The 210,793-nt window shown below is 36.8% G+C and carries 192 protein-coding genes, 1 pseudogene, 1 riboswitch and 1 other annotated feature (1 of these 195 cut by a window edge); of the genes and pseudogenes, 143 read left to right on the top strand and 50 right to left on the bottom strand.

All coding sequences use genetic code 11. The features are described from left to right. Together ACFVT8_RS12690 and ACFVT8_RS12685 are read right to left on the bottom strand one after the other, a co-directional pair. The coding region (locus tag ACFVT8_RS12690) for an IS3 family transposase (protein ID WP_387081456.1) at positions 1–1,006 on the bottom strand (1,006 nt) is incomplete at its 3' end. Continuing rightward, positions 892–1,455, bottom strand: coding sequence for a helix-turn-helix domain-containing protein (locus ACFVT8_RS12685; protein ID WP_387079453.1), 564 nt, complete (start codon positions 1,453–1,455; stop codon positions 892–894). The genes ACFVT8_RS12685 and ACFVT8_RS12690, both read right to left, overlap by 115 nt. A gap of 242 nt (positions 1,456–1,697) precedes the next feature. Here ACFVT8_RS12685 and ACFVT8_RS12680 point away from each other — a divergent pair, with 242 nt between their 5' ends. The 3 genes from ACFVT8_RS12680 (at position 1,698) to ACFVT8_RS12670 (ending at position 5,084) form a co-directional block, all read left to right on the top strand. Continuing rightward, complete coding sequence (locus ACFVT8_RS12680) at positions 1,698–3,275, top strand: flagellin N-terminal helical domain-containing protein (RefSeq protein ID WP_387079455.1); 1,578 nt, start codon at positions 1,698–1,700, stop codon at positions 3,273–3,275. Positions 3,276–3,663: 388 nt separating this feature from the next. Beyond that, positions 3,664–4,845 carry a PDZ domain-containing protein gene (locus ACFVT8_RS12675; RefSeq protein WP_387079457.1) on the top strand — a complete coding sequence of 394 codons (1,182 nt, stop codon included), beginning with the start codon at positions 3,664–3,666 and terminating at the stop codon, positions 4,843–4,845. Continuing rightward, the gene (locus tag ACFVT8_RS12670; RefSeq protein ID WP_387081457.1) at positions 4,845–5,084 is read left to right on the top strand and encodes a DUF2198 family protein; all 240 of its coding nucleotides are present in this window, start codon (positions 4,845–4,847) and stop codon (positions 5,082–5,084) included. Before ACFVT8_RS12675 ends, ACFVT8_RS12670 begins: the two co-directional genes overlap by 1 nt. Positions 5,085–5,136: 52 nt before the next feature. Here the strand turns inward: ACFVT8_RS12670 and ACFVT8_RS12665 are convergent, their stop codons facing one another. Then, positions 5,137–5,463: an AzlD domain-containing protein gene (locus ACFVT8_RS12665; RefSeq protein WP_387079459.1), complete on the bottom strand. Its 327-nt coding sequence runs from the start codon at positions 5,461–5,463 to the stop codon at positions 5,137–5,139. After that, the gene (locus tag ACFVT8_RS12660) at positions 5,460–6,191 is read right to left on the bottom strand and encodes an AzlC family ABC transporter permease (protein ID WP_387079461.1); all 732 of its coding nucleotides are present in this window, start codon (positions 6,189–6,191) and stop codon (positions 5,460–5,462) included. The genes ACFVT8_RS12665 and ACFVT8_RS12660 overlap by 4 nt, the downstream gene beginning before the upstream one ends. A 124-nt stretch (positions 6,192–6,315) precedes the next feature. Here ACFVT8_RS12660 and ACFVT8_RS12655 point away from each other — a divergent pair, with 124 nt between their 5' ends. Together ACFVT8_RS12655 and ACFVT8_RS12650 are read left to right on the top strand one after the other, a co-directional pair. Then, entirely contained in the window at positions 6,316–6,867 is a 552-nt protein-coding gene (locus ACFVT8_RS12655) for a helix-turn-helix domain-containing protein (protein WP_387079462.1), read from the top strand. Between the two features lie 11 nt (positions 6,868–6,878). Beyond that, a complete protein-coding gene (locus tag ACFVT8_RS12650; RefSeq protein ID WP_387079464.1) occupies positions 6,879–7,508 on the top strand; it encodes a TVP38/TMEM64 family protein in 630 nt (209 codons plus the stop codon). Between the two features lie 153 nt (positions 7,509–7,661). Here the strand turns inward: ACFVT8_RS12650 and ACFVT8_RS12645 are convergent, their stop codons facing one another. Beyond that, a complete protein-coding gene (locus ACFVT8_RS12645; RefSeq protein WP_387079465.1) occupies positions 7,662–7,958 on the bottom strand; it encodes a hypothetical protein in 297 nt (98 codons plus the stop codon). Here ACFVT8_RS12645 and addB point away from each other — a divergent pair. The 5 genes from addB (at position 7,912) to ACFVT8_RS12620 (ending at position 18,280) form a co-directional block, all read left to right on the top strand. Next, positions 7,912–11,421, top strand: coding sequence for a helicase-exonuclease AddAB subunit AddB (gene addB, locus ACFVT8_RS12640; RefSeq protein ID WP_387079466.1), 3,510 nt, complete (start codon positions 7,912–7,914; stop codon positions 11,419–11,421). The two genes, ACFVT8_RS12645 and addB, sit on opposite strands and share 47 nt — an antisense overlap. Before the next feature lies 1 nt (position 11,422). Further along, complete coding sequence (addA, locus tag ACFVT8_RS12635; RefSeq protein WP_387079467.1) at positions 11,423–15,139, top strand: helicase-exonuclease AddAB subunit AddA; 3,717 nt, start codon at positions 11,423–11,425, stop codon at positions 15,137–15,139. 94 nt (positions 15,140–15,233) lie between these two features. Continuing rightward, positions 15,234–16,400 carry a DUF418 domain-containing protein gene (locus ACFVT8_RS12630; protein WP_387079468.1) on the top strand — a complete coding sequence of 389 codons (1,167 nt, stop codon included), beginning with the start codon at positions 15,234–15,236 and terminating at the stop codon, positions 16,398–16,400. Between the two features lie 348 nt (positions 16,401–16,748). Then, positions 16,749–17,651, top strand: coding sequence for a fumarylacetoacetate hydrolase family protein (locus ACFVT8_RS12625; protein ID WP_387079470.1), 903 nt, complete (start codon positions 16,749–16,751; stop codon positions 17,649–17,651). 263 nt (positions 17,652–17,914) lie between these two features. Further along, on the top strand, positions 17,915–18,280 hold the full coding sequence (locus tag ACFVT8_RS12620) for a YisL family protein (RefSeq protein WP_387079472.1): 366 nt from the start codon (positions 17,915–17,917) through the stop codon (positions 18,278–18,280). 27 nt (positions 18,281–18,307) lie between these two features. Here the strand turns inward: ACFVT8_RS12620 and ACFVT8_RS12615 are convergent, their stop codons facing one another. After that, positions 18,308–19,363 carry a hypothetical protein gene (locus tag ACFVT8_RS12615; RefSeq protein ID WP_387079474.1) on the bottom strand — a complete coding sequence of 352 codons (1,056 nt, stop codon included), beginning with the start codon at positions 19,361–19,363 and terminating at the stop codon, positions 18,308–18,310. Positions 19,364–19,533: 170 nt separating this feature from the next. On the opposite strand from ACFVT8_RS12615, the gene ACFVT8_RS12610 reads away from it, so the two are divergent. Continuing rightward, the gene (locus ACFVT8_RS12610; protein WP_387079476.1) at positions 19,534–21,003 is read left to right on the top strand and encodes an alpha-amylase family glycosyl hydrolase; all 1,470 of its coding nucleotides are present in this window, start codon (positions 19,534–19,536) and stop codon (positions 21,001–21,003) included. Positions 21,004–21,098: 95 nt separating this feature from the next. Here the strand turns inward: ACFVT8_RS12610 and ACFVT8_RS12605 are convergent, their stop codons facing one another. Together ACFVT8_RS12605 and ACFVT8_RS12600 are read right to left on the bottom strand one after the other, a co-directional pair. Next, complete coding sequence (locus ACFVT8_RS12605) at positions 21,099–21,956, bottom strand: DegV family protein (RefSeq protein ID WP_387081459.1); 858 nt, start codon at positions 21,954–21,956, stop codon at positions 21,099–21,101. 321 nt (positions 21,957–22,277) lie between these two features. Continuing rightward, a complete protein-coding gene (locus ACFVT8_RS12600) occupies positions 22,278–23,087 on the bottom strand; it encodes a Cof-type HAD-IIB family hydrolase (RefSeq protein WP_387079478.1) in 810 nt (269 codons plus the stop codon). A gap of 121 nt (positions 23,088–23,208) precedes the next feature. On the opposite strand from ACFVT8_RS12600, the gene ACFVT8_RS12595 reads away from it, so the two are divergent. Both ACFVT8_RS12595 and ACFVT8_RS12590 read left to right on the top strand, forming a co-directional pair. Continuing rightward, positions 23,209–23,973, top strand: a complete 765-nt coding sequence (locus tag ACFVT8_RS12595; RefSeq protein ID WP_387079479.1) for a prolyl oligopeptidase family serine peptidase — start codon at positions 23,209–23,211, stop codon at positions 23,971–23,973. A gap of 53 nt (positions 23,974–24,026) precedes the next feature. Beyond that, complete coding sequence (locus ACFVT8_RS12590) at positions 24,027–24,335, top strand: metal-sulfur cluster assembly factor (RefSeq protein WP_387079481.1); 309 nt, start codon at positions 24,027–24,029, stop codon at positions 24,333–24,335. 512 nt (positions 24,336–24,847) lie between these two features. On the opposite strand, the gene ACFVT8_RS12585 is transcribed toward ACFVT8_RS12590, so the two are convergent. Further along, positions 24,848–25,534: a Crp/Fnr family transcriptional regulator gene (locus tag ACFVT8_RS12585; protein ID WP_387079483.1), complete on the bottom strand. Its 687-nt coding sequence runs from the start codon at positions 25,532–25,534 to the stop codon at positions 24,848–24,850. A 273-nt stretch (positions 25,535–25,807) separates the two neighbouring features. Here ACFVT8_RS12585 and ACFVT8_RS12580 point away from each other — a divergent pair, with 273 nt between their 5' ends. Then, positions 25,808–27,934 carry an ATP-dependent Clp protease ATP-binding subunit gene (locus ACFVT8_RS12580; protein WP_387079485.1) on the top strand — a complete coding sequence of 709 codons (2,127 nt, stop codon included), beginning with the start codon at positions 25,808–25,810 and terminating at the stop codon, positions 27,932–27,934. Between the two features lie 48 nt (positions 27,935–27,982). Here ACFVT8_RS12580 and ACFVT8_RS12575 read toward each other — a convergent pair whose 3' ends face one another. After that, positions 27,983–28,177 (bottom strand): YjzD family protein, encoded by a 195-nt coding sequence (locus tag ACFVT8_RS12575; protein ID WP_132363953.1) that lies wholly within the window; start codon positions 28,175–28,177, stop codon positions 27,983–27,985. A 1,031-nt stretch (positions 28,178–29,208) separates the two neighbouring features. On the opposite strand from ACFVT8_RS12575, the gene ACFVT8_RS12570 reads away from it, so the two are divergent. The 3 genes from ACFVT8_RS12570 to ACFVT8_RS12560 all read left to right on the top strand — a co-directional run bounded on the left by ACFVT8_RS12570 (position 29,209) and on the right by ACFVT8_RS12560 (position 32,085). Beyond that, positions 29,209–30,147 (top strand): beta-ketoacyl-ACP synthase III, encoded by a 939-nt coding sequence (locus ACFVT8_RS12570; RefSeq protein ID WP_387079487.1) that lies wholly within the window; start codon positions 29,209–29,211, stop codon positions 30,145–30,147. Positions 30,148–30,178: 31 nt separating this feature from the next. Then, positions 30,179–31,420: a beta-ketoacyl-ACP synthase II gene (gene fabF / locus ACFVT8_RS12565; protein ID WP_387079488.1), complete on the top strand. Its 1,242-nt coding sequence runs from the start codon at positions 30,179–30,181 to the stop codon at positions 31,418–31,420. 434 nt (positions 31,421–31,854) lie between these two features. Then, positions 31,855–32,085 (top strand): YuzI family membrane protein, encoded by a 231-nt coding sequence (locus tag ACFVT8_RS12560; protein ID WP_049668143.1) that lies wholly within the window; start codon positions 31,855–31,857, stop codon positions 32,083–32,085. A 62-nt stretch (positions 32,086–32,147) separates the two neighbouring features. Here ACFVT8_RS12560 and trpS read toward each other — a convergent pair whose 3' ends face one another. Further along, positions 32,148–33,137, bottom strand: coding sequence for a tryptophan--tRNA ligase (trpS, locus tag ACFVT8_RS12555; RefSeq protein ID WP_387079490.1), 990 nt, complete (start codon positions 33,135–33,137; stop codon positions 32,148–32,150). A gap of 91 nt (positions 33,138–33,228) precedes the next feature. Next, positions 33,229–33,462: a binding site (T-box leader), on the bottom strand. Positions 33,463–34,069: 607 nt separating this feature from the next. Here trpS and spxA point away from each other — a divergent pair. From spxA to ACFVT8_RS12525, 6 genes are all read left to right on the top strand, one after another. Beyond that, the gene (gene spxA, locus ACFVT8_RS12550) at positions 34,070–34,465 is read left to right on the top strand and encodes a transcriptional regulator SpxA (RefSeq protein ID WP_024362527.1); all 396 of its coding nucleotides are present in this window, start codon (positions 34,070–34,072) and stop codon (positions 34,463–34,465) included. Positions 34,466–34,898: 433 nt separating this feature from the next. Then, positions 34,899–35,567: an adaptor protein MecA gene (gene mecA / locus ACFVT8_RS12545; RefSeq protein WP_387079492.1), complete on the top strand. Its 669-nt coding sequence runs from the start codon at positions 34,899–34,901 to the stop codon at positions 35,565–35,567. Between the two features lie 203 nt (positions 35,568–35,770). Then, positions 35,771–36,889, top strand: a complete 1,119-nt coding sequence (locus ACFVT8_RS12540) for a competence protein CoiA (RefSeq protein ID WP_387079493.1) — start codon at positions 35,771–35,773, stop codon at positions 36,887–36,889. Between the two features lie 48 nt (positions 36,890–36,937). After that, positions 36,938–38,749 (top strand): oligoendopeptidase F, encoded by a 1,812-nt coding sequence (gene pepF, locus ACFVT8_RS12535; RefSeq protein WP_387079494.1) that lies wholly within the window; start codon positions 36,938–36,940, stop codon positions 38,747–38,749. 717 nt (positions 38,750–39,466) lie between these two features. Then, complete coding sequence (locus tag ACFVT8_RS12530) at positions 39,467–41,155, top strand: MFS transporter (protein ID WP_387079496.1); 1,689 nt, start codon at positions 39,467–39,469, stop codon at positions 41,153–41,155. Positions 41,156–41,408: 253 nt separating this feature from the next. Continuing rightward, complete coding sequence (locus ACFVT8_RS12525; protein WP_387079498.1) at positions 41,409–42,011, top strand: TetR/AcrR family transcriptional regulator; 603 nt, start codon at positions 41,409–41,411, stop codon at positions 42,009–42,011. A gap of 130 nt (positions 42,012–42,141) precedes the next feature. Here the strand turns inward: ACFVT8_RS12525 and ACFVT8_RS12520 are convergent, their stop codons facing one another. From ACFVT8_RS12520 to ACFVT8_RS12505, 4 genes are all read right to left on the bottom strand, one after another. Continuing rightward, the gene (locus ACFVT8_RS12520; RefSeq protein WP_387079500.1) at positions 42,142–42,951 is read right to left on the bottom strand and encodes a DsbA family protein; all 810 of its coding nucleotides are present in this window, start codon (positions 42,949–42,951) and stop codon (positions 42,142–42,144) included. Next, positions 42,944–43,351: a globin domain-containing protein gene (locus ACFVT8_RS12515; protein ID WP_387079502.1), complete on the bottom strand. Its 408-nt coding sequence runs from the start codon at positions 43,349–43,351 to the stop codon at positions 42,944–42,946. Before ACFVT8_RS12515 ends, ACFVT8_RS12520 begins: the two co-directional genes overlap by 8 nt. Positions 43,352–43,569: 218 nt before the next feature. Beyond that, on the bottom strand, positions 43,570–44,358 hold the full coding sequence (locus ACFVT8_RS12510; RefSeq protein WP_387079504.1) for a lytic transglycosylase domain-containing protein: 789 nt from the start codon (positions 44,356–44,358) through the stop codon (positions 43,570–43,572). Positions 44,359–44,397: 39 nt separating this feature from the next. Then, positions 44,398–44,982: a CYTH domain-containing protein gene (locus ACFVT8_RS12505; RefSeq protein ID WP_387079505.1), complete on the bottom strand. Its 585-nt coding sequence runs from the start codon at positions 44,980–44,982 to the stop codon at positions 44,398–44,400. A gap of 243 nt (positions 44,983–45,225) precedes the next feature. Here ACFVT8_RS12505 and ACFVT8_RS12500 point away from each other — a divergent pair, with 243 nt between their 5' ends. The 6 genes from ACFVT8_RS12500 to ACFVT8_RS12475 all read left to right on the top strand — a co-directional run bounded on the left by ACFVT8_RS12500 (position 45,226) and on the right by ACFVT8_RS12475 (position 50,859). Then, positions 45,226–45,609: a UPF0738 family protein gene (locus ACFVT8_RS12500; protein WP_387079506.1), complete on the top strand. Its 384-nt coding sequence runs from the start codon at positions 45,226–45,228 to the stop codon at positions 45,607–45,609. A gap of 62 nt (positions 45,610–45,671) precedes the next feature. Next, positions 45,672–46,343 (top strand): GTP diphosphokinase, encoded by a 672-nt coding sequence (gene yjbM / locus ACFVT8_RS12495; protein ID WP_053483578.1) that lies wholly within the window; start codon positions 45,672–45,674, stop codon positions 46,341–46,343. Further along, positions 46,340–47,134, top strand: a complete 795-nt coding sequence (locus ACFVT8_RS12490; protein WP_053483577.1) for an NAD kinase — start codon at positions 46,340–46,342, stop codon at positions 47,132–47,134. Before yjbM ends, ACFVT8_RS12490 begins: the two co-directional genes overlap by 4 nt. 1 nt (position 47,135) lies before the next feature. Further along, a complete protein-coding gene (locus ACFVT8_RS12485; protein ID WP_387081461.1) occupies positions 47,136–48,044 on the top strand; it encodes an RluA family pseudouridine synthase in 909 nt (302 codons plus the stop codon). 984 nt (positions 48,045–49,028) lie between these two features. Next, a complete protein-coding gene (gene mgtE / locus ACFVT8_RS12480; RefSeq protein WP_387079508.1) occupies positions 49,029–50,405 on the top strand; it encodes a magnesium transporter in 1,377 nt (458 codons plus the stop codon). A gap of 52 nt (positions 50,406–50,457) precedes the next feature. Continuing rightward, complete coding sequence (locus ACFVT8_RS12475; protein WP_387079509.1) at positions 50,458–50,859, top strand: hypothetical protein; 402 nt, start codon at positions 50,458–50,460, stop codon at positions 50,857–50,859. A 64-nt stretch (positions 50,860–50,923) separates the two neighbouring features. Here ACFVT8_RS12475 and ACFVT8_RS12470 read toward each other — a convergent pair whose 3' ends face one another. Beyond that, complete coding sequence (locus ACFVT8_RS12470; RefSeq protein ID WP_132363913.1) at positions 50,924–51,448, bottom strand: CotY/CotZ family spore coat protein; 525 nt, start codon at positions 51,446–51,448, stop codon at positions 50,924–50,926. Between the two features lie 133 nt (positions 51,449–51,581). On the opposite strand from ACFVT8_RS12470, the gene ACFVT8_RS12465 reads away from it, so the two are divergent. From ACFVT8_RS12465 to ACFVT8_RS12440, 6 genes are all read left to right on the top strand, one after another. Then, positions 51,582–51,986: a YhcN/YlaJ family sporulation lipoprotein gene (locus tag ACFVT8_RS12465; RefSeq protein WP_387079511.1), complete on the top strand. Its 405-nt coding sequence runs from the start codon at positions 51,582–51,584 to the stop codon at positions 51,984–51,986. After that, positions 51,986–52,441 carry a stage V sporulation protein AC gene (gene spoVAC / locus ACFVT8_RS12460; RefSeq protein WP_387079512.1) on the top strand — a complete coding sequence of 152 codons (456 nt, stop codon included), beginning with the start codon at positions 51,986–51,988 and terminating at the stop codon, positions 52,439–52,441. The genes ACFVT8_RS12465 and spoVAC overlap by 1 nt, the downstream gene beginning before the upstream one ends. Beyond that, entirely contained in the window at positions 52,435–53,430 is a 996-nt protein-coding gene (locus tag ACFVT8_RS12455; RefSeq protein WP_387079513.1) for a stage V sporulation protein AD, read from the top strand. The genes spoVAC and ACFVT8_RS12455 overlap by 7 nt, the downstream gene beginning before the upstream one ends. Before the next feature lie 16 nt (positions 53,431–53,446). Further along, on the top strand, positions 53,447–53,806 hold the full coding sequence (gene spoVAE, locus ACFVT8_RS12450; protein WP_387081463.1) for a stage V sporulation protein AE: 360 nt from the start codon (positions 53,447–53,449) through the stop codon (positions 53,804–53,806). Between the two features lie 65 nt (positions 53,807–53,871). Next, positions 53,872–54,108 carry a YjcZ family sporulation protein gene (locus tag ACFVT8_RS12445; RefSeq protein WP_387079515.1) on the top strand — a complete coding sequence of 79 codons (237 nt, stop codon included), beginning with the start codon at positions 53,872–53,874 and terminating at the stop codon, positions 54,106–54,108. A 640-nt stretch (positions 54,109–54,748) separates the two neighbouring features. Beyond that, positions 54,749–54,997 (top strand): stage VI sporulation protein F, encoded by a 249-nt coding sequence (locus ACFVT8_RS12440; RefSeq protein WP_132363905.1) that lies wholly within the window; start codon positions 54,749–54,751, stop codon positions 54,995–54,997. Between the two features lie 256 nt (positions 54,998–55,253). Here ACFVT8_RS12440 and ACFVT8_RS12435 read toward each other — a convergent pair whose 3' ends face one another. The 3 genes from ACFVT8_RS12435 to ACFVT8_RS12425 all read right to left on the bottom strand — a co-directional run bounded on the left by ACFVT8_RS12435 (position 55,254) and on the right by ACFVT8_RS12425 (position 57,002). Continuing rightward, positions 55,254–55,682, bottom strand: a complete 429-nt coding sequence (locus ACFVT8_RS12435; RefSeq protein ID WP_387079517.1) for a GNAT family N-acetyltransferase — start codon at positions 55,680–55,682, stop codon at positions 55,254–55,256. Between the two features lie 3 nt (positions 55,683–55,685). Beyond that, positions 55,686–56,201, bottom strand: coding sequence for a YjcG family protein (locus tag ACFVT8_RS12430; protein ID WP_387079518.1), 516 nt, complete (start codon positions 56,199–56,201; stop codon positions 55,686–55,688). 81 nt (positions 56,202–56,282) lie between these two features. After that, positions 56,283–57,002 carry an alpha/beta hydrolase gene (locus ACFVT8_RS12425; protein WP_387079520.1) on the bottom strand — a complete coding sequence of 240 codons (720 nt, stop codon included), beginning with the start codon at positions 57,000–57,002 and terminating at the stop codon, positions 56,283–56,285. Between the two features lie 112 nt (positions 57,003–57,114). Here ACFVT8_RS12425 and ACFVT8_RS12420 point away from each other — a divergent pair, with 112 nt between their 5' ends. Beyond that, positions 57,115–57,696 (top strand): phosphatidylglycerophosphatase A family protein, encoded by a 582-nt coding sequence (locus ACFVT8_RS12420; RefSeq protein WP_387079522.1) that lies wholly within the window; start codon positions 57,115–57,117, stop codon positions 57,694–57,696. Positions 57,697–57,808: 112 nt separating this feature from the next. Here ACFVT8_RS12420 and ACFVT8_RS12415 read toward each other — a convergent pair whose 3' ends face one another. Genes ACFVT8_RS12415 through ACFVT8_RS12405 form a run of 3 tightly spaced genes read right to left on the bottom strand, consistent with a single transcriptional unit; the run spans position 57,809 to position 62,561 of the window. Further along, entirely contained in the window at positions 57,809–59,605 is a 1,797-nt protein-coding gene (locus tag ACFVT8_RS12415; RefSeq protein WP_387079524.1) for an ABC transporter substrate-binding protein, read from the bottom strand. 16 nt (positions 59,606–59,621) lie between these two features. Beyond that, a complete protein-coding gene (locus ACFVT8_RS12410) occupies positions 59,622–61,118 on the bottom strand; it encodes an ABC transporter permease (protein WP_387079526.1) in 1,497 nt (498 codons plus the stop codon). Positions 61,119–61,130: 12 nt separating this feature from the next. Beyond that, positions 61,131–62,561: an ABC transporter permease gene (locus tag ACFVT8_RS12405; protein WP_387079528.1), complete on the bottom strand. Its 1,431-nt coding sequence runs from the start codon at positions 62,559–62,561 to the stop codon at positions 61,131–61,133. Between the two features lie 213 nt (positions 62,562–62,774). Between ACFVT8_RS12405 and ACFVT8_RS12400 the strand changes: the two genes are divergently transcribed. The 5 genes from ACFVT8_RS12400 to ACFVT8_RS12380 all read left to right on the top strand — a co-directional run bounded on the left by ACFVT8_RS12400 (position 62,775) and on the right by ACFVT8_RS12380 (position 67,135). Continuing rightward, entirely contained in the window at positions 62,775–64,514 is a 1,740-nt protein-coding gene (locus ACFVT8_RS12400) for an ABC transporter ATP-binding protein (protein WP_387079530.1), read from the top strand. A 132-nt stretch (positions 64,515–64,646) separates the two neighbouring features. Next, complete coding sequence (locus ACFVT8_RS12395; RefSeq protein ID WP_387079532.1) at positions 64,647–65,264, top strand: thermonuclease family protein; 618 nt, start codon at positions 64,647–64,649, stop codon at positions 65,262–65,264. A 769-nt stretch (positions 65,265–66,033) separates the two neighbouring features. Further along, complete coding sequence (locus ACFVT8_RS12390; RefSeq protein ID WP_387079534.1) at positions 66,034–66,321, top strand: hypothetical protein; 288 nt, start codon at positions 66,034–66,036, stop codon at positions 66,319–66,321. 38 nt (positions 66,322–66,359) lie between these two features. After that, positions 66,360–66,557, top strand: a complete 198-nt coding sequence (locus tag ACFVT8_RS12385) for a hypothetical protein (RefSeq protein WP_387079536.1) — start codon at positions 66,360–66,362, stop codon at positions 66,555–66,557. Positions 66,558–66,649: 92 nt separating this feature from the next. After that, positions 66,650–67,135: a hypothetical protein gene (locus tag ACFVT8_RS12380; RefSeq protein ID WP_387079538.1), complete on the top strand. Its 486-nt coding sequence runs from the start codon at positions 66,650–66,652 to the stop codon at positions 67,133–67,135. A 161-nt stretch (positions 67,136–67,296) separates the two neighbouring features. Here ACFVT8_RS12380 and ACFVT8_RS12375 read toward each other — a convergent pair whose 3' ends face one another. After that, positions 67,297–68,169 (bottom strand): glycine betaine ABC transporter substrate-binding protein, encoded by an 873-nt coding sequence (locus tag ACFVT8_RS12375; protein WP_387079539.1) that lies wholly within the window; start codon positions 68,167–68,169, stop codon positions 67,297–67,299. Positions 68,170–68,453: 284 nt separating this feature from the next. On the opposite strand from ACFVT8_RS12375, the gene ACFVT8_RS12370 reads away from it, so the two are divergent. From ACFVT8_RS12370 to ACFVT8_RS12265, 22 genes are all read left to right on the top strand, one after another. Further along, positions 68,454–69,371, top strand: a complete 918-nt coding sequence (locus tag ACFVT8_RS12370; RefSeq protein WP_387079541.1) for an ABC transporter ATP-binding protein — start codon at positions 68,454–68,456, stop codon at positions 69,369–69,371. Next, complete coding sequence (locus tag ACFVT8_RS12365) at positions 69,368–70,120, top strand: ABC transporter permease (RefSeq protein WP_387079543.1); 753 nt, start codon at positions 69,368–69,370, stop codon at positions 70,118–70,120. Before ACFVT8_RS12370 ends, ACFVT8_RS12365 begins: the two co-directional genes overlap by 4 nt. Before the next feature lie 12 nt (positions 70,121–70,132). After that, complete coding sequence (locus ACFVT8_RS12360; protein WP_387081465.1) at positions 70,133–70,864, top strand: ABC transporter permease; 732 nt, start codon at positions 70,133–70,135, stop codon at positions 70,862–70,864. A 20-nt stretch (positions 70,865–70,884) separates the two neighbouring features. Further along, positions 70,885–71,235 carry a YxeA family protein gene (locus ACFVT8_RS12355; RefSeq protein WP_387079545.1) on the top strand — a complete coding sequence of 117 codons (351 nt, stop codon included), beginning with the start codon at positions 70,885–70,887 and terminating at the stop codon, positions 71,233–71,235. Between the two features lie 79 nt (positions 71,236–71,314). After that, complete coding sequence (locus tag ACFVT8_RS12350; protein ID WP_387079547.1) at positions 71,315–72,028, top strand: response regulator transcription factor; 714 nt, start codon at positions 71,315–71,317, stop codon at positions 72,026–72,028. Next, positions 72,029–73,429, top strand: a complete 1,401-nt coding sequence (locus ACFVT8_RS12345; protein ID WP_387079549.1) for a sensor histidine kinase — start codon at positions 72,029–72,031, stop codon at positions 73,427–73,429. 395 nt (positions 73,430–73,824) lie between these two features. After that, positions 73,825–76,314 carry an InlB B-repeat-containing protein gene (locus ACFVT8_RS12340; RefSeq protein ID WP_387079551.1) on the top strand — a complete coding sequence of 830 codons (2,490 nt, stop codon included), beginning with the start codon at positions 73,825–73,827 and terminating at the stop codon, positions 76,312–76,314. 537 nt (positions 76,315–76,851) lie between these two features. Continuing rightward, positions 76,852–78,345, top strand: coding sequence for a helix-turn-helix domain-containing protein (locus tag ACFVT8_RS12335; protein WP_387079552.1), 1,494 nt, complete (start codon positions 76,852–76,854; stop codon positions 78,343–78,345). Between the two features lie 36 nt (positions 78,346–78,381). Next, positions 78,382–78,663, top strand: a complete 282-nt coding sequence (locus tag ACFVT8_RS12330) for a protoglobin domain-containing protein (RefSeq protein ID WP_387079554.1) — start codon at positions 78,382–78,384, stop codon at positions 78,661–78,663. Beyond that, positions 78,638–78,805 carry a hypothetical protein gene (locus ACFVT8_RS12325; protein WP_387079555.1) on the top strand — a complete coding sequence of 56 codons (168 nt, stop codon included), beginning with the start codon at positions 78,638–78,640 and terminating at the stop codon, positions 78,803–78,805. Before ACFVT8_RS12330 ends, ACFVT8_RS12325 begins: the two co-directional genes overlap by 26 nt. 15 nt (positions 78,806–78,820) lie before the next feature. Continuing rightward, complete coding sequence (locus tag ACFVT8_RS12320) at positions 78,821–79,819, top strand: HD domain-containing phosphohydrolase (RefSeq protein WP_387079557.1); 999 nt, start codon at positions 78,821–78,823, stop codon at positions 79,817–79,819. Positions 79,820–80,080: 261 nt separating this feature from the next. Beyond that, positions 80,081–81,799: a methyl-accepting chemotaxis protein gene (locus ACFVT8_RS12315; protein ID WP_387079559.1), complete on the top strand. Its 1,719-nt coding sequence runs from the start codon at positions 80,081–80,083 to the stop codon at positions 81,797–81,799. A 170-nt stretch (positions 81,800–81,969) separates the two neighbouring features. Then, positions 81,970–82,539, top strand: coding sequence for a manganese efflux pump (locus tag ACFVT8_RS12310; RefSeq protein ID WP_387079561.1), 570 nt, complete (start codon positions 81,970–81,972; stop codon positions 82,537–82,539). 247 nt (positions 82,540–82,786) lie between these two features. Further along, entirely contained in the window at positions 82,787–83,392 is a 606-nt protein-coding gene (isdC, locus tag ACFVT8_RS12305) for a heme uptake protein IsdC (protein WP_387079562.1), read from the top strand. Further along, positions 83,392–84,861, top strand: coding sequence for an NEAT domain-containing protein (locus ACFVT8_RS12300; RefSeq protein ID WP_387079564.1), 1,470 nt, complete (start codon positions 83,392–83,394; stop codon positions 84,859–84,861). Before isdC ends, ACFVT8_RS12300 begins: the two co-directional genes overlap by 1 nt. 81 nt (positions 84,862–84,942) lie before the next feature. Next, the gene (locus ACFVT8_RS12295) at positions 84,943–86,223 is read left to right on the top strand and encodes an NEAT domain-containing protein (RefSeq protein WP_387079565.1); all 1,281 of its coding nucleotides are present in this window, start codon (positions 84,943–84,945) and stop codon (positions 86,221–86,223) included. A 15-nt stretch (positions 86,224–86,238) separates the two neighbouring features. Continuing rightward, positions 86,239–87,156 carry a heme ABC transporter substrate-binding protein IsdE gene (isdE, locus tag ACFVT8_RS12290; protein WP_387079566.1) on the top strand — a complete coding sequence of 306 codons (918 nt, stop codon included), beginning with the start codon at positions 86,239–86,241 and terminating at the stop codon, positions 87,154–87,156. A 132-nt stretch (positions 87,157–87,288) separates the two neighbouring features. Continuing rightward, complete coding sequence (locus ACFVT8_RS12285; RefSeq protein WP_387079568.1) at positions 87,289–88,254, top strand: FecCD family ABC transporter permease; 966 nt, start codon at positions 87,289–87,291, stop codon at positions 88,252–88,254. A 6-nt stretch (positions 88,255–88,260) separates the two neighbouring features. Then, positions 88,261–89,031, top strand: a complete 771-nt coding sequence (locus ACFVT8_RS12280; RefSeq protein ID WP_387079569.1) for an ABC transporter ATP-binding protein — start codon at positions 88,261–88,263, stop codon at positions 89,029–89,031. 9 nt (positions 89,032–89,040) lie between these two features. Continuing rightward, on the top strand, positions 89,041–89,802 hold the full coding sequence (gene srtB, locus ACFVT8_RS12275) for a class B sortase (protein WP_387079571.1): 762 nt from the start codon (positions 89,041–89,043) through the stop codon (positions 89,800–89,802). A 382-nt stretch (positions 89,803–90,184) separates the two neighbouring features. Continuing rightward, on the top strand, positions 90,185–90,712 hold the full coding sequence (locus ACFVT8_RS12270; protein WP_387079573.1) for a YceI family protein: 528 nt from the start codon (positions 90,185–90,187) through the stop codon (positions 90,710–90,712). Between the two features lie 149 nt (positions 90,713–90,861). Next, positions 90,862–91,788, top strand: a complete 927-nt coding sequence (locus ACFVT8_RS12265) for an NAD-dependent epimerase/dehydratase family protein (RefSeq protein WP_387079575.1) — start codon at positions 90,862–90,864, stop codon at positions 91,786–91,788. A 237-nt stretch (positions 91,789–92,025) separates the two neighbouring features. Here the strand turns inward: ACFVT8_RS12265 and ACFVT8_RS12260 are convergent, their stop codons facing one another. Together ACFVT8_RS12260 and ACFVT8_RS12255 are read right to left on the bottom strand one after the other, a co-directional pair. Then, positions 92,026–92,682, bottom strand: coding sequence for a DJ-1/PfpI family protein (locus ACFVT8_RS12260; protein WP_387079576.1), 657 nt, complete (start codon positions 92,680–92,682; stop codon positions 92,026–92,028). A gap of 163 nt (positions 92,683–92,845) precedes the next feature. Continuing rightward, positions 92,846–93,439, bottom strand: a complete 594-nt coding sequence (locus ACFVT8_RS12255) for a TetR/AcrR family transcriptional regulator (protein WP_387079578.1) — start codon at positions 93,437–93,439, stop codon at positions 92,846–92,848. A gap of 279 nt (positions 93,440–93,718) precedes the next feature. On the opposite strand from ACFVT8_RS12255, the gene ACFVT8_RS12250 reads away from it, so the two are divergent. The 8 genes from ACFVT8_RS12250 to glpK all read left to right on the top strand — a co-directional run bounded on the left by ACFVT8_RS12250 (position 93,719) and on the right by glpK (position 102,839). Further along, on the top strand, positions 93,719–94,030 hold the full coding sequence (locus ACFVT8_RS12250) for an ArsR/SmtB family transcription factor (RefSeq protein ID WP_387079579.1): 312 nt from the start codon (positions 93,719–93,721) through the stop codon (positions 94,028–94,030). A gap of 150 nt (positions 94,031–94,180) precedes the next feature. Then, complete coding sequence (locus ACFVT8_RS12245; protein ID WP_387079581.1) at positions 94,181–95,353, top strand: MFS transporter; 1,173 nt, start codon at positions 94,181–94,183, stop codon at positions 95,351–95,353. A gap of 269 nt (positions 95,354–95,622) precedes the next feature. After that, positions 95,623–96,897, top strand: coding sequence for an AAA family ATPase (locus tag ACFVT8_RS12240; protein WP_387079583.1), 1,275 nt, complete (start codon positions 95,623–95,625; stop codon positions 96,895–96,897). Continuing rightward, the gene (locus tag ACFVT8_RS12235) at positions 96,894–97,469 is read left to right on the top strand and encodes an RloB family protein (RefSeq protein WP_387079585.1); all 576 of its coding nucleotides are present in this window, start codon (positions 96,894–96,896) and stop codon (positions 97,467–97,469) included. The genes ACFVT8_RS12240 and ACFVT8_RS12235 overlap by 4 nt, the downstream gene beginning before the upstream one ends. Positions 97,470–98,066: 597 nt before the next feature. Further along, entirely contained in the window at positions 98,067–99,710 is a 1,644-nt protein-coding gene (locus tag ACFVT8_RS12230; protein ID WP_387079587.1) for a glycerol-3-phosphate dehydrogenase/oxidase, read from the top strand. Positions 99,711–99,766: 56 nt separating this feature from the next. Next, positions 99,767–100,330 carry a glycerol-3-phosphate responsive antiterminator gene (locus ACFVT8_RS12225; protein WP_387079588.1) on the top strand — a complete coding sequence of 188 codons (564 nt, stop codon included), beginning with the start codon at positions 99,767–99,769 and terminating at the stop codon, positions 100,328–100,330. 154 nt (positions 100,331–100,484) lie between these two features. Next, positions 100,485–101,288 (top strand): MIP/aquaporin family protein, encoded by an 804-nt coding sequence (locus ACFVT8_RS12220; protein WP_387079590.1) that lies wholly within the window; start codon positions 100,485–100,487, stop codon positions 101,286–101,288. A 54-nt stretch (positions 101,289–101,342) separates the two neighbouring features. After that, positions 101,343–102,839 (top strand): glycerol kinase GlpK, encoded by a 1,497-nt coding sequence (gene glpK, locus ACFVT8_RS12215; RefSeq protein ID WP_387079592.1) that lies wholly within the window; start codon positions 101,343–101,345, stop codon positions 102,837–102,839. A gap of 246 nt (positions 102,840–103,085) precedes the next feature. On the opposite strand, the gene ACFVT8_RS12210 is transcribed toward glpK, so the two are convergent. Further along, positions 103,086–103,625, bottom strand: a complete 540-nt coding sequence (locus tag ACFVT8_RS12210) for a GNAT family N-acetyltransferase (protein WP_387079593.1) — start codon at positions 103,623–103,625, stop codon at positions 103,086–103,088. Positions 103,626–104,150: 525 nt separating this feature from the next. Between ACFVT8_RS12210 and ACFVT8_RS12205 the strand changes: the two genes are divergently transcribed. From ACFVT8_RS12205 to lpdA (ACFVT8_RS12195), 3 genes are all read left to right on the top strand, one after another. Then, complete coding sequence (locus ACFVT8_RS12205; protein WP_387079595.1) at positions 104,151–106,217, top strand: catalase; 2,067 nt, start codon at positions 104,151–104,153, stop codon at positions 106,215–106,217. Positions 106,218–106,244: 27 nt separating this feature from the next. Further along, positions 106,245–106,451 (top strand): hypothetical protein, encoded by a 207-nt coding sequence (locus ACFVT8_RS12200; protein WP_387079596.1) that lies wholly within the window; start codon positions 106,245–106,247, stop codon positions 106,449–106,451. 217 nt (positions 106,452–106,668) lie between these two features. Next, a complete protein-coding gene (gene lpdA, locus ACFVT8_RS12195; protein ID WP_387079598.1) occupies positions 106,669–108,006 on the top strand; it encodes a dihydrolipoyl dehydrogenase in 1,338 nt (445 codons plus the stop codon). 117 nt (positions 108,007–108,123) lie between these two features. On the opposite strand, the gene ACFVT8_RS12190 is transcribed toward lpdA (ACFVT8_RS12195), so the two are convergent. After that, complete coding sequence (locus tag ACFVT8_RS12190; RefSeq protein WP_387079600.1) at positions 108,124–108,282, bottom strand: hypothetical protein; 159 nt, start codon at positions 108,280–108,282, stop codon at positions 108,124–108,126. 206 nt (positions 108,283–108,488) lie between these two features. Between ACFVT8_RS12190 and ACFVT8_RS12185 the strand changes: the two genes are divergently transcribed. The 11 genes from ACFVT8_RS12185 to ACFVT8_RS12135 all read left to right on the top strand — a co-directional run bounded on the left by ACFVT8_RS12185 (position 108,489) and on the right by ACFVT8_RS12135 (position 122,960). Beyond that, on the top strand, positions 108,489–109,877 hold the full coding sequence (locus ACFVT8_RS12185; RefSeq protein ID WP_387079601.1) for an aldehyde dehydrogenase: 1,389 nt from the start codon (positions 108,489–108,491) through the stop codon (positions 109,875–109,877). A 354-nt stretch (positions 109,878–110,231) separates the two neighbouring features. Then, positions 110,232–111,698, top strand: coding sequence for a UDP-N-acetylmuramoyl-L-alanyl-D-glutamate--2,6-diaminopimelate ligase (locus ACFVT8_RS12180; protein ID WP_387079603.1), 1,467 nt, complete (start codon positions 110,232–110,234; stop codon positions 111,696–111,698). A 350-nt stretch (positions 111,699–112,048) separates the two neighbouring features. Beyond that, positions 112,049–113,626, top strand: coding sequence for a peptide chain release factor 3 (locus ACFVT8_RS12175; protein ID WP_387079604.1), 1,578 nt, complete (start codon positions 112,049–112,051; stop codon positions 113,624–113,626). Positions 113,627–114,199: 573 nt separating this feature from the next. Further along, positions 114,200–117,250 (top strand): efflux RND transporter permease subunit, encoded by a 3,051-nt coding sequence (locus ACFVT8_RS12170; RefSeq protein ID WP_387079606.1) that lies wholly within the window; start codon positions 114,200–114,202, stop codon positions 117,248–117,250. An 18-nt stretch (positions 117,251–117,268) separates the two neighbouring features. Next, on the top strand, positions 117,269–118,354 hold the full coding sequence (locus ACFVT8_RS12165) for an SDR family oxidoreductase (protein ID WP_387079607.1): 1,086 nt from the start codon (positions 117,269–117,271) through the stop codon (positions 118,352–118,354). A 568-nt stretch (positions 118,355–118,922) separates the two neighbouring features. Next, on the top strand, positions 118,923–119,687 hold the full coding sequence (locus ACFVT8_RS12160; RefSeq protein WP_387079609.1) for a TerC family protein: 765 nt from the start codon (positions 118,923–118,925) through the stop codon (positions 119,685–119,687). A gap of 104 nt (positions 119,688–119,791) precedes the next feature. Further along, positions 119,792–121,147, top strand: coding sequence for a TrkH family potassium uptake protein (locus ACFVT8_RS12155; protein WP_387079611.1), 1,356 nt, complete (start codon positions 119,792–119,794; stop codon positions 121,145–121,147). 282 nt (positions 121,148–121,429) lie between these two features. After that, on the top strand, positions 121,430–121,660 hold the full coding sequence (locus ACFVT8_RS12150; protein ID WP_387079613.1) for a hypothetical protein: 231 nt from the start codon (positions 121,430–121,432) through the stop codon (positions 121,658–121,660). Positions 121,661–121,670: 10 nt separating this feature from the next. Then, positions 121,671–122,054, top strand: coding sequence for a hypothetical protein (locus tag ACFVT8_RS12145; RefSeq protein WP_387079615.1), 384 nt, complete (start codon positions 121,671–121,673; stop codon positions 122,052–122,054). A gap of 319 nt (positions 122,055–122,373) precedes the next feature. Continuing rightward, on the top strand, positions 122,374–122,577 hold the full coding sequence (locus tag ACFVT8_RS12140; RefSeq protein WP_387079617.1) for a helix-turn-helix transcriptional regulator: 204 nt from the start codon (positions 122,374–122,376) through the stop codon (positions 122,575–122,577). Continuing rightward, complete coding sequence (locus ACFVT8_RS12135) at positions 122,574–122,960, top strand: hypothetical protein (RefSeq protein WP_387079619.1); 387 nt, start codon at positions 122,574–122,576, stop codon at positions 122,958–122,960. The genes ACFVT8_RS12140 and ACFVT8_RS12135 overlap by 4 nt, the downstream gene beginning before the upstream one ends. Positions 122,961–123,756: 796 nt before the next feature. On the opposite strand, the gene ACFVT8_RS12130 is transcribed toward ACFVT8_RS12135, so the two are convergent. After that, the gene (locus ACFVT8_RS12130) at positions 123,757–125,496 is read right to left on the bottom strand and encodes a B12-binding domain-containing radical SAM protein (protein ID WP_387079621.1); all 1,740 of its coding nucleotides are present in this window, start codon (positions 125,494–125,496) and stop codon (positions 123,757–123,759) included. 315 nt (positions 125,497–125,811) lie between these two features. Here ACFVT8_RS12130 and ACFVT8_RS12125 point away from each other — a divergent pair, with 315 nt between their 5' ends. Together ACFVT8_RS12125 and ACFVT8_RS12120 are read left to right on the top strand one after the other, a co-directional pair. Continuing rightward, positions 125,812–127,173 carry an ATP-binding protein gene (locus ACFVT8_RS12125; RefSeq protein ID WP_387081467.1) on the top strand — a complete coding sequence of 454 codons (1,362 nt, stop codon included), beginning with the start codon at positions 125,812–125,814 and terminating at the stop codon, positions 127,171–127,173. Positions 127,174–127,294: 121 nt separating this feature from the next. Beyond that, a complete protein-coding gene (locus ACFVT8_RS12120) occupies positions 127,295–127,741 on the top strand; it encodes a MarR family winged helix-turn-helix transcriptional regulator (RefSeq protein ID WP_100544210.1) in 447 nt (148 codons plus the stop codon). Positions 127,742–128,065: 324 nt separating this feature from the next. On the opposite strand, the gene ACFVT8_RS12115 is transcribed toward ACFVT8_RS12120, so the two are convergent. The 3 genes from ACFVT8_RS12115 to ACFVT8_RS12105 all read right to left on the bottom strand — a co-directional run bounded on the left by ACFVT8_RS12115 (position 128,066) and on the right by ACFVT8_RS12105 (position 129,710). After that, the gene (locus ACFVT8_RS12115) at positions 128,066–128,761 is read right to left on the bottom strand and encodes a hypothetical protein (protein ID WP_387079623.1); all 696 of its coding nucleotides are present in this window, start codon (positions 128,759–128,761) and stop codon (positions 128,066–128,068) included. A 64-nt stretch (positions 128,762–128,825) separates the two neighbouring features. Next, on the bottom strand, positions 128,826–129,440 hold the full coding sequence (locus tag ACFVT8_RS12110) for a CPBP family intramembrane glutamic endopeptidase (protein ID WP_387081469.1): 615 nt from the start codon (positions 129,438–129,440) through the stop codon (positions 128,826–128,828). An 81-nt stretch (positions 129,441–129,521) separates the two neighbouring features. Beyond that, positions 129,522–129,710, bottom strand: a complete 189-nt coding sequence (locus ACFVT8_RS12105) for a YkvS family protein (protein ID WP_053483503.1) — start codon at positions 129,708–129,710, stop codon at positions 129,522–129,524. Between the two features lie 125 nt (positions 129,711–129,835). On the opposite strand from ACFVT8_RS12105, the gene ACFVT8_RS12100 reads away from it, so the two are divergent. The 3 genes from ACFVT8_RS12100 (at position 129,836) to ACFVT8_RS12090 (ending at position 131,483) form a co-directional block, all read left to right on the top strand. Next, the gene (locus tag ACFVT8_RS12100) at positions 129,836–130,024 is read left to right on the top strand and encodes a hypothetical protein (protein WP_387079626.1); all 189 of its coding nucleotides are present in this window, start codon (positions 129,836–129,838) and stop codon (positions 130,022–130,024) included. 91 nt (positions 130,025–130,115) lie between these two features. After that, complete coding sequence (locus ACFVT8_RS12095; RefSeq protein ID WP_387079628.1) at positions 130,116–130,292, top strand: Spo0E family sporulation regulatory protein-aspartic acid phosphatase; 177 nt, start codon at positions 130,116–130,118, stop codon at positions 130,290–130,292. Positions 130,293–130,619: 327 nt separating this feature from the next. Next, the gene (locus ACFVT8_RS12090; protein WP_387079630.1) at positions 130,620–131,483 is read left to right on the top strand and encodes an NAD(P)-dependent oxidoreductase; all 864 of its coding nucleotides are present in this window, start codon (positions 130,620–130,622) and stop codon (positions 131,481–131,483) included. Between the two features lie 112 nt (positions 131,484–131,595). Here ACFVT8_RS12090 and ACFVT8_RS12085 read toward each other — a convergent pair whose 3' ends face one another. Next, complete coding sequence (locus tag ACFVT8_RS12085; RefSeq protein WP_387079632.1) at positions 131,596–131,988, bottom strand: DoxX family protein; 393 nt, start codon at positions 131,986–131,988, stop codon at positions 131,596–131,598. Positions 131,989–132,145: 157 nt separating this feature from the next. On the opposite strand from ACFVT8_RS12085, the gene ACFVT8_RS12080 reads away from it, so the two are divergent. The 6 genes from ACFVT8_RS12080 to ACFVT8_RS12055 all read left to right on the top strand — a co-directional run bounded on the left by ACFVT8_RS12080 (position 132,146) and on the right by ACFVT8_RS12055 (position 141,344). Next, positions 132,146–132,463, top strand: coding sequence for a winged helix-turn-helix transcriptional regulator (locus ACFVT8_RS12080; RefSeq protein ID WP_387079633.1), 318 nt, complete (start codon positions 132,146–132,148; stop codon positions 132,461–132,463). 161 nt (positions 132,464–132,624) lie between these two features. Then, positions 132,625–133,953 (top strand): MFS transporter, encoded by a 1,329-nt coding sequence (locus ACFVT8_RS12075; RefSeq protein ID WP_387079634.1) that lies wholly within the window; start codon positions 132,625–132,627, stop codon positions 133,951–133,953. A 470-nt stretch (positions 133,954–134,423) separates the two neighbouring features. Beyond that, positions 134,424–135,326 (top strand): chemotaxis protein, encoded by a 903-nt coding sequence (locus ACFVT8_RS12070; RefSeq protein WP_387079635.1) that lies wholly within the window; start codon positions 134,424–134,426, stop codon positions 135,324–135,326. 285 nt (positions 135,327–135,611) lie between these two features. Beyond that, complete coding sequence (locus ACFVT8_RS12065) at positions 135,612–137,165, top strand: Ppx/GppA phosphatase family protein (RefSeq protein WP_387079637.1); 1,554 nt, start codon at positions 135,612–135,614, stop codon at positions 137,163–137,165. Beyond that, positions 137,155–139,311 (top strand): RNA degradosome polyphosphate kinase, encoded by a 2,157-nt coding sequence (locus tag ACFVT8_RS12060; protein WP_387079638.1) that lies wholly within the window; start codon positions 137,155–137,157, stop codon positions 139,309–139,311. Before ACFVT8_RS12065 ends, ACFVT8_RS12060 begins: the two co-directional genes overlap by 11 nt. Before the next feature lie 29 nt (positions 139,312–139,340). Next, the gene (locus ACFVT8_RS12055; RefSeq protein WP_387079641.1) at positions 139,341–141,344 is read left to right on the top strand and encodes an EAL domain-containing protein; all 2,004 of its coding nucleotides are present in this window, start codon (positions 139,341–139,343) and stop codon (positions 141,342–141,344) included. A gap of 245 nt (positions 141,345–141,589) precedes the next feature. Here ACFVT8_RS12055 and ACFVT8_RS12050 read toward each other — a convergent pair whose 3' ends face one another. Continuing rightward, positions 141,590–142,204 (bottom strand): TetR/AcrR family transcriptional regulator, encoded by a 615-nt coding sequence (locus ACFVT8_RS12050; protein ID WP_387079643.1) that lies wholly within the window; start codon positions 142,202–142,204, stop codon positions 141,590–141,592. 219 nt (positions 142,205–142,423) lie between these two features. Between ACFVT8_RS12050 and ACFVT8_RS12045 the strand changes: the two genes are divergently transcribed. From ACFVT8_RS12045 to ACFVT8_RS11945, 21 genes are all read left to right on the top strand, one after another. Beyond that, positions 142,424–143,320, top strand: coding sequence for an NAD(P)-dependent oxidoreductase (locus tag ACFVT8_RS12045; RefSeq protein WP_387079644.1), 897 nt, complete (start codon positions 142,424–142,426; stop codon positions 143,318–143,320). A 203-nt stretch (positions 143,321–143,523) separates the two neighbouring features. Then, positions 143,524–145,044: a CoA-acylating methylmalonate-semialdehyde dehydrogenase gene (locus ACFVT8_RS12040; protein ID WP_387079645.1), complete on the top strand. Its 1,521-nt coding sequence runs from the start codon at positions 143,524–143,526 to the stop codon at positions 145,042–145,044. 87 nt (positions 145,045–145,131) lie between these two features. Continuing rightward, complete coding sequence (locus ACFVT8_RS12035; protein WP_387079647.1) at positions 145,132–145,893, top strand: 3-hydroxybutyrate dehydrogenase; 762 nt, start codon at positions 145,132–145,134, stop codon at positions 145,891–145,893. Between the two features lie 16 nt (positions 145,894–145,909). Then, on the top strand, positions 145,910–147,094 hold the full coding sequence (locus ACFVT8_RS12030) for an iron-containing alcohol dehydrogenase (protein ID WP_387079649.1): 1,185 nt from the start codon (positions 145,910–145,912) through the stop codon (positions 147,092–147,094). A gap of 146 nt (positions 147,095–147,240) precedes the next feature. Then, on the top strand, positions 147,241–147,693 hold the full coding sequence (locus ACFVT8_RS12025; RefSeq protein WP_387079651.1) for an HIT family protein: 453 nt from the start codon (positions 147,241–147,243) through the stop codon (positions 147,691–147,693). Beyond that, the gene (locus ACFVT8_RS12020; protein WP_387079653.1) at positions 147,686–148,510 is read left to right on the top strand and encodes a PP2C family serine/threonine-protein phosphatase; all 825 of its coding nucleotides are present in this window, start codon (positions 147,686–147,688) and stop codon (positions 148,508–148,510) included. Before ACFVT8_RS12025 ends, ACFVT8_RS12020 begins: the two co-directional genes overlap by 8 nt. Before the next feature lie 195 nt (positions 148,511–148,705). Continuing rightward, positions 148,706–149,473 carry a 2,4-dienoyl-CoA reductase gene (fadH, locus tag ACFVT8_RS12015; protein ID WP_387079654.1) on the top strand — a complete coding sequence of 256 codons (768 nt, stop codon included), beginning with the start codon at positions 148,706–148,708 and terminating at the stop codon, positions 149,471–149,473. A gap of 320 nt (positions 149,474–149,793) precedes the next feature. After that, positions 149,794–150,033 (top strand): short-chain dehydrogenase, encoded by a 240-nt coding sequence (locus ACFVT8_RS12010; protein ID WP_387079656.1) that lies wholly within the window; start codon positions 149,794–149,796, stop codon positions 150,031–150,033. A 248-nt stretch (positions 150,034–150,281) separates the two neighbouring features. Continuing rightward, positions 150,282–150,722 carry a cyclic-di-AMP-binding protein CbpB gene (cbpB, locus tag ACFVT8_RS12005; RefSeq protein WP_387079657.1) on the top strand — a complete coding sequence of 147 codons (441 nt, stop codon included), beginning with the start codon at positions 150,282–150,284 and terminating at the stop codon, positions 150,720–150,722. A 68-nt stretch (positions 150,723–150,790) separates the two neighbouring features. Then, positions 150,791–151,678: a transcriptional regulator CcpC gene (locus tag ACFVT8_RS12000; RefSeq protein ID WP_387081471.1), complete on the top strand. Its 888-nt coding sequence runs from the start codon at positions 150,791–150,793 to the stop codon at positions 151,676–151,678. A 419-nt stretch (positions 151,679–152,097) separates the two neighbouring features. Beyond that, positions 152,098–154,482 (top strand): DUF7408 domain-containing protein, encoded by a 2,385-nt coding sequence (locus ACFVT8_RS11995; protein ID WP_387079659.1) that lies wholly within the window; start codon positions 152,098–152,100, stop codon positions 154,480–154,482. Next, positions 154,482–155,417 (top strand): ABC transporter ATP-binding protein, encoded by a 936-nt coding sequence (locus ACFVT8_RS11990; RefSeq protein WP_387079661.1) that lies wholly within the window; start codon positions 154,482–154,484, stop codon positions 155,415–155,417. The genes ACFVT8_RS11995 and ACFVT8_RS11990 overlap by 1 nt, the downstream gene beginning before the upstream one ends. Then, entirely contained in the window at positions 155,414–156,259 is an 846-nt protein-coding gene (locus ACFVT8_RS11985; protein ID WP_387079663.1) for an ABC transporter permease, read from the top strand. Before ACFVT8_RS11990 ends, ACFVT8_RS11985 begins: the two co-directional genes overlap by 4 nt. Positions 156,260–156,271: 12 nt before the next feature. Further along, positions 156,272–157,666 (top strand): hypothetical protein, encoded by a 1,395-nt coding sequence (locus tag ACFVT8_RS11980; RefSeq protein WP_387079665.1) that lies wholly within the window; start codon positions 156,272–156,274, stop codon positions 157,664–157,666. Between the two features lie 11 nt (positions 157,667–157,677). Beyond that, positions 157,678–158,673, top strand: coding sequence for an AAA family ATPase (locus ACFVT8_RS11975; protein ID WP_387079667.1), 996 nt, complete (start codon positions 157,678–157,680; stop codon positions 158,671–158,673). Then, the gene (locus ACFVT8_RS11970) at positions 158,670–159,545 is read left to right on the top strand and encodes a DUF58 domain-containing protein (RefSeq protein ID WP_387079668.1); all 876 of its coding nucleotides are present in this window, start codon (positions 158,670–158,672) and stop codon (positions 159,543–159,545) included. The genes ACFVT8_RS11975 and ACFVT8_RS11970 overlap by 4 nt, the downstream gene beginning before the upstream one ends. A gap of 11 nt (positions 159,546–159,556) precedes the next feature. Continuing rightward, complete coding sequence (locus ACFVT8_RS11965) at positions 159,557–161,302, top strand: vWA domain-containing protein (protein ID WP_387079669.1); 1,746 nt, start codon at positions 159,557–159,559, stop codon at positions 161,300–161,302. After that, positions 161,286–163,883 (top strand): VWA domain-containing protein, encoded by a 2,598-nt coding sequence (locus ACFVT8_RS11960; RefSeq protein WP_387079671.1) that lies wholly within the window; start codon positions 161,286–161,288, stop codon positions 163,881–163,883. The genes ACFVT8_RS11965 and ACFVT8_RS11960 overlap by 17 nt, the downstream gene beginning before the upstream one ends. Positions 163,884–164,065: 182 nt before the next feature. Further along, a complete protein-coding gene (locus ACFVT8_RS11955; protein WP_387079672.1) occupies positions 164,066–164,488 on the top strand; it encodes a MarR family winged helix-turn-helix transcriptional regulator in 423 nt (140 codons plus the stop codon). Positions 164,489–164,522: 34 nt separating this feature from the next. After that, positions 164,523–164,846 carry a hypothetical protein gene (locus ACFVT8_RS11950; RefSeq protein WP_387079673.1) on the top strand — a complete coding sequence of 108 codons (324 nt, stop codon included), beginning with the start codon at positions 164,523–164,525 and terminating at the stop codon, positions 164,844–164,846. Between the two features lie 16 nt (positions 164,847–164,862). Then, the gene (locus ACFVT8_RS11945; RefSeq protein ID WP_387079674.1) at positions 164,863–165,309 is read left to right on the top strand and encodes an EVE domain-containing protein; all 447 of its coding nucleotides are present in this window, start codon (positions 164,863–164,865) and stop codon (positions 165,307–165,309) included. Positions 165,310–165,380: 71 nt separating this feature from the next. Here the strand turns inward: ACFVT8_RS11945 and thiW are convergent, their stop codons facing one another. The 7 genes from thiW to ACFVT8_RS11910 all read right to left on the bottom strand — a co-directional run bounded on the left by thiW (position 165,381) and on the right by ACFVT8_RS11910 (position 172,276). After that, a complete protein-coding gene (gene thiW, locus ACFVT8_RS11940; protein WP_387079676.1) occupies positions 165,381–165,881 on the bottom strand; it encodes an energy coupling factor transporter S component ThiW in 501 nt (166 codons plus the stop codon). Positions 165,882–166,175: 294 nt separating this feature from the next. Further along, positions 166,176–166,283, bottom strand: a riboswitch (TPP riboswitch). A 258-nt stretch (positions 166,284–166,541) separates the two neighbouring features. After that, positions 166,542–167,738 (bottom strand): MFS transporter, encoded by a 1,197-nt coding sequence (locus ACFVT8_RS11935; RefSeq protein ID WP_387079677.1) that lies wholly within the window; start codon positions 167,736–167,738, stop codon positions 166,542–166,544. 205 nt (positions 167,739–167,943) lie between these two features. Further along, positions 167,944–169,017 carry an ABC transporter substrate-binding protein gene (locus tag ACFVT8_RS11930; protein ID WP_387079679.1) on the bottom strand — a complete coding sequence of 358 codons (1,074 nt, stop codon included), beginning with the start codon at positions 169,015–169,017 and terminating at the stop codon, positions 167,944–167,946. Further along, positions 169,014–169,811, bottom strand: coding sequence for an ABC transporter permease (locus ACFVT8_RS11925; RefSeq protein ID WP_387079681.1), 798 nt, complete (start codon positions 169,809–169,811; stop codon positions 169,014–169,016). The genes ACFVT8_RS11930 and ACFVT8_RS11925 overlap by 4 nt, the downstream gene beginning before the upstream one ends. Continuing rightward, positions 169,808–170,620: an ABC transporter permease gene (locus ACFVT8_RS11920; RefSeq protein WP_387079683.1), complete on the bottom strand. Its 813-nt coding sequence runs from the start codon at positions 170,618–170,620 to the stop codon at positions 169,808–169,810. The genes ACFVT8_RS11925 and ACFVT8_RS11920 overlap by 4 nt, the downstream gene beginning before the upstream one ends. Continuing rightward, positions 170,610–171,716: an ABC transporter ATP-binding protein gene (locus ACFVT8_RS11915; RefSeq protein ID WP_387079685.1), complete on the bottom strand. Its 1,107-nt coding sequence runs from the start codon at positions 171,714–171,716 to the stop codon at positions 170,610–170,612. The genes ACFVT8_RS11920 and ACFVT8_RS11915 overlap by 11 nt, the downstream gene beginning before the upstream one ends. Before the next feature lie 17 nt (positions 171,717–171,733). Continuing rightward, positions 171,734–172,276 (bottom strand): helix-turn-helix domain-containing protein, encoded by a 543-nt coding sequence (locus tag ACFVT8_RS11910; protein ID WP_337991443.1) that lies wholly within the window; start codon positions 172,274–172,276, stop codon positions 171,734–171,736. A 406-nt stretch (positions 172,277–172,682) separates the two neighbouring features. On the opposite strand from ACFVT8_RS11910, the gene ACFVT8_RS11905 reads away from it, so the two are divergent. Both ACFVT8_RS11905 and ACFVT8_RS11900 read left to right on the top strand, forming a co-directional pair. Then, positions 172,683–173,225 carry a peroxiredoxin gene (locus ACFVT8_RS11905; protein ID WP_387079687.1) on the top strand — a complete coding sequence of 181 codons (543 nt, stop codon included), beginning with the start codon at positions 172,683–172,685 and terminating at the stop codon, positions 173,223–173,225. A 197-nt stretch (positions 173,226–173,422) separates the two neighbouring features. Further along, positions 173,423–173,875 (top strand): TlpA family protein disulfide reductase, encoded by a 453-nt coding sequence (locus ACFVT8_RS11900; RefSeq protein WP_370045930.1) that lies wholly within the window; start codon positions 173,423–173,425, stop codon positions 173,873–173,875. A gap of 115 nt (positions 173,876–173,990) precedes the next feature. Here the strand turns inward: ACFVT8_RS11900 and ACFVT8_RS11895 are convergent, their stop codons facing one another. Next, positions 173,991–174,281: a hypothetical protein gene (locus ACFVT8_RS11895; protein WP_387079690.1), complete on the bottom strand. Its 291-nt coding sequence runs from the start codon at positions 174,279–174,281 to the stop codon at positions 173,991–173,993. A 21-nt stretch (positions 174,282–174,302) separates the two neighbouring features. Continuing rightward, positions 174,303–174,566, bottom strand: a complete 264-nt coding sequence (locus ACFVT8_RS11890; RefSeq protein ID WP_387079692.1) for a hypothetical protein — start codon at positions 174,564–174,566, stop codon at positions 174,303–174,305. A 289-nt stretch (positions 174,567–174,855) separates the two neighbouring features. Here ACFVT8_RS11890 and ACFVT8_RS11885 point away from each other — a divergent pair, with 289 nt between their 5' ends. Both ACFVT8_RS11885 and ACFVT8_RS11880 read left to right on the top strand, forming a co-directional pair. Next, positions 174,856–175,518 carry a potassium channel family protein gene (locus tag ACFVT8_RS11885; protein ID WP_387081472.1) on the top strand — a complete coding sequence of 221 codons (663 nt, stop codon included), beginning with the start codon at positions 174,856–174,858 and terminating at the stop codon, positions 175,516–175,518. Positions 175,519–175,523: 5 nt separating this feature from the next. After that, a complete protein-coding gene (locus tag ACFVT8_RS11880) occupies positions 175,524–176,003 on the top strand; it encodes a hypothetical protein (protein WP_387079693.1) in 480 nt (159 codons plus the stop codon). Positions 176,004–176,221: 218 nt separating this feature from the next. Here ACFVT8_RS11880 and ACFVT8_RS11875 read toward each other — a convergent pair whose 3' ends face one another. Further along, a complete protein-coding gene (locus ACFVT8_RS11875) occupies positions 176,222–177,484 on the bottom strand; it encodes a dicarboxylate/amino acid:cation symporter (protein WP_387079694.1) in 1,263 nt (420 codons plus the stop codon). A 439-nt stretch (positions 177,485–177,923) separates the two neighbouring features. Here ACFVT8_RS11875 and ACFVT8_RS11870 point away from each other — a divergent pair, with 439 nt between their 5' ends. The 7 genes and pseudogenes from ACFVT8_RS11870 to ACFVT8_RS11840 all read left to right on the top strand — a co-directional run bounded on the left by ACFVT8_RS11870 (position 177,924) and on the right by ACFVT8_RS11840 (position 186,070). Next, on the top strand, positions 177,924–179,525 hold the full coding sequence (locus tag ACFVT8_RS11870; RefSeq protein WP_387079696.1) for an ATP-binding protein: 1,602 nt from the start codon (positions 177,924–177,926) through the stop codon (positions 179,523–179,525). Beyond that, entirely contained in the window at positions 179,526–180,230 is a 705-nt protein-coding gene (locus tag ACFVT8_RS11865; protein WP_387079698.1) for a response regulator, read from the top strand. A 322-nt stretch (positions 180,231–180,552) separates the two neighbouring features. Continuing rightward, a complete protein-coding gene (mprF, locus tag ACFVT8_RS11860) occupies positions 180,553–183,075 on the top strand; it encodes a bifunctional lysylphosphatidylglycerol flippase/synthetase MprF (protein WP_387079700.1) in 2,523 nt (840 codons plus the stop codon). A gap of 498 nt (positions 183,076–183,573) precedes the next feature. After that, positions 183,574–183,908 (top strand): annotated as a pseudogene (locus ACFVT8_RS11855) (LD-carboxypeptidase); the annotation flags it as partial. Positions 183,909–183,989: 81 nt separating this feature from the next. Then, the gene (locus ACFVT8_RS11850) at positions 183,990–184,538 is read left to right on the top strand and encodes a S66 peptidase family protein (protein ID WP_387224271.1); all 549 of its coding nucleotides are present in this window, start codon (positions 183,990–183,992) and stop codon (positions 184,536–184,538) included. A gap of 22 nt (positions 184,539–184,560) precedes the next feature. Beyond that, complete coding sequence (locus ACFVT8_RS11845) at positions 184,561–185,058, top strand: GNAT family N-acetyltransferase (protein ID WP_387079702.1); 498 nt, start codon at positions 184,561–184,563, stop codon at positions 185,056–185,058. A gap of 16 nt (positions 185,059–185,074) precedes the next feature. Next, positions 185,075–186,070 (top strand): S66 family peptidase, encoded by a 996-nt coding sequence (locus tag ACFVT8_RS11840; protein WP_387079704.1) that lies wholly within the window; start codon positions 185,075–185,077, stop codon positions 186,068–186,070. A gap of 328 nt (positions 186,071–186,398) precedes the next feature. Here ACFVT8_RS11840 and ACFVT8_RS11835 read toward each other — a convergent pair whose 3' ends face one another. After that, positions 186,399–189,488, bottom strand: a complete 3,090-nt coding sequence (locus tag ACFVT8_RS11835) for an efflux RND transporter permease subunit (protein ID WP_387079706.1) — start codon at positions 189,486–189,488, stop codon at positions 186,399–186,401. Positions 189,489–189,587: 99 nt separating this feature from the next. On the opposite strand from ACFVT8_RS11835, the gene ACFVT8_RS11830 reads away from it, so the two are divergent. Beyond that, positions 189,588–190,421 (top strand): TetR/AcrR family transcriptional regulator, encoded by an 834-nt coding sequence (locus tag ACFVT8_RS11830; protein WP_387079708.1) that lies wholly within the window; start codon positions 189,588–189,590, stop codon positions 190,419–190,421. Between the two features lie 398 nt (positions 190,422–190,819). Here ACFVT8_RS11830 and rnjA read toward each other — a convergent pair whose 3' ends face one another. Next, positions 190,820–192,487, bottom strand: coding sequence for a ribonuclease J1 (gene rnjA / locus ACFVT8_RS11825; protein WP_387079709.1), 1,668 nt, complete (start codon positions 192,485–192,487; stop codon positions 190,820–190,822). Between the two features lie 5 nt (positions 192,488–192,492). Then, entirely contained in the window at positions 192,493–192,702 is a 210-nt protein-coding gene (locus tag ACFVT8_RS11820; RefSeq protein ID WP_053483456.1) for a DNA-dependent RNA polymerase subunit epsilon, read from the bottom strand. 449 nt (positions 192,703–193,151) lie between these two features. Here ACFVT8_RS11820 and ACFVT8_RS11815 point away from each other — a divergent pair, with 449 nt between their 5' ends. Beyond that, positions 193,152–193,922, top strand: a complete 771-nt coding sequence (locus ACFVT8_RS11815) for a Cof-type HAD-IIB family hydrolase (RefSeq protein ID WP_387079710.1) — start codon at positions 193,152–193,154, stop codon at positions 193,920–193,922. Between the two features lie 114 nt (positions 193,923–194,036). Here ACFVT8_RS11815 and ACFVT8_RS11810 read toward each other — a convergent pair whose 3' ends face one another. Continuing rightward, the gene (locus ACFVT8_RS11810; RefSeq protein ID WP_387079712.1) at positions 194,037–194,810 is read right to left on the bottom strand and encodes a DeoR/GlpR family DNA-binding transcription regulator; all 774 of its coding nucleotides are present in this window, start codon (positions 194,808–194,810) and stop codon (positions 194,037–194,039) included. A 146-nt stretch (positions 194,811–194,956) separates the two neighbouring features. On the opposite strand from ACFVT8_RS11810, the gene ACFVT8_RS11805 reads away from it, so the two are divergent. Genes ACFVT8_RS11805 through phnX form a run of 5 tightly spaced genes read left to right on the top strand, consistent with a single transcriptional unit; the run spans position 194,957 to position 200,224 of the window. Beyond that, the gene (locus ACFVT8_RS11805) at positions 194,957–195,709 is read left to right on the top strand and encodes an ABC transporter ATP-binding protein (protein ID WP_387079714.1); all 753 of its coding nucleotides are present in this window, start codon (positions 194,957–194,959) and stop codon (positions 195,707–195,709) included. After that, complete coding sequence (locus ACFVT8_RS11800; RefSeq protein WP_387079716.1) at positions 195,702–197,366, top strand: ABC transporter permease subunit; 1,665 nt, start codon at positions 195,702–195,704, stop codon at positions 197,364–197,366. Before ACFVT8_RS11805 ends, ACFVT8_RS11800 begins: the two co-directional genes overlap by 8 nt. Further along, a complete protein-coding gene (locus ACFVT8_RS11795; protein ID WP_387079717.1) occupies positions 197,329–198,312 on the top strand; it encodes an extracellular solute-binding protein in 984 nt (327 codons plus the stop codon). Before ACFVT8_RS11800 ends, ACFVT8_RS11795 begins: the two co-directional genes overlap by 38 nt. A 15-nt stretch (positions 198,313–198,327) precedes the next feature. Then, the gene (locus ACFVT8_RS11790; protein WP_387079719.1) at positions 198,328–199,428 is read left to right on the top strand and encodes a 2-aminoethylphosphonate--pyruvate transaminase; all 1,101 of its coding nucleotides are present in this window, start codon (positions 198,328–198,330) and stop codon (positions 199,426–199,428) included. Next, positions 199,418–200,224 carry a phosphonoacetaldehyde hydrolase gene (phnX, locus tag ACFVT8_RS11785; RefSeq protein WP_387079720.1) on the top strand — a complete coding sequence of 269 codons (807 nt, stop codon included), beginning with the start codon at positions 199,418–199,420 and terminating at the stop codon, positions 200,222–200,224. The genes ACFVT8_RS11790 and phnX overlap by 11 nt, the downstream gene beginning before the upstream one ends. 134 nt (positions 200,225–200,358) lie before the next feature. Here phnX and def read toward each other — a convergent pair whose 3' ends face one another. After that, positions 200,359–200,916, bottom strand: coding sequence for a peptide deformylase (gene def, locus ACFVT8_RS11780; RefSeq protein WP_387079722.1), 558 nt, complete (start codon positions 200,914–200,916; stop codon positions 200,359–200,361). 393 nt (positions 200,917–201,309) lie between these two features. Between def and pdhA the strand changes: the two genes are divergently transcribed. The 7 genes from pdhA to ACFVT8_RS11745 all read left to right on the top strand — a co-directional run bounded on the left by pdhA (position 201,310) and on the right by ACFVT8_RS11745 (position 208,569). Then, positions 201,310–202,425, top strand: a complete 1,116-nt coding sequence (pdhA, locus tag ACFVT8_RS11775) for a pyruvate dehydrogenase (acetyl-transferring) E1 component subunit alpha (protein ID WP_387079724.1) — start codon at positions 201,310–201,312, stop codon at positions 202,423–202,425. 3 nt (positions 202,426–202,428) lie between these two features. Beyond that, positions 202,429–203,406 (top strand): alpha-ketoacid dehydrogenase subunit beta, encoded by a 978-nt coding sequence (locus ACFVT8_RS11770; RefSeq protein ID WP_370045965.1) that lies wholly within the window; start codon positions 202,429–202,431, stop codon positions 203,404–203,406. A gap of 47 nt (positions 203,407–203,453) precedes the next feature. Continuing rightward, positions 203,454–204,776 carry a dihydrolipoamide acetyltransferase family protein gene (locus tag ACFVT8_RS11765; RefSeq protein ID WP_387079726.1) on the top strand — a complete coding sequence of 441 codons (1,323 nt, stop codon included), beginning with the start codon at positions 203,454–203,456 and terminating at the stop codon, positions 204,774–204,776. A 5-nt stretch (positions 204,777–204,781) separates the two neighbouring features. Beyond that, the gene (gene lpdA / locus ACFVT8_RS11760) at positions 204,782–206,197 is read left to right on the top strand and encodes a dihydrolipoyl dehydrogenase (RefSeq protein ID WP_053483451.1); all 1,416 of its coding nucleotides are present in this window, start codon (positions 204,782–204,784) and stop codon (positions 206,195–206,197) included. A gap of 266 nt (positions 206,198–206,463) precedes the next feature. Further along, complete coding sequence (locus ACFVT8_RS11755) at positions 206,464–207,246, top strand: SDR family NAD(P)-dependent oxidoreductase (protein ID WP_387079728.1); 783 nt, start codon at positions 206,464–206,466, stop codon at positions 207,244–207,246. Between the two features lie 209 nt (positions 207,247–207,455). Further along, on the top strand, positions 207,456–207,899 hold the full coding sequence (locus tag ACFVT8_RS11750; protein ID WP_387079729.1) for a CidA/LrgA family protein: 444 nt from the start codon (positions 207,456–207,458) through the stop codon (positions 207,897–207,899). Next, positions 207,892–208,569 carry an LrgB family protein gene (locus tag ACFVT8_RS11745; RefSeq protein WP_387079730.1) on the top strand — a complete coding sequence of 226 codons (678 nt, stop codon included), beginning with the start codon at positions 207,892–207,894 and terminating at the stop codon, positions 208,567–208,569. Before ACFVT8_RS11750 ends, ACFVT8_RS11745 begins: the two co-directional genes overlap by 8 nt. Positions 208,570–208,601: 32 nt before the next feature. On the opposite strand, the gene ACFVT8_RS11740 is transcribed toward ACFVT8_RS11745, so the two are convergent. After that, the gene (locus tag ACFVT8_RS11740) at positions 208,602–209,198 is read right to left on the bottom strand and encodes a class I SAM-dependent methyltransferase (RefSeq protein WP_387079732.1); all 597 of its coding nucleotides are present in this window, start codon (positions 209,196–209,198) and stop codon (positions 208,602–208,604) included. Between the two features lie 328 nt (positions 209,199–209,526). On the opposite strand from ACFVT8_RS11740, the gene ACFVT8_RS11735 reads away from it, so the two are divergent. Then, positions 209,527–209,883, top strand: coding sequence for a helix-turn-helix transcriptional regulator (locus ACFVT8_RS11735; protein ID WP_387079734.1), 357 nt, complete (start codon positions 209,527–209,529; stop codon positions 209,881–209,883). 38 nt (positions 209,884–209,921) lie between these two features. On the opposite strand, the gene ACFVT8_RS11730 is transcribed toward ACFVT8_RS11735, so the two are convergent. After that, positions 209,922–210,793, bottom strand: the 3' portion of a protein-coding gene (locus ACFVT8_RS11730) for an aminotransferase class I/II-fold pyridoxal phosphate-dependent enzyme (protein ID WP_387079736.1). It continues 598 nt past the right edge of the window; the window shows 872 of its 1,470 coding nt (coding positions 599–1,470); its start codon lies off the right edge, out of view; it ends in the stop codon at positions 209,922–209,924.

The raw sequence follows: 210,793 nt of genomic DNA, 5'->3' as shown, positions 1-210,793 counted from the left end.
TAGGGCGTTTCCTGTTCAAAATTTGAACAAGAAGCGCCCTATCTTTCTCTAAAACGAATTTATTTATAAAAAACGCAAGTTTTTCAGTGCCCTCGTATTTTACTGGACTCATGCCAGCCAGTTTTTGTTTAATACGTTCATTGTTATAGTAGTCGATATACCGTTCGATTTTCTTCTTCAATTCTTCATACGAGATTAATACTTCACCGTAATACATCTCTTGTTTGAGTATGCCAAAGAAGTTTTCCATCGCCGCATTGTTTGCACACGTTGCTTTGCGAGACATGCTTTGGAAAATCTTGTTTTGTCGTAATGTTTTCACCCATGAATTGTGTTGATAATGCCAACCTTGATCCGAATGAATAGTTGCACGGTATGTAGCTCGGTTCTGAATGATTGGCAGAACTTGATGTAGCGATTCTAATACGAAATCTAATGTTGGACGTTTGGACATACTAAACCCAATAATTTCGCTATTATAGAGATCCATAATTGGACTTAAATAAAGCTTTTCATCTTCTGTACACTTGAATTCCGTTACGTCTGTCACAAGTTTGTGTAAAGCGTTTGTCGTATTGAAACGGCGGTTTAATCGATTATTTGCGACTTTTCCTACCTTGCCCTTGTACGATTTATAACGAGATTTACGAACGAATTTCACACACTTTAAACCCAATTCCTTCATGATTCGCTGTACTTTTTTGTGATTGATGACGTATCCTTGCGCTTTTAATTCCGCATGGATTCGGCGATAACCATATCTACCTTTTTGCTTATCAAATAGCGCTAAAACCAACGTTTTCCACTCTTGATTGGGATCTTCATTTTTTAACTGTTGAATATGGTAATGATATGTTGCTTCAGGGATTCCAATGATTCTCAATACATCTTTCAATCGGAACCCTTCTTCTTTGAGTTCGAACGCCAACGCTGCTTGTGCTTTTCGAGGAAGGCATCTGGATTCGCCTCGAAAGCTTCTAACTTTTTTAAGTACGCGATCTCTAATCGGAGAAGCTCATTTTCACGTTCTAGTTGTTCTTCACGAGACATTGTATTTGGTTGTTTGACAGGTTTATTTTTAGGATTATTAGACATAGGTGGCTGTCCCTTCGCTTTTTCTTGCAGGCCTTCTATCCCTTCCTTCAAAAATTTACTGTTCCAGTTCGCTATTAACGTTGGATTATTCATGTTAAATTTAATCGCTGTATCTTGATAAGAAGCACCTGTTTGTTTCATAAAGTGTAATACATCGAGCTTGAATTGAATAGAGTAAGCCTGTTTTGTTACTTTTCTACGTAATCCAATCTCTCCAAATTCTTTGTACGCACAGACCCAACGCTTTATTTGCGAATAAGTAGGTATGTTATGTTTTTCCGCTAATAATTTATAACCTAAAGGACCTTTCATATATTCATTAACCACATTTATTTTGAATTCTTCACTGTATTTCGCCATATAAAAACACCCCTAAAGTTAGATTTTTGACTCTAACTTTAGGGGTGCAGGACCGTTTAGTAGATTAAATCTGTCTTTTAGTTTTAACAGCAACAATCTTTGAGAAAACAGCCTAAACATAAAAGCTACAACCCATTCATAAAGAGGTTGTGTAAAAATCCATCATTGTTATACAATTTAATAATTGTTTAATATTGGGTTTAAATGATATAATATATCTACTTACTTCCAGGAGAAAAGATATGATAATTCAAAACAATAAAGGTCTATTTGCTTATAACCGATATAATCAAACGAATACAGAACTAAATAAAACTCTTAATAAATTATCTTCTGGGTATCAGATTAATAAAGCTGCTGATAATGCCGCTGGACTTGGGATAAGCGAAAAGATGAAAGGCCAAATTCGAGGTCTCGAACAAGCTGAGCAAAATGGGTTAGCTGGTATATCACTTATTCAAACTGCTGAATCAGGACTTGCACAAATTCAAAATCCAAATTTACTACGTATGCGTGAACTAGCGATCCAAGCATGTAACGATACATTAACAGATGAAGATCGAGCACTTATTCAACAAGAAATAGATGCAATAAAAAAAGGTATTAACGACATAGCAAATAACACTGAATTCAATACGATTCACCCTTTACGACAAGAGAAGTTAGCGGGCAACATCGAATTTGAAGAAGCCGATAATTATGTAATGAATAAATATCTTGCTCTAAATGTTGCCCCAGATGGTAGCTTTGATTTGCGTACAAATCAAGGGTATCCAGGTACTGAAAATGATGATAATAAAGTTTTAATTTATGGAGCTGGTCAAGGAACAACCCAGCCCTCTCTATTATTAAATGGAAGTTCTGGCTCTTTAAAAGCAAATATTTTGTATCCTACTACTTTATCGAATGGCACATTTAAAACCGTTTATTCCATTAATAATATACAAGTCACACAATATGTAAGATTAAAAGATGATCAATTTGAATTTAAATATCATATTGAAAACACGAGTAACGATTCGCAAAACGTCGGATTCTATTTTCACATGGATACAATGCTAGACAATGATGATAAAGCACCTTTTATCGTCAATGATCAACAGTTGGTAAGTGAAAAATCTTATGTGGCAGAAAATGTCCCAAATTCATTTGAAGTATTTAATAATAGTGGAAATGCTGAGTTAAAAGCTAAAGGAACAATTATAGGGAAAAATATCATACAATCTCCAGACGAATTCCGTGTTGGACAATATTCAAGTATAAAATCGCCAACTTGGACAGAAAACAATCTTGATGTAGGAGACAGCGGTTATGCATTAAAATGGAATGAACGTGCTCTTGCACCAGGTGATTCTTTTGAAGTTAATACGTTTTACGGTTTAGGTATGCCACCATCTGTAACCGAAAGTACTTGGACACCTGATCCGGATCATTTGATATTACAAGTTGGACCAAATGCAGGACACCATTTTAAAGTTGTATTAACAGATGCACGAACAACTTCCCTTGGCATTAATGAACTGAATGTATTAACACGTGAAAATGTTGAAAGATCACTTGCCTACATTGATAAGGCCAGTTTTTATGTATCAAATGAGCGTTCAAAATATGGTGCTTATCAAAATGCATTAGAACATATTTTAAATAATGTTAGTAACGCCAAAGAAAATCTAACTTCTGCAGAGTCTAAATTACGTGATACGGATATGGCAAAAGAGATTTCTAAATTACAAAAAGATCAAATTTTGCTACAATCTTCTCAATCTATGATGGCTCAAATTAATCAAATGAGCCAAGGGGTTTTAGAACTTCTTAAATAAACTAGTTTGTGATCCCTTTTCAGGATTCTCTATTGTGTAATACTTCATCAAAGAAAAAAGCAATTAAATAAAAATTCGATTAAAGGCTGAAATATACAAATATAAACTGTATATAGTTTAGCCTTTTCTATTTAAAATGATGGAATCCTCATGTTCCTAAAACTAAATAAACAGCCAATGCTACATCTGTAGCTGATATTAGCGTCTTATAATTATTTCAAGTAAATAAAAATAAAACTACACACCTGTTAAATTTAATCTATGACATCCAGTGAATACGATAAAAAAATAAGAATAAAAAGCTTTCTACTAGATTGTACTACGCAAGAGTGTAGACGTTTGATACAATAAAATCATAGTATTCAAGATAGAAACGGCGGGTGTTCGTATGGTTAGTGATATATTAATAGAAATTGTAACAGCGATTGGCCGCTTTTTAATCAACCCTTTAATGTATATCGCAATTTTATTTGCGGTTTTATTAGGTTATAGTCGTGTAAAGCAGGAGCGTAAGTTTTTTAATAGACGTATTATTTGGGGTTGGACAGAGCTAATTGGTCAATGGAAAAATGGTTGGCTAAATGCCCTCCTCATTTCATTAATAAGTGTTGGTTTAGGTTTAACAGTGCCTAAAGCTTTTTTAATGATTTTAATCGCTATTTCTGCGTTGGCACTAGTATTGTTCTTCATTAATGCACTTTCACCTATTTATACGATGGGGCTTGCAACACTAGCAATGTGGCTGATGTACCATTATAATTGGACATTTTCTTGGTGGAAAATTTCTTTAGAAGGTGCAAATTTATTAGATGGTACCATTATAACGATTACGATTTTAACAGGTCTATGTGTAATTGCTGAGGGCATATTAATTCGTCGAACAGCAATGAAGGTAACGACACCGCGGATTGAAAAGACGAAGCGAGGTATGCAAGCAATTGTCTACCGTTCAAGAAATATATGGGTATTGCCAATTTTCTTTGTAATACCTGGTACTGTTATTCCGGTTGATTTTCCATATTGGCCACAATTTACATTAGGGGAGAGTACCTTTGCACTCGTACTATTTCCCCTTGTAATAGGCTTTTCAAAGCTTACTAGAAAAGAATTACCAGCTTTAAGATTGGCAAAAATCGGCCGATCCGTGCTAATACTTGGACAGTTAATTATAATTGGTGGACTCGCAGCAGCTTTGGAGCCATTCATCGGCCTTATCACGTTGGCAATTGGTGTAGTGATTCGTATTATTATTTCAGTCTTCTATGCACTGCAAGATAAAACGGATATTTATGCGGTTGCACCAAGTTCGAAGGGTGCTATTATTGCGGCGGTCTTACCTGATTCACCAGCTGAAAAAATGGGATTACTGGCAGGGGAATGTATTCGTAAAGTAAACGGTCAGGCAATTTTTACTGAAAATGATTTATATGAGGCTTTGCAATTAAATGCTGCTCATTGTCGTCTAGAAGTAGTAGATCGTAACAATGAAATACGTTTAACACAGCATGTTATCTATAGCAATGATCATTATCGTATTGGATTATTACTAGCTGAGCCGAGGGATATATGATGGATGTTTTCGGGAAAATGATGTTAGCGTTATTTTTACCAGCATTACTCGTATTATTGTTTACTAGAATTACGTATAATCGGTATGTTGCCTTAATATTGGCAATTGCGCTTATTGCGGCCTCTGTTTATGCAGGTTATACTTCGCCACCTACTATATTCGTAATCGATGCATTTTCGTTAACAGTAGGCTTTTGGCTAGCAAGTAAAATGAAAAAAAACAAAGGTGATTTTAATTAATATAAAAGGTCAGTCCAAAGTGATAGCTTTCTCACTTTTAAGACTGACCTTTTTACATGAAAAATCTTACGGCTGCCATAATGATAACTCCTGCTACAACTGTAATAGATAAGCTTTTTGTAACAAGTGCAATCATAAGTGTTGGCACAAATGTAATAAATACAGGCCAATTGAGTGTAACGATGTTTCCGTTATCTGTATCCAATAAGTTTTCGATGACAAGAGCACTCAAAATACAAACTGGGATAAAGCTTAGCCATTTTAATACAACCTCTGGTAGCTGCACATTTCGGACGAAAATAAAAGGAATAACACGTGGTAGCCAGGTTACAAGTGCACAGCCAATGATGAGCAATACCATAGTAGCAGTTGTCGTCATTTATCTGTCACCACCCCTATAGTTGCTACAATAACTGTTGAAAGAAGAACAGCTACATGCGAAGGGACAATATAAGAAAGAACATACATAATGACAACCATATAGCCGATTAACATAAGATAATGCATTATTTTACTTTTACCTACACTGCTAAGCTGAAGAACAAGAAGTGCCACAAACATAGCAATCAATGCGAAATCTAAGCCCCATTTTTCAGGATTTGCTACCCATTGACCTAAATATGCGCCAGCTACACAAGAAAGAATCCAAAATGAGTAAGCAGTTATATTCAGCCCATCCATCCATTTGCCATGTAGCTTACCTGTTTGCATTTGCTTTGTAACAGCTACACCAAATGTTTCGTCCGTCAATAATGTGCCGAAGCCAATATTTCTTAGCATGGAATAATGTGTGAAATGGGGAGCTATTGTTAAACTCATTAATAAATGGCGTAGATTTACAACAAAAATGGTTACAATAATAGCAGAAGCAGGGCTATTTGTTAAAAGAAGTGCACAAAAGATAAATTGTGCGGAGCCTGCATAGATGAGTATCGTTAAAAGCGCAATTTCGAGTACAGATAATCCTGAAGCGGAACCTACAACGCCAAAAGCGAGTCCTATGCTAATATAACCGAGTAAAGTGGGAACACAATCTTTAACGCCTTGTAAAAAGCTATCATCTGGTGTGTTTGTTGTTTCATTCTGAAAATCTGTTGTACTTGTCATAAAAAGATCATCCTTTCTTAAAAGTTTCCATGTATACTAATGATGAAATAGTCTGATAGTTATCGGTGTTTATTAAAGTATACATATGTCTTATAAAATAAACAATAGAAATTGGTGAATAAAAATGGAGCAAATGAGCCGAAATTTAGCATTTCAATTAAAAAAGATCCGGCAACAACGTCATTTAAGTTTAGACGATGTTGCCAAAGCTACAGGAGTAAGTAAAGCACAACTTGCACAAATTGAAAAAGGGGAATCCAATCCTACAGTATCAACGATTTGGAAAATTGCTGCGGGTATGCGCACTTCATTTTCTTCGTTATTACAATCACCAACAGCACACTTCATGAAATATAGTAGTAAAAATGCGCCACGTGTAGATGAAGATGAAGGGCGATATCGTGTGTATTCCATTATCCCTTATAGTCCAGATCGTGGCTGGGAACTCTATAGGGTAGAAATGGAGCCTGGTGCTTTAAGTAGAAGTGAAGCCCACACAGAAGGGGTAGAGGAAACTGTGACTGTAATCCAAGGACAGGCCATTATTTCTGCTGGGGAGATGCATGAATTACTAGAAGAAGGGGATACACTAGTATTCTCAGGACATCAGCCACATGAGTATAAAAGTACGTCGGAAAAATTAACGATTTTACATTTAATTTTGCAATATAAATAGAGGTGTCGATTTTGAGTGAATGGTTTACTGTAGACAATATTGAGCATATTGCGGCACAATATCGAACGCTTGGCCCGGTCATTGGTTTCTTATTAACGTTTGTAGAGGCGTTTTTTCCATTTTTACCTTTAGTCGTGTTCGTTGTCGCTAATGCGACCGCATTTGGTTTATGGTTAGGTTTTGTATTATCCTGGCTAGGATCTGTAGCTGGTTCATATGCAGTATTTTTACTTGTCCGACATTTTGGCAAGCATCGAAAGCTTCGATTTGTAACAGGCAGTAAAAAAGTAGAGAAGCTAATTAAATGGGTGGATATGAATGGTATTAGTCCTCTGTTCGTGTTACTTTGTTTTCCTTTTACACCCTCAATTATTGTCAACATTGTAGCGGGGCTATCTCATATTCATAAAAAGTATTATTTTGTGGTGTTATTGGCTGGAAAGTTCATTATGATTTTAGGAATGAGCGTGCTTGGTTATGATTTAAAGTCGCTCTTAACAAGCCCTGTAAGACTGATTATTGCGGCTGTTGCGATTGTCTTGCTTTGGTGGGTCGGCAAGTTTATGGAGAAACGATTAAATGCGCGTGTAGAGAAAGACTTAAAACATGCGAGAAAATTGACGAAAAACCATCAACGTTGAAAGTTGAATATGCACATCTTACCCCTTTTATCATGTAAAATGAGAGAAGGGGTTTTTTATCTTCATTCATAAAGGTAATGCAATGCTCGGGTAACGTGGAGCAAAGCTTAGATAAAACATTATAATGCACAGTTAGAGTAGAGAAGGCTTGGATCAATAGAAAAACTGCTCAGGTGGGGCCGCAAAGTGATCAGGTCGATGAGAAAACTGCTCGGGTGGAATAGCAAAGTGATCAGGTCGAAGCGAAAACTGCTCAGGTGGGTTCGTAAAGTGATCAGGTCGATGAGAAAACTGCTCGGGTGGAATAGCAAAGTGATCAGCTTTAAGAAATAGCCACCATGTTGAGTAGCAAAGCCCTACGACTAACATTTTAAATAAATTATTAACAGGAGGAGAAAAGTACATGACATTGCGTATTGTATCAGGACGTTCAGGAACGGGTAAATCCACGTTTATTCATCAAGAGATTGTCGAGCAACTAAAAACAGATCCGTTAGGTCATCCAATTTTTGTGATTGTGCCTGACCAAATGTCTTATTCAACGGAGTATGAGCTTACGAATAAGCATGGCTTGCAAGGCTTAATCCGTGCGCAGGTCATGACATTTAAACGATTAGCATGGCTAGTATTACAGGAAACGGGCGGTATTGCTCGAAAAGAAGTAAATGGCTATGGCTATCGAATGCTTATCCGCAAACTTTTAGAAGAACAAAAAAGTGAGTTTTCATTATTTCGACAAGCTGCTGGGAAACGAGGCTTTACGGAGGAAATTGAAACGCTATTACGAGAGTTTAGTCGTTATAGTGTAAATAGTTCTGTGTTAGCTGAAGTGACGGCATCTTTGCAGGCCATTGATGCGCCTAATACATTGCAAGCGAAGACGAATGATTTACAAGTAGTTTTACAAGCTTTGGAGGAACGCCTTGGTACGACATATGTCGATAGTGAGGGGTATTATCCGATTTTAACCGAGCAACTAAAATACTCTGAGACGATGAAGCAGGCGTCCATTTATATTGATGGTTTTACAGCATTTACTGTAAGAGAATTAGAGCTTGTAAAAGAGTTATTGAAGGTGACAAAACAGGTAACAGTAGTTCTTCCCTTTAATCATATCGAAGAAGTTTATGATGAACAGTCTCTATTCCATGAAGCCGCTTCAACGAACCAACGTTTACACGATATTGCATATGAAGAAGGCATTGAAGTTGATGCACCATTGCACTTCTACAATACGCATCGTTTTCAATCCAATGATTTACAACATATGGAAAAATATTTTGCTGATATGGTGCCTCAAACGAAAGAAACGTCAGGCGATGTAATGGTACTTGAAGCATCAAATCGACGTGCAGAGATACATGCCATTGCCCGGGAAATAACAAAGCTGACAAGAGAGAAGGGGTATCGTTATCAAGATATAGTACTTCTTTATAGACAAGCAGAAGTCTATGATCCGCTTATTTCAACAATTTTCCAGCAATATGAAATTCCTATTTTTACAAATACAAAAAAGACGATGCTGCATCATCCTTTAATTGAACTTAGTCGATCTGCTTTAGAGGTTATAACTTCTAATTGGAGATATGAACCGGTTTTTCGTAGTGTGAAAACAGACCTGTTTTTCCCGTTACATGCTGAGCTAAATGTTTGGCGAGAGCGTGCGGATCGTTTAGAAAATTACTGTTTAGCACAGGGCGTCTTTGGTGAGCGCTGGTTTGAGGAAGCTCGATGGTTTTTCAAAAAGTATCGTGGACTTGAATTCCATTCACGCGTGCAAACAGACGAAGAACGTGCCATGCAGGGAGAAATCGAGGCTATTCGCGACGAAATTCGTCAGCCACTTAAATCATTACAGGACAAGCTGGAAGTGGCGACAACAGGTAGAGATGTAGCGACAGCTTTATTTGAATTGATTGAGAGTTTAAATGTTTATGAAAAACTTCAAGCTATGAAAGACCGTGAACTTGATCGAGGTGATGCCTTAGGTGCAAGTGAGCATGATCAAGCGTGGAAAGAATGGATTGCAGTGCTCGATCAGTTTGTTTATATGTTTGGTGAGCAGAAAATGTCCGTGGAGGAAGCGGCAAAAATTTTAGATGAGGGCTTTGATACATTAGAATTTTCGCGTATCCCTCCTACATTAGATGAGGTCATGGTAGCGACAGTTGATTTAGCTCGTTTATCGCATATAAAGGTCGCTTTTGTTTTAGGAATGAATGACGGAGTATATCCAACTCGTATGGATTATGAAGGATTGCTGTCAGATACCGAGCGTGAATGGTTTAGTCAAATTGGTTATGAGCTTGCGCCAACATCTAAAAATCGTTTACTACAAGAAAATTTCTTGCTATATCGTGCTTTAACGACGCCATCCGATAAATTATATATGTCCTATCCAACGGCAGACGAAGAGGGTAAGGCGTTATTGTCCTCACTCTATATAAAGAAAATAATCGGCAATGATAAAACGGCTGGTCTTTTGAATGGTGTCAAGGTCGAGCGAGTCGTCATTGATCCAATTGAATTACTGGATGAAAGTGTTTTGCCATATATACGCCATCCACGTACAGCTTTAGCACATTTAATGGTGCAAAAACGTCAAGCTGAACACAGCCACGAGCTTGCGCCGGAGTGGCTTGCTTTACAAAAATTTTATAAACAGGACCCTTATTGGGCACTTATTTATGAACGAGTTTTACATCCAATTACACATAAAAATGAAGCAGAACCTTTAGAAAACTACATTACTCAGGAATTATATGGCCAAAAGCTAACATCTAGTGTGTCTCGTATTGAGAAATATTTCCGTTGCCCGTTTTCGCATTTTACAACGTATGGGCTTCATCTAGAAGAACGTGCAGAGTACAGACTAGAAACATTTGCAATGGGCGATTTATTCCATGAGGCATTGAAATGGATTACTGAAGAGACACACCGTCTGCAACTATCATGGATACGTTTAACAAAGCAGCAAATTAAACAATTAGCACGTCAAGCCGTTGAGCAAATTGTGCCGGTATTTTCACATCAAATCTTACTATCAAGCGCACGTTATCGCTACATTCAACGCAAGCTTATGCGTATTGTCGAGCGAACAATGACGGCTCTTACGCAGCATGCGAATGTATCCCACTTTAAACCAATTGCCATTGAGGCATCATTTGGACCGGGCCAAAATGAACAGCTACCACCACTTGAAATTGATTTAACAGGTGGTCAGAAAATGTTTATGCGAGGTCGTATTGATAGGGTGGATAGTGCGTCTATTGATGACCGCTCCTATTTACGGATCGTCGATTATAAATCATCAGCTCGTGATTTAGATTTGAATGAGGTTTACCACGGACTATCTCTACAAGTCCTAACGTATTTAGATGTGGCGATGGAAAATTCCTCTTATTGGCTACCGGGTGAGGCGGAGCCAGCCGGGGTTCTTTATGTACATGTCCATAATCCAATGCTAAAGCTTGATAAGGATTTAAGCGACAGTGAAATTGAGGAAGACCGTTTGAAACAATACAAGATGAAAGGTCTTTTGTCCGAAAATGCGGAGGCCATTTTATCGATGGACGAGCAATTAGAGGAATCGAGTGGGCATTCAAAAGTTATTCCTGTCTATATGAAGAAAGATGGGACACCGTCAGAATCTCAGTCGCGTATTGTACCTGTTAATGATATGAAAAATCTACAGCATTTTGTACGGCGCAAGCATCAAGAGGCTGGTGATGGAATTTTAGCAGGGGATACGTCCATTAGTCCTTATAAACTTAAAACAAAAACAGCATGTGACTACTGTCAATTTACAGCTGTTTGTCAATTTGACCCATCTGATGGCAAGCAAAGCTATCGTCAGTTACAGCAAGCAAAACCGAATGATATCGTGGAGAAAATTCGGAAGGAGATGAAGTAAGTTGGTACAAAAAATACCTGAAAAGCCAGCGGAAGTAACATGGACTGACGACCAGTGGAAGGCCATCTATGCAAGCGGTCAGGATACACTTGTATCGGCTGCGGCAGGCTCTGGTAAAACGGCAGTACTAATTAATCGCATGATTGAAAAAGTAGTTGCAACAGAAAACCCTATCAATGTCGACGAGTTACTTGTCGTAACATTTACCAATGCATCCGCTGCTGAGATGCGTCACCGTATGGCGGAGGCACTTGAAAAGGCTATTGCAGAAAATCCAACTTCCAACCATTTGCGACGCCAACTAAGCCTTGTCAATAAAGCACAAATTTCAACGCTGCATTCCTTCTGTTTAGCCATTGTTAAGCAGTATGCCTATATGTTAGATATTGACCCAGGCTTTCGTATAGCGAATGAGGCGGAGGTTGCGTTGTTAAGGGACGATATATTAGCAGAAGTATTAGAAGATGCTTACGATTCTGAGGATGAGGCTCAAGTTCAAGCAATCTATCGTCTTGTTGATAGCTTTACGTCGGATCGAGATGATCAGGCTATCGAAACATTAATAAGTAAGCTTTATGATACGTCTCGTGTCCATGCAGAGCCTCAAAAATGGCTTCGTAGTCTACCAAAGACATATGACTTAGCAGCGGACGTAACAATTGATGATTTAGAGCTGTCGAAATATGTGAAGTTAACAGTCAAGCATAGTCTTGATGAGGCATTCGTCTTAATTTCTGAAATGCGTGCCATTACGCTACAGCCCGAGGGACCTGCACCATATGCTGAAACTGCAGAAATGGATTTTGCCATGATTCAGGAAGGCATTCGCATTAGTCGTGAAGGAACGTGGCAGGAACTCTTTGATTATTTTGGTACGGTGAAATGGTCAACGTTAAAGCGTGTATCAAAGGATGCTTTAGTGGATGTGGAGCTACAGGAGCTTGCCAAGAAAAAACGCGAGGCAGCTAAAAAAATTGTGAACAAGCTGAAAGAGACTTATTTCGTTCGTACTCCCGCACGCTTACTTGAAGAAATACGATTAATGGGTCCGACGATCGGAACATTGGTTGAATTAACAAATGTTTTTAGTGAACAGTTCCGCATGGCGAAGTTAGAACGAGGAATTATTGATTTCTCGGATTTAGAGCATTTTGCATTGCAAATTTTAACTGTAGAAGTTGAAGGTGAATTACAGTCTTCACCTGTTGCACTAGATTTGAAACAACGTTTTAAAGAAGTACTTGTTGATGAATACCAAGATACAAATATGCTTCAAGAAACAATATTGCAGCTTGTGAAAACAGGTAGTGAACAAGATGGAAATCTTTTTATGGTTGGGGACGTGAAGCAAAGTATTTACCGTTTCCGTCTAGCAGAACCAAAGCTTTTTATGCGCAAGTATAGTGAGTTTCTAGAAGCCCCAGATTTGACGGGAATGCGTATAGATTTAAACGCTAACTTCCGTAGTCGAAAAGAAGTGTTGAACGCTACAAACTATGTATTTGCACAAATTATGGGTGAGCGTGTTGGAGAAATTCTTTATGATGAAAATGCTTCACTAAAACCAGCAGCACCGTATGATGACAAAGAAGTTCCGGTAGAGCTAGTCATCATGCATCCTCCCGAGGAAGAGGCGTTGGACGAAGAGGCGGAAGACATTGCAAGCGATGCCTCTGAACTAGAGGAATTAAAAAAATCACAGTATGAGGCACGTTTTATCATTGAGCGTATTCGGCAGATGATGGAGGATGGAACAACCGTATTTGATACAAAAACGAAGACAGAGCGTCCATTAAAATATAGTGATATTGTGATTTTAATGCGTTCAATGACATGGTCAACAGATTTAGTTGAGGAATTTAAGCTTGCGGGAATCCCTCTTTATGCGGAGTCATCCAAAGGATATTTTGATGCGCTTGAAGTCATGATTATGCTAAATGTATTAAAGGTTGTCGATAATCCATATCAAGATATTCCTTTAGCTTCAGTGCTACGTGCTCCATTTGTTGGCTTAACTGAAAATGAGCTAGCAAAAATAAGGTTAGCAGATAAAAAAGCGCCATTTTATGATGCATTAAGGCAATTTATTCGAAGTGATGGACATGGTGTGCATTCTGACACTTTTGTGAAGCTTCAACGATTTATGCTGGCATTTGAAAACTGGCGAGATTTAGCTCGACGTGGTTCACTGTCAGATCTAATTTGGAAAATTTATTTAGACACGCATTATTATGAGATGGTTGGAGCGATGCCGAATGGTAAGCAACGTCAGGCCAACTTACGTATTTTACATGACCGTGCTTTAATGTATGAGAAAACAGCCTTTCGAGGACTATTTCGTTTTTTACGTTTTATTGATCGCATGCGTACGCGTGGAGATGATTTAGGTACAGCGAAATCTATTGGAGAAAAGGATGACGTCGTCCGTCTTGTGACCATTCACTCTTCAAAAGGGTTAGAGTACCCCGTTGTCTTTGTTGCAGGGATGGGGAGACCGTTTAATAAAATGGATTTCCACAATCCGTATTTATTCGATCAAGATTTTGGCCTTGCAGTGAAGGCAATTGATCCAGAAAACCGTATTACGTATACATCCCTACCATTTTTAGCTCTGAAGGAGAAAAAGGAGCTTGAAATGCGTGCTGAAGAAATGCGTGTATTATACGTAGCAATGACACGTGCGAAGGAGCGGCTTATTTTAGTAGGCTCCGTGAAAAATTGGAGTAAAACGCTCGATAACTGGAAGGATGCACAAAATTTGCCGATGGATGTTCCACTACAGGAATATTTACGCGCGAGAGCTAATAGTTACTTTGATTGGCTTGGACCTGCAGTTGCTAGACACGCAGATTTTGCTTCAATTGCTAACATCTCCTATAAGGCATCTGAAGATGTATCGCATTGGTGGGTACGGGCAATTGAAACAAGTCATTATGCATATGACATACAGGCGTTAGAGAATGAGGTACAGCAATTGCTAGAAACGCCAGAGGATGAATCTTTACTGTCGGAAATTACGATGCGCTTTCAAGCACAGTATGCATTTCAACAATCAACACAAAAACGCTCCAAAACATCTGTTAGTGAAATTAAGCGTATAGAAAATTTACAGCGGCAGGAGGAGCCTGAATATTACTTTTCAGTACCTTCAAAGCAAAAATCGACAACCATTGCGCCCCGACCAGCCTTTTTACAGGACAAACAGCTGACAGGTGCAGAAATAGGAACAGCTGTCCACACAGTCATGCAGCATGTACCTCAAAACGGCTTTACAAATGTACATGAGGTTAAGGAGTTTGTCGCTAATTTAGTGGCAAGACAGCTTCTGACCGAGTCTGAGGGGAAGGTTGTTCCATGGAAAAAAATATATAATTTCTTTACGACAGACATTGGACAACGCTTTAAAAATGCAAAAACAATCCGGCGAGAGCTGCCATTTACGATTAGTAGAGTAGATGAAGATGGCGATGCTCAAATTGTTCAGGGTATTATTGATTGTTTATTTGAGGATGAAAATGGTGAATGGATCTTACTTGATTATAAGACAGACCGTATCCAATCACATTTTGCTGAGGAGCCAGCGCTAACGAAGGAACTCTTAGATCGATATGGTGTCCAGCTCAGAGTTTATAGTGAAGCGATTGAATCTATCCTTCAAATTAAAGTGAGTGATAAGATTCTATATTTATTTGATATTGAACGGGTTATACAAGCATAAGTGAACGCGGTGAAAACAGGGCTATCTGATATAAATATAAGGGAATGAATTTAGAGAGCCCTGTTTTCGCCATATACATAGAGGAGGCTATTTTGTGGAGTTAAAACCGACAATGTTGCAGGAACGTATCGCAACATTAGATATTTTACGTGGTATAAGCTTACTAGGCATTTTACTCGTTAATATGTTTGCCTTTTATTTGCCAATGCCATATATTGATTTGGCATCATGGTTTACAACGCCATCAGATATGGTGTGGCATCAAAATTTAGATATTTATGTACAAAGTAGCTTTTATCCACTGTTTGCCATGTTATTTGGCTATGGACTTGCGATGCAATGGCAAAAAGCACAAAGTCGTGAACAAAATTTTTATACGATAGGACTTCGAAGACTTTCTGTATTATTTGTATTTGGTTTGATACATGCTGTGCTCATTTGGTGGGGCGACATTTTAATGATGTATGCATTTTGCGGCGTTTTTTTATTGCTCTTACTACGTCTTCAACCTATTTGGTTATTGTCAATCGGTATTATGATTAACGGTGTTTTGCAAGCTTTTATGTTATTTGTTGTAGGATATATTAATTTTAATATGAAGATTGATGAGTATTTAGATATTATTTCGGTTGAGAAGGCGATAACTGCTTATGGAACGGGCAGTTGGATGGATGCATTTATGCAACGTTTAACTGATTTATCTGAGCAGACGGGGGTTGGCATGTGGTTTGTGGCGTTATTTACAATTTTACCATTTATGTTAATTGGTGCTGCAGCCTCAAAATGGCGTTTAGTGGAACGAGCGAATGAGCTAAAATGGCTTTGGTTGGCGTTAGCGATAGCTGGTTTAGTAATTGGTATTTTTATTAAGAGCTTACCGATCATGCTTACACGTACGTATTTATTAGACTACTTGAAAGTTTACATAGGTGGTCCAATTTTAGCAGTAGGATACATTGGGCTCGTTGTTTTACTTTGTTTACTTCCGGTTGTACCAAAATTGCTTAGTCCTTTTGCAAAAATGGGGCGCATGTCGTTAACGATGTACATACTTCAATCGATTATTGGAACATGTTTATTTTATCAATTTGGATTTGGTTGGTATGGAAAAGTGAACGTCGCAACAGGTGTGTTAATTGCAGTCAGTATTATTATTGTACAAATGATTGTGGCAGAAATCTGGCTAGCAAAATGGCAACAAGGTCCGTTAGAGGCTTTATGGCGTAAATTAACTTATAAGGCGAAAACTAAAGCAGGCTAATGGTGTGAAGGTGCTTGAATCTCTTGCAAAAAGCGAGCAATCTGCGACGGAAAACAGCCTTCATTTTTAATGTGATGGCAACATAAAGTGAATGAATGCGTCTTGTATAATAAGAATAATTTATTGCGATTTTTCTCATTAAAAAAGTGATTTTGGATGTTACATAGATAAGTTGATTTCCGTTCCGACTGGACGCCCACGGGAAAGCGCCCAGTCGGAACGGAAATCAACCCAAAGTTATGATGAAGATCCAATCGTTTAATAGGAATAAAAATAGTTATCGCAAAAGTAAGGCAATTCCTATAATATTGTTGTATCATGTAGAAAAAAGAAGGAGCTCTGAAAATCATGAAAATTTTATCATTTAAATTAGGTGGACATGTAAGCTTTGGACCAAAAGTAAAAAAAGAAGAAGCGGTATGGGATGTACTCGCTATTCAAAATGAACTTCAAGTTCTCCCTTCTTTTTCAAGTTCAATTGTAGATGGCATTGCTCTAGGCTTTGATTTTGTTGAACAGATTCGTAAATTAGTAGAAGCAGCTGAAAAATCAGATCGCGCTGATAGCTTCAAACATGAATTTACAGCGATCGAGTGGTTATCACCGATTCCACGTACACCAAAAAACATTATGTGTATTGGGAAAAACTATGATGAACATGCTAAAGAAATGGGCGCAGGGGCAGCTCCAACAGATTTAATGGTATTTACAAAATCTCCGACTGCTATTGCTGCTGATGGCCAAACGATATCTATCCATGCTGATCTTTCATCTAAAATGGATTATGAAGGCGAATTAGCGGTTGTCATTGGTAAGCGTGGTAAAAATATTCCGAAAAACTTAGCATACGATTATGTATTTGGCTATACGATTGCCAACGATCTAACAGCTCGTGATTTACAAGAAAAACATAAGCAATTCTTCTTAGGAAAAAGTTTGGAAGGATCTTGTCCACTTGGACCTTACCTTGTAACAAAAGATGAAATTCCGAATCCACAAGAATTAACAGTGGTAACAAAAGTGAACGATGAAGTACGTCAAAACGGCTCAACAAAAGATATGATGTTCACTGTAGAATCATTAGTATCGATTTTATCTCAGCATGTAACATTAGAGCCAGGCGATGTTATTTTAACGGGTACCCCAGCAGGTGTTGGCAAAGGCATGAATCCGCCACAATTCTTAAAAGCTGGGGATACAGTGAAAGTGTCCATTCAAGGCATCGGCACGTTAGTGAATCATTTTGAATAATTTTTCAAATCCGCGTGAGTTTACCTCCGCGGATTTTTAACTTCTTTCAGTAATTTTTTTCTGTAGCGACAGCGGCAAATGTTTTCTGCGCGAAAGCAAAGCGACAGCGGCAAATGTTTTCTGCGCGAAAGCAAAGCGACAGCGGCAATTATGTCGAGCCATAATTGATATATATTACGTGAGCACTATTGTAATGTTTGAAACCCTTTCCATCACATGGTAGGATAGAGTTTGATAGAAAAAGAATATGAGGTGGGACAATAATGGATTTCTTAACTAGCCGAACGGATGCGCATATTACTACTTGGGTAATTGCAATCGTAATCTTTTTAATTGCTGCATTAATGGGCAAGCAGTCAAAAGGCTTACATATGACATTACGTTTATTTTACATTTTAATTATCATCACTGGTGGGGCACTATTCTTTAAATACCAATCTGGTGATCCAATGCTATACGGTATGAAATTCTTAGGCGGTATTTTAGTCATTGGTATGATGGAAATGGTATTAGTTCGTCAAAAGAAAAATAAACCAACTGGCTTGGTGTGGATTTTATTTGCAGTATTCTTATTCATTACATTATTTTTAGGCTTCAAACTGCCAATGGGAATAAATTTCTTGGCATAATTTTGTAAAAGTCGTGAAGTATTCGCTTCACGGCTTTTTATTTTGGGGGAAGATGAATCGCTTAGGTAGTTCAGAAAACTGATCAGGTAAGTTGAAGAAGTGATCGGGTAGTTCAGAAAACTGATCAGGTAAGTTGAAGAAGTGATCGGGTAGTTCAGAAAACTGATCAGGTAAGCCAAAGAAGTGATCAGGTAAGGCGAAGAAGTGATCGGGTAGCCCAGAAAACTGATCAGGTAAGTGGAAAAAGTGATCGGGTAGCCTGGAAAACTGATCAGGTAAGGCGAAGAAGTGATCAGGTAGTCCAGAAAACTGATCAGGTAAGTGGAAGAAGTGATCAGGTAGCCCAGAAAACTGATCAGGTAAGTGGAAGAAGTGATCGGGTAGTCCAGAAAACTGATCAGGTAAGTGGAAGAAGTGATCAGGTAGTCTAGAAAACTGATCAGGTAAGTGGAAGAAGTGATCGGGTAGTCCAGAAAACTGATCAGGTAAGTGGAAGAAGTGATCGTGTAGCCTGGAAAACTGATCAGGTAAGGCGAAGAAGTGATCGGGTAGCCTGGAAAACTGATCAGGTAAGCCAAAGAAGTGATCGGGTAGCCCAGAGAAGTGATCAGGTAAGGCGAAGAAGTGATCGGGTAGCCCAGAGAAGTGATCAGGTAAGGCGAAGAAGTGATCAGGTAGCCTGGAAAACTGATCAGGTAAGGCGAAGAAGTGATCGGGTAGCCTGGAAAACTGATCAGGTAAGGCGAAGAAGTGATCAGGTAGCCTGGAAAACTGATCAGGTAAGGGTGAAGAAGTGATCAGGTAGCCTGGAAAACTGATCGGGTAAGTGGAAGAAGTGATCGGGTAGCCTGGAAAACTGATCAGGTAAGGTGAAGAAGTGATCAGGTAGCCTGGAAAACTGATCGGGTAAGTGGAAGAAGTGATCGGGTAGCCTAGAAAACTGATCAGGTAAGTGGAAGAAGTGATCGTGTAGTCCAGAAAACTGATCAGGTAAGTGGAAGAAGTGATCAGGTAGCCCAGAAAACTGATCAGGTAGTCCAGAAAACTGATCGGGTAAGGCGAAGAAATGCTCTGGTCCCCCAAAAAACTGCTCGGGTCTTCTGACCAAGCAGATGAATATATTTACAGGAGAAGTTGACACCTTTTTGCCGTAATTAATTTTGCATTTTCGGAAAATATTTTGAAATGATAGCGACGTGACTATTTTATTTGGTAAAATGACGATGGGTTGGTTTGAAAGAGAGGGAATAAAAGTGAAATTCAAGAAGTGGATAAGTGCGACAGCTGCATCGCTTTTATTAGCAGCTTCATTAGTGAGTGCTACACCAGTTGCACATGCAGATGAAGCGTCGACAAGAACGATTGCAGAAGAAAGCATCTATGATTTACTCGTTGACCGTTTCTTTAATGGTTCGGGCACTAACGATTTTGATACAAATACGCAAGACCCTACTAAGTTTGCAGGAGGCGATTTTGCAGGCTTACAGGATAAACTAAAATTTATAGGAGAGATGGGCTTTACAATCGTTTCCATTGGCCCGATTTTTGCCACTGAGAAATATGATGGATCGATGCCGACGAGCTACTCTACAATTGAGCGTCATTTTGGGACATCTGAGGAGTTTCAAAGTGTCATCGAGGCCTATAAAGATAAAAATCTATCGATCATGGTTGATTTCCCGCTAAGCAATGTAAGTCCGAATCATGAGTGGGCAAAAGATCCAGCGAAAAAGGATTGGATTGCTTCAACAGATAATGGACAAGTACAGTGGGACTTAACAAACAAAGATGTACAAGAAGCACTTATTAAATCAGCAACAGACTTTGTCTCTACATATGATGTTGGTGGGGTGCGTTTAACAAATATTGCTGGTGCAGATACAGAATTTGTTAATGCAGTGATTAAAGCATTAAAAGATACGAAAAAGTCGCTCTATGTGATTTCTAATGAAGAAAGTGATGCAAACTTCGATGCAAGCATTTCACCTGCTACGGCAGATATTTACCGTAATATATTTAAAAATGTTGATATGGATTCTTCTAAATTGATGGAACCTTTTACAGGTGAGAAACCAACACAGATAATGGTTGATTCGCTGGAAACGCGTCGTTTTACATTTGATTCTGCATCTGAAAATATGTTCCCACCAACGCGTTTAAAAATGGCGATGGGTGCTTTATTTATGATGCCAGGAATTCCAGTTGTGCAATATGGTACAGAAATTGCGATGAACGGGGAAACAAAACCAGATACGGATCAAATATACAACTTTAAAACAGATACTGAATTAATCGACTATATTAAAAATGTTCAATCTTTACGTAATAAATCTGCTACATTACGTAATGGTGATTTTGAATTGATTACAAATGAAAATGGCCTACTTGTATTTACACGTACATCCGATAAAGAGAAATGGGTCATCATGGTTAACAACACTAGTAAAACACAACGCGTGGATTTAACACCTGCTCAACTTGGTGAAGGCAAAATGCTTAATGGGATTTTGCATGAAGAAAAAGTTCGTATTAATGAAAAAGATGTCTATCCGGTTATTTTAGATCGTGAAATGGTAGAGATTTATCAAGTTAGAAATGACGAAGGTTTAAATGTACCTTATATGGTAGCGCTAGGATTAGTATGGGTAATATTCATAGGATTTGTAGTTGCTATTATTAGACGAGGTAAAGTACGACGTAATGAGCAAGATGCTCTAAAATAGAGGGGACTTTTCATCCCTCATTGATTTTACGGGCAGTTCATACAGGATACAATGCTAAACCCCCTCAACACTTTTCAGTGCGGAGGGGGTTTTTGCTAAGCTTGATAGCTTTTATTCGTAAAGAAGATGGCAATTGTGCCTGGCCCTACGTGTGAGCCAATAGCTGAACCGATCATTGTTACTTGAATGGCTCTTGGAGAAAATTTTTCTTGGATAGAAGCCTTTACTTCGTTGGCAAAGTTCGCATCATCACTATGGCTAATACCAACAATTTTATCAGAAAAATTATCACCGCGCTCCTGCATTAGATCTAACATACGAGCGATAGCTTTCTTGCGTCCGCGAGATTTTTCAATCGGCACAAGCTTACCATCCTCTACATTTAAAATAGGTTTAATACTTAGGAGCCCTCCGAGAAATGCGCTTGCCTTTGATACACGCCCACCTTTAGCGAGGTAATCTAAATCCTCTACCGTAAATAAGTGCTCCATTTGTGGGGTAAGTGCTGTAATTTTTGCTTCGATTTCCTCTAATGAAGCACCTTCATTTCGAAGTCGAACGGCTTCTACAACTACTAGACCAAAACCTAGCGAAGCACATTTTGAATCGATGATAGCTAATTTAAGGGATGGATATTGCTCCTGTACTTGATTGCGGATCATGACCGCAGTATTATAGGTGCCTGATAATTCCGAAGAAAAGGCAATATAGATTCCTTCTTCATCATTTTTTGCTAGATTTTCAAAATGCTTGAGAAAAAGCTCCGGTGATACTTGGGAAGTTTTTGGACGAGCACCTTGGCGAATAGCATCGTAAATTTCTTTGGAATCAATCGAGATGACATCATCATATTCATTATTGTTCAATTGGACTCGTAGTGGAAGAAGTTCAATATTGTTTTCTTCATAGTAAGACTTTGGTAAATCACATCCACTATCAGTAAAAATTTTCATCATTTGTCCCCCTAATTTAACATTCTTTTAACTCTATATGAGAAGTTTTCAAATACCTATACTACTTAATAGGTGAACAAGTGTCGAGTTTTCACTTTCCACTCTATATTTCTACATAAATGTTATATAGATATAATATCATATCGAGTTCCAGTATAATTGCAATCCAGGAATAGTGATGTATTTTTAACTTCTTTCGCGCAGGTGGCTGAAAGAAGTTAAAGCCTCCGGCGGATGTCACGGAATCGGAAAGGCCTACACAAAGCCGATTTCGGACGCAATTATGCCGAGGCATATAAAAAGTGGGATATCACTACTTAACTAGGATAATTTCAAACGATCAATGAGTATTTTAGCGATTCCATCGTCATTATTGGTTGTCGTAATTTCATTGGCTATATTTTTTAACGCAGGAATGCCATTGCCCATTGCAACACCAATGCCGGCATAATCAATCATTTCTAAATCGTTATCTTCATCACCGAATGCAATAATTCGCTCGCGTGGGATTCCTAAATCTTTTGCTACATGAGCGATTCCTACTGCTTTATTTAAGCCACGGCGAACAATCTCAATAATGTGAAGTGGCGCACCCCAACGACGATGTTCAATGACCTCTGCATGAACAGCCTGTAAATGATCACGAATAATCATTGAATTTACTTCGTTAGCTTGGATTAGTAAACTAGTTGGGTTATCAAGTAAATGGGTATAGAGATCCCCAAGAGTAATTTTTGGATTCCCCATATTAAAAATATTTAATATCCGTTCATCCTCTGTATGCACATAAATATCGTCCTTAACCTCCGCAATAATATTTTCATATTCATAGCTATTGATGGAATCGACGACATCATGCACTACGCCTAAATCAATAGGAGTATGCTTAGTCTGCCAAGCAGCATTTTTTGGGTGGTGGACATAAGCGCCATTAAAATTCACGATGGGCGTAGTAAGGCCAAGCTCGTGATAGTATATATCACTCGCACGATAAGGACGGCCTGTAGCAATCATAACTTGATGACCTTGTTCCTTTGCCTGCAATAATGTTTTTTTAGTATTGGCTGAAATTTTTTGTTGGTCTGTTAATAACGTACCATCTAAGTCTAAAACGATTAAATGCGGTTTCATAGCTCATTGCCCCTTTCCTATAATTTGAATAGTATCGCTTTGTAAACCATTCGTCAAAATTTTGTCACATGGAGAAAAGTTTGCTAACATAAAGACGAGACAAAAGTTGGGAGTGACAAAGATGATTGTTGAACAAGAAGTGTGGGGAAATATTCCTTTATTACATATACATACTGAAAATATGAATGAAGAAACCCCGGTAGTGATTTTCTTACATGGCTTTATGAGTGCAAAAGAACATAACTTACATTATGCATATCAATTAGTAGGCAGAGGGGTGCGTGTCCTATTACCAGATGCAAAATTACATGGCGACCGTAGTGAAGGCCTATCTGAGATGAAAATGAGCTTACATTTTTGGGATATTGTTTTAAATTCTATTCATGAAGTTGAACAATTATATAATGAATTAAAGAATAAAAAATTATTAGTGAATGATAAAATTGGCGTCGCTGGTACATCGATGGGTGGAATTGTAACATCAGGCTGTTTAAAGCGTTATGACTGGATTAATACAGCAGCAGTATGCATGGGTGCACCAGGGTTTCTTAAATTAGCGGAGTATCAATTACAGCAATTCGCTAAAAGTGGTGTGAATTTGCCAATGACTGAAGAAGAAGTACAACAAACGAATGAGCTTCTAGCTAAATATGATGTCAGCCTAACACCAGAAAAATTTGCGGGACGACCTGTACTATTTTGGCATGGGGAATTAGATAAAACTGTTCCTTTCAATGAAACGTATAATTTTTATTTAACTTTACGTAAATACTATGAAACAAATCCAGAAAACTTAAAATTTTTAACTAATAAAAAAGCAGGTCATGCTGTGTCACGAGACGGTATGTTAGCAGCAACTGAATGGCTTGCACAGCATTTGGCATAATAAGATGCATCTGCTATGATTAAGTTAACACTGTGACGGAAGGAGAAATACAAATGGATCAAGATATGAAAGACAGCATGTTCGGTGCATTAGAAAATGTAATTGACCCTGAGCTTGGTATTGATATCGTCAACTTAGGTTTAGTATATGATGTAGATTTAGATGAAGAGGGTGCAGCAACAGTTACAATGACGTTAACTTCTATGGGCTGCCCGCTTGGACCTGTAATTGTTGATCAAGTGAATACAGCTTTAGGTGAGCTTCCAGAGGTAAAAAGTACAAATGTCAATATTGTATGGAATCCACCTTGGTCAAAAGATAAAATGTCACGCTATGCAAAAATGGCATTAGGTGTACGCTAAGTCCACTTAAAGCACGATAAAAAAATCCCCGCTTACAAATGGTAAGCGGGGATTTTATTGTTTTGAAATACAAAATAGTAAAGGGAAATTTTGTGATTATTGTGAGCTTTAGCGCTTCATAATTCTATCGGCATTTCTCGAAATTTTATCAGCGATCGACATTTTGGAGCATCATGCCGCTTCCTACGCTTTCGCACAAAACACATATTGCTGAAATTTTGTTTTTTCACTATAAATTATAGCCGTTCTAAAAGGCCCGCACTTAGTGAAATTGTTGATTGGAGTGGAGACTGGGCGACTCCTTGGGGATCAGCGTCACAGATGAGACCCTGGAGCGAGCAAAGCGAGTGAAGCGGCTCATCGGACGCCCCCAGGAAAGCGCCCAGTCGGAACGGAAATCAACCCCTCGCTTTGCCAGACAGCCCTACTTTAATGGTATCTTTGCATAAAGCTTGACTATAACATGAAATCCCCGCTTATAACTCATAAGCGGGGATTTTGCGTGTAGCGTATTAATCGATACGACATATTTGTAACGGACAATTCTCACAGGCGATTTCATCTTTTAAAAATTGTAAATCGTGAATGGTAATATAACCTTTTTCGAACGATATGATATTGTGCTTCTTTAAGTCATTGAGCATGCGATTTATCATCTCTCTACTCGTCGCACATAAATTAGCGATTTCTGTATTTGTTAACGGTAAGTCTATATAAATAGTGTCATTTTCTAAAGGCTTACCATAAGTATTCGACAGACGGATGAGCGTTGAAAATAAAGCACCCTTTTTACCATTTAAAACTAAATCGCGTAAACGACTTTGATGCTTTAAATTTTCTGTTTGCAACCACTTCATATATTCCACCATTAAATCAGGTTGTTCCATAAGTAAAAGTTCCAATGATTCACGGCTTAGAACAAATAGACTGGAAGGTTCTAATACTTTGGCGGTCATGGAATTATACGTAAGGTTACAAAATAATGAGCCTTCACCAATAATACTATCTGGACCACAAATACGAATGGTTAGCTCCTTCCCATTCTCCGTTTCCTGACTAATTGAGACAGCTCCTGTTTTTATATAATAAATTTCTTTTGCACGTTCGCCCTCTAAAAAAATTTTACTATCCTTATTTACTTTAATAAAAACACCGTGCGTTTGAAAAAAATTGTGAAATTTCTCTTGCATATTGTCCATTATAACCATATCTCCAACACATCGCTTTCTTTTTGTAAAAATGTCTAATTATTACAAAAGAATGGTGAACAATTTTCGATAATAAAACTAAGAAACATAGTTCTATTATAACGCAATTTTCCAGTTTTAAGGGGAGAAATTTTAGGGCTAATTCTTTGCTAAGGTTTGTCGTATGTTGTAAAATAAAGTTAGTCAAAAAAGGTCAAACATTTTTTCTTGAAACAGAATGGCAAACGGGATTCCGCTTAACATTATTGAAAAGGAGTGCTAAATATGCAATTTCAACAAACAGATGACAAAAAACCATTAGAACAATTTGGACGTAATTTAATAGATGAAGTAAAAAACGGTAAAATGGATCCGGTAATTGGACGTGATGAAGAAATTCGTAATGTCATTCGTATTTTAACACGCAAAACGAAAAATAACCCTGTCTTAATAGGTGAGCCAGGGGTTGGTAAAACAGCTATTGTAGAAGGATTAGCCCAACGTATAGTAAAGGGAGATGTGCCTGAGGGGTTAAAGGACTGTGTACTTTATGAGTTGGATATGAGTGCTTTAATAGCAGGTGCTAGTTATCGTGGCCAATTTGAAGAGCGCTTAAAAGGTGTTTTAAAAGAAGTAAAAGAATCAGATGGGCGCATTATTTTATTTATCGATGAAATTCATACAATTGTTGGTGCAGGCAAAACGGATGGTGCAATGGACGCTGGGAATATGCTTAAGCCCATGCTTGCACGAGGTGAGCTACATTGTATCGGGGCTACAACATTAGATGAATACCGTATGTATATTGAAAAAGATCCTGCTTTAGAGCGTCGTTTCCAACAAGTGCTTGTACGTGAGCCATCTATTGAAGATACAGTTTCCATTTTACGAGGTTTGAAAGAGCGCTTTGAGTTACATCATGCAGTACGTATTCATGACCGTGCGATTGTAGCGGCAGCAGAGCTTTCAAATCGTTATATTACAGAGCGTTTCCTGCCAGATAAGGCCATCGATTTAATCGATGAAGCATGTGCGATGATTCGAACAGAAATTGATTCCATGCCACAGGAATTGGATGCAGTAACGCGCCGTATTATGCAGCTCGAAATTGAGGAGCAAGCGTTACGTAAAGAAAAGGACGAGGCAAGTAAAAAACGTCTAGAGCAACTCAGTGAGGAATTAACAAAGCTGAAAGAATCCTCAGAGGGCATGCGTAAACAATGGGAAACAGAAAAAGAAGCGTTACACGGCATTCAGAAAAAACGTGAAAAGCTTGATAAATATCGTCGTGACTTAGATGAAGCAGAGAGTAAATATGATTTAAATAAAGCGGCTGAACTACGTCATGGGAAAATTCCTACACTTGAAAAGGAAATTCAAGAGATGGAAAAACAATTAGAGGATGGTACGGAATCACGTATTTTACGTGAAGAGGTTACAGCTGATGAAATCGCATCTATCGTTTCACGCTGGACAGGCATACCTGTGACGAAATTAGTAGAAGGTGAACGTGAAAAATTACTGCGCTTAAAAGATACATTGCATGAGCGTGTAGTCGGACAAGATAATGCTGTACAGCTTGTCACAGAAGCAGTATGGCGTGCTCGAGCTGGTATCAAAGACCCTAATCGTCCAATTGGTAGCTTTTTATTCCTAGGGCCAACAGGGGTTGGTAAAACAGAGCTCGCAAAGGCACTTGCGGCACAATTGTTTGATTCTGAGGATCATTTTATTCGCATTGATATGAGTGAATATATGGAGAAACATAGCGTATCACGTCTTGTAGGGGCACCTCCTGGCTATATTGGCTATGAGGAAGGTGGACAATTAACAGAAGCTGTTCGCCGAAATCCATATTCAGTTGTATTATTAGATGAAATTGAAAAAGCCCACCCTGATGTTGCGAATATTTTACTGCAAATTTTGGATGATGGACGTATTACGGATAGCCAAGGTCGTATGGTCAACTTTACGAACACAGTGGTTATTTTAACTTCTAACATTGGCTCAAGCTATTTAATGGAAGCGAAAGAAGATGATGTTGCAGTTGAGGATTTAGTGATGGCTGCACTGCGTCAACACTTTAAACCAGAGCTGTTAAACCGTATGGATGATATTATTATGTTCCATGCATTATCAGATGAACACTTTACTGCGATCGCTTGGAAATATGTCGAACAGCTTATCAAACGAGTTGCAGAGCAAGACATTACTTTACAAGTAGAACAAAATGTAATTGATTGGGTTGTAGAACAAGGCGCAGATGCTCAGTTTGGCGCAAGACCACTAAAACGCTTCGTGCAACGTTATATTGAAACTGCGGTTGCGAAAGAATTACTTCGAGGTGAAGTATTACCAGGAGAGACATTGCACATTAGAATGCATGACGGTCAATGTGTCGTGGAAAAATAACAAAAAAACCTGTTCCGCATTGAGCGAAACAGGTTTTTTCTAGTTGAATTAATGATTGTCTGCAGCTTCTGGAGTTGACTCGTTTGGAATAACTGCACCGATAATGAAAACAAGAATTGTAAATACAACCGATGTGACAACAGCAGTTTGGAAATCAAAATCTACACCAAGTACAGAGCTTACTACGTAGTTTAACATTGAAACTAGTAGGAATGACCATATGAATGTTACGATATATTGCATTAATTTCACCTCAACCGAACTTTTTTATATCATTATCATATCATAACATAAATCGAAAAAAAAAGAACCTTTTCTGTGAAACAAGGCGAATTTGTCACAACGATAACCTTAATTCTGTTCTTTCATGTAATTTCAGTAGGATCGGCGAAATTCGAAGAGTCGTAAATGATGATTGCTAGAGAGTGTTCGAGGTTATTTAAATCTAAGGAGAAGTCGTTCTATACCGAGGTGGCTTATTGGGTCATCTGTGTGTTGGTCATTTTTAATTTGAAACTTTTTTTACATACAATTCGTACTATAACTAGACCATTCAAATTGAAAGAACTGAAAAAAGGGAGAAATGAATTTTTGAACCATTGAATGAAACAATTACTTTTTGTGATTTACTTGATTACCATTGCGGATGCATATTACTCAACGTTGTTTATTGAACCGAAATCACCACCGCAACACCAGACGATTAAAGCGTCAGCCATTACGTTGATACAACTACGGTAGCAAACCTAATAAAAAGAAATTTACAACACGTCGTTTGAAACCTTCTGTATTGCAACCTATCAAGCGATTTCTTCAGAGCATTAAGTGTTCCGAAGAGAATATGATCCTTCACGATCTATTAGAGAATAGATTGGACGTACGCAGATTCATGCGAGAGCCACCTTTCATCTTTTTACGATATCGACTTTTACGTTGTTGATAATATATATGTTAACAATTGTTAGGCTAAAGCTGCAGATTTATTTGCAGCTTTTTTTCATTAACCGCCATTAAATTTTTCAGTCTCACTTATCCAAAAAAATATGCTTTTTCTTGCATCAGCTCTAAAAGTTAGAGATGACATTTGTTAAATCGTTTGCAATGTATATAAGTTGATTTCCGTTCCAGGCGCACCAAGTAGGAACGAAAATCAATCCCACATTGTGGTGATGAGGAACGTTAAATATAATTCATCTTGCACCTCTCCTTAATTATGAGTTATAATTAAGACCAGTTACTAATAATTGATAGTAAGAAAGCAGAGGGGTTGCTAAATGAACGCTGGTATTATAGGAATTGGCAAATACGTTCCGGAGAAGGTCGTAACAAATTTTGATTTAGAAAAAATTATGGACACTTCGGATGAATGGATTCGAACTCGCACAGGGATTGAAGAACGCCATTTTGCCGCAGATGACCAAGAAACTTCAGATTTGGCAGTAGCTGCTGCAAAAGAGGCTATTGCAAAAGCAGGTATTACACCAGAGGAAATAGGCTTAATACTTGTAGCAACAGTAACACAAGATCAAACGTTTCCAAGTGTAGCATGTATGGTTCAGGAGCAAATTGGAGCAGTTAATGCAGCTGCGATGGACCAAGCGGCTGCATGTGCAGGATTTATATATAGTTTAGTGACAGCAAAGCAATTTGTAGAATCAAATGCTTATAAATATGTCTTAGTAGTAGGTGTTGAAAAGCTGTCGAAAGTACTTGATTGGGAAGATCGTAATACCGCTGTGTTATTCGGTGACGGTGCAAGTGCAGCAGTTGTTGGTCCAGTATCAGAAGGTAGAGGTATTTTATCATTTGAGCTTGGAGCTGACGGTACAGGTGGAAAGAACTTGTATTTAACACAGCAGGACACAATCGCTATGAATGGCCGTGAAGTATTTAAGTTTGCAGTTCGTCAAATGGGTGAATCTGCATTAAACGTTTTAGAAAAAGCAGGATTAACAAAAGAAGACGTAGATTTTTTAGTGCCGCATCAGGCGAATATTCGAATTATGGAATCTGCTCGTGAGCGTCTAGAACTACCACCGGAAAAAATGTCGAAAACGATTCACAAATATGGGAATACGTCGGCAGCGTCTATTGGTATTTCCTTGGTAGATGAGCTTGAGGCAGGTAAGATTAAAGATGATGATTTATTAGTACTTGTTGGATTTGGCGGTGGCTTAACATGGGGTGCCGTTACAATTAGATGGGGAAAATAAAAAACGAAAAATGCTTGAGGGGAGTAAGACAATGAGTAAACGACGAGTAGTAATTACAGGAATTGGCGCAGTTACACCACTAGGAAATAGCATCGAAGAAACATGGACTAACATTAAAGCAGGAAAATCTGGCGTTGGCGAGTTAACACGTTTAAATAAAGATCTTTTCGCAGCAAAAATTGCCGCTGAAGTGAAAGACTTCAATATTGAAAAGTATATTGAACGTAAAGAAGCTCGTAAAATGGATCGTTTTACACAGTATGCTTTAGCAGCGTCCATCATGGCGATGGAAGATGCACAATTAACAATCGATGAAGAACTAGCACCCCGAGCAGGTGTCTGGATTGGCTCTGGAATCGGTGGTATGGAAACATACGAACAACAATTTTTAACATTCCAAGAGCGCGGAGCAAGACGTGTAAGTCCATTCTTTATTCCAATGATGATTCCAGATATGGCTTCAGGCCAAGTGTCGATTCACTTTGGAGCAAAGGGTATTAACTCTTGTTCAGTAACTGCATGTGCTTCAGGTACAAACTCCATTGGGGATGCTTTTAAAGTAATTGAGCGTGGCGATGCAGACGTTATGATTTCTGGTGGTGCAGAGTCACCAATCGTTACGATGGCAGTAGCAGGCTTCTGCGCAAATACTGCATTATCTTTAAATACAGATCCAGAAACAGCTTGCCGTCCATTCGATAAAAACCGTGATGGTTTCATTATCGGTGAAGGTGCGGGTATTGTTATTTTGGAAGAGTATGAGCACGCAAAAGCACGCGGTGCAAAAATCTATGCAGAAGTTCTTGGCTACGGTGCAACAGGGGATGCACACCATATTACAGCTCCAGCTCCAGAAGGAGAAGGCGCTTCTCGTGCAATGAAGCAAGCTTTAAATGATGGCGGCGTTGAGGCTTCTCAAGTAGATTATATTAACGCACATGGAACAAGTACACCATATAATGATTTATTTGAAACACAGGCTGTAAAAACTGTCTTTGGGGAACATGCCTATAACCTTGCAATGAGTTCTACAAAATCAATGACAGGTCACTTATTAGGTGCAGCTGGCGGTGTTGAAGCTATTTTCACAGCGCTAGCACTGAAAGAAGGCATTTTACCACCGACAATTAATTTAACAGATCCAGATCCGGAATGTGATTTAGATTATGTACCGAATGAAGCTCGAAAAGCAGAGATTAAATATGCTATGAGTAATTCACTTGGGTTTGGTGGACACAACGCTAGTCTTCTATTCAAAAAAATCGAGGAATAATAAAGTAAAACTATAATCAGTGGGGATTTTCATCATCCCCACTTTTTGTTTTATCACTATAAATTAGAGTAACATGCCAGAAAATACACGCTATGTGAATTGGTTGATTGGAGTGGAGGCTGGGTGACTACTTGGAGATCAGCGATAGAGGAACGAAGGCTAAAAGCATCACGTCCTGTGATAACGCCTTCGTGACCAACATCGTGTTGGCCCGAGACCCTGGAGCGAGCAAAGCGAGTGAAGCGGCTCATCGGATGCCCCCAAGAGAGCACCCAGCCGAAACGGAAATCAACTCCTCGTTTTGCGAGCTTTACCTTATTTAATATGAAAAAAATAAAAAAACGTCAGCCCATTTTATTTAAGTGGCTGACGTCTTTTTTTATAGTTTTGTGAATAGATGATAATTAAGAAGAAATAGAAAGGATGCTCTTATCTTGTTCCGACTATTTTTATTTTTAATGAGCTATGGCTTATTGATTCTCTCTGTAGGGAATCTCATCTTGTATTTAAATTATCGTACACTTGGATATACCTGGCTAGTGGTTTTTAAGTTCATGGCACAAACATCAGCATTTTATCTAGCCATTGGATCAGCCGTTGTGTTATGCGCTGTTGTACTTGATCTTGGTTATGATAAAACTTTAAATGAAAAAGATAAGATGTAACTCTTAAATTACTCTCTTTTTGGCCAAGCTCTTCCGATTATCTCCATGACAAATTATTATTTTTAGCGACGTGCACGACCAAGTCCCATTGCTTTTTCCATGCGTTTTAATGTAGCACTTGCAATAGCATTTGCTTTTTCAGCACCTTCATCTAAAATAATATCTAACTCTGAAGATTCTACCAAATTATAGAACTTTTCTTGGATCGGTGTCAGGTGATCAATAACTGCTGCTGCAACACCTTGTTTGAAACCACCATAGCCTCCGCCTTCATATTTTTTTACAAGATCGTCAATGGAGACACCTGAAATGGCAGACTCGATTGTTAGTAAATTAGAAACACCAGGTTTATTTTCAACATCAAATGCTACAATACCATCAGAGTCAGTAACAGCCGACTTAATTTTTTTCTCAATATCCTTCGCGGCATCTAAAAGTTTGATTGTTGCTTTTGTATTTGGATCAGATTTACTCATTTTCTTTGTAGGTTCTTGTAGTGATTTGATACGAGCCCCTGCTTTTGGTAGTTGAATTTCAGGAATCGTTAAAACGTCACCATAACGTTTGTTAAAGCGCTCTGCAAGATCGCGAGTAAGCTCAATATGTTGCTTCTGATCATCGCCAACAGGAACAATGTTTGTGTTATATAAAAGGATGTCTGCTGCCATTAGTGGTGGATATGTTAAAAGAGCGGCAGATACGCTTTCCTTACCGTGAGATTTATCCTTGAACTGTGTCATACGTTCAAGCTCACCAATTGATGCAACACATTGTAACATCCAGCCTGCCTGTGCATGAGCTGGCACTTCTGATTGAATAAATAATGTAGATTTTTTAGGGTCGATGCCTGTAGCAATATACATAGCTGCTAGGTTGCGGATATTTTGACGTAATTCTTTTGGGTCTTGTGCCACTGTAATTGCATGTTGATCAACGATGCAATAAATAGCATCTCCTTCATCTTGTAATGCAGGGAATTGCTTAAATGCGCCTAAATAGTTCCCTAAAGTTACAATACCTGTTGGCTGTACGCCTGAAAAAATAGTTGTCATTGTTATTTCCTCCTCGAATTTTGTTACCTCGGCTAGTCTCATAGGACCTATCCAAAGTAAAAAACATCATGCGTCCTCATTAGTTCTCTAATGAAGGGACGAATGATGTTTGAATCCGCGGTACCACCCAGCTTGCCTAAATAGGCCACTTTACTTCGTAACGTGAAGGGACGAGCTTCGCTAATAGACTTCAGTAAGGAAACTAAGCCGTTCACAAAGCTAACTCGGAAGTCCATTCCAAATGCTTACACGATCTGTTTGCAGCAACCACAGACTCTCTAAACGTGTAAAGTGCAAATGTACTACTCTTCGTCAGCGTTTTTTATTTAGTTCAATAACGTCTTCCATCTGTATAAGATGAGGTGAACTCATCAAAGACATAATTGATTGATTGCAAAAAATTATATTATAAAGGCTCGGTGAAATGCAAGTGTGCAAAGTCAGACTTTTGGCGGTGTTCTTTCTCAAAAAAAAATTATATGCTATTTTCGCTGGTTTTTTTATCTGTTCAGCATCCTAGGGAAGTGCCTAGTCGGAACGGAAATCAATACACATTATGGTGATGACCTATTTATTTGAAAATGCAACCAATATTAGTAAATATACGTCTATATTGTACACACTGAACTGACAATATTCTCGTTTATTTTTTTTAAATGAGAACAAAAACAATCAAGAAATGAGTGTTTAAAACGCGCTACGAATGGGAATATTATTAGTAGTGCATTAGAAATACCGAGAAGTAACTATACTTTGAAAGTTGTATAAATAGACAGAAAATTTAATGTCGTAAGGTTATTCTTTTTTTTATTGGAACTATATTCAAATATCACAGAGTACTGTATAATAGTATTTAGATTTACATTACATTAATTCTAATTTAACACACTGGTTTATAGATAATTACTAAAAGGAAAGGATGTGTCAGTATGATAGTAACTTTATTTACATCACCAAGTTGTACGTCTTGCCGAAAAGCTAAAGCATGGCTAGAGGAGCATGAAATCCCATATACAGAACGTAATATATTTTCTGAACCATTAAGCATTAGTGAAATTAAAGAAATTTTGCGTATGACAGAGGATGGTACGGATGAAATTATTTCAACTCGATCAAAGATTTTCCAGAAACTGAATGTTGATGTTGAAAGTTTACCATTACAACGTTTATATGAATTAATTCAAGAATATCCAGGTTTATTACGTCGTCCAATCATTTTAGATGAGAAACGTTTACAGGTTGGCTACAACGAGGATGAAATTCGTCGTTTCCTACCTCGTAAGGTCCGTGCTTATCAATTACAAGAAGCACAGCGTATGGTGAACTAATATCTCCGTATTCTGCATAGAATAAGTATTAGATGTTACATATGCAATAAGCATATTGTGACATCTATTTTTTTGTGTTTTACTTAAGTAAAACCTTCTATATAAAGAATAATAAATAATAGGGAAAAGTCATATATTTCCGTAAAGTATGTTAAACTTGATTTAAGCTTAATAGTTTACTACAATTTCAATAATTCAAATATCTTCTGTGAAACGGTGTATATCCTTTTCATTTTATGACAGAACAGCATACAATATAAGTAGAGACAACTGTGGACAATTAATTTTTGATCGGTTGCTCGATGGTTTTACTGTAGTGTGGTCAAAGGTTGAAAAACAAAAATGGAGTATGAGGTTAAAAACAATGAATAAAAGCATACTAATGAAACAAAACTGTTTTTCGACAAATGGCAGTGAAGGGAGATGAGGTCTAGTGGACATCGAACGTGTAAACGAAAATACACTCAAGCTCTTTATTACGTACAGTGATATAGAGGATCGCGGCTATAGTCGCGAAGAAATTTGGTACAATCGAGCGAAGGGTGAACAACTTTTTTGGGATATGATTGATGAAGTAAACACGGAGGATTACTTTGATGTAGAAGGTCCGATATGGATTCATATCAATGCGTCTGAAGTAGGCTTAGAAATCATTGTCACACGTGCACATATTTTAAAAGACGGTGAAACCTTAGATGGTTCTTCGCAATTTGATGAACACAAAGAAATGTTTGCCCCATTCGAGGACGTTGGAGAAGATCTTCTCAGTCAACTAACTCAATTTGGTGACTTAGATGAGTCAGAGCTATTTATGGATACAGACATTTATGTTTATAAATTCAAAGATATTGATGAGTTAATCCCTGTAGCGAAACGCATGACAGATGAATTAGTGGATTCCTCATTATTTAAATATGAAAATTGGTACTATTTGGTAGTTGACTTCGCGAACGCAGATGAAGAACTAAATCATCACGATAGAAATGCCGTTATCAAAGAATTTTTAATACCATCTAATTTCACAATCCATCGCTTAGAGGAATATGGCGAAAAAATTATGGAATTTAATTGCTTTGAAACAGTACGAAAATATTTTATTTAAAGTATTAAGTACTTGATTCAGTGGCTAAGACTGTAGATAAACTTGGTGATCAACAAGTTTATTTACAGTCTTTTTATTTAAAAAGATCTAGATTGAAGGAAAGTAATTAAAAGATAGCAATTTTTAAATTTCAAGAAAAAGCCGTACTTTATTTGTTGCTATAAAAACACTCCTTTACAATTAGTCAAAAAGGAGATAATTTTATGCTTATGGCTTACAACGAGCAGCAACAGATTTTTCTCCCATACCAATACTCAAGGGAAGCTTTACAACGATATAGACAGCAGATGAAATTTTATTGTCCTCAATGCCAACAGCCTGTCCAATTAAAAATAGGTAACTATAATATCCCCCATTTCGCTCATATTGCTAATAATAGTTGTGTACAGTTATTTGCAGAGGGTGAATCCAAACTTCATTTACAAGGGAAAGCCCAATTATTTGAATGGCTGGGAAAACTCGGGCATACAGTAAAGCTGGAGCCTTATTTACGGGAACTTTCTCAGCGGCCAGATATGCTTCTGATAAAAGAGCGAAAGCAAATTGCCATTGAATTTCAATGTAGTACAATTACTCATGAAAAGTGGTTAATGCGTACAGCTGGATATGAGGAAAATTCTATACAGCCATTGTGGCTTTTTCAAACACCTCAAAGACAAACTACACAAGGTATTCAAAAAATTTCTATTTCTCCAATTATGCAAAAGATAATAATTGCCTCAGCACAAGGCTTGGCCTATTTAGTGACCTATGATGCAAACACATCAAGGTTTATTTATTGGACGAATCTTCTTCATGTTCACGGGCATACTTTTATAGGTAAAGTACAAGAATTAATTATTCATAAGCAACATTTTCCTTTTTATGAGCCAAAGTTAATTACGAAAGAGGAATTTCATCTTTATTGGCAACTTTATAAAAAGCATTGTAAGCAATTCGTATACCAACGATTATTACATAGTAAAAATGGGGTACAAGATACATTTTTACGAAGTTGTTATGAATTACGCTTTGCTTTAACTGCTTTGCCTGAATATGTAGGTGTTCCGGTAAAAGATGCTGAAGCGATACCGATGTTTTCTATAGAATGGCAAACGATTTTATTTCATTTTTGCCGTCGTTTACAATTATCACCTCATGAACTAGACGAAAGAAATATTCGATTGTTTTTAATCCAACAAAATGTAGAGGTTACAAATCAAGCGTTACAAGCTATTAAAAATTATGGGATGGTGTTGGCGAAAAGTTATCAGAATGATTGTTTTCTGGATATTTGTGAGCAGGTGTACGCACATTTATTTGCAATTGACGCAATATACTGAGAAAATATGAGAGTATAGGAAAAACTCACATATAAAGGGGGCTGGCACATGGCTAGTAATCAAGTTTTAGTAAGAAATGAAGTTCCAGAAGAGTTAACTTGGCGTTTGGAGGATATATTTGCAACTGACGCCCTTTGGGAAGAAGAGTATAAAGAAGTTGCAGAAATTGCAAAAAAGGCATCTAGCTATGCAGGTACTTTAACAAATGGTGCAGATGCGTTATTTGCAGTTCTAACTTATCACGGTGATATTTATGAACGTACAATGAAGCTTTACACGTATGCTCATATGCGTTATGACCAAGATACGACAAATAGCTTTTACCAGGATATGAATAGTCGTATTCAAACATTAGCGACTAGTATCTCAGCTGCCCTATCGTTTTTAACACCAGAGATTTTATCATTGAGTGAAGAAACAATAGAACGTTACTTAGCAGAAAACAAAGACTTACAACTGTATAAGCAATCTTTAAAAGAAATAACGATGGCACGTCCGCACGTATTGCCAGCGGAACAGGAAGCATTACTTGCACAAATGTCTGAGGTTACAGGTACGGCTTCAAATACATTTAGTATGTTAAACAACGCTGATATGGTCTTCCCTAAAGTGAAAAATGAAGACGGAGAAGAAGTGCAGCTAACTCACGGTAACTATAGTAAGTTTTTAGAAAGTAAAGATCGAACTGTTCGTGAAAATGCGTTTAAAGTAATGTACGAAACTTATGGTAACTTTAAAAATACGTTTTCCGCTACATTAACTGGCAATGTTAAAAAGCATAATGTTAGCGCACGTATTCGTAATTATGATTCTGCACGCCACGCAGCAATGTCTAACAACTTCATTCCAGAAAGTGTTTATGATCAATTAATAGAAACAATCCATAAGCATTTACCAACTATGCAGCGCTATATTTCGTTACGTAAGAAGCTTTTAGGCGTAGACGAACTGCATATGTGGGATTTATTTACCCCACTCGTTCAGGAAGTCGATATGAAAGTCACTTACGACGAAGCGAAGGATATTTTAGTAAAGGCATTGGCGCCACTAGGTGAAGAATATCAAGGCATTGTTCAAAGTGGTATTGATAACCGTTGGGTGGATGTCTTAGAAAACAAAGGGAAACGCAGTGGAGCATACTCTTCAGGCGCTTATGGAACAAATCCATACATTTTAATGAACTGGCAAGACAATGTTAATAATCTGTTTACACTAGCTCATGAATTTGGTCATAGTGTACACAGTTATTATTCACGTAAAAATCAGCCATTTGTTTATGGTGATTACTCTATTTTTGTGGCTGAAGTAGCTTCGACATGTAATGAAGAACTGTTAAATGATTATTTACTGAAAACAATTGAAGACCCACAACAGAAAATTTATTTATTAAATCATTGGCTAGACGGCTTCAGAAGTACTGTTTTTAGACAAACAATGTTTGCTGAATTTGAGCACCTAATCCACCAAATGGATAAGAATGGTGAATCTTTAACGGCAGATCGTTTAACAGAGGTTTACTATAATTTAAATAAACAATACTTCGGCGAGGATATTGTTGTAGATGAGCAAATCGGCTTAGAGTGGGCTCGTATTCCACACTTCTACTATAATTACTATGTGTATCAATATGCTACAGGTAAATCAGCTGCAACAGCATTAAGTAAACAGATTTTAGAAGAGGGTACACCAGCTGTAGAACGTTATATTAATAACTTCTTAAAAGCAGGTTGCTCAGATTTCCCAATTGAGGTATTAAAGTCAGCGGGTGTTGATATGAACGTTGCAAAGCCTATTGATGATGCATGTAAAGTATTTGAAGAACGTTTAAACGAGTTGGAAAAATTATTGTTGAATAATTAATTTAGAAGGCTGTAGGAATGTTACTACAGCCTTTTTTCTATGATTAATTGAACGTTAAAAATTTAAAGAATAATGATTTTTTTTGATTTCTAAATGTTTAAAAGTGCGTATCTTGAAAAAATACTGTTTGTAATCGCTTTCTATTTGACAAATTTGTGAATCTACCATTGTATTCATTGCTATATTTACTATTCCATGATAAAGTGAGTCATGTGAAATAAATCACAAAACAAACATACACCCCTTTGTTTGAACGTGAACATTTCTCCCATCCCCTTTGTGAAAGAGAGGCGTCACTATCTGTCGAGGATAGTGGCGCTTCTTTTATTTTTTTATAAATCCCGATCAAACAGCGAAGTATTTCTGATAAACCTCAAAAATGTTCCGATAAATCACTAGAACATTCCGATAAATATATAGTGTCTAATCTAAAAATAAAATGAATGCAACTGGTTGCATTCATTTTATTTTTTCTTTATAATGCAATCAAACGATTACATTTTATCTTCATTCAATGGATGTTTAGACACCCATTGAATGAAGATAAAGCTCAGGCGGATGTCATGGATTTTGAAAGGAATGAATATAAGGATGTTAGCCAAAAAACTTCGCATCCTGCGAAAACGGCTAACTGACCTGTATCGTGCAGGGCCTAGGCACAATTCAAAATCCGGACGCAATTACGCCAAGGCGAAATTAATGAAAAGAGGCTAGAAAATGAAAGGTAAACAAAGTTATATGATGCCAGTCATTGCGGCGGCTCTTGGTTTTTTTATGGCTTTATTGGACACTACGATTGTGAATGTATCTTTGCCAAAAATTACAGCATACTATGAATCTACAATTGATCAAATTTCTTGGGTTGTTGATAGCTACAACATTGCATTTGGCGTTGTTTTGTTAACGGCAGTGAGATTTGCAGATCAATTTGGAAGGAAGAAAATATTTCAAATAGGGCTTATTTTGTTTGTAATTGCGTCGGTTCTTTGTGGATTATCGCAATCTATTGAGTTATTAATCTTATTTCGTGCGATTCAAGGTTTAGCGGCAGCAATGATTGTTCCAGTATGTGTTCCTTTAGTCCTTGTTCATACTCCGCCTGAAAAGGTTGGCATTGTAACGGCACTATTTGGAATAATGGCGGGGATATCGACAGCATTAGGACCAACAATTGGAGGAGTCATCTCAGAGCATTTTTCATGGCAGTGGATATTTTATATTAATGTACCAATCGGGATTTTAGCAGTAAGTTTAATTCATACTTTTGTACATGAATCGTATGATCCTACTGCTTCTAAGAAGATCGACTGGATCGGTATGATTACAATTAGTATGTCATTGTTTGCGCTCATATACGGGCTTTTACAAGTGAAAGAAGTTGGGTGGTCATCACCACTTGTTCTTAGTTGTTTAATTGGCAGTGTAATAGGCTTACTATTATTTGTAATGATTGAATCAAAAAATAAAGATCCAATGCTTCCAGTTCAGTTGTTTAAAAACTATCAATTTGCATGCGGGAATATCGCACTGTTATGTTTAGGAATCGGTATGATGTGTGTCTATTTTTTAATGGCATTTTATTTAACAACAGTAAACGGAATTTCTCAGATACAGGCGGGCCTAATTCTTAGCTCATCTTCTATAGCGACAATGCTCATTACTCCACTTGCAGCTAAAGCAAATAAAAGGGGGACATTATGGTTTGGTGTCATTGGTTATGTACTATTTAGTATAGGAACCTACTTGTTAGGTTTTATTTCACCAGATCAATCGGTTTGGGCTATTGTAGGAGTTTTAATGATTGTTGGTTTAGGATCGGGTTTAATCTTTAGCCCACTATCAATAGCACTCATTTTGCAAGTTCCCGAAGAAAAGGCAGGGATTGCGTCAGGGCTATTCCAAGTAAGTCGTGTAATTGGTGCTGCGGTTGGTGTGGCAATTTTAGTAGTGATGCTACAGCATATGATGCAAAACGAAATGAAAATAGCAAAAAATGAAATGATTGAAAAGGTGGAAATAAGTAAACTTAGTAATATTACTAAGGAAAAATTAAAGCTTCAGTTCGAAAATAATAAAAATGAGCTAACAGAAAATAAATCGTCACTACAGGATGTTTTACATAAGTTAACTGACGAAGAGCAAAAACTATTAAAATCTTCACCAAATTACGCACATGTTGAAATTAAGAAGAGATTTGTCATTGAAAGAGAGGAAATAATAAAACTTTATCCAGCTTTAGAAAAAATAATGAAGGATCATATTTCCTTAGCATTTAAAGCAGTTTTTAGATTCGGAGCAATTATTATGTTAATTGGTGCTGTCTTCGCATATTTGAATGGCATAAGTGCAAAAAGAATGAAGCAATATATAAGAGAACGAAACTTTGAGGTTGCTATGAAACGTTAACGTGTGTGTCCAAACATCTGCTTAAATAGAGAGAGTCAGTCTAAGAACACCATATCCTATGGCGATTTATCTGTGCGAAAGCGACAGCAACAACTATAACAACAACACACGACTGAATGATCAACATCGTGTCAGGACGCAATTATGCTGAGGTATAATTAATTTGAATGCAACTGATTGCTATCAATTTCTAATTCCGATATAATATTGAGCAAATTATGTTCGGAGGAGGAAAGAGGGCATAATGGCAAAGTTGAAAACAAGAGAAAAAATTCTTAATGCTGCTTTGACACTTTTTGGTGAAAAAGGATTTGCTGGAACTTCGACACGTGAAATTGCTGAACGTGCCGGTGTGAATCACATTACACTTTTTAGACACTTTGGAAATAAGGAGAATTTGTTTCGTGAGAGTGTTATTTCACATAAAACAGACAGAGATTATTTTCCTAAAATAGAAGAGGCGTTTACAGGTGATATAGAGCATGATCTTAAAATCTTGGCGCAAGCTTATTTTGAAGAAAACATTCCTGTCAAGGAAACTATTTGGGTCCTTATGCGTGAGATTCAACAAGATAAAGAATTTGAAAAAATGTTTTTTGAATACCCAAATAAGCTATTTCATCATTTAGAGAATTATTTAATTAAATTACATGAGCAAGGGAAAATTCCAAAAGGGAACTTTAAATATACAGCGAATTTTTTCTATTCATTGTTGTCGTCAATTTTAGTTTTCCAATTGACATTACCATATATAAATGAGCATATTAATCCGGATATCGATGAGATGATAGATGAGGTTGTACATTTATTTACAGTAAGTTTGTATAACCCGAGAGAACATAACAAAAGCAAGTGAAGTTTTGAACTGCCCCGTAAAAGTTAAATTGATGTCTAACTTTTACGGGGCAGTTCATTTTCTTCACTTGCTTTATTTTTAGGGGCATTTTGGACAAGTCCCTATTTTATAGAATTATAGTATAATTGCATTATTTAATACGCCACAATGTAGCGTGATTTGTCTGAATTCGTTCAATCTTTTGTTGTAGCATACGCTTCTTTAATTCGCGTTCAGCTGTTTGTTCTGTTAATGAGTAGATAAAAGCTACTTCATTTGTTGAAAGTGTATGGAATTTTGTAAATAACGCTTCTATTGTTGGTAATGGTTGGCGCACAAGCTGCTCATCCATCATTTCTTGTAAAATATGTTCATAAACTTCATAGGAATAGCTACCACTAACTTTAAGACCCTCATCTTCAATACATTCATTGAAAAATACAATACTAGGTACTTCATCAACTTCCATTTCACGTTTAATATATAAATCGCTTTGGAAGGCGCGTGCTGCTTCCTTTGAACCAAAGTCTGCGGAAAATTCATTCATGTCTAATTGAACATCTTCAGCAATTTTTAACAGCGTTGCATAAGAATTGACATCTTGTTTGTTTAGTAATACATATTCTTGTAGTTTCGACAAATAGCGTGCTCCTGCACGTTTGCCCTGTAACTCTGCAGCTTTAATAGCGATAGATGGTAAAACAGGGTGATTAATGTCGAGCTCAATACCTGATACACAACCCTTTACACGCTTACTTAAACAATTTAGTGTGGCAAGCTCTGTGCTTAGTACAAGGCGCCATGTGAAATAATGGTTGTACTCTAGCTGTAATCTACGAAGAATGGCTTGCATATTAAAAGCTTCAGGACAAAGTGGATCTACGAAAATATACAATTCAATAGGCTTATTAACAGTAGAAAACTCAGGAGTTGGCTCTTGCAACAATTGAATATTATTCACGTAACAATTCCCCCTCATCGTCATTTGGTGTATTAATCATGTGATGAGCTGTTAATACTAAACGTTGATAATAAGTTTCGCGGAACTTCCCTTCTAACCCAACTTCATCCATTGCTTCGGACATACATTCAAGCCAAGCTTGAGCACGATCAGGTGTAATAGGAAAATTCATATGGCGTGCACGCATCATTGGATGTCCATGCTCCTCAGTAAAAAGATTTGGTCCACCTAAATACTGTGTTTGAAATTGAATTTGCTTGCGGGCTGTCTCTGTCAAATCTTTCGGAAAGATTGGAATAAGATCAGGATGCTTAGCAACTCTTTTATAGAACGCATGGATTAGCTCTGAAAGCTTTTCAGCTCCCAGCTCCTCATAAGGAACAGTGTATTTTCGACTCATAAGTTAAATGCCCCTTTAATTCTTTATATCGTAAAGTATATTTTTATACTTGGTCATCTTTACAAATGTGAATTTCTTGTGACTACCTTTATTCTATCAACGTCTTTTCGTTAACACAAACAAAGCGCTCTTCTGAAATGTTTTTCCCTAGAAAAGCACAAATTTCACCACGGGGGTGAAATTTGCCGAAAAAGACAGTATTAACAATTAATGTGCGATTAAACTGTGTAGTAATTCATCACTTTTTTGACATAATCCTGTGTTTCTTTAAAAGGAGGAATGCCACCATACTTTGTAACGCGTGAAGATCCTGCATTATAAGCAGCTAACGCTAGTGTAGGATCATTATCAAATTTATCTAGCAATTGGCGCAAATACTTTGCCCCTGCCATAATATTTTGCTCAGGATCAAAGGCGTTTGTAACCCCTAAATATTGTGCTGTTTTTGGCATTAATTGCATTAATCCTTGTGCTCCAGCATGACTAACCACATTTGAATTAAAATTAGACTCTTGCTTAATCACTGAAGCGATGAGTTTCTCAGGTACATTATATGTAGATGCTGCCTTTTGAATAATGGATGCGTATTGGTTCGCACCTGCTAATGAATTGGCATACGCTGTTGAACCAATTACATCATCCGAAACATAGGAGTCGAGTTTTGTACTAGATTGTGTGTTTGCTAATGCTGCCTGTACAGCAGTAGGTATGTAAACGGCATTAGAACCATTATAAAGTAATGATTGATATGCACTATTTTGCATGTTTTCAGATAACCCATTTAAACTACTAAACTGATTCATCAATGACGAAGCGCTTGATACACCCCCGAGCAAACTAGATAATTTTGCACTATTAGTAGTAGTTGAGTCGCCAAGCAATTCGCTAATCATGTCTGAAAACATAGAATTGCTGTCTGTAAGATTGTTTGACGATGAATTTTCTGAAGATCCTAGTGTTTGTAATGCTTGAATGTCAAGTAAAGTTCTGAGTGATTGGATATCCAAGGAGTTGTCACCCTTTCTTGTGTACTAGTTAAGCTATTGTTATTTATTCATTTGTAATGCTTTCATAAAACGTGCGATTTTTTTATCTGTTGCCCGTTTTTCAATACCATATTGCTGTAGAAAATCGTCGAAGATTGTATTTCCTTTTATTTCATCTTTTGATTCATATTCTACCTCATAATCGTCGCACTGCAAATAGAAAGAATGATCAAATACTAGTAAACCATCCTTATAAGGAATTTCGACACGATCAGTTGTTAGTGAACCAAATACTGCTAATTCTTTTAAAGGGATGTTGAAGAGAGCTAGTCTTTTTGCTACTTCTTGGGCATAGAATCCTTCTCCAACAAGCATTTTCTTAGCTTGCTCAGCAGTTAATTCGTCAGTTGTTTCTAAATGTGCATGCTCTGCATTTTTTTCTTTTAAAGTACATTCAAAATATTTGTCGATTTGTCTAATGCGAAGCCCACTTTGTCGTTTTTGAATAGCTTGAGAAGGTGTGTCGAAATAATGATTTGTTTGACGATGAATAGCATTTTCGGGAATATTGAATTCTTGCAATAAATGTTCGTATTGTTGTTTTGTTAAAAGATTTTTAAATTCTATTTCAAGTTGTTGTGCCATATGCTCACCTGTTTGTTTTAATTTTTTTTAAAAGTGTGTTGATTAGAAAAAAGATTAACATGTATAGTTAATCTCTGTTCCGACTGGGACCCTCAGGAAAGCGCCCAGTCGGAACGGAAATCAACTACACGCTATGATAAAAAGTTTAGTTCGTTATTTCATTGATTTAGTATTTACACACTGCAACTAATTACCCTCTATGCTAAAATAAGAGGAAGAGTAAGACGAAAAGGGGAACCGCATGTGCGTAAAATTTATACAATAGAAACATTGAATTTTAAAAACGAGCAACTTCATTTTAGTTTAAACGACATTGAAGTAAATTTACAGTTAAAACCTGCTGCACAATTAATTGCAGATTCTGATGACTTTGCGTTTATTTATTTACTTGATGCAGGAGAGAATTATCATTACTTGCGTTTTCCACCGAGTAGTTGGGAGCAACTTGTACATATTTTACAAAAAAAGCAAAATCCCAAGCTACAACTAGGTGAAGAAGTTATTGAACTTACAAATTTTTACGATGAACTGGAAATGCTCGTGTATAATATTGAAGGAAATTACAATTATGGGGCGGAATTTGTCCAAATGGTGGAACAACACTTCAAGGCAATTCTTGCTGAATAAAAAGACAAAACGAACAGACGGTGTTGGTTTTGTTCGATACCGAATGTCGGGAGGTTTTTGCGATGGGACAATGGGAAATATTTTTAAGTCCTTATAAACAAGCAGTAGATGAGTTAAAAGTAAAATTAAAAGGTATGCGTTCACAGTTTGGTATTGTTAATGCAAATTCGCCAATTGAATTTGTGACGGGACGTGTAAAGCCTTTAGCAAGCATATACGATAAATCATTAGAAAAAGGGCTTGCCTTTGAGCCTTCTAAACGACTAGGCGATGAGCTAGGGGATATTGCAGGCTTACGTATTATGTGTCAATTTGTAGATGATATTTCTACAGTTACGGAGCTAATACGTCAACGTAAAGATATGCGTGTAGTAGAAGAGCGTGATTATATTACACATAATAAGCCAAGTGGATACCGCTCATATCATATGATTGTTGAATATCCTGTAGAGACGATACAGGGGAAAAAAGTGGTGTTAGCGGAAATACAAATAAGAACACTAGCTATGAATTTCTGGGCATCAATTGAGCATTCTTTAAATTATAAATATAAAGGCATGTTCCCCGAAGAAATAAAAAATCGACTTCAAAGTGCAGCGGAGGCTGCCTTCCGATTGGATGAGGAAATGTCGTCCATTCGTAGTGAGATTCAAGAGGCACAGGCCTACTTCAGTGAATATAAAGAGGCATCGAATCCTAATTTATTATCGGAGAAGGAGCGTGACACACAATGAAATTTTCTATTCAATCACGTAGAGATGCACAGTCGAACGAATTAATGGAGCTAGCTAGAACGTATTTGCAAGATTTTGGATTAACTTATGATGAAGAGGCTCCTGAAATCGTAATCTCTATTGGAGGAGATGGCACATTACTACATGCCTTTCACCGATATTCTCATTTGCTAGATCAGGTTGCCTTCGTAGGTATCCATACGGGACATTTAGGATTTTATGCGGATTGGAAACCATCTGAATTAGAAAAGCTTGTATTGTCCATTGCTAAAAAGGACTTTAACGTTGTGGAATATCCACTACTATCAGTAAAGGTGGAGCATCATAATGCGGAATCCAATACGTATTTAGCGTTAAATGAAGCAACTGTGAAATCACCAGATGTCACGCTTGTTATGGATGTAGAGTTAAATGGTAATCAGTTTGAACGTTTCCGTGGAGACGGTCTTTGTGTGTCAACTCCTTCTGGTAGTACAGCTTATAATAAAGCCCTCGGTGGAGCAATTATTCACCCGACTTTAGCAGCACTCCAAATCACTGAGATAGCATCTATCAATAACCGTGTCTTCCGTACAGTTGGTTCACCACTCATTTTACCAGCACACCATCACTGTGTTTTACGTCCAGTAAATGAACAAAACTTTAATATGACTGTTGATCATTTACAAGTTACGCAAGGCGATGTGAAGTCAATTGCTTTTAATGTAGCAACTGAAAGAGTGCGTTTTGCCCGTTTCCGTCCATTCCCATTCTGGGAACGAGTACATGAATCATTCGTGGCAAATGAGTAAAATGGATACAAGGTTTACACTGCATTTTATAGCGGAAAAGGATGGCCAACTACTAAGGGAGGCCTTATCTGAATGGCGCATTTCCAAGCGAGCTTTAACAGCTATTAAATTTGATGGAGGATTACTGACAGTGAATGGTGTAGAACGCAATGTTCGACATCCTCTTCACGTTGGGGATCGAGTTGAGGTTAAATTCCCTCCTGAAGAAAAAAGTGAAGGACTCGCAGTTGAACATGGTGAACTTTCTATTATTTATGAAGATGAAGCTATTTTAGTGCTTAATAAGCCTGCACATCAGAGTACGATTCCTTCGCGTGAGCATCCAACACATAGCGTAGCTAATCTAGTGTGTGGTCATTTTCAGCAGCAAGGTCTAGCATCAACTGCTCATATCGTAACGAGACTTGACCGTGATACTTCTGGCTTGCTATGCATTGCCAAACATGCTCATATTCATCATTTAACGGGACTTGCACAGCGCAGTGGAGAGATTTCTCGACAATATGAAGCAATTGTACATGGACATGTTGCACAAGAATTACAATCAATCATTGCTCCTATTGGACGCAAGGAGACGAGTATCATTGAGCGAGAAGTGCGTGAGGATGGTCAATTTGCGCATACAGATGTGACAATTTTAAGGCACTTTTATTTACATGATGAACCGATGACACATATACAACTAAAGTTGCACACAGGGCGTACACATCAAATCCGTGTGCATATGGCCTACGTGGGACATCCACTTGTTGGAGATGAACTTTATGGTGGAAGTCGCGAGCTTATCAATAGACAAGCCTTACACTGTGTGTCATTAAAGATGCTTCATCCTTTGACGGGTGAGCGTTTACAATTCACAAGTAACTTAAATGAAGATATGCAACGATTATTGAATGGCTCCTTAGTTTGAAGTTCGAGACCATCTAAACAGTCATTAGTTCACTAAAAGTGAAAACTATTACTGAATCATGTTATAAAGTTAAGGAGATGTTCGCACAAACGGGCATCTCTTTATCATTTTATTTTTTATAAAAGTAATAAGTCTTTCTTAACAGCACGTTAACAGAACAAAAAGTGATTGTAGGGTATAGTAGAGTAGAGAGTTTTTAGGCTCAGTACCATAAGTTGAGAATGACATTTTTTTAATATATGTTATGTATATTAGTTGATTGGAGTGGAGACTGGGCGACTCCTTGGGGATTAGCAATAGAGGAACGAAGGCTAAAACCATCACGTCCTGTGATAACGCCTTCGTGACCAACATCGTGCTGTTGCTGTCGCTACGTTGCACTACGCTTTCGCGCAAAAAACATCTGTTGGCCCAAGCGGTTCATCGGACGCCCCCAGGAAGCTCTGCTCTGCGCGAAAGCGAAGCGTCAGCGGCAAATGTTTTCTGTAGCGAAAGCAAAGCGACAGCTACAAAGCGCCCAGTCGGAACAGAAATCAACCCCATGTTATGGTAATAGGTAAGAAATAGAGACGTTTACCCACAGATTTATCCAATTAGATTGCAGCGATGCCGTAGATTGCTAAGTAGTAAAAAAAGGGTTTGCAGAAAAGGCACAATACACTCTATTATATATAAGGTAGATTTACGGCATTGCCCGTATCAATGATTTAACTTATTTCAGCAAATGTTTTCTGTACAGAAAGCAAAGCGACAGGTACAAATGAATTTACTTTTCGGCGGTTGGTCAAACATCCGCTGAAATATAGGAACTCAGTCTAAGAACGCCACGTCCTGTGGCAAAGACTGAGTGACCAACATCACGTTGGCCTAAAGCCTCCGGCGGATGTCACGGAATCGGAAATGAGTTCTTTGTGCAAGCACAAAGCCGATTCTGGACGCAATTATGCCGAGGCATAACTGATTGCTCGGAAGGAGGGGACAAGCATGATAGAGGAAAGAAATGAAAAGAATGAAGTACAATTCGACGAAGCACGTTTGCGAGAAATGCTCGAATCACATGATATAAACGCATTCCGCGATGAGTTTTTAGAGCTTCATCCATATGATCAGGCAACGTTTTATGAGAAGGTGGAGCCTGATATAAGGAAGATCATCTATTCGTTCTTGTCTCCGACGGAAATGGCTGATATTTTTGAGGCAATCGAAATAGATGATGATGAATACACAGCGTATCTAGCTGAGATGGATCCGTCATATGGTGCAGAAATGCTTTCTCATATGTATGCGGATGATGCAGCAGACGTTTTAAATGAGTTGGATACAAAACAACGTGAAAGCTATTTAGGCATGATGGATGAGGAAGCAGCTGAAGAGATTAACGAGTTATTAAGATATGACGAAGGTACAGCTGGTTCTATCATGACACCTGAATATGTAGCGATACCAGAAAATTCTACTGTGCGTTCAGCAATGGCAATTTTACGGAAAGAAGCGCCAGAAGCTGAAACCATTTATTATATATTTGTCGTTGATGAAGCACATCGATTAACAGGCGTTATTACGCTTCGTGATTTAATTATAGCTGATGAAGATACCCTTATCCGTTCAATTATGAATGAACGTGTTGTCATGGTGCACGTAGGGGATGACCAAGAAGAGGTTGCTCAAATTATGAAGGACTATAACTTCTTAGCGACACCGGTTATTGACGATAAGGGAGAATTACTAGGGATTATTACAGTCGACGATATTATCGACGTTATTGATGAAGAAGCCTCGGAGGATTACTCTAAATTAGCGGGTATTTCCGATATGGATAAATTTGATACAACTTCATTCCAAGCGGCTAAAAAGCGTTTGCCATGGCTTGTCATATTATTATTTTTAGGGATGTTGACAGCAAATTTGATGGGACAGTTTGAGGCAACGTTAGAGCAGGTTGCGTTACTCGCAGTGTTTATTCCTCTCATTTCAGGTACTTCAGGAAATAGTGGAACACAAGCACTAGCGGTAGCTATTCGAGGAATTGCAACAGGAGACGTCGAAGAACATAGCAAGCTAAAATTACTACTACGTGAAGCTGGTACAGGCTTAATGTCTGGAATTGTTTGTGGATTGATAGTGATCGGCATCATCTATGTTTGGAAACAAGAGTTGATTCTTGGGATGCTGGTGGGAGCAGCGCTTTGTGGTTCTATTTTAGTAGCAACACTTGCAGGTTCTTTTATTCCACTACTAATGCATCGCATGAAGATTGATCCGGCTGTCGCATCAGGTCCATTTATTACAACGTTAAATGATATTACAAGTATTTTAATTTACTTAGGTTTAGCGACAGTGTTCTTAAGTCAAATAGGCTGAGAACCAAATTTCTTCCTCTTGCATATTGTATGAAAAAAGGGAAGTGAGTAATGTGGGTCAAGAGCCACGCTTGTTTATAAAGTCACCATCATATTTTCTAAATATTTCTAAGATGCTACATGAACTTGAATTGGAAGAAAGTACGTCAGTGTATATAAAGGACGGCTATTTCAATGAACAAACTATTGAAGAAAAAGAAGAAGTGGTTGAAAAAGTACAAATAGATCCGTATTTACTAAAGCAGCTTCAATTTTTAGAGAAGCCTTTTCGGCAAAAAGCCTATCAACCATTACTTATATGTTTAAAGGATGGTAGAGAATTACGTGGTAGTGCATCTGATGTACAGACCGATTCGTTAATGCTTACTTCTTTCGAATTAAAGACGCAAGAGATTATCTATTTTGAGGACATAGATCAAGTATTATGGCGAGGTAAACAATTACCAACCTTATGAAAAAAGTGTACAGCAGAGGATGCTGTACACTTTTTTTATGTGTAGTGTGTCAAAGGAGAAAAGATTATTCACAAATTCCTAAGTCAACATCAGCAATACATTGTACAGCGCAGAAGCATGATAAATCTACAGTAATACAGCTCTCAGTTGAATTCCAATCATCTACTTTACATATTTTTTTCATGTTGACACAGCAGCCATCTCGACTTAATAAATCTACTGTACTTTCGCTGGAGTCAAATGAACATAAAGGCTCTAAAACACGCAAAGTAGCGCAGCATTCATCGAACATATCTTCTACACGGAAAAATACTGATGTACAGATACATGGATCTGCTGTTGGTGAACTGAAAAATGCTTTAAAAGGAGTACCGTCTTTTGTAATTAACATGAATACACGTGTATCTGCATGAGAGCGTGCAGGACTTACAATGCCTCCAAGTGGTTCTAAGAAACAGTTAGCTGTACATGGTTGACATTCATCTCTCACCGCTTGATTCTGAATGTCTAAGATAGCGCGTACTACGTCACAAACGCAGCCTGCTGAATGGATTGGTCCAATAGGATTTGTTGGCTTGCCACAACCCATATTGTCACCTCCTTTCCTTGTTACTACTTCTACAATATGTGCTTATGAAAAATGGACTCGGGCTTTCGTATATATAGTTAAATGAATAGTTTTTTTATGGTTGGAGAAACTTTAAAGAAAAGGAGGGTAAAACTTGAAGCTTTTAGGAATGATGTTACCTCTATTAGTCAGTTTGTCACTTTTAAGTGGTTGTGGTGAAAAAGAAAAAGTTATTGTCTACGGTTCACCAGAAAATGAAAAGGAAGTTGAATCCATTTTAAAAGAACATGACTATGTAGACAAAACAACGGTTATCCAATATGACAATAGTATGCTTGTAGCGGTGCAAATTAAACAGTGGGATAAATGGAAAAAGGCTAAATTAGAGAAAAAGTTGCAAAAGAAATTTGATGAAAAATATCCAAACAAAGATGTTTTTGTCTCAGCTGATTATAAAATATTTTATGAAGCCAATAAAATAAAAAAGGAACAAGTTGAAGATAATAAACTGAAAGATAAAATTAAGAAATTGAAAAAGCTTGCAAAGGAGGAAACATAATGGAAAAAGATCAATACCAGCAATTAGAACAAAATGTCACGCCTAAACCGCCCTATTTTAAGAATGTTGCTAAGGCGTTTCTAGTAGGTGGACTTATTTGTACAATTGGGCAAGCCGTATCACTTTTTTATATGACTTTCTTTGATTTTACCGAAGCGACAGTCGGAAATCCAACAGTAGCAACAATGATATTTTTCGCCATGATTTTAACTGGGATTGGCTTATATAAGAAAATTGGTCAATTTGCTGGAGCTGGATCAGCTGTCCCAGTTACAGGGTTTGGTAATGCTGTAATTTCTGCTGCCATTGAGCATAGATCTGAAGGATTAGTACTCGGTGTTGGAGGAAATTTATTTAAATTAGCTGGTTCAGTTGTATTATTTGGTGTTGTCTCCGCCTTTTTTATTGCACTTATTAAATTCATTCTTGTGACGATAGGAGTGGTTTCATGGTAATTGTTTTTCAATCGAAGCCGTCCTTAATAGCAGGTGGTGTGGTAGCAGGACCACTAGAGAAACGTAGTATATTTAGTCAACATTTCGATGCGACCTATGACGATGAACGTTGGCAAATGAAAACAAATGAACAAGGTCATCGAAAAATGGTTGAAGAGGCTTGTGAATTTGCCATGAAAAAAGCGGGCGTGAAAAATAAGGACATAGATTACTTTATGGGCGGCGATTTGGTTAACCAAATGACACCAACCAATTTTGCGGCCAGAGACCTAGACATTCCTTTTATAGGATTATTCTCAGCGTGTGCTACCTCTATATCTTCCGTAATTATTGCGAGCCTATTAACAGAAGTAGGTGCCTCCAATTTATCGTTAGCTGGTGCATCTAGTCAACACAATGCGGTTGAACGACAATTCCGCTATCCAATCAATTATGGCTCACAAAAGCCCCAAACTGCTCAATGGACGGTAACGGCTGCTGGTTATGCTCTTGTTGGTAAACATCATGAGGAATACCCTTCTATTGAAGCAGCGACTATTGGCAAATCGGTTGATTATGGTATGGATGACCCTTTCCACATGGGTGCAGCGATGGCACCTGCCGCTTTTCAAACCATTCAATCACATTTAGAGCAGCGAAATCAAAAAATTTACCATTATGATTTAATTTTAACAGGTGATTTAGGTCAACTTGGCATAAAACTTCTAAAAGGAATGTTTGTTGAGAGTGGCATAAAGAGCGAAGAGTTAACACCTTTACGTGATGCAGGTGCTGAGTTTTATGGACAGGATGAAACGTTTCAATCCGGTGCAAGTGGTGCAGGTTGTTCGGCAGCTGTTTTTTTTAGTTACGTGATTCAACAGATGCGAGCAGGTACCTATAAACGAGTACTTCTTGTGGCGACAGGAGCGTTATTGTCTCCGCTATCATTTCAACAGGGCGAGACAATTCCATGTACGGCACATGCGATTGAAATTACAATGAAATGAGGCAAAAGCTATGGTTATGACATTTGTGTTCGCATTTTTTGTAGGAGGCATTATTTGCGCCATAGGTCAATTATTAATGGATTTTGGTAAATTAACACCTGGACATACATTGAGTACTCTAGTCGTAGCTGGTGCAATTCTTGCCGGAATGGGTTTGTATGAACCACTCATTAATTTTGCTGGTGCCGGTGCAACTGTCCCTATTACATCTTTTGGAAATTCTTTGACGCAAGGTGCAATTGTTGAAGCGGAAAGACATGGGCTAGTAGGTGTACTAACTGGGATGTTCGAGGTGACAAGCTCAGGAATCAGTGCTGCCGTTGTTTTTGGCTTTATTGGAGCTTTAATATTTAAACCTAAAGGAAATGTTGATTAGACGAATACCCCACCCATTTTTACAACCCTAACATATTATAGGTTGTAGAAGGGAGGGGTATTTTTATGGGATATCAAGGCTGGGGTGCACATCCGTATGGAGGGCATGCTGATGGTTGTTACGGAGGAGATTATGGCGGTTACTATGGTGGTTCCCATGGAGGATCCCATGGAGGATACTATGGTGGTCACCATGATGGTTGCTATGGAGGTTACTATGGCGGACATGGGCATAGTTCAACTTTTGTCTTAATTGTTGTTCTATTTATTCTTCTGATCATTGTTGGCGCTGCTTGCATATAATTTGATTAACTACTTTCAACATATCTCTTTTGTACCGAAAGCGAAGCGACAGGTACAAATGTTTTATGTAACGTAAGTGAAACGGCAGTTACAGAAGTTTCTCACCTTTATAGGCGGTGAGATGAATGCAGGTTTAGCTATTTTTCAGCGGATGTCCAAACATTTGCTGAAATAGTGGAACTCAGTCTAAGAACGCCACGTCCTGTGGCAACGACTGAGTGACTAACATCGGGTTGGTGTCGCTGCGTTAACACTAAGCTTTCGCACAGAAAACATTTGTTGGCCTAAAGTCTCCGGCGGATGCTATGGAATCGGAAAGGAGTTCATAAAGGATGTTAGCCTAAAATCATCGCATCCATGCGATAACGGCTAACTGACCTGCATCGGTAAAAGCGCCACGTCCTGTGGCATTACCGAAATGACCGAAATCGTGTCAGCCCTCACGCAGGCCCAAGCACAAAGCCGATTCCGAACGCAATTATGCCGAGGCATAATTGATTGTGACAGTAGATAGAGGCTTTAGCTTTTCTTCAGAGTGCTCCATTTTCTGAATAAAGTTTAAAGCCTTCACTAGTTGTCATAGGTTTAGTAGATAAAATGAAGTAGGAAAAATTTAATTTTAACTGATAGGAGGGGGAACATGAATCGCTCGTTGTTTAATTCAATTGAACAAAAAACTGGGGTATCAATGGATGAAATCTTTGCACTAGCAAATGAAATTCAACATGCTGATTTTAAAAATGAAAAACAAGTAAGAAAAATCGTACGACGCGTAAGTAAAATGTCCAAGAGACAAATTACGCAAGAGCTTGAAGATAAGTTAGTACAATCTATTATTCAAGATGGTAATTCACTAGATTTAGATAAAATTACTAAAATGATGAAATAACATGATATATCTATTAGCAAAGCAATATATCTAAAAGGTTGGTTTAAATGAATTTTCATTTATAAATCAACCTTTAAAGCATTGTTTTAATAAAAAGGGTGTTACGATATGCATCAGCATTTTCGTAACACCTGTTTAATCAATTATGCCACGGCATAATTGCGTCCGGAATCGGCTTTGTGCTTGCACAAAGAACTCTTTTTTTCGAACTGAGTTCTTCTATTTCAGCGTATGTTTGGACACCCGCTGAAATAAGTTAGATCTCTTTTTCCATAGCACGATGTGGGATACCAGCATCCATAAATTCAGGAGATGTTACCGTATAGCCAAGCTTTTCATAAAACGGAATAGCATAGCTTTGTGCATGGAGTTTTAGTTTTTTCTTATTCATTGAAATGGCGTGCTTCTCCATTTCATTCATAATTAAAGCACCTAGTTTTTTTCCACGTTGATCTTGTAAAATACAAACACGTTCAATTTTTGCTGTATCATTCTCGATACTTCGTAAACGTGCAGCACCTACAGGGGCATTGTTATCGTACATAATGAAATGCGTTGCAGATGCATCCTCAGCATCACATTCTAGATGAAGCGGCACACCTTGCTCTTCAACAAAAACTTGTTTGCGGACTGCAAACGCATCCTCATGTTCTTTTGCTGTTTCAACAATCTTAACGGTATACAAGGATTACTCAGCTCCTGACAAACGGAAAGTTTCATATGTTGTCCACGAGCCATCTTCCAATTGGTATAAAAGATGAATGCGATCAATTATATCTTTTTCGTCAACACCTGTCATACGTAATTGACCAAAGATGTCATCGTGCTCGGAATCTGTCATTTTTTGAGCAATAGTAATATGTGGTACAAATACATGTTTTGACTCACCGAAAGGTACTTTTTCTTCTAAAGCTTGGCGGAAAGCTGTTAATTGTTCAGTTGGTTCAATGCGGAAATAAATCGCATTTGTTGTTGGGAAAAATGAACTAATGCGTAATGCATGAATGTCTAAAGGTGCATATTTGGTAGCAAGCTCATCTAATTGCTTTACGACAGATTGAATATCTTCTTCCGTAGCATCAAAGCTGTCTTTTAATGTTAAATGCGGAGTAATCTTCGCATAATGAGGATCATAACGTTTGCGATAAGTATTCGCTAAATCTTGCAATTTTTTTGATGGAAATGCCACAATACCGTACTTCATAGGTCATTACCTCCCGAAAATAAACAATTTTTTATTTAAGTATAACAGAAATTTCCGATTTCGTAATTTGAATCGTCCATATTAATTGAAATTTTCAATTAATGCGCGACGTAAATCAGGTTTCCAATATTTCCATGTATGATTGCCATCGAATTCTTCATAAAATGTAGAAAACCCTTTGTTTAACATGAGGTTATGCAGCTGACGATTGGGTGTTAAAAAATCTTTGATGGTTTTATCCATCGTGACAACTTTATCTTCCTCTTTACCGACAATATGGTAAATGGAAATTGTGCCTGGATCTTTAAAATTCTCTACAGCTTGTAGAACATCTTCATCAACATACGGTGATTGTAAAATGACCTTGCCAAAAATACTTGGGTATTTTAATGCGGCCATTAAAGAAGCGGTTGCAGCCATTGAATCACCAATAACCCCACGACTCATTCCCATTTGGTAGGTTGCGTATTCAGCGTCTAAATATGGCACAAGCTCATGGGCTAAAAAACGAAGGTATGCTTCATGTTGTTCACCACTTGGAATATATTTATGACGTCGATCTTTAATGTCCTTATAAGGAACGAATGCAATGATTAAATTTTCGATTTCATAGTCATCGATAAGTTCATCAGCAAGTTTTGTAATACCTCCAAGCTGGAAATAATCTTTGCCGTCTGATGCAATTAAAATATTATATTTATACAGTGGAGAATAATTTGCAGGAACATAAATATAGAGCTGTAATTCCTCCTGTAATGCTTCACTATAGAACTTTAAATCCTGTACAGTTCCCTTATCCAATGATGACACTCCTTCTCATGTTTGTAACAAAATTGTACCATATAGCTAAAGTAAAGGTATAATAGGTTGGGCTAGCACTATTCTAGTAATAAAATCGAAGTGAGGGATAGTTATGCATGATAAAAATACTCGCATACACTCTGATGAAGTAGCGAAGGCAGCCCAAGCTGCACTTTTCCGTCGAGGTGTATCGCTAGAGGATATTGCTGAAATTGTTTATGAAATGCAAAAATCCTATAATGAAGGTTTAACATTAGACCACTGTGTTCATTCTGTTGAGCGTGTATTACGTAAGCGTGAAGTTCAACATGCTTTATTAGTAGGAATCGAACTAGATGAACTTGCAGAGAAAAAGTTATTATCGGCACCATTACAACAAATAGTAGAATCCGATGAGGGTTTATTTGGTGTGGATGAAACAATCGCACTTGGAGCCGTTTTTACATATGGTAGCATAGCGGTAACAACTTTTGGGCACTTAGACAAGCAAAAAATCGGTATTATTAAGAAGTTGGATACAGAACCAGGCCATCATGTAAATACGTTTTTAGATGATTTAGTAGGCAGTATCGCAGCCTCTGCGGCATCACGTATTGCTCATCGTATGCGTGACTTGGAAGAAGAGGGCGGTACATTTGCAGATATCGAGCCTGAAGAGCTAGGACCAAAACCAAAATCACATAATGAGATTTAATAGTATTTTAATATATAACAGAGCCTCCTCAATAATATGAGGAGGCTCTGCTTATTTAGTATACTTAATGAAATGTTTTGTATACGTATACTCATACACTTAGTTTTAATAATTAATTGCTATAGGATTTTAAATATTCTTTTACTTTTGCACTGTCTGCCTCAAGCTTTAATCCAGTATTAACTAGTGGTGAAACAGTGGATACAGCAGGTTTTTTATTGCCTTGATAGTAGCTAATAAATTCATCTTGATTAATTGAGTAAAGAATTGCTTTACGTAGATCTACTGAATCTGATACAGCGCGACCAGATGTATTCATTTGTAGATAGGATACTGCATTACTATCAGCAGTGTGTAACGTTAGTTTATTATCAGATTTTACAATGTCTAGCTTTGTTTCTGGTACTGATTGGAGAATATGGATTTCACCATTACGTAATGCGGATAAAGCACTATCGTTATCAGCGATAAAACGAACATTAATCTTTGCGATCTTCGGTTCATACTCACTACCTACACGGTAAGCTGGATTTTTCACAAATTGTGCTTCATAATCATTTTTCTTCACTAGAATGTAAGGGCCACTTGCATAAAGATGGTTGTTGTATGTTGCTGTGCCTTCCGTTACTGTAGCTTGATCACCATAGGCGATATCCTTATCTGGATTATAACTTGCTACATCATATGTGTTAATGCTTGTTACTTGTTTTTCAGATACGATACCACCCGATTGGTGTGCTAAATAGTTTAACACTTGTGGGAATGGTGTTGGTGTTGTAATTTTAACAACTTGGTATGCGCCAGTTGCATTATTAACAGTCCCTTTATCTTTTGTTAATTGCGTTACGGCAGCAGGGAGTTTTTGAGATAATGCATCTAACACAGACTGATCAGAGCCAGCAACTTTTTTCTTTTGTAATTCAGCTAAGTCAGAAACAATTTCGACCTTTTCGATATTTTCATGAAGACTATATGTGCGATGGTCTGGAACTGATTTTGGATCTTTTGCACGATTTAATGAGAATACAACATCTTCTGCGGAAACTAATTCACCTGTATCAACAGCGGCACCGTCTTTGACAGCAGCGAAGTTAATATCATCGCGTAAAATGAAATAATATTCTTGGTTACCTTCAGCAATAGCATGATTATAAGATAATGATCCATCAGAAACGACATCATCTGTATCAGTTAAGTTTACAAGTCGTACATACATATTTGTATTTAATGTATTAATAGAACCATCATTTCCTTTAATAGGATCAAGCGATGTTAACGAACTAATTGTTTGATGTAAAATCAATGGTTCAGTTGCATTTTTGGATGAGTCATTAAACTCAATACTTTCCCAAACTTGCGCACGGGATTTTGGTAGATGCACTGTTTTTGGATTTACTAATTCAGAGTAAATTCCTTGATATTTATTTGAAATATATAACGGCGCAATATAAGCTTGATCGAATACTAAGTATTGTTCTAATTCTTTATATTTGGCAGCAGCTTCATCACCTGTTAATGTACTTGCTTCTTCGATAAGAGCATCTAATTTTGAATCAGATACAATGCTATAATCACCGCCCGTTTTAAATAAACCACGAACAGCATAATCAGGGTTACCTGTTACTGTTGTCCAGCTCGAAAGCGCTAAATCATAATTGCCAGCATCTTTTTGTGCTGAAAATGAACCATAATCAGGTTGAATATTTAGTTTAACATCAAAGCCATTTTTAACTAGTTGATCACGAACAATGTTCATGTCTTCCTCAGAAGCGGCCATCCCTAATAATTCAATAGCTTTTTTACCTTTACCTTTTGAATCATCTTTACTACCTTCTACTTCAGTTTTTGTTTGTACACAGCCTGCTAACGCTAATACTGCTATGAATAAGAATACAAGTAATCTTTTCATTTAAAAACCTCCATTATTAATTTGATTTTGGATCTAAAGCATCTCGTAACCCATCGCCTAAAAAGTTAAAGGAGAGAACGAGAAGCATAATACAAAGACCAGGGAAAATAGCGACATAGGAATGTGTTTCCAGATACGTACTGCCAACTTTTAGAATATTGCCCCATTCAGGAATGTGTGGCTCAATGCCGAGCCCTAAAAAACTTAAACTACTTGTTGAAATCACAGCACCACCAATGGTTAATGTTGATTTGACAATCATCGGTGCTAACGAGTTAGGAACAATATGCTTAAAAATGATTGCAGCATCAGATGCTCCTAATGCTCTGGCTGATTCCACAAATTCAAAATTAGAGAGCTGCATGACATTAGCTCGCATTGTACGAGCATACGTTGGAATGGCTCCAACACTTAGTGCGATGATTAAATTAATCGTATTGGCACCAAACGCCGCGATTATAGCAATTGCTAGTAAAATTCCAGGAATGGCATATAAAATATCAAGACTTCGCATGATTATGTTGTCTGTCGCTTTCCCGTAATAACCAGAGAACGCCCCAAGCGTACCGCCGATTAAAGCAGGTATAATCGTTGAGAAAAGTCCGACAATAAGTGATATTTGTGCACCGAAAACAATGCGAGAAAATAAATCGCGTCCGTAATTATCAGTACCAAGCGGATATTCTAACGAAGGTGTTTGTAACAATGCTCCGTAGTTATTTTCAATAGCGAAGTCATAGTCAAATGTCCAAGAGCTTGTAACGGACAAAGAAAACATAAATACTATGAAAAATAACCCGAAAACGGCCATCGTATTGCGTAAAATTTTTTCCCAAATTCTATGCCATTTTTCAATTGTAGATGGATTCGCCTTCCGAGCTTTTTGAATAAGGCTATACCCTAGCAATGTTGCAAATAGATTGCCAGTCAATGAGGCAAGAAGCAGCAAAATGCCAGGTAACAGCATCCATTTCGGTGCAGCCTCGGAAGTTACAAATTTTGTACATAGAATTAACATCACGATATAAAAGATTGCAAGGAGTATGAAAAGACCCATTGCAAGTAAAAAAGTATCTGTGACATACGGTTTAAATAAGTTTAGTGCTGAAATACCGATAATAAAAAGCTGAGTGATGAATGCATAAGCAGCAAAAGTATATTCTGATGTCTTACTTTTTGACATAAGTAAAAAAGCAAAAGAGGTAGAAAAGATATTGCCAGAAATTATTGTCAATAACAATGGATAGCCAAGTAATCTAGTGCTTTTTTGTATGTCATTATGGTTGGCTAAATCCTGTTTAATTCGTAAAGTCAGGAAACCAACATAGGCTGTTGTAATTGCATAAACAACGAAAAAGATTAAGACTATTGGTCGCCAGCTTTGAGTAGAGAAATTATAGCTATAAGCTAGAAACAATAAAGAAAACAGTAAGGAAAAGACAAATGTAAAATGTGAATTGACATATTCCTGTGTAATCTTCAAAAGTAGTTTGACATGTAAGCTGTTTTTCATGGTGATCCCCCTTTAAGACTTCTTCATTTTCGAGCGAATGCGTGGATCGAAAAAAGCATACAAAATATCGATGAATAAATTAACGATCGAAATTGTAATAGCAATATAGACGACTCCACCAAGAATAGCTGGGATATCCGGAATAAACTGCTTGTCAACAATATAGCTACCAATACCACTAATATTGAAAACTTTTTCTGTAACAGATGCGCCACCTAACATTCCACCAAAAAGAAGTCCAATCACTGTAATAATAGGAATCATGGCATTGCGAATAGCATGCTTTGAAATCACTTTAAATTCGTTCAAGCCTTTAGCCTTCGCTGTAATAATGTAATCCTCATGTATCACCTCAAGCATACTGGATCTTGTCATACGGGCAATGGAAGCCGTAATGGATGTTCCTAAGACAATGACTGGCATTATTAAAGAAAGCCAGTTTTGAGGATTATATGTAGCTGGGAACCATTGTAGCTTTAATGCGAACGTTAAAATAAATATCAATCCTTGCCAAAAGCTTGGAATGGATAATCCAATCAAGGCGATAAACATAAAGGTATAATCCAAATATGAATTTGGGCGAACAGCTGATATAATGCCGACCGGAATAGCGATAGCGACAGCCATTAAAAGTGATAGGATAGCTATTTCAAGTGTGATAGGAAATTTGTTTACAATGCTATGCGTAATGTTTTCTTTCCCTGCAAAGGAAGTACCTAAATCAAATGTAAATAGGCCAGATAATGCATTCCATAACTGAGATAAATATGGCTGATCCAAGCCGTGGATATGATTAAAGTTAGATATTTGCTCAGGCGTTGCTGTAACACCAAGTAAGTTTCTCGCTGGATCGAATGGTGACAAATATAAAATTGTAAACACCAATGTCGCGACCCCTACAATAACAATGAAACTTTGTAGTATTCGTTCAATGACAAATTGCAGAAATGGATTCGTAAACAATATTAGGACTACATAAAATAAAACAGCCGGTAAAAAAGTAAGGGCCACAAAACTTTTATTTTTAAGCTGTTGACTAAAGAATTGTAAATAGGATGGATCTTCTAAACCATCCTTCAATAAATCTTGCTCTACTAACTGCTGAAGTTTTGTTTCTGCTAATTTTGAAGCAGTTTCCTGTAATTGTTTTTCAGACACACATTCATGAAAGAATTTAGCTTTTGCTAATTCTTGCTCGGCGAATTTAACTTGCCATTGTGTGAACAAACCCTTTTCTTTGTAATACAGACTTCGTTGCTCAAAAGCTTGACGGTATTGGTGCGAATGTTTTGTTTTCCGATAAGATAAGTATGTAAAAGGGTGCACCAAAATACTTAAAAGAAAGAGTAGCACACTGTAAGACTTATGGTGCATAAGCTTTTGATAAACTGAAAAAAAGAATACATGTTCCTTAGGTGAAGAACGAACTTTTGAATTAACCATGCATTTCCTCCAGACTTAAAATAGATTCTAAAATGTGAACAAAACAACATAAGCACACGCATAGAAGCCAACTCATTTTTTGTAAGGTCCTATTGAATAGAATGCAAGAAGAAACATTTAACAGTTTATATTGTATAATTCCTATCAGTATTGTAAAGTATGGATTATACTTGTAATTAAGTCAATCACAAAATTTACAAAAGGATGGATTGAATGAGTGAAAAGCTTCTAGAAATCAGCGATCTTCGTGTATCTTTTATTACGGGAGAGACAGAATTTGAAGCCGTTAAAGGCGTTAGTTTTCATGTAAATAAAGGTGAAACACTCGGAATTGTGGGAGAGTCAGGTAGTGGAAAAAGTGTAACGGCCCGTTCAATTATGCGTTTACTACCATCACCACCTTCATATCTAAAGTCAGGAAATATTTCGTTTAAAGGACAAGAGCTTACTTTATTGAACGAAAAACAAATGGAGACAATCCGTGGACAAGATATTAGTATGATTTTTCAAGATCCAATGACATCTACAAATCCAACTATTCGTATTGGGGAACAAGTGGCTGAAAGTTTAATAAAGCATCAGTCAATGTCTAAATCCGAGGCATATAAGCAAACAATAGAGTTATTAAAGCTTGTAGGCATTCGAAATGCAGAAGAACGATATAAACAATATCCGCATGAGTTTTCAGGGGGGATGCGCCAACGTGTTATGATTGCCATGGCACTTGCTTGTCATCCATCTTTACTAATTGCAGATGAACCGACTACAGCCCTTGATGTAACCATTCAAGCGCAAATCTTAAAATTAATGCGAGATATGCAAAAAAAGATGGGCACCTCAATCATATTAATTACCCATGATTTAGGTGTTGTTGCTGGTATGTGCGATCGAATTATTGTTATGAAGGAAGGAGAGGTTGTTGAGCAAGGTACAACAGAGGAAATTTTCGAAAATGCTCAACATCCTTATACTAAAAAACTATTGAATGCTCTACCGAAGCTCCATGAGAAAAAGCAGCCTAAACCAATTGCAAATATACAGCTAGGAATAGATAAAAATAAACCTTTAATTGAAGTGACACATCTTTCAAAGGAATTCGCATTAGGGCATGGTCAAACAGTAAAGGCCGTCAATGATTTGTCGTTTCATATATACCCAGGGGAAACATTGGGCTTAGTAGGTGAATCAGGTTCAGGAAAATCAACGACAGGTCGAACTATTTTGCAGCTTCATCAGCCTACGAATGGTGAAGTCTTGTATCAAGGTGTTCCCGTTACAAGACTAACGAAAAAGCAGCTTAAAGCAATGCGTCGTCATATGCAAATTATTTTCCAAGATCCATATTCCTCGTTGAATCCTCGAAAAAAAATAGTAGATATTATTGGAGAAGCTCTAGATATTCATAAACTCGTTAAAACGAGTGAAGAGCGTCAACAGCGTGTGGAAGAATTACTTGAACTTGTAGGCTTAAATAAAGAACATACGATGCGCTATCCACATGAATTTTCAGGCGGTCAACGTCAACGTATTGGTATCGCAAGAGCTTTAGCGGTGGAGCCAAATTTTATTGTTTGTGACGAACCACTTTCAGCACTTGATGTCTCTATTCAAAAGCAGATTGTAGACTTATTAAAGGATTTACAGCAGCGCCTTGGATTGACATACTTATTTATTGCACATGATTTGTCTATGGTTAAACATATTAGCGATCGCGTAGCTGTCATGTATGGTGGGAAGATTGTAGAGCTTGCAGAAAGTGAGGAGTTGTACTCGAATCCACAGCATCCATATACACAAGCTTTATTACGCTCAATACCAATTCCAGATCCGGCAATAGAAAAACAAAAATATATGGATACTACAAATAAAGACATACAAACACACTATGAGATTGAAAATAGTCAGCTTGTTGAAGTATCTCCAAATCATTGGGTTGCCATTGCAACTACATAACTTGAATGTAGTAGCCTGATATTTTACAATAGAAACATCGTGAAAACTTTAAGGACTTTTGTTGAGTTAGGGATTCTTTTAGAAGGTTCCTTAAAGTGTAATAAAGATGAATAGTTGTGAGGGACCTACTACATGAAAATGCAGGATATAAAAACGTTAATTACGAGTGGTACAATCATTATTGCCGTTGCATTGTATATGATTTTTGGCAGATCACCAGCCCAAGAAAAAGATGCAACATCGACTAACCAGAATGGTACTATTTCGATTGAACAAGTTGAACAAAAAACAGGAAATAAACGCTTTGATGTAGATTATATTAAAGCATATGATGGTGATACAATTCAGGCGACAATAAATGGCAAGAAACAAAAAATTCGTCTATTGATGGTAGATACACCAGAGATGAATTATAACAAAGGTGAAGCGCAACCTTATGCTGAAGAGGCAAAGGACTATACAATTAAATTGTTAGAACACGCCAAAAAGGTTGAAGCGGTTTACGATGTTGGACCAGAAACAGATAACTACGATCGCTTATTAGCATATGTCTTTATTGATGATGTAATGTTACAGGAATCATTATTAAAAGAAGGACTTGCGGCAGTACGCTTTATCCATAAACCAAACAATACGTTTGAGAATCAATTTAGAGAAATCCAGCAAGATGCAGAAAAAACAAAATTAAATATTTGGTCACATCAAAATTACTTCCAAAAAGATGGCTTCCATCCGGAGGTATTGAAATAAAAGTTATCAAACAAGGGACTGTCCTATAAGGCAATGAAAAATGCCTTTTGAGGACAGTCCTTTTTTTTATTCAAAATATATAGTAGTAAATAAAGTGGAGCTTATTGAGTTTGGCAAAAGGCTACGCTTTAATTTTGGGTTAAAAAGCTAAATAAATGAATTCCTTTTACTTCATCAAAATTCTACTTACTACGTAAGTTCTTTCAAGAATATTATCAACGTATGAAAAAAAATACAACTATATTTTGCCATTAAGTTACAGAAGTGAATAGTGATAATATATATTGGATGTCTTTGGAGAGATATCAAAAATTTATATTTAGGAGAGTAATATCGTTAAGATTGTATTTCTTGATTGAAGAGATGCAAAACCGAAATCGGTTATTTCAACAGTCGGTAGAAGAGGTAAATAAATACATATTATCAGAGTGTAAGAAAGGAAAATATAGGTGTATCTTATCCTATAATTCAATTTTGATGCTAAGATTTCTTTCAATGAGAGTTTTTCTATATTGTGCATTTTTTTTGATTGTTACATTTAAATTTGCTAACAAACAAAATTATTTTATGATTTATGTTTTTCTTTGGATTATTTGGATGTTTGAGAATTATTTAATTCATTTTAAAAAAATCAATAAAAAAGCTAGCTCATGGTGGCTTAATTACCTGTGGATTGTATTGGTGATTTTTACTTTTATAGCGATTCAATTGTATTTAGAGCTTTATCTTTTAAGTTAAAAAATCAGGTTTTAAAAGGGAGATTATCACAATGATAGAAGATCTAATATCAGAACTACTATCAGAACTACTATCAGCATTAGTGCCGCAAGGAGTTACTGCATTAGATACTAAGAAAATTGATAAAAACATAAATTATTTATTAAGAGAAAATTGGTTTAAAGAACTATATGAAAATGAAAAGTATAGACATTTATTATATACGAATAGAAAAGTTAGAGGCTATTTAGAGAGTAAAAGAAGAGTAGACAAACTTGTAGCGGATGATAAAAAAAGAAAAAAACTAATAGATCTAATGGAGAGTCAATTAAAAGATTAGAATAGTAGACTGAATGGAATCTACTTAAGGAGAAATGTATGGATATTATCTTTATAATTTCGGGCCTAATTACATGTACTATCTCATTAGCATTTGCCTATAAAAGTTTAAAAGAAGAAGATAGTATAAAGGATAAACTATTATCGTTTATTGATTATTTTACTGATTCATTTAGTGGGCCTACCTCTTTGCTTTATTTAGGAATTTTATTAATACTAGTTGGCTTAATTGCTTGAAGTTATCATATAAGGGCTAAAAATATCAGAAAATATTTACAAAAGTGTTGATTCCGTGGTAATACCTTAAATTTAGCAATGGAGGCGATATATTGAAGTTACATTATAATATTTATTTGTTAGAGAGATTTTCCTCTGTAAACATTATACGAATTCAAGAATTTATTGATGAATATCTAAAAATAAAGTCCATTAAGGATGTGTCGACTCAGATTAGTGAAGGTGAAATTAGTTACCTTGTTCATATGGAAACGGATATTTTTGAAGAGTTAGCATCAAAAGTTTTGAATCAATTTGAATATGAACTATCTGAATATACTATGTTTTTACACAATCATTGTCATTTTACTAGATATACTGATAATGATGATATCATTCATACAGTAACAGCTTACCATGTAAGTGAAAACGTGTGGGAAATTTATTACGATGGTGGTATTTTAGATGTGCCAAAAAATACTGGTACTGTAGAGGGGGAAACTCGCTATATATATAAATTGGAATTAGACCCTTCAGATGATAACCAAGAAAAAACCTTGGAAAAATCCTTTGATGATTGGCTAAATACAATTGTGTGATGGGCTATAAAATAACAAAAAACTCCATTCACTAATCGGTTCAGTGAATGGAGTTCTATTTAATTAAGTGTATAGTGAGTACTCTAACTTATTGGGCGAGCACCTATACGACACAATATGTAAACCTTAAATCATCAAAGTGGTTGTAGGAATGTGCATAATTATTTTACATCTTTTGTCCACTCAGAAACTTTATCTTCATTGTCTTTAATCCATTTTTTTGCAGCCTCTTTAGGATCAGCGCCTTTCATAATATCAAACATAACACTTTCAATATCTTCTGGAGTCCAGTGGAAGTTTTTAAGAACACTATAAGCTCCCGGATTATCCTCTTTTAATCCTTTACGTGCAAATGTACCAATATATTCTTCGGCTCCGTATATACCTTTAGGGTCGTCTAAATATTTTAAATCAAAAGCGTTAAATTTCCAGTGTGGAGACCAGCCTGTAACGATGATTTCTTCATTTTTTGCAATGGCTTGAGTAAGAGCCGCTGTCATTGCACCTGAAGATGAGGTAACTACATTCCAGCCTTCAAGGTTACTATATTCTTTATAAGCATTTTCTGTAGTTGCTGTCATATTTGCTCCAGGGTCAATGCCAGTTATCGTTTTACCAGCTTCATCTGTTAAATCTTCGATAGAGTTTACATCCATATAACTAGGAACAACTAATCCGATTTTTGCACCTGCAAGGTTTTCACCCAAATCGACTATTTTATTTTTGTACTTTTCAACTTGTGGGGCATGTGTTTGTGGTAACCAAGCCGACACCATACCATCAACCTCGCCTTTTGCAAGAGCTTCCCACATAATTCCATTATCTAGAGGCGTTAGTGTTACATCATATCCTAAATCCGCAAGAACTTGTCCCACTACGTTTGTAGAGGCAATTTCTGTATCCCATTCAACATACGCTAAGTTCACTTCATTTTTTTCTTTATTTTTCGTGTCTTCACCATCTGAGCTACAAGCAGTTAATACTAACATTAATGCTAAAGCTAATCCTATCTTTAATAATTTATTGACTCTCATAAAATCTCCCTCTCTTTATTATAGGATGAGATATATCTAAATATTAACAAGTAACAACTTAAAGTTATCAAAAGGTTGTTACTTTTGTCAAATCGGTTTATTTCATAAAATTGTAAATCTTAAATGGAGATTCGAGATAGGACAAGTAAAAAAGTTCAAGTTAAGAGCAGTTGAATATTTAATTTAAGGCTGTCGTAAGGCTCACTTTAGATTTGAGAAAGGTAAATTCATTAAAGTTTGAGCTGAGCAGAAATTAAAAGACTTGAATGGAGATGATTTTTCCAATGAATACATCGGCTATTGTGCAAACACAAAATCTTACCAAAAAGTATGGATCTATTAATTCAGTAAATAAAGTTGATCTTCGTGTTCAGGAAGGAGAGATTTATGGTTTTTTGGGTCCAAATGGTGCTGGAAAAACAACTACGTTAAAAATGCTGCTCGGGCTCATCAAGCCTTCTGAAGGGACAATCAATATTTTTGGGGGAAGTTTAAACAAATATCGATCATCCATTTTACAACGTACGGGATCCTTAATCGAATCACCTTCTTATTATGGGCATCTGACAGGACTCGAGAATATGAGGGTCATGCAACGACTAAGAAATGTACCAGATAAAAACATACATGAGGCACTTCGTATCGTACGTCTGGAAAATCAGAAGGATAAAAAAGCTGAACAATATTCGCTAGGAATGAAGCAGCGATTAGGTATCGCAATGGCCTTGCTCGCCTTTCCGAAGCTACTGATTCTAGATGAACCAACGAACGGTCTTGATCCCGCAGGTATTGGTGAAATCCGAGAACTCATTAAATCATTGCCCGCACGCTATGGGATAACTGTATTGCTCTCTAGCCACATGCTCTCGGAGATTGACCAAATTGCTACTTCAGTAGGCATTATCAGCGATGGGAATCTACTGTTTCAAGGAAGTATGGAGAGCTTACGGAAAAAAGGCAGAAGTGCAATCCTTCTTAAAACCGGAGACAACACTAAAGCAGAGAAGTTGCTCCTCACGCAAGGTTATAGTCTAACAAAAAGCGGTAGCCGTCTTGAATTCGACAATCTTCAAGACGAGGAGGTTGCAGAAATCAATAGATTCCTTGTAGGACATTACATTCCAGTAACTAGGATTGAAGAGCAAAAGAAAAGTTTGGAGGACATTTTCCTGGAGCTGACAGGGAAGGGGAGAAGCTTGTGATTAAAACATTAGAACTAGAATATTACAAAATACGTCGCAAAAAAATATTGATCATGATTACATTATTTCTTGGCGTGGAGATGCTTTGGGCGTTCATGTCTATCACCCGGTCCATAGCTAAAAATCCGGATCACGCTGTGTGGGAATCTATCATTTTCAATATATCCTCCATGAATGGGCTTTTTATGCCAATTATTTCGGCCATCGTTGTCTCTCGTATTTGTGATATGGAGCATAAAGGGGCAACCTGGAAATTGCTTGTTGCTACTAATGTGAGACGCGGTAATCTCTACGCAGCGAAGTATATTTGTGCGAATAGTTTGCTCTTGTTTGGCATTCTTACACAGACCGTAATGATGATTTTATTCGGATTGATGAAAGTTTTTCCTAGTACACCTCCTATAGAGATTCTACTCCAGTTTATTGTAGGTAACTTGCTGACGACTCTCGCTGTTTCGGCTCTTCAGCAGTGGATTTCTTTAGCCATTAAAAATCAAATCTTTGCGCTATGCCTAGGTATGTTAGGAGGCTTCGTCGGGATGACAGCAGGACTATTCCCGGCTGAAGCAAGACATATTTTTATATGGTCATATTATTTGGATCTCAGCCCGGTAACTTTTCATTACACGGAGTCTACGAGTCTCTATATAACACAGTCTGTTGGGGCAGGTATTGTATTGCTTGCACTAGCGATGACCGTTCTATTTTATATTGCCGGAAGCATCCATGTATCCCGGCAGGAAATTTGAGGTGAGAAGATGATAAAACAAAGTATTTCTGCTGAATTGCTCAAGTTGCGAAATTCTCGTATAGGTCTTGTACTAGTTGTACTTCCCAGCATAAGTCTAATGATTGGATGTGCAAATTTTTATCTTAATCAAGGCGTTCTGGAAAATGGATGGTACAGCTTATGGAATCAAGTTTGCATATTTTATGGGGAGTTTTTCCTGCCTATTTTGATTGCCATCTGCTGTTCCTATGTATGTAGACTGGAGCATTTGAACCGAAATTGGAATATGATATTGACCTCTCCAGTATCGGTTGCGAGTGTTTTTCTTGCCAAATTGCTTGTAGTTAGCATATTAATTCTGTTTACACAAGCATTTTTTCTAGGGGTGTACTGGTTAGCGGGCACCTTGTTTTCCTTACCTGGCCATTTTCCTGTAGATACGATTGTCTGGTCCGTTCGTGGTTGGTATGCCACTTTATCCATTAGTGCTCTACAATTGGCCATATCGTTACGAATCCATAGCTTTGCAACACCAATTGGTATTTGTCTGTGTGCAGTTTTTATAGGTTTGGGGATGTATACTGCTAATTTAGGTATATTTTTCCCGTTTTCATTGCTCACAATTGGTATGAATGTTTTGAGTCAAGATCAGCTGACTGATGAACAGAATATTTTATTTTGGGTAGTAAATTTATCTTTCGTCATTATTTTTGCAGCGATGTCTATTCGCCGCTTGAAGAATAAAGATATTGTTTCATCCTAATTGTTTGGAGGTATTTTCAGATGAAAAAAATTTTGCTGATGCTGGGACTTATCATTGTGCTTGGGGCATGCTTATTGCTGTTCTTCTTTACCCCAGAGAAGTTGACACCTGAAAATCTTGCTGGAAAGACTATCTATTATGCATTGATAAACGATTCAGGTGTTCAAGATAATAATAAGCGCTACGACTATGAGGTGACTGCCTATAGTAAGAAAGGAAAGGAAAAAAAGCTTGAGTTTTCAGCCGGAAAACAATTAAGAAAAGGAGCCTATGTTCAGCTGTATTACACGCGTATTCGAGGTGTAACTTATTGGGAAGAAATTCCTTATGAGGAGTTGCCAGTGACGGTTCAACAGAAGCATGAAAAATAAACGAAAAGAATAACGGCTGGAAATGGGAAAATACTGATAATCCTCCTATTCATGTATAATAAAAGTCAGGTGATGTAGCGTGGGAAATATAAAAAACAAAAAAATATTAATTGTAGATGATGAACCAGAAATCAGAAAAATGATTGAAGGTTTTTTGAGAAAAGATGGTTTTTTCCGTATTTATAGTGCAACTGATTGCAGCTCGGCCCTGTCAATCTCCCAAACAGATAAGCCGGATATAGTAATTCTTGATGTCATGCTACCTGATGGCGATGGATTCTCACTTTTGTCTTCCATCAGACAATTCTCGGAAATGCCAGTCCTTTTTCTTTCGGCAAGAGGCGAGGATGAAGACCGTTTACTTGGACTCGGGCTAGGAGCAGATGATTATATTGTGAAGCCGTTTTTACCTCGGGAACTAGTATTACGGCTTACGGCAATTCTGAAAAGGGTTTACTCCTCTCCTGTTTCAAAGAAATTGTCTGTTTTCCAACTTGGAGAACAGACAATTAATCTGGAAAGTGCAGTCGTATACAAGAATCAAAAGGAGCTACCATTGACGGCAAAGGAGCATGCTATTCTTGTGAAATTGTATGAAAATCAGGGGAGAATTGTTACAAGTGATGCCCTATGCCAGGCAGTTTGGGGAGATGACAGCTACGGTTATGAAAATACATTGATGGTACATATTAGGAGAGTTCGTGAAAAAATCGAGACGGATCCTTCCAAACCAATTTATCTTCTCACTGTTAGGGGTCTGGGATATAAATTGTTAGTGAAGGAGACAAGATAAGTGGAAGGAGTTAGTCGCATATTACGAAAATTTGTTGCTGCCACTATCTTAATCTCAATATTTCTGCTTATTTTTAACTTCGTCATGTTATGGGGGCTAGTGTTCACAGAAAATAATCAATCTCCATCCCCAGAAGACGTAGTGAAGCAAGTGGTTCAAGGTATAAATAAGCAGGGCGACAACTATCAATTAAACGAGCATACCGCTGAGCTTCTACAAAAAAATAATGCCTGGGCTATGTTAATCGGTGAAGATGGCCGTGTGCAGTGGGGCTATCATCTACCTAATGATGTTCCGCAATCGTATAGTCTAGTCGAAGTTGCTAAGCTTTCACGGTATTATCTTGTTGAATATCCTGTTTATACTTGGGAGCATCAAGATGGTCTTATTGTGATAGGATATCCAAAGAAAAGTCACTGGAGGTATCAATTTGATTATCTTTCAGAATGGGTAGGGTCTCTCCCTTTGAGGCTTATACTATTGCTGATTTCTAATGTAGTACTTGCTTTGCTAATATCTATCATGATTGGGACAAGACTTATAAGAAAGGTGCGTCCTCTTGTAGACGGGGTTCATAGTCTTGCTAAGGAAGAAGCGGTTCAGCTGGACTCCAAAGGAATATTTGGTGATTTGGCACAGAGTATTAATTTCACGTCTGCTATCCTTCAATATAAAACGGATGCTTTGAAGGTACGCGATGAGGCACGCTCCAACTGGATTGCTGGGATTTCTCATGATATTCGGACGCCGCTCTCCTTAGTTCTCGGCTATGCAAGTGACATGGAGGAAAATTCAGACTTACCAGAGGAGCAGAGACATCAAGCTGGCATTATCCGGCGCCAAGGAGAGAAGCTACGTTCACTTGTAAGTGATCTGAATTTGGTCTCGATGCTTGAGTATGAAATGCAACCTTTACATTTGAAGAACATCCGACTATCGGTTTTGGCAAGACAGATTGCCACTGATTTTTTAAATAACGGAATAGAGGAGCGCTATTCTATTGATTTAAAACTGGGCACTGAAGCAGCACAAATCATGGGCGACGAGAAATTGCTATTTAGAGCAATTAACAATCTTATCCAAAATAGTATGCATCACAACTCAGAGGGATGCGAAATCATATTGGAAACCAATTTATCTAAGGACGGCTCCAAGTATCGCTTTATCGTAGCGGATGATGGTCAAGGTATCTCGCAAGAAACATTAAAGGATATTACCGAGTTACCTTATTCACCAAAGAGAAAGGGAACTATCAAGCAAGGTCATGGTCTGGGGCTTCCTATGGTGGCAAGGATTGCGAAGGCGCATCATGGTCGCCTTATTCTCGAAAGTGGTGTAGATCAAAGAGGTCTAAAAGTTATTATGGAATTCCCTGTAAATCACCAAAGCGTAGAAAATTAGGAAGAACTAAGAGGCAAATAAAATACTTAAGAGAGTTTAAGCGAGGCATTAGTTATAAAAACTAATGCCTTTTTTCATTGAATAATTTATTCCATATTATCTGCCCGTAACCCTCACTTGTTAATGTGGCACTTTATCTTTTGTAGAAGGATAGCGCAAGTAATGGGTAGAAAGTTTTTTGTATTCAATATATCGCTTGATTTAAGGGGAAGAAATGGGCCTTGGTTGAAGTTTATGGTGCTGATTTTGATGAAACTTAAAATTGCAAGAAAAAAGATTATCAAATTTTGCTCAAAAACTAACAAATTTTGAATTTATCGATTTTTTAGATAATGCTATAGTTTTAATGTCAAAAAATATGGGTATATAGGTTAGGGAAAGGGATGTTATAGTAAATGAAAAAAGCTAGCTTACTATTGATGATTGTCATACTTTTGATATCTTCTCAACTATCATTAAGTAATCTATCTGCTTACGCAAACAGTGATAGTGAAAGTGATTATATAACAAAGAGTGTCGATGGCGGTGTTGCCATTGTCGGATATAAGGGTGAATCAAAGGATATTATTATTCCAGATGAGATTGAAGGACAGCCTGTAATAGAAATAGGAGATAAAGCGTTTAAAGGTGTGATTTTAACAGGTGTAGTGATACCATCAAGCGTTACAAAGATTGGAATAAGTGCATTTGAATTTAATAAATTAACAAGCGTAAAGATACCGCCAAATGTAACAACTATAGGAAGTAGTGCATTTTATTCTAATTATTTAAAAAGTATTGAACTCCCATCAAGCGTTAAAACAATTGGACATTCTGCATTTCATCTCAACAGATTGGATTATGTAATATTTCATGGGAAATCTTATTATTTCGCACCATTCAGGACACCATTCGATCAGCAAGTCCAACCAAGAAAAGCACTAGTTGGGTGGTTTGAAGACAATAACTATTCTATAAAGTGGAGTGAAAATGTTTTACAGCCGATGACAATTTATGCAAAGTGGCAAACAAACAGCTATTTAGTCACTTTTGAATCAAACGGAGGAAGTAATGTATGGGAAAAAGAAGTCCCACTATCAGGAGAGCTCCAAGCCCCGACTTCTCCAGTGAAGGTTGGTTATATTTTTGATGGTTGGTATAGGGATGTAGAGCTTAAAAACGAATGGGATTTTAAGAAAGATAAAGTAACAGATGACCTAACTTTGTATGCGAAATGGAAAAAGGAAAACACTTTGGCAAGCTACACTGTCACGTTTGATTCAAATGGAGGAAGTGAAATATCAAATCAAGAAGTTTTAGAGGGAGAATTGCTAAAAGTCCCAGTTACCCCAGTTAAGGAAGGCCATACATTTGCGGGATGGCATAAAGATAAGGAAATGACAGAACTATGGGACTTTGACCAAGATGTAGTGAAAGAAGATATAACGCTATACGCCAAGTGGGCAAAAGTAAGCTATATCGTTACTTTTGATTCTAATGGAGGAGGCAAAGTTTCATCACAAACCGTTGAATATAACGATTTCGCAAAAGCACCAATTCCTCCTCATAAGGAAAGGTACACATTTGCAGGTTGGTATAAAGATAAAGGGTTTACGGAAGCATGGAATTTCAATCAAGATGTAGTAACAAAAGATATAACGCTATATGCCAAGTGGTCGAAAACAAGTTATATCGTTATTTTTGATACCAATGGCGGAAGCGAAGTTCCATCCCAATTTGTAGGACATGGTGAATTAGTAAAAGCACCAACTGCTCCAAAGAAGGAAGGCTATACATTCGACGGCTGGCATAAAGACAAAAAATTGACAGTACAATGGGATTTTGCAAAAGATATAGTGACAAAAAATATTACGTTGTATGCGAAATGGACAAAGGATAACACATCAGGTGGAGGATATGGTGGAGGTTCCTTAAGCTATAAAGTTATTTTTGACTCCAATGGTGGAAGTGAAGTGCCGTCACAAACGGTTAGCTATAATGACCTAGTGAAAGCCCCATTTACTCCAGTAAAAGAAGGGTATCAATTTGTTGGATGGTATAAGGATGCAGAGCTAAAAAATGTATGGGACTTTGCGAAAGATAGAGTAACTGCAGACATAACATTATATGGGAAATGGACAAAAGATAATGTGTCAGAAGGTAGCTATATTGTTACGTTTGATTCCGATGGAGGCAGTAAAGTTCCTACGCAAACAGTAGCATATAAAGCTTTAGTGAGAGCCCCTTATAAACCAACGAAGGAAGGCCATATATTTATCGGCTGGTATAAAAATAAAGACTTCACAAAAGCATGGGATTTTGCGAAAGATGTAGTTACAGAAGATTTAATGTTATATGCTCGTTGGATGAAGGAAAGTAAAGACTGTGACATTACTTTTAAGGATATTGACAATAACTGGGCGAAAGATATGATTCAAGAAGTTGCTAGTCGATGCATCATTAATGGTTACCCAGATGGCACTTTCCGACCAAAAGACTTGGCTCAACGTCAGCATGTGGTGCTTATGATTGACCGTGCATTACAACCAACACCAATTCGAGAAGCTGTATCATTTTCGGATGTACCTAAAAGTCATGTGTATTATGAACAAATTACACGACTACAACAAGCGGGTATCGTGGATGGTTCAAACGGAGTGTTTCAACCAAACGCTTATATAACGCGTGCTCAAATGGCGAAAATAATGGTGCTTGCATTTGGCTTAACGCCAGAAGGCAATAGTACGTTCAAAGATGTCGATCCATCGCACTGGGCGAGTGGCTATATTGCTGCTCTAGCAGACCATAATATTGCGCTAGGCGATGAAAATGGTGATTTTAGACCAAATGAAAATTTAACACGCGCACAATTTACGGCGTTCATGTATAGAGCGCTTGGTTTATAAGTCTTACCATGAAGGGAGATGTATCGTAATTTGATACATCTCTTTTTTTAGATAAGAAAAAAGGATGACAGCCTGTAACATTTGGAAATCTATCACGATAGAAATTTTGGAGATGAAGATGAAAAACTAGAATTATAATCCCCGAAAGATAGATGTTTTGAATGGATTTTATAAGATTATCAACTTTTGCATGAAAACGAACAAAAACTGATTTTGTTTGTTTTAAAATGCCTGATATAGTGTAAATATCATTGGAAACAAGAGGATTTATTCACAGATTCTTAAAATAAGTGAATTTGGTGAAAATAAGCTGTATTTGTTGTTTAAAAGAGTATTTAAATAAGCTTAACATCTGTTTTATTGACTGTTTTTTTATCTAAAGTAGTTATAAAGTATTAAGAATATTACTTTTTAATGTTTATTGTCATAAAAAATGGGGAATAGAATGCATTGATAAGAGATATATATGCTTATCTATTTCAAACTGTTAGTATGACACAGCTGGAGTTTACCGGTGGAAGACATTGAGGTGTTTTTATGTATAATTTCTTGGATCGTTTATCTTTACAAAAAGTGGGTGTTTTACATCATATTTACAAAGAACAAAGGTTTTATTCAAGTTTCGAGTTATCTCAAAAGATGGATCTGTCTGAGAGAACAATTTTGAAAATAATAGATGAGATATCAATTGATTTAGAATTTATAACAGAATCTGCTGTTATTCAAAAAGAAGAGAATAAGTATTTTCAATTAAATTATAAAGATAATTTTTCTATAAAGACTTTAGAAAGATATTATTTACAAAACTCATTAACATATAAAGCTTTTGATGAGATGTTTTACAATAAATTTTATGATATTAACATGTTTGTTTTGGAGAACTTCACCAGCCCTGCATCCGTGTATCGACGAATAAAAAAAGTTAAGCCTTTGTTAGATCAATTTCAATTGAAGTATACATCTTATGCGGAAGTCAGTCTTGAAGGGACAGAAAAGCAATTTCGTTATTTTTACTTTTTGTTCTACTGGAATTCGTGTTGGGGAGAGGAATGGCCATTTACTCTAATTTCTAGAGAAGAAATTCTAGAATTAATGGAGGAAGTAGACATAGCCTATTCTGAACAATTGTTATATTGGCTAGCAATTTGCTTAACACGTGCAAAATTAGGTTGCTTAATCGAATATCATCCAATGTATGCTAACTTTACGAAACATCATCATAATTATGAGCAATTATCGGAAAAAATTAAGTATATATTTAAAAAATTCACTGATTTATCAGATGGAGAAATTGAATTAGAAACAATGTTTTCATTTTCCATCATTAGTTGCATGCGTCATTATCAGAAGAAAGATAATGCAGTAGTTTTATTGATGAACTTTGCACAGCACCATAATCAGGAATTGTTTGTACAAGCAACTTTATATTGGATGGAAATATTCATGGAGCATTTTTCAGTTACTTTAGATGTAGAAGAATATGGGGCACTCTTTGTAAACTTACTGCATCTTCATTATTTTATTTTAACCTTTTCTGGTCCAGCTAATTTATTTAAAGAAGATCTTTATAAAAAGCGATTAGACATGCATGAAACTGCTCAAATAGAAATCATGAATCAATTTTATGATCGACTATTGGAAAATAAGGCATTCGCCATTGTATTTAAACGTAGAGAAATTTTAATTGGTCGCTATCATAAATTACTAAAACAAACAATTGATTTTGAAAATAGAGACACTATTAAAATAAAAATATTTTCAATGATAAATGATGCTCCTTATCTATTCAGTCAAATAAAACGTCTTTTTATCCATGTTGAGCTATGTTCTAAAGAGGAAGAGGCGGATTTAATTATAACCGATCGCTTATATTTAAATATTAACAAAGACATAGAAGATATTTTTGTCTGGAATTCAGTTCCTCCAAGAGGCGATTATGAAAGGTTATCAATAAGACTACAGGAAATCTATTTTAATAAGTATCAACAACCAAATAAACTACTATTGAAAACTTTATTAAGTGAAGTTTAAAGAAATAATCGATATTTTAAGGATGGAGGTCGATCTATGTTCTGGAAGAATAAAAAGAAAGAGATAGATAACGGTTTTATATTACTTAATAGTAATATAAAAATGAGTGATCAAAATGGTAGTGAAAAAGATAAACAAATAAAAATGATTAAATTTTCAATAGAAGAGCTACAACTAATCAAAAACTTACAGCCACTTATTGAAGAAAAACTCGATGACATTGTTGATCTTTTTTACAAGAACCTAAGAGTGGAAGAATCTCTACAAACACTAATTAATGACAATAGAAATTATGGAACGAACAGACATATATTTTGAACAAATTTTACAATCTATGAAGGAAACACAAGAGGCAATCGATATTTTTGCCAATGTTGTAAATGAGTTGGATAAAGCGTTTGAAGAAGTTGCATTGTCGGCCGACCGACTTGCTAGTTTTGCTAATGAATTAAACAATTGATGAGGGGTCTTCTAAATGTATAAAAATATACCGAAGGAATTAACATATTATTTAAAATTGGGTGATGCTGTTGTAATTGTTGATAAAGATCACTTAATTCTCGATGTAAATCAACAATACGAAACGATCACCGGCTATAGAAGAGAATTTCTTATTGGTTTACCAGTAGAGTGTTTAAAATCGAGTGTAACACCATTTATTATGTATAAATCGTTAAAAAGTAAATTAAAAAAAGGACAGCCATGGTCAGGAACAATGGTTAATGTCAATAAATCATTAGAGTTACGGTACTCATTTATAACGATTACTCCAATTGAAATAAGCGGAATTGTTTATTATGTAGGAGTAATGCGCCTAGCAGAACAATTATTGATAGAGGGAGTAAATCAGAACAAAACAGATCAAAAGGAGTTATTTAAGTTGTTAGCTCTATCAAGCGAAATGCGCGATGCAAATATCGCAGAACATCTTTTGAATGTGCAAAAGTTAGCAGAAGAATTCTTGCTAAGACTCTTTGAAGATAGAGCATATAATTTATCGTTAGACTATATTAGCAAAATTATAGAATACAGTGTATTACATGACATTGGAAAATCGGGTATACCAGAATCGATACTATATAAAACGGGTCCACTAACAGTATATGAAAAAAAAATTATGAAAATGCATCCTCTTATGGGTGTGGATGTATTAAATAAACTATCGAATGAAATGAACAATAAAGTTTTTGATGATACAAATATAGCTAAAAATATTATTAAATATCATCATGAGAATTGGGATGGAACAGGATATCCAATGGGATTAAAAGGAGAAGAAATTCCTTTAGAAGCGAGAATCATATCTATAGTAGATGTTTACGACGCTTTAGTTAGTGATAGAGCTTATAAAAAAGCTTGGACAAAAGAAGAAGCTCTTTCCTATTTAAAAGAAAAGAAGGGTACTAAGTTTGACCCTAATTTAGTAGAAGTGTTTATCGAAAAAGTTATTTATAAAAATAGTATTTTTCTATAAGCCCAAAACCTGAGAGTTATAGGGGAAACTACAACATTCTATTTCCATAATTAAGCTTTCCTGTTAAAAAAACTCATATCCAAAAATGAGGATTTCATTTTTGGATTATATGCCATTTATATAAGTTAATTTCCGTTCCGACTGGGCGACACCTTGGTGATTAGCGGTACATTTAGGACCTTCAAAGCAACTGATTAAACGGAAATAAACCTCACATTATGGTGAAGAGTTAAAAAATATATGAGTACAATGGAGGATCAAATGAAGTTTTTTAAAAATACATCATTGGTTGGGAAATTTGGAATATTGAACACTGTTTTGTTGATTGCAATTGTTATCATAGGTTTTACCGGGATCTATGGCGTTAAAGAAATGAATGATAATGCAAAGCATATTTATGAAGAAAATTTAACGTCTGTATATTTATTAAGCAATATTGCGATTAACCAGCAAAAAATAACTAATTTAAAGTTCAAAATTTTTTATAATTCTAAAGACAATGATGAGAGAATCAAATATTACGATAAAATAGCAGCTTTAGAAGAAGAAAATAGTCGTACTTTTCAAGAGTTAAAAAATACAGAAATGGGGAGCGAGGAGAAGGAGTTAAGTGAAAGTTTAGAACATGTACTGGAAAGTTATGAAGGTACATTAGAATCCATTTTTCAACAAGTTATCTCTGATGCGGATTTAGAGAATGCTGATGCATTACTAAAACCTCTAATAGAAATAGAGACGCAAAGAGATGATCTTATGGAACAAATAGAAAAAATAAATATTAAAAGTGCTGAAATAAAAAGCGAAGAAAATAATGCAGCATATACTAAAACTCTATATAGAAACATCGCTATTATGGCTATTGTTTTAATATTTAGTGTAGTTGTTTTAATTTATTTAAGCAGATATGTCAAAAAGGCAATCTCCAATATTAAAGATGTTATATCTGCACTTGAAAATGGTGATTTAACACGAAATGCTCCGGTGATATACTCTGATGACCTCGGAAAAATCACTGAAGGGTTGAACAATTCTGTTTCACATATTCAGGAACTTGTTTCTAGTGTTAGTAGCACCTCAACACAAATGAGTATTTTAAGCGAAGATTTAACTGCAACTATTGAGGAAATAACGGCTTCCATGGATGAAATTGATACAACAACAAAGGATGTCGCTATGGGAAGTACTACACTAAGTGCAACAACCGAGCAATTAAATGCTACTGCAATTGAAGTGCTAGATAGTACGGAAAAATTAAATGAGAAAACAGAATATAGTCTTGGTTTCTCACAAAAAGTAAAAGATAGAGCAATTGATATTAAAGAAACAGCAGTTCAAGCATATAGCACAGCTCGTAATCTATACAATGATAAACAAAAGCTAGTTTTAGAAGCGATTCAAGCCGGGAAAATTGTATCCGAAGTAAAAGTAATGTCTGACACAATAGCGGATATTGCAGATCAAACCAATTTATTAGCATTAAATGCAGCTATCGAGGCCGCAAGAGCAGGAGAGCAAGGTAAAGGTTTTGCTGTTGTAGCTGATGAAGTTCGGAAATTAGCCGAACAATCATCCGAAACCGTTCAAAAAATACAAGTTATTACTAGTGAAGTGGAAGAGGCATTTACGAATGTGTCTAGTAATGCTCAAGAGCTTTTACACTTTATAGATAATAAAGTAACACCTGATTATGAGCTTTTCCAAAACAGTGGAATACAATATGAAGAAGATGCTATGTACTTTAATAAATTATTAACTGAAGTGACAACGTTTGTTGGAACGATGAAATATTCTATGCTAGAAATACAAAAGGCCATTGAAAATGTATCAAATGTCGCTATAGAGTCATCTGATCAGTCGAATGATATAGCAAAGGGTATTTCAGAAACTTTACAAGCAATACAGCATGTAGCAGAGTCATCCGTTGAAACCTCAAATATTGCCGAAAAAATTTCCAAACAATTGAATAAATTCAAGCTATAAGATAACATTTCCCGTGGGTAAAAGATGAAAAAACGTAAGTAATATTAAGTCTTCCACGGGTTAATCCTAATTTCTTCCTAATTAATACCATTCAAAACATAGATGAACAAAAATTTTTTCCCTTCATATCCTATGTGAGAATGGATTTTACGTTATTGAGGAGGAAAAGGATGCATTGGATAGCCATCATTCTTATTGGGATAGCTGCCAACTTAGATAATTTAGGAATTGGTCTCGCCTATGGTATTAAGCGAGTGAAAATACCCATATTATCCAATGCGGTTATTGCCCTTATTTCAATGATCGTCACATACGCCGCAGTAACAGCTGGAAGCGTAGTTATTAAATTTATCTCTCCAGATTTCGCAAATTTAATAGGGAGTCTTTTACTTTGTGCTATTGGGATATGGACTTTATTATCTAGTCGCTTTTCTAAACAAGGAATATTGGGGAATCCTGAAGTATTTGATGAAGATAAAAATTATATCATTTCAATTAGAGAAGCAATGACGCTCGGCTTTGTCTTATCAGCCAACTGTTTAGCAGGAGGAATAGCACTTGGAGCCAATGGTATTTCTGCAATCTGGACAGTTATCTCTATCGGTTTATTTTCATTCATAACAGTAGGCGCTGGCGTTCATTTTGGAGTCTTACTTACCAAGACTTTTATAGGAAAACACTCAACCGCTATTTCTGGTTGGTTACTTATTCTTATAGGGGTCATTGAAATAATTTCTTAAATTCACTAGATGTCTAGTTGAGATGAATAAATAGAAAGAGGCTTTTCTATTAATAGGAAATATCACATGTTTTTTACGTGATATTTTCTTTTTTAAGGCAATTTTGACATGTTGAGGACAAATTTGATTTTGCTGTTGACATACACTGGCAATAACGATTATTCTTGGTAATAGAAGTATAATTGAGAATGATTTTCGTTTTCAATAAAATGCTTTCAATTATGTTTTCAGAGGAGGCGTACAACACATGAAGAAATTGATGATGTTCGTTATGCTTGTAACTTTGCTTGTATTTAACATTGCGCTACCACAAGCATTGGCTCAACTAGCTGACGGCACACATTCGATAAAATATCAGGTCAATAAACCTGAGAGCAACTCTGTATCCATTGCAAACGATTATTTTATAAAACCAGCAAAAGTCACATTGAAGAATGGGACAGCTACTGTTCAAATTACATTAAAAAATAGTGCATGGATCACAAAATTCCAACCACCAGGTGGAGCAACTGTAGTAAGTGAAGATAAAGCAGCTGATAATCGTACTGTACAATTTACTGTTAAAGATTTAACAAAACCAGTTGTGACTTCTATGAAAATTGATATTGACGATATTAATTATCATCACGAATACAGCGTCTCACTAGTATTTGATGCAGCATCTGTAGGAAGTACAACAATAACAAAACCTTCTGATTCGAAAACTACTAATGCTCCAGCAAATTCTTCTGAAAGTCATGTGCCAAATCCACAAACAAGTGATGCGACTCCGTATTTATTAATTGGAGCATTAGTTGGATCAGCATTTTTACTTTATAGAAAAAAACTACAAACAAAAACGGAGGGTCAATAATGGCTAAAAAACGACAATCACGCGCAACAAAAATAGTACTAGCTTCATTGCTAGTAGCATCACTTTCAGCACCATCATTTGCGTCTGCAAAGGCTGAAGTAACGACTACAAATACTGAACTAAAAGTAGAGGCTTTTAAATCAGAGAATACTAGCACTATTGTTGATTTCCAAATCTTTAAGCCTGGTACGACAGAACCACAACCTGCAATTAGCTCTCATCTTGTAACTCAAGGCACAATCGTTGAGAAGGATGGAAAATTTGAGGCGAAATTAACGGTAGCAGCAAAATCTGCCCCAATGATTGCAGGCTTACAAACAAAGCAAGGTGATAAGTTTGTAGATGCTACTGAAGTGAAAAATGCAGATGGAACAATTACATACAGTTTCCCAGTTGTAGCTAGTGAAGTATTACAAGCAAAAATTCACGTTTCCGTAGCTTCAGCTAATATGGACAAGTGGTATGATTTTGATTTAAAAGCAGTAGAAAATAAGGAAGCAACTGCTACAGAGGAAAATGGTAAATCTGAAGAGGTTAAAGAAGAAGTTAAAGTAAACGAAGTAGCTGTCACTGTTTACAAAAACGGTACTTCTGAAGAATCTATGATGAAGCAATATATTAACCCAAAAGTAGACGTATCAGAAGTAGATGGTAAAAACATAGTTACTATGACATTCCCTCAAGGTCAATATGTTAAAGGATTCACAGTGGAGGGAAAAGAAGCAACTTTAGAAAGTAAAGTCAATGCAACTAATACAAGTAAGTATTCATTTGAAGTGGCAGACTTAAAAAAACTTGTGAATGCTCAGCTGCATATTGTTGTGAATGAGCCAGACAAAGGCGTGAACTATGACTCGAACCACCAAGTGCAATTTAGCTTTGCTGTGGAAGGCGCAGTGAAACCAGTGGTGAATCCATTTAAAGATATTAGTAATGATGCTAATAAAGAAGCAATCTTAGCATTATACAGTAAGGGAATTGTTAAGGGGCAAGATAATTTTAAACCATATGACAATATTACACGCTCTCAATTTGCGTTAATGATTGCGCGTTCATTAAAGATATCTTCTACAACAGATGCTGGATTTAAAGATACAGCGAAACTTGACACAGAACGTGTACAAGCAATCAATGCTTTAGCTAATGCTGGCATTGTCGTAAAAGCAGAGAACTTTAATCCAAATGGAACACTTACCCGACAACAAGCTGCAGTGATGATTTATCGTGCAGTAGCACATGTTGCAGGAAAAGAAATGAACTATGGTGATCCAAGCTTATCTTATTATGCTGATCATGCAACTGTCACAAGTGAAGAAGCTAAAAAAGCCTTTGCATTTCTTTATGCAGGTAAAATCATGACTGGGTCTGTAAATGCTGAAAGTAAAACTGTTATTAATGCAAGTAGCCCATTGAAACGCACACAAATGGCAAAAATTTTAAATGGCTCATTACAATACATGAATAAATAGTACGGTTACAGCAACTTCCTTTCTCATTTATTCGAGGAAGGAAGTTACTGTGTTCTTAAAGAATTTGGAGGGATTTACACAGTGATTAACAATAGAAAAATATTTCGAGTATTCGTTTTGAGTACTATTTTACTAATGTTTCTCCCTCCATTTGTATGGCTTCAGGCAAAAGCCGAAGAATCTGTATTAGTAAATGGGAGCTATCAAGTTGAACTAAGTTTTTCATCTCTAGATGGAGCAAAAGACAATATTTTTAGCGAACTGGCGACAATTGATGTAAAGAACGGTCAGTATAAATTAAATTTAGCTATAAATAAGCCATTGAGTATAAGAGATATACATATCGAACAGTTGGAAAATGAGCTTTCGTTAAACGTTCAGATTGAAAATTTAGTTCAATTTGATGTTAAGGATTTACATCAGCCTATAATCATTAAAGGCGAGATGGCACTCTCATCCTCCGAGGAATATTTCTTTTTTTCACAGGAGCTTCAATTACAGTTAACAACCCTTTCAACAATTGTGCCAAAGGATGAGGAAGCTATTCCAGAAAACGAAACCAAAGAATCTAATTCAGAAGAAACCTATGACAAGGAATGGCCTTTGAATTACATATTGTTAGTAGATGGAAAAAACGAACAATCTATTATGAATACATATGTAAATCCTGTTGCAAAAATAAAAGAAAAAAACGGCAAATATTATGCCCATATGACAATTTTAAAATCAATGTGGATAACAGACTTAACCGTAGATCAACAAGGAAAACAGGTAGAGCCAAAGCTTATTTCACTTGAAGACAATGTCCGAATTGTCGAATTTGAAATTCACAATTTCAAACAGCCAATACGAATGTGGGTGAAAGTAGATATTCCTGAGATTTCGTATCATCATCAATATTTCGTAAATTTAAAATTTGATCAACAGCAGGTAGCAAAGTTTTTAAATAAGCCTGCTGTGACAGCACCCGCTAAGCAAGTTACGAGTGAAAAGCCTCCCGTTATTGTTAAAGAAGAAGTGAAAAAGGCACCAGTAGTAGCACAACATGAGGTGGTGGTAAAACCAACTCAGATGACACGGCAAATTCCATCATTTCAGACTACTTTAACTGTGCCACAGGAGGAACAGTTAGCATTTGATCGTACACTTGATGCGTCTATTGAGGATGCTGTTAAAGATGATGCTAAGAAGTCTGATGATAAAGGGGAATCTACTGAAAAAGTGGTGAAGAATTCTAAAGTCGATCAGCAGCTAGTTCAGCTGAATATCATAAAGATAGTTTTGCTTGTAGTAATCTGTCTTTTGTCGGGCTGGATGCTCGTTCGTCGTATCAGAAATTCTAAAAAAGATGTGACTGAATAAGTAGGAGATGACTTTATGCAAAAGAATTGGAAATGTTGGTTGCTTATGATGGTGCTTATGTCATTACTTATAGTGGTTGCTGGCTGTAGTAATGGAGATAAGCAAGACGAAACAGAGACATCTGCTAAAAAGCAATCAGTTAAAACAGCTGAGGAGAATGAACATCGTATTATTGCAGGTACAGTTGTTATTGCAGAAATTTTAGATAAGCTTGATTTAGATGCTATAGCAGTACCTGAAACAGAAAAAACATTAGCAAAACGCTTTGATGATCTCCCTACTATCGGTAATGCAATGGAGCCGGATATGGAGATTGTTAAATCATTAAATCCAACAGATGTGTTATCGGTGTCAACGTTAGAATATGACTTACAGGACAAATTTGAGCAGTTAAAAATTCCAGTTAATTTTTTAAACTTTCAAAGTGTAGATGCCATGCTTTCCGAAATTAGAACTCTCAGTGAACGTTATGATCGCGTCGCACAAGCCGAGGAGTTAGTAAATGGCCTGCAAAAAAAAATTGATGCTGTACAAACAGTTGCTGGTAACAAAAAGGGACCACGTGTACTAATTTTACTTGGCATTCCAGGTAGTTATTTAGTTGCAACTGAAAATTCCTATGCAGGCGATCTTGTGAAACGGGCAGGCGGTATTAATGTAATGGAAGGGCAGGATGCTGAATATTTGGCTTCAAATACTGAGTATCTGCACAACAGCAACCCTGATATAATTTTACGTTTATCACACGGTATGCCAGATGAGGTTGTAAAAATGTTTGACGAGGAATTTAAAACGAATGATATTTGGAAACATTTTGACGCAGTAAAAAACGGTAAAGTGTATGATTTAGAGGAAGAATTGTTCGGTACTACAGCGTCCTTAAAAGTGCCAGAGGCGTTAGGACAGCTAATGGAAATCTTTTATCGTGAATAGTCATTAGAAAATGTCGCTCATATCGCAAGCATAGTCTTGCCATAGAGCGATCTTCTATTTAGTAGGAAATCACTTTGGGAGTGAATTGTACAAATAACATGACGGAATTTGAAAAGAAAAAGGAAGTCTAATATGACAAAAAAAATTGTAAGCTTTTCAATTGTAATTGTATTATTACTAGTTTCTGTAGTTTATGCAGCAACAACAGGTAGCATAAAATTGGGGTTCTTTGAATTTATCGGTGCATTATTTGATAAAGGCAATAGTCAAATGGACGCTATCCGCGACTTGAGATTTCCTAGGATCATTGTTGCGCTATTTGCTGGTGCAGCACTTTCAGTTTCAGGAGTCCTGTTACAATCTGTGATGCGTAATCCGTTAGCAGATGCAGGTGTTATTGGTATATCTTCTGGAGCAGCATTTGTACAGCTCTTTATTATTTCTTTCTTTCCAACATTATTTTTTATGACACCTGTATTAGCATTTATAGGTGGAGCATTTGCTTGCGCACTCGTCTTTGCGTTGTCATGGAAGTCAGGCTTAAGCCCATTGAAGCTTATTTTAGTCGGAATTGCTATTAATGCAATGTTCACTGGGTTAACAGAGGCTTTCATTAGTTTAGGTGGCTCATTGAATACTTCAGCTGCCAGCGTTGTAGGTTCAAACTTAACGATGCGTACATGGAAGGATGTATCAACAATTGTCACTTATGGTACTGTCGGATTAATAGCTGCCTTTGCGTTATATAGCTGGTGTAATCTCTTAGTATTACAAGACAAAACAGCGAAAAGCCTAGGCTTTCATGTAGCTCGCGCTCGTCTATTAATAGCTGCTGTTGCTGTATTATTATCGGCTGTTTCTGTTGTCGTAGCAGGGGTTATCTCGTTTGTTGGTCTGTTAGTGCCACATATTTCTCGTCGTTTAGTTGGGCACGATCATAAGATACTCATACCTTTTACAGCTTTAGCTGGAGCAGTATTAATATTAGTGGCAGATACGATTGGTCGCACAATTGCTACACCCCTTGAAATACCAGCTTCAACTATTATGGCGATTATCGGTGGACCATTCTTAATATTCCTATTACGAAAAGAGTGAGAAGACATGGAAATACAAGATATTATTGTATCGCATGATAATACCCGAAATCATTTAGACGGTGTATCGACAATAATTCAAATGGGCAAAATCACAACGATTATTGGTCCAAATGGCTGTGGAAAATCAACATTATTAAGTGTTATGTCCCGTAACAATAGGCCGATTTCGGGGAATGTATCATTAGAAAACAAGGATTTGGTGCACTACAAGCCAAAAGAGTTTGCAAAAAAACTAGCAATTGTCTACCAACAAAATGATGTACCAAAGGATTTAACAATAGAAAAATTGGTGAGCTTTGGACGTTTACCGTATCATACAATGCTAAAAAGAAATGAAGAGGAAGATGCAAAAGCTATTGAATGGGCACTTGCTTGTACTAATTTACTAGAAAAACGAAATACCGATTTAGAGGCTTTATCAGGTGGGGAACGTCAGCGAGTGTGGATTGCTATGGCTTTAGCCCAACAATCAGAAATTTTATGTTTGGACGAGCCGACAACATATTTGGATATTTATTATCAAATTGAGTTATTGGAGCTTGTAAAATCATTAAATGAGGAGCATGGCTTAACAATCGTTATGGTGCTTCACGATATAAATCAAGCGATTCGTTATAGCGATCAGATCATTTTGATGAAAGCAGGACAAATAATAGCTGAGGGAGCACCACGCGACGTCATTACTAGAGAAGTTATTAAAGAAGTTTATGGAGTTGAAGCAGTTTTTAATGAGGATGAGCTGCTTGGATTTTACATGGTCCCCCTTGGAATATAAATAGGTGATATGATGAAAAAATGGACATCTAAGTTTTTAACATTTATATATTTAGCTATATTCTTATACTCAGCCTTTTCATTAGCCAAGTACTTATACACGTACTATGAGACTTCAAAATCACTGGAAGAAGTACAAATGATTTATCAATCAACATTGACTACCCTAGAAGATGAAGCTGTGGAAACCTCATCAACGCCTTTTACGATCCGTCTACAATTTAAAGATTTACTAACTGTCAATAACAATATTGTTGGATGGATTTCTACAGACGGGACAAAGCTCAATAATCCAATCCTGCAGGCTGAAAATAATGATTTTTATTTAAATCATAATGTTAAAGATCGAGAAAGCCGTGCAGGCAGTGTATTTATGGATTATCGTAATGATGTGCAGGATATAAACCGAAATACTATTTTGTACGGCCATGCCATGAAGAATAGTACGATGTTTGGGAGTCTTAAAAATTACTTAAATCAGCAATACGCAGACGAGCATCCTATCATTTATTTAGACACATTGTATGAAGGCTATGACGTTGAAGTCTTCGCTGCTTATGAAACTACAATTGATTTTTATTACATTGAAACAGAATTTAAGAGCAGTGATGTTTTCCTAAAATTTTTGGACGAGATTCAAGCACGCTCTGCAATCGAAATGAATGTAGAGATTGGGCCAGAAGATAAAATTCTTACACTATCCACTTGTAAGGATTCGGTCTTGAGTGACGACCATCGTTTTGTCGTTCAAGGTAAATTAGTGAAACGTTAATAAGTTAGGCAGTTTCCTACTTCATTGGGGAGCTTCTTTTTAACCAAAAGTTGTAGTTAGTAATTCCTGTAGTCGGAGAAATCACTCGGGTAGCCTATAGAACTGCTAAAGTAGAACTCGCTACCTGTGAAGAAAAAACTTGGTATTATTGATTTTAAAAAACTTATCGAAAATAACTTGACGTAAGTAAATTATTAATATATAGTAAGTTACAGAAAGTAATCAATTACTTTTCGTAACTACTTATAACTAGGATGTACGAAGAAGTAACTACAAATGTTTATCCCATAAAATTTAGGGAAACATAATTAATGTAGTTACTTCATATTTTAAAATATATCTCGAAATCGAGATAAAATCAACTTAATTGGAGGAATTTATAATGGCGAAATGGAACATTGATTTAGGACACTCAGCAATTAACTTTCAAGTAAAACACATGATGGTATCCAAAGTAAAAGGTGTATTCGATACTTATTCAGCTGATATTGAAGCGGCAGATCTTGCGGATTTAACAACAGCAAACATTAGCTTTACAATTGATCCAGCTAGCATTAATACACGTAGTGAAGATCGTGATAATCACTTAAAAGCAGCAGATTTCTTCGACGCTGAAAAATATCCAACAATTACATTCAAGTCAACAAACATTGCAAAAAAATCAGCTGATGAATATGCGGTTACAGGTGATTTAACAATTAAAGACGTAACGAAATCAGTAACATTTGATACTGAATTTAATGGTAAAGGTACGAATCCATGGGGCCAAGAAGTTTATGGCTTTGAATCTACAACATCTATTAATCGTGAAGATTTTGGCTTAACTTGGAATGCTGCATTGGAAACTGGCGGTGTTCTAGTTGGTAAAGACATCAAAATTTCAGTTGAACTTGAAGTAAACCCAGCTTAATTCTGTAAAAAGTGCTCGATACATATCGAGCACTTTTTTTTTTATCTAAAGAAAAAACATTGCCAAAAAATAACATGAGAAATAAGTTATTTGCATAATTTTAGTAAATACTGCATATAAAACATCATATTGTTTTTGGGGGCGATGGGATGAATGTATTAGTGACAGGTGGCTATGGTTTTATTGGTAGTGCAGTGGCGAGGCATTTTTTTAAAGAGGGTGCAAACGTTTATATTATTGATAATTTAAGTACAGGTCATTTACGCAATGTCGACTTTGAACATAAATCTTATCTTTTGAATGTGGAAGATGAAGTTTGTGAGCATCTCTTTAAAGAAACATCATTTGATGTGGTCATTCATTGTGCAGCGCAAACGAGTGTCCAAAAATCGATGCAAGAGCCAGTGAAGGATGTTTTAACGAATATTGTAGGGCTTAGCCAGATGCTCTTCTTATCGTCAAAGTATAAGGTAAAGCATTTTGTTTTTGCCTCGTCAGCAGCTGTTTATGGAGATAGTCACTATCCTCCATTAGAAGAAACTGATGTTAGTGAACCAATTTCGATGTATGGATTAAACAAAAGTATTGGTGAGACATACTGTGAAAAATGGCAAAAGGATTATCGTTTACCAACGTTGATTTACAGGTTTGCTAATGTATTCGGTCCACGCCAATATATGCAGGGGGAAGCGGCAGTTATTCCTAGCATGTTAAAAAGTAGCCTTGAAGGAAAGCCCTTTACGATTTATGGAGATGGCGAACAAACACGTGATTTCATATATGTAGATGACATTGCAGATGCAATTTATGCTGGTGTGCAGGCTAGATTACAGGGCATATATAATGTATCAACTAATGAGGCATGGTCGATTCATCAAGTCATTTTATTATTACAACATTTAAATCATCCTTTAGAAATTCAATATGCTCCTGCGAGAGAGGGAGATATTGAACATTCGTTTTTAAATAACGCTAAGTTGGCCAAGGCAATAGGATGGAGACCAAAAACTACTTTTGCGGAAGGCATAGAGCGTACATTGCTAGCATTACAAAATGAAAAAATAGTGGAGATTTAACTTCTTTCAGCAATATTATTTTCTGTACCGAAAGCGTAGCGACAGGTACAGAAGTCTCCCACCTCTATAGGTGGTGGATGAGTGCGGTTTTAAGTCGCTTTTCAGCGGGTGTCCAAACATCTACAGACCTAAGAACAAAGCCGATTTCGGACCCAATTATACAGAGGCATAATTACAGAGGCATAATTGATTTTAACAACGCCAAGGAGACAAGGAACCTTGGCGTTGAATTTTTATTTACATAACGAAATCTTTATTTGAAATTTCTTGAAGTGCTTTTTTCATCTTTTCGACTAATGGTGCAGGCGCTTTTTTTATAGAACCTGCATCGAATGGTGGCTGCGGATCATATTCCAAAATTAATTGGGCACCTTTGCTTATATCTTCTCCAAATTCCCAAGCTACCAATTGTAGTGCCATATCAATACCTGAAGATACACCTGCAGATGTTACGATTTTTTCATGGCGGACAACTCTTTCATCTGTTGGAATAGCGCCTAGTGATTGTAGAAGATTAAAGGATCCCCAATGACATGTTGCTACAACTCCCTTTAGTAAGCCTGCTGCGCTTAAAATCAAAGAACCGTTGCAGACTGAAGTAGTCCATTTTGTAGTGTTATTAATTTTACGAATCCAATTTAACGTTTCTTCGTCATTCATAGGATTTTTGTAGTTAGGAGGGCTACAGCCAGGAACGACTAGAATATCAGCAGAGGTAATTTCAGAAAAGCAATAATCGGCGTGCAAATAACCCATTTTTGAGTCAAGTTTGATGATTCCTTTTTGCTTAGCGACGAACTTTATTTCACATTTTTGTGTAGCGGCAAATACTTCGTATGGACCAATTGCATCTAATGCAGTAATTCCGTCAAAAAGCAAAATTGCAATTTTCATGTTAATCTCTCCTTTTTAAAAAATGATTGGATTGGTTGGTTGATTAATCGGACCGGACTGTCCGGTCCGACTTAATTTTATACGTTTATAGTCTTATTTTCCATAATTTAATTATTACATTTTAGTGAACGACTAAAAAAACTAGAGGAATTAATATATGCCTCTAGTTCTTTGATGAGTAGTATTGTAAAAGTTTTTTAATTTGCTCAATGCTATAATGCATATGCTCATTATTTAAAGACAAACGGCTCGTCATAATAGTACCTTCCAAAGTTGAAAATAAAAAGGATGCTAAAGAAAAAGAATCTATATTTTGAAGAAATTCTTTTGAATTTACTCCTTCTTCAATGATAGATTGAATAAAAAGTAATATTTGATTATGTGCTTCAGCAGCCTTTTCATGAAGCTCTGGGAAACCATAATCTGTTTCTATGGCCGTATTTAGTAGTGGACATCCCCCGTCAACAGGTGGATTATTAGCAGCATCTTGATATACCTTAAACATTGCTATTAATTTTTCAGTAGCTGAATCTTTTGATTTAGTAGCTTCTAAAAAATGATTCCAAACAATACTTAGAGAATACTCAAATGAAGCGAGAGCAATTTCATTCTTGTTTTCAAAACGTCTATAAATTGCACCTTTTGGTAATCCTGTTGTACTCATAATATCTTGAATAGAAGTTTGGCTGTAGCCTTTTTTATTAAATAAGGCTAAGGAAGTTTGGATAATGAGATCGCGAACTTTATCTTCCTTCATCGTTTCACCCTTTTTCTCACATGTGTTAGTAATTATTATATCTAAAAATGAAATAACTTTAAAATAGAGTTAAAATTTTGTGATTTAATTAACAATCTAAAAATTTATGAAAGTGATTCCACAACTAGATGGTAAAGCTATCAATTAGAAAATACAATGATTAAAGAATAAGAGAGATAAGCATCATTGCAATTAAATGTATGGATTCTGGAATAGACAGATGATTTTAACTTTTAAAACTCCGTTTACAAATCTATAAAAATAGATATAATGAATTTTATGGAACCTTCACAAATCTATAAAGCATTATCAAACGATACAAGACGTCAAATATTATTATGGTTAAAGAATCCAGAGGAATTTTTTGATGAAAAACTTTATTTACAACAAGGAATTAGTTTTCAAGTTGGAGTATGTGTAAGAGATATTCAATTGAAAGCAGGACTAGCTCAATCGGTTATCTCAAATTATTTATTAACTATGCAACAAGCTGGATTATTACAATCCGAACGTATTGGGAAGTGGACTTATTATCGTCGAAATGAGAAAACAATACAAGAATTTCGAGAGTACGTTCAAAAAGAATTATAAATAGAAAGGAGGATTTCTTTTTTTTGGTTCAATACATCTAATTATACAGATATATAGAATTATATATATTTAGTGGTTATGATTTCACATTTATCAATATTTGTCACAATGCTCAACAATTAATCAATTTAAGATTGGAGATTTTTATTAATGCGAAAAGTAAATCCTTTACTTATTTTTATACTAGCAATAGGCGTATTTGGAATTATTACAACAGAGATGAGTATTGTCGGAGTATTACCACAAATCGCTCGGAAATTTGAGATTTCAACCGCACAATCAGGTTTATTAGTGAGTATATTTGCTCTAGTTGTTGCTATCTCTGGGCCATTTTTAATATTACTTGTGTCTGGGATTAATCGTAAGCTACTTTTATTAACAACAATATTTATATTTGCTATTTCTAATATCTTTTATGCTTATACGACACATTTTGAAGTTATGCTTATTTTTCGTATTATACCTGCTGCACTTCACCCTCTATTCTTTTCAATAGCTCTTGTAACTGCAGCTAATCTTGTTCCCCCTGAAAAAAGCGGTCGAGCAGTTTCTAAAGTTTTCTTGGGAGTTACGGTTGGCTTTGCTTTAGGTGTACCATTAACTTCTTATCTTGCAGAACAGTTTTCATTAGAAATTGCTTTCTTGTTTGGAGCGATTGTAAATGCTGTAGCCTTTATAGGAATATTAATTTTGCTCCCTTCTATGCCTGTTAAAGAAAAAATGTCTTTTGGCAAGCAAGTTGGAATATTACGAAAAACCGAATTATGGTTAAATATAGGAACTGTTATATTTATTTTTGCAGCTATGTTTTCGGTATACAGTTATTTTGCTGAATACCTTGCAAAAGTCACTCTCATGAATGGCTCATTGATTAGTATTATGTTGCTAATATTTGGTGTAATAATGATTTTAGGTAATTTTTTATTTGGATCTCTTTTGCAAAGAAACTTGTTGAAAACTGTAATTTTATTTCCGGTATTATATTTATTCGTTTACTTATTCGTTTATTATTTAGGTTCTTATTTCGTTCCAATGATTTTTATGGTATTCATTTGGGGAATCGTACATTCTGGCGGTTTAATCGTTAGTCAGGCATGGTTAATAAGTGAAGCTAAAGAAGCCCCTGAATTTGGTAATAGCTTATTTGTTTCATTTTCAAATCTTGGAATTACTTTAGGAACATCCTTTGGGGGGTGGTTTATTTCTCAATTAGGAATTCAACAACTTATTTGGAGTGGCTTTATTTTTTCACTACTTTCTTTAGTATTGATATTAATAAAAATAAAACTTTTCAACTCTAGTATTCCATCGTCATCAAATTAAAATAATTGCGAGCCCCAGTAACGGAGCGAATGTTTTCTGTGCGAAAGCGAGGAGATAGCAACAATGTTTTGTCCGCTCGCTCCCAAGAAAGTGAGTAGCCCTTAGCAGAAATCGTCGTCTTCTAATTAATAAAAATGGTTAATGTATTGTTTGTTCCACGAAAATCTTTTAGCGTTTTATAGATTTATTCTGAGTAATATGTCTTTTTTCGCGGCTATAGTATAATAATTGATTAAAGGAATGTTGCGGAATTGAACGGAGGCTTAAAAGTGCTGGTAGATTTTAGAGTGAAAAATTGCTTAAGTTATAAAGATGAAACGCTATTTTCGATGGTGGCGGGAAGTCGCATTCGTAAATTAAAGGACACACATACGATGAAATTTGACTCGTTTCGCCTTGTAAAAAGTGCCTTTATTTTCGGACCAAACGGAAGTGGGAAATCAAACTTATTTACTGCTATTAAAATTTTACGTTCTTTATTGTTTAACTTTGAAAATCTTAATAATGTTAAACAACTGCGCTTGCCATACCAGCCGTTTAAGTTAGGAGGTCAGCAAGGGCAACCGACAGAATTTATGATTTCTTTATTACTAGATGGGGTACTGTACGATTATGAGGTACAGTACAATGCATCGCAGGTCCTTTATGAAAGTTTATCTAAAACGACATCTATGAAAGAGCAACTCTTTAATAGACAATGGGATGGGACAGAATATTTGTATGAAACTGTCCAAAGCTCAGCGCTAGAATTGACTAAATATACGCGTAATAATACAGCTTTCTTATCAGTATTAAATGTCTTTAATGATCCAGATGCTACGAAAATATTTGATTGGTTTTTACATAAAATACTGTTTTTAGATGAAGCAAATCGGTTATCAAGCCATCCACTTATTCGTAAACTTGAAGAGGAGCCATTTAAGAAAGAGGTTATTAAGTTACTAAAGGTTGCAGACTTTTCTATTCAAGATGTGACGGCAAGACGCGTTGAGCGTAGAGAGAAAAATACTATTGGCTATGACTTTGACACTCCAGAGGTTATTCAGGAGGTGGATATCGATTTGCACTATTTATCGTTCGATGAAGCAGGTGCGCCGATAGGGACAGAGACGATTAATTGGACGATGGATTCAAAGGGAACAGTCCGTATGCTACATATAGCATGTGTTATTGTAGATGCATACAATAAAGGGAAGACGATCTTTATAGATGAATTTGATACAGCATTTCATGTGTCTATCTGCGAATTTTTAATGGCCATTATGAATAGCAAGCGTAATGTGACAAATCAATTTGTTGTCACAAGTCATGAAATTGATTTATTAGATCAGCCACTACGTTCCGATCAAATATGGTTTGTGAATAAAAGCTTTAAAAATGAATCTGAATTGTACTCCTTATTTGATTTTGCAGATTTACAGAAGAAACGTGGAGATATTTCCTTTGCCAAGCGCTACTTAAAAGGAGAATTTGGGGCTACACCGGTTATTAATGAATATTTATCAGATCAATATCTAGATGAAGTGGAGGTATCTGAGCAGTGAGAGTGCGTCAACAAGGTAATCGAACACTGCGTAAAACAGTTTTAATTTATTGTGAAGGTGAGACCGAACGCATTTATTTTGAGCAAATGCGTATTTTAAAGCGCTCAAAAATGGTAAGTGTCAAAATAAAAAACGTTAAGCGTTCAGCTATTAAGCTAGCCCAGCATGCCTATCGGGATTCAAGCTATCAATATTTTGATGAGGTTTGGATTGTTTTTGATAAGGATGATCTAACCGAAAAGCAATTAGAGGAAGTTAATGACTTTTGCGAGGAGAATAATATTCATATTGCCTATTCAAATGAAGCATTCGAATTATGGCTATTGTTGCATTTTGAAGAAGTCGATCTATCTGAAAAATATCCTCGTGCTGTATTAAATGACAAGATGGAGCAGTATCTTGGGGTAACACGTTATTTTCGTCATAAAGCGGATGAATCAGTCATTGCACCTATCGCATTCCGACATGAGGTCGCTATTAAAAATTGCACAGATATGATGGCACTTCGTAAGACGAAAAGCCGTGACAATCCTTATTGCAACATACATGAAATGATACAATACATATTTTAACTTCTGGAGTTCTTTATGTTAGCCTAAAATCATCACATCCATGCGATAACGGCTAACTGGCCTGCATCGGTGCTGTCGTTTCGCTTTTACGCAAAAAACATCATGTTGCTGTCGCTGCGTTAGCACTACGCTTTCGCACAAAAAACATTTGCAGGCCTAAGCACAAAGCCAATTCCGGACGCATTGCTATTCAGCAGGTTTTCTATTACTTAATGGAGAACCTGCTATTTTTATTTCTCATCACAAAGGGTGGAAGTATGACATATATTAAGTTGATTGTAGTGTTTTTATTTTTTTATCTTCTACTCAAAAATGTAGGTAAATAAATTTTTTGTATTTGGGAACAATATCTGAAGCCATGACAATTGAACTGTACATATGACACGTCCTTAAACCTATAAATGATTGAAAAGTGTATGTTGTATTCGTAATCTTTCTAGATGATCTACCTTGCCTTTTCTTTCTAAACCGATTACAATGAAATTAAGTTAATATACTAGGTTTGAGCGATTGAGAGACCATTAAAAACATATGTACATTTGTACATGTGCTTTTAATGGTCTCTTTTTTTCGCTTTAAATAAGGAGGAATTTCATTATGAGCACAGCTTCAGCAATACAACGTCAACAAACGATTGTAGAATTAGAAAGTAAAGAATATGATTTATTGGTTATCGGTGGTGGGATTACAGGTTGTGGTATCGCACTTGATGCAATTGCTCGTGGACTATCTGTAGCGTTAGTTGAAATGCAAGACTTCGCCGCTGGTACTTCTAGTCGTTCGACAAAATTAGTGCACGGTGGACTTCGTTATTTAAAACAATTTGAAATAAAAGAGGTTGCAGATTTAGGAAAAGAGCGTGCGATCGTTTATGAAAATGGACCACATGTAACAACTCCTGTTTGGATGCTACTGCCATTTCATAAAGGAGGCACATTTGGTAAATTCTCGACGAATATAGGTTTACGTGTCTATGATTTTTTAGCAGGGGTTAAACGTTCTGAACGTCGATATATGTTAAATGCTGCAAAAACAATGGAAAAAGAACCTTTGGTCAAAGCCGAGGAATTGCGTGGCGGCGGTGTATATGTAGAATATCGTACAGATGACGCACGTCTGACTGTCGAAGTTGCTAAAGCTGCTATCGAAAAAGGAGCTACACTCATTAACTATACAAAGGCAGAGAACTTTTTATACAATGACGAAAAGAAAATTAATGGTATCGTAGCACAAGATTTGATTGCCCATAACACGTTTAATATTCGTGCAAAAAAAGTTGTGAATGCTGCGGGTCCATGGGTAGATGAGGTTCGTAAAATCGAAGGGAAACAAAATGGTAAGCACTTAATTTTATCAAAAGGTGTGCACATCGTTTTTGATGAATCTAAATTCCCATTACGTCAAGCGGTCTATTTTGATACTCCTGATGGTCGTATGGTGTTTGCGATTCCTCGAGATGGGAAAACATATGTTGGAACGACAGATACATTTTACGAAGGCGATGCTCGAGAAATGAATATCCATCAAGAAGATCGCGATTATATTATGAAGGCAATTCATTATATGTTCCCAAAAGTTAATGTTACTGATGCAGATATCGAATCAAGCTGGGCAGGTGTTCGTCCATTAATTCATGAGGAAGGTAAAAATCCATCTGAAATTTCCCGTAAGGACGAAGTATGGGAATCTGCATCTGGTCTCGTGACAATTGCTGGTGGTAAATTAACTGGTTATCGTAAAATGGCTGAAACAGTTTTAAATAAGATTGCACAAGATTTAGAACAAAAATTTGGCATAACATCAAAACCATGTTATACAAAGCAAATTCACATTTCTGGTGGGGATGTTGGTGGCTCTAAAAACTTACATGCCTTCGTGGCAAAACGAACAAAAATGGGTGTCGATCTTGGGTTATCAGAAGCGGAAGCAAAACATTTAGCACATCATTACGGTTCAAATGTAGATACTGTTTTTGAATATGCTAAAGAAAAACATCCAGTTTTACCACAAGGGTTATACGCTCAGCTACTGTATGGTATTCATCAGGAAATGGTTGTTCATCCAAACGACTTTATGATTCGTCGTACAGCGTATATGTTCTTTAATATCGCTCTTGTAAAACAATATAAAGATGCGATATTAGATGAAATGGCAAAACAATTACATTGGTCTACTGAACAACGTATGCAATATGAAAAAGATTTAAATATAGAAATAACAAGAGCTACAACTGCATTATAATAAAAAGGAGGGTCGTCTTAATGGCGGCCTGACTTTTTGAATAAAGGGGAAATCAAATGAATTTCAATGATCAACAAATCATTCCCGCAGCACGAACAGTTAAGCAATTTGATGAAATATTAAATAGTCGATTCGAATACATTGTTCTATTAGAAGTGCATATTAGTTTGCTCATGTCCATAAAACGAGAAGCAGATCGTAACGGTAAAAAATTAATTATTCATGCAGATTTAATTCATGGGTTAAAAACGGATAATTTTGCAGCTGATTTTTTATGCAATGATATCCGTCCAGCAGGTATAATTTCCACTCGATCTAATATGTTAATAAAAGCAAAATCTCGTGGGATTATTGCAATTCAGCGCGTCTTTTTAATTGATACGATTGCACTAGAAAAAAGCTTTTCAATGATTGAATCAGCGAAGCCAGATTATATTGAATTATTACCGGGCATCATTCCTTCAATGATTTCAGAAGTACACCAGCGAACAAAAATTCCTGTTATTACAGGTGGACTAGTCCGCACTGTTGAAAGTATAGAGGAAGCGTTATCCGCTGGAGCAGTAGCGATTACGACATCAAATAAGAAGTTGTGGGAAAATTTCCAAAAATATTGTTGACTATGTATATTATTTTCTCTACAATGTACATAAGTTAAAAAGCGCGTGGTTAGGAAAAGGAACCCACATTTATTCATCTGCATTTCAACATGCAGTTTGTTTAAGTGTGGGTTTATTTTTTTACTAAGTGCACTATTACAAAGGGGGGTCTTGTATGTCAACATTTACAGCTGAGCTTGTCGGCACGATGATTCTTATTTTATTCGGTGGTGGCGTTGTTGCAGGTGTATCACTTCACAAATCGAAAGGTTTTGGCGGTGGATGGGTAGTAATTACATTCGCTTGGGGTCTAGGTGTGGCTATGGCTGCATATGCTGTTGGTGGTATTAGTGGGGCTCATTTAAATCCTGCTTTAACGATCGCGCTTGCTTCAATCGGTAATTTCCCGTGGGAAGACGTACCTACTTACATTGCTGCACAATTAATTGGTGCATTTTTGGGTGGGGTACTCGTTTATTTTATGTATTTACCACATTGGAAAGGTACGAAAGATCCGGAAGCAAAACTGGCTGTATTTTCTACGATGCCTGCTATTAAACATCCACTATCAAATTTAATTTCAGAAATGATTGGTACATTTATACTTGTTTTAGGTATCCTAGCATTAGGAACAAATACAATTACGGATGGCTTAAATCCATTTCTAGTTGGTATGCTTATTGTAGTCATCGGTATGGCATTAGGTGGTCCTACTGGTTATGCAATTAACCCAGCACGTGACCTAGGTCCACGTATAGCTCATTTTTTCTTACCGATCCCAGGTAAACGTGATTCAGGGTGGTCATATGCATGGATTCCAGTTGTAGGTCCAATTATCGGTGGTACATTTGGTGCCCTATTTTTCAAACAAATTTTTGAAGGGGAAAATAGTATCGCATTTTGGGTGTTTGCTATTATCGTAGTTATTATTTTTATCAGTGCTCAAATGACAGTGAATAATGTTAAAAGTGAAGAGTAAATCAATTATGCCTTGGCATAATTGCGATTAAAAAAATCATTGGAGGTATGACCGATGTCAGAAAAAAAATATATTTTAGCTTTGGACCAAGGTACAACAAGCTCACGTGCTATTTTGTTTGATGAAAAAGGGAGCATTCTCCACGTTGCACAACAAGAATTCCCGCAATATTTCCCACAATCAGGATGGGTTGAACATCACGCAGAAGAAATTTGGTCTTCTATACTTTCTTGTATCGCTACAGTGCTTTCAGCAAAAAATATTGAATCACATCAAATTGCTGGGATCGGTATTACAAACCAACGCGAAACAACTGTTGTTTGGGATAAACATACAGGGAAACCAATTTATAATGCGATTGTATGGCAATCACGCCAAACGAACGCTATTTGTGAGGAATTGAAAGAAAACGGTTACAATGATTTATTCCGTGATAAAACAGGTTTATTAATCGATGCATACTTCTCAGGTACAAAAGTAAAATGGATTTTAGACAATGTTGAAGGTGCTCGTGAAAAAGCAGAAGCAGGCGATTTATTATTCGGTACAATTGATACGTGGTTAATATGGAAGTTAACAGGTGGTAAAGTCCATGTTACAGATTATTCAAATGCTTCTCGTACGTTAATGTACAATATTTATGATTTAAAATGGGATGAAGAAATATTAGATATTTTGGGCGTCCCTGCTTCTATGCTTCCCGAAGTTCGTCCTTCTTCAGAAGTGTATGGATATACGGAGGAAGCTCTGTTCTTTGGTTCGGCTGTTCCAATTGCAGGGGCTGCGGGTGATCAACAAGCTGCTCTATTCGGTCAGGCTTGTTTCGAAGAAGGTATGGTTAAAAACACTTACGGTACGGGCTGCTTTATGCTGATGAATACTGGTGAAAAGGCAGTAAAATCAGAGAACGGTTTATTAACTACGCTTGCATGGGGCTTAAATGGCAAGGTTACTTACGCTTTAGAAGGTAGTATTTTCGTAGCTGGCTCTGCTATTCAATGGTTACGCGACGGTTTACGAATGTTCCGTTCTGCTTCAGAATCTGAGCAATATGCTGCACGTGTAGAGTCGGCTGATGGCGTTTATGTAGTTCCTGCATTCGTTGGTCTAGGTACACCTTATTGGGATTCAGATGTACGAGGTGCAGTCTTCGGTTTAACGCGTGGTACTTCTAAAGAACATTTTGTACGTGCAACATTAGAATCGTTAGCGTATCAAACAAAAGACGTACTTGGTGCAATGGAAGCGGATGCCAATATCCCACTAACGAAATTACGTGTAGATGGTGGTGCAGTTGCAAACAATTTCTTAATGCAATTCCAATCAGATTTATTAAATGTTCCTGTTGATCGTCCAGTCATTAACGAAACAACAGCTTTAGGTGCTGCGTATTTAGCAGGTTTAGCAGTTGGCTTCTGGAAAACAACAGATGAAATTAGTGAGTATTGGAATTTAGATCGTCAATTCACACCTAATATGGATGACTCACATCGTGAAGAAATTTATGCAGGCTGGAAAAAAGCTGTAGCAGCTGCTCAAGCGTTTAAATAGAAAACATAGCTGAATAATGATGAAAAAACCTTGATAGGTAATTTGAAGCGGATTCCGGTTGTTAGACAAAAATCTAACTTTGGGGGCGCTTCAGTTGCCAATCAAGGTTTTGTTTTGAGTAAATGTTTAAAGTATGTGTAAATATCATTGATACGCATAATCAGGAAATGCGGGTATACAACGGTAAGCCCATTTTCTTGACGGTACTCCATATCACTATTTTAGTCTGAGTTATTTGAATATACATTATTTTTCAGAATTGTTAAATCGAAAAATAAGTTGATTTCCATTAAAAGTTTCACCGTATTCCTCACTGTAAGCTCCACTAGTATAATTAGAAATTGTCTTCCTCCAAAATTTTTGTCCAGCAATGTTTTTTTCTAATGGATTAGTAAACAACTCCCAATTCCCTTTAAATTTTTCAAATACCATATTTGCAGCAAGTTCAGCAATACCTCTACCTCTTAATGATTGAATTAAAAAGAATTCATTTAAAAAATAATCAATTCCTTTATTACAATGTGGAGGGGATGCTACTAGAATAAACCCCGCTGGTATCCCATCGACTAAAATTGAGTAGGGGAATAAAATATCTGGCTTTTCCCACCAAATATTCTGAACTTCATACTGGTCTATTAATGTTCGGAAGTCATCACTATCCTCGTAAATTCCGTGTACATTTGGTAGATTACCATAATGTCCTGATAGGTCATATAAATACAAAGGGTAAAAGTTTTTAATAATATACCCATTATTTTTATCAGTTAATTGTATATCAATTTTCATTGGTTTCTCCTTCGATTTAATCAATTTTTACAGGGTCGATCATTTCGAACAAAAGTGGAGTATTCATTATAAAGTTTTTTATGTACGCTTGGGCGTACTTTTGTTCAATTAACTGGCTGTTTCTCTAGGATGGATGCGTGGTGGCAGTAATCCTCATCATAAATATGATGAGGAAACTTTCAAGCGTCTGAACATAGTCTTTTTCAAGCTTTCTAACAGACCCCCTTTCTTTTGTAATAAATCCAAGCTATATGTTTCTACTTACATTATTTCTATTAGGACTACTAGATATCCTTCAAAATGTTTAACTAAGCAACATGAGTTCAATAAGGTACATCTAAATGCCTTTTTGCTAACGGAGCAGAAGAATTAAAAGGTGGAATTTTAGGTTCAGTCTACCTTGAATAATAGGAGTATAAATAAATGATTAAACTCATTTCTGTTTCAAAACCTTAAGACATGTTTATTCCAGACAAACATATAGTGTATATTGAGAATTATGAGTATTGGACGAAAGGGGATTGCGTGGATAATTCTAAGTCGAATCAGCGCAAAGATTTAGATGAAAATGCAAAGAATCAGCAGCTAGAGCCGTTTCGTGTCGATAATGAAGGAAAAAAGATGACGACGAATCAGGGGCTAAAAGTTTCGAATGATGAGAATTCGTTGAAAGCTGGAGTTCGTGGGCCAACCATTATGGAGGATTTTCACTTTCGAGAGAAAATAACGCATTTTGATCATGAACGTATTCCAGAGCGTGTTGTGCATGCGAGGGGCTTTGCAGCACATGGAGAATTTGAGTTGTATGAATCAATGGGGGAATATACTAAAGCAAGCTTTTTGCAGGACCCTAATAAGAAAACACCTGTATTTGTCAGATTTTCAACAGTGGTTGGAAGCTTAGGTTCGATGGATACTGCTCGTGATGTTCGTGGTTTTGCGACGAAATTTTACACGGATGAAGGCAATTATGATTTAGTTGGTAATAATATACCTGTTTTTTTTATTCAGGATGCCATTAAGTTTCCTGATTTAATTCACGCAGTAAAGCCTGAACCTCACAATGAAATGCCACAAGCAGCCTCAGCTCACGATACGTTTTGGGATTTTGTGGCGAATAATCAGGAAATTGCGCATATGATTATGTGGCATATGTCTGATCGTGCAATACCTAGAAGTTTTCGAATGATGGAAGGCTTCGGTGTTCATGCTTTTCGTTTCGTCAATGATAAAGGAAAATCGAGGTTTGTAAAATTTCATTGGAAGCCTGTGTTAGGGGTTCATTCACTCATTTGGGATGAAGCACAAATTATTGCTGGAAAGGATCCAGATTTTCAACGACGCGATTTATGGGAATCAATTGAGATAGGTGATTATCCAGAATATGAGCTCGGTGTACAAATGCTTGAGCCAGAGGACGAATTTAAATTTGAATTTGATATTTTGGATGCAACAAAGCTGTGGCCAGAAGAGATAGTGCCAGTTAAAAAGATTGGGAAAATGACCTTGAATCGTAATGTGGATAATGTTTTCGCTGAAACTGAGCAAGTCGCCTTCCACCCTGGGAATGTTGTACCAGGCATAGATTTTACAAATGATCCACTTTTGCAAGGGAGGCTATTTTCTTATTTAGATACACAGCTAATACGTCTAGGGGGGCCAAACTTTTCTGAAATACCGATTAACCGATCCATCTGTCCATTTCATAACAATCAGCGCAATGGCTTTAGTCGTCAAACTATTAATATAGGAAAAGTGAGCTATCATAAAAATTCCTTGGCTAATAATACACCATCAACTTCAACGGCAAAGGAAGGTGGCTTTGTCCATTATGAAGAAAAGGTTGAAGGACGTATCACACGAGCACGTAGTAAATCCTTTGATGATCATTTTTCACAGGCAAGGCTGTTTTGGAATAGTATGTCACCCCCTGAAAAACAGCATATCATCGATGCCTTTAGTTTTGAGGTAGGGAAGGTGAAAAGTAAGTCAGTTCGCCAACAGGTTGTCGACATGTTTGTCCGTGTTGATAAAGCAATGGCAACGACTGTGGCCGATAATGTTGGTGTTAATCGTCCAAAAGGTGAACAAATAAATGTCACGTTATCATCACCTGCACTTAGTCAAGCTAATACTATAAAAATGCCACAAACACTTAAAGTAGGCGTGCTAATAGGTGATGGATTTGACGCAAATGAAGTTGGGGAAATACTGAAATATTTAACAAGACAGGGTGTTCGATACAGTATTATTTCCGACAGATTAGGGGTTGTTACAAGTAGTGATGGCGTTCAGTTAACAGCAAGTGACACATTTATTACTACGGATGCGGTACTATTTGACTCGTTATATGTTGTAGGCGTAAAAGCAAAAAATCAGGCAAAGTTTAATTCACATATTGTAAATTATATCAACGAAGCGTATAGACATTACAAACCGATTGGCATAGCTACATCTGGAACAACATTTTTTAATATGTCCAATGCCAATGTAGGCCCAGGAATCGTGTTGGCAACTGGCGACAAAGATTTCGCTAAAAAATTTGTAAAAGCAATCGCTCAACAACGCTTTTGGGAACGGAATATTTATTAACTTTACGCGAGTCACAGGAGAATATCCGTGGAGCCGAGCGAATACCTGCGGGTGGAGAGAAAACCCGCAGAAGCCGAGCAATTATCCGCGAAGCAGGAGAATACCCGCGAAGCAGGAGAATACCCGTGGAAGCCGAGCAAATACCCGCGGAAGCAAAGCGAACATCCGTGGGCAGAGCAAAATACCCACGAAAGAGAAGCAGTACCCTTTCAAGACGCTTTACATTTTATTTGAAATACCACATCCATATGGAAAAAATGATTATAAAAATAAAGTCTCTCATTGTTCAAAATGAATAGTGAGGGACATTTTCGTTTATTGCACCTTAAATTCTAGTGTTGCTGATGGTTTGTATTCGTTGGAGTAGACAAAGGATTTCTGCATTCACTGTATCCCCATGGCATTGCATTCAAATTTTGTAAATGCTATGGTGGTAAACGAGGTGAATTTCATGGAAAAATTTGATATTGCAATTATTGGCGCAGGTCCTGGGGGCTATGTAGCAGCCATTCATGCAGCAAAAAGTGGTAAAAAGGTCGCTTTAGTAGAGCGTTATAAAGTAGGAGGAGCCTGTTATAATGTCGGCTGTATTCCTTCGAAAATATTATTGGAGCATAGTAAACTCATTCAAGAAATTCAACGTGGTAATGACTGGGGTATTGAAACTCCTACAGTCAATGTGAATTTTCCACGATTGATGAAACGTAAGGATGCGATTATTGACGAGCTTTTAACGAATATTGAGGGCTATATTTTGAACAATCAAATTACCTTTTATCGAGGAGAAGCGGCAGTATCTAATGATTTAACTGTAACAGTCGGAAGTGAGACCTTTACAGCAACGGATATCATTTTAGCAACCGGGAGTAAACCATTTGTACCGCCTTTTAAAGGGTTAGAGACGTCTTCCTTTTATACAACGGATACATTTTTTGATTTAAAAGAGTTACCTAAGCAGTTAACGATTATCGGTGGAGGCGTTATTGCAGTAGAGATGGCATTTAGTTTAGCACCACTTGGAACAAAGGTGACGGTGCTGAATCATAGTGAAGACATTTTACAGACAGAAGAGCCAGATGCACGACCACTTATTCGTGAAAAGATGGAAAAGCTTAATATTGAGCTTGTGACAGATTTCCAATTTGAACATTTTAATGGCAATGAAATTTATACTTCTAAAGGCATTTATACATATGAAAATCTACTGTTTGCAACAGGGCGACGCCCGAATACAGAAATAGCTCAGCAACTTGGTCTAGCATTCGATGGTCGATTGATTGCTGTCAATGAGCATCTCGAAACAAGTCAGCCACACATTTATGCTATAGGTGACTTAGTTGGTGGTTACCAGCTAGCTCATTCAGCGAGTGCAGAGGGAATTCATGTTGTGGAGCATATTTTGGGGAATAAGCCGGCATTAATTGATCAAACATCGATTCCTCGCTGTGTTTATACTCATCCTGAAATTGCGACATTTGGTTTACTGGAAGAGCAGGTTACAGAACCTTATACGGTGACTCAAATGCCTTTACATACAAACCCTAAGGCATTAATGGAAGAAAATACAGTGGGCTTCATAAAGCTTATTGCGACGAAAAAGGGAGGACGTATTTTAGGAGCGTGTGTTGTTGCTGATGGGGCAACAGAAATATTAAATGCTATTTTAGCTACTAAAAATGCTGGTGGCACGGCCCACACTCTTGCAAATATGATTTTTCCACATCCTACAGTATCAGAACATATTGGGGATGCTGCAAAAGCTATTTTTGATAAAGCAATTCACCATTAATGGTCTCAAAACTACATTTTTCAGTGGAATGTTATTAGTAAACTAAAAATTCCATTTCAGTATGAAGTACAAAAAATAGCGCATTATAGGAAATAACCTCCTATAACGCGCTATTTTTTAATTAGCTTCAGGTTCTTCTGTTGTTTTCTCGACCGGTATTGTAGAGAGATATAAGAAAGCCTCATCTTGCAATAGCAATAATTTTTCTTCACAAATACCGTGTGCTAATGGTCCAGAAAAAATAGATTCCCACCAAGTTCCTGTTGTTGTTGTCATGCATCTACGCCCCCGTTTCAATTTTCGATATGTAGTTGTAAATTTCCTGAAATCAAAAAACCATCATCAGTTCTAGCTTTAAACTTTACGCATCCCACTCATATAAGAGGAATTTTGGTTGTCAATGTTGTATCGTATAGACAAAGATAGTTTGTTTCGAAATGAAAAAACTATGTATGCCATTTTAAAAAAGGGGTGCTTTTATTATGAATTTTACGACACAAGATGTAGAAAATATGATTACAGAACAACGTCAATTTTATTTTTCACGAGCAACGAAGAGTACAAAATTTCGGAAAGAGCAATTAATAAAGCTGAAGAAAACCATTTTAAAATATGAAAAAGAAATTTTGAATGCTTTATATTTAGATTTACGTAAGAGTGAGTTTGAGGCATATGCAACAGAAGTCGGCATTGTTTTAGATAGTATATCTTATATGGTAAAGCATATTGAAGAATGGATGAAACCTGAAGCTGTAAAAACACCGATTCAATACCAGATGGGAAAAAGCTTTATTGTAAGAGAACCGTATGGAGTAACTTTAATCATTGGTCCATTCAATTATCCATTCCAGCTTGTAATGGAGCCTTTAATCGGTGCAATTGTTGGTGGTAATACGGCTATTGTAAAACCGTCAGAAACATCTGTGCATACAGCAGCAATTGTTAAAAAAATAATTGAAGAAACGTTTGCCCCTTCCTACGTTCGGGTTGTAGAAGGAGAAAAAGAAGAAGTGACGGCACTTATTCATGCATCCTTTGACTATATATTTTTTACAGGGAGTGTGGCAGTAGGAAAAGTTGTTGCAAAGGCAGCGGCGGAACGGTTAACACCAATTGCCCTAGAACTTGGTGGGAAAAGTCCGGCAATTGTCGATCAAACAGCCAATTTAGAAGTTGCGGCGAAAAGAATCGCTTGGGGTAAATTCACAAATACTGGACAAACTTGCGTGGCACCAGATTATGTCCTTGTCCATAAAGATGTCTATGATCGATTTATGAAAATATTGAAAGCAACAATTCGTTCCTTCTATGGTAAAAATGCATTAAAAAGCCCTGACTACGGCCGTATTGTGAATCTAAGACAATTTGATCGCTTACAGCAAATTATTATGGAAGAACGTGATGCCATTACATTTGGTGGTAGAACAGATCGTGATGATTTGTATATTGAGCCTACAATTATTGGATATGTGAAATGGTCAAGTCCTTCAATGCAGGATGAACTATTTGGACCGATTTTACCTGTGATGATGTACGATGATTTACCGCTGGTCATTCACCAAATTCGTCAGTTACCAAAGCCTTTAGCTGCTTATTTTTTCTCAGAGCATGAAAAAGCTACCCAGTACTTTTTAGAGGAGTTACCATTTGGTGGAGGATGTATAAATGATACGATTACACATGTAGGAAATTTACATTTGCCATTTGGTGGTGTCGGACCATCCGGGGTGAAAGCATATCACGGGAAGGCAAGCTTTGAAAACTTTACCCATCCAAAATCCATCTTAAAAAAATCATCGAAGTTAGAGACGAATGTTCTCTTTCCCCCGTATAAACAAAAGGTTAAGCTTGTGCGAACTATTATGAAATAATAAAAATGAGGTGTCGGATCACTGGCGCCTCTCTTTTTTTACCAACTTTTTAAGTTGTCGATAAATGCCGATTTTTGATAGTCAGGTCGAAGTTGTAAAGCGTATGTCATTTCTAGAAGTTGGAACGGAAATCACCTCCATGTTAAGGTGAAGAGCCAAATTTCAATGAAATATGAAAGATATATTAAAATGATAGCGTTTTCATTAAAAAAACGTCCTTACAGGGATTTTATTTATAGGCGAATAAGTAGTAAAATAAATTCAATAGAATGTGGGGGTATTCATCTTGTCATTTTTTGTCGAATAAACAACTAATGATGAAATGAATGTAGAGATTGATTGGAGGACTATGAAATGTATGCAGAGGAATTGTTGAATGCATTACCTTTGAAAAAAATAATTGGAGTGCTACCTGACCAAGTGAGTGATATTGTAATTGATTCACGAAGTGTACAACCAAATAGTATGTTTGTTTGTATAAAAGGTTATACAGTAGATGGTCATGACTATGCACAAAAAGCTGTTGAAGGTGGCGCAACAATTGTTGTGACGGAACGAAGATTACCATTAGGAGAAAATATTGCACAGGTCATTGTGAGAGATACGGATCGGGCAGTTGGCTTGTTAGCTGCAAAGTTTTTTGACTATCCATCGAAAGATATGACAATGATCGGCGTAACAGGGACAAATGGTAAAACATCTGTAACAGGTATTATTCAAAATATAATGCATGGTATGGGCGAGAAATCTGCACTAACAGGAACAATCGGCTTTAATTTAAATGGTATTTTATATGAATCAGCAAATACTACGAGCGATGCATTATCGACTCAACAAATGATATTCCGCGCTAAAATGGAAGGCTGCCGATTAATGACGATGGAAGTATCTTCACACGGTTTAGCACTTGGACGTCTAGCTGGTGTAGAGTATGATGTAGCTATTTTTACAAATCTTACACATGATCATCTTGATTTCCATGGAACGATGGAGGAATATGGCCATGCGAAGGGCTTATTATTCTCTCAACTTGGACAAGACTTAGAAAAGAATAAATGTGTAGTGTTAAATGCTGATGATGCTTGGTCAGAGCGCTATGCTACGATGACACCATTTCCAGTATGGACATATGGTTTAAAAAGTGAAGAAGCTGATTTCCGAGCTATTAACTGTGAGTATCATGATTTCATGACTTCTTTTGATGTTGATACACCAGAGGGAATATACCATGTAAAGATGCATTTACTCGGGGAATTTAATATATACAATGTGCTTGCAGCTATGGTTGCTTTTTATGGTCGTGGCTATTCAATCGAAACAATCATTGAGCAAATTGAGCAATTACCACCAGTAAAGGGACGCATGGAGAAAGTTTGCTCGGATTTACCTGTGCAGATTTTTATTGATTATGCACATACACCTGATGCAATTGAAAAAGCTATTTCTTCGGCTCAACCATATAAAAAAGGAAAGCTTATTTTCCTAGTAGGTACAGGTGGTAATCGTGATAAATCGAAACGTCCGGCAATGGCAGAAAAGGCATCAGCCGCTGATTACGTTATTTTAACGACAGATGACCCACGCTATGAAGAATACGATAGTATTACAGGTGATCTTGCAAAAGGGATGCTACATGAAAATTATGCATGTATAGGAGACCGTGCTGAGGCAGTACGTCATGCGATTGAAATTGCCGAACCAGGAGATATGATTATTTTTGCTGGTAAAGGACATGAAGATTATCAAATTATTGAGAATACTAAATATCCGCATAGTGATGCAGATATTGCAATAGAAGCTGGCCGTCTAAAATTTGTATAATATATGATCTCCAATGAGGATGTTAGAGCGTACTTGATAGTGTGAACTTAATGCATGCAATAATGCGGCAAGTTCACCATATTCAGAGAACCCTTTTAGTTAGTACTAAAGGGTTTTCTTTTTGAGCTCTTTTAACAGGAAGGTGAATGCTCAAATGCTGCTATCAAAACTCTGTTTAGCCACGACGGTACGGGTGAGCGATAGAATGGAAGTGGCAGTCATCGAAATGTTTGAGGAAGCTATATCATTGTGCCTCACCACCTCTTTTTTGGGGAATTCATGTAAAAAGGTTGTAAGAAGGGCAAGTCTTCTTTTATTATTATTAAGTATGAAAAAAGGAGAATGACGAGATGAATTCAAATTTAGAAAAAGATATATTATCGCGTCGAACTTTTGCCATTATCAGTCACCCTGATGCTGGGAAAACGACGATTACAGAAAAGCTTTTACTATTTGGCGGTGCGATTCGTGATGCTGGTACAGTAAAAGGGAAGAAAACAGGTAAGTTTGCAACATCTGACTGGATGGAAATTGAAAAGCAACGTGGGATTTCTGTAACTTCTTCAGTTATGCAATTCGATTATAACGGATCACGTGTTAATATTTTGGATACTCCAGGTCACCAAGATTTCTCAGAGGATACTTATCGTACGTTAATGGCGGTGGATAGTGCTGTCATGGTCGTAGATGCTGCCAAAGGTATTGAAGCTCAAACTTTAAAGCTATTCAAAGTTTGTAAAATGCGTGGTATTCCGATTTTTACTTTTATCAATAAACTAGACCGTCAAGGGAAAGAGCCACTTGAGCTGATTGAAGAGCTTGAGGAAGTACTTGGCATTAATGCTTACCCAATGAACTGGCCGATTGGTATGGGTAAAGAGTTTCTAGGTATTTATGATCGTTATAATAAACGTATCGAGCAATTCCGTACTGAGGAAGAAGAACGTTTCTTACCAATTGATGATAATGGGGAACTTGCAGTCGAGCATCCTATGAAGGTGACGTCTTATTATTCACAAGCAATGGATGACATCATGTTGCTTGACGAAGCGGGTAATGAGTATTCTGAAGAAAAAATTCGCCGTGGTGAATTAACACCTGTTTTCTTTGGTTCTGCTTTAACGAATTTTGGTGTGCAAACATTCCTAGAAACATATTTACAATTTGCGCCAACACCACAGCCTCGAATTACTGAGGATGAACTATTTATTGATCCAGTTGAGCATGAAGAATTTTCGGGCTTCATTTTCAAAATTCAAGCAAACATGAATCCTGCACACCGTGACCGTATTGCCTTTGTGCGTATCGTATCGGGTAAATTTGAACGTGGCATGAACATGACTTTATCTCGTACAGGTAAATCGTTCAAAGTAACACAATCTACACAATTCCTAGCTGACGACCGTGAAACAGTAGATGAAGCTGTTGCTGGTGATATTATCGGTTTATATGACACAGGTACTTATCAGATTGGTGACACAGTCGTAGGTGGTAAAAAGACATTCCAATTTGAAAAATTGCCACAGTTCACGCCAGAGCTATTTGTTCGTGTAACTGCGAAAAATGTTATGAAATCTAAGCAATTCCATAAAGGTATTTTACAATTAGTGCAAGAAGGCGCTATTCAATATTATAAAACGTTGCATACAGAAGAAGTTATTCTTGGGGCAGTTGGTCAATTACAATTTGAAGTTTTTGAGCATCGTATGAAAAACGAATATAATGTTGAAGTGAAGATGGAGCCAATTGGTTCGAAAATTGCAAGATGGATTGAAAATGAAGAAGATGTTAAAGAATCGATGTCTTCAGGTCGTTCAATGCTTGTAAAAGACCGTTTTGATAATCTTGTTTTCCTATTTGAAAATGAATTTGCTATGCGCTGGTTCGCTGATAAAAACGAAAACATTAAATTGTATAGCCTTTTATAATAAAAAACACGAATCGACATGTTGCGATTCGTGTTTTTTTACAAGGGAAATTGGAGCTATATGTAGAATATATACAGTATTAGGAAATCTGAGCCTCATCAGCATAACGTGGGGTTGATTTCCGTTCCGACTGGGCGCTTTTATCGCTGCCGCTTCGCTTTCGCGCAGAGCAAAGCTTCCTGGGGGCGTCCGATGAGCCGCTTGGGCCAACAGATGTTTTTGCGCGAAAGCGTAATGCTAACGTAGCAGCAGCAAAGTGTTTTTGTCTGTGCGAAAGCGTAGTGCTAACGTAGCAACAGCACGATGTTGGTCACGAAGGCGTTATCACAGGATGGGATGCTCTTAGCCTTCGTTCCTCTATTTGCTCGCTCCAGGGTCTCATCTGTGACGATAATCCCCAATGAGTCGCCCAGTCTCCACTCCAATCAACTTACATATGGCATGGCTTTAACGAATTGCATCTCCTAATTTTGGGGGTGAGCTATATTTTAAACCTATAAAAAAATGGGAAGTTAAAACATTCTGCTTTTCGGGTATTATAGAAAGGAAGAGATAGAAAAGGAGCTTGTAACAGTGAACATTAGTAATTTTTCTATTAAAAGGCCTGTTTTTACAATAGTTACGATGTTGTTAGTTATTATATTAGGTGGCGTGTCATTATTAAAAATACCCATTACGCTTATTCCAGAATTACGTCCGCCAATAGGCATCGTTGTTACTTCTTATCCTGGTGCAAGTCCAACAGAGGTTAATGAGAAAGTAACGAAGCCTTTAGAAACAACGCTCGCCACCTTACCAGGGATAAAAAAACTACAATCTACCTCTCAAGAAGGATCCAATTTAATTATTCTCGAGTTTGATTGGTCAACGAATATTGAAGATGCTCAGCTCGATATTTTACAACGAATCGATATGACCCCTTTACCGAATGGTGCTGAGAAACCTAGCTTTTTAAAATTTGATCCATCGCAATTTCCTATAATACAACTTTCACTACGGGCGGAAAATGATAATGTAGATGTACGTTTACTGGCGGAAGCCTTGGAAAAAGAACTTCGTCGAACAGCTGGTGTCGCAAGTGTCAACATTTCCGGTAAGCTGGTAGAAGAAGTTCAAATAACTTTAGATAAATCGAAGCTAGTTGAAAAAGGATTAACTCAAGCAGATATTATTCAAATTATTCAATCGAGCAATGTTTCCCTACCTGGTGAACCAGTGTTAACAGCAGATGGGAAGATGTTAACTACTCGAATATTGAGTACTTTAAATTCGCCAGAAAGTATTGCTGATTTAATCATTTCAGTAAATCCACTAGATGGGAAAGCATTAACAGTTGGAGAAGTAGCGACTGTTGAGCGCACAGAGCAAAAATCCGTAACTACAACTCGAGCAAATGAGCATCCTGCAGTATTAATGTCTGTGTTACAGGAGTCGGGTGCTAATACGGCAGAGGTATCAAAAGCTTTTAAAGAAGCGTTAAATGAATTGTTAACGAAGAAGCAATATCAAGGAATCGTTGCAGACGTTTTAGTGGACCAAGGAAACTACGTTGATTTAGCGATTAGTAATATCGGATCCTCTTTACTTCTAGGTGGATTATTCGCAATGTTCGTATTATTTGTCTTTCTACGTAGTGTGAAAAGCCCCATTATCATTGGTATTGCGATTCCATATTCAGTGATTGTTACATTTGTTTTAATGTATTTTGCAAATTTCTCGCTCAATATTATGACATTAGGGGCGTTAGCACTTGGCATCGGTATGTTGGTTGATAATGCTATCGTCGTTATTGAAAATATCGAACGACATTTAGGACTTGGCAAGGCCCCGATAGTAGCAGCTAAGGAAGGGACAAAGGAAGTGGCACTTGCGATTACAGCTTCCACTCTTACAACTATTGCAGTATTCATTCCTGTAATGTTTATTGAAGGGTTGATAGGGCAAATTTTCACAGAATTTGCATTAACTATTTCCTTTAGCTTAATTGCTTCGTTAGTCGTTGCATTAACAGTTGTCCCAATGCTTGCAAGTCGTCTTTTAAAAATGAAATCATCGAATATTTATGAAAAACGTAATGAGTCATCCTTTTACAAGAGCTATAAAGCATCAATTATTTGGGTATTGCGTCACCGTATGCTTGTACTAATCTCAGCAGTTGTCTGTTTTGGACTTGCATTGTTTGGGCTTATGAAAATTGGCACGGAGTTTTTACCGCCAACCGACGAAGGATTTGCATCCATTAGCGTAAATCTTGAAAAAGGGATAGCAGTATCGGAAACAGAAAAAGTTGTTGCGAAAATTGAGGATCGCTTGAAACAGGAGAAAGATGTTGACGTATATGTTAGCTTAATCGGTGGTACACAGCAGGCACAAGCACGAGGGCAAACAAGTGCAAACCAAGCAGAGCTATATGTAAAGCTTGTCCCTTTAGCAGATAGGGACCGTTCGATTTTTGAATTTGTGGAAGAGGTTGAGCGAGATTTGCATGCAGAGCTAGGTGAACAAGTTGAACTCAACTTCAATGTCTCAACGACAACCGGTTCCTCACCAAATACATTAACGTTTAGGTTAACAGACTCTGATGAGCAAAGACTTCATAACTCTGTTGATAAAGTACAGCAGGAGCTATTAAAGGAAAAAGCCGTCACAAAGGTATCTACGGATTTAGATATAACTGTAAAAGAAATTCAAGTTGAAGTAGATCGAGAAAAGGCGAAGGACTACGGATTTGTACCTGCACAAATTGCTCAAACTGTTAATCAAATGACAAAGGGTCAGGTCACTACGCAAATAATGGCTGAGGATGGTGCTATATTACCTGTTTATACGGGCTTTGGTCAAGTGTTTAATGATAGTATTGAGTCATTAAAATCGATGCAGCTTCGTTCACCTGCTGGTTTATTTGTAAAGCTAGAGGACATTGCGACTGTTTCTGTGCAGGAAGGACCAGTATCGATAAGACGTTCTGATCAGGCGGCTGCTGTTGCATTTTTTGTTGAGTATGAAACGAAGGAATCACTAGGAGGCATCTCAGCAAAAGTGGACAAAGCATTAGAAAAAGTAGATTTACCAACTGAAACTCAAGTTGTCTTTAGTGGAGATCGTGAGCTTTATGATAGTGCGATTAATGATATGCTTTTAGCAGTGGCGTTAGCAATAGTGCTTGTATATATCGTGATGGCTGCACAATTTGAATCATTCAAATACCCATTCGTTATTATGTTCACAGTACCATTAATGATTATAGGTGTTGCAATTGCAATGTTTGCTACGAACACACTAGTTGGTGTGACATCGGTTATAGGAATTTTAGTACTAGTTGGAATTGTCGTGAATAACGGGATTGTACTTGTTGATTACATTAATCAACAAAAAGCTCGAGGTATGGCGACGTATGATGCGATTTTACTTGCTACACAAGATCGACTTCGACCTATTTTAATGACTGCATTAACAACAATCTTAGGATTGCTACCACTTGCTCTTGGTATTGGTGAAGGGACAGAGATGAATCAACCGATGGGGATTGTAGTCATCGGAGGACTTATGACATCTACTTTGTTGACATTATATATTGTACCGATTATTTACAGCTTAATGGATAAAGAAACTAGGAAACGGTAAGCTCAGGGGGGATGAGAGATGGGTGTTCATTTTTTTACAGGTTTTCCGGGTTTTATTTCAAGTCAATTAATACGAGAGTTATTTCGAAAAAAACAATCACAGGAAGTCATCGCAATTGTTTTAGCTGGGGAATTAGTAAAGGCCAATGTAGAAAGAGAAAATATTCTTGCAGAGTTTCCTAATTGTTCTATTCGTATTGTAGAGGGAGATATTACATTACCGAATTTCGGTCTAGAAAACCAAATCGTACAGGAAATTGTACCTCAAATTGAGGTGCTCTGGCATCTAGCTGCAATTTATGATTTAGCAGTACCACGCGATATTGCATGGAAGGTAAATGTGCATGGTACGACGATGGTCAATGATTTTGTTCGAACACTTCCAAACTTAAGACGCTATATGTATTTTAGTACAGCGTATGTAGCAGGAACGCGTGAAGGTGTATTATGTGAAAACGAACTAATTCGTCCTCCTGCATTTAAAAACTATTATGAGGAAACAAAATATGAAGCTGAGCATCGAGTAGAGGATTTGAAATCAGAAATACCATTGACAATTATTCGACCTGGCATAGTTCGTGGACATTCTGAAACAGGAGAGACTATTAAATTCGATGGGCCTTATTTCTTTTTAAATATGGTTGATAGATTAAAATGCCTTCCGTTTATCCCGTATATTGGTCAATCGAAAGCAACAATAAATGTAGTGCCGGTGGATTATATTATAAACGCTTCGACTTATCTAGTTGATGAAAAATGTGCTGAAGGGAAAACTTTACATCTAACGGATCCAAAACCGCATCCTGTGCAGGAAGTGTATCGTATGATGGTAAAATTATTAACGAACCATTATCCTAAAGGGCGATTGCCGTTAACTTTAGCAAGATTATCTTTACAAGTGCCATGTATTAGAAAAAATCTAAGGGTTGAGCAAGAAACTTTAGACTACTTAACTTGGAATGCTAAGTTCGATACATCAGAAGCAGTTGCTATTTTGAAAAAGGGTGGTATTACTTGCCCTGATTTTATACAGACTATGCCTAGAATGATTGATTTTTATTTAGTGCATAAAGAAGATAAACGTTATCAAATTCAAATAAAGTGAAGCAGTCGGGCGTGTATGGCAGTTAGTGTAGTCTTAATTAGTAGTGGAGAATATTTTGCCACTCATATAGGATAGTGCTATAATAAGTTAACAGAAGAAAAAACCTTCGACGTTTTGTCAAAGGGGAGTAGCTAACAGATACGAGCGATGTATCTGGATTACATTCGTCATGACATGGTTTTTACCATCGGGTGTGATAGGCGAGTAACTCTATGCTAGCAGTATTTCAACTTTTTTCAGTGGATGTCCAAACATCGGCTGAAATAGTGGAACTCAGTCTAAGAACGCCACGTCCTGTGGTAACGACTGAGTGACCAACATCGTGTTGCTGTCGCTGCGTTAACACTACGCTTTCGCACAGAAAACATTTGTTGGCCTAAAGCCTCCGGACGCAATTATACCGAGGCATAATTGATCTACTAGTCATTGAGTGGTACTGATAAAAAAGTGTCAGGTATTTATTTGCTTAGCGAGACCTTTGCCTTTTTATAGAGGCAGAGGTCTTTTCTTTTGTACTCGAATATTAATGACTATTTTGAGTATACAGGGCTTTAGAGGAGGCACATAAATGGAATCAATTTTATTACAATACGGTTGGGTACTTATTGTACTTGTAGTATTGGAAGGGTTATTAGCAGCAGATAATGCAGTTGTAATGGCTGTGATGGTAAAGCATTTACCACGAGAGCAACAAAAAAAAGCATTATTTTATGGATTGTTCGGCGCGTTAATTTTCCGATTCTCAGCACTCTTTGTCATTACAGTATTAGTGAATTATTGGCAAATTCAAGCGCTGGGAGCAGCTTATCTATTATTTATGTCGGCCAAAAATATATATGATTTGCGTTATAAAAAGGATTCAGAAGAAGAATCTAACGAAGAAGCGGGGAAAAAGGGCTCTGGTTTTTGGATGACAGTGCTTAAGGTAGAGGCCGCGGATATTGCATTTGCTATTGATTCTATGCTTGCAGCAGTTGCCATTGCTGTAACTTTACCGAAGTTAGGAAACTTTGATATTGGTGGCATCAATGGTGGACAATTTAGCGTCATGTTACTTGGAGGATTTATCGGAGTCATCATGATGCGATTTGCGGCACAATGGTTTGTGAAAATATTAAATGACTATCCCTCACTTGAAACCGCTGCGTTTTTAATTGTAGGTTGGGTAGGCGTAAAGCTTGTTGTATTAACTTTGGCACATGAGAAGGTGGGTATTTTACCTGCAGAGTTCCCACATTCTACTGCGTGGGAGTTAACTTTCTGGGTTGTCTTAGTGGGCATCGCATTAGTAGGCTATTTAGTAGGAGTTCGTCATAAAAAACAAGTTCAATGATCTTTTAGAGGAATAGTCGTATCTATTCCTCTTTCTTTTTTTAAGTATTTTTTCTATACTAATATCTATCGAGTTTGGCATCACATAAGGAAGGGGTTGTCAAAGTGCCCTGGAAAAGATCAAAAAATAGACTTGTCACACCTTTTCAGGTACTTGTCTCTTATTATTTTATAGCTATAGCGATTTCCTTCCTGTTACTACGGCTACCAGGCGTTCATCAAGAAGGTGTAAAAGTTTCATTATTAGATAGCTTGTTTACTGCAGTAAGTGCAGTTAGTGTAACAGGTTTAACAACATTTAATATATCTGAAAGCTATACAACATTTGGGATCGCGATGGTACTTGTCATTTTACAGCTTGGCGCAATTGGCATTATGTCACTTGGTACCTTTGTGTGGTTACTAGTTGGGAAAAAAATTGGTATGCGTGAGCGTCAATTGATTATGATTGATCATAATCAATACAATTTATCAGGGGTTGTTCAATTAATTCGGGAAATATTGAAAATATTAATTGGTATTGAATTGATGGGTGCATTAATTTTAACTTTGCACTTTACAAACTATTTTGACACTTTTCAAGAAGCAATGCTTCATGGTGTCTTTGCCTCCGTTTCAGCTACTACAAATGGTGGCTTTGATATTACAGGCATGAGTTTGCTTCCGTTTCATAAAGATTACTTTGTTCAATTGATAACGATGGTGCTAATTGTGCTTGGCGCAATAGGCTTCCCAGTATTAATTGAAGTGAAAACCTTTTTACTTAATCGCCATGCAAACTTCCGCTTTAGTTTATTTACAAAAATAACAACTTCCACATATGCAATTTTATTTGTGGTAGGGGCTGTCGTTATTTTATTGCTTGAATCATTCCATTCCTTTAAGGGAATGTCTTGGCATGAGGCTCTATTTTCTGCAATGTTCCATTCTGTTTCAACACGATCAGCTGGACTTACGACGTATGATGTAACAACCTTTAGTGAAGCAACAGATATTTTTATGAGCTTTTTAATGTTTATTGGTGCCTCACCGAGTTCAGTTGGAGGTGGGATACGTACAACTACATTTGCCATGGCCATTCTATTCCTAATTACCTTTTCACGAGGAAGAGAGGATATTCAAGTATTCGGACGTGAAATATATTTAATTGATGTTTTCCGCTCGTTTGTTGTTATTTTATTGGCATTCTTTATGGTATTAGTTGCAACAATTATTTTACTCATTACTGAGCCACATGCAACACTGATTCAAATAATTTTTGAAATTACATCAGCGTTCGGAACGTGTGGGATGTCTTTAGGAATCACCTCTGATCTATCAGTAGCTGGGAAAATTATCATTATGATTTTAATGTTTGTTGGTCGTGTCGGTTTAATTTCCTTCCTTTACACTTTAGGAGGTGGAGGTAGGGGTAAAAAATCTAAATATCACTATCCTAAAGAGCGAGTAATTATCGGATAAAGTACTAAAAAAGAGCTATATAGCTATCGGGTTCTGTTTTCGAGTATAAAACATAAAAAAACTATAAAAGGGGTATCAAATCGAAATGATTTGGATATCCTTTTTTATTGAAATAAAGCGGTTTTTCAACAATTTTTACGCGAATTGGTATATCAAATCGTATTAAATAGGTTACGTTATAGTAAGTTCTATAACGATGCAAATACATAAATTTTTTTTTTACTCGAATTTGTAAACGTGTTAATTTAAATGGCAAGGAACTAATAAAGGAAGTGAGACTATTTGAAATTTATTGAACCTAAATATTCAAAAGTGGAATTCAGTGAATATAGATTGTCAGAAAGAACCCGTAAACTCATTAAACACTACGCAGTTTATACCGGCTTAACAGAAAGCCAAGTATTAGAAGAATTCCTTCAAAACTTACTAGAAGATGAAGGGTTTATTGAACACATTAATTCCTTGAGGAACAATATCCGAATTAAGAAGGAGTTTGGTATAGCTGACGAGTAAGATGAAGAGTTTGACTACTGCAAATGATGTACTATTACAAGTTGATAGCTCTATTTCGGAAGATGAATTGAAGGAAAGAAACAGTTTGTATGATGAACTGTCACCGAAACAATTCAGAAAACGCATTAGTAAAGGGATTTTTCAACCTGTGAAACTTGAGTTGAATGGAATAACCTACACAATACAAGTCAATCACTATGCGAATCCATTTTATATACATTATGGCTTGGAACAAGTGAACTACAAAGGAAAAGTTAAGAGGTATAAATTGTCAGGTAATGATGATGAAAAGGTAATCATTTGCGGAATTGATAATCGTGATTCTGATGGTATTCCGTCTATGAAATGTACTACACGTAATATATCAATGTGTATGTCAATCTTGTGTTTGTGAAAAAGCCGTTTAAATTGGAGAGGTGGAACTCCAAATAAATAATTTGTATGTTGTATAAAAGCGATATTTCTTAAGAAGTATCGCTTTTTCTTATTGGCTGTTTTCTCAAGGATTGTAGCTTTAACTGTCCAGTGAAAAAAACAGTGATGATTCTACAAAAACTTCTGGAATCATCGTGAATCTAATATTCAACAAAAGCACGTCTTTAAGTGTAGAATTTCACAAATCATAAAAAGTCAAAAGTATTTGACATATCAAAAAATGTAAACTACAATAATAAATGTAAAAAGATTTTGACATTTTATTCAAGGAGAGGAAAATGCAAAACATTATAAAATTTAAACGGAAATCAAAGAAACTATCACAAGAAGAATTAGCTAAACTTTGTGGGGTCTCAAGACAAACCATCAATGCTATTGAAAATGACAAATATGACCCTACACTCCAATTAGCTTTTCAATTAGCTTATCAATTAGAGAGTACTGTTGATGAATTATTTCAATTTCAAGGGGTGAGAGGATGAGTAAAAAAGAAATAGTAAGTTTTTTATTGTTATTCATACTAACTATATACTTTGGGGGAACTTTAGTTAGCTATATTTATTTTGAAGACTCTTCTTACGATGTAACTGAATATTTATTAATCATTGCTTTACTTGTAGCCTGGGGGCAATTTTTCACCTGGCGCACTCGTCAAGAAGTAAAGAAGGATGAAATGGGTAAACAAATTATTCAAAAGAGTTCTTCTTTAAGCTACCAATTAGTATTTTATACCTTATTACTCTTATGGGTAATTGACTTCTTCTTTATTGGAAAAGGAAACAACTACACCCTGTTTATCGCTCTATGTATAGCCCATCTAACCAATCCAATTATTCAATTTATTAATGTAAAAAGAAGTATGTAATTTCTTATCTTGTGTTACTACTTTTTGATTTCTTCAGATTTTTATGTTGATTTCTTTTTTCCTCTGAGCCATTGTTAATGGCTCTTTTTTCTTGATAAATTATATTGCAAATAATATAAAAGATCTCTTTTTAAATTATCCTGCCAGTTAGTTGAATAGCAACAATCTTTTCGAAAACAGCATTCATATTAAGTTAAGAGGGGCTTTAGTTAAATTTTGATTCACGAAACATCCAAACCAAGTTGTACAAAAAAGGTACTGCGAATTGTAGTACCTTTTAGTATTTTAATTAATTGTCTTTTTAACCTGTGATTTTTGCTTTTTGTACTTCAAAGCAGATCACGTTACTATGTAAATCTTTTTTTAATTCCTTAATATTTTCTGGCTAACCATAAAGCTTATTGAAATCCGCAAATGAAAAAAAGAAGAATTTAGAAGTTTCCATCTATTCATAAAAAGTGTCTAAGTTTTTTAATTCACTTAAAAATTGGGTGTCGCCACATAATTGTCGAAAAATTTTAAATTGTTTTTCCTGGTTATCACAACTGGTTAGTGGGTAATATTTACAGGGATAGGATGTTGATGGGTTGAGAAATTCGTACTAAATAATGTTAGGATAATTGTAATGCCTCTAAAAACAACTATTAAGCATAATAAAGCTATAGTTTTTTACTTACAGTGGAATCAATTAAAAACGTAATTGTTTGATTTTATTTTAGGTTATAGGAAATTTAAGAATTCTTTATGAATGAAAAAAACGCTAGTCCTATATTTATTAATGGACTAGCGTTTCTTATTATATAGAATGGATTGTTGCAAAGTATGGCGCTTGACCGTGACGGAAGTAAGTTAATAAATAGCCGCTTTTTTGTACAATTTTGCCATTTGAGAAATTTTGGTATTCTACATGGTGCGGAATAATGAGCGTATGTTTAAACAACTCTTTTTCAGATAGATTGAAGTTGGCGAATTCTTCACCTGCAATTGCAGGATTTTCACGTAAGGCCGTATAAAGTGCCTTTTGTTGCTCCTCTGTAGGGCGCTCCTTCCACCATAATTTACGTGGCTGGAACTGCTGTGCCTTTAAATAATCTAGTTGCATTAGGCTTTTAATAATTTTTAAATTAGCACCCTCTACAGTTTCTAAAAACATTAATAAACGACGGAATAAATCCTCGAGCTGATGCCCGATACGCGACCAACCTTTAGTTTCCCAATAAGTGCCGAAATTTTGGAAGAAATCAAATGGTGTTTCAAACACTTCAGTTACTAAGTATTCAATCGTTTGATCCATACGGTGATCGTTCCAGTATTTCTCAAGTACATCCTCTGCATGTTTAATGCGTACTATATCATCAAATGTTAAGACATTGTTTGAGAAAATCTCATAAGGAGATTGGTCCACATACGTATAGCCGAATTTTTCAGCCTCTAGACGAAGGCCTGTACCGCGCAGAAGTTTAAGGAATCCAAGCTGTAATTCTTCTGGTCGCATTGCGAAAACATCATTAAAGGTTTGACGGAAGCTTCCATAATCCTCCTCTGGTAAACCAGCGATTAAATCTAAATGCTGATCAATCTTTCCACCTTCTTTGACCATCGTCACTGTTCGTGTTAGCTTTTCAAAGTTTTGACGGCGTTTCACAAGATCATTTGTTAGATCATTCGTTGATTGAACACCAATTTCAAAACGGAAAAGACCTTTTGGTGCGTTATCATTTAAAAACTGGATAACTTCAGGACGCATAATATCTGCGGTAATTTCAAATTGGAATACAACCCCTGGCTTATGTTCATCGATTAAAAACTGGAACATTTCCATTGCATAGCTACGGCTTATATTAAATGTACGATCAACAAATTTAATAGTACGTGCACCGTTGTCCATCAAGAAACGAATATCTTCTTTTATTTTTTCTCGGTTAAAATAACGAACCCCTACTTCAATAGAAGATAAACAAAATTGACAGCTAAATGGACAGCCTCGACTTGTTTCAATATATTGAATTCGTTTGCTTAGATGAGGGAGGTCCTCTTCAAAACGAAATGGACTTGGCAATTCACGTAAATCTATCTTTGGTGCTTGTGTGTGAATTCGTACTTTACCATCCTCTAAGTAGCAAATCCCTGGAACATCATCTAATGCAATTTCTCCATGCAAATAGCGTAGCAACTGTTTAAAGGAAGTTTCTCCTTCACCCATAACTATGAAATCAACCTCTTCAATTCTACGTAACCAATGGTGGCAATCGTAAGAAACTTCAGGTCCCCCGAGCAAAATTTTAACATTTGGACAGACAGTTTTTAACATCTTGATGACGTGAATAGTTTCTTCAATATTCCAAATATAGCAACTGAATCCTACGATATCAGGTTTTTTTTGGAACAAATCTGATACAATATTAAAAGCAGGATCTTTAATTGTATACTCTGCAATAATTGGATTAAATTCGGGTAAAGCTGCACCTTTTAAATAACGCAATGCTAAATTTGTGTGAATATACTTTGCGTTTAATGTGGTTAAAATAGTATTCATTCAATAATCTTCCTTTCAATTTACAATTGTAACAGTCAAGTAGCTGTCATACAATATAATCCTTTTTACCTATTTATTTTGTGAACAGTTCGTGAAATAATTTTTATACTTAAATTTACTAAATTTTGTAATAATAGAATCGTGCAATCATAGATTATAGTAAAGGCCCAAAATTCGATTAAGAGGTTTTTTACTCTTTTGAAAGGTTCGGTGAGAAAGTTGAAGCAAAATGATATTAATCAATGTTTTGAAAATCTTATGACAAGTACTTCGTCACCAACACTTATTCTTAATAAAGCAGGAAAAATTTTGAACGTGAATGAGGCTGCTATTAAACTTTTTAACCTCCATTCAACGTATATTGGTTATTTAACTATGGACGAGCCATCTAATTTAAATTGGGCGAAGTTCGTTAAACAATTAGAAAGTGATTTGAGATCAGAAGAAATCTTCAATATTCAAACAGCTGGAAATGAGTTTGAAATGATGTCTTTCAAATGTTTTTATGATCCAAGCACAGAAGAAATTGTTGCGCAAATTTCAACGTTAAATAATGACATAGCTCATGAATTATATGTTAGTCAAGAACAGGAGAGATCACAATCTTACAATGCTTATGATCACTTACCGTACGCCGTTATTGTAAGTGACGCTAGCGGGATAATTCTTGGGCTAAATAAGTATGCTGAAATGTATTTAAAAATAGAAAAATCGCAGCTTCTTCATAAGGCGCATCAGCACATATTTGATGCATTTACGTTGAAGAAAGGTCAAATTACTGCATACCTTTCTAAACTGATGGGTGAAAAGCATGCAAGTATTCATGTAGTTGATGATACTCAAGTTTCGAGCACTTGCTATTATGAAATCTCAAGTATCTTTGATGAATATAACAATATTATTGTCACAGTCATTAATGATGAAACAGAAAAGAAACAACTTCAACATAAAGTTGAGCATCAGCAAGCTTTAAATGTTGTCGGTCAAATGGCCGCAAGTATCGCCCATGAAATTCGTAATCCATTAACTTCTTTAAAGGGCTTTACCGAATTGCTAAAGCTAAATGCTGATGAAGAGTCACGCATGTATTTATCTGTCATCGATAGTGAACTCCAACGGATGGAACAAATTTTATCCGAGCTTTTAGTATTGTCCAAGCCAACAAGTATGAAAGTGGAATTAATAGAGCTAGATAACATTGTAAAGCAAGTGATTGAGTTTATGCTTCCAGATGCGCTTATGAAAAATATTATAATTCAATACATTTCTACTTCTACACAAGTATACATTGGTGGCAATGAAAATCGCTTAAAGCAAGTATTCATGAATCTTATTAAAAATGCGATGGAATCCATGAATAACGGCGGAACGATCACGGTAGAAATAAATGTTATTGACTGTGCGATTGTAGAATTACTAATTAAAGACGAAGGTGCCGGCATGGACAGTGCTACCCTTCAAAATTTATTCCAACCTTTTTACACGACGAAATCAACAGGGACAGGACTAGGCCTTGCTTTCGTGAAAAAGGTGATTGAAGAGCATGAAGGCGTAATAGGTGTGAATAGTGAATTACAGAAGGGGACATGCTTCCACTTACAATTCCCGATTTACACATTTAATCAGATGGATACAGTGGATGTATCCACGAAAGACTCTGCTTATTTAGTAACATAAAAAGAGTTGAAATGATAACATAAACCACCGTAAAAGTCTTGAAATCAAATAATGCTTTTGACAATGCTTTTCTAATCTCGCTATAATGGCATGTATATATAGCGAATGAAAGGAAAAGGATATGACGTCAGAAGATATAAAGCAATCTTTAAAATTATATATTGTATTATCACGTGCACATAAAGCGATTAATGAGACGACCCATCAATTTTTTCAAGAGAATGGATTAAACCCTACTGAATTTGCTGTATTAGAGCTTCTTTATCATAAAGGAAGACAGCCATTACAGCAAATTGGCAATAAAATTTTGCTTGCAAGTGGGTCTATTACGTATGTCATTGACAAACTTGAAAAAAGAGGATATTTATTACGTGTCTCTTGTCCATCAGATCGCCGTGTTACCTATGCAGAAATTACGGATAAAGGTGAAGCCTTTATGGGAGAACTATTTCCAAAACATGAACAGCATTTACATGAATTGATGAGTGTGCTTTCGGTTGAAGAAAAAGACCAAGCTATCACGTTATTAAAAAAATTAGGATTGTCTATTAAGGATTTGTCTTATTAAAAAAAGTTGTCTCAATGAATTTGAGGCAACTTTTTTTATGAAAAGTAATGACAAGGTGAGTCTTGTTTGGAAATTCACCTTTATCTTAAATTGTACTCCAACAAATAATATTAGAACGCTCCTTGAAACTTTAGCGTCTTTGATAAGGGCAGGAGAGAGCTTAAAGTATCCTGTCCTGTATTAACGCCCTCGTGCCCTCTCCTAGCCGCTTAACGGACTCGGAATGGAAATCAACCCCACATTACGCTATTACGCTATAAACCCTATTTAAAATAATTAAAAGACTGTAGGGCAAACAAGTTTGTCTACAGTCTTTTTCTATAATTATTTTTTAGAAATAGTCGCTGCCATTTTAAGCATAGCATCTGTTAAATCTAATTCGTTGTTATCGTGAATTGTTAGTTTTGTAATTAAACCGTCTTTTTCAAAAACAACACCGATTACTTTTTCTGTATCAAAATTTACAACATAACCCTCTATGTTTTTAATATCCTTAAATGCAGCTAGATCTTCTGAAGTTAAAGATGATGGTTCACCAACAGCATTCATATAATCTTGCATAGATGTTTTTGCATCTGCATAGCTTGTTTGTGATGCATCAATTGCTTCGATACGCATAAATACTTCAGCATTTTCATTAGAAACTAACATGTCTTTACCTGGTTCTTCTTGAGAAAGTGTAAACCCAGGTAGTTGTTGCATTTTGTAGTCTTGAGTAGCGCTTTTTGATTCCTTTGCTTTCTCAGTTTTGTCTACACCTTTTTGTACATAATTAACTTCTTGTTCTTTTTTAGTTTCATTGTCTGTATTGTCTTTATTTGTTTCATTTGATGTAGGCGTTTCTTGCGATTCATCTACAGTTTTATCCTCAGATGATGGTTGTTGTTGTTGTTCAGCCGATGTATTTGATGGCTCATTATTTTGAGCGTCAGAATCCTCTGTTTTATCAGAAGTATTACATCCTACGACTAAAACCGCAGTTAATAATAAAGCAGGTACTGAAAGTAATTTTTTTTGCATGAAAAGCCCTCCTTTTCTTAATTAAACGTTGGTAAAGATAAAATGTTTCCATATTTTAATGTTATCATGTTAAAGGTAACACTAAAAATAATAGTAGTATAAAAACTACATGGGCTACAATAACAAGTGGCATACTTTTACGCCATTCATATAACAAGCCCCAAATAAGGCCGGTTACAAGTGCTGCGATCATACCAAGCATAAAGCCGCTTAGAGCAATGGAGATTGCGCATAAAATCGCAGTTACAATAACTGCAAAAGTAGGACGCATAAAGCGCTTTAACTGTTGTTGAACATAGCCACGCCAAAAGATTTCTTCGCCGATTGCAACAATGAATACGAGTAAAATATAGTGCCAAATATTTTGTGGTCCATAATTTGCTAAAAACTTTTGTACTGATTGTACTAATGAATTATTAATGAATGGTGCAAGCCAATAGCCAAAGCGTATAATACCGTATGTTATTGTACCGTATCCAATACCGAAAAGTAAAAATTTCCAGGTAGGTAACTGATCTTCAATTTTACCAGCCAAAATAGCAATGGCAATACATACAAGTAAAGTAAATGCATACAGGTACCAAAATACAGCTTGGTTAGCAAAGGTAAAAGCAAGCATGCCATAAACGAATAATAAAGAAAGGATCAATATTATTGTTTGTTTCGAATTTGTAAGCATCATTCGACCTCCATGCTTTTAATATTATCAAAAAAAAAGTCCCTTATCATCTATAAAGACAAATAGGGACTATTCAGAATATTAAGCTTCATTTGTATATAAAATTTTATAACGTTTATGGTTGACGACCGTTTTTTCTTCAATTTCAAGGGAATCGAAATTTTCCATGTATGTTAAATCAACGATCACCGAATTTTCATTTACTTTTTCAACTATACCTTGTAGGCCATCTTTAAACTCGATAATATTTCCAACTTCAGCTATTTTCACAGACAGTCAGCTCCTTCATCGACTAATAATATACAGTTTGCATGAAAAAATGGGAAACGTAAAGCTTTTTTTGAATAATTCATAATTTAGTAAACAAAATGTTAAAAAAGAGAGGAATAAAATAAATGGAAAAATACGAAAATATGCTTAAACAATTACAAAATGGGGAAATACAATGTATAGAGGTAGAAAAGGAACAATTTTATGAGTTTCGAGAAGTACTTGTAAAACATCCTTTATTTAAACATTTTAGAGGTGAGGCCAAACAAAATGGACGCATAATCTATACTTATCTAGAAATTCCTAGAAGCTAATTTGTCGAACATTGTCGTAAGTTAATGCTGTAAGAAATGAAATATAAATGTATAATAATGGTATGATTATTTGTGTGTGGAGGTTGTATGAATGGTCAATCTACTCTTGAAACAAATGGAACAAACTCGTGAGATGATGATTCGCTCAGGTGTAGAGAACGGGTTGCGAAATGCGAAAACCATTCAACTGAGTCGCAGATTAGATCAGTTAATGAATACTTATTATAGACAGACAGCATTTGAAGAAGAAGAAGATCGAGAAGATTGAAAGAATGTTTCAGTATTCACAATATAAACTTTTTAAATAATATGTTTAAAAAGCATTTGGTGGGGAATACTTTATTATGAACACAGCAACATTCTCATTTCCCCCTTTAGAGCAGTGATACCCCATCAACTGCTCTCTTTTTTTTGCCCAGGCGAAAATGATTTACTCGTATATATGCAGAGCACAATGCTTTTAGTACAAGCTAACAAGAAAAGTTTGAATTATCACACTTATTCATCTACACTGAAAGAGAAAAAATAAGTGCTAGTGGTTGGTTTATATTGTGAATAATTGATCGATAGCTATGATACAAAGGAGTATGTACATATGGGAAAAGAGCGTATTGCATTTATCGGTACAGGCGTTATGGGCGCTAGTATTATTGGGCATTTATTAAAAAATGGTCATGAGGTAACAGTTTATACACGTACAAAAGAGAAAGCAGAGCCGCTTTTGGCGTTAGGTGCAACTTGGGCAAGTACACCAGCGGAAGCATTTAAAAATAAGGAAATTGCCTTTACAATGGTTGGATACCCTGCAGATGTAGAGGAAGTTTATTTTGGAGATAACGGATTATTTCAAACAGCTGAATCCGGCAATATCGTTATTGATATGACCACTTCCGAGCCAACGTTGGCTATGAAAATTTTTGAGCACGCGCAAAAGCTTGGAGTAGAAGCGCTAGATGCACCAGTTTCTGGAGGAGATATCGGCGCTCAAAACGGGACATTGTCAATTATGGTTGGAGGTAGCCAAGCTACATTCAATAAAATTTTATCAGTCATGAAACATTTTGGTGAAAATATTGTTTACCAAGGTGAAGCTGGAGCAGGACAGCATGCTAAAATGTGTAATCAGATCGTTATTGCTTCTGGCATGATTGGTGTGTGTGAGTCACTGGCTTACGGTTTAAAGGCTGGACTTGACTTATCAACAGTATTGCAATCTATCTCGTCTGGTGCAGCTGGTTCTTGGTCTTTAAGTAATTTAGCACCTCGTATGATAAAAGAAGATTACGCACCAGGTTTTTATATCAAGCATTTTGTAAAGGATATGAAAATTGCATTAGACGAATCTAAAAAAATGGGGATTACATTACCAGGCCTAACCCTTGCCTATGATATGTATGAAAAGCTAATGGAAGAGGGCTATGGTGAAAACGGTACGCAGGCACTTTTAAAGGCTTATTAATACGAAAAAATTTTTAGGAAACTCGAAGTATCATCTTATAAAATGATACTTCGGGTTTCTTTGTATATAAAGCAGCTCACTAACACACAGAAAATAGTAAACTACGGGAGCATCACTCTTTATTAAAAAGTTTTGCGTCTAAAGAAAAATTAGATGCCCCTGCAAGTGCAAAGTATAAAGCAATTGCAGCTAAAGCTAAATCGAATTCATATCCAGCTAAACCGTTTTCGCCGATAAAGCCAATGCTAAGCTTCGCTGTAAAAATGGCAACAATCATTGTTACTGTCAATAAAGCGCCGAAAAGTCTTGTGCCTAAGCCTAAAATAATTGCTACACCACCGACTAGTTCTATAATGGCAACAATATAAGCCATAAATCCTGGAATACCAATGGCATCAAAATAATCAGCTGTGAAGCCTATACCACCTTGAAATTTTTGAAATCCGTGAGCTGCAAAAATAATGCCAAGCACCACGCGTAAAATAGTTGAACCGATATTTTGCATAGTTTAATAAACTCCTTTTGTTTTTAACTTACATTTCGTAACTTAGTTTATTTTTAAAAACAGCTTTTGTCAAGTAACTAAATTTTATTTTTAAAACTGATTTTGACAAAAATGATATACTCTTATATAAGAACAAAATACTTAGGAGGCAGGTAAATTGGATCAAAAAAAAATTTGTCCACGATTTGAAAAGGCGTTAAAAATATTAAATCATAGCTGGAACACCCTGCTTATTTATCAGTTATTAGAAGGTCCTCAACGATACTCAACCATTAAAAATCAGGTAGGTATTAGCAGTCGTGTGTTAACGGAGAGATTAAAAGAACTAGAGATTGAGAACATTGTGACACGCACAGTTATTCCATCAACACCAGTAGTGATTGAATATGAGCTAACAGAAAAAGGACATGCACTTGCACCGATCCTTAAGGCAATCGAACAATGGTCTTCAACGTGGGTGAATATAGAAGAATAGTAAAAAGGATATCCAAGCGAGGGGGCTTGGATATTTTTTTATTATGGTAAATAAAAATGAATGTATATTGTAAATAGTGTTAATTTTCTTTAAATAAGAGGTATTTTTTATTACATGGGGGAATTTATTTAATATTATAAAGAATGGGGAGGAGGGGTTTTATGAAGCGGAATTCAGTAGTAGACGCACAGCATCGGAGCCAGTTAGCTCTTTATTTATCACTGCCAATTTTATCGTGGGCATTTTATGATTTTGCGAACACAATATTTTCTTCAAATATTAATACTATATTTTTCCCGTTTTATATGGATGAGGTTTTAGGAACGAATGAGGTAATGCAACAGGTGGCAAGTACGTTTATTTCTTATGCGAATGCCATTGCTAGTTTTTTCCTCGTTGTTTTTTCACCACTTTTTGGTGTATGGATTGATAATACAGGCTATAAAAAGAGATTTATTGTATGGTTTGCATCTATTTCAATCTTCTTTACCTTTATGATGGGGGTTTTTGCGAATCTACAGACACCAACAAATTATTCAGGTGTGCCACTTAGTTTATTTTTAGTTGTAGCTAGTTTTATCATCGCAAAATTTTTCTTTAATTCCAGTCTAGTATTCTATGATTCGATGATGAGTGATTTAGGGACAAAAGAGGAAATGCCCCTTATTTCTGGCTATGGGGTAGCGATTGGTTATCTTGGTACAATTTTTGGGCTGCTTGTTTATCTGTATGTTGGAAACAGCGATTTTCATCGAGCATTTATACCGACTGCCATTTTATATTTATTATTTTCTTTGCCATTATTTTTTATTAATAAAGATACACCGATTCCAATGTCTCAGCGTAAGCCTATTAAATTTCTAGATGGCTATAAGGAAATTGCTCAAACCTTTAAGGACATGAAGCAATATAAAGCTATTTTCACCTTTATGATTGCTTATTTCTTTTTAAATGATGCCATTGCAACAACCATTGCAATGATGGCTGTATATGCAACAACGATTGTAGGCTTCACTTCGGGTCAATTTATCGTACTTTATTTAGTGTCTACTGTTTCAACTATTATTGGCTCTTTTGCATTTGGTTATATTACAAAAGCAATTGGAGCCAAACGTGCGATAACAGTAGTGGCGATATTAATGATTATTGCTTTAGCATTTGCTGTCTTTGCGACCGAGCAATGGATGTTCTGGCTTGCAGGTAGTATGTTTGGCGTATCACTAGGATCGATGTGGGTAACATCTAGAACATATATTATTGAATTGTCTCCGGAAGAAAAAAGAGGTCAGTTTTTTGGCTTATTTGCATTTTCGGGTAAAGTATCTTCAATCATAGGGCCAGCAGTCTATGGAACGGTCACATTATGGATGAAAGATTACGGAACGCTAGCAAGTCGTGTTGCATTATCGACATTAATTGTGATGACGGTAATTGGACTATTAGTGCATCTAAAAATCAATGGCTCAAAAGTTGGAGATGACATTCGATAAAACATATGCCATATATCTTCGTTCAGTTAAGACTCCCCCTCTGAAGGTGGTGAGATGAACGTGGATGTGGTTCTCTTTCAATAAATATCTAAACACCTACTGAATGATGATAAAGCATCTGAACGCAATGCCAAGGCGAAATTGATAAGGGTTGATTGGAGTGGAGACTGGGCGACTCTTTGGGGATTAGCGATAGAGGAACGAAGGCTAAAAACATCACGTCCTGTGATAACGCCTTTGTGACCAACATCGTGTTGGCCCAAGCGGCTCATCGGACGCCCCCAGGAAGCTCTGCTCTGCGCGAAAGCGAAGCGTCAGCGATAAAAGCGCCCAGTCGTAATGGAAATCAACAACACGTTATGGTAGAGCTAAGTTCATGATAAATTTGGAAAAAGCAAGTAGGAGAAATGTATTGCCTATGATACAATTGAATTATTAATAGAAGTTGAATAGAAAGGAGCGGGGTTGCTTTGGAACATAAAGGTATATTATTAGAAAGTGGCACAAATGAGCTAGAAATTGTTGAATTTGAAGTAGCTAACAATAAATTTGGTATTAATGTTATTAAAGTAAAGGAAATTATTCAACCGTTTCCAGTAACATTTATTCCACACGCGCACCCGCATGTAGAAGGGATTATTCAATTACGAGGTGAGGTTTTACCTGTAGTTGATATGCTCCGAGTATTAGGTATTCAAAATGCTGAGCGTAGTCCTCAGCAAAAATATATTGTAGCTGAGTTTAATAAACAGCGCGTAGTATTCCATGTGGATAATGTAACACAGATTCACCGTATTTCATGGAATCAAATCGAGAAACCTTCTGATATGTATCAGGGAGGAACATCGCAAGTAATTGGTGTTATTAAGCAAAATGAGCAAATGATTTTATTGCTTGATTTCGAAAGAATTATGGTAGATATCAATCCAGATTCTGGTATCAGTGTAGAGTCCGTTAAAAAGCTTGGTAAACGTGAGCGCTCTGAAAAACGTATTTTAATTGCTGAAGATTCACCATTACTACGTAAGCTCTTATTCGATACTATGAATGAAGCAGGTTATGAGAATGTAGAATTCTTTGAAAATGGCCGTGATGCATATGAATATCTCGAATCCGTCGTCAAAGGTGGTAGCGATGTATCTGAGCATATCCAATTAATTGTGACGGACATTGAGATGCCTCAAATGGACGGGCATCATTTAACGCGTAAAATAAAGGAGCATCCAGACCTCCAAAAGCTTCCTGTCATCATTTTCTCAAGCTTAATTACAGATGATCTTCGTCATAAAGGTGACCAAGTAGGTGCAGAAGATCAAATTAGTAAGCCAGAAATTGCGGAGCTTATTTTACGTATAGATCAACTTATCTTATAAAATAAAGTTTTGAATAATAGAGATAACGTTGAAAAAGGTACTTCACAATATTAATAATGGGTATCCTGAAGTATATTAATAATTTAAAGTAAGTCGGATGCCTCTTTTAGGCTCCGGCTTTTTTTGTATAGATAAATGTTGCTAGGAACAAAATAATAAGGCAATTCTGACATGAAGGTGAGCATCCTTTACACCGCTACTTGAAAACCTGGCAAGCTTGAGTTCACCTCACATTTAATGTAGAACCAAAAATAATATGCATGTACGCGCTAAGGAAGTGATTATTTGAATGAATTAAAAACCGCTATCATCGATATTGGCTCAAATACCATTCGATTAGTATTGTATCAATATGATAAAGAAGAGGGACTTCGTGAGATTGGAAATATTAAAACGGTTGCACGTTTACGTACATATATACAGCCCTCTGGTGAAATGTCTGAAGAAGGTATAAAAGTATTAACAGAAACATTATTGACTTTTAAAGCAATGCTCGATGATTTTGAAGTGACTGATGTTAAAGCTGCCGCAACAGCTGCAATTCGTCAGGCAACAAATAGAGCAAAAATTATTACCTTAATGAAAGAACAGATAGGTATTCATATAGAGCTTTTATCTGAAGAAGAAGAGGCATATTATGGCTTTGTTGCTGTAGCACATTCAATAGGCACGAAGTCCGCTGTAACTATCGATATTGGTGGTGGTAGTACAGAAATAACGCTTTTTGAAAATAAAGAACTACAGAAATCTTATAGTTTTCCTTTTGGTACAGTTTCTTTAAAGCAACGTTTTGTAAAAGGCGAGATTATGAACAGTAGTGAAAAAAAGGAACTCATTGCATTTGTTAAAGAACAGTTCAAATCACTTCCTTGGATACAGGATATCGGTTTACCGATTATCGCCATTGGTGGTAGTGCTCGAAATATTGCCCAAATTCATCAACAAAAACATGCATATCCAATAGCAAGTGTACATGGTTACGAAATGACTAAGGAAAATTTAGATGAGCTCAGTATGTTTTTAGGTAATTTAAGTTTTAGTGAATTGAAACAGTTAGATGGGCTTTCGGCAGATCGTGCGGACATCATTGCTCCTGCATTAGAAGTTTTCAATGTGTTAATGGAGGTTGTCGGCAGTAAATTATTCCAAATAACAAAGAAGGGTTTGCGAGAAGGAATCATTATACAGCGTATTTTGCAAACAGATAAAAGTGCATTTGATAAGTACAATGTGTTTGAGGGAAACGTTAAAAGAATGGCTCGTCAGTATGGTCGAACTGAAAAAGAAGTGGACTATTTGACACAATTAATGGATCAATTGTACCGCGAATGCTGCCACCTCAATTATTTACAACATAATCCAAAAGATTTGCAATTATTGGAGAAGGCGGCGAAGGTTTTTAATATAGGGGAGTATATTGAGTTAAGTTCGGCGAGCCAGCATACCTTTTATTTAATTGCGAACCAATCTATCGATGGGCTAAATCATAAGGAGCGTGTGAAATTAGCACTCTTAGCTTCGTATAAAAATAAAGATTATTATCAGCGATTCGCAGCTCCTTTTACAGAATGGATGAGTCGTGAGGAGTATCGTAAAATACGAGATTTTGGCGCACTTTTAAAATTTGTCTATGCGTTAAATGTATCTAAAAGAAAGATTGTACGTACCATTAAGATGCAAACAAAAGAGGACCATGTTCAGCTTAACATCTATGTGAAACACAATGCGGCCGCTGAAAAATATCAAGCAAACCGACATAAAAAACATCTAGAACGCGCACTAAAAATACCTATAAAAATAAATTTTATTGAAGAAGGGTTGAACAATTATGACAACTGAAGTTACAAACAATCAGTTAGGTGAAGAGGATTTAACAGAAGTACAAGGCCGTTTACTAGAGGAAATCGCTAAACCGCAATACTATAACAATCGTGAATTAAGCTGGCTAGCCTTCAATGAACGAGTATTAGAGGAAGCAGAGGATGTCAATAATCCTCTGCTAGAACGATTGAAATTTTTAGCAATATTTAGTTCGAATTTAGATGAATTTTTTATGGTGCGTGTTGCGGGTCTACAGGATCAAGTGCGTGCAGGTTTCCATAAGCCTGAAAATAAGTCAGGCTTAACACCAAAAGAGCAATTAGCAAAAATTGCAGAGCGAACTCAAGCACTAGTGCGCCGTCAAACTGAAGTTTATAGACATTTAATATATGATTTATTACCACAACATAATGTACATATTGCAGACATGAAAGACTTAAATAGTACACAGAAAGCATTCGTCAATGAAATGTTTGCAGAAACTATCTTCCCTGTTTTAACACCTGTAGCTGTAGATGCGTATCGTCCTTTCCCAACATTGCTTGGTAAAACATTAAATTTACTTGTTTTATTAGAGCAAGATGAAGCAGACTTAGAGAATCGTGAAAAGGTAGCGATTGTACAAGTTCCATCTGTCTTAGATCGTTATATTAAAGTACCTTCAGCAGATGGAGAGACGGTTATTGTCTTATTAGAAGACGTAATTGTAGCACATATCGAAAAGCTCTTTTATGGTTACAGTGTCAAATCAGCACAGGCTTTCCGTTTGACACGTAATGCTGATTTAACGATTCATGAGGAAGGTGCACGGGATTTACTTGTAGAAATAGAAAAAGAGCTGAAAAAACGTAAATGGGGTGTAGGAAGTCGTCTAGAAGTTCGTGATGGCGAGATGAGCGAGGAAGTTCTTACATACTTACTAGATGAATTTGAAATTGAAGAAACAGATGTTTTTCATATAGATGGACCGCTAGATTTAACTTTTATGTTCTCGTTTGTAAAAGGTATATCTGTTGGTCGAGAACATTTAGAATATGAAAGCTTTATTCCTCAGCGGCCATTAGATTTGCAATCGGATGAAAATATTTTCGAAAAAGCTTTGCAACAAGATATATTTTTCCATCACCCATATGAGTCGTTTGCGCCAATCGTAGATTTTATCTCAGAAGCAGCGGTCAATCCGAATGTTTTAGCAATCAAACAAACGTTATATCGTGTAAGTGGTAATTCACCAATTATACAAGCATTAAAGCTTGCAGCCGAGAATGGTAAGCAGGTAACAGTTTTAGTTGAATTGAAAGCACGTTTCGATGAAGAGAATAATGTGCTTTGGGCAAAGCAACTTGAGCAAGCTGGCTGCCTGGTCATTTACGGTATGAATAACTTAAAAACACACTCGAAAATAACACTTGTAGTAAGTCGTCGAAATGGGAAAATTGAGCGTTTTGTACATCTTGGGACAGGAAATTATAATGATGCAACTGCAAAAATTTATACAGATATGGGTATAATAACGACAGATAAGGAATTTGGTATTGATGCCACTAATTTCTTTAATTATTTAAGCGGTTATACAGAAAAGCCAACTTTTAATCATTTGGTCGTGGCGCCATTTGATATTCGAGATGAATTTATTAGGTTAATGGATGAGGAAATCGCTTGTCATAAAAAGTATGGTAATGGTTTTATTCGAGCTAAAATGAATTCACTAACGGATAAAGACTTAATGATGAAGCTGTATGAGGCGTCTATTGCAGGTGTGAAAGTAGAGCTTATCATTCGTGGTATTTGTTGCATTAGACCAGGCATCCCTGGAATTAGTGAAAACATAACAGTAACGAGTATTGTTGGTCGATTCCTTGAGCATTCTCGTATTTATTGGTTCCATCATAATGGGGAAAATAAAGTCTATTTATCATCTGCAGATATGATGACTCGTAATATGATTAAACGTGTAGAAATTTTATTCCCTGTATATGCAAACGAAGCCAAAGCTCGTATTATTAACATCATGAACACACAACTTGAGGATACAGCTAAAGCTCGTATTCAAGACTCCAATGGAAAATATCATTATAAAGAGTTTGATCGTAGTGAAGATCCAATTAATAGCCAGGAAATTTTCCTGAAGGATGCACTAAAGCCTACGCTAGACGAAGAATAAAGCAAACACGCTACTTAGTGAGGGATATAATGAAAAAATATAATGAGAGTGTAGCGCAATTTGCAGACTATCATCAATTCATACAACTTAATCCATTTGATGCAATTGTATGTTTGAGAAAAGTTGATACAAAAGCGTTTGAGGTCGTTAATTTTAACGATAAACTACCGTCATTTATGAAGCTACAAGATGTGAAAGCTACCAACGCAGAACAATTTTTTACAGAGCAATGTTGGCTGCAATTATCGAATATATTACAACAAGAATTGAATATAGATCAAAGTCTAGAGGTACGTACGGGGCACAAAATAAATACATTTGCAGTACGTGTACAACCCTTAGAAAAATCAGTTGTAGCAGTTATTATACGTGAGAAACAGCATGAAGTAGAACCGTATTTGCAATTTGTAGAACAGCACGTAAATCCGGTATTAACAACTGATTTACAAGGTCGTATTATTCATCAAAACGTTGTTGCCACTTCTCTATTGTCAAAAGAACATCAAAGCTTGATAGGACAAAATATTTTTTCATTATTAGAGAGTAAGTATATCAACGAATTTAAATTACTATTTGCTAAAACTATTGACGGCTCAGCATTTGGAATGCCCAAATGCTTGTTTAAACGCCAATTACTAAGTAAAGAACCATTTTATTTAAGAACGCATCCAACATACTTTAATGGTGAAATTGTAGGTGTCCATTTATTTGTGAAAGACGCCACTTCATTTATGAATGATCATGAGGCCTTTTATTACCTAGCATTAATGGATGAATTAACGGGTATTTGGAATCGCAAGGCTTTTAAGGAGCATTGGCTTCAGCATTTAAATGATAAAAAGCATAATAAGCAAGCAGCTATTATTTTAGTGGATATTGATCGCTTTAAAAAGTTCAATGAATCCCTTGGTGAAAGTAAGGGTGATGAACTGATGCGAATGTTTAGTCATAGACTTCGTGAGCTCTGTTACTCCAAATGCTCGCTTTATCGTTATAATAGCGATGAATTTATTTTTGTTCTAAAAGATGCAAACGTCAACAAAATTGAACTAACGGCTAACGCTATTTTAGACGCATTAAAACTGCCGTTTATGATTGATGAGCAGGAATATTTTATTAGCGTGTCGATTGGTATCTCACTCAGTCCAGCGGATGGCAAGGATTTAGAAACACTTGTCCGTAAAGCAGATAAAGCATTGTTTTCTGTAAAAGAGCATGGGCGTTCACACTACCGTTACTATCGTGAAGATATGACAACTATTTTTCCAAATGAAGCACTAATGGAGGCCCATTTACGTCGTGCTATCGAATTTAATGAGTTAAGTATTCATTTACAGCCCCAAATGGATTTAACGAATAATAGCATCAATAGCTTTGAGGCATTATTACGATGGAATAACCGGAAATTTGGCTTTGTGTCACCTGCACAGTTTATACCTATTGCAGAGGCATCAGGCTTAATAATTGAAATCGGTGATTGGATTATTGACGAGGTGTGTCGCTATCAAAAAGAGTGGCAGATGAAGGGCTATCGACCAGTACGTATTGCCATCAATATTTCACCAAAACAATTTAGAAAAGAAAACTTTGCTCGGAAAATTAAAACTGCTTTGAAAAAGTATAACGTGCCTCCAGAATTATTAGAGGTGGAAATTACCGAAAGCTCTATGACTAATGTCCATGAAACATTTTCAATTTTAACTGAATTGAAGCAACTAGGTGTTTATGTTTCAGTTGATGATTTTGGAACAGGTTATTCATCTTTAAGCTATTTAAAGCGCTATCCAATAGATATCATAAAAATTGATCAATCATTTATAGCTGATATTGCAAAAGACGATAAAAATGAGGCAATTATTAAAGCCATTATTTCAATGTCTCACAATTTAGGGTTAGAGGTCATTGCTGAAGGGATCGAGGAACCATCACAGGTTGATTTCCTAAAACGTCATTGTTGCCAAAAAGGCCAAGGCTATTTATATAACAAGCCATTACCTGTAGAAACCATTGTTAATAAATATTTTGTTAGCTAATGAAAACAAAAAAAGTAGCACTTCATCTGAAATGAATGAAGTGCTACTTTTTTAGTGCTCGGGAAAGGGGGGATCTAAGCAATATGAAGGTACAATCCGACCGAAAAAGGGTATAACCGGATCACATCTCGTTGCAACCTGATCAAAAAAGGGTATAACCGGATCACATCTCCGTGCAACCTGATCAAACAATGGCTTTACCCGAACGCATACAGTATCTACCTATATAAACCCTTTTCAATGAGCTATTTATTTTTTGTTTTCAACCCATCTAACACAATAGCTGTAAATTGTGCCATTTCCGCGGATAAATTAAAGTCTTCATTATGAATTAACCAGTCATAGACATTTGCACGCATACAACGTCGAATAATTGCTTGAATTTGATTAACCTCAATATCGTGACGAAACTCCCCAAGTTGAATACCTTCTTCGATATAACTGTTCATAATTTGGAAAATCATTCTTTGTGGATTTATTAAATAATGATCTTGTTCCACTTGATTTGTCATCGCAGCAGTATACACGGTTCGTAACAAATCTTTTCCAACAACATTTGTTAAATACTTCATTTGTTCTTGATACAGCAATAAAATTTTTTCACTTGCCGGCAAAGTACGATCAATATTTTTTTCCACAGAGCCATAAAAACTATCTAGCTCTTTAAATTTTTCTAAAATAACATCATACTTGGATGGGAAATGTGTGTAAAATGTTCCCTTCGATACATTACAGGCTTTAGTAATTTGCTCAACAGATACATGCTCGAATCCATATTTATTAAATAAATCTAATGATACTTTGAGTAGTTTTTCACGTGTTTCTAATGCCTTTTTTTGACGGCTAGTCAATGAATTCATTTTGGACAATCCCTTCGGGTTAAAGTATTTTAACATATTTTCTGTAGAAACTATTCTGAAAATATGAAATATTTTGATTGACGCAATGGATTTGATTATCATTTAATTGACCGTAGTCAATGACTTCGGTCAATTAATAAATACGTTATTAATGTTACGATAAAAGAGTATAGTTTGGCTAGTGTTCATTGGATTTTCAAGGAACGGGGGAGGTCAATATTGACGGAGAATTTAGGTTTTATCGGCTTAGGCAATATGGGGTTGCCAATGTCAGTAAATTTATTAAAGGCTGGCTATACGGTATATGGCTTTGATACCAATTCACAAGCAGTGGAGCAATTTGAAAAAGAAGGTGGAGTTGGGCTTACAACAACAAAGGAAGTTGCTGGGCAAAGCAATATTATTTTGACGAGCTTGCCGACACCACGAATAGTGGAACAAGTATATAGATCTGAACAGGGTATAATGCACCATGCTAAGAAAGGAAGTTTATTAATAGACTTTAGTACGGTAAATCCCGAATTGAATGATTCCTTACATAAGGAAGCACAATCATTGGGGTTACGATATCTTGGGGCACCTGTTAGTGGAGGTGTTGTAGGTGCTATTCATGCAACACTTACGATAATGGTTGGTGGTGAAGAGGAGGATTATCAAAGTGGCTCTGAAATATTCCGAATAGTAGGTAAAAACATTTATCATCTTGGTACGTCTTCAAGTGTAGGTACACGTATAAAATTACTCAATAATTTAATGATTGGATTTTATACAGAGACAGTCGCTGAAACAATCGTGCTTGGTGAAAAGATGGGTATCCGTGCAGATACATTGTATGAAGTGTTAAGTAATAGTTACGGTCAAAGCCGTATTTATGAGCGTAATTTTTTAGAATACATGAAAAACGACAACTATCAGCCAGGTTTTTCTACAAATCTATTATCAAAAGATTTGAAGCTAGCGAAAAATATGGCAGAAAAAGTAGGGGTACCACTTCGAATCGGGAATAAATTAGTGGATCTTTATAGTGATATTTCTCAGCAAGGCTATGGAGAAAATGATATGTCTGCTGCTTATTTAAGTTTAACTTCTTCCAGCAGAAGTATCTCACCTCTATAGGTAATAAGATGAATGAGGGTTTAAGTTATTTTTCAGTGGATGACCGAACATCTGCTGAAAAAAGTTAAAGCCTCCGGCGGATGTCACAGATTCGGAAAGGAGTGCTTTGTGCAAGCACAAAGCCGAATCCGGACGCAATTATGCCGAGGCATAATTGATAAGAAACATGTAAAATAGAACAACTTTAAAGGAGGACTAGAAATATGACAACAGCACAAGAGGTTAAAACTTTAACACACTTTATTGGTGGGGAACTAATAGAAGGGAAAAGCGGACGTTTCGGATCGGTATTTAACCCAACGACTGGTGAGGTGATTGCCAAGGTGCCACTTGCGACTGCAAAAGAAACTCAAGAGGCAATCGAAAAGGCACAGGCAGCTTTTCCACAATGGAGAGATACGTCAGTAGCTAAACGTGCTGAGATTGTATTAAAGTTCCGTAATCTTATTACTGAAAATATGGAGAAGCTTTTACAAATTATTTGTACTGAAAGCGGTAAAACAATTGAGGATGCGAAGGGTGAAATTACACGTGGTTTAGAGTCCGTTGACTTAGCTATCGGTGCACCTCATTTAATGAAGGGGGAGTATTCAGTCAATGTGGGCGGTCAAATTAATGCCTACTCTGCAAAATATCCATTAGGAGTTGTAGCGGCTATTTCACCATTTAACTTCCCAATCATGGTGCCTTTAGCGCAAACAAGCATGGCAGTTGCTGTCGGTAATGCCGTAATCTTAAAAGCTTCCGAACGTGTTCCTATGACGGCCTTATATGTTAGTGAGCTTTGGAAAAAGGCTGGGTTACCAGATGGCATTTGGACGGTTGTAAATGGGGATAAGGATGCAGTTAATGAACTATTAGAGAACCCGAGTGTGCAAGCCATTTCATTTGTAGGATCGACACCAGTTGCGAAATATATTTATGAAACGGGCGCGAAATACGGTAAACGTGTCACAGCGCTTGGTGGAGGAAAAAACAATATGGTTGTTATGCCTGATGCAGATCTTGATCAGGTAGCAAATGCATTTATCGGTGCAGCTTATGGAGCAGCATCACAACGTTGTATGGCCATTTCTACGATTATGCCTGTTGGAAAGGATACAGCAGATCGTCTTCTTGAAATCTTAAAGGAGAAAATCACTAATTTGAAGGTAGGTTCATATACAAATCCAGAGACAGATTTTGGCCCTGTCATTTCACAGCAATCGAAGGAAGCGATTATTGCAGCGATCAATCGAGGTGAGTCTGAAGGCGCAACAGTTGTTTGTGATGGCCGTGAACTTGATATTGTCAAAGAGTCAAAAGGATTCTTTGTAGGGCCGACATTGCTAGATAACGTAAAACCAGGCATGGAAATTTATGAACAAGAAATATTCGGTCCAGCACGAAATGTTGTACGTGTTGATTCATTGGATGAAGCAATCCAACTTATTAATAAGCATGAGCTTGGAAATGGGGTAACAATCTTTACGAATGACGGTTTAGCAGCTCGTAAATTTACTACAGAAATCGATGTTGGTATGGTTGGCGTAAATGTCCCAATTCCAATCCCAGTAGGCTACCATAACTTTGCTGGATTTAAAGGTTCTCGTTTTGGAGAAGGGCATATGTTTGGTCCTGATCAAGCACGTTTTTTCACAAAAACAAAAACAATTTCAGAGCGTTGGATGACAGGTCAAGCATCGACAGCATCTACGTTTGCATTCCCAAGTAATAATGACTAATACAAATGAAGAGCTGTATTCTTTTACAGCTCTTTTTAAATGTCTCAAATCATAGGTAGGATACTTTATTCTCAGGAGGGATTTGACGTGAAAGGAAAAACAGTTTTTATTACTGGAGCAGCCCGTGGTATCGGGTTATCCATGGCACTGGCGTTTGCTGAGCAGGGAGCGAATGTCGTTATAACAGATATGAATGAACAACTTTTAGCGGAGGCAATTCAACACAATCCGCAATTAACTGCTTACACATGTGATGTTTCGAATGAACAGGAAATATGTGATGCAATCGACTTTACTGTTAAAAAGTTTAAGACAATAGATATTTTAATTAACAACGCAGGGTTTCAACATGTTTCTCATATAGAGGATTTCGCGACAGAAATCTTCGAATCTATGCAAAAAGTGATGCTTGTTGCACCTTTTATAGCAATGAAATATGTCATACCACATATGAAGAAAAATAAATTTGGACGCATTATTAATATGGCATCTATTAATGGCGTTATTGGGTTTGCGGGTAAAGCTGGCTACAATGCTGCCAAACATGGGCTAGTCGGTTTAACGAAAGTGGCGGCACTAGAGGTTGCAACTGAGGGGATAACCGTGAATGCCATTTGCCCAGGGTATGTCGAAACAGAATTAGTGCGTAATCAGTTTACGGATTTGGCAAAGACAAGGGGAATTCAAGTAGAGGAAGTGCTTGAGCAGGTGCTTTATCCACTCGTTCCTCAAAAACGCTTACTAGATGTATCGGAAGTTACAGGACTTGCGCTTTATTTAGCTAGTGATATGGCAAAAGGTTTAACAGGTCAAGCAATACTTTTGGATGGCGGTTATACAGCACAATAGCTTAGGAGGGTGAAATATGATTCAAACAAAAACAGTCTATACGGTTCATTCGCCAGGAACGATCGTATATGGACAAGACTCTTTTCGAGAAGTAGGCGAATATGCAAAAAAATTGGGGACTAAGGCTCTTATCATTAGTGATCCGATAATGGATAGCTTAGGCTTTGTTAATCAATGTAACACTTTATTAAAAAACGACGGATTAGAAGCGGTTTCATATTTAGGCGTAACAACAGAACCTGTAGATACGTATGTAGCAGAAGGGCTTCATATTTTACAATCTGAGGGCTGCGATATTATTATTTCCGTCGGTGGCGGTAGCTGTATCGATACAGGAAAAGCAATTGCAGTAGTAGCAACGAATGGTGGCTACATTGGTGATTTTATGAAAATGGCAAAAATAGCTGAGCAAGCACCGATCCCACATATTGCGATACCGACAACAGCTGGGACTGGTTCAGAAGCAACGGATGTAACAGTCATTACGAATACGAAAAATGAAGTGAAAATGATGATTAAGCAGCCTGCATTTATGCCAAACATAGCAATCGTAGATCCGATTTTAACGGTTACATCTCCACCATCCATCACTGCGGCGACTGGTATCGATGCATTAAGTCATGCTATTGAAAGTTATTTATCTCGTCTAGCACATCCATATTCGAATGTACTTGCACTATCAGCCATGGAGTTAATCGTAAATAATATTTTAAAAGTTTATGAGCAAGGTAATGATATTGATGCTCGGGAAGCGATGTCGCTAGGTTCAATGCAAGCAGGGCTTTCATTCTCAAATGCTTCTGTCGCTTTAGTACATGGCATGTCTCGACCAATAGGAGCGCTATTCCACGTGCCCCATGGTATATCAAATGCCATGCTCCTGCCAGCAGTATTAGAATTTTCAAAGGATGCTTGTGTCGATCGGTTGGCGGATTTAGGTGAATTTTTCAATACAGATAATGAGCAATTATCACAAGAAGATCTTGCCGATTTAGCTATTGCTTCGATTAAAGAAATATGCAAGAAGATGGATATAGGGAATTTAAAACAGTGGGGGATTGATGAGCGAGCCTTTTACGCAGCTATTCCAAAAATGGCAGCTGATGCAATTGCCAGCGGTAGCCCTGGAAACAATCCTAAGGTTCCAACACAGGAAGAATTAATGGAGCTTTATAAAATTGCTTATCATTATGAGTTTTAGAAATTCGAAAAGAAACTGTCTAAAAATAGAGATACAGATCATATATGTGTGATTTGTATCTCTATTTTTATATGTCAGGAAAAATATTCTAATCCATTAATAGTTATGTTATAATTTTGAAAATTTAAATAAAGGAGTGGGGATTAATGGAGGAATGTTTTATTTGCAATAAACACAAGGGCAGTATTCAAACTTCAGGGGTAATGATTTATGAAGACGAATATGTCTATGTTGGGCATATAGACAGGAATGGAGCACCTAATTATTTAGGTCATATAATGATAGATTTAAAAAGGCATGTCCCTACTCTCGGAGATTTGACTTTAGAAGAGGCAAAAGCATTTGGTGTGATTATGGCTAGAGTCAGTAAGGCAATAATGGAGTGTGAAAAGGCAGAGCATATCTACTCGTTGGTTTCTGGAAATTCAGTGCCACATTTGCATATGCATTTAGTTCCTCGATATCCTAATACCCCTAAACAGTATTGGGGACCGAATGATGTGTATGATTGGGAAGATGCTCCGATGGGTGACAATAGCGAAGTTGTTAAACTTTGTACTCGAATAAAAACATATCTGGAGAATAATGCATATGAGTGAATCTATAGAAGATTTTAGTTGGATAGGTAGCCAAGACAACTTCATAGATCACCCAAATCTTTATCAAATTAAACATGTGATTGTTGGACGATATGGTGGTAACTCCGATGCAGGACAATATAAAAACGAAGATGGCTGTTTAATATGGCTAGATGAAAAGCAAGATTGGGAATTTTCCATTTTACTAGATGCTCATAATACATCTGAGAGTGCTCAAATCATTATCGAGCAATTTTTTTATTATAAAGATGAAATTAAACATTTATTATCTTTACCAACAAATCATCAAACCTTTAAAAGGCTTGAAGAGAAGATTTTAACGATATTTCAATCTGAAGAGTTCTTATCTGTTTGCAGGAATATTACTGGAGAAACTGCGTGCTTAATTGTCGTAAGAAAAGATAAATATGCATGGTGGTTATCAGTTGGGGACTGTGTTCTTTTTTTATTTCATCAAGAATTGGCTGCATTAGGTCAGCTTCAATTAAATCAAAGGCAATTTTACGAATGGATAGGACAAGTCAATACTTTTGAACAGGACGTCCCTTGCTACAGTGTTGGAATTAAAGAATTAAGAAAAGGAGAAAATCGCCTTTTTCTTACCACAGATGGCTTACTTGAATGTCCACATGAACCATACTCTAACCCTATTAACATTTATAATTCCTTTTTCAATTCTGAGGATCAAGAGAGCATTTGGTCAATGTTAAAGAATATCCAAAAAAATGGTGTTAGAGATAGCACCACTATAATTTTTTGGAAAGTTAATATTGCAAAGGAAGCCACTAGAGCAAGTAATCAAGAGGCAGGTCCATAATGGATTTTCTTGTGCGCGACAGGAAAATACTTGCGAAAGAAGAGAGAATACCCGCGCTACTTAAGAATCTCTGTTAGTAGCATCCTGCATTCTAGCACACTTCCTATTGTTTTGTAGAATTAATATGACATATACGAGAAAATATAGTAATATTCTATATGAATCATCATTCATTTTTGCGGAGGGGGAAATCGTATGTTGCAGGGGAAAACAATTATTATTACTGGTGGATCAAGTGGAATGGGGCTTTATATGGCAAAGCAATTTGTTGCTGAAGGGGCAAATGTTGTCATTACAGGCCGTAACGAGGAGCGATTAGCAGAGGCCAAAACCTTTATTTTAGAGGCTGGAAAAAAGATTGAAACGTTCCAAATGGATGTTCGTGTGCCTGAGCATGCTGAGGCCATGCTAGCATTTGCTGTTGAAAAGTTTGGACAGGTTGATGGGCTTGTGAATAATGCAGCTGGCAATTTTATAGTGCATGCAGAGGATTTATCGCCAAATGGTTGGAAGGCTGTTGTTGATATTGTTCTAAATGGAACATTCTTTTGTTCTTCTGCAGTCGGTAAGTACTGGATTCAAAATAATATTAAAGGATCTATTCTTAATATGGTTGCAACTTATGCATGGAATGCAGGTGCTGGTGTTATTCATTCTGCAGCGGCTAAAGCAGGTGTATTGTCAATGACTCGAACGTTAGCTGTTGAATGGGGAAAACAATATGGAATTCGAGTAAATGCAATTGCTCCAGGTCCAATTGAGCGTACAGGTGGTGCAGAGAAGCTCTGGGAATCAGAGGCTGCAGCTGCTCGTACGCTAGACTCTGTTCCATTAGGCCGTACAGGTACTCCTGAAGAAATTGCTGATTTAGCTACATTTATTATGTCTAATAAAGCAAGTTATATGAACGGTGAATGTGTGACACTAGATGGTGGGCAATGGCTTAATCAGTATCCATTCTAACTTCTTTCAGCATTCATCTCCCACCCCTTTAGGTAGCGAGATGAATGCGAGTTAAAGTTACGTCTAAAATCATCGCAGCCATGCGATAACGGCTACTGACCTGCATCGTGTTGTTGCAGCTGTCGCTTCGCTTTCGCGCAGTCAAAACATTTTGCTACCGCTACGTTAGCACTTCGATTTCGCACAAAAAACATCTGCAGGCCAAAGTACAAAGCCGATTTCGGACGCAATTATAGCGAGGCATAATTGATAACCATAATCTTTGCATAATCAAGAGCCGGGTTGACGCATACTAAGGGTAAAGAAAGGAGTTTTGCCTTATGGGTATGTGGTTAATACCGGCTCTTATTGCCATTACGATTATTTCTGCCATTTCGCTTGTGTCAACGTTGAAAATTGCCAAAATGACGTCCCAACGGAAATCAGAAAATGATACGCCGATTTCAGAAACCGTTGAAGAGTATGCGACTATGCTCAACCCAGTTGTTTGGGTATATATCATTTTTTTACTTTTTTTAGGGATCATGATTTTTTATTATTGGAGTAAGACAGGTTATTAAGTGAAATTTTTCTTCATTCAGTTCATATTTTATAAATATGGCTGAATGAAGATATTTCTCCATTGCCCTCAGGTAAAAACCCCGTTATAACACTTTCGATATTTAGTTTTGTTCAAAATGCTAAAATAATTCGTTGCCTATAAAAAACTCTTCTCGGCCTTGTCGTGGTCATAAAAGGAATAGTTATGATATGATAAAAGGGAAGCATCCTGTTCTGCAAAACGAGGACAGAAAAGGAGAAGAAGTTCATGATTTCAACTAACAGCAAGGACTTTTTAGCAATGCCAATTAGTGATTTTATTATTTCATCTGAAAAAGTTGCGCATGTACAAAGTGGAAATAGTGCAGAACATGCACTCCTAGTACTTACACGTACAGGGTATTCATCGATACCTGTTTTAGATTTGAAATATCGACTTCAAGGTTTACTAAGTATGAAAATGATTACAGAATCCATTCTTGGACTAGAACATATTGAATATGAAAAGCTACCCGATATTAAGGTGGATACAATAATGGAAAAAGAAATCGCTGTATTAAAGTTAACAGATACTTTTCAGCGAGCTCTCGACTTAGTTATTAATCACGCCTTTTTATGTGTTGTGGACGAAGAAGGGACATTTGCGGGAATATTAACGAGACGTGTAATATTAAAGCAATTGAAAAAATATATTTATCAAAAAGAGTAGTAGTTTAAGAGGGGACTCAGATGAAAATCATGAGGCCCTCTTTGCTTGTATCGGAGGTTTACTGATTGATGGCAACGGAGGCTGAAATTTTAAAAGTACTAGCAGAGGAACGTAATATGCGTAAAGCAGCAGAACGTTTATTTTTATCTCAACCAGCTCTTTCTCAACGGTTGCAAACTATTGAAAAGGACTGGGGCGCGCAGTTATTTATTCGTTCGCAAAAAGGACTTACGGCGACACCTGCCGGAGAGCTTATTATTGCCTATGCAACTGAAATGCTCAGCAAAAAAGAAGAGATTTTTGAAACAATCCAATCATTAACGACGAAAGTAAACGGGACATTGAAAATCGCCTGTGCATCGATTGTCGGCCAAAACTGGCTTCCGATAATATTAAAGGATTTTGTAACGAAATATCCTGAGGCAAAAATTTCTCTTATGACTGGCTGGAGCTCTGAAATTGTAAAAGCGCTTTATGAGGGTGAGGCTCATGTGGGGATTGTGCGTGGGCAGGTTGATTGGAAAGGGGAAAAAATTCACCTTTTTCGTGACACCCTTTATTTAGTTGATAAAGAGCTAAAAACTATAGAAGATGTCCTGACGACAGACCGACCTTTTATACAATTTAAAAGTGATTCCAATTACTATCAGGAAATTCAACAATGGTGGCAGCAGCATTTCGCTTCAAACCCAAGAAAACAAATTTTAGTTGATCAGATTGAAATTTGTAAGCAAATGGCATTGAATGGCATTGGTTACGCTATTTTACCTTCAATTACTTTAAGCGACAATGATGGAATTAATAAGATAGCATTAACTAATAATGAAAAAGAATTTGGACTAACACGTGATACTTGGTTAATAGGCTATGAATCCTCATTTGAGTTACGACAAGTAGAGGCTTTTGTAGAGGTAGTGCAAGACCATGCACGATGTTTGTTTGATTATACGAAATGAAAATAATAACAAGGCAGTCCCAAGTAATTCACAGGGGGCTGCTTTTTTAATCCGTATTAACTGTCTATAAAAGACCTATTGGTGGGGACGATGAAGAAAGCTCCCTCTGATTAAAGCTTTACTCAATGAGCATTTCTTGAGCTTATCACCAAAATTTAGGATCCTATTTGTTAAAACATACACCATGGATATAAGTTGATTTCCGTTCCGACTGGGCGACTCTTTGGGGATCGGCAATAAATGAACGAAGGCTAAAACGGACGCCCCCAGTCGGAACGGAAATCAACACCCCGCTTTGTTAATTGGTAAATTCTTAAGAGTTTATGAATATTCATGAAGATGTCATAAGAAATGCAACAAAGTGCAATTTAAAACGTATAATTATGTAACCAACAATTTACATAAAAGGGGTTGAGTTTTTGGAGAAAAAGAATATAGCGGCACTCATACTTCTATTCATGCTTGTTATCAGCTTTATTCTACCTATGCAGCAGGCAAATGCGGCTGCTACATTAGATGTACAGGCTAAGGTAGGGATTACGGGTAAAGCTAAATATCAAACAGTTGTGCCACTACAAGTAACAGTAAAAAATAATGGTGCAGATTTTTCTGGGGATATGGTTATTAATGCATCTAGTTCCTATGAAGTTTCATCAGCACAAGTGCTTCCAATAGACATAGCCGCAGGAGAAGAAAAAACATTTGATATTTATCTAGAGGGTAATTATTCGAATGCCGATGCGTTTGCGTTTTTTGAAGGAAGCATAGAAAAAGGAAAAAAGGTTGCTTATGAAGGAACAAAACAGCTACAAGCTAACTTTTTAGATCCGTCATCAGTTTTTATCTACACATTAACGGATAAAAGTGATCGTTTATCAGCATTTTTACGTTTATCTCAATTAACGCCTCAAAATAATGTTGAAGTGTTCAATTTAAATCAGATCAAGGATTATACACTGCCAGAGGATCCACAAGGATTTGCAATGGCGAATGTTATCGTCATCGATGAAATTGCTATTGCTGATTTATCGCAAAAGCAACAAGAATCTTTACTAAAATGGGTACAGAATGGGGGAACATTATTAGTAGGAGCTGCTAATCAAGTAAATACAACAGCAGGTATTTTCAAGGATTATTTACCACTTACATTATCCGAGCAAATGACATCTGTTTCTGCAGATAGCCTATCAAAATTATCAGGTGGCAAAACTTTTACACAACCTATTTCTATTTATGAGGCAACTGAAAATACAGGAAGTATTCCTTTATTAACAGATAACAATAAGATTTTAGCTTCAAAGAAAAAAGTGGGCAGCGGGGAAGTTATTCAAACAGCCTTTTCTTTAGGGGATCAACCACTTGCGTCTATGGATGGTTATCCAGCATTAATGGCGAATTTGCTAAATATCCAAAAGATATCACAACAAGGGATGGTCATTCATGGACAGTCACCGGTGGAGCAAGTTTCAAATGAACTGCGTAATGTAAATGAATTATTCCCATCGTTTGAAGTATCTGTTAGCTATATGCTAATTGTTATTATTTTATATATTTTAATTATCGGACCTATTTTATATTTTATTTTAAAGAAAATAGACAAGCGTGAGCATGCATGGTGGATCATTCCTGCGATATCAATTGTGTTATCTATTGCTCTATTTATTTTTGGTGCAAAGGATCGAATTGGGCAACCGCAAATTCAACAATCTGCATTTTATAAAGTGAATGAAGATAGTAGTTTAAATGGTTATTATGTGGAGTCCATTTTAACAAATCGTAGCGGTGATTTTGTTGTTAATGCAGATAAGGATACAAGTGCATTAGCACTGCGAAATTCCAATAATTTCGCGGGGACAAGGGAGGATTTACATGAGATATCCTATGTTAGGGAAAATGCCAATGGTTCCACGTTAACACTACGTGATTTAAGTTATTGGTCTGTTCAGTCATTTGCAGGAAAGACGTCAGCGCAAAATATTGGCAAGATGGATATCGATATTACGTTAAAAAATGAAAAACTAACTGGGACAATTAAGAACAATTTCCCGTTTGCTCTAAAGGATGTTACTTTAATCTCGGGTATTAAAGAAGTTAAACTGGGCGACATTGAAGCGAACGGTACACTTAAAGTCGACAAGGAGCTAAAATCAACGGTTCTTCAAAAACCATCGGATTTAACTAGTTACAATTACAATAATTTTCCATCTAAGAAGGAGGAAGTGAATCCTTCGCGAATCGAGCGTATGAAAGATTTGGCAATACCACTTGTAGAAAATGATAAAAAACCTGTCATTACAGCGTGGGCAGATCAAGCAATTGCAGGGGTTGAGCTAGAAACAAGTGCTAGTATGTCACCGATTTCCTATTTTATTCAGCCATTTGAAGGCAAAGTAGAGTTATCAGGTCCATTTACGATGAAACGTAACAACTTTACGTATTCAGCAAACCAACTATCTCCTAATTCGTATGCTGAAAAAGTAGATGAACAGTTAAATAATTGGCGCTTGTCTGATGGTTTATATGAAGTATCTATTGCCATGCCAGATAATTTTATGAATTCAGTTCAAACATTAAACGAATTGACAGTTTCAAATAAGGATATTGATCGTATGCAGCTATCGATTTGGAATAACGAGACGAAAAATTATGAGCCATTGGTAGATACGAAACAGGTGTTTACAGATAACATAAAAAAATACTTCAATGATAATGATGAATTGCTGATTGAAGTTAAATACGGACCGGATCAAACAGGTGAGGAAACAAAATTACCAGATGTAGAGCTGAAAGGAGTGGCGAAATAATGATTGAAATTCGTGATTTAACGAAAAGATACGGCTCCTTTACAGCACTAGATCATTTGAATCTATCTTTGGAGGAAGGGGTTGTCTTTGGTTTTGTAGGTGCCAATGGGGCAGGTAAATCGACTACATTCTCGATTTTAGCAACCTTACTGTCTCCAACTTCTGGTGATGCTCTGATTAATGGGAAAAGTGTTATTAAGGAACCAAAGGAAGTTCGAAAACAAATTGGTTATATGCCAGATTTCTTTGGCGTCTATGATCAACTAAAAGTAGACGAATACTTAGACTTTTACGGTGCCAGCTACGGAATTGGGGCAGCTGAACGAAAAGTACTTATTCCACAGCTGTTGGAGCTCGTAAATTTAACGAATAAACGTTTTGAGTATGTTGATTTACTGTCACGTGGGATGAAGCAGCGTCTATGTTTAGCACGTGCTCTTATCCATGATCCGAAGGTACTAATTTTAGATGAACCTGCGTCAGGTTTGGATCCACGTGCACGAGTAGAAATGCGTGATATTTTACGGAATTTAAAATCTATGGGAAAAACGATTTTGATCTCCTCACATATTTTGCCTGAGCTTGCTGAAATGTGCGATGAAATCGGTGTGATTGATAATGGTAAGCTAATCGCTCATGGCAATGTGGCTTCCATTCAAGCGCAGCTACAGGGAGAGAAGCGTATCGTAGTAAAAGTGACGGATTGTTTAAACGAGGTACGTGCATTTTTGGAGGAGGATCCACTAATCTCTTCTATAGATGTAATGGATAATCGTTTAGAAATAGCCTTTAATTACCGTGGAACAGACGCTGATCAGGTAGCACTATTGAAAAAAGCAATACTTGCGAATTTACCTATCTATGCATTAAGCGAAGAGGAAAAAGATTTAGAGGATGTCTTTATGGCTATTACGAAGGGAGCGGATCATCAATGATGGAACGATTTTATAATCCGGTGTTCGTAAAAGAATTGAAGTTACGCTTCCGTTCTTTTAAAAGCTTTTCAGGTTTAATGTTTTACTTAGCGGTTATTTGTATTTTTATCGCAGGATTTTTGCTACTAACAACCGGATTCACAGGCAAGGGTTTCTTTAGACCAGACACAAGTTTAATGATGTTCGCAGTCTTAACAATATTACAAATGGCTCTTGTTCTTTTCATTACACCGAGCTTAACTGCCGGTGCAATTAGTAGCGAAAGGGAAAGGCAAACATTAAATATTTTACTAACAACGACACAAAGCTCTACTCAAATCATCATTGGGAAATTATTATCCTCGGTAGCATTTTTAGTATTAATGCTCATCGCAGGATTACCATTATATAGTTTAGTGTTTTTATTTGGAGGCGTATCACCGTCTCAATTAATCTCGATATTTTTATTTTATTTATTAACAGTTGTAGCCATTGGTAGTATAGGTGTTATGTTTTCAACCATTACAAAGCGAACAATTGTTGCGATGATTTCTACGTACGGTTCGATTATCTTTTTAGGTGGAATTACAGCGTTTTTCTTCTTTTTAACAATGTCCTTCCATCATATGGGTAATTCCGTTGGTGCTAGTACTTCCTACATGACTTACTTCTGGGCTTCTATTAACCCAGGTGCTTTAATGCTTACGCTTATTTCGCCATCTATGGGCGATGCTTTAGTGCAAGTTTCAGGAGTGAAATTACCTGTATGGATTAGTTATTTAATAGCCTATTCATTAATTATTGTTTTTTCTTTAACAATTGCGATCAAAAAATTACGTGCCAATATGAAAAGCAACCGATAAGGGGGACATCTTATGGAGCGTCGTAAGCAATTACGAAAATATATTCAACGTGCAAAGACGAGTTTAACAGTAGAAAGAAGCATTCCGATTGCACAGTACGGCTTGTTTTTGGCATTGCTTTCGAGTGCTTCCCTCTTCCTCGTCTCAAGGTTATTTGTTTGGCCGTATTATCGCCAAACGGCTTTTACTACCTTTATTGTTGTCATACTAGCAACAGTGCTGTTTATGTGGTGGAAGCGTGTACAAGAAAAGGAAGCATTGCATACACTGGATAATTATTTTTCTCACAATGAGCTTGTGACAGCCTTATCATTCGAGGACGATAAGGACCTGCTCGTTCAATCTCTTTTAACGAAAGCACTAGCAAATGTTGACAAGGCGTTTGCTGATTTTAAGGCTCGAAAGAAAAATTTATTCCGTCCAAAAGCATTGATTGGATTATTTGGAACAGCTGTCGTACTGGCCATTCTTTATATGTTCCCAGCAGCTACGCAAATGGAAGCAATTGAGGTGGAAAAAGAAAAAGCTGTCATTGAGGACGTAAAGAAGGAAGTTGCTAAATTAGAGAAAAAAGCAGAAACAAAAGAAGTGAAAGAGCAATTAAAAGAATTGCAAAATACGTTAAAAAAGACAGAAACAGCTGAAGAGGCATTACGGGAAGTCGTGAAAAAGCAAAAGGAGCTTGCTTTTAAGGAACAACAATTAAAAGATAAGCAAACGGCTAGTAAAGATGGCACTTCTGATGACAAAGGTTTATCAAAGGAAGAAGTGGAGCGATTAAAAGAGCTTGCCCAAATGCATCAGGAGCTAACGCAAAATGCAAATGCTACTCAGACAGCTATGAGCAAGCTTGGAAAACCCGCAAGCAGTACACTACAAAATGCTATTGCAAGTGCCAATAGTGCCAATAACAATCAGCAAGGTCAAACAGGACAACAAGGCCAACCTAATTCCCAAAACGGTTCTCAACAGGCTAGTGGTAAAGGTCAGGCACAAGGATCGAATCAGAGCAATCAACAAGGCAAAGGGCAAGGACAAGGGCAAGGACAAGGACAAGGACAGGGACAAGGACAGGGACAAGGACAAGGACAAGGACAAGGACAGGGAAATGGCAATGGATCAGGTCAAGGTGCAGGCAAAGGACAAGGTGGTCGTGATTTATTAACGACACCGAATAGAATTGGTGGCTCTAATCAGACTTCAGTTGACGGTGGAGCATTAGGAGATGGCTCACATGTGTCAGAGCAACAAGGAAATGGTCCGATTACTAAAGGTTCTATCCGTTCGTATGAGGAAGTTATAGGTTCCTATAAAGATAGTTATTTAGAAAGCTCAGAGCGTTTACAATTACCGAAGGATTTACAAAACGTCGTGCAATCTTATTTCACGTCAATTGAGTCTCAGTAGGAGGAAAAGGAATGGCATTTACAGAGCAACAATATGTTGAAATGAGTACGAAATTACAACAAGTAAAAGAAGAAATTCATCGCTTTATTGTCGGACAAGAGGAAGCAATTGACTATACATTATACGCAGTCCTTGCTGATGGGCATGCATTATTAGAGGGCCTACCAGGTTTAGGGAAAACGATGTTAATACGTACAATTTCTGAAGTACTAGATTTATCATTTTCGCGAATTCAATTTACACCAGATTTAATGCCAGCGGATATTACAGGGACAAGTATGATTGAGCGCACACCTGATGGCAAGCAGCAGTTTACGTTCCAGCCTGGTCCGATTTTTAGCCAAATGGTATTAGCGGATGAGATTAACCGAGCAACACCAAAAACACAAAGTGCACTGCTTGAAGCAATGGGTGAAAAAACTGTAACAATCTTAGGAGATACAAAGAAGATGGCAAGACCATTTTTCGTGTTAGCAACACAAAATCCGATTGAAATGGAGGGAACATACCCTTTACCAGAAGCACAAATGGACCGTTTCCTATGTAAAATTCTTGTGCCGTATCCTGAGAAAAGTGAGCTAATGGAAATTATGAAGCGTACAACAGGCGCTAAGGATATTGATTTACAAAAGATCATGGATACAGAAGCACTGATTGAAGCTCAGCAAATGGTTAAGGAAGTACTAGTTGCTGATGAAATGCTCGAATTTGCGACGGACCTTGTTGTGGCTACACATCCTGAAAGAGTGGATGCCATTGATGAGGTCAAGCAATATGCGATGTACGGTAGCGGTCCTCGAGGTTTACAAAGTTTAATCAAATTAGCGAAGGCAAGGGCGCTTATGAATGGACGTTTCCACGTTTCTGTAGCAGATATTAAATCTGTAGCTAAGCCAGTGTTACGCCATCGTATGCTGTTGAATTATGAAGGGGAGGCTTCAGGCAAAACAGCAGACGATGTAATTGATGTCATTTTAGAAAAAGTACAGCAAGGTGTTAGCAGGTGACACAAAAATTATTATTGCCCGAGGATTGGTTAGCGAAAATCAGTCGCTTCCAAGTGGTAACGGCCTCCAAATTACGTGGGCAGCACAAGGGCTCGCACCGTTCGCAGCGCTTCGGGGCATCGCTCGATTTCTCAGATTTTCGTGAATATCACTTAGGTGATGATGTACGTCAGGTGGATTGGAACGTCTTTGCAAGAACTGATAAATACTTCATTAAACGTTTTTTAGATGAACAAGAGATGCGAGTACACATTTTGCTAGATACAACGAAATCGATGGGCGATCAAGCGAAATGGACTTTTGCCCGGCAAATTGTTGCCTCACTTGGTCTAATGGTGCTCGGTCGAGATGATCGCTTATCATTTTCTTTTCTACAGGATGAGGTGAAGCCACCGTTTCGTCGTAAAGGTGCTATGTATCGTCGCGCTTTTTTACAGGTGGTCACAGAAATTGAGCAAGCAACTTATACAAATAGCTTCGCACAAGGGGCTTTCAAAGCATTGCCTAAGGATAGTACCGTACTATTTATTGTCACAGATGGACTTGAGCCAATTGAGGAATGGGAGCAACTTTTAAAAAGGCTACCACGATTTGCAGGGGATGTCCGTATTTTGCAAATAGTTACGCAAGAAGAACTAGCACCAGAATATACGGGCGATGTACGCTTGCTCGATCGTGAAACGGGCAGAGATGTGAATGTTACGATGTCTTCTAAAGTCCTAGACACATATATGGCAAGACGGTTATTACATGAAGAGGAATTTGAGGCAATTTGTCGGCACTTCGGTGTTCGACAATTACAGCTGAAGGTAGAGGATGGATTACAGCATGCCATCTTTCAACAATTATTAAAAGCACATTGGATTAGGTGAGGTGAGCCGTATTGGGCTTTAGTCAATTACTTTTTAGCTGGACGGTCATCATCCCGGTCATTGTCCTTCTATATTATTTCTTTCGAAAAAAATATACCGATCAAACTGTATCCTCCACACTTTTCTGGTCGGAAATTATGCAAGAAACACGTGTGTCACCATACTTAAAACATTTACAAAAAAATGCTCTGCTTTATTTACAACTACTTGCTCTTCTTTTACTCGTATTGGCATTAATGAATCCTTATATTAAAAAGTCAACGATCGTTGGTGCGCAGACGATTTTCATAGTAGACACGTCAGCAACAATGTTAGCAGGGAAAGAGCAGTCAACATTTGATACACATAAAAAAGAAATGCTGTCATTGGTCAATGAGCTTGATGGAAGACCCGTGACACTCATTACAACAGGTAATACGCCAAAAGCTATATTGCAGCAGGAAACAAATACTAAAGATATTGAAAAAGCCATTCAACAGTTACAAGTAACATATGAGACCGCTCAAATGAATAAGTCTCTAGATGTGGCACAGGCTTTTGTCGGTAATACACCAACATCTATTTATGTCTTTACAGATGCGCTCGATAAAAAGCAATTACCGATGGAAAAAGATACGGTGAAGTGGATCGTAAAAGGGTCTGCAAAGGATTTAACAAACATCGCAATTACACGTTTTGCTGCTACTACAGATGGACGATCTGCTATGGCACTTGTACAGTTACAAAATGATACGGACAAAGAGCAAAATGTAAAACTTTCTATAGAAAATGTTAAGGGTAAGGAGATCGTTACGGAAAGTGTTGCATTACCCCAAAATGAAGCCGTAACGAAAACATTTAAAGACCTACCGTTAGAAGATGCTATGACTGCCAAGATAGATGCCAAGGACGATTACACTGTTGATAATTCACAAACGGTATTGCTACAAACAGCTACTTCAAAAGTAATTGTCGATCAAAGTATGCATCAACTCATTCAAAAAGGTATGCAAACGATTAATAGTAGTGTGAAAATTGTTCCATCTTCACAAGTGGCTGACAATTTGGATGCCACTGTTGTGACAAATCAGACGGCACTACTCGAAAAGATGGACAAGCCAATTGTTTTATTTGGACGAGATGACGTTAAGAAGATTGAAACTATTGGAGAAATCAGTACAACAAGCGATGCATTGTTTGCATTTAGTGAGCTAAAAGATATTTACGTCAGTGCTGTTTATCCTGGATTCGACGACTATAAAACGATTGCATCAGTTGGAGACCAACCGTTTATTCAGCGTTCACCTAAAGGGGATATTGTTGTATTAGCTGATATTGAAGATACAGATTGGCCGCTACATCCTTCATTCCCATTATTTTTATGGAGTGCTGAGCAGGAGCTTTCAGAATCAATCGGTTCACTTGGTATTTTTACACCAAATGAGCAACGCGCAGTTGCTTTAACTCAGGGTGATTGGAGTATATATTCGCAGGAAGATGAGTTTTTATCGTCCATTACGAATGGCCTCCTAACAGCTCCAATGAAGCCAGGAATTTATACAGCTCGCTCAAAAGATGAAGAAAAGCGCTTTATCGTACAGCTTCAAGCACAAGAGCGTGTAATTGAAAAAGGGACAAGTTATACGCTTGGAGAGCTTCCGGACAACGGTAAGGAAGAAGTATCGAAAACATCGTTCGTACCTTGGCTTATCCTTATGATCTTAGTATTACTTGTTTTAGAGTGGGAGGTGCAACGTCGTCGTGGATTTACGAATTGATATGCCGTTAGCATTGTTGCTGTTACTTCCATTGTTTATATATTTTGTATGGACTTATTGGCGTGAGCGTCATCGACTTAAAAAAAGTCATATTGTCGTACTAGGTATTCGTATTGTGGCCATATGCTGTTTAGTTTTTGCACTTGCAGGGCCCTATATTTTATTGCCCGTAAAGGAAGAACAAGTATTATTTTTAGTTGACCGTTCTGCTTCAATGAATGGGACAGATGATAAGATGGCCAATTTTATAGCGGAAAGTTTACAATCGAAAAAAGATGAACAGCTTGCAGGGATTTATTCTTTTTCATCGACATTACAAACGGAAGCCATTTTATCGAAGACTTTAAAGGAAGTACCGAAGTTTACAACTATAAAAGCAACAGATCAAACAAATATTGAACAGAGTCTACAGCTCGCTTCAGGTATTGTAGATCCGAAAAAAGCAACACGGCTTGTGCTCTTAACGGATGGCAATGAAACAAAAGGAGATGCCTTAGAATTTGTTTCGAAGTTTAAAGGGTCAAATATTAGTATTGATGTAGTGCCATTTAACCAACCTGTAGCTAAGGATGTATCCATGAAAAGCTTTGTCACACCACAAGTTGCTTATGTAGGTGAGCAGCAGCAGTTAGTTGCTGAAATAAATGCGACTGTAGCAGAACGAGGTGAGCTATTATTATACGAAAACGATAAGCTTATTCATCGTGAAGCAGTGGATCTTGCAGAAGGGTCAAATATTTTTACATATAAACATTCAGCAACGACTGAAGGACTTGTAAAATATGAGGCACTCGTGCAGGTTGAACAGGATGCAATTTTTGAAAATAATAAATTAACAAGCGTCACGATGGTGCAAAGTGAACCACATTTACTAATTGTTAATGGCTATGATACGGCTTCACCAATTGCAGCAGCGCTTGGCAAACAATCAATTGCCTATGATGTTGTAAATGCTAACAGTCTCCCAAATGAACTTTCTAGTTATTTACAATACAATGCCATCATTTTTGATAATGTGCCTGGGCATCTAGTAGGCGAGGCAAAAATGAATGTCATTGAGCAAGCAGTGAAAAATTTCGGTGTCGGTTTTACAATGGTAGGTGGCGAAAATAGTTTTGGCTTAGGTGGCTATTTTAAAACACCAATCGAAACTTTACTACCTGTTGAAATGGAGATTAAAGGTAAGGAACAATTACCATCATTAGGGTTAGTTATCGTCCTTGACCGCTCTGGAAGTATGTCTGGAGCAAAGCTAGAGCTCGCAAAAGAGGCGGCTGCTCGTTCAGTTGAAATGCTACGAGATGAAGATACGCTTGGGTTTATTGCCTTTGATGATCGACCTTGGGAAATTATTGAGGCAGGACCACTTAGCAATAAGGAAGAAGCGGTAGATACGATTTTATCTGTAACGCCAGGTGGTGGTACCGAAATATATGGCTCACTTGCTAAAGCTTATGAAAATTTAGCTGATTTAAAGCTACAGCGAAAGCATATTATTCTATTAACTGATGGTCAGTCTCAGCCCGGTAACTATGAAGACTTAATTGCTCAAGGAAAAGAGAATGGCATTACTCTATCAACAGTTGCAATTGGTCAGGATGCAGATGCCAATTTACTTGAAGCACTTAGCGAGATGGGCAGTGGGCGTTTCTATGATGTTGTTGATGAGCAGACAATCCCTTCTATTTTATCTCGTGAAACAGCCATGATTTCACGCACATATATTGAGGATAATCCATTCTATCCAACTATATTTAATGCAGTTGGGTGGAATACATTATTTACAAATGGTGTACCTAAAATGAATGCTTATATAGGTACAACTGCAAAGCAGGGAGCTACTGTTATTGCAGAAAGTGAGAAGGAAGATCCTGTACTAGCAGAGTGGCAATATGGCCTTGGCAAAACATTTGCCTTTACGTCTGATTCGACAGGAAAATGGACAGGAGACTGGGCAAGATGGCAAAATTGGGGCACGTTTTGGCAAACGCTAATTTCAAAAATGCTACCAAGCTATAACGATGTTGCCTATGATGTACGTCTAGAATCAGACGGCTCATTTGTCATTACTGACCCAACGAATGAAGCGGCGTTCTTAGATATTGTCGCTGTCAATGAAGCAGGTGAAGAACTTGAAACACAGCTTGAAACAATTTCAGCATCACAAGTTCGGGCAGTCGTACAAGCAGAACCGGGACTCATTTTCTTCCGCATTGCCGATGAACAACAGGCCATTTACCAGGCAGGCTTAAGTGTACCTTATAGTGCAGAGTATGAATTACGACTAGTGAATGATAAGTTAGTCAAAGAGCTAACAAAGCAAACAGGCGGCTCCGTGTTGAAAGAACCGAGCGAAGTGTTTCGTGAATTTACTAAAAAAGGTGCGGAACGTCAAAATATTGCAACATGGCTTTTATTAGCGGGGATGTTACTATTCTTCATTGATATTACCATTAGACGCTTTGGTTGGAGCTTCTTAACTAGGCCGAAGAAAAAAGAGCAGCTTGTCGAGGATAAACCAATACAGGCAGAGGACACAAATGTTGCCCAGCTATTAAAGGGCATGAAAAAACGATCTTAACAGATAAAACGATGGTGCATAAAGATGTGCCATCGTTTTTTGTCATTTTAACAACTGAGTTGGGGAATTTTTCATGAAAAGTAAAATTCGGGTTGTAAAGAATATAAATACATGCAATAATAGATAATAGTAATAAAATATTACTATCACTATTTAGTACTATAAATTTTGGAGGATTGGACATGACCAATATAATGAATTCTTTTGGTTTTCTAAGTTTTAAATTAGCAGAGGCTTTAGAGGAAAATCTCGAGAAGTATATTAGCGAAAAATTTCAAATGAAATCCAGAGAAGTCGGGATCATGATTGCTGTAAAAGAAAAAAAACTAAGTCAAATTCAAATAGGGCAGATTTTAAAGTTAGATAAAAATAGTGTCCGCTTTTTTATCGATGGTCTGGAAGAAAGAAATTATGTTTATAGGGAGAAAAATCCAGAGAATAGAAGAGAGAATTTAATATGCCTTACGGAACAGGGGAATAATTTGGCAGAAGAATTATTGAAGACCCTTTCGATTTCTGAAAATGAAGTTTTAAATGTACTTTCATTGGAAGAAAAAGAGCAATTGAAAAGCATTTTGACAAAAGTATATGAAAATCGTAAATAGGGTTATTAATAAAAAAGAAAGAGAGTGATGACAGATGAAAGCAGTAGAGGTTATGAAGGAGTATTTGAAAAGAGCGCAAGAAGAGGGTCAGGATTTATCTGACATGTATGCGGATCATGGAGAATTAAAAAATTTTAAAGGTGAAATTTTTAAAGGAAGAAAAGAACTACAAAACTTTTACATGTCACCGATGCCGAAAGGATTTAAGTTAACTATCCAAAATATTGAAGGCGATGAAATAGAATGTGTTGCTATCATTTCGACTACTTGGGATGGTTTGCCAAAACCAGTGATTTTAGAAGAAAAATTGATTCTTGAAAATGGAAAAATAAAATTGTTTACGATGTTCCCTAAATAAAAGGAGAGCTCTTCCTATGACTGAAAGAGACACAAAATATTGGATAGGCGTGGCATCTCTCAATCATGTGCAAAAAGGGGTTGAGGGAGGATTCAGCCAGCTATGCCACGGCAAAGAAAGACCTTTGAAACGAATGACAAAAGGAGATTGGATTATTTATTATTCTCCTAAAAAAAGTCTAGATGGTAATGATCCTGTACGAGCATTTACTGCAATTGGAAGAGTAAAAGACGAGCAAATATACGAGTTCCAAATGGCAGAAAATTTTATTCCTTTTCGAAGAGATATAGACTTTTATAAAGATGCAAAAGCTGTGCCAATAAAAAAGATCTTAGATTACTTAGAATTTGTAGAAGACAAATCGAAATATGGCTATAAATTCAGATTCGGTCATTTTGAAATAAGCAAAAAAGACTTTTTATTAATTGCTCATGAAATGGGATTACCATTGAAGTATGGGTGAATTAGGTTGGAACAAAAAACGTTACTTTCTTAATTAATGAAAGTAACGTTTTTCAAATGCTGTAAATCAAGCTATTTAAGCATAGCGCTAAGGTTAGTTACAAATGCTGTTTTACGCAAATTGCTGGCAACAACAATGCCTAAGATAGCACCAATAGTACTTGAGGTTAAGAAGGCTGGCATGAAAAATAAAGCAGCAACAGATGTCCCCATTAATAAATGTGCGTAAGGTACTGCAATAAGTGAGGCAATGATACCTGTACCAAACATTTCACCGACACCTGCTAACCACATTTTGCCGCTATATTTATAGGCAAGAGCTGCACATAAAGCACCAATAACACTGCCAGGTATAGCTAATAATGAGCCTGTGCCTGTTAAAATACGAATAATGGCTGTGACAAAGGCGATCATAACAGTAGGCACTGGTCCAAGAATGATAGCACCGATAACATTAATGGCATGCTGGACAGGGTAGGCACGCGCAATTCCCGTTGGTATTGAAACGAAGGTAGAACCTGCTACGGCAATTGCTACTAACAAGGCCATGATTGTTAATTTTCGAATTGACATAATTTCCACTCCTTTGAAATGTGAATTTAATAGTTATCGCTGGTAGACTAGGGTTCCACCGCTTAAAGTAAGAGAATCGCCGCTAAACTGGGGAGTTCCGCCGCTAAAAGTGAGAGAACCGCCGCTAAACTGGGGAGTTCCGCCGCTAAAAGTGAGAGAACCGCCGCTAAACTGGGGAGTTCCGCCGCCAAAAGTGAGAGAATCGCCGCTAAACTGGGGGAGTTCCGCCGCTAAAGCGTAAAAAAAGCCGCTTCCTAAAAACAATAGGAAGCGGCCCTGCATTTACATAACAAAAAGCAAGTGTCGCCACTTCCCTCCGCTAGTGTGAACTAGATCAGGTTCAAAGGGTCTGTATATGACCATATACGTCTCAGCCTTTTAAAGACTCCCCTAGTGGTAATTAAATTAACTTCTTTCAGCAGTAGTCTTCCACCTTTATAGGTGGTGAGATGAATGCTGGTTTTAAGTTGCTTTTCAGCAGGTATCCATACATCCGCTGAAATAAGTAAAGCCTCCGGCGGATGTCACGGATTTTGAAAGGAATGAATTGTGCGGGCACAATTCAAAATCCGGACGCAATTACGCCAAGGCGAAATTGATTTGTTGTTTTTCTCATAAATAATGTAGCATACTACTAAAATTAGTCAATAACTTTTCAGACTAATTTGTATCAGGATGCATAAGATGTGGTGCTTTTTTCATTGTCCAAATAAGGGCAAGGAAGAAGCAAGCCATTAAAATAATAGACCCGAAAATATAAGGACTGTTCATATTCCAATCGAATAATACACCTGCTAAAGCTGGACCAATCATATTACCAAGACTCATATACGCATTATTTAGACCAGCTGCATAGCCTTGCTCATTTTCAGCAAGCTTTGATATCAGTGTGTTGACAGCTGGGCGAATCAATGTCGTAGCTGTAGAGAAGATTGTCGCTACAATTAAAATAAGTGCAAAGCCAGATGCGAATAATATTAAGAAAATCGAAACGGCTGCAATAAATAAATTGACTAACACTACTTTCATTTCGCCGAAGCGATTAAACAGTGGTGTAATAACAAACATCTGTACAACAACACCAAAAGCGCCACCCATAACTAATATAATGGCGATATCAGTAGGGGTGTAATTAAACTTTTCTGTAACAAATAATGATAATGTTGTTTGGAAGTTAGCAATCCCGAAAGAGAATACAAGCATGATAATTAGCATGACAAAATAAGGCATACGGACTGAACGTGCCATCTGCTTTGCAAGATTATCCTGCTTCTGCGCTTTTTTCGCAGTGTTCGGTTTTGTAGCAGGTAATAAAAAGAACGATAGAATAGCCGCTAAGATAGCTGCACATCCAGCAGTATAAAATGGAAAATGCAAACTAACTTTTGAGAGGAATCCACCGATACCTGGTCCAATCATAAAACCAAAGGACATTGCTGCCCCTAGCATACCCATACCTTTTCCTCGTTCCTCATACGTTGTGACGTCAGCCACAAAAGCCATTATAGGAGGAGCTACAAATGCAGAACCAAGACCACCTAAAAAGCGTGCCAAGAAGAGCATCCACACATCTGTAGAAAGCCCGAAACCAATTTGTGCAAGTCCTGTTACGATAAGACCGAAAATAATGAGATTTTTTCGACCGTATTGATCCGATAGATTCCCAGCGATAGGAGAAAATACGAATTGTGCAAAGGCGAACGTTGCAATCAACATACCAAGTACTTGTCCTGCAGCACCAAATAGTTTTAAATAATCAGGCATGACAGGAATAATAATTCCGATACTCCCCATTGCGATAAACATATTAAACATTAAAATATACAAAGCCGCCTTGTTAGACTTCTGCAGGGTCATCGAATACCCCTTTCTTTATTCAAATATACTACAGTCTACCACAAGGCTTGTACGTTTACTATTGACTATAAGTCTGAGATTTACTAGTAAAGTTATGTGGGTACTTTTGTTAAGTTTTTCAACAGAAGTTTAACTTCAGTTAAACGAAAAAAAGCTGTTCTCAACGTTTGTAACGTGAGAACAGCTTCAAATCGGTTAAAATAGTTTATCGAATACTCATTTTAAATTCTAAAAACAGCTCATTGTATTTGCCTAAGTAATCAGGACCTAGGTTTTTATAAACTTCTAATGTTTTACGTTGTTCTTCAGAAGGATAGAAGCGCTTATCAGATACAACTTCTTTATCCATTAACTTCATCGCTGCAATATTAGGAGTAGAATAGCCTACATAGTCAGCGTTTTTAGCACCCGATTCAGCTTTCAACATAAAATTAATGAAGGCATGTGCACCATCAATATTTTTTGATGTTTTTGGGATAACCATATTGTCAAACCATAAGTTAGAGCCTTCTTTTGGTACAGCAAAGTCTAAATCTTCATTTTCTGACAACATGTCTGCTGCTTGCCCAGACCAAGTGAGTGCCACAGCAGCTTCATTATTAACCATCAGTGGTGTAATTTCATCCCCGATAACGGCTTTAACATTTGGCGCCAAAGTGATTAGTTTATCAGTAGCTTTACGTAGCTCCTGGTTATTTAAAGAGTTAAGTGAGTAGCCAAGACTGTTTAAGCCCATACCAATTACCTCACGTGCACCGTCTACTAAAAAGACTTTACGCTTTAATGAAGGATCCCATAAGTCCTTCCAAGATGAGAAGTCTAGATTTCCTACGAGCTTTGGATTATAGACAATACCGACTGTTCCCCAGAAATATGGGACAGAATATTTATTGTCGTTATCAAATGGTAAATCTAAAAAATAAGGGTCAATATTTTTAAAATTAGGGATTTTCGTTTTATCTAAAGGAATAAGTAAGTTCTCTTCCTTCATTTTTTCAATCATATATTCAGAAGGTACTGCGATATCGTAAGCTGTACCACCTTGTTGAATTTTTGTCATCATTGCTTCATTTGAATCGAACGTTTCATAGATGACGTGAATGCCTGTTTCTTTCTCAAATTGCTTCAGCAAATCCGGGTCAATATATTCCCCCCAGTTAAAGATGGTTAACGTATCTTTACCACTTTTCCCCCCGCCGGCACTTAGGGTGTCAGCAGCATAGAACAAAAGGGCGGAAACGACAAGGATTGCGACTGTTGCTTGAATTAATTGCTTCATTGAGTTCCCCCCGTTCTTTTACTAGCACGGCTTGTAATGAAGTAATAGCCAACTACGACGATAACCGTAACAAAGAATACTAAACCAGAAATAGCGTTAACCGTTAAAGAAATACCGGCACGTGCCATCGAGTAAATCTCAACAGATAGTGTACTGAAGCCGTTACCTGTCACGAAAAACGTTACCGCAAAATCATCTAGAGAGTACGTTAAGGCAAGGAAGAACCCTGCAAAAATACCAGGTTGAATATACGGTAAAATAACACGCATCATGACATCTTTTTTCGTTGCGCCTAAATCTAATGCAGCATCGATTAATGATTTATTCATTTCTAATAGTTTCGGTAAAACCATTAGTACAACAATTGGGACACTGAACGCTACATGTGCTATTAACACAGAAGTAAAGCCTAATTTAATACCAATCATTGTGAATAAAATTAAAAAGCTTGCGCCAATAATGACATCCGGACTCACAATTAACACATTGTTTAAGGAAAGTAGTGTATTGCGCATTTTTGAATCTTTAACAGTGACAATACCAATAGCACCTAGTGTCCCGATGATTGTAGAAATCAATGCAGAAAGTAATGCCACGATGACTGTGTTGATTAGAATTACGAGTAGACGTGAATCCTCAAACACAGCTTTATAATGTTCTAACGTAAAGGACTCAAAATTATTCATCGATCCGCCACTATTGAACGAATAGAATACTAAATAGAAGATAGGTGCATACAAAACGATAAAAACAATCGCTAAATACACTCTTGCTGTAGCAGATAGTTTTTTCATCGTACGCGACCTCCTTTATCCTTTTTCTGTCCTGTAATTAACATAATGATGACCATAAATAAAATTAAGAAAACAGCAATTGTTGAACCCATTCCCCAGTTTTGGGTTACAAGGAATTGTTGTTCAATAGCTGTCCCCAGTGTAATAACACGGTTTCCTGCAATTAAACGAGTAATCATGAAAAGTGATAATGCAGGAATAAATACAACTTGTATACCTGATTTAACACCATCCATTGTTAAAGGCAATATAACGCGACGGAATGTAGTAAAGGCTGATGCCCCTAAATCACGTGCTGCATAAATAAGAGCCGGATTTAAACGATCCAATGAGTTGAAAATCGGTAAAATCATAAATGGAATAAAAATATAAACGGATACGAACACAAAGCTAATATCAGTGAATAGCATTTGCTTCGGATCAAAACCAAATACTTCGATAAATGCATTTAATGGGCCGTACAAGCCGAAAATCCCAATAAAGGCATATGTTTTTAACAAAAGATTAATCCAAGAAGGAATAATAATTAGTAAAAGCCAAAGCTGTTTATGTTTGGTCTTTGTTAAAAAATAAGCTGTTGGATACGAAACAAGTAACGTAAAGAACGTAATTAAAAATGCATACCAGAAGGAACTTAATGTCATTTTTAAATAGACAGAAGTAAAGAATGCTTTATAGTTATCAAGTGTAAAATTGCCATGTATGTCTAGTAGGGAATAGTAAACAACAAGGGCAATCGGCGTGATAACGAAAAATGCAATCCATAAAACATAAGGAAATAAGGCTGATTTCGAAGTCTTAGTTTGCATCTTCGTCGTCTCCATACGCTTCTAAACGTTTATCGAATTCTTCTTCTGTTTCATTTAAGCGCATTACATGAATTGCTTCTGGATCGAAGTCTAAGCCAATTTCTGTCCCTACATCAGCTTTTTTCAATGAATGCACAAGCCATTCATTACCATCTTTGTCGTACGTGGATAATTCATAATGCACCCCGCGGAACAATTGAGTATCAACTTTAACGACAAGTTTGCCTTTATCGATTGTTGTCATTTCTAAATCCTCTGGTCGAATGACAATATCAATTTTTTCGTTTGGTTTCATACCTTGGTCAACACATTCGAAAACTTTTCCAGCAAATTCTACTTTGAAATCTTCAATCATTACGCCAGGAACAATATTTGATTCACCAATAAAGTCAGCAACGAAGCGGTTAATTGGCTCATCATAAATATCTACTGGTGTTCCAGATTGTTGAATTTCACCTTCACTTAAGACAAATATTTCATCACTCATGGCAAGTGCTTCTTCTTGATCGTGTGTGACAAATACAAATGTTTTCCCAAGTCGTTGTTGTAACTCTCGTAGCTCATATTGCATCTCTGTGCGTAGCTTTAAATCTAAAGCAGAAAGAGGCTCATCCAGTAAAATTACTTCAGGATCGTTCACAATCGCACGAGCAATAGCTACACGTTGGCGTTGACCACCAGACATTTCAGAAATTTCACGATTGCTATAGCCTGATAAGTTAACGAATTTTAATGCTTCAGCAACACGGTTTTTAATTTCATTCTCAGGGAGTTTTTTTATGCGAAGCCCAAACGCGACGTTTTCAAAAACGTTTAAATGAGGGAACAACGCGTAATCCTGAAAAACAGTATTTACTTGGCGTTCATTTGCTGGCACTGAGTTGATTTTTTTATCATGAAAATAGATATTTCCTGTAGTCGGTTCTGTGAATCCAGCAATCATACGTAAAATAGTTGTTTTACCACAACCAGAAGGACCTAGCAGTGTATAGAATTTTCCCTTTTCTAGCTCCAAGTTAATGTTTTTTAAGACGACCGTGCCGTCATTATAGGACTTTGAAACATTTTCAAAGCGGATAATCGAATTCGTTGTCATAGATGTGCCTCCTTAAGCTATAAATATGAATCCGTTGCGACAAGTAAAATTTTTGTTTCATCAGCATGTGCATTAAAAATTTGGTGATGATCTGTCGCGTCAAAATAGAGAGCATTGCCTTCACTCGCTATGTACTGTTCATCTCCTAAAACGAGACGAATACGTCCTTCGACAACATAAATAAATGTTTCTGAGAGTGAGGGCTCAAACTGTTTGAATTCCCCCTCAGCAGCAAGTGTCAAGAAAATAGGCTCCATCTCTTTTTCATTTGAAGTAGGAATGAGCCACTGAATTTCATATTTTTTTTCTTCGTCTGTATAAGTGGATTGATCTTCTTCTGTATATACAACCTTTTGTTCAGGTGCTTCATCATCGAAAAATTCCTTAGGTGTTGACCCTAAAACTTCTAATAATGAAAAAAGAGTTTCAATAGAAGGTGAATTTAGATCACGTTCTAATTGAGAGATATACCCTTTACTTAAATCTGTACGTTCTCCAAGTTCCTCTTGGGTAAGACCTTTTTTTAAACGAAGCGCTTTAATTTTTGCTCCTATTTGCATCTTTTCCCTCCTAGAAGAAGTTTAGCAATCATAAACTTTTGAAATATGAAGTTTACTTTAACGAAACTTTTAGTTTACTAAAACCATTACAATTATACATAATAATAAAGAATTTGCAATCGTTTTTTATGAAAAAAAAGTAGATGAAATTTTTAGAAATTATACATAAATACCGCATAGAAAAATTTCGTTTAAATAAGAATAAAATTGTTAAAGATAGCTAATAAATAGGCTGTAGCAGCTATTCCATTTGGGGATTTGACGAAAATTTGTCAGACAATTTTAAATGCGCACTTTTGTGAAGTTTACTTGTTTGAAAATCTACGATTACTCTGTTATCGTAGAAGACGAGTTCGCAGGTGCGAATGGAATATATACACTACATATTCAATCGGAGGGATTTATAATGGCAGAACGCATGGTAGGTAAACAAGCACCTAACTTTACAATGGAAGCAGTACTTCCAGACAAATCATTTGGTAAAGTATCATTAGAAGACATTAAAGCACAAGACAAATGGACAGTTCTTTTCTTCTATCCAATGGACTTCACTTTCGTATGTCCAACAGAAATCACTGCAATGAGCGATCGTTACGATGAGTTCGAAGACTTAGATGCAGAAGTAATCGGTGTTTCTACTGATACAATTCACACTCACTTAGCTTGGATTAACACTGACCGCACTAAAAATGGTCTTGGCGAGTTAAAATATCCATTAGCAGCAGATACAAATCACGAAATTTCAAAAGAATATGGTGTATTAATTGAAGAAGAGGGTATCGCACTACGCGGCTTATTCATCATCAGCCCAGAAGGCGAATTAAAATACCAAACAGTATTCGATAACAACATCGGCCGTGATGTAGACGAAACTTTACGTGTACTTCAAGCTTTACAAACTGGTGGTCTTTGCCCAGCAAACTGGCGCCCAGGTCAAGCAACTCTATAATTAACTTCATTCAGTTACTGAAAGAAGTTAAAGCCTCCGGACGCAATTATGCCGAGGTATAATTGATGAAGAGTTTTTATGTCAGGCATTGAACTGAATTCGAGGCTTGGCGAAATTGATCATTCAAAAATAAAGAGTCCCCACAGCAAGTTTGTGGGGATTTTTTTAAACTTGATATAGAAAAAGGAGAATGTTTTATGAAACTTCGTGAACAAATGCCTGAACTTGTAGGCGCAACGACTTGGTTAAATGGAGAAGTAACAAAAGCGGAATTAGTAGGCGAAAAACCAACGTTAATCCACTTCTGGTCAGTTAGTTGCCATCTATGTAAAGAGGCAATGCCGGATGTGAACAATTTCCGTGACCAATACAAAGATGAGCTAAACGTTATTGCAGTGCATATGCCTCGCTCTGAGGAAGATACAAATTTAGAAACAATCAAATCGGTAGCAGCAGAGCATGATATTGTTCAACCAATCTTTGTTGATAGCGAATTAAAGCTAACAGATGCTTTTGAAAATCAATACGTACCTGCATATTTTGTGTTCGATAAAGATGGTCAGCTTCGTCACATGCAAGCTGGTGGTAGCGGTATGAAAATGCTAGAAAAGCGTGTAAATCGTGTTTTAGATGAAATGCGCAACGCATAAAATTGCAGATTAAGAGGCGGGGATATTTTAATCCTCGTCTTTTTTATGGAAAAAAGATGGGGGGGATCGGAGAGTATCCTAGTTATTTGAGCGAAAAAATCAGGTGGAACGTTCATTATCCAACCCGAGCGAAAAAGGAAAGTAATCCGATCAAATCAAGGCGTGCCCCGAATGAAAAAGAGGCTAACCCGATCACTTCCTTGGGCAACCCGATCAGATTTGAGACAAACCCGATCACTTCTTCGTGCAACCCGATCAGATTTGAGACAAACCCGATCACTTCCTTGGGCAACCCGATCAGATTTGGTGCAAAGCTGATCACTTCATCGGTCAACCCGATCAGATTTGAGACAAACCCGATCACTTCCTTTGGCAACCCGATCAGATTTGAGGCTACCCCGATCACTTCCTTGGGCAACCCGAGCAGTTATAGTGCAAAGCTGATCACTTCCTCGGGCAACCTGAGCAGATTTGAGGCTAACCTGATCACTTCCTTGGGCAACCCGATCACTTCCTCGTGCAACCCGATCAGATTTGAGACAAACGCGATCACTTCCTCGTGCAACCCGATCAGATTTGAGACAAACGCGATCACTTCCTCGTGCAACCCGATCAGTTTTGAGACAAACCCGATCACTTCCTCGTGCAACCCGATCAGATTTGAGGCTACCCCGATCACTTCTTCAGTCAACCCATCAGATTTGAGACAAACGCGATCACTTCCTTGGGCAACCCGATCAGATTTGAGACAAACCCGATCACTTCTTCGGTCAACCCGAGCAGTTATGGTGCAAACCTGATCACTTCCTCGGCTAACCCAATTATCATTTCCTAACGGCAACCGAACAAAAAAGCCACTAAGCAGAACGGTCCTGTACAAGGATTGACTTTATTGACGAATAGTCTCTTGTTTTGACGATACATATAGCAGAGAATACGTTACAATAATGGTATAGTAGTTTTCGGAGGGATTTTTAATGATGAAAAAAGAGTTTGCTGTCATTGGACTTGGACGTTTTGGAGGAAGCATTTGCCGCGAACTAATGAGTCAAGGCGCACAAGTTATGGCGATAGATCATTCCTCAGAGCGAGTGGACGAGTTTGCTTCCATTGCCACACAGGCCGTTATCGCAGATTCGACAGATGAATCGGTATTAAATTCATTAGGTATTCGTAATTTTGAGCATGTGATCGTAGCGATTGGTGAAGATATTCAGGCTAGTATTTTGACGACTATTATTTTAAAAGAAATAGGCGTTCAGCAGATTACTGTAAAGGCACAGAATGATTACCATGAAAAAGTTCTGCGTAAAATTGGTGCAGATTTTGTCGTGCATCCTGAGCGTGATATGGGGATACGTATTGCCAATAATATGCTGTCTAATACAGTGCTTGATTATTTGGAGCTTTCGGATGAACATTCAATTATGGAGCTTAAGGCAAATGATGCGATTGCAGGTTATTCTATTATGGATCTAGATATTCGTGCAAAGTACGGGATTAATATTGTAGGTCTTAAGCGTGGTGCAGATATCATCGTGTCTCCGCAGGCGAGTGATAAAATTTTACTAGGAGATATTATGCTTGTCATTGGGGCGGATGTAGATATTAACCGCTTTGTCAAAAAGGCATTGAATGGGTAATGAAAATGAATAAACGAAGATGGAAACTAGTTATATTTGCTGCAATTATTCTGATTGTCGCTTTTACATTGCAGTTTCGCGACAAAAATGAGGAAGAGGCTATTTCACGCATTTTAGATCACTCATCAGAAATTGATGCAATCGAGCTATTTAAAGGAGAGCAATCTTTATTTAGGGCAACAGGTCAAGATGCAACAGCCTATATTGAAAACTATCCGCTAAGCCATGTTAAGAAACTAAGCAAAAAAGAACGAACTATATTTGAAGAAAAACCACTCTATCATATTGTCTACGAAATTAAAGGAGAGCCTTTATATGAAGTGGATATTTTAAAAGTCGCTATTAGCTCTGAGTTAAGTGAGGAATTACAGCAGATGGTTTTTAATATTGGGGACCAGCAATATTTGATATATTGGGCAAAAGAGAAGAAAGCACTCGAGCAATCAACAAATACGCAACGCTTGCTTGAACAATATGTTAAATAAAAAAGGGTAGTGAAAACAGCAACTAGCTGTCATCACTACCCTTTCTTGTAGTTAAGGAAAATATAGAATTTTTGCCAGTGGATAACCTAGAACATAGTAGATCTCTAGGCTAAAGCGCTACATCCTCGAGGTCGCTTGTTCCCTAGGGTAAAAGTAGTGGAGCGTTTACTTTTGCTTCAGGCTCTCAGCGTTTTCAGATGTAAATGAGCGCATTAGATTTAAGACACAATAGTATTTTTTCCTTGAAGTGCACGTTCTTGCATTTCTACATCAAACTCTTTTTCAGATTTCGATACGACTACACAAGCTACACCGTTACCAATTAAATTTGTTACGGCACGTGCCTCAGACATGAAGCGGTCAACTCCAATTAATAGCGCAATCCCTTCGACTGGAATCATTGGGAAAGCAGCAAGTGTTGCTGCTAATGTGATAAAACCAGAACCTGTTACACCAGCGGCCCCTTTAGACGTAATCATTAAAATACCAAGAAGTGTAATGATTTGAATCCACGTCAATTCCATTCCATATGCTTGTGCAATAAATAATGCAGCCATTGACAGGTAGATGGACGTTCCATCAAGATTGAAGGAATAACCGGTTGGTACTACTAATCCAACAACTTGTTTAGAGCAACCAAAGTTTTCTAATTTTCGCATCATAGATGGCAAGGCGGATTCAGAAGATGAAGTACCAATTACTAAGAAAATCTCCTCTTTTATATAAGCGATAAATTTAAAAATATTGAAGCCGAAGAATTTTGCGATTGTTCCTAAAACAAAAACTACGAATAAGAACATTGTAATGTATACTGCGGCCATTAATAAGCCTAAGTTGCCTAACGATTTCAAACCGAAATTACCAATCGTAAAGGCCATTGCACCAAAAGCACCTATTGGAGATATTTTCATCACCATACTTACGATTTTGAAGAAAATTTCTGCCACTTGTTCAAAAAATGTGATGACAGGTTTTGCAGGTGTCCCAATAGAAGCAGCAGCTAAGCCGAACAATATTGCAGAGAATAACACAGGAAGTAATTGTCCTGTTGCAAGTGCACCTATAACGTTTTCAGGAATAATGCTAGAGATGAAAGCGCCTAAGCCTTGCTCAGACTCTGCTGCAGCAGTTGTATACTTTGAGATATCGGCTTCGGAAGCACCAGATGTATCTAAACCTGTACCAGGGCTAACGATTAATGCAACAGCAATACCGATTGCTAAGGCAATGGTAGAGACAATTTCGAAATACAGTAATGCCTTTCCTCCGATTTTTCCAACCTTTTTCATATCTCCCATACTACCGATTCCGATTACAACGGTTAAGAAGATAATAGGGGCGATTAACATTTTAATTAGCTTAATGAATAAGTCGGCCAGGATTTTAAGGCTTGCACCAAACTCAGGGAAGATAGCCCCAACAATCACCCCTAGAATGATTGCAGCTATAACCTGAACGGTCAGATTTTTCAGTAATTTCACTTTATGCTACCTCTTTTCTAAATTTTCTCTTTGATATCGTTTTCACTAGAATTATCATAGCGAATCCTTTTAGAAAAAAGAGATTTAGAAAATAAGAAACATATCGTTCATTAAGTACATTCATCTATATTTTAAAATAAAACGTAGTGTTTTCAATAACTCAAGCTGTTATGATACTCCGTGAATAATTCGCTATTGTTATAACACAAAAATAATTAATGAAAGAAAATTTTGTTTTATGTCAATTTTTCGTAATATTGTTCATTAAGTTCATGACTTTCTCCTACTTATGTCAACTAAAAGTGTTGTCAAAAAATTTTTTTGAAGATAATCTTAAAAGCATATCATTGATAGAAGTGACATTCTGAGCATGAGTAAAATCCGCCCATTAAGCTTCTCTTATAGTGAAATGCAGATTTGGAAAGGTAGGAATTTTCATATGATAAAAATGCCCGTAAACGGCAAAATCCTATTAGTGACATTTTTTATCATTGCATTCTCCTTTTTACTTGGTGGCATTTTTGTACTTGGAAACCTCTTAACTGAGCAAGAAAAGGAGTTTGGTCAGCGTGCTATGCTTGTTGCGAGGACTGTATCAAATGTGCCAGAAATCAGTATGCATTTAAAAAATGACAATATTAAAGAAGCGGCGAAAAATGTCAATAAAATAGTAGATGGAATTCGTGTTGTGAATAAAGCGGAGTATATTGTTGTAATGAATATGGATCGTATTAAACTATCTCACCCAGTCACTAAAGAAATAGGGAAGCGTAGTGAATCACAAGATTTAAATGCTTCCTTTAGTGAGCATTATTATGTATCGAAGGCGCAAGGGGAAGCGGGTGTAATGATTCGGGCTTTTGTCCCTATTATTGATGACAAAAAAGAACAAGTAGGCATTGTCGTTGTAGGGTATTCATTGCCAACTTTTATAGAAATGTTGCGAAATTATGAGCATGAAATTTTTATTACTATTCTTATATCGCTTGTTTTTAGTATTTGGGGGGCATATACACTTGGTCGACATATTAAAAAGCAAATGTTTGGGCTTGAGCCTCATGAGATTGCCAAGATGTATGTGGAACGAACAGAAACGTTCAATGCTATGCATGAAGGCATTATAGCGGTCGATAAAGGAATGAATATTACAATTTTTAATGAAAAAGCAGCTGATATACTAGGAGTTACTAGAAAGATAGAGGATTGTATCGGGGAAAAGATTTATGATGTTTTGCCTGACACGCGATTGCCTGAAATTGTTGAAACGGCAACACCAGTATACGATCAAGAACTTTACATCAATCATCATAGTATTTTGAGTAATCGTGTCCCGATTATTGTAAATGGTGAGTTAGTTGGAGCAGTTGCTATGTTTAAAGATTTAACAGCAGTGAAAAAGCTTGCGGAAGAGGTAACAGGTGTTAAAGTTTTTGTTCAAGCACTGCGTGTACAAACACATGAGCATAAAAATAAGCTTCATACTATTGCAGGACTTCTGCAATTGGGACATACAAAGCAAGCACTTGAATACGTTACAGCTACTACTGAAAATGAAGCTTCTTTGACGAAGTTTTTGAATGAACGCTTTCATAATGAAAATATTTCAGGATTATTGCTAAGTAAAGTTAGTTATGGCAAAGAATTGGGCGTACAAGTAGAAATCGATCGAAAAAGTCATTTTAAACGCTTTCCACCATTATTAGACCACCACGATTTTGTCGTCTTGTTAGGAAATTTAATTGAAAATGCCTTTGAAGCGCTAAATGTTCTTTCAAAGGATGATAAATATGTAGCGATTTCTGTAGATGAGCATGACGGTGTCCTAGCAATTGCTGTTTCTGATAATGGAATTGGGATGTCGGAAGAGGTACAAGCTCGTATGTTTGAAAATGGATTTTCTACAAAGGCAAGTGAGAATCGAGGTATCGGCTTGCATTTAATACATGAAATCGTAAGAAAAGGTAATGGCGATATTGAGGTAGTGAGTGAAATTATGAAAGGGACAAGTTTCTTAATCTTATTTGAGTTAGGGGGAGAGTAGATGGATGTAATAAATGTGTTATTAATTGAAGATGATCCAATGGTACGAGAAGTGAACAGGCAATTTATTGAGCAAATCAAAGGATTTTCACTGATAGGCTATGCTGGTAATGGGTTAGAAGGGGTAGAGAAGATTAAACAATTAAACCCTGAACTTGTCTTTATGGATATTTTTATGCCAGAGCAGGATGGTATTATTACGCTAGGAAAAATTCGTGAAGAACATATTCCAGTTGATGTTATTGCCGTAACTGCTGCGAATGATATGTCTACTGTGCAGAGAATATTACACCTAGGCGTCTATGATTATATTATGAAACCTTTTACGTTTGAACGAATTGAACAAACTTTAAAGAATTATCAAGCTTATAGAAAAAAAATAAGTGGTATGCAAGATCTAACACAGCATGATGTGGATCATCTAATGCAGCAACGTATCCCTGAACAAATAGTTGTTCCTCCAATCACTGAGACAATAATCATTAACGAACTACCAAAGGGTTTTAACCGAGCAACATTAGACAAGGTACTTGCCTATATTCAAGAGAGTAACGAAGCCGTATCAGCGGAAGAAGTGTCCAACTATATTGGAACGGCTCGTGTAACAGCTCGACGTTACTTGGATTTTTTAGAAAAACAAAATTTATTAAAGGTGGATATACAATATGGGAGTGTGGGACGTCCTATCCATCGATATTACATTTAATCCGAAAGAGTGTCTTATAAAGCGGTTTAATACATCTTTTATAGGGAAACCTTAGTAACTAAGGGGATATTGGAAACATCATTTGCTTTCCCACCATATGGATTAGATTTTGGGAATTTGTTTATTGATGAATACATTATGCAGCAAATAGACTCAATAGAGTGAATAAAATATGCTACATCCCAAGAGGCAAACTTACTTTATCGATACATATAGCAGAGAATCCGTTACAATAATGGTATGTTATTCTTCGGAGGATTTTTTATGGAAATTAAAGATATAATTGATCTTAGAAAGCTAATGGGGAGTAGGTTTAATACACATGTTCAACGTTCGAAAAGAGTCGCTATTTAAATTTTTGAAAATTCTATTTCCAATAGCACTTTTAGCAATCGCAATTTATGAAATTCTACAAACGATAAATGGGATAGATGCCCATTTGCTTCAGAAAGAAGTGAATGAACTGCAGATATGGGAGCTCTTATTTATTCTTTTTATCACCTTCTGTGCTATTACACCGATGATTTTTTATGATGTTATTTTAGTGAAAATATTAGGAATCAAAATAAACAACCGACTTTTGCTAAATCATTCATTTATTGTGAATACCTTCTCCAATCTTATTGGCTTTGGTGGTTTAGTTGGTGTTTTTCTGCGTAATTATTTCTATTCGAAATATAAAGAGGATAAGGAAGACTTATTAAAAAACATAGCCTCAGTAACACTTTTTTATTTAACGGGGATTTCACTGTTAGCTTGGATTATGTATATGTTCTTTTGGGACTTCCCATTGCTAAAAGAAGTACGATGGTTAAAGATAGCGGTTATTCTTGTCAGCTTATATGTTCCGATTTTTATTGCTATGCTCATCATTCGCAATAAAAAAGCAGGTTCTTTAAAGCCTAAGATCTCTCTTCAATTAATCGGTACTTCCGTAGCTGAATGGGTTGCAGTCTTTTTAGTTATCTGGATATTAACTTTTATTTTGAAGATCCCAATAGAATTATCCAATTTAATTCCCATATTTTTAATTGCTTGCTGTGCGGGTATTGTCAGTATGATCCCTGGCGGAGTGGGCTCGTTTGACCTTGTTTTTTTATGGGGGACTCAAAGTTTAGGAATCGCTGATGAAAAAGTGCTTTTTCTATTAATTTTGTACCGGGTTGGATATTTTGTGCTTCCGTTTTTAGTATCTTCTCTTTTATTTGTAAAAGAATATTGGGAACGTTGGAATCAATCATGGGATGACTTGCCAAATGTTATTCTTCAGAAGCTGAGTCACATGCTATTAACGATATTGGTATTTCTCTCTGGCATAGTATTATTGCTATCAGCTTCGGTGCCGGGTATTTTAAGTCGATTAAAAATAGCTCAAGAATTTTTATCTTCACCAATCATGCATGTCTCTCACCAACTGACTGTTGCAGCTGGCTTTATTCTCTTAGGGTTAAGTAGGGGGATTAAATATAAAGTAAAAAGGGCATATCAGCTTAGCCTTATTGTGCTAAGTAGTTCTGCAATATTTTCACTTTTTAAAGGCTTGGACTATGAAGAAGCAATTTTTTTACTGATTGTCGCAGGGCTGTTAATTGTCTCAAAAAATCAATTTTACCGTGAAAGTAACGTTTTGACATGGGGCGTCGTTTTGATTGATCTTGCTGCAGTGACAATCATTACAGTGATGTATGTATTGATTGGTTATGTGAACTTACCTTCTTCCAAAATTCATATTCCAGCCGCTCTACAGGAATACATCATTACTGATTACCGAGACCTATTTTATAGTGCAGTAATTGGTATCCTAATAGCAATTGTAATTTTTTGTATAGGTTATTTTATCCGTGCACCTAAGAAAATGGAAAAACTTTTATCAAGTGAGCAAGAAGAGAAAATCAAAGATCATTTGATGACCTATAAAGGGACGGAGTATTCGCATTTGATTTTTTTACATGACAAATTTGTACATTGGAATAAACAAGGTACAGTTTTATTTTCTTATCAAATATATGCCGATAAGATTGTTGTGCTGGGAGATCCAGTGGGAGATGAATCTGATTTTTTATCCGCTATTCAGGAGTTTTTAGAATTGGCGGATAAGCATGGTTATACACCCGTCTTTTATGAAATTAACAATAAAATTTTTCCTTCTTTACATGAGCATGGGTATAGTTTTTTTAAGCTTGGCGAAGAAGCTTTTGTAAATTTAGATGATTTTACACTTACTGGTAAAGGAATGAAGGGACGTCGAGCTGTAAAAAATAAATTTGAACGAGAAAATTTTTCAGTTGAAGTAGTAAGCCCTCCTTACTCACAGGAATTACTGAATGAATTGGAAGTAGTATCAACGAAATGGTTGCAGGGAAGGTCAGAAAAAGGGTTCTCTCTTGGCTTTTTTGATGAACACTATTTAAACACTTCAAACATTGCTGTTTTACGTGGTACAGAAGGGGTTATTGGCTTTGCCAGTCTCATGCCAATGTACGATAATGGCGAAAGACTCTCAGTAGATCTCATGCGTTTTAAGCCGGGAGCACCATCTGGAACGATGGATTTCATATTCCTATCGCTATTTGAATGGGCAAAAGCAGAAGGCTATCGCGTTTTTAATATGGGGATGTCACCATTGTCAAATGTCGGTCAGTCTAGGTACTCCTTTTTGAGTGAAAAAATTGCCGCACAAATATTTTTACATGGGCAACACTTCTACCATTTTAAAGGATTAAAAAATTTTAAATTAAAATATGCAGATTTTTGGGAGCCAAAGTATATAGCGTATCGAAAGAAATCTTCATTGCCATTTACAATGGCACAAGTCACGTTATTAATTGGCAAAAAGAGAAAATAAATAGCCGATTCCTTTTAAAAAATCTGTGCTACCAGCATAATTAAACGCATTGGTCACACAACCAATAAAAAAAAGATGCATTGCAAAATTTCTTTGCGATGCATCTTTTTTGATGGATTTTTATCGTTGGGAAGAATGATAAGGGCCGGAACAACGAACATCGCTGATAAAAGAGACGGAATCGCTGATAAAACAACGAACATCGCTGATAAAAGTGTCAGAATCGCTGATAAAACAACGAACATCGCTGATAAAAGTGTCAGAATCGCTGATAAAACAACAACATCGCTGATAAAGGAGCAAGAATTGCTAATAAACAACAAGCAAAACCGGTAGATGTGAAAAATCAACTTTTCATTTCACAATGAAATATAACGTATGAAAAAATTGTAATTTTATATTTGATTTTCCATTAGTGTTTTGTAATAATAGAGAAAATTTAAATTCGAAATGAAAGAATAATAGAAAAATTAAAACTTATTAGGGGAGGGGAGCAGTTTGCGTATTCCGAAAAAATTAACAGTAGGTGATGAGGTACGTGTTATCGCGCCTAGTCGTAGTGCAGCAATTATTACAGAAGAAGGCGCTGAACAAACAAAGAAAAAACTTGAGGAGTTAGACTTTAATGTATCCTTTGGTCGACATATTTTTGAATGCGATCTTCAGCATTCAACTTCTATTGAGCATCGAGTTGCAGACATTCATGATGCCTTTCGTGATGAGAATGTAAAGGCTGTATTAACAGTCATTGGTGGTTATAACTGTAATGAGGTATTACCCTATTTAGATTACGATATGATAGCAATAATCCAAAAATATTTTGTGGATTCAGTGATATCACAGCTTTAGCAACAGCTATTACTCAAAAGTGTGGATTTGTTACGTATTCGGGTCCTCATTTTTCTAGCTTTCGTATGGAACAGGCACAAGACTATCAGCTATCATATTTTCAAAAATGTTTGATGAACAATACACCATATACGATTAAAGCATCAAGCATTTGGAGTGATGATGCATGGTATTTAGATCAACATAATCGTCATTTTGAAGCGGCTAGTTGGAAGGTATATTCCGCAGGAGAAGCAAGTGGGCAATTATTCGGAGGGAATTTATGTACATTAAATTTGTTGCAAGGGACACCGTATATGCCTGATTTATCAAATAGTATTTTATTTGTAGAGGATGATGAATTAGTTAATCCAGAAATATTTGCTCGAGACTTCACCTCGCTATTACAAGCTACTAGTAATATTAAAGGCATTGCGATAGGGCGATTTCAAAGAGCTTCTAAAATGACAGAGGAGCAGCTACATTTTATTTTAGATAAGCATTCAGACTTAAAAAGAATACCAGTATTATATGATGTTGATTTTGGACATACACAGCCAATCTTTACATTTCCTATCGGTGGTGAAGTTCAAATGAACACGAAAGACTTGATGTTACATGTCACTAAATTTTAAGAAAGAAGGGAGTTCGATCAAGATGCTTATTAGAGAAGCAATACGTGAAGATGCTGAACAGATCATAGCTGTCATAAAAAATGCGGAAGAGTCTAATTTTATGTTATTTGGGCCAGGTGAACGAAAATTAGAGACTGAACAATTTACTAAATTTATTGAGAATATTAATAATAACAGCCATTCAGCATTATTTATAGCTGAAATAGAAAAAAGAGTAGTTGGTTATCTAATTGTTCAAGGTAATAATATGCCATCTAGAGTTTCACATCGAGCCTATATTGTTGTAGGTATCCATAGTGATTTTAGAGGAAGAAAGATTGGTACTGCATTATTTAGTCACCTTGATGATTGGGCAAAAGGAAAGGGCATGCATCGCTTGGAACTGACAGTTATGGCGAACAACACTGCGGGCGTAGCATTATATGAAAAAATGGGATTTGAAATTGAGGGAACTAAAAGACATTCTTTATATGTTGATGGTGAGTACATTGATGAATATTATATGTCGAAATTATTGTAATCCAAAGGGTGTGTATATGAATTCTAGAAGAAACACTAGAATTATTAATATCGGTATTTTTTCACCTTCTTCACCGGCATCCATCAATTCACTTTCTCGTTATAAGCGTGCAAAAGCTTTTCTTGAACAAAGAAATATAAAGTTAATTGAGGGAAGCCTAACTGGTAAATCTGATATTTATCGCTCTGGTACTCCTAAAGAGCGTGCTGAAGAATTAAATGAATTACTACGAAATCCAAACGTCCACATCATCATGTCGACAATAGGCGGTACAAATTCAAATAGTATGTTGCCATATATTGATTATGAGGCATTTCAAAGCAATCCAAAAATCGTCGTTGGTTATTCTGATGCGACGGCAATTTTACTGGCACTTTACGCAAAAACAGGAATTACAACTTATTACGGTCCAGCATTAGTTCCTTCCTTTGGTGAATTTGAGCCATTAGTCAATGATGCATATCAATTCTTCGAAAACTACTTCTTTAAATCACAATCATTACCTTACGAAATTCCAATGCCTACATATTGGTCAGATGAACCCGTCAATTGGCTAGAAAAAACGGTGGAAAAAAAGTTATATGAGAATGAATGGGTGACGGTTCAAGAAGGAGTTGCAGAAGGTAGATTAATTGGCGGCAATATAAATGCTATGCATGGATTTATTGGTACTTCTTATTTCCCTAAAATTAATGATGGAGATATTTTATTAATAGAAGATTGCGCTAAAAATACAGCTATCGTTGAGAAAAATTTTGCGATGCTGAAATTACACGGAGTATTTGAAAAAATCAGTGGCATTATTTTAGGTAAGCATGAACGTTATGATGATTTAGGGACTGGGCGTAAACCATATGAAATACTGATTGAACAGTTAGACGGCATTGATATCCCGATTTTAGCAGAATTTGATATATGCCATACGCATCCGATGCATCCAATTGCTATAGGAAAACAAGTGAGATTAGATGCAACGGCCAAGAAAGTTTATTGTATTGAGAAATGGTTGTAATTGAACTAAGCCCTGCTGATTTTTTGCAGGGCTTAGTTCAATTATGAATTAACATAGTCATCATCCGTAATAAAGAGCACGGAGCCAGAATACCCGCGGAAGGAGGGCAAATACCCGCGGAAGAAGAGTAAATGCCCTCTCTGTTGCTGACGTTACGTCAACGCTTCGCTTTCGCGCAAAAAACACCCGATGCCCCCAGGAAAGTGATCAACCGTATAACAGAAATCAACCTCACGTTATGTTAATGAGTCATAGACAATAATGTTTCATCAAAAATATAGAAAAAAGGGCTCTCAAACAATGGAGAGCCCTTTTTTACAAGTATTTATTAATTATCTTTAACGTCTTTTCGGTTTTTCTTTAACATTTTAGATAGCATTTCATAAACGATTGGTACAACTACTAATGTTAATAAAGTTGAAGATAGTAGACCACCGATTACGGTAATTGCTAGGTCTTTTGAAATTAGACCACTGCCACCAGTACCAAGTGCCATTGGAATCATCGCACCGATTGTTGCTATGGCAGTCATTAGGATTGGACGTAAACGAGTTGCACCTGCCTCTAAAATGGCTTCGCGCATAGCAAGTCCGTCACGTTCCATATGAATAATGCGGTCTACTAATACGATGGCGTTTGTAACAACGATACCGATCAGCATTAATAGTCCCATCATAACAGAAACAGAAATTGTTTGACCTGTGACGAACAAACCGACAAATGCACCAATTACTGCGAATGGTAGTGAGAACAGGATAGCGAATGGTGCTAAACCTTCACCGAATGTTACTACTAGGATGAAGTAAACGATCGCGATTGCAGCTAACATTGCAATTCCAAGTTGTGTGAACGTTTCTTGCATGTCTGCAGCAACACCGCCAACGCCAGTCGTTACACCTTTAGGTAAATCTAATTTATCGATTTCTTTATCAGCAGCTGAAGTAGCTTTTGAAATATCGTCACCGATAATCGTACCAGAAACTTTTGCGAAATATTCACCTTTTGAGCGAGATAATGAGTTTAGTGTAGTGCCTTCTTCTACTTTTACTAACTCACCGATTGTCATTGTTGTGCCTAAAGCTGTTTGGATTTTAGTAGCTAAAACATCGTCAAGAGATTTGGCCGCAGCTTTTTCTTCACGTTGTACAATAACATCAATATCTTCACCATCATACTGAACTTTAGTTAGGACTTCTGGTGATGTATTTTCATTTAAAGCCATTACAATTTGAGCAGTAGTTAAACCGTATTGTAGAACATTCTTTTGATCTACTTTTAAGGTATTCTCAACAAATGGATCTTCAGTATCAGACTTAATTTCTTCTAAACCATCAACTTCTTTTAATGCGCCTTCCACTTGTTTCACTGCTTTGCGAAGCTTATCTAAATCTTCACTATATAATGTGTAACTTACTTCATTCGAAGAAGTCGACATTGATGAGAAGTTTTGAGATTTCCAAGTTCCTGATTGACCGATGTTAGTTACATAGTCTTCAACTTCTTTACGTGCTTCAGGGAAGTCCTTCATGTCTGGATCGAAGATGAGGTACATTAAGGCACCACCGGCACCGCCACCCATCATCATTGCCGAAGGATCAACATGTTTAGGGTCATTGATTGAAACTTGTAAAATATTAACGTCTTTACGTTTCATTAATTCTTTTTCTACTTTTGCAACATTCGCTTCTGTATCTTTCATTAGCTCGCCTGTACCAGGAGTGTACGTTAAGTACATAACCTTATCTTCTTGTGAGCCCATGAAACTGAAGCCAATAAGTGGTGTTAAAGCAAGAGAACCAACAAGCAATACAATCGCTATAACTGATGTAATGATTTTGTGATTTAATGCTTTTGCTAGTACACCTTTATACCAAAGAGCTAGTTTACCAACTTCTTTATGTTGACTTTCTTTTTTCTCACCGTATATTTTTTTACGGAATAGGAAGTGAGATAAAGCTGGAACTATTGTAATCGCTACTATTAATGAAGCACCTAGCGCAAATGACATTGTTAATGCAAACGGCATGAATAATTCACCAACCATACCGCCTACAAAAATTAGTGGAGCAAATACTGCTACAGTTACTAATGTAGAAGAAAGGATTGGTTTGAACATTTCAATTGTCGCTTCACGAATAAGAGCGCGACCTGTTAGTTTTTCATCTTTTAAATGGATACGTCTATATATATTTTCAACAACTACAATTGAGTCATCGATTACACGACCAATCGCCACGGTTATCGCGCCGAGAGTCATAATGTTTAATGTGATATCCATCCAGTTTAATAGTAGTAATGCCATGAATACTGAAACTGGGATAGAAATAATCGAAATAATTGTTGATTTGAAATCACGTAAGAATAATAAAATAATTAATACGGCAATGGCACCACCGAATACTGCTTTTTCAATCATTGTGAACACTGAATCTTCAATCGGTTTACCTTGGTCAAGCGAGATATCCACTTTTAGGCCGTCTAATGATTTTTCTTCGTCTTTCATTAAATCTTTCACTGCATTTACGACTTTTACCGTATTTGCATCTTGAGCTTTAACGATTTGAATCGCAATCGCATCTTTACCGTTTGTACGTGATACGGATTGTACTTTACCTTCGACTTCAATCGTTGCAATATCGCCTAAGCGAACGAATGGTGAAGGATTTGTTGCTGAAGGTGTAACTGGGATCAATAAGTCTTTTAACTCATCGATAGATTTAACTTTACCATCTACTGAAACGGCCTGTTCACCTACAGTAAATTGATATAAACCAAGTGAAAGTGACATATCACTTGCTTGAATCATTTGCTTGACAGAATCCTCTGTTAAGCCAAGAGCAGCCATTTTAGCTTTATCATATTTAAATGATACTTCATTAATGTGCTGACCATTGATTGTTGCGGAAGCAACGCCATCAATTTTTTCGATTTTTGGAAGTAGAATGTTTTCTACTGTTGACGTTAATCCAACAATATCTTCTTTAGAGCTACTAACTGATAAAGCGACAACAGGCATCATATTCATGCTAATTGCCATAACTGACGGTTTTTGAGCACCTTCAGGTAATTTTATACCTTCTAAAGCGGACTCTAATTGGCGCTTTTTCTCATCCATATCAATTCCATAGTCATATTCAACTTGAACTTGTGCTACATTTGAAGAGGATGAAGAGTAAACTGCTTTTACATCTTCTAAGCTTTCTATTGATTTTTCAAATGGTATGGAAAGCTCATTCATAACTTGTTCAGGTGTTGCACCAGGATAAACACCCATTACAATTAAATATGGTATAGAAATGTCAGGTATGGATTCCATTTTCATTTTTGTACCTGAATAAATACCAGAGACAGTGATGATAATTGTTAATAACCACACTGCCAATTTGTTTTTCAATACGAAATTAACTAACCCTTTCACCTTTACACCTACCCTTTATTGACTAACTAGATTTCGTTATTTATACTAATGACTAATCGGTCATTTGTCAATGAAATACATTAGGAGAGAATTAAAAGTATGTTAAGAAAGCAACTTATTATGGAGAAAGCGTTGGAGCTATTCTCGGAACAAGGCTTTGAGGCTACATCTGTACAACAAATTACAGAAAGATGTGGAATTTCAAAAGGTGCATTTTATTTATCTTTCAAAACAAAAGACGAGCTTCTAATTTCCATGGTAGAGTATTATCTACAACAGTTTGTTACTGACGTTGACCAAGTAGTCAGAAGTTCGCTTAGTAAAGATATTATTTTAGTTGAATTTTATAAAAGTATTTTTCAAGCATTTAAAAACCATGCTGCATCTGCCCGTGTGTTTTTTAATGAAAAAGTACTTCTTACAAAAAAAGAGTTGTTTCAAAAAATAATTGCCTATGATGTTGAGATGTCTAAGTCGATTCTCTATATGCTTGAGCAGCTATATCAGGATGAACTTGAGGAGACAAAATATGATGTTATGTATTGCATTAAAGGATTTATGAAAAGTTATTCGGAACTTTTTATTTTTTCCGATATACCACTCGATTTAGATCAATTGGCTAAATCTCTAGCTGAAAAGACGGAAATTATTGCACGGCATACGACGATACCATTTATAACTGAAGAACTCGTTAGATTAACGGAGAAACCTTGTAATGAAGAAGTTTCACAGGAATCTTTGCTAGAATTAATTGATCAACATCTAGATGGGTTTGAAGACACTATAGAACGCGAGTCTCTTAAATTATTAAAAGACCAAGTCGAAAATCCAACCTATAGTAAACCGATTTTAAAAGGTTTAATTGAAAACATACGCTTGCAACCAGATTATCGTTGGGTTGCTTATGTTATAGCTAAATACTTTAATATGTAGACATAAGGATAGGATTGCACACTCTCTAAAGGATGACGATCCTATTTTATCTTCATTTAAGCAAAATATTTTCTGTAGAGACAGCAACAAGGTTTCGTCTGTGCGAAAGCGAGTCGACAGTTACAAAATATTTTCAGATTTTCGTACGAAAAGTTGAAGTGTGAGTAATGATTAAGTAGTCTTGGTGACTAGAAGTGATTGCAGAGTTTCTGATAGTACTATAATATGGACATAACTTCATTTAAGTAGCTATTTCTTGTGTTACTCTAATTTATTTTGAATCTTAGTATCGTTGAAATGATTTTAGAGTCGTCATGTTATATACGAAAAAAAGAGCGAAGAGGTTCCAAAAAATGAAAAAAAAAACTACGCAATTTTGCGTAGTTTTTTAAATGAGGTTAAACCTCCATAATAATCGGTAAAATCATAGGTCGACGTTTTGTTTTTTCAAATAAATATGGACCTAATACGTCTGTGATTTCATTTTTTAGCTCAGTCCATTGAGGTGTTTTGCCTTGGATCGTTTCGTTCAAGTGACGGTTTAGCATTTTTTGGGCTTCATTAATCATAGTACCTGACTCACGCATGTAAACAAAGCCTCGTGAAATAATGTCTGGGCCGGAAACGATTTTTTGATTTTCCATATCCACACTTACAACAACGATTACTAAACCTTCTTCAGAAAGAATGCGTCGATCACGTAATACGATATTGCCGATATCTCCAATACCATTGCCGTCAATATAAACGTCTCCTGAAGGAATACGACCTGCTACATGTGCTTCATTTGCACTTAATGCTAGCGCGTCACCATTCTCCATTACGAATGAATTTTCAAGTGGAACATCACAATCTTCTGCCAGATGAGTATGCATTTTCAACATACGGAATTCACCATGAATTGGCATAAAGAATTTCGGTTTCATTAAACGCAGCATCAATTTTTGTTCTTCCTGAGAACCGTGACCAGAAGTATGGATATTATTTAGTGCACCATGAATAACTTCTGCACCTGCACGGAAAAGTAAGTTGATAATTTTGTTTACACTTACCGTATTTCCAGGTACTGGTGAAGAAGAGAAAACAACTGTATCACCAGGCTGGATTTGGATTTGACGATGTGTACCGTTTGCAATACGAGAAAGGGCTGCCATCGGTTCACCTTGAGAGCCTGTACATAATATCATTACTTCATTAGCAGGAAGACGATTAATGCTTTGGGCATCAATAAATGTATCCTTTGGTGCATTAATATAGCCTAGTTCACGACCAATTGTTATGGCATTATCCATTGAACGGCCGAAGACAGCAATTTTTCTTCCGTATTTTATTGCAGCATCTGTTGCTTGTTGTAAACGGTGAATATTGGATGCGAAAGTTGCAAAAATAATACGGCTATCAACCTTACGGAAAATTTCATCGATACTTTTTCCGACTGTACGCTCTGACATTGTGAAGTTCGGCTTTTCTGCATTTGTACTATCTGAAAGTAAGCATAGTACGCCATCGCGGCCGATTTCAGCCATTTTTGTTAAGTTAGCTGGCTCTCCTACTGGTGTAAAGTCAAATTTAAAGTCACCTGTATGCACGATGTTACCAGGTGGTGTTTTAACAACAATGCCGTATGCGTCTGGAATACTATGTGTTGTTCTAAAGAAGCTAACAGATGTTTTTCTGAACTTAATAACATCCTCTTCTTTAATTTCGATAAGCTTTGTAGTACGTAGCAAGCCATGCTCGTCTAACTTATTACGTAATAAGCCAAGTGCAAGTTTACCACCGTAGACAGGGACATTTACTTGACGTAATAAGTAGGGAATACCACCAATATGGTCTTCGTGTCCATGTGTAATAAATAATCCTTTAATTTTGTCGACATTGCGTACTAAATACGTATAATCCGGAATTACATAGTCAATACCGAGTAAGTCGTCTTCAGGGAATTTAATACCGGCGTCAATTAAAATAATTTCATCTTGAAATTGAACGCCGTAAGTATTTTTGCCGATTTCGCCCAGTCCGCCGAGCGCGAAAACAGCTGCTTGGTCATTTTTAACAAACTTCATGTTTGTTAAATTTCCTCCAAGATGAAGTTCGGACTTGCTTGTTCGTAGACTAAATAGTTACCTTCAAGCAGTTGAACGAACTCGATGTTGTAGTTTCGGTCTTTTAGCTTTTGACGTACTTCGCGTTCTGAAGCAGCTTCAAGGTATAGACTTTTAGTATTTTCGCGAACTGGAATCTCATTTGCTTTTTCTTGATAATAAACTTTGTAAATCATAGTTTGCTCTCCTTTTATTGCGTACAATTTTCTTGCACCTTTGACTAATACCACACACGTACTACAAGAAAAAACAGCAAATTTCTAGTAAGTAAAGGAAGAAATTAGGCGTTTGAAGTTCTTGTATCTCAGTGTTACAATCCAGACGTAATTACAACAAGGTGTAATTGAATTATGCAATGAGACAGTGGTTGCACATAGCCAAATAAATGCATTTCCTTTATATTATCATGCAGTTACTCTAAAATAAAGAAAAGCCCTTCAAATAATGAAGGGCAAATGTTAGGCAATTGATTTTTTTCCGAGTATGCCGCGAAGTTGCTTCAACAATTTCCGTTTGAGTTTCTTCAGCATGGCACATCACTCCTTAGGATCATTATAATAAAAAATATTGCCTCTGTAAAGTCATTAACCTTTGCAGCATATTACATAATGGAGGGGACTATAAGATGAAGAAAATATTATTTTTTGATGTAGATGGTACACTTTATAATAGTGAGAAAATATTACCCGCTTCTGCGAAAGAAGCGCTTTTTGAAGCTCGTCGTAATGGATATGAGTTAGCGATTGCAACTGGACGTGGACCTTTTATGATTCAATCCTTACTGGAAGAGCTAGAAATTGATACGTATATAACCTTTAATGGACAATATGTCGTTTATAAAGGTGAAGTTGTCTATACGAATGGTATTGAAAAAGACAAACTAGCTAAGATTATTGCCTTTGCTGAAGCTAGAAATGAACTATTAGTATTTTTAGACGATAAGCGAATGATTGCTTCAGGTGAAAACAATGCTTGGGTGGCAGAAAGTTTAAATACATTAAATTATCCGTATCCTGAGATAGACTCAACTTATTATATGCAGAACAGTGTCTATCAAACACTTATATTTATGGAAGAAAAAGATGAACATTTATATCGTGAAGCTTTTCCAAACGTGGAGTTTGTACGTTGGCATCGCTATTCTTGTGATATTTTACCAAAAGGAGGCTCAAAGGCTCTTGGTATTGAAAAAATCCTTGATAAGATAGGGCTGACATTAAATGATGCTGTTGCTTTCGGGGACGGACTGAACGATATTGAAATGTTGCAGGCTGTTGGGACTGGCGTGGCGATGGGAAATGGACATGAGAGAGTGAAGGCTGTTGCTACTCATATTGCAAAGCATGTAGATGAGGACGGTCTTGCTAAAATGATGCGTCAATTAAATATTATCTAACTTACTTCAGCGGAGTCCGGACGCAATTATGCCAAGGCATAATTAATTGAAGAAATTAAAGAAGCAACTAGTTGTAGGAATTGATTACAACTAGTTGCTTTTGTATTTAGTAAATTATTCAGTGTCTTTGTTTGTATTTACAAGTTTCAACTGTAAACCTTTATCTGTGAAATGATTGATCGTGTCTTTAGAGAGTGCGGAATCTGTGATTATCATATCTACCTCGTTTACTGTACAAACTTGAATAGCGACATCTTTATTGAATTTCGAAGAATCAGCTGCTACATAGACAGTTTGAGAAATATTTATAATTTGTTTCCGGGTGATAGACTCATCTAAATTGAAATCTGAGATTCCTTTTTCAATCGATACCCCACTAGCGCAAATAAAAGCTTTATTAATATTAAGATGGTCGAAGCGGAAGAGGAAATCATTAGACGTTACAGATTTTTCGGAATGACGAACTTTTCCACCGATGATGATCACTTCGATATTGGAGCCAATTAAATCGAAGGCTACAGGAAGTGAGTTTGTAATGACGGTTAATTTTTCTTTTTCTAATAAAAATGGTGTCATTTGGTATGTGGTCGTTCCGCTATCAATAAAAATACAATCTCCGTCTTGTACTAAAGAAGCGCATGCTTTTGCGATAGCAGTTTTTTCGGGTAGCTGTTCTTGTAGTCTGTTATCCATCAATCCTTCAACAGGTTCAATATATTTAACGCCGCCATAAAACTTCTCCATTTTCTTTTCTTGCACAAGTTGATGAATATCACGACGTATTGTTTCCATTGATACGTTAAACTCTTTTGTTAGCGTTACTAATTTCACTACTTTATGTTTCCGTACAAATTGCAAAATATGCTGTTGCCTTTCTATTGTATACATTTCATCACCTCTCCTTATTATTTACTCAAAACACTTATGACTTTGTCAACACTTGGTCAGAATTTACTCAACATTTACACAAGAGCGTAATTTCCTTTACAAATTGTCCCTATACTAAAGCTAAGAACTAAATAGGGGTGAGCAATTTGTTAGAACTAAAAAATATCTCGAAAAACTATAAAAATAAAAAAGTTTTAGTGAATATAAATTTGAGCATTCAATCAGGTGAGATAGTTTCTTTACTTGGACCGAGTGGCTGTGGGAAAACAACTTTACTCAATATTATTTTAGGTCTTACTCAACAAACGAATGGACAGCTTTTTTACAATGGACGAGATATATCGAAACAATCCATGCAAGATCGAGGGTTTAATATTGTTTTTCAGGACTTTGCATTGTTTCCGCATTTAAATGCGTATGACAACATCGTATATGGTTTGAAAAATAAAAAAGAAAGGATGTCAAAAATGGAGGTTCAGGAATATATAGATTTTTTAGAACTGACCCCGCATTTACATAAGAAGATTCATGAATTATCAGGTGGACAAAAACAGCGTGTCTCTATAGCTAGAACACTCGTGATGCAACCAAAAATTTTATTGTTAGATGAACCGTTAAGTGCGCTTGATGGCGTTATAAAAGAATCCATTAAAGAACGTATTCAATCTATTGCTCGCCAATTTAATCTAACGACAATTATTGTAACCCATGATCCAGAGGAGGCTCTCACACTATCAGATAAAGTGCTAATTATTAATGATGGAACTGTTTCACAATTTGGAACTCCGCATCAAATATTAAATACGCCAGAAAACCAATTTGTTGAAGATTTTATATTAAGGCAGCTTCATATAAAACGTCATAACATTTATCAGCTATTTGGAGAATCTTATGCTTAAAACAAATAAAATGATGAAATTGATTTTTCTTCCGGTTATTTTCTTTTTTATTTTTTTCTTAATTGTTCCACTACTTTATATGTTTTGGCAGTCTTTGAAAAAGGGGAATGTCATCACCATTCAAAACTATGTGGAAGCATTGCAAAATGTGGAGATTCGTGATGCGTTTTTAAATAGTTTTCAAGTCTCTTTAGTAGCGGCTTTAATAACGACAATTTTGGCTTTTTTATTGGCATATGCTGTTCATTTTACAACGGTCCATCGCTTTACGAAAAAGCTTGTACAAGTCGGCATTACATTGCCAATGCTATTACCGACCATTACATACGGCTTTGTACTGATTTATACCTTTGGCAATCAAGGGATTATTACGAAGATATTTGGTCATCCATTGTTTACGGTTTATGGATTCAATGGTTTGTTAATTGGTTATGTACTTTATACATTACCTGTTGCCTTTATATTAATGCAAAATTCTATGCAATACATTGATAAACGTTTTCTGCTAGTTTCTATGCTGATGCGTGATCGTCCGTTGAGAAGATTTTATCATACAGTATTTCGACCGATGTTAGGGACGATTGGCGGGGCATTCATACTATCATTTGTTTTAAGCTTTACAGACTTCGGGATACCTGCCTCGGTCGGTGGAGGCTACAAAGTTATTGCAACTGAGCTATATCAAGCAATGCTTGGCGCTATTGTACATTTTGAGAGAGGTGCAGTTATTTCAATTTTAATGTTAGTACCTGCCGTACTTGGAGTTGTTATGCTAACGATTTTAGAACGGTTCAATTTTCAATATAAACAAGTTAGTACAAGTGACCTCATTGTCCATCGGTTCCGTGACTTGATGTTTACAGTTTTCTCGTTTGTCTGTGTAGGTGCGGTGTTCATCATGTTTTTGACAATATTTATAGTACCTTTTACGAAGGGTTATCCATATGATTTCAGCTTTACTTTAGAACATGTGAAAAACGTATTAGCTGAACAGGGCTTGAAGAAAGTTTATATGAATTCACTACTTGTTGCTGTTTTGACAGCTGTTTTAGGTGTGGTTGTGGCGTTTGTGTCCGCTCTATTAAATGTCCGAACACCACTTAAAGGAAGAAAAAGCTTAGATTTTGTGTCGATGGTTACGAATACTGTGCCAGGCATGGTACTTGGTCTTTCTTATTTGTTTTTCTTTAATGGGAGTTCCTTAAAAGGGACTTTCCTTATCATCATTGCGTGTAATATAGTTCACTTCTTTACAACACCATATTTAATGGCGAAAAATTCATTGCAAAAAATGGATCCAACTTGGGAAGTAACGGCAGAGCTATTAAAAGATTCGTGGTTAAAAACTGTTATTCGCATTATTTTACCGAATATCAGACCTACAATTTATCAAATGTTTAGCTACTATTTTTTAAATGCAATGGTTACAGTTAGCGGGGTCATTTTCCTTGTCAGTACGAAAACGATGCTTGTATCGACACGTATAAAGGAACTGCAACATTTTGCGAAGTATACAGATATTTTTGTCCTATCGATTTTTATTTTATGCACAAACCTCATTGTGAAATTAGGTTGTGATTATATAGCAACACCTAAAGAAAAAACAAAGGAGCATAAAGATGAAAAAATCAACAGTAATGATGTTAGGTACAGTTAGTTCAGCAATTGTTTTAGCTGCATGTGGAGGCGCGGAAGCGGGTTCGAAAGATCAAGTAATTATTTATTCAAATGCCGATGATGAAGCAATTCAAGTAATGGAAACAACTTTAGATAAAGAGGGTTATAAAGGGAAATATTTAATCCAAACATTCGGAACTTCTGAACTTGGTGGGAAAATGATGGCAGAGGGGAAAGACATTGAGGCGGATGTCGTTACGATGGCTTCCTATTTTATTGAAAGTGCGCAAAAATCTCAGTCAATGTTTGTAGACTTATCTTCTGATTTAAAGCCTCTAGATGGTGGCACTACATTTGCATTACCGATTTTAGGGAATATCGGCTCGATTTTTATTAATACGGATTTATTACAACAAAAAGGTTTGCCAGTTCCAACATCCATAAAGGATTTAACAAACCCTGCTTATAAAGATTTATTGTCATTCCCAAATATTCTAGATTCGTCAACAGGTTGGTTATTAGTGCAGGCAATTATTAATGAGTATGGAGAAAAAGAAGGCAAACAAGTATTAGCTGGTTTAATCAAAAATGCTGGCCCACATATCGAAAGCTCAGGATCTGGACCTATTAAAAAAGTAAAAACAGGTGAAGTGGCTGTAGGGTTTGGTCTACGTATTCAGGCTATCGATGCTAAAAAAGAAGGGCTACCGATTGATTACATCGATCCAATAGAAGGTAACTTTACATTAACAGAATCAGTGGCTGTGGTAGATAAAGAGGGGGATGAGTCGTTAGCGAGTGAAATAGCTAAAGTAATAGCAACAGATGCCCGTCCCGATTTACTGAAGCAATATCCTGTAGCTCTTTATGAAGGTGAGCAAGTAAATGAAGAGTTTGTTCCTAAATATTTAAAGAAATGGGACACAACATTAACGGTGGATTTATTAGAAAAACATCAAGCATTCTTTAAAGAAGCTCAAAAATAAGGAGTTGTAAATTTTATGAACAACTATAAATTGTTAACACCAGGACCTTTAACGACAACTGAAACAGTAAAACGAGAGATGTTAATGGATCGTTGCACGTGGGATGATGATTATAAAAATGTTACGCAAGCAATACGTAAGCAACTTTTAGAGTTAGCACAAGTGAAAGAAACAGATTACACAACTGTTCTTATGCAAGGAAGTGGTAGTTTTGTTGTAGAATCTGTATTAACCACTGCGGTTGGTGAGGGAGATAAAATCCTTATTATCACAAACGGCGCTTACGGTGAACGCATTGTTGAAATGGCTAAAGTGCTTAAGCTACAGCATACAGTCTATAGTGTTCCTTATAATGAACAACCGTCTCCACTCAAAGTTAAAGAGCTGTTGGAAAATGATTCAACAATAACACATGTTGCTGTTGTACATTGTGAAACGACAACTGGAATTTTAAATCCTATTGCTGAAATAGGAAGCGTCGTGAAAGAGTTGAACAAAACGTTTATCGTTGATGCGATGAGTAGCTTCGGTGGGGTACCAATGGATGTATCAGTATTAGGGATAGATTACTTAATTAGCAGTGCTAATAAATGTATCCAGGGAGTACCGGGGTTTGGGTTTGTTATTGTAAGAATTGAGGAGTTAGAAAAGTGCAAAGGGCAAGCAAGAAGCGTTGCGCTAGATTTATATAATCAGTGGGAAGTAATGAAACAAGATGGAAAATGGCGTTTTACATCACCTACACATGTAGTGGCAGCTTTTGCGAAGGCGTTAGAGGAGCTCGTAGTAGAAGGAGGAGTATGTGCTCGCTATGAACGGTATGCGAATAATAATCATATACTTCGCTCTCGTTTAAAAGCACTTGGGTTTAATGCTTATATTTCAGAGGAGCTACAATCACCTATTATTACAACGTTTTTATTCCCTTATGAAGGGTTCTCCTTCGAGCATTTCTATTATGCAATGAAAAAAGCGGGTTTTGTCATTTATCCAGGGAAATTAACGGATGTGGATACATTCCGAGTTGGCAATATTGGAGATATTCATGAAGATGATATGAATACATTATGTAAGGTTATCGAAAATTATATGGCGGTGATGAACAATGAAGGTTAAAGGTGTTATTTTTGATTGGGCAGGTACAACTGTTGATTTTGGTTGCTTTGCTCCTGTGAATGTTTTCCTGACAGTTTTTGAAGAAACGGGAATTGAGGTAACGCTAGAGGAAGCGCGTAAACCGATGGGAATGTTGAAAATCGATCATATTCGTACAATGCTCGAAATGCCTAGAATTCGTGAGGTTTGGAACCAAAAATATGGCCGAGATTTTACAGAACAGGATGTCCTAGCTTTATATATGCAGTTTGAATCAAAGTTAATGGAATCGTTAGCTACTTACACAGATCCGATTCAGCATGTGAAAGAAACGGTGCATCGATTAAGGGAAGAGGGTATTCGCATTGGCTCCACGACGGGGTATACAGACTCTATGATGGAGGTAGTGACTCAACATGCAGCGGCAAAAGGATATGAACCTGATTATTTAGTAACACCTACTCAAGTGGGAGATAAAGGACGTCCGTGTCCATATATGATTTTTAAAAATATGGAGGCATTAGGTATTGAGGCAACGAGACAAGTTGTGAAGATTGGTGATACAACCTCAGATATTAAAGAGGCTTTAAATGCAGGTGTCTGGGCTGTTGGTGTTGTTGTTGGAAGCTCTGAGATGGGGTTATCTGAAGAAGAGTTTATAGCTTTATCTGAAGAAGAGCAGCAAATAGCTATTGAAAAAACAGCACGAATATTTAAAGAAACAGGTGCGCATTATACGATTCAAACGATGGAAGAGCTGCCTGCACTGCTGGAAAAAATAAATGAACGTTTAGAACGTGGATTAGTTAATGCATAAAAATAATGGGGATATTTAAAGTTTAGACTTATTGAAAATTAGTAGTGGCGGAAAGAAGATCGCCATGATGCTGGAAAGAAAGCAGACCCCCGCAGTTTACAATAACTGCAGGGGTTTGCTTTCTTTCTGTACTGCTAATCGCGCTCATATGGAATTGAATCTGGAATTTCCACAAATGGATTTTTTTCATTAATACGATCGTAAAACATAATGCCGTTAAGGTGATCTAATTCGTGTTGGAAGGCTATAGCAGACAAGCCTTTAAGTCGCATTTTTTTCTCTTCACCGTCAATTGTTTTAAATTTAACTGTAACGCGAGCATGACGTGGTACATAGCCTGGAACATTGCGATCTACAGAAAGGCAGCCCTCACCCGCTGCAAGATATGTGTTTTCTACAGAGTGGCTAACGATTTTCGGGTTGATTGCCACAAAGCTTAATTGTTCGCCATTGTCATCTGTCAGATGAAGGGCAAACATTCGATGTAGGCTATTTACTTGATTGGCAGCTAATCCAATGCCGCTACGTAAATTATATTTATCTGCAATTTCAGGATCTTGGCTATTTATTAAGTATTGAAGCATGTCTTCTGCGAGCTGTCTTACTTCGTCAGTTAAAGGGAATTTAACCTCTTCAGCTTTTGTGCGTAAAGTCGGATGACCTTCGCGAATAATATCATCCATTAAAATCATATATGAATCTTCCTTTCAACTTTGTAGTGCTTACTTATAATTATACATCACGGATTAAAACAATCACATGAAAAAAGATCTTATTTGAATATACTTAAAAAATTTTTCTATAGCTATTAGATTGTTTAGAACTGGGGCATTCTACTATTGGTAACATGTAGGGAAACTTATTAATTGTGTACTTGCAACAAGTTGTTATAATACAGTTCTTGTTAATTGGTGGTACAGTATAAAACAGAGTTCTTTAAGCATGATTTTAGAAAAAATCTTTGTTTGTACGCGTAATATATGATTGACCGACAGTATTTTATTCAGTATACTGAGTGCAAAGAATAAGTTGTACTAGTTGAAATGGTGATTTATTTTAATACAGCTGAAAGGGAGATGTGACAAATGGGCAAGAAAAACAATAATATTTTTGACGCTAAACAAACGCTAACTGAAATCGAAGATAAGTTTGAAATGTTTCAAATTTTGAATGAAGAAGGCGAAATTATAAATGATGAGGCAGACCCAAAGTTATCTGATGAGGAGCTAGTTGAGTTAATGACACGTATGGTTTATACACGTATTTTAGACCAACGTTCTATCTCTCTTAACCGTCAAGGTCGATTAGGTTTCTATGCACCAACGGCAGGGCAAGAAGCTTCACAGCTTGCTTCACACTTTGCATTAGAAAAAGAAGATTGGATTTTACCAGGTTACCGTGATGTACCACAAATCGTATGGCATGGTTTACCTTTAGATAAAGCGTTTTTATTCTCGCGTGGACATTTTATGGGGAACCAAGTTCCTGAAGGTGTAAACGTATTAGCACCTCAAATCATTATCGGTGCACAATATATACAAGCTGCAGGTGTAGCGCTTGGTATTCAAAAACGTGGTAAAAAGGCTGTAGCTGTAACTTATACAGGTGATGGTGGTTCATCTCAAGGGGATTTCTATGAAGGCATTAACTTTGCGGGTGCATTTAAATCACCAGCAATCTTCATTGTACAAAATAACCAATACGCAATTTCAACACCTCGTGAATTACAAACAGCTGCGAAAACAATTGCTCAAAAAGGTGTAGCAGCTGGCTTACCAAGTATATTAGTAGATGGGATGGATGCGCTAGCGGTTTACGTAGCAACACGTGATGCACGTGAGCGCGCAGTTAATGGCGAAGGTCCAACTTTAATTGAAACAATGTGCTATCGCTATGGTCCTCATACAATGGCAGGGGATGACCCAACGCGTTACCGTACATCTGATACAGATAATGAATGGGCACAAAAAGACCCGCTTGTACGCTTCCGTAAATATTTAGAGGCGAAAGGTCTATGGGATGAGCAAAAAGAAGAAGCTGTTATTGAGCGTGCAAAAGAAGAAATTAAAGAGGCAATCAAAAAAGCCGATGCTGCACCAAAACAAAAAGTAACAGAGTTAATGGAAAACATGTATAAAGGCGAAATGCCATCTAATTTAAAAGAACAGTATGAAATCTACAAAGAGAAGGAGTCGAAATAACCTATGGCACAAATGACAATGATTCAAGCAATTACAGATGCACTTCGCACAGAATTAAAGAACGATGAAAACGTTCTTGTATTCGGGGAAGATGTAGGTGTCAACGGTGGGGTATTCCGCGCAACTGAAGGCCTACAAAAAGAATTCGGTGTTGACCGCGTATTCGATACACCATTAGCAGAATCAGGTATTGGTGGCTTAGCAATCGGCCTTTCTCTACAAGGTTTCCGTCCAGTTCCTGAAATACAGTTCTTCGGTTTTGTTTATGAAGTAATGGATTCAATTAGTGGTCAATTAGCACGTCTGAGCTATCGTAGCGGTGGTGTCTATAATGCGCCAGTAACAATCCGTTCTCCATTTGGTGGTGGCGTGCATACACCTGAAATGCACTCTGATAGCTTAGAGAGCTTAATGACAGCGCAGCCAGGTTTAACGGTTGTTGTTCCATCAACACCGTACGATGCTAAAGGCTTACTAATTTCATCTATTCGAAATGATAACCCAGTAATTTTCTTAGAGCATTTAAAATTATATCGTTCATTCCGTGAAGAGGTACCTGAGGAAGCATACGAAATTCCACTAGGTAAAGCGGATGTAAAACGTGAAGGTAAAGATCTAACAATTATTGCCTATGGTTTAATGGTTCACGAAAGCTTAAAGGCTGCAGAAGAACTAGAAAAAGAAGGCCACTCTGTAGAAGTAATTGATTTACGTACAATCCAACCAATTGATATTGAAACAATTATTGCGTCAGTTGAAAAAACAGGTCGTGCAATTGTTGTACAAGAGGCTCAAAAACAAGCTGGTATTGCTGCAAATGTTGTGGCTGAAATTACAGAACGTGCGATTTTAAGTTTAGAAGCACCTGTACTTCGTGTGGCTGCACCTGATACTGTGTACCCATTCCCACAAGCTGAAGGTGTTTGGTTACCAAACTATAAAGATGTAATGGAAACAGCGAAAAAAGTTTTAACATTCTAATGTAACTTCTAAACTTGAAGGACAGCAAATAGAAAGGATGGGTACACATGGCATTTGAATTTAGATTACCGGATATTGGCGAGGGTATTCACGAAGGCGAAATCGTTAAGTGGTTCGTTAAAGCTGGAGATACAGTAAAAGAAGACGATATTCTTTGTGAAGTACAAAATGATAAAGCAGTAGTAGAGATTCCCTCTCCAGTTGAAGGGACAGTAAAGGAAGTTTTAGTAGGAGAAGGCACAGTAGCAGTTGTTGGTGATGTCTTAATCCGCCTTGATGCACCTGGCTATGAAGACTTAAAGCTAAAAGGTGATGACCATGCTGAGGCGAAAACAGAGGCTCAAGTTCAAGCGACAGCTGAGTCTGGTCAGAAAGTAGAAAAGGCACCTGTTAAAGAAGAGCAGGCTCCTGAAAAAACTGAAGCTGTAGTTGAAGATAATAAGCGTATTATTGCAATGCCTTCTGTACGTAAATTTGCACGAGACAACGATGTTAATATTCGTGAAGTTAAAGGTACAGGCAAAAACGGTCGTATTTTAAAACAAGATATTGAGAATTTCCTAAGTGGCGGAGGCGCTGTAGAGGCTGAAGTAGCACCAGTGGCTAATGAAGAAGTTGCTCAACAAGAAACAACTGCACAAGTAGCACCAGTAGTCCTTGAAGGTGAATTCCCAGAAACACGTGAGAAAATGTCTGGTATTCGAAAAGCGATTGCAAAAGCGATGGTTCACTCGAAACAAACGGCTCCTCATGTTACACTAATGGATGAAGTCGATGTAACAGCTCTAGTAGCACATCGAAAAAAATTCAAAGATATCGCTGCTGAAAAAGGTGTTAAATTAACGTATTTACCATACGTAGTTAAAGCGCTTATTTCAACTTTACGCGAATTCCCAGAATTTAACCGCTCATTAGATGATGCAACACAAGAAATTATTCAGAAGCATTATTACAATATTGGTATTGCAGCAGATACAGAAAAAGGCTTATTAGTACCAGTTATTAAGCACGCAGATCGTAAATCTGTTTTTGCAGTATCAAATGAAATTAATGAGTTAGCGACTAAAGCACGTGAAAGCAAGCTTGCACCACATGAAATGAAGGGCGCTTCGATGTCGATTACGAATATCGGCTCTGCAGGAGGACAATGGTTTACTCCGGTAATTAATCATCCTGAAGTAGCAATTCTAGGTATTGGTCGAATTTCAGAAAAACCTGTAATAAAAAATGGTGAAATTGTAGCCGCACCTGTGTTAGCATTATCATTGAGCTTTGATCATCGTATGATTGATGGAGCCACTGCGCAAAATGCTTTAAATCACTTAAAGCGTTTGTTAAGTGAACCAGAATTATTATTAATGGAGGCGTAACAAAAATGGTAGTAGGAGATTTTCCAATCGAAACAGATACTCTTGTCATTGGTTCAGGTCCTGGAGGATATGTAGCAGCAATTCGTGCAGCTCAAACTGGCCAAAAAGTAACAATCGTTGAAAAAAATGTACTTGGTGGTGTGTGCTTAAACGTAGGTTGTATCCCATCAAAAGCATTAATTTCAGTAGGTCACCGTTTTGAGCATGCTAAACATTCAGATGACATGGGTATCATCGCTTCTGACGTGAAATTAGACTTCTCAAAAGCACAAGCATTTAAAGACAGCGTTGTTAAAAAATTAACTGGCGGTGTTGAAGGCTTACTTAAAGGTAATAAAGTTGAAATTGTACAAGGTGAAGCTTATTTCGTTGACGCTCATTCAGTGCGTATCATCAATGGTGAATCTGCTCAAACTTACACATTTAACAATGTAATTATCGCAACTGGTTCTCGCCCAGTTGAAATCCCAACATTTAAATTCTCTGATCGCGTACTAAATTCTACTGGCGCACTTTCTTTACAAGAAGTACCAGGTAAATTAGTCGTTATCGGTGGAGGCTATATTGGTACAGAGTTAGGTTCAGCTTACGCTAACCTTGGCTCACAAGTAACAATTATCGAAGGCGGAAAAGATATCTTAGCTGGCTTCGAAAAACAAATGACACAAATCGTGAAAAAAGGCCTTAAAAAGAAAGGCGTTGAAATGGAAGTAAACGCATCTGCAAAAGGCGTTGAAGAAACAGAAAACGGCGTAGTAGTAACATATGAAGTTGGCGGAGAAGAGAAAAAAGTTGAAGCTGACTACGTATTAGTAACTGTAGGTCGTCGTCCAAATACAGATGAAATGGGCCTTGCTGAAATCGGTGTTGAATTCGGTGAACGTGGTCTTATCAATGTTGACAAACAGTGCCGTACAAATATTCCAAACATCTATGCAATTGGTGATATTGTAGCTGGTCCTCAGCTTGCTCATAAAGCATCTTACGAAGGTAAAGTTGCTGCTGAAGCAATCGCTGGTGAAAAATCAATCGTTGATTACTTAGCTATTCCTGCTGTATGCTTCACAGATCCAGAAATGGCAACGGTTGGTTATAACGAAGATGAAGCGAAAGCTGAAGGTATCGAGTACACTGCAGCGAAATTCCCATTCGCAGCAAATGGTCGTGCACTTGCATTAAACCAAACAGAAGGTTTCGTGAAGCTTGTCGCTCGTAAAGAAGATGGCTTATTAATCGGTGCTCAAATCGTAGGTGCTGGTGCATCAGATATGATCGCTGAAATGGGCTTAGCTATTGAAGGCGGTATGACTGCTGAAGATATCGCGTTAACAATCCATGCTCACCCAACATTAGGTGAAATTACAATGGAAGCTGCTGAAGTTTTACTTGGCAACCCAATCCATATTGTAGCGAAAAAATAATAGTTTCATTAAAACGGCTATAAAGCATTTGCTTTGTAGCCGTTTTTTTGTATATTACTTGTAATTTTGATAAAGTAATTATATCGAATGAATATTCGAAAAATATAGTTCGGTTGGGATACTATTAAATTCCGCATAGATTTAGTGAAAGTGTCAAATAGATCTAGCGAAGTGCCGTAACAGTTTTTGAAATTGACTGCTAGATGTCCGAAAATGCTAACGATTATGTAACAAGGGAAGTTGAACTAAAAACTGGGGTGATAACATTGGAATTAGGCTTAACGGGGAAAGTAGCGGTTATTACAGGTTCTAGTAAAGGAATTGGTTATTATACAGCGATGCAGCTTGTGAAAGAGGGCGCGAAGGTCGTACTTTGTGCTCGTGGTGAAAAACAGCTTCAAGTGGCCGCTGGCTGTATTAAAAACGAAACAGGCGAAGACGTTTTAATTGTACCGACTGATATTACTAAGGAAAAGGATTGTAAGTACTTAATTGAACGAGCTGTAGAGCATTTTGGTCGTCTTGATATTCTTATTAATAATGCAGGTACAGCCTCAGCTAATCCATTTGAATCGGTTAGTAGTGAGCTATGGCAGGCTGATTTAGATTTAAAAGTGTTTGGTGCTGTTAATTGCTCAAAATATGCTGTACCTCATTTACGTAAGGTTGGCGGTGGTGCAATTGTTAATGTGACAGCAGTAATGGCTAAAACGCCACCAGCAAGCTCACTTCCTACTACTGTAAGTCGTGCGGCAGGGCTTGCATTAACAAAAGCGATGAGCAAAGACTTAGGTAAAGATAACATTCGTGTAAATTCTGTTTGTATTGGGCTTATTCGTAGTGATCAAATAGAGAAGAAGTGGAAAGAGGAAGCGCCAGAGCTTTCGTGGGAAAATTATTCCCATAAGGTAGGTCAAGCGATTCCACTTGGTCGTGTCGGAGATACTCAAGAAGCGGCAAATGTCATTACTTTTTTAGTATCAGATGCAGCAAGTTATGTGACAGGAACTTCTGTAAATATTGATGGCGGTTCAGGGCATGCATTATAGAATAATAATTTTTTGAAAAGACTATTTAGCGGTGTCTAAAAATGAATGTGAAGCAGTTTTTAGACAACTGCTTTATTTTATGTATAGAAAAAGGGTGGCTCAAATTATTTTGGAGTTATCCTTTTTTTCTATTGTTTTCCTAAAATTATAATAGACAGAAAATTCCTGCAGATGTAGAATAAACGTAATAGGGGGTGAAATGTGGCGAAATGTTGAACAAAAATTTTGCTGCGATGTTAAAGAGAGTTGTTCGTATTATTGTTCAGATTGGGATACTCAATATTTTTTATTACATGGGCGTCGGTATTGTAGCTTTACTACATATACCTCTTCCAGGAAGTGTAATTGGATTACTATTATTAGCTCTAGCACTCAATTTTAAAATAATTAAAGTAGAATACATTCAAGATGGAGCAGGCTTTTTAATTGGCGTATTAACCTTGTTTTTCATTCCTGCAACAGTAGGAGTGATTGACTACCCTGAACTTTTTTCAACAACTGGTCTATTGATTATGCTAGCCGTTATAGCAAGTACGCTAATCTCAATTTATATTACAGGAATACTTAGCCAAATGGTTGAGAAAAAAGAGCTGGCTAAAAAAGAAAAAGAAGTCATTGTAGAAGAAGGAGAGGGGAAATTAACTGTTGATTGAAATTATCGTTGTCGTTGGCACAGTTATCTTGTTCGTGTTATTTACAAAACTTTATCAACGTTACCCACATCCTTTAATGATTCCGCTAGTGACGACAACTATCGTCAGTGCAATCGTGTTATTATTCTTTAATATTCCGTATTCTACTTATATGGAAGGAGGGAAATGGCTTCAAAAAATGCTAGGTCCAGCAGTTGTAGCCCTTGCTTATCCTCTATATAATCAGCGTGAGATCATTATGAAATATAAGTATGCTATTTTGTCAGGTATTTTTATCGCTATGATTACGGGCTTACTGACAATATTTGTTATGCTGAAATGGATTGGTGTCAATAAAAGCTGGTTGCTGACGGCCTTGCCTAAATCATTAACGACACCTGTAGGTATGCAGGTGAGTGAGACAATTGGTGGGATCCCACCATTAACAGCTGTGCTTGTAATGCTGGCTGGGTTTGTAGGTGCTATTATTGGCCCGCTAGTCATTAAATACGGCAAAATTGACTCAGCCGTTAGTAGAGGTGTTGCAGTAGGTAGTGCTTCACATGGCGTTGGACTTGTGAAATTAAGAGAATACGGAGAACAAGAATTATCAGTAGGCTCGCTTTCTATGGCCTTAACTGCAATTATTGGTGCATTTTTATGCCCACTTTTTGTTTATTTATTTTTGTAAAAAACTATATACAGAAATCTGTATATAGTTTTTTAACTTTTTTCGATAATAATTTGAATGGTATGAGCAAGTCCTGTGTGGAGCATACCTTCATTTCGTATTTGTTCACCTGTGAAAAAATGGATAATTTTGTTAGGCTGACACCATTTTAGAACATCTAATGGATCATATAAAAATTCAAGCTGTCTTGGGCCACCAGAGGCGTAAGGTAGTTGATAAATTGAATAAAGTTCCATCATAATACGACCGCCAGATTTTACAGAATCTACGATCCGCTTAAACACTTCTTGTTGCTGTTCAGCTGGAAAATGTCCAAACACCATAATAGCAGCATCAAACATTTCTACTGGTAATTCATCTTGTAGTAAGTCAGTTAGCTTTGTCTTCACTGTAACATTATGTTTTTCTGCCAGCTGTTCAGTTTTTTCAAGACCGCTTTCGGCATAATCAAAGGCAGTTACTGTATGTCCCTGTAAAGCTAAAAATACAGCATTTCGACCTTCACCTTCGGCATATGCAGCCACATTTTCATAATCCTTTAAATAGTGTACATAGTCTTCTATAAATGCATTTGGTTGCTCACCATAAACATATTCGACTGTTTTAAATCGTTGATCCCATGTGTTCATTCCATCACTCCCATTAACTTCTTTTAGCGGGTGTCACAGAATCGGAAAGGAGTGCTTAAAAGGATGTTAGCCTAAAATCATCGCATCCATGCGATAACGGCTAACTGACCTGCATCACGCAGGGCCCAAGCACAAAGCCGATTCCGGACGCAATTATGCCGAGGCATAATTGATTATATTGTAAATAAAATATGCTCTAGAATCGAATTTTTTGCTTAGTTCATGAAAGCAACTATGCGTTGCGAATTAGCAAATAACAACTTCTAGAATAGAGTGTAATAATCCATTATTATTTAATCAAAATCTGATAAGTTGGAGGTGAAGTTCAATGAATTTAGAAAACCGTTTAAAAGAATTAAGGGAACAACATAATTATACGCAGGATGATGTCGCGGGTTTTTTAAATATTTCTAGACAATCCGTTTCAAAATGGGAGTTAGGAAAGGGCTATCCTGATATTGATAATTTAAGAAGATTAAGTGATTTATATAAAATTTCTTTAGATCAACTTATTACAGGTGAAGAAAAATATCATAAACTAGAAGCCTCAGCCCCAGCACCGGCTTCAGCCCCTGATGCAAATAAATCCGATCATAAAACTATTGGTGATTTTTTGTGGAGGTATTGGTGGCTCGTTTTTCCTTTATTTGGTATGATATCTTCTTGGTTCTATTATCATTATTAATCGATAAAAAGCTACCTCTTTCTGAGGTAGCTTTACCATTAAATAATAGGTTTACGTTCTTTTATGACACGAATTGTTTTTAATGATGTATCTTCAGGCCCTTGAACAGGTAAACCAGCTTCAATATTCATTTGAATATAACGAATATTTTCTTGAGTAATTATTTCCCCGGGAATAAAAATCGGAATACCTGGGGGATATACCATAACGAATTCTGCACAAATACAATTATCCGCTTCTGCAAGTGGAACAACTTCAGTATCTGCATAAAATGCATCCCGTGGTGACATGGCAAGTGCAGGAATTCCTGGTACATTGACCATTGTTTCAGTAATAGCAGCTTCTGAATCGAATGCTTTTGACATACGACTAAGGGCATTGATGAGGAGATTAATTTCCTTTTTCGTATCACCTAATGTCACTAAACATAAAATATTGTATAGATCCGACAATTCTACTTCAATATTTGCATTGTGACGAAGCCATTCTTCAGCTTGATGGCCGGAGATACCTAGATCTTTAACACTTATAAGTAACTTTAAAGGGTCCATATCATAAGTTGCTGATGAATTTAATTTTTCTTTTCCAGCACATTTTAAATGTGGAATTAGGTTAATGCGTTTACGAGCATCCTTTGCCAGGCGGAGCGCATCACCAATTAAATCATAACCATGGATTGCTAGCTGACGTCGTGCTGTGTCAAGAGAAGCAAGTAATGGATAAGATGTCGATGTCGTCGTTAGCATCGACAGAACAGCTTGTACACGTTTTGCAGAAACAAGTCCTTCACGAACATTTAAAATAGACGTTTGAGTCATAGAACCACCAAGCTTATGTACGCTTGTTGCAGCCATATCAGCCCCAGCTTCCATTGCGGAGTAAGGGAGATCATCATGGAATTTAATGTGTA

This window comes from Lysinibacillus sp. NPDC058147 (assembly GCF_042884205.1).
GTDB lineage: Bacteria > Bacillota > Bacilli > Bacillales_A > Planococcaceae > Lysinibacillus.
This window is presented reverse-complemented; position numbering and strand designations above follow the sequence as displayed.

What these genes read in the sequence shown, in the direction of transcription:
- ACFVT8_RS12685 (WP_387079453.1), bottom strand. Translation starts at nt 1,455, where the DNA reads ATGGCGAAATACAGTGAAGAATTCAAAATAAATGTGGTTAATGAATAT.
- ACFVT8_RS12680 (WP_387079455.1), top strand. Translation starts at nt 1,698, where the DNA reads ATGATAATTCAAAACAATAAAGGTCTATTTGCTTATAACCGATATAAT.
- ACFVT8_RS12675 (WP_387079457.1), top strand. Translation starts at nt 3,664, where the DNA reads ATGGTTAGTGATATATTAATAGAAATTGTAACAGCGATTGGCCGCTTT.
- ACFVT8_RS12670 (WP_387081457.1), top strand. Translation starts at nt 4,845, where the DNA reads ATGGATGTTTTCGGGAAAATGATGTTAGCGTTATTTTTACCAGCATTA.
- ACFVT8_RS12665 (WP_387079459.1), bottom strand. Translation starts at nt 5,463, where the DNA reads ATGACGACAACTGCTACTATGGTATTGCTCATCATTGGCTGTGCACTT.
- ACFVT8_RS12660 (WP_387079461.1), bottom strand. Translation starts at nt 6,191, where the DNA reads ATGACAAGTACAACAGATTTTCAGAATGAAACAACAAACACACCAGAT.
- ACFVT8_RS12655 (WP_387079462.1), top strand. Translation starts at nt 6,316, where the DNA reads ATGGAGCAAATGAGCCGAAATTTAGCATTTCAATTAAAAAAGATCCGG.
- addB (WP_387079466.1), top strand. Translation starts at nt 7,912, where the DNA reads ATGACATTGCGTATTGTATCAGGACGTTCAGGAACGGGTAAATCCACG.
- ACFVT8_RS12625 (WP_387079470.1), top strand. Translation starts at nt 16,749, where the DNA reads ATGAAAATTTTATCATTTAAATTAGGTGGACATGTAAGCTTTGGACCA.
- ACFVT8_RS12620 (WP_387079472.1), top strand. Translation starts at nt 17,915, where the DNA reads ATGGATTTCTTAACTAGCCGAACGGATGCGCATATTACTACTTGGGTA.
- ACFVT8_RS12605 (WP_387081459.1), bottom strand. Translation starts at nt 21,956, where the DNA reads ATGAAAATTTTTACTGATAGTGGATGTGATTTACCAAAGTCTTACTAT.
- ACFVT8_RS12600 (WP_387079478.1), bottom strand. Translation starts at nt 23,087, where the DNA reads ATGAAACCGCATTTAATCGTTTTAGACTTAGATGGTACGTTATTAACA.
- ACFVT8_RS12595 (WP_387079479.1), top strand. Translation starts at nt 23,209, where the DNA reads ATGATTGTTGAACAAGAAGTGTGGGGAAATATTCCTTTATTACATATA.
- ACFVT8_RS12590 (WP_387079481.1), top strand. Translation starts at nt 24,027, where the DNA reads ATGGATCAAGATATGAAAGACAGCATGTTCGGTGCATTAGAAAATGTA.
- ACFVT8_RS12585 (WP_387079483.1), bottom strand. Translation starts at nt 25,534, where the DNA reads ATGGACAATATGCAAGAGAAATTTCACAATTTTTTTCAAACGCACGGT.
- ACFVT8_RS12580 (WP_387079485.1), top strand. Translation starts at nt 25,808, where the DNA reads ATGCAATTTCAACAAACAGATGACAAAAAACCATTAGAACAATTTGGA.
- ACFVT8_RS12575 (WP_132363953.1), bottom strand. Translation starts at nt 28,177, where the DNA reads ATGCAATATATCGTAACATTCATATGGTCATTCCTACTAGTTTCAATG.
- ACFVT8_RS12570 (WP_387079487.1), top strand. Translation starts at nt 29,209, where the DNA reads ATGAACGCTGGTATTATAGGAATTGGCAAATACGTTCCGGAGAAGGTC.
- fabF (WP_387079488.1), top strand. Translation starts at nt 30,179, where the DNA reads ATGAGTAAACGACGAGTAGTAATTACAGGAATTGGCGCAGTTACACCA.
- trpS (WP_387079490.1), bottom strand. Translation starts at nt 33,137, where the DNA reads ATGACAACTATTTTTTCAGGCGTACAGCCAACAGGTATTGTAACTTTA.
- ACFVT8_RS12540 (WP_387079493.1), top strand. Translation starts at nt 35,771, where the DNA reads ATGCTTATGGCTTACAACGAGCAGCAACAGATTTTTCTCCCATACCAA.
- pepF (WP_387079494.1), top strand. Translation starts at nt 36,938, where the DNA reads ATGGCTAGTAATCAAGTTTTAGTAAGAAATGAAGTTCCAGAAGAGTTA.
- ACFVT8_RS12530 (WP_387079496.1), top strand. Translation starts at nt 39,467, where the DNA reads ATGAAAGGTAAACAAAGTTATATGATGCCAGTCATTGCGGCGGCTCTT.
- ACFVT8_RS12515 (WP_387079502.1), bottom strand. Translation starts at nt 43,351, where the DNA reads ATGAGTCGAAAATACACTGTTCCTTATGAGGAGCTGGGAGCTGAAAAG.
- ACFVT8_RS12505 (WP_387079505.1), bottom strand. Translation starts at nt 44,982, where the DNA reads ATGGCACAACAACTTGAAATAGAATTTAAAAATCTTTTAACAAAACAA.
- yjbM (WP_053483578.1), top strand. Translation starts at nt 45,672, where the DNA reads ATGGGACAATGGGAAATATTTTTAAGTCCTTATAAACAAGCAGTAGAT.
- ACFVT8_RS12490 (WP_053483577.1), top strand. Translation starts at nt 46,340, where the DNA reads ATGAAATTTTCTATTCAATCACGTAGAGATGCACAGTCGAACGAATTA.
- ACFVT8_RS12485 (WP_387081461.1), top strand. Translation starts at nt 47,136, where the DNA reads ATGGATACAAGGTTTACACTGCATTTTATAGCGGAAAAGGATGGCCAA.
- mgtE (WP_387079508.1), top strand. Translation starts at nt 49,029, where the DNA reads ATGATAGAGGAAAGAAATGAAAAGAATGAAGTACAATTCGACGAAGCA.
- ACFVT8_RS12470 (WP_132363913.1), bottom strand. Translation starts at nt 51,448, where the DNA reads ATGGGTTGTGGCAAGCCAACAAATCCTATTGGACCAATCCATTCAGCA.
- spoVAC (WP_387079512.1), top strand. Translation starts at nt 51,986, where the DNA reads ATGGAAAAAGATCAATACCAGCAATTAGAACAAAATGTCACGCCTAAA.
- ACFVT8_RS12455 (WP_387079513.1), top strand. Translation starts at nt 52,435, where the DNA reads ATGGTAATTGTTTTTCAATCGAAGCCGTCCTTAATAGCAGGTGGTGTG.
- spoVAE (WP_387081463.1), top strand. Translation starts at nt 53,447, where the DNA reads ATGACATTTGTGTTCGCATTTTTTGTAGGAGGCATTATTTGCGCCATA.
- ACFVT8_RS12445 (WP_387079515.1), top strand. Translation starts at nt 53,872, where the DNA reads ATGGGATATCAAGGCTGGGGTGCACATCCGTATGGAGGGCATGCTGAT.
- ACFVT8_RS12440 (WP_132363905.1), top strand. Translation starts at nt 54,749, where the DNA reads ATGAATCGCTCGTTGTTTAATTCAATTGAACAAAAAACTGGGGTATCA.
- ACFVT8_RS12430 (WP_387079518.1), bottom strand. Translation starts at nt 56,201, where the DNA reads ATGAAGTACGGTATTGTGGCATTTCCATCAAAAAAATTGCAAGATTTA.
- ACFVT8_RS12420 (WP_387079522.1), top strand. Translation starts at nt 57,115, where the DNA reads ATGCATGATAAAAATACTCGCATACACTCTGATGAAGTAGCGAAGGCA.
- ACFVT8_RS12415 (WP_387079524.1), bottom strand. Translation starts at nt 59,605, where the DNA reads ATGAAAAGATTACTTGTATTCTTATTCATAGCAGTATTAGCGTTAGCA.
- ACFVT8_RS12410 (WP_387079526.1), bottom strand. Translation starts at nt 61,118, where the DNA reads ATGAAAAACAGCTTACATGTCAAACTACTTTTGAAGATTACACAGGAA.
- ACFVT8_RS12405 (WP_387079528.1), bottom strand. Translation starts at nt 62,561, where the DNA reads ATGGTTAATTCAAAAGTTCGTTCTTCACCTAAGGAACATGTATTCTTT.
- ACFVT8_RS12400 (WP_387079530.1), top strand. Translation starts at nt 62,775, where the DNA reads ATGAGTGAAAAGCTTCTAGAAATCAGCGATCTTCGTGTATCTTTTATT.
- ACFVT8_RS12395 (WP_387079532.1), top strand. Translation starts at nt 64,647, where the DNA reads ATGAAAATGCAGGATATAAAAACGTTAATTACGAGTGGTACAATCATT.
- ACFVT8_RS12390 (WP_387079534.1), top strand. Translation starts at nt 66,034, where the DNA reads ATGATAGAAGATCTAATATCAGAACTACTATCAGAACTACTATCAGCA.
- ACFVT8_RS12385 (WP_387079536.1), top strand. Translation starts at nt 66,360, where the DNA reads ATGGATATTATCTTTATAATTTCGGGCCTAATTACATGTACTATCTCA.
- ACFVT8_RS12375 (WP_387079539.1), bottom strand. Translation starts at nt 68,169, where the DNA reads ATGAGAGTCAATAAATTATTAAAGATAGGATTAGCTTTAGCATTAATG.
- ACFVT8_RS12370 (WP_387079541.1), top strand. Translation starts at nt 68,454, where the DNA reads ATGAATACATCGGCTATTGTGCAAACACAAAATCTTACCAAAAAGTAT.
- ACFVT8_RS12355 (WP_387079545.1), top strand. Translation starts at nt 70,885, where the DNA reads ATGAAAAAAATTTTGCTGATGCTGGGACTTATCATTGTGCTTGGGGCA.
- ACFVT8_RS12340 (WP_387079551.1), top strand. Translation starts at nt 73,825, where the DNA reads ATGAAAAAAGCTAGCTTACTATTGATGATTGTCATACTTTTGATATCT.
- ACFVT8_RS12335 (WP_387079552.1), top strand. Translation starts at nt 76,852, where the DNA reads ATGTATAATTTCTTGGATCGTTTATCTTTACAAAAAGTGGGTGTTTTA.
- ACFVT8_RS12330 (WP_387079554.1), top strand. Translation starts at nt 78,382, where the DNA reads ATGTTCTGGAAGAATAAAAAGAAAGAGATAGATAACGGTTTTATATTA.
- ACFVT8_RS12325 (WP_387079555.1), top strand. Translation starts at nt 78,638, where the DNA reads ATGGAACGAACAGACATATATTTTGAACAAATTTTACAATCTATGAAG.
- ACFVT8_RS12320 (WP_387079557.1), top strand. Translation starts at nt 78,821, where the DNA reads ATGTATAAAAATATACCGAAGGAATTAACATATTATTTAAAATTGGGT.
- ACFVT8_RS12315 (WP_387079559.1), top strand. Translation starts at nt 80,081, where the DNA reads ATGAAGTTTTTTAAAAATACATCATTGGTTGGGAAATTTGGAATATTG.
- ACFVT8_RS12310 (WP_387079561.1), top strand. Translation starts at nt 81,970, where the DNA reads ATGCATTGGATAGCCATCATTCTTATTGGGATAGCTGCCAACTTAGAT.
- isdC (WP_387079562.1), top strand. Translation starts at nt 82,787, where the DNA reads ATGAAGAAATTGATGATGTTCGTTATGCTTGTAACTTTGCTTGTATTT.
- ACFVT8_RS12300 (WP_387079564.1), top strand. Translation starts at nt 83,392, where the DNA reads ATGGCTAAAAAACGACAATCACGCGCAACAAAAATAGTACTAGCTTCA.
- isdE (WP_387079566.1), top strand. Translation starts at nt 86,239, where the DNA reads ATGCAAAAGAATTGGAAATGTTGGTTGCTTATGATGGTGCTTATGTCA.
- ACFVT8_RS12285 (WP_387079568.1), top strand. Translation starts at nt 87,289, where the DNA reads ATGACAAAAAAAATTGTAAGCTTTTCAATTGTAATTGTATTATTACTA.
- ACFVT8_RS12280 (WP_387079569.1), top strand. Translation starts at nt 88,261, where the DNA reads ATGGAAATACAAGATATTATTGTATCGCATGATAATACCCGAAATCAT.
- srtB (WP_387079571.1), top strand. Translation starts at nt 89,041, where the DNA reads ATGATGAAAAAATGGACATCTAAGTTTTTAACATTTATATATTTAGCT.
- ACFVT8_RS12270 (WP_387079573.1), top strand. Translation starts at nt 90,185, where the DNA reads ATGGCGAAATGGAACATTGATTTAGGACACTCAGCAATTAACTTTCAA.
- ACFVT8_RS12265 (WP_387079575.1), top strand. Translation starts at nt 90,862, where the DNA reads ATGAATGTATTAGTGACAGGTGGCTATGGTTTTATTGGTAGTGCAGTG.
- ACFVT8_RS12260 (WP_387079576.1), bottom strand. Translation starts at nt 92,682, where the DNA reads ATGAAAATTGCAATTTTGCTTTTTGACGGAATTACTGCATTAGATGCA.
- ACFVT8_RS12255 (WP_387079578.1), bottom strand. Translation starts at nt 93,439, where the DNA reads ATGAAGGAAGATAAAGTTCGCGATCTCATTATCCAAACTTCCTTAGCC.
- ACFVT8_RS12250 (WP_387079579.1), top strand. Translation starts at nt 93,719, where the DNA reads ATGGAACCTTCACAAATCTATAAAGCATTATCAAACGATACAAGACGT.
- ACFVT8_RS12245 (WP_387079581.1), top strand. Translation starts at nt 94,181, where the DNA reads ATGCGAAAAGTAAATCCTTTACTTATTTTTATACTAGCAATAGGCGTA.
- ACFVT8_RS12230 (WP_387079587.1), top strand. Translation starts at nt 98,067, where the DNA reads ATGAGCACAGCTTCAGCAATACAACGTCAACAAACGATTGTAGAATTA.
- ACFVT8_RS12225 (WP_387079588.1), top strand. Translation starts at nt 99,767, where the DNA reads ATGAATTTCAATGATCAACAAATCATTCCCGCAGCACGAACAGTTAAG.
- ACFVT8_RS12220 (WP_387079590.1), top strand. Translation starts at nt 100,485, where the DNA reads ATGTCAACATTTACAGCTGAGCTTGTCGGCACGATGATTCTTATTTTA.
- glpK (WP_387079592.1), top strand. Translation starts at nt 101,343, where the DNA reads ATGTCAGAAAAAAAATATATTTTAGCTTTGGACCAAGGTACAACAAGC.
- ACFVT8_RS12210 (WP_387079593.1), bottom strand. Translation starts at nt 103,625, where the DNA reads ATGAAAATTGATATACAATTAACTGATAAAAATAATGGGTATATTATT.
- lpdA (WP_387079598.1), top strand. Translation starts at nt 106,669, where the DNA reads ATGGAAAAATTTGATATTGCAATTATTGGCGCAGGTCCTGGGGGCTAT.
- ACFVT8_RS12190 (WP_387079600.1), bottom strand. Translation starts at nt 108,282, where the DNA reads ATGACAACAACAACAGGAACTTGGTGGGAATCTATTTTTTCTGGACCA.
- ACFVT8_RS12185 (WP_387079601.1), top strand. Translation starts at nt 108,489, where the DNA reads ATGAATTTTACGACACAAGATGTAGAAAATATGATTACAGAACAACGT.
- ACFVT8_RS12180 (WP_387079603.1), top strand. Translation starts at nt 110,232, where the DNA reads ATGTATGCAGAGGAATTGTTGAATGCATTACCTTTGAAAAAAATAATT.
- ACFVT8_RS12175 (WP_387079604.1), top strand. Translation starts at nt 112,049, where the DNA reads ATGAATTCAAATTTAGAAAAAGATATATTATCGCGTCGAACTTTTGCC.
- ACFVT8_RS12165 (WP_387079607.1), top strand. Translation starts at nt 117,269, where the DNA reads ATGGGTGTTCATTTTTTTACAGGTTTTCCGGGTTTTATTTCAAGTCAA.
- ACFVT8_RS12160 (WP_387079609.1), top strand. Translation starts at nt 118,923, where the DNA reads ATGGAATCAATTTTATTACAATACGGTTGGGTACTTATTGTACTTGTA.
- ACFVT8_RS12140 (WP_387079617.1), top strand. Translation starts at nt 122,374, where the DNA reads ATGCAAAACATTATAAAATTTAAACGGAAATCAAAGAAACTATCACAA.
- ACFVT8_RS12135 (WP_387079619.1), top strand. Translation starts at nt 122,574, where the DNA reads ATGAGTAAAAAAGAAATAGTAAGTTTTTTATTGTTATTCATACTAACT.
- ACFVT8_RS12130 (WP_387079621.1), bottom strand. Translation starts at nt 125,496, where the DNA reads ATGAATACTATTTTAACCACATTAAACGCAAAGTATATTCACACAAAT.
- ACFVT8_RS12120 (WP_100544210.1), top strand. Translation starts at nt 127,295, where the DNA reads ATGACGTCAGAAGATATAAAGCAATCTTTAAAATTATATATTGTATTA.
- ACFVT8_RS12115 (WP_387079623.1), bottom strand. Translation starts at nt 128,761, where the DNA reads ATGCAAAAAAAATTACTTTCAGTACCTGCTTTATTATTAACTGCGGTT.
- ACFVT8_RS12110 (WP_387081469.1), bottom strand. Translation starts at nt 129,440, where the DNA reads ATGCTTACAAATTCGAAACAAACAATAATATTGATCCTTTCTTTATTA.
- ACFVT8_RS12100 (WP_387079626.1), top strand. Translation starts at nt 129,836, where the DNA reads ATGGAAAAATACGAAAATATGCTTAAACAATTACAAAATGGGGAAATA.
- ACFVT8_RS12095 (WP_387079628.1), top strand. Translation starts at nt 130,116, where the DNA reads ATGGTCAATCTACTCTTGAAACAAATGGAACAAACTCGTGAGATGATG.
- ACFVT8_RS12090 (WP_387079630.1), top strand. Translation starts at nt 130,620, where the DNA reads ATGGGAAAAGAGCGTATTGCATTTATCGGTACAGGCGTTATGGGCGCT.
- ACFVT8_RS12085 (WP_387079632.1), bottom strand. Translation starts at nt 131,988, where the DNA reads ATGCAAAATATCGGTTCAACTATTTTACGCGTGGTGCTTGGCATTATT.
- ACFVT8_RS12075 (WP_387079634.1), top strand. Translation starts at nt 132,625, where the DNA reads ATGAAGCGGAATTCAGTAGTAGACGCACAGCATCGGAGCCAGTTAGCT.
- ACFVT8_RS12060 (WP_387079638.1), top strand. Translation starts at nt 137,155, where the DNA reads ATGACAACTGAAGTTACAAACAATCAGTTAGGTGAAGAGGATTTAACA.
- ACFVT8_RS12055 (WP_387079641.1), top strand. Translation starts at nt 139,341, where the DNA reads ATGAAAAAATATAATGAGAGTGTAGCGCAATTTGCAGACTATCATCAA.
- ACFVT8_RS12050 (WP_387079643.1), bottom strand. Translation starts at nt 142,204, where the DNA reads ATGAATTCATTGACTAGCCGTCAAAAAAAGGCATTAGAAACACGTGAA.
- ACFVT8_RS12040 (WP_387079645.1), top strand. Translation starts at nt 143,524, where the DNA reads ATGACAACAGCACAAGAGGTTAAAACTTTAACACACTTTATTGGTGGG.
- ACFVT8_RS12030 (WP_387079649.1), top strand. Translation starts at nt 145,910, where the DNA reads ATGATTCAAACAAAAACAGTCTATACGGTTCATTCGCCAGGAACGATC.
- ACFVT8_RS12025 (WP_387079651.1), top strand. Translation starts at nt 147,241, where the DNA reads ATGGAGGAATGTTTTATTTGCAATAAACACAAGGGCAGTATTCAAACT.
- ACFVT8_RS12020 (WP_387079653.1), top strand. Translation starts at nt 147,686, where the DNA reads ATGAGTGAATCTATAGAAGATTTTAGTTGGATAGGTAGCCAAGACAAC.
- fadH (WP_387079654.1), top strand. Translation starts at nt 148,706, where the DNA reads ATGTTGCAGGGGAAAACAATTATTATTACTGGTGGATCAAGTGGAATG.
- ACFVT8_RS12010 (WP_387079656.1), top strand. Translation starts at nt 149,794, where the DNA reads ATGGGTATGTGGTTAATACCGGCTCTTATTGCCATTACGATTATTTCT.
- cbpB (WP_387079657.1), top strand. Translation starts at nt 150,282, where the DNA reads ATGATTTCAACTAACAGCAAGGACTTTTTAGCAATGCCAATTAGTGAT.
- ACFVT8_RS12000 (WP_387081471.1), top strand. Translation starts at nt 150,791, where the DNA reads ATGGCAACGGAGGCTGAAATTTTAAAAGTACTAGCAGAGGAACGTAAT.
- ACFVT8_RS11990 (WP_387079661.1), top strand. Translation starts at nt 154,482, where the DNA reads ATGATTGAAATTCGTGATTTAACGAAAAGATACGGCTCCTTTACAGCA.
- ACFVT8_RS11985 (WP_387079663.1), top strand. Translation starts at nt 155,414, where the DNA reads ATGATGGAACGATTTTATAATCCGGTGTTCGTAAAAGAATTGAAGTTA.
- ACFVT8_RS11980 (WP_387079665.1), top strand. Translation starts at nt 156,272, where the DNA reads ATGGAGCGTCGTAAGCAATTACGAAAATATATTCAACGTGCAAAGACG.
- ACFVT8_RS11975 (WP_387079667.1), top strand. Translation starts at nt 157,678, where the DNA reads ATGGCATTTACAGAGCAACAATATGTTGAAATGAGTACGAAATTACAA.
- ACFVT8_RS11955 (WP_387079672.1), top strand. Translation starts at nt 164,066, where the DNA reads ATGACCAATATAATGAATTCTTTTGGTTTTCTAAGTTTTAAATTAGCA.
- ACFVT8_RS11950 (WP_387079673.1), top strand. Translation starts at nt 164,523, where the DNA reads ATGAAAGCAGTAGAGGTTATGAAGGAGTATTTGAAAAGAGCGCAAGAA.
- ACFVT8_RS11945 (WP_387079674.1), top strand. Translation starts at nt 164,863, where the DNA reads ATGACTGAAAGAGACACAAAATATTGGATAGGCGTGGCATCTCTCAAT.
- thiW (WP_387079676.1), bottom strand. Translation starts at nt 165,881, where the DNA reads ATGTCAATTCGAAAATTAACAATCATGGCCTTGTTAGTAGCAATTGCC.
- ACFVT8_RS11935 (WP_387079677.1), bottom strand. Translation starts at nt 167,738, where the DNA reads ATGACCCTGCAGAAGTCTAACAAGGCGGCTTTGTATATTTTAATGTTT.
- ACFVT8_RS11930 (WP_387079679.1), bottom strand. Translation starts at nt 169,017, where the DNA reads ATGAAGCAATTAATTCAAGCAACAGTCGCAATCCTTGTCGTTTCCGCC.
- ACFVT8_RS11925 (WP_387079681.1), bottom strand. Translation starts at nt 169,811, where the DNA reads ATGAAAAAACTATCTGCTACAGCAAGAGTGTATTTAGCGATTGTTTTT.
- ACFVT8_RS11920 (WP_387079683.1), bottom strand. Translation starts at nt 170,620, where the DNA reads ATGCAAACTAAGACTTCGAAATCAGCCTTATTTCCTTATGTTTTATGG.
- ACFVT8_RS11915 (WP_387079685.1), bottom strand. Translation starts at nt 171,716, where the DNA reads ATGACAACGAATTCGATTATCCGCTTTGAAAATGTTTCAAAGTCCTAT.
- ACFVT8_RS11910 (WP_337991443.1), bottom strand. Translation starts at nt 172,276, where the DNA reads ATGCAAATAGGAGCAAAAATTAAAGCGCTTCGTTTAAAAAAAGGTCTT.
- ACFVT8_RS11905 (WP_387079687.1), top strand. Translation starts at nt 172,683, where the DNA reads ATGGCAGAACGCATGGTAGGTAAACAAGCACCTAACTTTACAATGGAA.
- ACFVT8_RS11900 (WP_370045930.1), top strand. Translation starts at nt 173,423, where the DNA reads ATGAAACTTCGTGAACAAATGCCTGAACTTGTAGGCGCAACGACTTGG.
- ACFVT8_RS11885 (WP_387081472.1), top strand. Translation starts at nt 174,856, where the DNA reads ATGAAAAAAGAGTTTGCTGTCATTGGACTTGGACGTTTTGGAGGAAGC.
- ACFVT8_RS11880 (WP_387079693.1), top strand. Translation starts at nt 175,524, where the DNA reads ATGAATAAACGAAGATGGAAACTAGTTATATTTGCTGCAATTATTCTG.
- ACFVT8_RS11870 (WP_387079696.1), top strand. Translation starts at nt 177,924, where the DNA reads ATGATAAAAATGCCCGTAAACGGCAAAATCCTATTAGTGACATTTTTT.
- ACFVT8_RS11865 (WP_387079698.1), top strand. Translation starts at nt 179,526, where the DNA reads ATGGATGTAATAAATGTGTTATTAATTGAAGATGATCCAATGGTACGA.
- mprF (WP_387079700.1), top strand. Translation starts at nt 180,553, where the DNA reads ATGTTCAACGTTCGAAAAGAGTCGCTATTTAAATTTTTGAAAATTCTA.
- ACFVT8_RS11850 (WP_387224271.1), top strand. Translation starts at nt 183,990, where the DNA reads ATGGAACAGGCACAAGACTATCAGCTATCATATTTTCAAAAATGTTTG.
- ACFVT8_RS11845 (WP_387079702.1), top strand. Translation starts at nt 184,561, where the DNA reads ATGCTTATTAGAGAAGCAATACGTGAAGATGCTGAACAGATCATAGCT.
- ACFVT8_RS11840 (WP_387079704.1), top strand. Translation starts at nt 185,075, where the DNA reads ATGAATTCTAGAAGAAACACTAGAATTATTAATATCGGTATTTTTTCA.
- ACFVT8_RS11830 (WP_387079708.1), top strand. Translation starts at nt 189,588, where the DNA reads ATGTTAAGAAAGCAACTTATTATGGAGAAAGCGTTGGAGCTATTCTCG.
- rnjA (WP_387079709.1), bottom strand. Translation starts at nt 192,487, where the DNA reads ATGAAGTTTGTTAAAAATGACCAAGCAGCTGTTTTCGCGCTCGGCGGA.
- ACFVT8_RS11820 (WP_053483456.1), bottom strand. Translation starts at nt 192,702, where the DNA reads ATGATTTACAAAGTTTATTATCAAGAAAAAGCAAATGAGATTCCAGTT.
- ACFVT8_RS11815 (WP_387079710.1), top strand. Translation starts at nt 193,152, where the DNA reads ATGAAGAAAATATTATTTTTTGATGTAGATGGTACACTTTATAATAGT.
- ACFVT8_RS11810 (WP_387079712.1), bottom strand. Translation starts at nt 194,810, where the DNA reads ATGTATACAATAGAAAGGCAACAGCATATTTTGCAATTTGTACGGAAA.
- ACFVT8_RS11800 (WP_387079716.1), top strand. Translation starts at nt 195,702, where the DNA reads ATGCTTAAAACAAATAAAATGATGAAATTGATTTTTCTTCCGGTTATT.
- ACFVT8_RS11795 (WP_387079717.1), top strand. Translation starts at nt 197,329, where the DNA reads ATGAAAAAATCAACAGTAATGATGTTAGGTACAGTTAGTTCAGCAATT.
- ACFVT8_RS11790 (WP_387079719.1), top strand. Translation starts at nt 198,328, where the DNA reads ATGAACAACTATAAATTGTTAACACCAGGACCTTTAACGACAACTGAA.
- phnX (WP_387079720.1), top strand. Translation starts at nt 199,418, where the DNA reads ATGAAGGTTAAAGGTGTTATTTTTGATTGGGCAGGTACAACTGTTGAT.
- def (WP_387079722.1), bottom strand. Translation starts at nt 200,916, where the DNA reads ATGATTTTAATGGATGATATTATTCGCGAAGGTCATCCGACTTTACGC.
- pdhA (WP_387079724.1), top strand. Translation starts at nt 201,310, where the DNA reads ATGGGCAAGAAAAACAATAATATTTTTGACGCTAAACAAACGCTAACT.
- ACFVT8_RS11770 (WP_370045965.1), top strand. Translation starts at nt 202,429, where the DNA reads ATGGCACAAATGACAATGATTCAAGCAATTACAGATGCACTTCGCACA.
- ACFVT8_RS11765 (WP_387079726.1), top strand. Translation starts at nt 203,454, where the DNA reads ATGGCATTTGAATTTAGATTACCGGATATTGGCGAGGGTATTCACGAA.
- lpdA (WP_053483451.1), top strand. Translation starts at nt 204,782, where the DNA reads ATGGTAGTAGGAGATTTTCCAATCGAAACAGATACTCTTGTCATTGGT.
- ACFVT8_RS11750 (WP_387079729.1), top strand. Translation starts at nt 207,456, where the DNA reads ATGTTGAACAAAAATTTTGCTGCGATGTTAAAGAGAGTTGTTCGTATT.
- ACFVT8_RS11740 (WP_387079732.1), bottom strand. Translation starts at nt 209,198, where the DNA reads ATGAACACATGGGATCAACGATTTAAAACAGTCGAATATGTTTATGGT.
- ACFVT8_RS11735 (WP_387079734.1), top strand. Translation starts at nt 209,527, where the DNA reads ATGAATTTAGAAAACCGTTTAAAAGAATTAAGGGAACAACATAATTAT.